This is a genomic window from Metabacillus litoralis (assembly GCF_007994985.1).
In the GTDB taxonomy this organism is placed as follows: Bacteria; Bacillota; Bacilli; order Bacillales; family Bacillaceae; genus Metabacillus; species Metabacillus litoralis.
Genome location: NZ_VOQF01000004.1, coordinates 1 through 213,105, shown reverse-complemented (window position 1 = coordinate 213,105; position 213,105 = coordinate 1). Strand labels below are relative to the sequence as shown.

The window sequence follows — 213,105 nt, the reverse complement described above, 5'->3', positions numbered from 1 at the left end:
GGAACTCTCATTTCCATTTAAATAACGTTGAACTGCTTGTAATTTATCTTCTGTAGAAAATTTAGCCATAGAAAAACTGCACCTCCGATTGTTAGATGGTGTCTAACAATTGGGGTGCAGTTCAGAAATGAAGGTTTTTTTGTTTCTTAATTGTATTGTGCCTAAAAATCACAAAAGGTGAAGGACATAAGCGAGGGAAAAGCCCGAGAAAAAGTCCGTCATAGAGCCGATGAAGGACATAAGCAAGAGGAAAGTCCGAGAAAAAGTCCGTCATAGAGCTGATGAAGGACATAAGTAAGAGGAAAGTCCGAGAAAAAGTCCGTCATAGAGCTGATGAAGGACATAAGTACAGAAATGCGGTGTTCCGGGAAACTAAATTAGAAAATGCAATATTAGATTGTGTTCTACACAACGCAACAGTCGTGAATATTGTTGGGCCTTCTTTCAGAATTAAAGATCACTTAGAAAAAGAAGATGTTAATAAATCTTCGTACATTCATAAACAATCATAATTGTAGATTGCTAGCTTGACATTTACACAATAGGAACTTAAGTAAACTTTAACTTAGCTTATTTGCTCTCAATCCTATTGTTTGCTTAGTTGTTAACCATGAGCCATATTAAGCAAAATCGTGATATATTCACGCTAACAGAGTATTAAAAGAAGAAAATAATATAGGCAATAAGCTTTATTCTTAATATTTTATATTGATAGTGATAATCATTATCGATTATAATGATAGATGATACTAATTTATGGAAGGAGTGAATGGTGTTTGTTTATTCAATTAAAGACAGTCACTGTAACCGAGGGGAATGCTGAAAAGATGGTCGAGCGATTTGCTGGAGAAGGTATTATTGAACAACAACCTGGTTTTATAGATTTAAGTGTTTTAAAGAAAAAACAAAGAAAAGGAGATGAAGAAGTATTAATTATGATTCGTTGGGATTCTGAAAGCTCATGGAAAGCATGGGAAACAAGTGAAGTCCATCTGGCAGGTCATAAAGCTAATCGAGGAAAGCCTTCTCCATCTTTTATTATCAATAGCCGGCAGGATATTTATCATGTTTTAGGTCAGAAAGAATTTACACATCCAAAGGAAGCTTGAGTATTCTTGGAACACCTACTTTTTGAAATATAGAAGATGTTCTAAGTATTTAAAAGTGTAAAACTTGTACATAGTTTTAGTGTCTAGATCCAGGCTCTTCGGCTCGAGGATTTTCTAGGTTAAAAGTCAAATGGAAAAGAAGGTAAAGAAACCTTCTTTTCCTATTCGACTTATATCGTCTTGTACTTATATTAACTGTTCATACCTACACCTTTTCTTGTAAGTAGCATGTAAATTAAATAGGGAGCACCGATAACAGAAATAACAATTCCTACAGGAATATCAGCTGGTGCTAGTAGATTCTTTCCGATCATATCTGCAACTAGTAATAGAAAAGAACCGATGAGGGCTGATAATGGTAATAGGCTAAAGAAATTAGCCCCACAAAGTCGTCTGGCTAGATGTGGAGCAAGTAGTCCTATGAAAGCAATTCCTCCTCCAACGGCAACACATGATCCAGCAAGTGCCGCAGAAAGAACTAAAAGAATTCTACGTTCTGACTCTACTTTTAAACCAAGTACATGTGGAACTGTTTCACTAAATTGTAGAAGGTTCATCGATCTGGCTTTTAGAAAAGAAATAGGTATAAGCAATACAATCCAGGGTAACAAAGCCCATACATAAGGCCACTGTGTGCCCCAAATGCTACCTGTCAACCATATAGTAGCTTGTTGAAAATCTTTAGGATCCATTTTTAATTGTAAAATAATTAATAATGCACCACATAAAGCATTAAAACCAAGGCCCATAAGCAGTAGTCTTCCTGGTTCAATTCCGCCCTTCCATGAAAAGCTATAAATCAAGAGTGCAATGATTAAAGCACCAATAAAAGCAAATACAGGTAGTAAAAATGGCGAAGAAAATAAGGTACTATTGGCTTTGCTAAACAAATAAATACAAAATACAGCAGCAAGTCCTGCCCCAGCATTTATACCTAATATTCCAGGATCCGCTAATGAATTACGAGATAATCCTTGCAAAATGGCTCCTGAAAGAGCAAGTCCTGCCCCAATTAACATCGCAATAATCATTCTCGGTAATCTAAGCTGATATAAAACAAGCTCTTGTTGAGCCGTTCCTGCTCCTGAAAAGGTGACAAGCATCTCTTTTATTGTAATTGGTAAAGCACCTGTTGAAAGACTAATAACAAAAGTAACGAGAATGAGAAATGAAAATAACATTAACCAAACTTTTGATTGAACTAAAGCTTCTTTCCAATCCATTACATATACCCTCTTTTCTGTCGAGATAGATAAAGGAAAAATGGTACGCCGATAAGTGCTGTCACTGCACTAACAGGTGTTTCGAAGGGTGGATTGATCATACGTGCTCCAATATCGGCAATCGTAAGAAGTAAAGCACCTGCAACTGCACTTAATGGCAATAGCCAGCGATAATCAGGTCCTACAAGTAATCGCACGATGTGAGGAATAATCAGACCGATAAAGCCGATAGCTCCTGCTATAGATACAGCAGCACCTGATAATAAAACAACGGTTACAATACCGATCCAACGAACTTGACGAAATGACTGTCCAAGTCCAGCAGCAACTTCTTCACCCATAGCTAATATTGTTAAAGAACGACTAATCCAAAGAGATAGAAAAAGACCGATGAGTAATGTTGGTAAGAGAAGATATACATGTAACCATTTTGTTCCTGAAAGACCACCTGCAAACCAAAAACTAAGATCCTGAGCTACTTGGAAGTAAAGGGCAATACCAGTTGACAAAGCACTAAACAATGTACTTAAGGCTGCACCTGCCAATGTTAATGTAACAGGAGAAATTCGTTCTTTTGAGATCATAGTAAAAGCTAGTACTAAGATGGCTCCAATTGCCGATCCGGCAAAAGACCAAATAAGTAGATTCCAATAAGAACCAGAACCGATAAAAGCTAAAGAAATGGCAATAGCAAGGCCTGAGCCGTGAGTGATACCAATGATTGATGGATCTGCTAAAGGGTTTCTAGTAATACCTTGCATAATTGTTCCAGCAACCGCAGAGGCAGCTCCAATTAGAGCGCCGGTTAAAGCCCGTGGAATTCGCACTTCTTTAATTAGTTGATGCTCAATATTTTCTTTTTGAAAAGAAATAAATGAATCAATGATAACTGATGGCTGAATCCATACTGCACCTATTCCAATTGATATAACAAAACTAAGAAGAACTAATATAATTCCTGAAAATCCCCATTTTAAAGCCTTGTGTTTTGATGTTTGTAATGGTGTATGTAGGTCACGTGGCAGAGGGGATATGGATTGCTTTATCATTTTTAATCATTCCCTTTTTAAAATTACACAAATGAAAATGATCTTCATTATCAGTTATGTTATTATTGTTTATTAATCTACTATTATTACATAATATTTGTCAATTACTTTTCTGAGAGTCTCTTTCAAAAGTTACATAATCAATTGTTACCAACTAGTTTTCTTATCAACCATAGCGGCATCGATTCATGAACAAATCATTAATTAGGAGTTGTTAACATTGATACAAATAAAACAATCCAATTACTTTAAAGCTTCTTCTACAAGAATACGAGAAGGTCAGTCAGAAAATATAAACAGATCAAATTGTTACACATATCTAATTTATGTTGCATCTGGAGGAGGATATATAGTTAAAGATGGACAACAGCTTTCAATCGTCGAAGGAAAAAGTTACATCATTACTAAAGAGTGCATGATTATGTCAACTTCAGCTAACCTGCTAACTGTTTATACAATATCATGGGAGAAAGATTGGAACGATCTTGATTTTTTAGGATCAATTCCCCTTGCTGATCAACAATCTTCAAAACTTGTTCCTTTATGGGACGAAGCACTTAGAATACAAAAAAAGGATATTTCTTTCACGGAAATTTGTAAATTTCAAAGTGTGATTTGGAGCATATTATCTTTCTTAACAGATCACACAGAGGTTGATGGAATTGAGGAAACAAAAAAAATCATAAGAAATCACTTATCAAATCCTTATTCAATTACAAAATTAGCCGATAAAGCCAAAATGAATCCTGCTTCTTTTACAAGAGCATTCAAAAAAAGAGTTGGAATGTCTCCAAAGGAGTATTTGATTGAGGAAAGAATTAAGTCTGCAAAGCAACTTATGCTTCAAACAAAAGGTATTACAACAAAAGATGTTTCAATGAAAGTAGGAGTACAGGATGAATTTTATTTTAGTCGTTTGTTTAAACAAAAAGTAGGCGTTCCCCCGTCTGTCTTTATGAAAAGATCAAAAGAGCGTATAGCTGTAGTGAGTCAGATTTTCTTACAGGATCATTTACTTTCATTGGGAATCCAGCCTGTAGCTGCACCTTCTTACCCTACAGTCTATCCTTCTAGCAACGGTTTACCAAGTTATTTAGAAAAACAGCTTGAAGGGACAGTATTGCTAAATGCAGAAAATATGTTTCAACCAGAAGAGATTTTAAATACGCAGCCAGACCATATTATTAAAACACCTCTACATAATGGAGAAATTCAGTCAGTTATACTTTCACATCAACAGAGGGTTCGGAATATTTCTCTAAAAACACAATGGAATGAGTATCTTCGTGAAATTGCTAGCCTACTTGGACAAGAAAGTAAAGTTGATCGTATTGAAAACGAAATAGCTACTCTTGAATTAAAGGTTAGAGACGAGATTTGTCCCTTCACTAGAAAGGGGAAATGGGCTGTTATTTGGATTAGAGGAAATGAAATACGACTTTATGGTTGGCGAGACCATGCATGTTTAGATTTGATTTATCAAAAGTTAGGGTTTGAAGCACATCCAGATATACCAACAGAAGGTTATCAGATTGTTACTGTGAAAGAGCTTGTTGAATTAAATGCTGACAAGCTACTTATTCTCTGGAGTCATGAAAAAGATGTTTCGAGAGTTGTGAAGATAAAAGAATGGAAAATGATTAGAGCAGTGGAAACTAGGCAAGTTTACTATCCTAATAGTTTTGAATGGGATCCGTGGGGCCCTATAGGTAGAAAAAATATGTTAATTAATTTTGCTTCATCCTTACAAAACTCGAAACTAATGTCTTAATGCCTGTTAAAGCGTAAATAGATGTTCAGTTTGTCCATGTATAAAGTGAAAAAAATCCATGTTAACTATAAATGATAATTGTTATCATTGATAATGAAATTCATTATTGTTTAGGAGGAAAAGAAATGAAGAAATTAATAACATCTTGGAGTACGGTGTTAATACTGCTGTTGTTGGTATTAACTGCTTGTTCAGGTGGAGAAAAAACTGCTGGTGAAGCGGATGCAAATAAAGAAACAGAGCAAGAGAATGAAAAGAAAGTAAAAGAAGAAGTTAAAGAGACTAGAACTGTAGAGCATTTATATGGAAAAGCAGAAGTACCTATAAATCCTGAGAAAATTGTTCTTTTATCACATGTTTCTTGGGAAGGCTCACTTGTATCAGTTGGAGTAAAGCCACATGCTGTCATGGCATATGATAATGAATTCCCACCACATTTAACAGAAGAGCTAGCAGGAGTAACAGCTTTACCTTATGCAGATGAAATTAATTCAGAGGAAATAGTAAAGCTAAACCCTGATTTACTTATTATCAGTGATCGTTATAAACCTCTGTATGATCAATTATCTGAGACAATTCCAACAGTTGTTGTGGAAGTTGGTGGTGATTGGAAAGAAGATCATCTAAAAGTAGCTGAAGCAGCTGGAAAGTTAGAAGAAGGACAAAAAGTAATAGATGATATGGATAAACAAGCTGAAGATATCGGAAATCGTATTCGTGAAAAAGTTGGCGAAGAAACATTTATGGCAGTAGCAATTAATAAGAAGGATATTCGTGTATATGGTAAAACAAATCATGCTACAAACTCTTTATTATTTGATGATTTAAAGTTAACACCTGCTGAAAATTTACCAGAAGATTTTGGTGAAAATATTTCAATTGAAGGCTTAGTAAAGTATAACCCAGATCATATTTTAGATGTATCTTACTTTAACAGCGGTGAATATTATGACTCTGTAACACAAGGAGAGGTATGGAATAACTTAAACGCAGTTAAAAATGAAAAAGTACATACTCTTTCCACAACTTGGGGCTTCTGGGATCCAATCGAACGTCAAAAAGGTTTAAAAGAAATAGAGAAGTTATTATTAGGAGAATAATTTCTGAGACAGAAATGCTCATATAACAATTACTTTTAATGTTTTTGTTTAGTAGATCTTTGTTGGGAAAAGAGATCTTAGAGGTAATGGTTATTCAATGGTGAATCTAAAAAAGCTAAAAAACTAAGCTTTTTTAGTAGTCTTTCTGAATAAGAAGGACTATTTTTTTCGCACCTATTGAGAATGGTTATCAGTTAGTAGGTCTAAAGACATGGTGAAAGGGTGGGGAAATGAATCAGTCAGCCAAACTTATAGCAAAAAATGCAACGTTTCAGGCTTTTGTTAATAGTTATATTCGAGAAATAGATTGTGCTGTGACTTGGATTGAAAGAGAGGAGTGGCTGAAGAATCATCGCACTTCAGTGACTCTTGAAGGAGAATATTTGATCGTAATTGAGTTGCCTCTGCAAAATATCAGCTATGTGATTGAGGTTGAATACAAATCAATAATAGGAAGGCAAGTATTAAAGCTCCCACTTAAATATTGTCCAATTAGCAACCAATGGATTAAGGAAGATCGAGTAACCGTTATGATTTCTTGCATACAAGAATTACATTTAATAGTGAGGGATAAAGATTGTCCTGATATTGTTGTTTCTCATTATGACGAACTGATAGTACGTCTGATTGAAAGTTATCATATGATGACAACTTATATTGAACATGAAATGAAGAAAGAAAGTCTAAATGCAGAGAATTGTTCTTTTATTGGAACAGAGCAATCACTGTTATTTGGTCATTGGCTTCATCCTACACCAAAGAGTAGACAAGGTATGGCTAGTTGGCAGCATCATAGCTATGCACCAGAGCTAAATGGAATGTTTCAACTTCACTATTTCCAAGTAGCAAGTAATTTTGTAAGTGAGTCATCTATTCTTAATCTTAGTGCAAGTGAATTGATTATTCAGTCTTTGCAAGAGGTTGATCCACAACTACGAATTGAAAAAGGTAGTTGCATCATACCCATGCATCCTCTTCAGTCACAATGGTTATTACAACAAGATCATGTTAAAGAGGCAATTGATGATAAAACGATCACATATCTAGGTGCGAGGGGCCCTCATTATACAGCAACTTCTTCTCTACGGACTGTTTATAACGAGGAATTGAATTTTATGTACAAATTTTCAATACCTGTAAAAGTGACGAATTCTTTGCGAATGAATAAAATAAGTGAGCTAAAAGCAGGGGTAATCATGGCTAGATTATTAAGGAATATACCATTTCTAGACCAGTATCCATTATTTAAGATTATAGAAGACCCTGCTTATATTACAGTAGATTTTCCCGATCATAAGGAATCAGGCTTTGAGGTAATTATTCGGTCGAACTTATTCACTAGTGGTAAAAATCAAGGAATTAGTTCAATTGCATCCATTGTACAAGATCCTTTGTCAAATCAGAATTCGCGCCTAGCTAACTTAATTTTCAAAATAGCTCTCTTTGAATCGAGGTCAATCGAACTTGTGTCACTCGATTGGTTTGAAAAGTATTGGAACTGTGCTATTGATCCTCTGATTAGACTTTACGATGAATATGGTATAGCACTTGAAGCACATCAGCAAAATAGTATTTTAGATATATCAACGAGTTATCCAGAAGGGTACTATTACCGAGATAACCAAGGGTATTATTTATCTAAATCATATGAAAAAGAACTTCGTTTCATAGAACCTGCTCTCTCATCTACTCCAGAGCTGTTTTATCATAACTCAATTATCGAAGATCGATTCACATATTATTTATTTATGAATCAACTATTTTCGGTTATCTATCGATTTGGAGCGGATCAGCTAATAGAGGAAGAGAAGTTGATAAGAATTGTGGTTAGCAAATTGAGAAAGCTAGAAACTGAATTAAGAGGAATAGGAAAAGAATTTATCAATAACATCCTGAGTAAAGAAAAACTTGCGTACAAGGCAAATTTATTAACTAGATTTCATGATGTTGATGAATTATCAGCAGACCTTGAGCAAGCGATTTATACAAAGGTATCAAACCCCTTTTTACTTTATAAAAAGGAGGAAGAATATGATCAAGCAATTTCCCTTACCCACTAACAAATCTTTTACACGAGTAAGAAAACAATTAGTTGAAGCATTAATCTTTGAGGGGCTGATTCACTATAAGATAGTTGAGAATTTAGATGGAGTTGATTCTTTATTCTATCTATACGGAAGAAAATATACATTTATTTGTAAAGGTAGAATAACTGCATTTGAACGCATTCGCTTAGACGACAGCATTTATTTGAAGCTTAATGATCAACATATAATAGAAGCTCCTATTCAAAAGCTATTAGAAGACTTGGACATTGATTTGAAATCTAAGCAGACGATCTTAAGTGAATTATTGCAAACGGTTAAATTTTGTGAATGGAATGAGGCCAATCTTTTGCACACTTCTTCAAGAAGAGAATCATGTTATGAAGAATTAGAGTCTGAAATTATTGAAGGACATCCATATCATCCTTGCTATAAATCTCGAACAGGATTTTCTATAGCAGATCACCAAAGGTATGGACCTGAGGCAAAACAATCCTTTCCATTAAAATGGACAGCCATTCGAAGAGAACATATGCATATCTCTCTTTTGGAAAAGGAAGAGGATTTTTGGAGAAGAGAGCTTGGACAATTTCTCTTCGAAAGATTGGTAGGGGAGCTTAAGTTACAGGGAGGAACCTTGCAAGAATATGTTTTTCTTCCAATTCATCCTTGGCAATTTAAGTCAATACAACATTTGTTACAAGAAGGAATTCAATCAAGAGAAATTATACTATTAGGAGTTGAAGGAGATCTCTACAGAGCAACACAATCTGTTCGTACTTTATGGAATATAACACATCCAGAAAGGGCCTATATTAAGTTATCTATGAATATGGTTAACACATCTTCTTTGAGAACACTAGATTCACATTCTATTTGTGCAGCTCCAATTATTTCTGCTTGGCTGGAAAGCATGATTGAATCAGATTCCTATTTAAAATATGAGGCTTCCTTAGTTGTTCTTAAAGAATATGCAGGAATTACTTATGAGCCAGAGAATAACATGTTTAATTTGTCTGGTCAGCTTGGTGCCATTTGGAGAGAAAGTATAAATACTTATATAGAGGAAGATGAAAAAGCAGTTCCTTTTACTGCTTTACTGATGATAGAAAGAGATGGAGATCCATTTATTGATCCTTGGCTTAAAAAATATGGAGTAGAGACTTGGATACAACGATTATTTGAGGTGAGTGTAGTTCCGGTTTGGCATCTCTTAATAGCACATGGTATTGCTGTAGAAGCTCATGCCCAAAATTTAATTTTACTTCATAAAAATGGATGGCCTTCAAGAATCGTTTTAAGAGATTTTCATGAAAGTGTAGAGTTTACAAAAGATTATCTTGCTAAGGAAAATCATTGTCCTGACTTTGAAATGATACATAGAAAATTTAAAGGTGCGCCTGTCAATCTATATTATTGGATGTCTTCTGTAGAGGATCTAAGAGAGTTAATCATGGATACGTTATTCGTTTTTCATTTAAGTGACTTATCTTATTTACTAGAAAAGCTTTATGGATATAAAGAAGATGAATTTTGGCAGCATGTAGAATCAATGATTACAGCACACTTAAATAGATTTCCTGAATTAAGAAATCGACATAAACAAGTAAAGCATGCAAGTGATCAAATAAATGTTGAATCCCTATTAACTAAAAAGCTATTTAAGAAAAATGAAAGTGAAGCTTTTCGTCATTCTGTTCGAAATATATTTGCAGAATCCAGACACACAAAGGAGAAATAGTTATGTTTTATGTGGATGATCAATACTATTCAGCTCAGGATTTAGAGCAGCAATTTAAAATATATGAAAAAATAAAACCAATTAATGAGTGTGAAAATCTTAGAATTGCTATTTGTTTCTCAAATGCTTTCCAAATGATTTCTTTATGCTTATTTGTTCGTCAGAAGGGCGGCTCTGTTTTTCCGATCCATTCACAAACTCCAAGGGATGGAGCTATTAGAATGGCTAAACAAACTTCTAGTCATATGTTGTTCTTTGGAACAATAGACACCATGATTGAACTTTCAAACGATAAAAGTGTGCAAGAGGGTTTCCTTATTCAAATGAGCTCTGGAACCACAGGAGCACCTAAGTGTATTGAACGAACTTGGTTATCTGTTGAAGAAGAGGTAGAAAGCTATACTGCGTCTTTACCTGTTGATGCTTCTTCAAAGTCAATCGTTGCTTGCCCAATCACACATTCCTATGGATTAATAAGTGGGTTTTTAGCTTGTTTAAAAAGGGGAGCAGAACCAGTTATTCTAACAAATTTGAATCCAAAATACATCATAAGAAAACTTGGAGAATTTCCGAAACATATTTTTTATGCAGCTCCAGCATTACTTTATACCTTAAGTAGATTAATGAAAAATGAACAGCTTTTTAATTATGTTATGACTTCAGGAACTGTTATGCCTTCTTCGTGGCTTGCTGTATTAAGAGGTGTCTCACAAAAGGTGCTTCAACAGTACGGATGCTCTGAAACAGGTTGTGTGACAATTCACCAAAATTTAGTTCACTCTCAAGAAATGGGATACCCACTTCAACATTTGAGGATAAACGCCGGTGATGAAAATATGCCGAGTGAAATCATTATTCACACAAAGACAAAGTCAATTTATACAAAGGATCTTGGATTTATCCAAAATGGAGTTCTTTTCTTTCTGTCGAGAATGGATGACACCATTAATGTGGCTGGATTAAACGTGTATCCTCATGAAGTAGAGAATGTATTAATGAACGAACCTAGAATAAAGGAAGCAGTCGTATATAAGAAATACAATAAATTAACTGGAGAACGTGTATGTGTTCAATTTGTTTCTAAGGAAGAAATTAAAGAAGTAGAATTAAGGGAATGGTGTAAAAAATATCTTGCTCCACACCAAATACCGATGGAATTTAACCATGTTTCAACTATTGAAAAGCTAGCAAACGGAAAAATTAGTAGAAAGAAGTTAGCGGAGTTACTAATATGAGTAGAGCTGAAATAATGAATATCATTTATAACATTCTAAAAAACCAAATAGAGCTGTCTACAATTACTTCATTTCACGAAGACGCTAGATTAAATGAAGACCTATATATGGACTCAGTAATGATTCTTGAACTTATATTATATTTAGAGCTGAATCTTGGAATTGATGTACCTGATGAAGCGCTAATCCCAACAGATTTTAGTACGATAGGGAAATTAGCGGATTTTATAGAGCGTCAGCAGAAGCAGCCTTTGGCGGAGGGATTAAATGATTAAAGTGCATTGTTTTGTTAGTTGTGTTTGTGAAGTGATAAAGAAAAAACAAGGTGTCGATCATAGACCTTACTACTTTGGGGTATGGGATGCTGACTTTGATATTCAAGAAGGGATATTAACTTATCATTCAAACGATATTGATCATGATTTTTTTCAATTATGGTATGAATTGCTATATGGAATTAAGCTTAATAAATGGTATGACGAAAATAAATCAAAACAAGAAAACATAGATATAATGCTTGAATTAATAGAAAAGAAATCACAAAATGATCATGTGATGGTTATGCTTGATTTGTCTATGCTTCCAGAAAGGGAAAATAAGTTTAATCAAAAGCCATTTCCTCATTACGTTATGATTGAAAAGACAGCAAATGATGATGAATGGTTTATGTTTGATCCTGATTTTCGCTGGGAGGGTAGATTGCCAAAGGAAAAAATTCTCCATGCAATACTAGATCCTTCAGTCAAAGGTGGCTACATGTTCAATTCAGAATCCTTGATTCCACCGAATTCAAAGACAATTGAGGCATATTTTAACACCTGTATAAAGCATACCTGTAATCCTATTATAAATGCTGTTTCAGAAATAATTAAACTCTATACAGCTGGAGAAAAGAGAGATCATATTTCAGAGCTAACTTTAGCCTTGAAACAATTACCTGTATTAGCAATTAGGAAATATGCCTATGAACATGCCTTTGCTTATTTGTTTGAGTGTCTGGGAGAAAATGATAAGGAATTTGAATATTGGTGTGATGAAATTGAACGTTTAGTAAAGGGCTTTACAACAATCCAATACCGTGCAATGAAGCTTGCAATCACTAAAGATCTATCCCTGCTACAAGAGATAGAGTCAAAGTTAGCTGAACAAAACATATTGGAATTTAAAATAAAGAAAGGATTACAGCACTATTTTGATAAATGGGTTCGTAATCAATACATAAAGGAAGAGAAGGTGTTTATATAATGAATCTCTCCATTTGTACGATTTCGTTTAGACATTACCTCCATTCAATTGATCAGATTGCATATTGGGCACAAACTCACCAGTTTCAAGGAATTGAGCTTTGGGGAATTCATGCAAAAAATCTCGCAGCACAACCCAATTATAATAAAGAATGGCTGAGTGCCTTCGACTTAGAAATAAGTATGCTAAGTGACTATTTACCGCTAGATGCATCGGTTTCTGATTTAATGTCTGAAACAATAAAAGTCTCTGCCCTTGCTAAACACTGGGGAACAAATAAAATACGGACATTTGCTGGAAAACAAGGAAGTAAACATACAAGTGACTGTGAAAAGAAAGACATAGTAGATAAACTTCGTGTGATCTGTGATTATCTGTATTCACAAGGACAGTATTTAGTTGTTGAAACACATCCGAATACACTAACGGATCAGCTTTCTTCTACATTAGAATTACTTGAACACACAAACCATCCTGCACTTCGAATAAATTTTGATGTGTTGCATATATGGGAATCAGGAATACAACCAATAAAAGCGATAAAAGAACTACAACCATTTGTTTCACACTTTCATTTAAAAAATATATCATCAGAAAAGTATCTTAATGTTTTTGCACCTGATAATGTGTATGCAGCATCAGGCTCTAGAAAAGGAATGGTATCCTTGTTTGATGGAGTTGTAAATTATCAAGAATTTTTAACAGAAGTGATGCCAATGTTTAATGATGTTCATGCTTCGTTAGAATGGTTTGGACCTAACGTCATGGATGTTTTATCACAAGATTGTAAAGAAGTTAGAAAGGTATTTGAATTAAATCAGGTAAGAAGTTGATTTAAGTAAAGTGATAATGGTCGTCGAACCTAAGTATTTAGCTAAAAACCCGAAATTTTAGGCGATATTTCAATTAATTTAGCCTAATAGTTCGGGTTTTTATGTGATGTCTTCAATAGATTTTTAATTTAATATACTATTTTTAAGAACTAGTGGAATGGAGCGAAAGACACTAGGGCACCTACGGGAATAGAGGAGGCTTAGCTTCCTCCACGGCGAACGCGAGTGTCTGCAGGGAAATGGAACGAACCTATTTTTCCAGCTGTTCTGATTACTATAAAACCGTTATTATAAATAACGAATTTTGTGAGTCTGATAAGCTAACAATTTGATTGACATACATATCAGTAGTGGATAAAATGTTGAACAAAATACTTTACGGTCAATCTTATATTTATGACGGATTTTTTAGCAATCAATCAAATTGATTTGTCTATTAGTAGTGAGGGTAATTCTATAGTCACATAGCACAATATAGTATCAAAGGAGAGGTTATATTGAATAATATTGAAAAAATTGAGAATTATATAGCAGCTGCAGGAAAGCACACTACTACCGATATTGTTATTAAAAATGGGAAAATTGTTGATGTATTTAACGGTGAGATTATAGAGCAAGATGTAGCGGTTCACCAAGGAATGATTGTAGGTATTGGCGATTATGAGGGAAATGTGATCATTGATGCTAAAGGTCAATATATTTGTCCAGGATTTATTGATGCCCATGTTCATATTGAATCCTCTCTTGTATCACCTACACAATTTGCACAGGTAGTACTTCCTCATGGTGTCACAACCATTGTTACTGATCCTCATGAAATTGCAAATGTATCTGGGGCGAAGGGGATTCAGTATATGATCGATAATTCTGAAGGAATTCCTCTTGATGTATTTTTCATGCTACCTTCTAGTGTTCCAGCCACTTCATTTGAAAACAACGGAGCAACTCTTATTGCTGATGATCTCCGTCCTTTCTTAAAAGATACTCGTGTACTTGGTTTAGCAGAAGTGATGGATTTTCCGGCTGTGAAAAACTGTGATCATCATATGCTAGAGAAGCTAAAATTAACTTCACAAATTGATGGGCATGGAGCTGGGCTTGATCAGGATGGTTTAAATATTTACCGAGCGGCAGGTATTCAAACAGATCATGAAGCAACAACTGTAAAAGAAGCAAAAGAACGACTTCAGCGTGGTATGTATCTTCTTATTAGAGAAGGATCTGTTGCAAAGGATTTAAAAGCATTACTCCCTGTAGTAAAGCCACATAATATGTCTCGTTGTATGTTTTGTACAGATGACAAGCATTTAGATGATTTAATAAAAGAAGGCAGTATTGATCATAATGTTCGATTAGCTATTAAAGAAGGAGTGGACCCTATCTCAGCTATAACAATGGCCTCACTAAATCCAGCAATCTGTTATGGAATGAAAACAAAAGGTGCTATTGCGCCTGGTTTTGAAGCAGATTTCTTTTTTGCAGAAAGCTTAGAAGAACTAATGATTACTTCTGTCTATAAAGCTGGCAAACTTGTTGGTCAAACTGGAGAATATGTAGGAGAGATTTTAGGTTATGGCAGTTCGTCAATTGGATTGAACGAAACTGTTCGTATAGGTGAAGTGAAGAAAGAAGATTTATTTATCCCTCTAAAGTCAAACAAGGTGAATGTCATTGGGGTAATTCCAAATAGTTTAGTAACTAAAAAGTTAGAGGTTACTTTAGAAGAGACCACAGCTGAATTTTCCGCTTTAATTGAAAAAGATTTACTTAAAATGGCCGTGTTTGAACGACATCATTATACAGGTAATATTGGTTTAGGTATTGTCAAAGGTTTGCAATTGAAAAATGGAGCGATTGCAACAACAATTGCTCATGACTCTCATAATCTAGTTGTGGCAGGAACAAATGATGAGGATATGATAATGGCCGTTCATGCATTAAGAGATATGCAAGGAGGATTAGTATATGTAGTAGAAGGAGAAATTAAGGCTGCCCTCACTCTTTCTATAGCAGGCCTGTTTTCTGACCGAGATTATACTAAAGTCAATGAAGAACTCATTGCTTTCAAACATGCACTTAAAGAAAATGGCTTTGATCCTGGATTTAATCCGTTTTTAACGTTATCCTTTTTAACTTTACCGGTCATACCAGAAGTTAAGCTTACAGATAAAGGGTTGTTTGATATGAGTGTTTTTAAACATATTTCAGTAGAGATCTAGGTTAGGTTAAAATACGATATAGAATCTATAAAAAGGTTGGGATAATACCATATAAGCTAATGATAAACCCGAATTATTAGGTGATTGTACAATTGATCTTTTGCCTAATAATTCTGGTCTTTTTGTGTTGTCTCAAATTTTTTTTTTTGAGAACTATTTATTAAGAACTGGTGGAAAGAGAGTGTCTGCACCGCAATGAACGACTTGTTTATCCAGCTTATAGCAGAAAGTAAATATTTGTTATCTCTTGTTATATTTGGGCAAAATAGGTGCTAGGTTCAAAAGATGATTATGGAGGTTACTAAATAACGCATGGATAAAGAAATTAGTCAGTTTTCTCATTCAAAACGTCATACCTACCTAGGTCGAAATCTATTATCAGGCTTGTTTTTTGGTCTAGGTTTGGCTGCATTTATCGATGAAACAGTTTTTCATCAACTTCTTCATTGGCATCATTTTTATGATAAATCGACAACAACAATTGGACTTGTTTCAGATGGGCTATTTCATGCATTTAGCTGGTTTGCGACAATAGCTAGTTTATTTATCTTAGCCGATCTTCGACATAAACAGTTCTTCTGGCTAAAGAGGTGGTGGGGTGGAGTGTTTTTAGGTAGCGGAGGTTTTCAATTATATGATGGCATCATTCAACATAAAATAATGAGAATCCATCAAATTCGTTATGTTGAAAATATATTTCTATACGATTTGATATGGAACATCACAGCTGTAATTTTGATTTTAATCGGCATCTTTTTCATTTATAGTACAAAAAAGGAATTCCATAGATTTAAAGGAGAAGTCCTGGATGTACAGTGAAACTGTTATTAAGGCGATTTTGATAATAATGACTGTTCTATCCATATTATTGTATGTTTATGCAACGATAATCTCAAATCGTAAATTCAGAAAATGGCCAACTTATCGAACTGTTTTTTGGATACTAGGTGTCTTATTTGTTGTTTCATCCTTTATAGGTCCAATTGCAGATCGTGCACATCATGATTTTGTAGCGCATATGATTGGGCATTTGCTATTAGGTATGCTTGCTCCATTTCTTTTGGTAGTGGCTGCGCCGATGACACTTTTATTACGAACACTTAAGGTACAATATGCACGAAGATTATCATCAATATTAAAGAGTAGGTGGATTAAATTTTTTTCAGACCCAATCATTGCATCAATTTTAAATGTAGGGGGCTTATGGATTCTTTATACAACTGAGTTATATTCGAGTTTGCACGAAAATATAATTTTACATACCTTTGTTCATATTCATGTGTTCCTAGCTGGATACTTGTTTACTGCTTCAATCATTTATATTGATCCAACACCACATAAAAGGAGTATCGGTTATCGTTTTGTTACTTTAGTTCTTGCTTTAGCATGTCATGGGATTTTATCAAAATATATTTATGCTTATCCTCCATATGGAGTTTCGACTAATCATGCTGAAGTAGGGGGACTTTTGATGTACTATGGTGGTGATATTATTGATGGTTTACTTATTTTTACGCTATGCTTACAATGGTATAAATCCCAACAACCAAGAGCGATTCATGCTATAAAAATCAATTAGGTTAAAAAAGAGCTACTTCATTGTTGCTCTTTTTTATATGTTCTTTAACATACAAAAATATTTTCATAAAACTTTTTTCACTCTAAACTGTCTAATATATAGAAGAAGCACCTGGAGGGAGGAGCAGCAGTGGAGGTTAATAAGGTCAAAATGGCGATTAATGGAGATGATGAAGCTTTTTTAGCAATCATCCATGCTCATAAAGTAGATTTATATAAAACCGCATTATCTTATTTAAGAAATCAAGATGAAGCAATTGAGGCTATTCAAGAGGTAACTTATCGTGCATATCGAAGCATACATGACTTACGCGAACCTACTTATTTTAAAACGTGGTTAATTCGTATCATGATTAATTATTGCAATGACTTACTTAAAAAGAATAATCGACTTATTTTTGATGAAAGAATCCTTTTACAGCTAGGAAAAACTGAGGACTACAACTACATTGAAATTGAAGACGCTATGTCAATGCTAGATGATGATCAAAGACAACTGTTACATTTGAAATATTTTCAAGATATCAAAATAAAAGAAATCGCTGCAATATGGAATTGTCCAGAAGGAACGGTGAAAACGAGATTATATAAAGCTCTAGGGTCACTTAGGTATATCCTGGAAGAGAAAGGAGAGAAGAAAAATGTTTGATAAGGAAGAATCGAAATTAACAGAATGGAAAGAGCAGTATGATTCTATTAACATACCATTAGAAAAGATAAATAAAGCGATAGATGCAGGATATAAAAAAGGCACAATACCAATTAAAAAGAAAAGGAAAACCTGGATATGGCCAAGTATTGCTGCTGCTATTCTCATAATAGGTTTTTTAACAACAATTCGAGTATCTCCCACTTTTGCAGAATACCTTTCAACAGTTCCTGGAATGGAGAAAATTGTTGAACTTATCAGTAATAATAAAGGTTTGCTTGCAGCAATAGATAATGAATATGCACAAGAAATAGGGGTATCTCAAGAGAAAAATGGTATGAACGTTACAATTGATTCTCTTATAAAAGATGATACAGGGATGGTCATTTTTTATTCAGTTAAAGCAAATGAAGAGCTGCAAAATTTTCAAATTGAAAATGTAGAACTACAAACAAAGGAAGGTACTAAAATAAATTATGACTCCCTTTCTTTTGGAAATCCAGCAGATGACAAAGCAAAAACATATACAGATGTTTTAGAATATTATTTCTCAAAGCCTTTAAAGGATCAAGAGCTACAACTGACAATTAAGGTGAAAAATGATAGCAAAATCACGAGTTTTACACTACCAATTACTGTTAAGAAACAAGAAAATAAATCCAAAGTGTTTGACCTAAATAAAACAGTAAATATAGAAGATCAGAAAATAAAGGTGAAAAAAGTAAAAGTAGATCCACTTCGTATAGCTGTTCACTTGGAGATGGATCCTAATAATTCAAAGCAGATTCTAGAGTTTCAAGATATTAGACTTGTTGATCAGCATGGTGAAGCATGGTCAAAAATTTCAAATGGCATTACTTCATCTAAGATTAGTGCTAATGAGCAAATTGTGTATCTGCAAAGTAATTATTTTAAAACTCCTGAGGAATTGTATTTGGTATTTAATAAAATTCAAGCAGTAGAAAAGGGAGACACTGCCGTTATTGTTGATACTGAAAAACAAAAAATAATTCAGCAGCCGAAAGGAAATAAACTTTCAAATTTACAAGTGGAAGGACAAGATATAAGGTTTAATCTAGAAACAAAAAAGGAATTTAATTATTTTATTTTTTCCTCAATTAAAGACAGTACAGGTAGAGAGATAGAAAGTGATAGTGGATTTTCATATGGTTTTGATATTGATAGGTATACTCAAGAAATTGGCGTGACATTAGCTAACAATAATTATTCCAATCCTATTGAATTAGAATTGTCGTTTTACCCTAGCTGGATTGAAGGAGAAGTTAAAATGAAGTTGGAATAAAAAATAGGAAGAGAAAAGGTTATAAAGCCTTCTCTTCCTATTTTTATTGCTGTTTTGGCATTCCAGGAGGATAGTAGTAAGGTGGTACTTTAATCCACCCTCTTTTTCTCATAGCGTCCTTTAATGAAGTACCGAATTTCATTTTTTCTAGCATACATTGAGTGAATAATGCACCAACATCGTTGCGAATGCATTGTGAAGTTGATATCGCGCAATGAGAAACAGCAGCAGCTGTTTTAATACTCAACCCATTAACGATTTCTTCATCAGTTAGTTTTACCCCTAATGGAACGCTATTCGGATCAGAGTTTGGTCTTTGCTCACTTGTAGGTGGCAAATGTATTCCTTCAGTTTTCATAAATTGCTTAAATCGCTCTCCTTGTACATCACACTGCTTTAAGCTTTGAGTTAATAGCCCTTTTACTTCATCATCATTTGTTGAGTTGAGACCCATTTGGATGTAAATTGTAGCTTCGTCCATTAAAGCTAAGTACATCCAACAACTCATTACTTCTCCTACATGAAGAGGGTTTTTAGGTTCATCATCTAAGCTAATTTGTAAGAAGTCCTTCACAGATTCAAAAATAGATGTCACTGTTTTTGCCTCCTAACGATTTTTTAATAAATGGCTCTGTTAAACTTTGTTGTTGATTTCCGTTACAGGCATTCGCTTTCCCAGGAAAAAGTACCTTTTTTCCTTGGGAAGAATAGGGACAATTCTTCCTAGGTCCGGGAGCCTCCTCATAAGCTGCGCGCCTGTGGGGTCTCCCTTTAACACGCTTCTCTAAGCAGGAGTCTCATATATTCACTCCAATCAACAATATGCTATAAATCAACATTAACTCTTAACATAGCCTAATAAATATATATGTATCATGTTGAAAACGGCCTTTTAATGTCACCTTTGATTTGTTTATAATTAACTAAAATGTGCAAAGTTATCCTATAAATTATATTAATTTTTGAAGACTTTGTAGAGTGTGGATTAAATTCTTTATTTACTATTGTTCAATTGTTGCTCTGCCATTTTTATCATTTCTCTCACCATATTTCCCCCAAGCTTGCCGCCAATTCTACCCGCATCTTTCGATAATAAACTTCCATTATTTTTTTCATTTAAAGGTATTCCTAATTCTTTGGCTACTTCATATTTTGCTTTCTCAGGAGTTGGTGCATTTGCCAATTGTGCTTTTAATTGATCAACACTTTTTTTTGCCTCTGGGTAAAGAATGTTCCTGTTTTTACTCATAGATGTCTCCTTAATTTTTATATTTGATCTTTATTTCTGAATATATATCTTTTATCTTTTGTTTGTTTTCCTAATTTCATGTAAACAATAAGTTTGTAGCTGTTTATTATTATTTTGGTTTACGAAAATTATTTTTAAACTAAATTATAAATCCAGTATGTATTTTCTGATGGTCATATAAATTTGCAAAAAAAGCACAAGTGAAAAAGGAGGATAAAGATGGAGCATTGTCATGCTTTTTGAAAAGTAAACGATGGACTGATACAGATTATGATGCAAGGTATATTAATGTAGAGCATCCATATGCAATTCTACTATCTGAACAAGAGGGTCAAGTTACACTTAGAGGAAATGCCGGAAGTGATAATGGACAAAATGGAGAAGAAATCTATACATTCACATCAGTTCAAGAGTTACAGGAATGGTTTGAAAACAATATTGGAGAATAATGACGAAAATCTCCACAATATGCTATAGTTGGATATAAAAATCAACCAAAGTGAGTGGAATTATGACAGTTAAATTATTTTATAAAGACGTGTATTTAACATCCTTTGAGACGACAATTATTAAAAAAGATTATGATGAGTTCCACAGGCCTTATGTTTTATTAAATGAAACGGCTTTTTATCCAACCGGTGGTGGTCAGCCTCATGATACAGGTGAAATTAATAATATCAATGTTTTGGATGTAGTAGAGGTAGACGGAGAACTTCGCCACTATGTTGATTCCTTACCACTCGATGAGAATAAAGCTCTTTGCTGCATAAACTGGGAACGGCGTTTTGATCATATGCAACAGCATGCTGGTCAGCATATTTTATCAGCGGCTTTTGAGAATACCTATGGTTATAAAACGATCAGCTTTCATTTAGGAAAAGATGTTTGTACGATTGATTTAGGAATATCTGCTATAAATGAAATTGAGCTTAATCAAATAGAAGCAGAATGTAATTCCATCATACGCGGAAATAAACCTATAATAACGAAATGGATAACAGAGAAAGAATTATCTGAATATACCCTTAGAAAAGAACTATCAGTAAGAGATCATATACGTCTTGTGATCATCCCAGATTTTGACTACAACGGCTGTGGTGGTACTCATCCAAATTCAACAGGTGAAGTTAGTTCTTTGAAAATAGTAAGCTGGGAAAAACATAAAAGTCACATCCGTATTCAATTTGTATGCGGAAATCGTGTTCTTGGTTTGTTGCATGATAAAAATAAAGTGATTATGGAATTAACAAATAAATTAAATGCACCTCAAGAAAGAATGATTGAAGCAGCAGATCGTCTACTTGAAAACAATAAAGAACTTCATAGTAAAATTGAGGAGCTAACAAGTCAGCTTATTCAGTATGAAGCAAAAAGTTTGAGTGAAAAAGGACAACTTATAAATGGGGTAAAACTCATTTCCACTATCTATAATCATAGATCGATAAAAGAGCTACAAAATTTAGCTAGAGAAGTTGTAGCAAAGGGAAATGATCAAATTGTTATTTTGATAAGTGATAATCATGATAAATTACAGCTTGTGATTGCTAGAAGTGAAGAAGTTAATGTGAATTTACAGCTATTATTAAATGAAGTGCTACCCGCTATTAATGGTAAAGGTGGGGGAAAACCATCGTTTGTTCAGGGTGGTGGAGAAGAATTAATAACATCTGCTGAGTTATTACAACAGATTCATGAATGTTATAACAAACAAAAATGATTTTGGAAAAATCTCCTATTGCATTCACCTATATATTTTAGTATTATAACTATACAAGCTGCGCTGTACGCATTTTTTATAAAGTTTTAACCTTTAAGCTGAAATAGGGAGTTTTACATTGAGGTCGGAATACCAAGCCTTCATTATGTAGAGGAAGGTATGAAAGCTTCTGCGAACACCCACTTGTAGGAGTGGTGGTTTAAAACTCTATAATTTATGATGCGGCAATCGCGGCTCTTATAACAATTATTAATCCGGCTCTCAAATGAGAGCCGGATTTTTCATGTATCTTTATAAGCTTTTTAAGATATATATTTTTATGAGGTTTCATTTACTGCTAAATATTTGGCTGGTATATACCCTTGCTCTCCTGATGAGAGGATTTCTACTTTAGCTTGTCTAATTCCCATATCAACAACTTCAACCTCTGTATTTTCGTCAACAATGATTACATCACCATTTTCAGTCATCTCATTAATTCTTTCATAGTTTGATTGCTCAATTAACCCATATAATTCATCATAATCTTCTTCATTAAATGGGAATAATAAAGGTGTATTAATGACAGCAGTATCACCTTCAGTAACAATAGATGGATCAACATCATTAATTTCTTCTTCTATTTCGTTGTTTAAATCATTAATAAGATTGGTAATTTCCTCTTCACTATTATTTAGAGATTGCTCAACTTCTTGTTCAACGTCTTCTGCCTCATTTTCAATTTCATTTGTAGCTTCTTCAACCTGATTACACCCAACCAGTATTCCTACTGAGAAAATTGTTATAAGTAGTTGTTTCATCATAAATTCCTCCTTTACTAATGATGTATCACAAATAAAGGGGGATTAAACATGGCTAAATGCAAAATGTGGTCAAGATCCCACCATAAAGATTTAATAATCAATAACTTCAAGTGGGAGCTTTTTGGGTGCATCAGGGATAGTTTTTTTATTGGTTTCAATTGCTTCTGATGAGAAAATATTGATGATCAGCTGTCCTCCAAAGACTTTAGACCTGATGAGTAACGGCTGATTATGTTGATTCTTAAATGTGAAGTCTGGGCCGTACCAGCTTACAGTTGCATCACGATTTGGTGGTACATAAGGTACCTTTCTGCTATGTGAATAACGTTCAATTATTTTAACACCTGCACGATCAACCGCATTAAAAAGTGTGGAGGAAACCTGGCATATACCGCCTCCAACTCCCTCTGATAACTCACCTCTTACTATAATAGGAGCAGGTAAATACCCTTTTTCAATCGTTCGATTACCTACAACAGAATTAAAAGAGAAAACCTCTCCAGGAAAAACAACATGGTTATTAATTGCTTCAGATGCTAAATGTATATTTTGAGAGCGCTGTTTGTTTCTATTATTGAAGAAGGTTATATAATGGCTAATTTGTTTCACTTTAATACTTGAAAGTAATTCGCTATCAACACGGGGATATATGGTTTGAACTGGAACATCAAGAGTTGAAAAACCTTTACTATAAAAATATTTATAAAATTGTTTAGTGAATTTTACTTCATCCAGTTTAAATCCTTTTTCTTCACTAATTAATTGATTTTGATCATTTATGAAAGCATCAACAGGTGCTTTATAGACTGCTGTGTCGATGTATTCAGTTAAATCCTCTAGCTTTCGTTCGTCAATAAGGTTCAAGATAGGATGGAGAACTAAATCACTCCGGCTTACAGATTTAATTTCATTTTCTTTATAGGAAATCGAAATATTTCCGGATATGTCTACAGGTTGTATAAATTGAAATGCGAGAATCATCGAGAGTAATATTTGCATCATTTTCTCCTCTTTGTTTTTGGGACTATTATTTATTTTCATTTATCAGTTGTATCAAAGGATCTATATTCACTTTCCAAGAGGATATTGGTGAGGTTCTTATCATTGTGAAATTTGTTTTTACTTTAATAGATCCAATGTTCTTTAAATATACTTTAAGTTCAACTGGGATAGTCGTAAGTAAATCATCAGAATAGATAGGGTGATCTATTGACCAACGCAATGCTTCTATATCATTGATAACTTGAAGTTCACGTTCAAGATCTTTATTACTTAATGCTATTTCTTTTGCTAAATTTTTATCATTGTTTTTGATTGTAACTAAAAGTACATTTAACGCTTGTTCTGCAGTTAGTGCTTTAATGTACTCTTCATATTTTCCTGCTGCTTTTAAAATCATAATATGGTGTGATATATCATATTTCCCTGAGCGATGTGTAGTACTTTCATTAAAATGAATACAAAAATGACCTGGAAAGCCATTCTTTATCGCTCCTGCACCATGAGGCATTCCATGCATAGAAGCGGGAATTAACATATTGTTTGCAACTATTAAAATGGCTCGGCGGTGCCAGCTCCAGCTTCCATCGTAGATTTCTTTCATGACTTTTGTGTCACTTTTAGTCAATGGTTGTACATCTGCATGACCACTACCGGCTCTTCTTTGGACATTAAAGGATTTAGCTGTTTCAATATCAATGACAGTAAAAGTAGAGCTACGAGGAATTATCTCATTAACTTCTGACCACTTTTGTAACGAAATTTCAAAATCAAAGTATTGCTGTGAAGTAGCATGAGAAAGTGCAGTATTATACATAAAAGTGACTAGTGTTACTAAAGTTAGTACAGTAATTTTCATGAATATTGTCATCTCCACTTTTTCATAATCAATTCCAACTTAGATGAATATCTGCCTTAAACTATTTTGTGAAATTTTGGACATTATAATAGGTGTAAAATGATGGAAGTTATTAAATATAAATGAAAATTAGGGTGACAAAATGAATTTTATTTATGGATCTATCTATATATTCGCTGCTTGGAAATGGGGGGATTGGAGAAATTGGAGGGTATACTATCCTACAATTTTGTTTTTTATTATAGGTGATTTATTTTATCATTTTATCTTTTATGATTATTTTCCTTTATGGAAGTTTGAACCTGTTCCTAAGGATAAACAATTGGGCTTAACTGGTGTTCATATTTCATTATTGATTATGTGTATTAAATATCCTTGCACAATTCTGATCTACTTGGGGAATTTTCCAACAGGTAGGCTTTCTAAACAGTTCATTTATATAGCTATGTGGGTTATGATATATGCAACTAATGAATTTATTACACATGCCTTAGGTGGTATTAAGCACTATAATGGATGGAACGAATGGTGGTCGTTCTCGTTCAATATTGTTATGTTTTCAATATTGGCAATACACCATTTTAGACCAGTTATCTCGTGGGTTCTGTCAATTTTTTATATTTTAGTTCTTTGGAATATTTTTGATGTACCATCATTGGTCTTTCGGTAAAGCTGTTTTCGTAAGCTGTGTATTTTTTATAGAACTGTATATAGCTTACATTTTTTCTTGGATTACTAGCTTTTCGATTGTAAAATGTTTCCGCTGCATAATTATTTTTAATTCATAAGATGAGAGCCTTCGATATTGAATGATGAGGAGTTTGTATAGAATGAGTGAAGAAGTACTGAAAATTTTTGATCAGGAAGGTAATCCAAAAGGTATTGCCACAAGAAAAGAAGTTCATGAAAAGGGACTATGGCATGAAACATTTCATTGTTGGTTAATCAGTCTCCATAAAGGAGAGGTTTATTTGTATTTCCAATTAAGATGTGAGCAAAAAAAGGATTATCCTAACCTGCTTGATATAACAGCTGCTGGTCATTTACTAGCAAATGAAACTGTTGAAGATGGTGTAAGAGAATTGAAGGAGGAGATAGGAGTTGATCTTTCTTTAAATGATCTAATATCTTTGGGAATCATCAAAGAACAATTAAATGATGAAGTGCTGTTAGATAATGAGTTATGTCATGTTTTTTTATATGAAATACCGCATTCATTCGATTCGTTTTTCTTACAAAAGGAAGAGGTTTCTGGAATATTTAGAGCAAAGTTACAGCACTTTTATAGTCTGTGGAATGATCATCAACTAGAAATGAAAAGTGAAGGTTTTATAGAGAATGAAGAACGAGAAAAAATGTTTGTTAACAAAATGATTACTAAACAAAACTTCGTACCACATGAAAAAAATTATATAGAAAACATTGTGAGAAGCATTCAAAATGTGGTTGATCAAAAGTAGGGAAGTTCATAGCAATTTTACCTTTATGGCTCTGCTTTAAACGATAATTTCATATCACTGCAGCATTCTCTTAGCTATTTGCTTTAAAATATCCTTCTTTTCCTACTGCAATGTATGAAAGATAGAACTATGTAGTATATACATCTAGAATCCAAGATTAGGAGAATGTTTCATGCTTGAAGCTTTTAATGGACTTTTAGAAAAATTAATGCCAGTTTTAACACCAATTAGTGTGATCATAGGTATTGTACTAGCAGATCATCTTTTACCTTTCGCATTTTTAATTCCTTTTATATTTGCTTTTATGACGTTTTCAGGTAGTTTAAGCTCCAGTTTTCAAGCATTAAAAGGAGCAGTACAAAAACCATTGTCTTTTATTTTGATTTTATTATTATTACATCTAATCATGCCTCTAATTGCTTGGTCTGTTGGTCATTTGTTTTTTGTAGATGATTTAACAATAACTGGGCTAGTGTTAGCTACTGTCATTCCTACAGGAATAACTAGTTTTATCTGGGTAAACATTTATAAAGGAAGTATTGCTTTAGCACTTTCTATTATATTAATAGATACAATATTATCACCTTTTCTGGTTCCATCCATTTTATCGTTTCTTGTTGGGAGAAATGTAGAAATTGATGCATATAGTATCATGTATGGTCTATTATTAATGGTTGTTATTCCTTCATTCTTAGGGATGCTTATTCATTATTTTACAAAAGGAAGAAGTGTTCAAGCTTCTAAGAAATTAGCTCCATTTTCCAAATTGGCTTTATCATCAGTTGTTATGATAAACGGTGCAGTTGTTGCGCCTTTTATTAAAAAGGTAAATCTAGAACTATTATTGATTAGTTTGACTGTTTTTGTTTTAGCTTCTATAGGATATCTTTTAGCATGGATGTTTGGCTGTCTGATAAAGAAAGATCGAGAAACAAAAATTGCGATGATGTTCACTGGAGGTATGAGAAATATTAGTGCAGGAGCAGTAATTGCGGTTCAATATTTCCCTCCAGCAGTTGCAGTTCCTGTTGTTATTGGTATGTTGTTTCAACAAATTCTAGCCTCTATTTTTGGTATGTTATTTAAGCGTTTTGACAAAGAACAAATCCATAAAATAAATCATTTATCAACACCTCTTTAGGGGAGTGTATGTGAGCAGTTATTAATTTTGTTTGCTAAAAATAGAATTATATGTTAAAAATAATGTAATCTATCAATCACAAACTAAATATAAATCTTTTCACCACTAGGGGAGCTTTCTTAAGCTGAGAGAGGCATTATGCCTTGACCCTTATTACCTGATCTAGATAATACTAGCGTAGGGAAGAGGTGTTTGACTATATACGTGAAATAACGAATACTCCCGCTATCATCTATTTTTTAAAAAGCGGATTGTTATAAACATGTACATTCAAACCACTTCTTTCTTAGAAGTGGTTTTTTTATGTTCTTTTTATAAGGCTGTTTTAGTAAACTTTGTTGCTTTTGAATACTCGAGAAATCACCAAGGTAGTAAGTCTAGTAGCATCTTTTATTTTTAAAATGGAAGCTTTATATGCGGAAATACACTGTTAATACTGGATATTTTGGTTACATAGCAACAATCTTTCAGAAAACAGCCTTAATAAATAAGAGGAGGTAATTTTTTTGCAACATAAAATACAACATATCCTTGATCAAATCGATGAACGAAAGAATGAATTAATTGAGTTGCTGAAAACATTAATCGAATATAAAACACCAGCACCTCCTGCTAGAAATACAGCTGATGCACAGAAATTCATAGCCGATTTTCTAGAAGAAAAAGGTTTTTCGATTGATATGTGGGATGTTTATCACAATGATCCTAATGTTGTTGGAGTATTAAAGGGAAAACAAGCAGAAACCTATAAAAGCCTGATCATTAATGGGCATATTGATGTTGCAGAAGTAGATGAGAGTGAACAGTGGGATGTAGATCCTTTTATTCCAATCGTCAAAAATGGAGTGATTATCGGGCGTGGTGCTGCAGATATGAAAGGTGGCTTGGCAGGTGCACTTTTTGCCATCCAGCTACTTCATGAAGCAGGTATTGAATTACCTGGTGATTTAATTTTACAATCTGTCATTGGAGAAGAAGTAGGAGAAGCAGGAACATTAGAATGCTGTAAGAGAGGCTATAAAGCAGATTTTGCAGTTGTGGTGGATACAAGTGATTTACATATTCAAGGGCAAGGTGGCGTTATAACGGGTTGGATTACTGTAAAGAGTAATCAGACTTATCATGATGCAACAAGAAGACAAATGATTCATGCTGGTGGAGATTTATTTGCTGCAAGTGCTATTGAAAAGATGGTGAAAATTATCCACGGTCTGCAAGAGCTTGAACGTCACTGGGCAATTACAAAGAGTTATAAAGGTTTCTTACCTGGAACAAATACAATAAATCCAGCTGTTATTGAAGGAGGAAGACATGCAGCATTTGTTGCAGACGAATGTCGTCTATGGGTAACTGTCCACTATTACCCAAATGAGTCACATGAACAAATTATAAAAGAAATTGAAGATCATATTTTATCTGTAGCTAAAGCTGATTTGTGGTTAAAAGAAAACCCTCCAACGTTTATTTGGGGTGGTAAGTCGATGATTGTAGATAGAGGTGAAATTTTCCCCTCACTTGAGGTAGACTCAGAACATTCTGCTGTTAAGAATTTAGCTAAAGCACATTATACTGTTTTGCATAAGGAAGCAATCGTGGATGTCTCACCAACTGTAACTGATGGAGGTTGGTTAGGTGAGGCTGGTATTCCGACGGCTATCTACGGTCCAGGTAGGCTAGAGCATGCTCATGCAGTAAATGAACAGCTATCAATCGATCAGCTAATAGAATATACCAAAGTTATATTAATGTTTATTTATGATTGGTGTCATACAAAAAGAGAATAGTAGAAATAGCAGCTAGCAAGCTTCCATAATGCTTTCTGCAATGATAAAGAGGAGGTAACCCCCGAATGAAATTTAGTGAACGACTTTATGAAAATGTACTACCAATTTGGCAAAAAAATCATGCGCATCCATTTGTACAAGGAATGGGTGATGGGTCATTAGATAAAAATAAATTTCGCTTTTATATGATTCAGGATTATTTGTATTTAATAGAATATGCAAAGGTTTTTGCATTAGGAGCTGTTAAGGCAACAGATCTTAAAACAATGGGGAAGTTTGCCACATTATTGGATTCGACATTAAATGAAGAGATGGAGCTTCATCGTCAATATGCGAAGAAATTTTCCGTTACGCTTGAGGAGCTTGAAGCAGCAAAACCATCACCAACAACCTTGGCTTATACTCACTACATGCTACATGTTAGTCAAAATGGGACACTTGCAGAACTTGTTGCAGCACTTTTACCTTGTATGTGGAGCTATTGGGAAATAGGTAAGGATTTAAATAGTCGTGAAGGAGCAAGTGAGCACGAATTTTATGGAGAGTGGATTAGTATGTACGCTTCAGAAGAATTTGGTCAGCTTGCAACATGGTGTATTGATTTAATGGATGAATTAACAGGAGGTAAACCAGAAGTAGAGTTAGAAAAGCTAGAGGAAATATTTTTAAATACAACTCGCTTTGAGTATATGTTTTGGGATATGGCATTTAACGAAAAGATGTGGCCTACAGATGAATGATCATGCGTTACAGTTTAAAAATGTTACTTTTCAGTATAATAATGAGCCGATTCCAATAATAAAGAACTTAGATTTACAAATTAATAAAGGTGAATTTGTTAGTGTTATCGGTCCTAGTGGCTCAGGGAAAAGTACGTTATTTAAGCTTGTAACAGGATTAGAACAACAAACTTCAGGTTCCATTTTATTACAAAATAAATCTGTTTCTAATCGACTTGGTCAAGTAGGTTATATGCCACAACAGGATTTGTTGTTACCTTGGAGAACGATTGTTGAAAATGCATTACTTCCGCTAGAAATTAAAGGAATGAAGAAAAGAGAAGCATATACTCAAGTGGTTAATTTGCTTGAAGAGTTTGGTTTAGCTGGGGTAGAAGATAAATTTCCAAGTGAATTATCAGGGGGAATGAGGCAGCGTGTATCTTTTTTAAGGTCTATTTTAAGTGGTGCACAAATCCTCCTTTTAGATGAGCCTTTTAGTGCTCTTGATGCGATTACGAGATTATCTTTACAAGAATGGCTTGTCACTCAATGGCAGAAACGTAAAAATACCATCTTATTTATTACTCATGACGTAAATGAAGCATTATTTTTATCAGATCGAATCTTTATTTTTACGGAAAAGCCTGTAACAGAGTTAAAGGAGGTTAACGTTCCACTAGGAAGACCAAGATCTTTAAAGGATTTAAATCATCCCAAAATGATTGAGTTAAAAGAAATGTTGCTAGATGAGTTACGAGCGAAGGTGAATTTATGACATATATACAAAAATACGGAGCTTCATGTTTACTCGTTGTAATTCTTCTATGTATTTGGGAAATTGGAGCTCGTATTGTTAATTTAGGTTTTATTTTACCAACACCTATTGAAATTTTATTAAAGCTTTGGGAGTTAAGAGAGCCTTTGTTTCTTAATCACTTACCAGCAACAACTTTGGTAATACTAATCGGACTTTTTATATCAATTGTTATTGGTGTTGGACTTGCAGTTTGGATGAGTGTGAATAAAACAGTAGAAAAGACATTTTATCCGCTGCTCATCTCATCTCAAACAATTCCAATAATAGCATTAGCACCAATTTTTGTGCTTTGGTTTGGATATTCAATTTGGAGCAAGGTTATCGTAACCGTTTTGATCACGTTTTTTCCAATTACCGTTAATACCTTTGATGGATTACGTGCGACGAATAAGGAATATAAAGATTTATTATTAACAATGGGTGCAAGTAAAAAAGATATTTTCTTTAAGCTACAAGTTCCAGGTAGTGCTCCAAACTTTTTTTCTGGACTGAAGGTAGCTGTCACACTCAGTGTAATTGGAGCGGCAATAGGTGAGTGGATTGGTGCACAAGCAGGATTAGGTTATTTTAGTAGACGGATGATGACTCAATTTGATGGTGCAGGCGTTTTCGCACCAATCGTTATTTTATCAGCAATTGGAATTTTACTTTTTGTAATTGTTGGTGCAGTGGAAAAAAGGATATTAAAATGGAGGAAAACAGAATGAAAAAAGTATTGATAATGATGTTATGTTTAGTAGTTGGGATGTTAACTGCATGTGCTGGAAAAAGTAGTACAGGTGGAGAAGAAAAGAAACAGTTAAAAGATGTTAGTATAATGCTGGATTGGTATCCAAATGCTGTTCATAGTTATTTATACATTGCTAAAGAAAAAGGATATTTTGAAGAAGAAGGACTGAATGTTGATATTCAATTTCCGGCAAATCCAACAGATCCAATTAATTTAGCAGCAACAGGAAAGGTAACACTTGGTATCTCTTATCAACCAGATGTTATAATAGCACGTGCAAATCAAGATGTTAAAATAAAATCAGTAGGAGCCATCGTTCGTTCTCCTTTAAATAGAGTTATATTTATGGAAGATAGTGAAATACAGTCTCCAAAAGACTTAGAAGGTAAAAAAGTTGGCTTCCCTGGTATTCCGTTAAATGAATCACTTATTCAATCAATGGTTAAAAATGATGGTGGTAATCCTGAAAATGTTGAAATGATTGATGTTGGTTTTGAACTAGGTTCCTCAATTGTGAGTAATAATGTAGATGCTGTAATTGGAGCGTATATTAATCATGAAGTACCAGTATTAAAGCACGAGGGTCATGAAACTCGAAATATTAACCCAACAGAATTTGGTATTCCAAGCTATTATGAACTAGTTGCTGTAACAAGTGATCAAACATGGGAAGAAGAGCAAGAGCACATTAAAGCATTCTGGCGAGCAGCAACTAAAGGATATGAATTTACTGCTGAAAATCCAGAGGAAGCATTAGAGATTTTATTAAGCAATCAAGATGAAGCAAATTTTCCACTAGTTGAGGAAGTTGAGGTTCAAAGCTTGGAGATTTTATTACCTTTAATGAAGTCTGAATCAGGTTTCGGTAGTCAAGATAAGAAACAATGGGAAGAAACAATAAGCTGGATGAAGGAAGCAGAATTAATTGAAAAAGAACCAGTTGTTGATGACATTTTTGTTAATATAGTTGAATAGTAATCGGTAAATAACGTGCTTCTTACATCGAAGCACGTTATTTTATTTCAAAAAACTTTTATGAGTAATGTAAGGACTTGGTGGGATTTAAACCCACAAGAAGTACAGCAATAAAGGTGCTTTTACTACTGACTGCTCTAAACGTTGAGCTACAAGTCCTTAGTGATAGTATGAACAACTACGTTACTTTTTATGTATGAGATTTTATTCTTTTTACAATCTATTGCGATAGATAGTTGTCGTTGATTAAAAGAGTGGGATAAGCACGTTATTCCTGTGTATAGAAAGTTTGATTTTAAAGTGAATCCATTTCATAAATCAACATGTAAAAGGCTGTGTGAAAAACACACAGCCTTTTACATAGTAGCATTATATTTTTAAATCTATTTCAGCGCCCTTACGTAGTTCTTCAATTTTGGCACTAATTTCTTGCTGTGATTTTTGTTGCTCAAGATTCGCTTTTAATGTTTCTTTAACGTCTTCGAATTTTGGTGTTTCTTCTGATTCGCCATTAGCTGAGACAAGGGAATCATAATACTTCTTTACTTCATCATCTGTTACTTTTTCAACTTTAACGTCTTTATCTAGGTATTGTGTGATTTTAACATTATCAGAGATTTGAGATTTAAGATCCTCTACTGTTAACTCACTTTCTTTTAAAGCTGCTTCAAATTCTTCTTCTGTTTTAAAACGTGCTTTTTCAGTTTCTAGCGCTTTATCAATTTCTTCCTCCGAAGCTGTATAACCTTTTTTATCTACTTCCTGCATGATTAAGGTTTGTCCAACAATAAAATCAAGCGAGCTATCTTTCAATTGTTTTGCTAACTCATCATTTGTTACATCTTGTCCCTGGCTCATTGCATTTGATTGAAATAGTGAAAGGGCATCATTAAATTCTGTTCCTTTGATTTCTTGTCCATTTACAATTGCGACAACACTATCAGCCTCAACCTTTTGTTTATCCAGCTTTTTTTGCATTTCTTCCTGGTCAACAGCAGCCTCTTCTGTTTTCTCTACCTTTTCCGTCGTTTTAGCATCATCTGCTTGCTTTTCTTCATCATTGTTACATGCAGCAAGAGATAGAGCTAATAGAGATATAAATAGTGTAAGTAATAATTTTTTCATTTTCTTTCCCCTTTCAAGATCTAAAAAGACTCAATATATGTAAGCGTACATAATTGGAATTGTATAACAATTGAAGCAATATTAAAAGCTAATAATACAAGAAACAACAAAATAAATCAAATTAACTAGCGATGTACCTTATACAAATTTGGAATTGACATAATAGATAGGAAGAAACATGATTCTTTATTTGATAGGTTAGAATTTAATGTTGTTTATTGAGTTTTGTATTTGTTGCCTAATTTTCAATGATCCTTTTTTAAGCTTTTTTCTATTAGTTGAGTGAGGAGAGATTAAGATGAAGAAAAAAATTATACTTGCAGGTGGTTCCGGGTTTTAGCGAGAAACTCACTGCTTGTTTAATAGGAGAAATTAAATGAAAACAGAGTCTAGCTTGGCTTTAACAGGAAGAAACTGTTCACCAGTGAAATTATTACATAAAGAGTTTAATTTTAAATATGAAAATTTAGAACTAGCGTTAAGAGAGACGGTTTATTCAAATGTGATTAATTGCTTGATCACATTTGAAGGTAGAGGATGCTTAAAAATACATTTGGGATCATTGGCTTAAGCTTGATCCTGTTTTAGATAAAGTAAAGGATAAACAAGAATAGAGCTTTGTCCGAAAAAACACTCGAATGATATCACGTTCGTTAATTTAGGTGAATATCATAAACATTTTCAATATTTGAATTAAATAATTTCCTTAAAATAAGGGTTGAGAAGCGTTTATCAGGTCTGAGACGCTTTTTGAAGTAAATATGTATGAATGGCAACGCTTACACTCACTAATTGGAAGAAATACTCACAACATAACGCTTATACCTTGATTATAAAATTGAGCGTGTTAGTATTAAATCGTGAGCAAAAATACGAACAAAAATACGAACGATATTGGAGAGATGAGATGCTACACGAAAAGACAGTTGCGTTTATAGGTGCAGGTTCGATGGCTGAAGCAATGATATCTGGTTTAGTAAATTCTAATAAGATTCCAGCACATCAAATTATAGCAACAAATCGTTCAAATGGTGAACGACTAGCTGTTTTAGAAGCTAAATATGGAATAAAAGGAATCAAACTAGATCAGTTACAGTTTGATCAAATAGATGTTTTTATCTTAGCTATGAAACCAAAAGATGTGGAAAAAGCTTTAAATAACTTGATTGGTCAAATCGAAGTAAATCAACTCGTACTATCTGTTCTAGCGGGTATCACAACAACATATCTTGAACAAAACCTTCATAATGGCCAACAGGTAGTGAGAGTCATGCCGAATACGTCAAGTACAATCGGAGAATCAGCTACAGCAATTTCCCCAGGTCATGCAACATCAAATGAGAATATTATTTTAACTCAAGAATTACTAGGCTGTATAGGTGAAGTTTATACGATTAAAGAAAAGGATATGGATATCTTCACAGGTCTTGCAGGAAGTGGTCCAGCATACTTCTACTATTTAATGGAGCATATGGAGAAGCAAGGTTCAGAAGCTGGTTTTGATGTTGAAACAACAAGACAAATCATCGCTCAAACGATAGTAGGTGCTGCTAAAATGATTCAAGAGCAAGATGTAACTCCGACTGTTCTTAGAGAGAAAGTAACGTCTCCTAATGGTACAACAGCTGCAGGATTAAAAGCACTTGATGATAATGGTGGAGGTCTAGCAATCTCTAAAGCTGTTGAACATGCAGCAATACGCTCAAAGGAAATTAGTGAGCAAATACAGGAAAGTTTATTGGTTAGTGCAAATAAATAGTTTAAAAGTTTAAACGGAATTTTTAACGATAAAGAGACAAAAACAACTCAGGAGTGATAGAATGACGGCCCTAGACAATGAGAAAAAACGGGTTGTAATAAAAGTAGGAAGCAGTTCCTTAACAAGTCGACACGGTGAAATCAGTCGACGTAAACTAGAGAAATTAGCAGATGAAATAGCATTGTTAAAAGATGAAGGTCATGAAATTGTATTCGTATCTTCAGGAGCAGTTGCTGCAGGATATCGAAAATTAGGTTGTATTGATCGACCAACGTCATTACCAGAAAAGCAAGCTGCAGCTTCGATTGGTCAAGGATTATTAATTGAAGCTTATTCAGAAATCTTTTTATCGCATGGCTATGTGGCATCACAAATCTTAATTACTCGTAGTGACTTTTCTGACGAATATCGCTATAACAATGTAAGAAACACATTAAATGTTTTATTAGAGCGTGGAATTATTCCGATTGTTAATGAAAATGACACAGTAACAGTTGATCGATTGAAGTTTGGTGATAATGATACTTTATCAGCAAAAGTTGCAGGGTTAGTAGAAGCTGATCAATTGATCATTTTATCAGATATAGATGGTTTATATGATTCAGATCCTCGTAAAAATGATGAAGCAAAGCTGCTTGAAAAGGTATATGAAATAACCCCTGAGATAGAAGAGGGAGCTGGAGAATCTGGAAGTAATGTTGGTACGGGTGGAATGAAATCGAAAATTGATGCCGTTAAGATTGCAATGGCTTCAGGTATATCGACATTCTTAGGTAAAGCTACTGTATCAAATATTTTAGGTGATGCTGTTAATGGTGAGGCTAGAGGAACTTATTTTGAAGTAACTAATGAAACAGTAAACTTAAATCAGAAGAAGCAATGGATTGCCTTCCATTCCGGTCCTGAAGGTGAACTTGTAATCAATCAACATGTGAAGATGTCGATTGCAGATCATAAGCATAGTATTTACTCTTCAGATATAGAACAAGTAAATGGACAATTCGAAAAAGGTTCAGTAATCCGTATTCTTGATCATGAAGGTGAGAGAATTGGTCTTGGAGTTGTCAATTATTCGAATGAAGAATTAGAAGAAATTAGGAATAAAACGGGTGAAGAAGCTAAGAAACAAGAAGTTGTACATTTTGATGATCTTGTTTGCGAGCTTGAATTATCATTACCTGTTGGAGTATAAAAAGGAGGAATTGCATGTCTGTAACAAAAGAACAAACAAACGTTGAAGCACAAGCAATAGCAGCAAAAAAAGCAGCAAAAAAGGTTAGTTTATTATCAACAGAAGAGAAAAATGAAGCACTACATGTTTTAGCAGATCATTTAGAGCAAAAATTCCAATATATTTTAGATGAAAATGAAAAGGATCTTCAAGTTGGTCGAGATAAGGGATATGAAGAGGCTTATATGGATCGACTTTCATTATCTAAAGAACGAATTACGGACTTTGCTGATGGTCTTCGTCAAGTTGCTACTTTAGAGGATCCTACAGGGAAAACAATCTCGAATTGGACGCTTGAAAATGGCTTGCTTGTTGAGAAGGTAACAGTACCTCTAGGTGTTATTGGTATGATTTATGAAGCACGTCCAAATGTTACTGTAGACGCTACAGGACTTGCGCTTAAATCAGGAAATGCCATCGTATTAAAAGGCGGATCATCTGCTTTATCATCAAACAAAGCGATCGTGCAAGTTATGCATGAAGCACTAGGTAATACTAAAATCCCGAAAGATGCGGTGCAATTTATTGCAAGCACTGACCGTGAAGCTACACAACAGCTTTTTACTATGAAAGAGCATATTGATGTGTTAATTCCAAGGGGTGGAGGATCACTTATTAGTGCAGTTGTAAATAATGCAACAGTACCTGTTCTTGAAACAGGTGTTGGGAATTGTCATTTATATATTGATGTTGAAGCAGATGTTGAAAAAGCATTAAACATTCTTGTCAATGCAAAAACGGACCGTCCAGCAGTGTGTAATGCACTTGAAACAGCGATCATTCACAAAGAATGGCTGGAGAAAAACAGTGAAAAATTAATTCAAACACTTAAAGAGCATGGAATTACTGTTCATGGTGACGAAACTGCTTTGAAGTATATCCCGAACTCGGTTTTAGCTAATGAAGAAGACTGGGCAAATGAATATCTAAGCTTAGATCTTGCCGTTAAAACAGTAAATAATGTTGAAGAAGCTATTGATCATATTGAAGCATATGGTACGAAGCATTCTGAAGCTATTGTAACGGAGAATAAAGATACTGCAAAATTATTTATGAGCTTAGTTGATGCTTCAGCTTTATATCATAATGCTTCTACGCGCTTTACTGATGGCGGTGCATTAGGATTTGGTGCAGAAATTGGTATATCTACTCAAAAATTACATGCTCGTGGTCCAATGGGTTTACCTGCATTAACAACTGTTAAGTTTTTGATGAGTGGTAATGGTCAAATAAGATAATTATATTTTAGAAGAAGGTGTTCACAAGGAATCGATATTCCTGTGAACACTTTTTTAGTTTTATTGAACTTTTCTTATAAAAATATTGTATTGATGAGTCTCCTGATTATTTATTCTATTTTTCTGAAAACTTTTATCTGTTAAAGTATTGACTCTTTCTTCAATGATGTTATAATACTTAACATAATAATGTTAGAAAACCTAACAAGTAAAAGGTGATTAAAGTGAAGAAAATAGAAGCGATTATAAGACCTCAAAAAATTACTGAAACGATAAAGGGGTTAAAGAGTATAGGGATTACAGGCTTTACTGTTTCACAAGTAGTAGGAAGAGGTAAGCAAAAGGATACAAAAGGTGTATATAGAGGGAAAAACTACAATGTAACGCTACATCCAAAAATAAAATTAGAAATTGTTTTATCAGATCACATGATTGAGTTAACAATTAAGACAATTATTGATTCAGCACAAACAGGCGAAGATGGAGACGGGAAAATCTATGTTTACCCTATTCTTGAAGCATATAATATTCGAACAGGTGAGCCGGATATAACGATTGACGATCTAACAACGAAGGGAGGCTTCTAAAGATGGAACTTATTCATTTAAATACCGTTTGGATTGTTATAGCAGCTGCGATGGTATTATTCATGGAGGGAGGCTTCAGTTTGTTAGAGGCTGGTCTCGTTCGAACGAAAAATGCTGTAAATGTTACGATGAAGATTTTTGTGGATTTAACAATCGGAGCGTTAGCATTTTGGTTAATAGGCTTTGGGATTATGTTTGGAGAAGATGCATTCGGCTTAATCGGTACAAGCCTCTTTGGAAGTCCTGAAAAAATTAATCTTGGACTTGAATTGCCAAGTGAAGCATTTGTGTTATTTCAAATGGGTTTTGCTATTGCCTGTGTATCAATTGTTTCTGGAGCAGTTGCAGAACGAATGAATTTTAAAGCTTATATTATTGCGGCAGCACTTATCACATTACTTATTTATCCAATATCAGGTCATTGGATTTGGAATAGTGACGGATGGTTGGCGCAATTAGGAATGAAGGATTTTGCAGGATCAGCAGCTATTCATGCTGTTGGAGGATTTGCCGCATTAGCTATAGCAAAATTACTAGGTGCTAGAAAAGGTAGATTTAACAATGATGGCAGTGTGAATGTGTTTGCACCTAGTAATATACCATTAGCATCGAGTGGAGCTTTTATTTTGTGGTTTGGTTGGTTCGCTTTTAATAGTGGTAGTACATTAGATGCTTCTGACGCATCTTTAGCTTCAATCGCAATCAATACGATGCTTGCTGGTGCTAGTGGAGGAACTGTGACACTACTTTTAACAATGAATAAGTTTGGAAAAGCAGATCCAAGTATGACGATTAATGGAGTACTTTCAGGTTTAGTAGCTATTACAGCTGGCTGTGCATTTGTTGATCAATGGAGTGCCATCATAATTGGCGCTATAAGTGGAATTATTGTTATCTATGCAACTTTGTTAATAGATAATATGAAAATTGATGATCCTGTAGGAGCAGTTGCTGTTCATGGATTTAATGGGATTTTTGGAACGGTTGCAGTAGGATTATTTGATTCAACAGAGGGTTTATTTACAACTGGATCTTTTTCTCTTCTTGGAATACAGGTGCTTGGAGCATTAGTAGTTGCAGTTTGGGGGTTAGTCGGAGGCGTAGCTATTGCAAAAATAGCTGATATCACTGTTGGTTTAAGAGCAACAGAAGAAGAGGAAGAAGAAGGTCTTGATATGTCATATCATGGAATACCTGCTTATAATGAACTAGAACGATTTACAGATTTACCAACTAGCCTTTATAATTTTGAAGAATCAACTGGAATAACTGTTGCCAGGTCAGAGCAAAAGAAAATAGTAGGTTAATACCTGTTTTTTTGAAAGGTTTTTGTATTATACCAGACTAAGTGGTGTAAACATTGATTTATAGCATAAAGTGACATGATTTTAGAAGAAAAGATATCACGAGGCTATAACTGTGCTGTACTCTTAGAGTTGTTATAAGCAACACACTGCCTATAATAAAAAGGATGAATCAATTTTTAGGGGAAGTATCCCTGATAAATTGATTCATCCTTTTTTCTCGGAAAAAACCTAGAAAGGAAATCTACAACAAAATTCCCTTGTGTCTTACTTAATTAAAATCGAAAACATAAGACCTAAATATGTTGCCACAATAAATGTTAAAGCAAAACCTAATGCTATGAATGGTGAAAGTCTTTTATAAAAGCTTAGAATAATCATACCTAAAAAAATAAAGGCGATGAAAAGTAATGAAATTCCTTCAAAGGCTGGTGAAAACTGAACAGTTAGTGGAGCAACGATTTCGTAATTGAGAATACTTTCCAACCAAAAAGCTGGTCCTTCCTGAATGACAGTCGCATTCACTTGATGAGGAGGTGGTAAAGTTCCTAGAACACCAGTAATAAAAAAGACGAGCATTAGTATTAGAGTTTCTGCTTGTACCCATTTAATAGGGTTGAAATGGGGATCCTGTCCTGCTTTTTTAGCAAGAAAACCATTGATTAACGCAAAAGCTAAGATTGGAATAATACTTATATGTTTTAATAAAATCATTTGTCCATAAGGCAGAACCCAGGAATTAAAATAATCTCCTGGCTGAACAACAAAAAGCATTAAAAATATTCCGGAGATTGTTGTAATTAAAAATAATCCAATTGTAAAGGGAGTAAACCATTTTAAGAAATTAGACCAATTTTCATTGCCCTTTGCGATCCAACTAACATGTATTAGAACGCCAACCCACATCGTAACAACAAGAAAATGAAGGGAGTGTGAAAATAGACCAGACCATAAGTTTAGTGTTGAAGCGTGACTTGAATAACCAACAGATAAAATCATCAAGAGCAAAAATATAGATTGTAAATATTTCGAGCCTGAAACATATATGGTCATCCATAATAATACAGCAAAAAAGCTTCCGTATAACCAAGCGATGCCTACCTGAAACTCAGTTAAGATTGAATACGCTGTTAAGCTAAAAAGTCCTTCAGTTGAAAAAAATAAAATAACTTCAACGACTGGTAAAAATGTTAATATGATAATTCCTAAAACTGCTAGTAAAAGACTGGCTTTTGAGATTTTAATGCTTGGTTTCATTGATTCAGGAACATATTGTAAAACAATATATCCAACTAAATAAGAAAAAAGCATATATGATACATATTGTGTTATTGGAATGATTTGCTGCATAATTACCTCTTTTTACGCATTAAAATTAAAATTCCAGCACCTAATAATACAACTAAAACAATAACTGAAATTGTTGGTAGTAATGAAGCCTTATTTTCTTGAACATTTTCAGTTTCATTTGCTTCAGTTAACTCTGAGTCTTCACTTAATTCTTCAGTGATAGAGCTTGCCGAATTAGAGCTGTCATCTTTATTTTCTTGCTCAGTTTGTACATTTTCAGTTTCTTTTGGATTTTCTTCATCTAAGTCTTCTTTTGTAATAGCTTCAACAGTAAATGGTATTTCCCCGCTAATCGCATGACCATCCTTTGCAGCTATTTTCCATGTTATTGTGTAATTTCCATTCTCTAAAGGTGTGCTCAAATTTCCAGTCACGATATTATCATTTACGGTAATGGAATCAAGAGGTATTTCTTCTCCATTTTCATTAGTTAATAACAATGTACTTTGGTTTTCGATTTCTTCAGCAAATTCAACTGATAACTCAGATAAATCACTTGTAACCACTGCACCGTCGCTAGGTGTAGAATTCGTAATCTTTGTATGGGCAATAGATATTGTTGGTATCATGCATAAAAGACAAATTAAAAAAAATACAAACTTCTTCATTATATCACCTGATCCTTTGTAGTCTTACCTTTCTTTATTGTCATTGTAACATTTTATTCTCCCATTATAACAAAACCAAATCTTACAATTTTGCAAACAGGTTATGCGAGTATCGACAAAACTCGGGGGGTGCCTGTCACGACGAATTTTAAAGTTTTTTTTGATAACTGTGCGAATGCCCTTACAGACAAGTCCCCAGTTTCATATTGTAGTATTACAACGAAAGGGAGGTGTTGTTGATGAGCGGTGCAACTCCGGGATATGGCGGTGGATTTGCGTTAATCGTTGTTTTATTCATCCTACTAATTATTGTAGGTTCGGCTTTCGTTGGTTACTAAAAAAAGTAAAGGTTTTTATTAAAAATAAAGGAGGAGTTATAATGGGTTACGGATTTGGTGGATACGGTTATGGTGGTTACGGCTGTGGCACAGGTTACGGTGCTGGATATGCTGCACCAGTAGCAGGTGGAGGTAGAGGCTTCGCGTTAATCGTTGTATTGTTCATTCTTTTAATTATCGTTGGAGCTGCTTATTTAGGATAAAGACTCAAAGTAAACAAAAGGTCGCTTGCGGCCTTTTGTTTTTTTACTATTTTTACTATTAAACAATGTATGTAGTGGTAATTTTCTTCTTGATACCTTTTAGAAGTAATGTAAATACATACACTGATGGAGAATAATGAAACGTTTAGATGTAGTCATCCGTAATATAGATAAGTAAAGTTTGAGGGAGTGAAGGTAATGAAAGTTAACGGATGTATAAAATGTGGTAGTCATGATGCTGGAAAAAAGGAAGTGGCAATGACAGGTACAGGGTTATCAAAGATGTTTGATGTTCAAAACAACCAATTTATCGTTGTCTATTGTAATTCTTGTGGTTATTCTGAATTTTATAATAAAAAAGCTTCAACTACTTCGAATATTTTAGATCTTTTCTTTGGGGGATAATAAGTTTTTAAGAGAGGTGATTGTATCACATAAAAGGAAGAAACAGAATTTCTGCTATAAAGTAAGGCTCTTTTCTGAAAGATTGTTCCTAATAGATTGCATTAACTGTTATAGGAGTATTTAAGTGACTGGTTTAGTTTAATTCTGTTGAAAGCAATTTTTATAGAACAAGGAAGCCTCCTCGTGAAAAAAGCGTAAGTAGTGCTTTTAAACGCTTTTTTTAGGAGGCTATTTAACTCACTTCAATTAACAAGTGTAAGAGAAGCTATTATGTATAGCAGTATATTAAATCTGCAAACCTAACCTTAACCTATTTATGCTAAAATACTGTTTCTTTTTACAGTTTTATTCGGATTTCCTTTCCCTTTCATTCCAAATAGTATTCTTAACACGTTAAAATGACGTATAACAAAATGATAAATAGTTCCTATTAAAATAAATGAAACAAATATAAGAACAGGAAACTTTATTAAAATTGGCCATTGAAAATCTTTAATCACAAACCCAATCAACACAATGATAGGTTGATGGAGAACATAAAACGGCATAGCTGCTTCACTACAATATTTAAGGGTAGTATTGGTGAAAGATAAATACTTAAAAGTCAGATAATAAAAAATAAGAATAAGGTTCCAACTGCTAATCACGGATAAAAACACAAAAATAAAATAACTATTATTCGATTTCTCTGGAACGCCTAAATGAAACCAAAAGATATAAGTTGATAATGAAATGATCTTTATAATTAACAGATAGCTAAATTTTTGCTGAATCAAGCGTAAAATAGAATTGCTAGAAAAAAAGAAGTACCCTACTAAAAATAAAATCAGGTAAACTAATAAATCCCAGCCCCCAAGATTTACAGTCATACTAAATATAGAAACAAGGGTAAAGGCTATAGGAATAAATATAAACTGGTAAAATGATACTTGCTTTATAGGTTGAAATTTAAGTAATAAAGGCATTGTTATAATAGAGAAGATTAATAGGGCCAAAAGATACCATAGATGTAATCCAACGAAAGCGAAATTCCCACTACCTCCAATTTCTAAATAAAATCCGTTAAAATAATGTGGAATAAATGCTAAAAATGAGCCTGAAAATTGACTGTGATCTAGCCGCTCAATATATACTTGTGGTGGTGAAAGAATAAATATCCCAAAAAGTAAGGGTATACCTAATCGAATAAATCGTTCAAGTAAATATGATTTAGCATTTCTTTTACTCAAGGAATACGATGTACTAATTCCTGACAATACAAAGAAAAGCGGCATAATCCAAATTCCAATTAATAAAGAAATAGTTAAAATAATGCCGTTATCAAGTTGATTATTTTTGACATGCCAAGTAAAGGGATTGAAATACATTGAGCAATGGTACAAAAAAACAAACAGAGTAGCTATGACTTTTAACCAGTCTAAATCATATCTTCTCGAAACACCCTTTTTATTCATCTTACTATCTCCTTAAGAATTATTTTAGAATTTAAAGAACCTTAATTAAGAACATACTACATAAGAGGAAAACATGTAACTATTAATTTGGGTTTATCCTATTCATTTATAGTAGTCACTCTATAGATTTGATTATTGTTTTTAAATCTCCTTTATGTAAGCTACAATATGAGAGAACTACAAATCAAAAATTTGTTAAGGAGATCTTATGAAATCAATAACGTCAGAAACAATGCAGCTTATAAAAGAATTAGTGGAAATCCCTAGTCCTTCAGGTCATACGACTGAAGTTATCTCATTTGTAGAGAACTATTTAAAAGATTTTCATGTTGAAATGAAGAGAAACCATAAAGGTGGCTTACTTGTAACAATTCCTGGAGAAAACAAAAATCAACATAGAATGTTAACTGCACATGTTGATACCTTAGGGGCAATTGTGAAGGAAATCAAATCAACAGGAAGACTAATGATTGATTTAATAGGTGGATTTACTTATAACTCGATTGAGGGAGAGTATTGCCAAATCGAGACCATTAATGGTGAAGTTTATTCAGGAACAATTCTCATGCATCAAACATCTGTCCATGTTTATAAGGATGCAGGAAAATTAGAAAGAAATCAAAAGAATATTGAAGTAAGAATTGATGAAAAGGTACATAATGCAGATGATGTAAGAAAGCTTGGAATTGAGGTTGGTGATTTTATCTCCTTTAACCCTAGAGCTGAAATAACAAAAAGTGGTTTTATCAAATCACGCCATTTAGATGATAAAGCTAGTGTTGCATTATTATTAAATTTAATAAAAAAAATAACAATAGAAGAGATGAACCTCCCATACACAACTCATTTTCTAATCTCAAATAACGAGGAAATTGGATATGGAGGCAACTCAAATATCCCTTCTGAAACAGTTGAATATTTAGCTGTTGATATGGGTGCTATCGGTGATGGGCAAAGAACAGATGAATTTACGGTGTCAATTTGTGCTAAGGATTCAAGTGGTCCTTATCATTATGGTTTGCGAAAAAAACTAATTGAACTTGCTAAGCAAAATAATATCGCGTACAAAGTAGACATATATCCATACTATGGCTCAGATGCCTCTGCTGCTATTCGCTCTGGACACGATCTAGTTCACGGCTTAATAGGACCAGGTATTGATGCTTCACATGCTTTTGAACGGACCCACTATACTTCACTTGAACATACAGCTAACTTGCTTTACTATTATGTTCAATCTGAGATGACAACATAAAAGTACGAATAGAAGAGGCTGGGACATAAATATTTAAGCTAATGAAAAACCCGTTCTATTAGGTGATATTTCAATCAATCTTTCGCCTAGGAGTTCGGGTCTTTTTCTGTCTGCAATAGATATTAGATATTGTTACAATTTTTTAAGGACTAGTGGAATGGTGCGGAAGATACTAGGTCACCTACGGAAATAGAGGAAAGGCTGAGAACTTTGCAGGCGAAGCTGAGAGAGGCTCAATGTCTGCAGCGCAATGGAACGAACTTGTTTTTTCAGCTTAACTGCATTTAGGTCTATTATCTTTGTGTATAATTATATCCTAGCCTCTTTTAATTTTTTCATAATGTCAATAGAAAAGCATCGTTATTATATATTATGGACTCTTGAACTTCTGCTTAAGAAGAGCAGTTATGTAAACCAAGGCTGGTATTATTAATCCGACTGTTATGATATATGGTGTGTTCGTATATTTGGAATACTCTTTAATATAAACGGAATTTGGTATCAAAATAAGGGTTATTACAAAGAAGAAAATGGCAGATGGAATTGTCACTACCTTATAACTTTTCAAGTTTAAAAATTGAGATATGCCAAGACATAGCGCATAAAAAGTAAGAGTAAGTTTAAAGAAAATACTAATAAACCACATAATCGCTACAATTATTTCTAATCGCTCAAGAAAATTACCCAAACTAATTTTTTTCCCAAGAACATAAATAGGGTATTCTTGTCTAGTTGTAATGCCAGGACCTAAAATAAGCACACAATAAGCTGTTAAAATGATTAAAGCAACTGACCCAACAGTTACGCCTATTAAGAAAGTGTTAGATAATTTATCTTTACTTTTTATATAAGGAGTGAACATTAATAAAGTAAATAATTCGAGAAACGGAAAACCAATCATGTAATAAGCACCATATAAAGATGGTTTTATTCCATTCTCAAAAATCGGCAGCGCATTTGACCATTCGAGCTCAGGGAAAAGAAGGATAATTAAGATTAAGAATAATAAAAAAACCCATGGCAGAAAGATTTCAGCTGTTCTTGCGAGAGTTTCAATTCCTAATCTAGTTACATAGACCACAACAATTAAAAATAATATATAAATTGATTGAATGGGTGTTCCAGGTAGAATCTGAGTAATGATAAAATCACCAATATCCCATATAAGAATGGAACAAAGAAATATTAGGTAGGAAAAGGTAAAGAGAACAAAAAATACTCCGATTTTAGAACCGAAAGTGTCTTTTATCGCTTCAATATAACTTTTATTGTGAAAGTATCTACCAAAATGAGCATAGAAGTATGCTATTAATACACCAGAAATAGATCCGATTATCACAGAAAAACTAGCATCTTGTTTAGCGATACCTGTAAGCATAGCCGGCAAAAATAAAACAGAGCTACCCAATACGAATAAAATAATTAAGATACTGAATTGGAAGGAAGAAAGAACAACTTCTTTTTTCAAGTTGCACCACCTCCAAGAATTTGATCGACAAATTTTCCAACCGGTTCAAATATAAACCTAATTCCTTCTAATGGGTTAGGGATAGGGAATTTTAATGTGTGAGCGATATAGATGATACTAGTTATTCCGATGATGACCAAATAGGTATACATTTCTTTCATTTGTTTATTTTTCCTCATTTTTCCGGCTTCCCAATAGCTTAATCCTGAAACAATAAGTAGATAAAAAATTATTTTTATTGTCACTACTTACCCTCCATCTCGTTAAGAAAGGACTCGTTTGTTGTTCCTAATCTACGTATTGTGGTTTGGAAATTTATTTCTACTTCTAATTCTGGAAAACCCTCTTCATTCCATTTTTCCTCTAATTTATTCCATGTTTTGGGATCTGCTCGGTGGATAGCTTCACCAAAGCCGAATATATCAGTTTGTAAGTTCTGTGCTTTTTTAATAACATCCGTTAAAACTTTATGTCCTCTTTCGTTCGTTACTTGTTCTACTTCTTTAATAATTTCTTCTTTAGTTAAATCGATATCTGCCTGAACCTCTCCAATTTGAGCTTCAGGAAATACATCTACCATTATTTTTGGTCTATTGTTTCCACTGTTGACCACTGTTACTTTTGTGGAGGAATTTGTAAATTCAAGAGTGATATTTCCATCTTGCCAATCAAGAACTGCTACTGTATTGATGACATTATCTGTAATGTAGTTATAGCCTTTGCTTTCTTCTTGATCAAGCCAGCCAACTAATTTTTCATCTTGAAAGATTGCAAGATTATCAAGCATTAGATTAGCGGAGGAAGGAATACTTTCAACATTTTCAAGTGACCCAGAAATGTTTTTGTTACCTTCAATAATGATTCCTGTTAATACTGGATTATTTCCGGTAGCTGTTAGTTTATTAATGAGTTCATCTAAATTTACTCTTGCTGTAGGAGCCCAGTTTTTATAAGAAACTTCTATCGTATTAAAAACTTTATTGGATGGATTTTTTTCAATCGGTGTTAAAACATTCAGTATTTCTGAAGGTGTGTTTTTCTTAGAAACTAAAAGGTAAAAGTCTGTACGAAATTCATGATCTCTAGACATTAATTCTAATGCTTTACTTATCCCTTCTTTGGCTAATTCCTTGCCAATTACCACAAGTCGTAGGTGAGCAAAATATAATTTTCTTGGAGCATGTTTAGAAAGTTTTCTAATTGCTTCAAAAATAGATCTGCCTTTAATAGAATATGTAGAAACAGCGACCCTGGTTGTTTGGGTTTTTCCAGCAATATCTCCCGGGTTAATAATTTGAACCGTCAATATATAATCATCACCAGATTTCTCAATTCCCATTGCAGAAACAATAGCTAAATCAGTTAATTCTTTAGCACTCCAGCAACCAGATAATAGAGAGAAAATTAGTGAGATAAATATTAATTTTTTGAACAAGTGTTTTCCCTCCATTTTGTTGGTTTAAGGTGATGGTTTAGGAGTGTTTTCTCTTACATTATCTTTTCCACTAACTAATTTAGGTCTAGTTTTCAAACTCCACAGTGAGAGACGAATAATCCCATCTTTTTGATCTTTAAGAACAAAGGGTGCAAATGGCAGGAGATAGGGTACTCCGAACGATCTTAAGCTGCATAAATGAGCAATTAAGATGATTAAACCGAGAATAATTCCGAATAAACCAAAGGTTGCTGCCAAAATCATAAACCCAAAACGAAGCATTCTAACGGATATGGCCATATTGAATTTAGGGGTTACAAAGCTTGCTATGGCTGTTAAAGAAACAACAATGACCATTGTAGCAGACACTAATCCAGCTTCAACAGCTGCTTGTCCTAAAACTAGTGCTCCAACAATTGAAATAGCTGCTCCAACAGCTCTAGGCATTCGAATTCCTGCTTCACGTAAGATTTCGAATGTTAATTCCATAAAAACAGCTTCTATAAATGCAGGGAAGGGTACTCCTTCTCTTTGTGCAGTAAGACTTACTAATAATGTTGTTGGTAGCATTTCCTGATGATACGTTGTCACTGCAATATAAGCAGCTGGTGTTAATAGAGAAAGTAAGAATGCCCCAACTCTTAGGAGCCTAATCAATGTAGAAATATCGGCTCGTTGGTAGTAGTCTTCACTAGATTGCATAAAATGGATAAATAAAGCTGGTACAACTAAAACAAAAGGCGTACCATCAACTAATATTGCGACTCTTCCTTCTAAAAGTCCCCCAACAACAGCATCAGGTCTTTCGGTATTGTATACAGTTGGGAAAGGAGTATAAGTTTCATCCTGGATTAAACTTTCCACATAGCCACTTTCCAAAATGGCATCAATATCAATTCTTTCTAATCTCTCACGAACTTCATCTACGATCTTGTCATTGGCTATCTCTTTTATATATGTAATCGCAATTTCTGTTTTAGATCTTTTTCCTACTTTAATAGGTTCAAATACAAGGTTAATATCATTAATTCGTCGCCTAATTAATGATGTATTTGTTCGAATATTCTCTGTGAATCCATCTTTAGGTCCTCGAACAAGCTGTTCTGAGGTAGGCTCTTCAACACCTCTTCCTTCCCAGCCTTTCGTTCCGATTTTATATGCTTCTGATGAGCCATCAATTAAGATAACCGAATCACCAGATAAAATCGTTTCATACACTTTTTCGTAATCTGTTTGATAATTCTTAATAATTTCTAATTCTCCAGCAGATAATGAAAACTCTTTAATCTGTTGAATAATTTTCTGAGACGTTATTTCTTCCTGTAATCTTGTTTCACGAAGATCGATCATGAGATTTTGTAATATTGTGTGATGAATAAGGTCTTTGTCCGCTAAGCCATCAACATATATTACAGCCGCAAGAACGATTTCAACTGTACCAATTTTCACTTCTCTTATAATAATATCTGGACTATGTCCAATATCTTTTTTAATTTTTGCTAACGATTCTGAAAGGAGATGAGATTTTTCGCTTTTTTGCTTTGCATGATTTTTATTATCTTTTTCATTTGACTTCCATTTGCTTAGCGGAATAAGTGGCCTTGGTGTTTTTTTCATTTGTAATCAAATCCATTTTTAAAGTTTAGTATGGTTATTTTGTACATTTTGGAAAGAATTACTCATCTTTTTATACTATTTTGTTTTATGATAGGTTAAAACAACTCGTTGATGAGGTAACAGTGGTTTTAAGTGAAGTTCATTTTTAGTAAAGATAGTATAAATTCTGATTTGAACAATTTAATTCTTGGAAATGAATTAAAGAGGAAAAAGAAATGGAGATATAGAATATGATTTAACACAGACACCTTTAATTCTGTAGGCATGATTAAATTAAAATAGATACAAAAATATAATTGGTTTATTTTGTGTTTTTGATTATGGTAATAGATTATTTTTCTAGTAGGAATATTTAAGGAGGATTACTTATGATTTACTATATCGTAGATGTGTTTGCTGAAGAAAAATATAAAGGAAATCAATTGGCTGTCTTCAATGAAATTGGTGATTTGACAAGTGAAGAAATGCAGCAAATTGCAAAGGAAACAAATTTTTCTGAAACAACGTTTATTAGTGGGGTAGATAAAGATGGAGGTTATCATGTAAGAATCTTTACTCCTAATGAAGAGGTGCCATTTGCTGGTCATCCAACTCTTGGTACTTCTTACATTATAAGAAAAGAATTAATGAAGAAATCGCAGAATCGAGTAACATTAAAGTTAAAGGTAGGAGATATTCCAGTTACATTTGATGATTCTATTATTTGGATGAAGCAAAATCAACCAGATTTTGCAAAAGAGTTTTCATGGGTTGAAGTTAGTCAAGTCCTACAACTAGAGGAAGGAGACTTTGATTTCAACTATCCGATTCAAGATGTATCAACAGGTTTTCCATTTATTATCGTTCCATTAAAAAACCTAGAAGCTGTAAAAAAAGCAAAAGTTAATCAAGAGAAATTAGTTTTACTAACTCAACATACAAGAGCTAAAGCAATTCTTGTATTTAGTCGTGATACATATAATGAAGAACATCATTTAAATGCTCGTGTTTTTGTTGATATATTCGGGATACCAGAAGATCCTGCAACAGGGAGTGCAAATGGATGTTTAGCGGCTTATCTATTAAAACACGACTTTTTAAAGAATAAGATGATAGATATAAAGGTAGAGCAAGGTTATGAAATTCAAAGGGAATCTCTTATTCATATAAAAGCTGAGATGGTTGATGAAGAATATTCCATTCATGTTGGTGGAAAGGTAGTGAATATAGCTAAAGGAGAATGGTACTGAACACAATGAACACCATAATTAAATTAGGTGTTCATTGTGGGTAACTTTGTTACATTATATTTTGGACATGATTCTATACGTGAAAAAAGTTGCCCCCAGTAATAAAGCAGACAATAAGATAACAAATCCAATACCCATCTCATCTATTAATGTTACTAAATATATAATGATAGCTATGTCAGTAATGACTGATCCAATAAGTAATACTTTTGGTGATCTCATCCGTAACACTCCTTTTGTGATTTCTTACAACTATAATTAACATAAGTATATCCTTAACCTAGGAAATAATAAAACCGAGTGGGGTTATATATCCACTCGGTCTTTTAGTAATTTTTATTCAGCAAAAGCGATAATTCCTTCATTTTCATCAAGAACCAGCTCTAAAGCTGCTGAATAAGGATCAATATTTAATTGTGTTTCAAGATAGAAACGAAGTGCTTCGATCATATTAGCTGTTATTAATACTTGCTTACGGTCATTCACATATGCCTCAGCAGAAAAGCCGTAATCATCGTCATACATAAGCTCAACTTCTACTTCTTGAGGTTTAATCTCTCGTTTGTGTGCGATGTGTAAGCATAAAGCATTTATAATTTCCTGCTCAGTTATCTTTATTTTCCCCATGCTGTATTTTCCTCAGATTTACGTTTGTTTTTATAATAAGTAAAGATTTTACGAATGATAAAAATAACAGCAAAAATAGCTAAAACATTAACAAAAAGACCGATAATAGAACCTAGAATTCCTAAGTTACTAAGAAGTCCACCAAGTAATAAACCAGCTAGTCCTCCTAAAAATAAACCCTTCATAAGACTACCAGTTTTTGGTTTTGTTGTTGCACTGTTTTGATTAGTTTTAGATGAATCTTGTTTCTTAAATAATGACGGACTGTTTGTATTATTATTTGTATTAGAGTTAAATGATTTTTTACCAGATTTATAGCCTTTCGCACTAACAGTAGTTATTTGATCTCCAAGTAAAAATCCTCCAACTGGTGTGAATAGTAATGTTGTTACGAGCATTGCTGAAAATAATTTCTTTAACATGATGTGAGTTCCTCCTAAATAAATGCGATAATGTTTGCTCAACATTAATAATACGATAATGCTATGAAAAAGTTTCATTATCTTGCTTAATAGTAAGGTATTTATTTTATTTAGACAAGAACATAATTAATAATTCATTAAAGATTTGTTTTTCCAACAAGAAGGAGATCTGATGATGGTAACAAACAATCAGAAATAAGCCATAAAAATAGATCATTTTGATTCAGTTGAAGACGGTAACTGATTCAAAATGATCCATTATCTATTTTTATTCGTTACTAACCCATTTGATTTCACCTGATTGATCTTCATAATCCACATCAACATTGAAATCGTGTTTTTCATAGAAATGGACAAGTCTTTCTACATGGTCCCAATCTCTTTTAGCAATATCTCCTGTAATTTTTGGTATGTTTTGCTGTGTAGCTAATTCCTTTAGATAATCCATACAAATCGATCCATAGCCCTTGTTAGCAGGACCTTTTATATCTCCAATATGAATTGTTTTTTCATCAGTAAATGAGGCGTGAATGGAAAAATCCCAATTTCCTCTATATGAACTTTCACAATCACATAACATGATTTTACATGATTGGTCGTCTTCAGGTGTGTAGACAATGACTAATTTATCATCTTTTGTTTGGTCAACACCTAGAATCTTACTTTTTTTTGCGATTTCTTTCAAGTTATCCTGCAATCGAAATACCTGAAATTCCAAATCCTCTAATTCTTCCTTTAGTTCTTCAGGGTCGTTTGTGCGTGTATCTTCTTCAAGCAATTTACTAAACATCGATTTCTACTCCTTCCCTAATTGTTGAATTTAAAGTTAGTTAAAATTATCCTATTCATTTTCTTTTAAGTTTGTTAAAGCATAGATTTTTTTAAAAATATGATTTCACAAACAGTTTAAAATTATATAGAATTCAACTGGAAAAATCAATATGAGAATTTAGGAAATGAAAATTTATTAAAACTAGTAATGATTCTTGATACTTAAATAATAAGTTTATCATCTAATTACAATGGGAATAAGTCTACTAACGAAGAGTTAGGAGGAAGGTTCTATATGAGACAAGCTATATTAGACAGGAAGAAGCAAAACAATAGTAAACTATTAAAAGGTATGATCGTTGGAGGTGCTATTGGAGGTTGTATTTCTTTACTAGATAAAAGTACCAGGAAAAATGTGTCAGAGAACACAACTAACTTGAAGAAACTTCCAAAAATGTAATCACACATGTGAAAGAAAATCCTGCTGAAGTGAAGGAACAGCTTCTTGACCAAACAAAACAGGTTTCAGATACGTTAAAAAACACGATTCAGGAAGCAAGAAAACTAGTGAATAAAATTAATTCTGAAGTTGTTGAGGACGCGAAAGAAGTGACGGATGAGGCTACTTCATTTGCTGAGGAAGCCAAAGAAGATCTTAAGGGTATTAAATCTGATCTGAAAAATACAGGTACTTCTTTGACTGAATCGAAAGATCTCAAACCAAAATCTCAAGCTGAGTTAAACGCTAATCTAAATCACTATTAATAAATTAGGCTATGTTAAAGCTTAATGTTGATTATTAGCACTTTGTTGAATGCCTGTAACGGAAATCAACAACAAAGTTTAACAGAGCCATAAATTTAAAAAAGGAGAGATAATGATGGAACATAAAAGTACTGAAGAAAAATCAGCAAAAATAAATCAAGTAGAGCAAGCGGTAAATAGCCTTGGAGAAGAAAAGATAGATGAAATTTTAAAGAATTTTGAATCATTTAAAGAATTTTTAGGTGATAAAGTTGTTATGGGGAAGAAAATGGGATTAACCGAAGAGCAACTGGCAATTGCTGCACAAAAAGTGGGGAACTTTCTCTCAAAGCATGAACAAGCAAGAAATCGAGAAGAAAAATTACTTCAAGAACTGTGGTTAGTGGGTTCCGAAGAAGAACAGCATATGCTATCACATATGTTAGTAAAATTAGTTAGAGATTAAAGAATAATCAAGAGCAAATAGCTAGGGATCTCATGGTTAAAAGTGAGTTCCCTACTTTTTTTGATTTCTACCATTCAACATTCAACGGTTTTACAATTGTAGCTTTTTTCTATGGACTATTATAAAAAATGATATTAGTACAAGTTGATTTTTCTTTACTGATAGTGGAGGTAGTGGACGGGCAATGAAGAAAATTAAAACCTTATTAAATCGGAAATGGATTTGGCTTTTTATCATTTTAGCTTTGACAGTCACATCTGTGAGCATATACCATACATACAAAACTTTACCAAGAGGTATCTCATACGAAAGTCCAACATATAAAGTTGATGATGTTGAATTTATTTATGACCTTACGTATAAAGATAAAAATAATCATCAAGTGATTGATCAATCAATATTCAGTAAAATTAATGAAACAATAAGAGAAGCAAAAGATTTTATAGTGATTGATATGTTTTTATTAAATAGCTATGTAGATGAAGGTCAGGATTTTCCTAAACTAAGTGAAAATCTTATAAATGAACTTATTAACCATAAGAGAAAAAACCCCGACATAGAGATTGTGGTTATAACAGATAAAATTAATACAAGTTATAGTTCACATGTCGTAAAGCAACATCAATTGTTAAAAGAAAATAATATGACTGTTATTTATACAAACTTGAATAAATTAAGAGATCCAAATCCTATTTTTTCAGGAATATGGAGAACTACTTTTCAATGGTTTGGACAAGAGGGGATAGGCTGGCTTCCTAACCCATTAGCAGAGGAAGCTCCTGATGTTACGCTAAGGTCTTATTTAAAATTGATGAATATAAAAGCAAATCATAGAAAAGTTATTGCTACTGAAAATTCAGTCATTATCACGTCAGCAAATGCTCATAACGCTAGCGGCTTTCATTCTAATATAGCTTTTAAGGTAAACGGAGCAATAGTTAATGAGGTTCTCAAAACAGAACAAGCAGTAGCCAATTTTTCAGGCGGTGATAAACAATTTCCGCAAAGTGTGTATAACAATAAGGATGATGGACGTTTATCCGTGCAGCTGTTAACTGAAGGGAAAATTCAAAAACACCTTATTAAAGATCTTAATGATACAAAAGATAAAGATACTATTTGGATGGCGATGTTTTATTTAGCAGATACAGAAGTGCTTGAGGCATTAAAATCTGCAGCTAAACGTGGTGTTATTATAAATCTTATTCTCGATCCGAATCAAAATGCATTTGGTTCAGAAAAGATGGGACTACCTAATTTGCCTGTGGCAGCAGAGCTAACTCAATTATCACAAGGGAAAATAAATATTCGTTGGTATAATACAGGTAAAGAACAATTTCACTCTAAATTGATTTTTATAGAAAAAAGTAATGAAAATATCATAATCGGCGGCTCTGCAAATTTTACCGAACGAAATTTAGATAATTATAACTTAGAAACTAATTTAAAAATTACCTCAACTCATAATGAAGAAGTTATAAAGGAAGTGAAAGACTATTTTAGTAGATTATGGAATAATTCTAACGGAACATACACATTAGATTATGAAGAATATCAAGATAAACTACCACTATTTAAATATGTTTTATACCTAATTCAGAAACTATTTGCTTTTACAACATATTAATTAAAATGAGGTGGGACATAATTTGAAAAGATCATCCATAAAAACGAGTAAATCTAAATTAATCTAAAATATTTTAATATATAATACTGTTATCTATTTAATCAGTTAAGCTGGAAAAACAAGCTTGTTCCGTTGTGCTGCAGACATAAGATTCACCCGAGCGGAAGCTAAGTCCTCATGTCTTTAGCACTTCCTCTATCCCCGAAGGAGTCTTAGTGTCTTCCACTCCATTCCACTAGTTCTTAAAAATAGTAGCAAAATCAAAAATCTATTGAAAACAGCAAATAAAGACCCGAATTATTAGGAGAACGATTAATTGAAATATCACCTAATAATTCGGGTTTATTATTAGCTTATATACTTATGTCTCAGCCTCAACTCTGTATTAGCTACAATATTTTTGCATGTATTAAATAATCCCTACAGCTCTATTTTTGGCTTCTTTATTAATTCAGCTTCAATAATATATCTTTGTGGCGCCGGTCCGATATAAGTAAAAGGGTAACAGGTTGTAAGTGTTAACGTGCTTCTAGGACGCGGAACAATGACTGTTTTGTCATCTTTATCAACAATTCGAATTTTCTTGATTTTATAAATGAAATAAATATCACTTCTTTCGATAAGAAGTTTGTCGCCAATTTCTAATTTGTCAAGATTACGAAAAAAAGTATCACGATGACCTGCTAAAACAGAATTATTTTCCTCCCCTGGTAAAGGAGTTGTTATAACATGACCAATTCCCTTTTTTAAAATCTCTTTACTATCTCCCTCAAATATAGCGATTGTTTGATCAAGCTTAGGAATTATTAATGAACCAAGTTTTTCTCCTTCTTGAAAAACTTGAGCAGTTACATCAACTGATTGAGCTTGATTTGGATTTTCTATTATATTGTTAACGATTTTTATATTGTCATTTTCTTCAGCCTTTAAACCATATAAAATCCAATAAAGTTGATAAGATAAAAAGGCAATTCCGATAACAATTAGAAAGATAGACAGACGTTTACTCATTTACTGTTCCTTTATTGTTCGTTTAGGATAGAAGAATCCAATTAATCCAACAGCTATAATTAAAACCCCGAGCAACATATTTAACCATAAAGAGGATGCAGTGTCTGGTAAACGGTTATGTTGTAATGCAGTTAATTCTCCAGCTATATCCCCAAGTTCAGCAAATTCAATACCAGATTCAATAAGGAACTCAGAGCTTAACATATCTTCAGAAAATTGCATGTCTAATAATAGCTCACCACTTGTGTTGTATAGATTGATAACAAGCTGATTTCCATACAATTCATCCATACTAATTAATTCTTTAAAAGTAACAGCTGTTTCTACACCATTATTGTCTTTTAAATAAAATTGTGGTTTAAGCTGTAGAGCGGTCATCATATTTTGAAGTATGGTAACTAACTCATCTTCTTGTGCTGGTGTTAACTCTTCCATACCATCCATTGCTAAAAATGGATCAAGTCTAGCTACAATTTCCTCCATTTGTTGCTCTAGTTTCTCTTGATCAAGCTCCATAAAATGTGTAAATAATGTTTCAACTTCCTCATCTGTTAACCCTATGAGTGCTAGAAAATCTTCAATTTCTGATATTTCACTATCATGATCACTGTAAAAGCTAATTGCAAGATCAAGATCTTCAATAAATACGTAATCTTCAACAGTTTCACCAAATTCAGATAATAAAACATCTAACTCAGGTCTGGTTAATTCATAGTCAGTTAAAAGTTGTTCTAAATTCTCAGGCGTAATTGGTGTTCCTAAAAGCAATGTTAACTCTTCTGTTGTTTCAATTTCTTCTAATGTTAGATCGTATGTTTCTTTTAGGTAAGTAGTTAATTCTTCTTCTGTCCATCCTAGATCTTCTAAGAGTGAATTAACTTCTGATTCTGGCGGAGCTGCATGTACTGTTTGGAAGCCAAATAGTAATAATAAACCTGTTATAAGTAATAATTTCTTCATGGTAGGAACCTCCGATTTAAGTTATGTACCTTTGGTATTATTTGATAGGGATAAGTAAATTATTCTTGATATTGAGGTATGAATATTTATGTAGCAGTTAACGATAGGTAAAAGACGTATACGGTGGAGAGGTTTTTTATGAGCGATAAGAGAGTGGATATAAAGGAATCTATTCAAAGAAAATTTAAGAATTCAACAGATTTAGTGTTTCAAAAACTTGAATCTAACACTTCATTCTGTGAATTTTGTTATTTAAGCAGCATTTGCGATAAACAAAAAATTCATCAAGATATATTTACACCCTTTTTTGAAGAAGAAAATATAAAAGAATATAAAACTTATATCAAATCATTAGCAGGGGTAAAGGTATTAAAGGAAAAGGACGATCCAACTGAGTTACTAATAAGAGGTTCAATGCTACTATTTTTCCAATCTGAAATCTTAACTCTAGAAGTAAAGCAATTTGTAAATAAAACAATACCAGATACTACAATTGAAACAACAATTCAGGGACCTCAAACAGGTTTAAGTGAAGATTTAGAAACAAATATAAATATCTTGAGAAATCGTTATCATCAAGTAACTTTAGCTTTTGAGGATGCGATCATTGGGGAGAAATCACAAACGGGGATAAAAATCATTTATGATTCTAAAGAGGTTGATCAAAGCGTATTAAAAGAAGTCAAAAAAAAGCTAGACTCTTCAAAGGTTGATGTCATTCAGTCTGCGGGTCAATTATCTAGATTAATGAGTGTTAGAAAAACCACGTTATTTCCAACAATAGTGATTACGGAACGCCCTGATCGAATTGCTTATAATTTATCTAAAGGGAAAATCATTATTATGCTTGAAGGAACGAGGTTTGCGCTTGTTATTCCATCAGTATTCTTTGATTTTATGAGCTCGATGGATGATATTTACCAGCCTTATTGGATTACCAAATTCCTGCTTGTTTTACGGTATTTTGGTTTAGGTGTAGCCATATTATTGCCTGCAATTTATGTAGGAATGACTGCCTATAACCCTGAGTTGTTTCGGGTACAACTTGCATTATCAATTGCTGGTAGCAGGGCAGCTGTTCCTTTTCCAGCTTATATTGAAGTGTTATTTATGTTAATTATGATGGAATTATTAACAGAAGCGAGTTTACGATTACCAAAAGCGATTGGACCAACTGCTACTACAGTAGGTGGACTTATTTTAGGACAAGCTGCTACAGAAGCAGGACTTGTTAGTAATATTATGATTATCATTGTTTCGGCGGTAGCCATTTCAAATTTTGTTATACCTATTAATGAAATGAGCTTTGCGATGCGTGTTATTAAATATTTGTTATTAGTTTTAGCTACTATTCTTGGATTAGTAGGTGTACTTATTGGGTTACTAGCAATTATTTATTATCTAGTTAACTTGAATAGCTTTGGAAAACCGTATTTACAATTATTTCTTCGAGAAGAAATGAAAGAATCAAAAATAGGAAGTTGATTATGTCAAAAAGATATATTTATATGATGCTTATCTTAAACATGCTAACAAACATCGTAGCGTATGTTCCTAAAATGTTGCTTGAACAGAGAACAAGTGGATCAATTTTAGCAATTCTTTTAGCGGTTCCAGTAGGAATGATAATTATCTACCTGTATACAAAATATTTAAGTGAATTTCCATATATGGGTTTACCTGAAATATTAGAAAAATACACATCAAAATGGTTCCGAATTACATACTTAGTTGCACAAGGGAGTTTATGGTTTATAGCTGGACTAATCACTTTGTTAGCATTTACAAGTATTTCAAAACAATTTATTAACCCTGATATGAATGAGCTTTTAATCATATCTGCTTTTTTGTTTCTCATTATCTTTGGTGTTGTTATGGAATCGAAAAAGGTTCTCTTTGCAACGGAAATCATCTTATTAGTTAATTTACCTTTAATAGCTTTTGTGATTTACAAGTCTTATACAAATGAATATATGATGTGGGAGTCTATCCAAATAGCGGTAACCTACTTTTGGGAAATACCAAATATACAAACATTGTCTACTGCATTATTTGTGTTTAGTGGTTATGCAAATTTAGTTATTTTTAATCGGTATTATAAAGATGTTAAATTAAAATATTTATGGTTAGTAGCACTTCTTGGACTTATTACCTTAGTTACAACTTATTTCATTCCTATCGGTCTGCATGGTTTCGATGGGGTAGCATCCTTTACCTATCCATGGATCGCAACGACAGATGCAATAAGAATAGAATTGTGGATAATTGAACGGGTAAGTATTTTATTTTTGGGATTATATATAAATGTATCACTTGCAAGTGTTATTCTTCATTGGCATGTTGCTCTTGAACAAATCAAATCAGTTGTTCCGAAGCTTGAAATAAAGAAAAGAAATATTATGCCTCTGCTCATCGCAAGTGTATTTTCAGTTGTTGCTATCATTTTTCAACTATTTGTAGAAGAGATATTTGTTAGCAGCCTTGCGAAACTATGGCTCCTTTTTCTTTTACCCGCACAAATAATAGGCTTACTTTTGTTAAAGTGGATTTTAAAAAGAAAGGATGGTCAAAGCTAAAATGATAAGAAGGTTGCTTTTATTGACCATTGTCTTGTTATTGTTTCTTACTTCTGGTTGTGGTTATAAAGATATAGATAAACGTTTTTTTGTCGTGTCAATTGGTGTTGATAAATCTAAAGAGGAAAACAAGTATGATGTTACATTAAAGCTTGCAGTTCCTTCAAATGAATCAAAATCAGGAAGTGATGAAGCAAAAATTATTACAGAATCGGCCCAATCAATATCAGAAGCAGTACGATTAATGAAGTCAAAAGTTGATAAAGAGTTTGATTTTAGTCATGCAAAAGTAATTGTTTTTGGTGAAGAACTTGCAAAGGGAGAAGACCTTGAACATATATTTGATTGGTTTGAAAGGCGTCGTGATATAAAGGATATAGCATGGGCAGCAATTGGAAGTCCAACAGCTTTAGAGGTTTTAGAAGCAAAACCAGTGGGGGAACGAATTCCATCAAATTCACTTTTTTTAACTTTTAGTTCCGCTGGAACGGAAACTCCTTATATACATACTGTTTATTTATTTGATTTTACAAGAAAACAAGTAGAACGTGGTGTTAGCCCTATTTTACCAATAATAAAAACAGAAGAAAATGAACTAGCTATTAATACAATTAGTATATTTTCAAATATGAAGGTAGCTTTGGTGTTAGAAAAGGAACAGACGAAATTTCTTAATATGTTAATGGTACATGTATCGAAATTTGATATTAGAGTAGATAATGAAGACAATAGCCCTTATTTTATTTTTTCAACAGATAATGTGAAAGCAAACTACGATCTAATTGTGAATGAAAAATCTCCAAGTAAAATTTCCTATAAAATAAAAGTTAATGGAGTTGTTGAGGAAGCATTTGATGATTTAGAGGATACAAAAATAAAAGAATATGAAAAGTTACTAGAAAAACAGTTAGAAAGTAAAATACTTGACTTACTTATGCAATTACAAAAGGAAAAAGTTGATCCAATTGGATTTGGGTTAAAATATCGAGCAATGAATAAAGGTAAAGAGTCTGAAAAGATAGAAACATGGAATAACATCTATTCAAATTTAGAATTTGATATAAATGTTACAGCTGAAATGGATCATGTTGGTGTGATACATGATGAAGAAGAATTACCAGAATAATTTTTTTGTACAACTAACAAACCTCCCGCGACCAACATAAAAAGAAAGTAGGATGGTAGTTGGAGGAAAAGAATGAATATGAGAATAGGACAGATAAAACCACATCATGCACATCGTTATTTTACAAGAACAACAATAGATAATGGGCATTATCATTTTGTTGAAGGTTTTACTAGAATGGTAAATGGGAATGCACTTGATCAACATTTTCATTTGTTTAGAGGTATTACCTCTTATGAAAATAACCATTATCATCGCTATTATGGTAAAACAGGTCCTGCTATTCCCATGGAAAATGGTGATCATTACCACCTCATTGAAAATCGAACTTATTATAATTATGATCAACCATTAGAAGTGGAATTTGGTGGAGTTCTGTATTCTGAGGAAGAACGACCTAAACATGATCATAATTTTAAAGGTAATACATTTGAAACGGTTGGGTATGACCCATTTCTATTTCAAAATTAGAAGTAGAGGGAGGAAGTGAATTCCATCCCTCAAAGTACTTTTATTTGTAGATTTTTGATCCAGCCTCAACAAATTCTAAAGCTTTTTCCTGCATTCCCTTTTCAATTAAATCTTCTTCTGCAACACCATCTTCTTTTGCTGTTTTTCTGATATCATGTGATATTCTCATAGAACAAAATTTTGGACCACACATTGAACAAAAATGTGCGGTTTTTGCTCCTTCTGCAGGTAATGTTTCATCATGGTATTCTCTTGCTCTTTCAGGATCGAGTGATAAGTTAAATTGATCGTGCCATCTAAATTCAAAGCGAGCCTTTGATAGAGCATCATCACGATTTTGTGCACCTGGATGACCTTTTGCAAGATCTGCAGCATGTGCAGCAATTTTATAAGCGATAACTCCTTCACGCACATCTTCTTTATTAGGTAATCCAAGATGCTCTTTAGGTGTAACATAGCAAAGCATAGCTGTTCCGAACCAACCAATCATTGCAGCTCCAATAGCAGAGGTGATGTGATCATAGCCTGGAGCAATATCTGTTGTTAATGGTCCTAGTGTATAAAATGGTGCTTCCTTACAAATTTCCTGCTGCTTATCAACATTTTCTTTTATTAAATGCATTGGTACATGTCCAGGACCTTCAATCATTACTTGAACATCATATTTCCATGCAATCTCGGTTAATTCTCCTAATGTTTCTAATTCTGCAAACTGTGCTTCATCATTGGCGTCTGCAATAGATCCGGGACGTAACCCGTCACCAAGAGAGATTGTAATATCATATTTTGCTAGGATTTCACAAATTTCATGAAAGTGAGTGTATAGAAAGCTTTCTTGATGATGTGCCAAGCACCATTGAGCCATAATAGATCCACCCCGAGATACAATCCCTGTCATCCTATTAACTGTTAGTGGGATATATCTTAGAAGGACTCCAGCATGAATGGTGAAATAATCGACACCTTGCTCAGCTTGTTCTATTAATGTATCACGGTATATTTCCCAAGTTAAATTTTCGGCAATTCCATTAACTTTTTCTAATGCTTGATAAATTGGTACAGTTCCAACAGGTACAGGGGAATTACGAATAATCCATTCTCTTGTTGTATGGATATCTTTTCCTGTTGATAAATCCATTATATTGTCAGCTCCCCATCTGGTCGCCCAAGTCATTTTCTCTACTTCTTCTTCAATGGAAGATGAAACAGCAGAATTTCCAATATTGGCATTTATTTTCACATGAAAGTTTTTTCCGATAATCATTGGTTCACTTTCTGGATGATTAATATTTGCAGGTATTATTGCACGACCGGCAGCTACTTCTTTACGAACAAATTCTGGATCCATTTGTTCCCTAATAGCGATAAATTCCATCTCAGGAGTAATAACTCCTTTTCGTGCATAGTGAAGCTGTGTTACTCTATTTCCTTCTTTTGCAATTAAAGGCTTTATATGATGTGAGGGGAAAACTTCTAAGTTAGATTGATTTCTTTCTGTTTTGTAACCATTATCTTCAGGTTTAATGGATCGACCTTCATATTGTTCAACATCATTACGACTTACTATCCATTTTTCTCTGACTCTAGGTAAACCCTTCCTTATATCAATCTCTGCTGTAACATCAGTATAAGGACCGCTTGTGTCATAAACTTGTATATTAGGATTTACTTCCTCACTATATGTATTTTTTGTAACCTCTTGTGAGATTTCCCTTACAGGCACTTGAATGTCAGGGTTGCTACCTTGAAGATAAACTTTTTTACTTCCTGGAAATGGTTGTTTGATTTTAATTTTCATCCTTACTCCTCCTTATTAATAAGTACTAAAAATCTTTTTGATTCAGCGAAATATCAGGGGAAGGCAAAATAAAAACGGGTTCTGATTTTCAGAACCCGTTTAAAGGATGTAGGTAAAAATTGTAAATAAGGGACAGTAGAGGAAGTCCTTACTACAACTGTTACTACTTCCCTACGCTGGTATCATCCAGATCAGGTTCAAAGGGTCAAAGAACTTCTAACGCGTTCTTCTCTCAGTCCAGGCTAATGGACTCCCCTAGTAGAAATTGGTAATTTCTATTTAATTCAGTTTTATCATAACACATATCATTTACAAGTCAACGGAATATTTTAATGATTCAAATTTAATCTACTTAGTTTAGTAAAAGATCTTATAAAGAGGATAGGAGCCAATTAATCAAATAAAAAACAGTGTCCATTATACAAATAATGGTATATTAAGCTTATCTAAGATAGGGAGTGATTCTATGAAGATTCAAAATGTAGATGAATATAATAATAATGTTCTAGCGTGAATGGTGGGGTGGTCGAGAAGATATTGTTTTAAGGAGGACGTTAGAAGATTTTTCCGAAGAATAGCACTATCTTATCTATTTTATGTTTTTACTTCCGTTCGATAATTAATTACTTAAATATGAACGAAAGTAAAACATGTTATTTTTTTGTTTGTTGAAGATACAATTTTTCAAATCTTTCTTTCCATTCAAGTGATAATTCCTCAAGTGAAAGTATTTCTTCAATTTGTTTCATATCCTTTTTATTATGGAAATAGGTATGATGGACATTTGCAACAGATATTTTTTGGTGGTGCTTTTCAATGATATTAATTTTTGAATTACTTTCTATTTTACCTTCTTGAAGAACTCTGAAAAAATAACCAGTATATCCGTGTTCGACAATTTTATTAAGAAGCGTATTAATATTTGTATATTTATTGATAGTTGAACAAGGAAAACGCCCCTGTGATACCTGTAAAATGATATCTCCGATTTCTATAATATCTCCAATATGTATATCGGTTTCTTTCATACCAGTTAATGTTAGATTTTCACCAAACGCAGCCTGAGTAAGTGGAGTTTGATACATGTTTTCCCAAAATGAATAATGCTCATATGGATAAACACAAATAACGCGTTCAGATCCTCCATGGAATTCATGATTTTGTACATCATCACCGATAATCCCATTTTTTGTTACCTCTAGATAATCCACTTGATTTTTACTTATTCCAGATCGAAATTCCTTTCCTTTAAAAGTAAGAGTTGTAGGTTTACCTTTACTAAGCCATACCAATTGAAAGGCCATAAAATCACTTCCTTTTTTCTTGAAAAACTAGGCTATGTTAAAGCTTAATGTTGTTTTTAACACTTTGTTGATTGGAGGTGAATATATGAGACTCCTGCTTAGAGAAGCGTGTCAAAGGGAGACCCCACAGGCGCGCAGCTTACGAGGAGGCTCCCGGACCTAGGAAGAATTATCCTTATTCTTCCCTAGGAAAAAAGGTGCTTTTTTCCCAGGAAAGCGAATGCCTGTAACGGAAATCAACAACAAAGTTTAACAGAGCCAAAAACTAAAAGAGAGACATCCTCAAAAATTTACGAAACTCTATTATTATAAACAGGATTTCGTATTTTATTGAGTTGGTCTCTTAAGTTGGGTCATATTTATTTTTTTATTAGTTATTTTATTTTTCTTCATGTAATGGAGGTTGATTTTCAAACATTTTCATGTTTAATAATTCATCTAAATGTTGGCTGGCAATCAATGTTCGATGCGAGTCGATGCCGTCTTCTTTAGCTATTATAAATAATCTGTTGCGGTATTCTTCGATAACTGTATCTATTGATTTCATATATATTGAACACCTCGCATTTAAGCATTACTAGTATAATAACCCTAGTAACTCTATTATCGTATATTTTTCCCTATTGTAAAGGGTTTAAGAGGTTTTTTATCATATTTTTATGAAAAAAATGTAAATTAATAATGGGTTTAGTTTTTTTTGTGGAGAAAATGTATATTTATTAACGGAGAATGTACATAGAAGTTGATGGTTGCTTATATTTGATAAATTTAATTTTTCCAAATTAATCTTTATAAAGCAAGATTAGTAACCGCTACAGCACCGTTATGGCTATCTGTAGCGGTTAGACTGATTAATTTCTTTCACGTCCGATATTGAATTGTGCATTAAGCTGACCTCTTAACATTTTTTTGCGAACTTCTGCATCGCTTTCTCTTTGTTTTTCCTTTAATTTCATTTCTTTAAGTATTTCAGTTGTTTGCACACCGTCCTCTCGTTTATCTGCAATATCCATTAGCGTTTCAATATCAATAAAAGAATATTTTCGAGTTCCTCGTTCATTTCGGTATGGAGCAATCAATTTTCTTTCTTCATAATATCGAATTTGTCTTAAAGTCAATCCTGTTAATTCACTAACTGTTCCAATTGAGATGACCTTCTTATCCTTGTAAGAGCGGTCTTGATGATTCATTTAATTCCACCCCTTTTACGTGAACTCTTTATAAAAGTATACCTTGTATTTTTAAAAATGACATATTTATTGTCAGGAAATCTCACATAAAAAGTTTGAATTAAATATACAGTGTTAGTATTTGTAACAAAAGAAAGGAGTTTTAAAATTGGATGTTATAAAATGAAGTTGTAAATATTAAGGAAGGATCTTCATAAACTGATTTAAGTCAAAGAAGAATAAAAAGTGAAAATTTGGGAAGAAAAGGTGTTTATAGAGCTTTTACATTTGAATGATATGGATGTATTTGTGCGGTTAATTGTTTCATAAGATGATCTAAATACCTTTTAGTAAATAACAAAGTCACTTCTTCAAATCGGTCTTCCTCGGTATTATAAGTTGCGAGAATATCTATTTTTTGTTGAGTGAACTTAACCATATTTAACTGAAATGCCTTTGGTTCAGTCAAATTGAGGAAATAAACAGTCATATTTGATGGGGTCTCTTTCATAGCTATTACTTTTATCAATTTCTTTTCAACTCCTATTAAAGTTGAAATTAGTTTTGACAATATTACAATAGCTTAATCAAATTTAAATAAATTTAATAACATGAAAGAGAATCTTAACATTCTGTTAATCGTTCTATAACAATTATGAAGTAAATTGTAGATAACAAAAAAATTAATTGGAGTTGAACGCCATGAGTAAAATGTTGCAAAATGCACTTGAAGAACAAAGAAAATATTATTCTCAGAAGTTATTGGCTATAGGAGTTTATAATAAACAAGTGATGACTAAAATGACACTTACAGAATTAAAGAATGAATACAATTATTTTTATCACAATGTACCAAAGCTCGAACGTAAAAGCTCTAGCTAATTAAAAAGTGGTGAGATACGTTTTTTAAAAGCCCTTGACTGTACTGATGAAAAGCTTAGTGAGCTGGTCCGTTAAATGATATGAATTTTTAATTGGTTTTTTTAAACAATTCTCAATCCTTTCTAAAGTAATGCATATGTAGTTATCTAATAGGTAAGAAGAAAATTGTTTTACTCCTACTTGCTTCTTCTTTAATAATAATTCTATTTGATCCTCTATAAGATTATCCTCAATATAATGGAAAAAAAGCATCCTGTCTCCAAAAGGCGGGATGTTTCTATGTTGAATTATCCATTGACAAGAGATTATTGGCTTTAATGTTGCTAGATATCCTTTTGTTGTTGGCTTCTTCATTAAGAGCTTGTTATTTTGTTTTGCGATATTAAGATAATGATATAAAGCTATGTCAGGTGAAAATGCTTTTGATGTTAGATCAATTAGCTGATTAAAAAATACTTCGTCTATACAGTAAGTAATGGGTGATTGAAGCCATTCAAAAAGAGAGGGGTTTGATTTATTTAGCAATTTTAGCGTCTTTTTTATGTCCCACCCATTTAGTTCAAGCCTATTTTCTTCACAGGTGTATTCAATCACATCTTTTCCTTCATAAAGTTGTAGATACCAATTTTCTTGATGCGTATATACAAACCTCACATCATAATCACTATTAGGAGATGAAATCCCCCATGCTCTACTACCAGCTTCACATGCATATAAAATCCTTATATTATGATTTTTTTCGAGACCCTGTAATTTTATGCGAATTCTTGATTCCAATCGATTCTCCTCCAAAATACATTAAGTATTTTATATTCTTCCACTTTTTCTTATTTATATCCTTTAAATATTGATAAAAGAATAGTAAAATTAACAATGTGTGGAAAATTTCTTTTTAAAAGACGTAGTTAAGAGGGCGATGGTATGAGATCTTATAATGAGGAAGAGTTACAGAATGCATTGGATTTGTTTCGTGTTTTTGCTAGAGCATTTAAAAGCATTTCAGAGCATTCGATACGTGATAGCAAGGAACATGGCTTTAATCCTACAGAATTTGCGGTATTAGAATTATTGTTCACAAGGGGACCGCAAAAACTACAGCAAATTGGATCAAGATTGCTATTAGTAAGTGGAAATGTCACATATGTTATTGATAAGCTTGAAAAAAATGGCTTCATTTATCGTGAACAGGATCCGAAAGATAAACGATCCATTTACGCAAAATTAACAGAAAAAGGCCAGGAATATTTAGATCAGGTATATCCAATTCATGCAATTCGAATTGCTCGTGCATTTTCTGGATTATCTTCTAAAGAACAGGAAGATTTGAAAGCGCTTTTAAAGAAGGCGGGCATCCATTCACAACACCTATTATTCAGATAAAAAAACAGCTAAAACGCATAAACATAGGTTTCATATTTTATGAGCTTCAGAGGTTGAAAAAACCTTGTTTTCTTCGATACTCACACCTTGCTCTAGTGTTGCTTACAACAACTAGGTAACACCGTTCATCATTGGGCTTGAACAATAAATGTTAAGCGTTTTCAGTTGTCAGAGAGGCTTGTAAACATACTTTGTCTACAAACTGAGACTCATATTTTATGAGTCTTTTTGTGTTTCTATGGATATTAGTTATTGTTTTTTATGTAATGATTAAATTGCTTGGTGTGCACTTTTATTATAGACCTTCTTATTAATGAGCAATTTATTTGTATTCAAAATTCCTTGTAGATATGCTAGTTATGCATAGTGTATCAATCTTGGAATGAAAGAATAGAAACATGTTAAAACTTGTAAATGCTATATATAAACTTTATTATCTGATTATCACTTAGTAAGTTTTTAAAACAAATAACCTACACTTTATAATTAAAATTATTTATGTACTATTGATCAATTTGTTTCTCTGTTTAGTAGACATACATATTTGAGAGGGGTAACTAAATGAAAATAAGTAATTTTTCAATAAGGAGACCTGTATTTACGATTGTAACGATGTTACTTGTGTTAATATTAGGAGCTGTTTCAGTATTAAATATCCCATTAAAATTAATTCCTGAAATTAATCCTCCAATTGGAGTGGTTGTTACAAACTATCAAGGAGCAGGTCCAAATGAAGTTGTAGAAAAAGTTTCTAAACCTTTAGAAGAAGCGCTGTCAACTGTTCAAGGAATTGACACTATTACCTCGACTTCACAGGAAAATGCTAGTTTAGTGTTAATGCAATTTTCTTGGACAACAAAGATAGATGATGTTCAAGACGAGATTAGAACAAAAATGGAGGATGCTCCACTTCCTGATGATGCTGGAGATCCGCGTTTTTTGAAATTTGATCCATCTCAATTCCCAATCATTCAACTTTCATTAACATCTGCTGAAAGTGCTAAACAACTTCAGATACTTGCAGAAGAGTTAGAACAAGAGTTAACGAAAACAGAGGGAGTAGCAAGTGTAAATCTTTCTGGATTAACGACAGATGAGATCAGTGTTACTCTTGATCAAGAGAAGTTAAAGGAATACAAAATTAGCCAATCTGAGATAGTTGATGTGATAAGAGCAAATTCTGTAACTACTCCTGGGGATACTGTTGTTACAGAAGGAAAGCAATTAACAACAAGGGTCATGAGTACAATTGATTCTCTTGATGTGCTAAAAAATATTGTGGTGAAACAGGACCCTGCAAATGGAGAAAATATCTCCTTACAAGAAGTAGCTCAGGTGAAAATTACACCACAAAAATCAAATACAATTACCCGTGCAAACCAAGAAGCTTCATTACTAGTAAGTGTATTACAGCAATCTGATGCAAATACAGCTGCAGTATCAGATGCTTTTCAGGAAAAGCTAACTGAAATGCTTGAAGAAGAAAGATATGATTCAATAAGTGCAGATATCATCTTTGATCAAGGTGAATATGTTGATCAAGCAATAGGCAATATGGTTAATACGTTAATTGTTGGTGGACTACTTGCAATGCTTATTCTTTTTGTTTTCTTGAGAAGTGTAAAAAGTCCATTAATTATTGGTGTAGCTATTCCTTATTCAGTTATTGTGACGTTTGTATTGATGTATTTCTCTAACTTCACATTAAATATCATGACATTAGGTGGTCTAGCACTCGGAATTGGAATGCTTGTAGATAATGCAATTGTAGTTATTGAAAATATATATCGACATCTATCAATGGGGAAAAACCCGAAGGAAGCTGCATATGAAGGGGCAAAGGAAATGGGTCCCGCGATTATTGCTTCAACCTTAACAACGGTAGCCGTGTTTATTCCAGTAGTGTTTATTTCAGGTATTATTGGAGATCTTTTTAAAGAGTTTGCTCTAACCATTGCATTTAGTTTATTTGCCTCATTATTTGTGGCATTAACTATAGTCCCAATGCTAGCAAGTCAGCTGTTAAGAAAACCACGTGAAAATAAAGAGGAGATTCGTCGGGAATCTTCTTTTATGAAATCTTTAGATCAATCAATAAGATGGGCTTTACGAAACAGAGCGTTAGTTTTGATTTTAACACTTCTATTATTTTTGGGGAGTATCTACGGTATATCCCGAGTTGGATCTGTATTTTTACCAAATACAGATGAAGGTTTCTTCACTATTGATGTTGAGTTGGAAAATGGAACAGCACTCTCTGAAACAAGTAAGGTTGTTGAAGCGCTTGAAAATGAACTAGAGAATGAGGAGAACATTGAGCTATATGTAAGTTTAATTGGATCCACACAAGAGGAGTCGTTTCGTGGAACAGGGAGTACAAATATAGCAGAGATTTATGTCAAACTGAAAGATCTTGATAACCGGGATGTTTCTACTTTTGACTTTATTGATGATATTAAAAAGTCTCTCGAGCAGGAAGCGAATTCTATTAACAAAACAACAGAATTATCGTTTAACACTCAATCTTCTACAGGTTCAACTCCTAATACATTAACATTTAATGTGAAGGATACGAATGAAGAAAGATTAAAAGAATCTATAAATAAAATAGATGAAGCATTATTAGAGTTGGATGATGTAGAAGAATTAAGTAATGATCTTCAAGAAACGATTGAAGAAATCCAAATTATCATTGATCGGGAGAAAGCACTTAATAATGGTTTAAGTCCTGCTCAAATAGGAATGGTTGTTAATGATGTAACACGTGGTACTGATGCTATTCAAATCACAAATGCAGATAATAATGAAATTTATAGTGTTAATGTTCGTTATGATGATTCGGTAAGAGAAAACATAGATTCACTTAGAAAACTGCTTATAAAAAAACCTGATAACAGCTTTGTTGAATTAGGTGAAGTAGCAGCAATTGAAGTTGGAGAAGGGCCAGTATCCATTCAACGTATTGATAAACAAGTTGCGGTTCAGTATGATCTAAGATTTAATAACTCAACAAATTTGGGTGAAATATCCAATTTGGTTGATGAAAAAATTGAAGAATTAGATCTATCTGATGATACAGAGATAACATTTGGAGGAGACAGAGATCTACTTGAATCTTCATTAGATGATATGCTGTTAGCCTTTGTGTTAGCGATAATCTTTATATATATTGTTATGGCTGCACAATTTGAGTCATTTAAATATCCATTAGTTATTATGTTTACAGTTCCACTGATGATAATTGGTGTAGGAATTGCACTAGTATTAACCAATTCACCAATTAGCTTAACAGTAGTTATAGGTATTATCGTTTTAGCAGGGATTGTTGTAAACAATGCAATTGTTATAGTAGATTATATTAATCAGAAGAAAGCACAAGGATTCAAAACACATGATGCTTTAATTGAGGCAGTAAAGGTAAGGTTTAGACCGATTTTAATGACAGCTTTAACAACAATTTTAGGGCTAGTGCCGTTAGCATTAGGCTTGGGTGAGGGAACAGAAATTAACAGGCCAATGGGAATAACAGTTATTGGTGGGTTAATCTCAAGTACTTTTCTAACACTATTTGTCATTCCGATCGTCTACAGCGTATTTGATAAAGAAACGAGAAGAATGAACAAGAAATATGTAACACCAGATGGACAGCTTATTCCAGCATATTTATTGGAAGACAGACTAATAAAAGAAGAGGAAGACATGCGGTTAGAAAATGAAGACAAGGAACAATTACCTGCACCACCAGAATCAACCTCTAAGTTCGAAAAACAAGACATGGTTACTATGCTTGAACAAATTATTGATATTGTAAAAGATAAAAAATAACCAAAAAATATACTAAAATATATTGAAAGAAATCATCATAGAGACAAATACATCTAAAGTATTTATAACTATTCAATAGATAATACTGTTTTTATTAAGCAGGAAAAACAAGTTCGTTCCATTTCCCTGAAGACACAAATCTATTGAAGACAGCATAAAAAGACTCGAATTAATTGGCGATTGTTTAATTGAACGATCACCTATTAATTCGAGTTTATCATTAGCTTAAATGCTTATGTCCTAGCCTTTTTCTATTTTTTATTTTGTTAAACCGTTAATGAGTGTTTTGAGTGTTTCATCCTGTGGTCTTGTGAAGTATTTATTAAAGGGACATCCAATGGTATCGAGTCTCTTTAAAACATTATCAATTGTGAAATTTTCAACAGTAAGGTATTCGTTAATTTCTTCCCATAATAATGGAGCTGCGATGTAGGCACCTTCTTTTTTTCCACGAAGTGAATATGGAGCAATAATTGTTTTACCTTCTGCATGTTGAATATAATCAACATATAGTCTTTTACCGCGATTTTTCTTCATTCTTTCAATTGTAAAATCTTCAGGAAAGCTTGTCACAAGGTATTCAGCAATAAAGGCAGTAAATATCCTTGTTTCATCATATGACAATGAATTTTTAGATAGCGGTATATGAATTTGCAAGCCTTTATTTCCTGAAAGCTTAGGAAATGTAAGCAAATTAAACTGATCAAAAACTTTCTTCATTTCTACAGCGGCTTTAACTGCTAAGTGAAAATATTCTCTTGATGGTGGATCAAGATCAAACACGATTTCTGTAGGATGTTCTGTATCTAGTGTCTGAAATGGAATGTGAAACTCAAATGCTAACTGGTTTCCGAGCCAAAGTAAGGTTGATAAGTTATTACAAATAATATATTTTATATCATCATGAATTTCTGTTTGGATAAATTCTGGTGCATAATCCGGGCAATTCTTTTGATAAAAGGCTTCTCCAAACATTCCATGAGGAAACCTGATAACTGTTAATAATTTATCTTCTAAAAATGGAAGCATAAACTTAGAAACTTGATATAAATAGCTTAGAAAGTTCTCCTTCTTAACATCCATTGTTTCCCATAGAGGTTTATCGGGATGAGTAATTGATAACTCCTTGTGTAAAGGTGCAGTTGATAGAAGTAACATATCCCATGTGCATTCCTCAATCTGCTTTTCGAAACGAAAGGTAAAAAAAGAAGGCTCACGTAATTGATTTTTATATAAAGAAAGAAACTGTAATTCAACAATAATAGCAGGAGATATTTCAATAAAAGTTGCGGTTTCAGTTGTTTTGTTTTCTTTCAAAATAGTAATAAGAGCATCACGTTCAGTACTAGAAATTCCATGTGAAAAAATCCCAACTGGAATGATGTTATCACTTTTTAAAACTCCTACATGGAAATATCCATTTTCCTTATCATAGCCTGTAATAAAAAAAAGTGCTTTTTTATAATTCTTAATTTTTAACCATTGTTTTGAGCGAACACCACTTTCCCATCTACTATTAAGATGCTTGGCAATAATTCCTTCACCATCTTCAAGGCGTATTTCTTCCCATAACTCTGTATAGTTCGTTGTATATGGAACATACTGTAAAATATTATGGTTAGAAGGATCAATTTGTGTAGGAAACTCAAGTTCAACAAATAGCTCATGAAGCTGTTTTTTCCTTTCTTCAAATGGTTTTCCAACTAATAAAGCATTATTTGTTTCTATTATGTCGAAAGCAAGAAATCTACAAGGATATGAGATGGATGAATGTGCAATTTTTTCTGAGTTTTTTAATCTTCCTCTAATTTGTAATTTTTCAAAGTCTGAGTAATATTTTGAAGTAAGAAAAGTAACCTCTCCATCCATTGATAAAGGTAAATAGGGTTTGAGCTTTTCAAATTGATCTTTTACCTCTGAAATAATTTCAGGAAAGCTATCGTTTAATGATTTCTCATTTCGACTAGTTAATTGGATTGAATCCTGAGTAATAGTAAGAATTGCTCGAAAACCATCATATTTGGTTTCATAAACCCAATCTGAGCCTTTAGGAATTTCAGTATTTAAGGTCGGTAGCATTGGTTTCAAGTTGATCATCCTTATATATGTCATTGTTTTTAATATGAACAGATTTTCACTAATTCATGAAAGGAGTTTGTAAAGAATGAATAAAGCGGTATTTCTAGATCGTGATGGTGTCATTAACGAAGTATTAAGTAATAGAGTGAAATTTGTCAATAAACCTGAACAAATGTACTTGTTAGAAGGAGTAGGAGAGGGGATAAAACTATTAAATGATGCGGGATATCAAGTTTTTGTTGTAACAAACCAAGGTGGAGTTGGTTTAGGTTATATGAAGGAGGAAATGCTTCTAAAGGTTCATGAAAAAATGAAAACAGATATTGAAGAATACGGAGGGAAAATTGACGATATCATATATTGTCCACATAAGCCACATGCAGGATGTGCTTGTCGAAAACCTGAACCAGAAATGCTTCACCAATTAGCTAGAAAACACCAGGTAAGCTTAAAGGAAAGTTTTATGGTTGGCGATCGAGATGTTGACATAACGGCTGGAAAACAAGCAGGAACAAAAACGATTCTAATTGGGGATGAGGAGGGTTTAGCAGATTTTCAATTTGAAACACTGTATGAAGCGGCTGCTTGGATAATAAAAAATGTAACCTGATATAAAAACGGTTACATTTTTTTGTTGCGTCTAATTACAGAAGGTGATATTCTAAATATGTAGATTTGTTGAAAACGATTACAATATTACAAAAATGGACAAAAGATTTCCTTTATAGAAGTCTTTACTATTTTAGTCTTTGTGCAAACGTTTTCGCAAATTGTAATTTTACTTAGGGGGGAAAATGGTGTTGAAAAAACAAAATAGGAAAGCGCTATCGATGCTGATAATATTTTCATTAGTGTTACAGCTTTTATCAGGATTAGTACCTTATGCAAGCGTTAGCGCAGAAGTGACGAATCCCGTAGTAAATGATGACGGTACTGTTACATTTACTTATGAAGGTGAAGCTACTACAGTTAAAGTTGCTGGAAGTTTTACTGAGTGGGGAACAGGTGCTCTTGATATGACTGAAGAGACAGAGAGTATTTGGAAGCTAACTACTCCGTTAGACGATGGAACTTATCAGTATAAGTTTATTGTGGATAACAAAGAAGATTGGGAATTAGATCCTAATAATCCGAACCAAGCTGATGGAAATTCAGTGTTTACAAAAGGTGAGGTAGAGCCACCACCAGCTCCAACTGTTGAAAGTCCTGTAATTGGAAGCGACGGCAGTGTGACTTTTACTTATGAAGGAGCAGCTGAATCAGTAAAAGTAGCTGGAAGCTTTACTGAGTGGGGAACAGGAGCTCTAGAGATGACTGAGAAGTCTGAAGGAATATGGGAGCTAACTAAGAAACTTCCAAATGCAGACTATCAATATAAGTATATTGTGGATGGAGAATGGATGACAGATCCTGCTAATAAAAATCCTTTAGCAGATGGTAACTCAACGTTTACAGTTGAAGTTATTCAAAGTCCTGTCATTAATGAAGATGGTAGTGTAACGTTTAATTACAAGCAATCAGAAGATAACGAAACAGCTGTTTATCTAATCGGTTCATTAAATGAATGGAGCACAGAAACAGCTTATGAATTGAAGTTAAATGATAAGGGTGTTTTCTCTGTAACAGTAGAAAATGTAGCACCAGGCGAATATCAATACAAATTTTTGAGAAACGAACGTAAATGGAATGACCTAGAGATTACAGATCCTTTAAACACTGAGACTAAGGATGGTAACTCATTATTAGTAATCGAATCACCAGAGCCAATAAATGTTCAATCAGCATTAATGGACTCTCTATCTGAGATTCTAGTAACAACTAACAAAGCTTTTGGTGACCAAGAGCTAGTTGTAACAGATGTTGAAGCAAATGAAGTTATTGAATCAACAACAACAAAAATCTCTGATACAAAAGCGAAAATTACATTAGCAGACAATGTGAATGTAGATGTAAGAAAGCTTTATGAAGTATCAGTAGGGAATTCTGAAGGTAAAGTTGTAACAATGCGTAATGTATTAAATGATGATCAATTCTTCTATGATGGAGACTTAGGCTATAACTATTCTTCTATCAAAACATCATTTAAACTTTGGGCACCAACAGCTACAAAAGTAAGTCTAGCAATCTATGATGATGCAGGAACTTATGAAGGTGCTTTTGTACCTGATCATACAGATGGTGAAGAAACTGAAATGAACCGTTCAGATAACGGTATTTGGTCTCTAGAAGTCAATGAAGATCTTAAAAACAAATATTATATGTACAAAGTAGAGTTTGCAAATGGTGATGTAAATTATGCAGTTGATCCTTATGCTGTTTCAACTTCAGCAAATGGACAAAGAACAGCAATCGTAGATTTAGATAGCACAGATCCAAGTGGATTTGACCCAATGGACAAGCCTGCTATCGTTTCACCTGCTGATGCAATTATCTATGAATTACATGTTCGTGATTTTTCAATTAATGAAGATTCAGGAATGGACAATAAAGGTAAGTATTTAGCGTTTACAGAAGAGGGAACAACTAGTCCTAGTGGTGTAAAGACTGGTGTTGATTCTTTAAAAGAATTAGGAGTTAACTATGTTCATTTACTTCCAACTTATGACTTTGGTTCTGTAAATGAATTAAAAGTGGATGATCCAAACTCTGATGAAGTGAAATTCAACTGGGGCTATGACCCAATACACTTTAACGTACCAGAAGGCTCTTATTCTACTGATCCTACTGATCCAACTAGTAGAATTAAAGAATACAAGCAAATGGTTCAATCTTTACATGATAATGGAATTCGTGTTATAGCCGATGTTGTATACAATCATACGTATATGAATGAATCAACACAGCTTGAAGGGAAATCACCTTTTGATGCGATCGTTCCTGGTTACTACTACCGTACAGATGATACTGGTAAAATTACAAACGGATCTGGTACTGGTAATGAAGTAGCTTCAGAGCGTCCAATGGTACGTAAATACATTAAAGATTCTGTTCACTATTGGGCAACAGAATTTGGTATTGATGGATTCCGTTTTGACTTAATGGGATTAATCGATCAAAAAACAATGCAAGAGCTAACAAGAGAATTGAAAAATGAAGTAGATCCTAATGTATTAATTTACGGTGAGCCATGGACAGGTGGATCAACAAGTCTTCCTGCATCTATGCAACACTTTAAAGGAACGCAAAAAGATCAAGGATACGCAGTATTCAATGATAATATTCGTGGTGCGATTAAAGGCGGAAGTGACGATAATAGTACTGGATTTGCTACAGGCTCAACTGGTAAAGAAGGCGATATCGTAGCAGGTGTTAAAGGTGCGATTGATCAATTTGCTAATGATCCGCAAGAAACAATCACATATGTAACAGCGCATGATAACTTAAACCTTTGGGATAAGTTAATGGCAGTAGCTGGTGAGGATGCAAGTGAAAATCCGCATGCTGTTATCACTGAAGAAGACCCACTAGATAATGAGTTGGTAAAACGTAGCTTATTAGCTAATGGCATTGTGTTAACTTCTCAAGGTATTCCTTTCCTACACGCTGGTGAAGAAATGCTAAGAAGTAAATACGGTAATCATAATAGCTATAAGAGCCCTGACAATATCAACATGATTCGTTGGGAATTAAAAGATCAATATCAATCTGTATTCAATTATTACAAAGGTTTAATTGATTTAAGAAAAAACCATTCTGCATTTAAAATGGATACAAAAGCAGAAGTAAATGAACATTTTGAAGTATTAAAGCAGGATGAAAACATTGTTGCTTATCAATTAAAAGACAATGCAAACAATGATACATGGAAAAATATTGTTGTGATCTACAACGCAAATAAAGAAGCAAAGGAAGTAAGCCTACCTGCTAACGGTAACTGGAACGTAGTAGTTGATCATACGACTGCTGGTACAGAAACAATTAGAACGGTAATTTCAGATAAAGTATCAGTTGAAGGACTTTCAATGATGGTTCTTTACGATCAATCTGAAGCAGCTTATACTCCAGAAGCAACTAGTATTACAGTTAATCCTGATTCACTAGCAATCAACCCTGGTGAAACGAAAACAGTAGCAGCTTATGTAAAAGATCAAAAAGATCGTGTAATGCTTGGTGAAGAAGTAACTTGGTCTTCTTCTGATGAAACTGTTGCAACGGTTTCTAACGGTAAAGTAAAAGGTTTAGCTGAAGGATCGGCTACAATTACAGCTAAAGTAGGCGACATTGAAAAGATGATCGAAGTAACTGTTGAAGAGCTTGTTGCTAATGAAATTATGATTTCAGGAAACAACTCTGTGTTTGCAACATATTCAACACAGCTATCAGCTCTAGTACAAGACCAATTTGCTCAAGATATGCTTGGTGCAAAAGTAACTTGGTCTTCAAGCGATAACACAATTGCAACAGTTAACAGTCAAGGTCAAGTAACTGGTGTGAAACCAGGAAATGTCGTGATTACGGCAAAATCTGGTGACGCAGAAGCTACTTTAGACATGACAGTTAAAGAAAATGTGAAGCGTTATGTACGCATTAAATATGTGAGACCTGATGGTGACTTTACTGGTGATTTTGGTGAGTGGAACTTATGGGTTTGGAACACAGGCGTTAAGAATGATCAAATTAACTTTGAATCATTTGAAGGTGATACAGCAATTGCGAATGTTGAAATTGCTCCTGAAACAGAATCAATTGGATTTCTAGTCCGTAAAGGTGAGGATTGGGCAACGGCTAAGGTCGCACCTGATAGTGATGACCATAATGTGAAAATTGATCGTGACGCGATTCTTACAAAAGTAACGGTTGTAACTGGTGTAGCTGGTCATACTCAAGTACCACATGTTGGTGGACCGGTATTAGCAGATGGAGAAGTAACATTCTTCTATCGTGATGAAGATCTATTCAAAAACGATGCTATGGATACAATCGATTCTGTGAAAGTGAAAGTAGACGACGTTGAGTATGATATGGAGTATAGTGCTGAAAATGAATACTTCTCTTATAAGTTATCAGACTTAGCAGAAGGTACTCATGAGTACACATTCCTAGTAACTAAAGACGGTGAAACAACTGAGGTTACAGATCCTTATAACACAAAAGATGGTAAGTCTACAATTACGTACAATCGTCCAGATGTAAATATTGAAGCGAATGTATCACCGGGAGAATTTACGTACGGTGAAAATGCATTATTATCAGCAAGTGCAACAACAGAAGAAGAAGTAAATATTGAAGAATTATCTGTAAATCTTGAACCACTTGGTGGTAAGAGTAAGGTAGTTATTGATCAAACTGTTGGTTCAGTTGCGATCGGTGCAAGTGACACAATAGGTGCTGGGGAAAAAGAACTTGTGATTACAGCACTAGATGAGTTTGGTAACAAACATACTAAAACAATTAAAGTAACTGTTAAGCCACAACAAATAGTAGGCGACGAGCTTTCATTTGATTGGGATGAAGCAAGAATTTATTTCATGCTTACGGACCGTTTCAAAGATGGAGATCCTTCTAATAACGGTGGCGAAGATGGTAAGTTAGATGAATATGATCCAAACCATAAAGAAGCTTATCATGGTGGTGACTTCCAAGGTATTATCGATGAGTTAGATTACATTGATGATCTTGGTATTAATACACTTTGGATCACTCCAATTGTTGATAATATTGACTTTAATAAAGGTCTTGATTTTACAACAAGCGGTGATTTAGAAGCGAAGCAATATGCATATCATGGCTATTGGGCAGAAGATTTCGAGAAGCTTGATGCACACTTAGGTGACATTGAGAAATTCCAAGAATTAATTGAAAAAGCACATGATAAAGGTATTAAAATTATGCTAGACGTTGTTGTCAACCACGCTGGTTATGGTATGAAAGGTGAGGTAGACACAGAAGAAGGTCAAGATGATTGGTTAAAAGATGAAGCAAATCTTCCATCGAAAGAAGCGATTGATAGATTAAAGGGTATGCTACGTATGGGTGATGAAGAGCTTCCTGGTCACGAAGTGAAAGGTGAGCTTGATAATCTTCCTGACTTCAAAACTGAAGACCCAGCCGTTCGTCAACAATTAGTTGAGTGGCAAACTGCTTGGTTAGAAAGAGCAAGAACAGATCGTGGAGATACGATTGATTTCTTCCGTATTGATACAGTTAAGCACGTTGAAGATGCAACATGGCAAGCATTGAAAAATGGCTTGATTGAAGTTGATCCTAATTTCAAAATGATTGGCGAATATTGGGGTGCAAGTGTTGACAATGATGGAGGCTATTTAGGAACAGGTCAAATGGATTCTCTATTAGACTTTGATTTCAAAGAAAAAGCAAAATCATTTGTTGATGGAAGCATTGATAGTGTTGAGACATATTTACAAGACCGTAATGGACGCATTAATAACAATGCTACTTTAGGACAATTCCTAAGCAGTCATGACCAAAACGGCTTCTTAACAGAATATGTAGGTGGAGACCGAGCGAAATTAAAAGTAGCTGCGGCACTTCAAATCACTTCTAAAGGCCAACCCGTTATTTACTATGGTGAAGAACTAGGTAACTCTGGTACATCTGACTGGAAGAAAGATGAAAATGGAAATATTCTAGCATTTGGTCAAAACCGTGATTCTATGCCTTGGGAGCTTTATGAAAATGAAGACCCTGAAGCAATGGCACTACACAATCATTACTCAACTTTACTAAACATCCGTGCTGATTACTCAAAAGTATTCTCTAAAGGTACTCGTGAAAAAGTAGCTGGTGGAGATGAAGAAGGATATTTAGTATTTGAAAGAGAGTATGAAGGTGAGCAAGTATTAGTTGGTTTAAACACTGCAGAAGCAGATACACAAGCAACATTTGCAGTAGACTTTGCTGCTGATACAAAATTATTTGACTTATACAACAACAAAGAATACGTTGTAAATGCAAATCAAGAAGTAACTGTTGACTTACCTGGTAGTGTTGATGGTGGTACGTTTATCCTTGCTGCTGAGAAGGTAGAGCCAAAGCCAGAGCCAAAGCCAGAACCAAAGCCTGAGCCGAAGCCAGAACCAAAACCTGAGCCGAAGCCAGAACCAAAACCTGAGCCGAAGCCAGAACCAAAACCTGGTAAAGAAAACAATAAAAAATCAAAATTAGTTGTTGTAAAACCAAAAGTAAAAGATGGTAAAGTAACAGTTGACAACAAAGACCTTGAGAAAGTTAACAAAGGCGACAAAGTTATCATTGAACTAAAAGGTAACAAGTCTGCTGAAGCAAGATTTACTTTAACAAAAGAAAATATCTCACTATTAAAAGAAAAAGGTGTAGAGACAGTAACTCTAGCTCCTAAAGACTTAGCAGTTGCTATGAATGTGCCAATTTCGCTTATCCTTGAAGGTGCTGATCTCGTTGTTAAGCGTCTAGCGGATATGGAAGATGACAGTTTCATTAGCGGTGTGTATGATTTCTCACTACTTGTTGATGGAAAGTCTATTCACAACTTTAATGAAGAGATTGAGCTAGTATTTGATGTAAATCCGAAAAACGTTAAAAACCCAGAAAATATTGAAGTAATCTACTTCAATGAAGAAACAGAGAAATGGGAGATCGTACCAGGTGCTGTTTATAAAGATGGTAAAGTAACTGTTCGTACTCCACATTTCAGTATCTTCGCAGTAGTAGAAGTTGCAAAAGTTGATGATGTAGAAAAGATCTCTGAACCTTCTAAAGAAGGCTATGAGCTTCCTTCAACAGCTACTTCAAGCTATAACTGGTTAATAATTGGATTCATCGTGATCTCTATCGGTGGGGCGTATGTATTTGTTCAAAGAAGAAAGATTCATGTAGAAAAATAAGATTAACTTTTTGCTTGATAGTGGGTGTTTCCTGCTATCAAGCTTTTTATTTTATTCTTGAAAAGAAAAGCGAGGAAATCTCACTAATAAGATTTCCTCGCTTTTAGATGTTTATGCTTTTTTTCTAACAGTTTTTGTTTTTTTAGCTGTCGATGCTTCTGTTCCTTTTTCATTGGTATCATCTCCACCAACTACTTTAGGTTGTTGAGTTTTTGGTGTTGCTTTTCCTTTTGCTTGAGGCTTTTTTGTTTTTTCAATACTAGCTTGTAATGCACTCATTAAATCAACTACATTTTGTCTTGGAGCAGCTTCAGAAGGAGTCTTGCCTTCATCTTGATTAACTTTACGTTCAATTAATTCTTGAAGAGCTAGACGATAGTCATCTTTATACTTTTCAGGTTCAAATGTTGTTGTTAATTGGTCAATTAACATTATTGCTGTTTCTAGCTCTTTTGATCCTACATCAACTTGCTCAGGCACACTAGGAACTTCTTTAACGTTTCTTACTTCATCTGGATAATGAACAGTTTCCATTACGATGCAGTTTTGATAAACACGAACAATTGCAAGCTGTTGTTTTGAACGAATTGTTATTTCTGCAATACCGATTTTACCGGATTTATTTAATGATTCACGTAATAGTCCATAGGCTTTACCACCGTTTTCTCCTGGTCCAATAAAATATGATCGGTTAAAATAAATAGGATCAATATCTTCCATCTTGACGAAATCAATAATCTCAACTGTTTTATCTTCATGTTCATCTTTAATCTCTTTTAATTCTTCATCAGTTAAAACAACATATTTTCCTTTTACATATTCATATCCCTTTACAATTTCATCATTTGAGATTTCTTCATCACAATTAGGGCATTTCTTTTCGTATTGAATAGGAGTGTGGCATTTTTTATGGAGGGTTCTAAGTTTGATATCTTTATCCTCTGTTGCTGCATAGAGCTTTATTGGTATATTTACAAGTCCAAAACTAATGGATCCTTTCCACATTGTATGCATATAAATCCCTGCCTTATCAAAAAATTTCCTGAATTTATCTATTAGGATAGGGTTTATCCAACAATTTAATAAGTAGCAATACATACCAATTATGTTAAAGGATCTGATCATGGATTTAAAAAATCTCTAATTGCTGTAAAATTAAAATTGTTCCTCCGAGTAGCCAAACATAGATAGCAAAAAGTTTAAGTGACTTATTTTTGACAAATGAGATCATGAATTTTACTGCTATATAACCAAATATGGCTGATGCGAGTGTTGCTACTAACATTGATGTAAAACTAATTTGGGGAACATTACCTATCATAATATCTTTTAATTGGAATATCACTCCACCACAAATTGCTGGTATTGAGAGAAGAAAGGAAAAGTAGGCTGCTGCTTCTTTGTCCATTTTTCTAATAAGTGCACCTACAATTGTCATACCAGATCTGGAAATGGCAGGGAAGATGGCGATAGCTTGAAAACTACCGATAAAGAAAGAATCGAAAAATGTAATATCCTCTACCTTTTTTGCTCCATTTTTAATTGAATCTGCAAACCAGAGAAATAGGCCTGTTACAAGGAATTCCCATCCAATAGTTACACCTGTTTTAGAGATGGCTTCGAAATAATCGTTGAACAATAACCCAGCAATGACAGCAGGGATCGTGCCAACAATTAATAAAAAACCTATACGACTAAATGGATTTTTAATAAGCTTTAATAAGATATCTTTATAAAAAACAAATAAAGCAATAAGTGTTCCTAGGTGTAACATAGTATCTAAATATAAACCTGCTTCTTCAAGGCCGAAAAAATTTCTTCCTAGGTATAGATGTCCGGTACTACTAATAGGAATAAATTCAGTTAAACCTTGAATAATTCCTAGAATGATCGCTTCTAGCCAATCCATACTTGCTCCCTCCTTAAAATCATGCTTGTCTGTATATATGAATATGTGTATTATATATGCTTGTAGAACACATCTTGGAAAATTGGTGATCAAATTGGAAGAGTTAATTTTAACATTGGTAGAAAACTTTAAAGAGCTTTCTTATTTTGGAATCATGCTTGCTTTAACAATTGAATTTGTACCAGCAGAACTTGTTTTACCACTTGCTGGCTTTTGGGTATATGAAGGAGATATGACGCTTTGGGGAACAGTACTGGCTGGAACTGTAGGTGGAACACTTGGACCACTAACCTTATATGCTGTTGGAAGATATGGAGGAAGACCATTTCTTTTGAAGTATGGCAAGTATTTCTTTATTAATGAAGAAAAACTCATTAAATCAGATGAGTTTTTTGAGAGAAATGGTGCAATGGTTGCATTCACAGCTAGATTTCTTCCAGGTATACGAACACTCATATCTATACCGTGTGGAATGGCTAAAATGAATGTTTGGATATTCTCAATATATACTTTTATTGCTATGTTACCTATTACATTTATTTATGTTTATCTAGGTTTTAAGCTTGGAGAAAGATGGGAAGATGTAGGAGCATTAGCAAATAAATATATTTTACCAATTGGCTTAACCGTTTTGTTTATTTTTATTGCATATAAAATTATTACACGAAAAAAGCGAAAATCAATTGATGAAGAAACATTTGAGTATATATCATCAAAAAATAATCGTTCATGAAAATGTAGCAACACTAAGGTTAATATGGTAGGTTAATATAATTTAAGGAAAAAATGTTGACATTTACCATTGACTGAAAGTATGATGGATATAACTTAATATTCTTCTTCTCAAAGGGGAGTAGCGTTCAGGAATTCTTTCCTGAAAACAAAGTCGTCATTCCATGGATTTATATCCATCGGCTTTGTTGGCATGATCGGTGTTTAACATGCTCAGCAAGACCTTTGCCTAAGTTGGCAAAGGTCTTTTTTATGTTTTCCTATTGCTAACTTAGGAACTAGAGTTTCTGGTGGAAAAGAATGTAATGAGATCTTAAGAGCATAGGAGGAAAAAATGATGGATGTGACTTTATTATTAGAGTACGGCTGGGTGCTTCTAGTATTAATTGCTTTAGAAGGAATTTTAGCTGCTGATAATGCACTTGTAATGGCTGTTATGGTTAAGCATTTACCTGAAGACCAAAGGAAAAAGGCATTATTTTATGGATTAGCAGGTGCATTTGTATTAAGGTTCGGAGCTTTATTCTTAATTTCTTTCTTAGTAAATGTATGGCAAGTGCAAGCTATTGGTGCAATTTATTTACTATATATTTCTATAAATCATATTTTCAAAAAATATGTATTTAAGAAAAATGAGCATCTTAAAAAACCAAAAAAAGAATCTGGGTTCTGGGGAACAGTTTTCAAGGTTGAGTTAGCAGATATGGCGTTTGCAGTTGATTCAATTCTTGCAGCAGTTGCTCTGGCAGTAACGTTACCTGCAACAAACCTTCCTGCTATTGGCGGAATAGATGGAGGACAGTTTTTAGTCATTCTTGCCGGTGGTATCATAGGAATTATTATAATGAGATTTGCAGCAACCTATTTTGTGAAGATTCTTAAGAAAAAACCTTCTCTTGAAACAGCGGCATTTGTTATTGTTGGTTGGGTAGGTGTAAAGCTTGCATTGTATACCTTAGCACATCCAGAAATCAATATTGTTTCAAAACATTTTATTGAATCACCAACATGGAAGTTAATATTCTGGATTGTTTTAGCAGGAATTGCAATTAGTGGCTGGTTCTTATCAAAGGAAGTAACAGAAGAGTCGCTTGTGAACGAAATAGATCAAGAGCCAAATCTAAGAAAAGTAGAAAGCAATTAATATTAAAAAATAGTAATCTCAAGCAGTTCTATAAAGTAAGGGAAGTGGAGTGGAGAAAGATGGGCTCCACTTCCTTTTTTTTGTGTTTATGTGATCCCTAAAGTAGATAACGTGGGATTCAAGTAAGTTCCATTTTTATATATTGTCTATGATTAACTAAAACTAAAAATCGATATGTATTTTTAATGATTACTTATAGAAGTTCTAATGAGACTCAAGCCTTTGATATGACTTCATATTTACTTTTATGGCCTACCTAACATTAGATGGTTTTGTATCAATTATTTTAAGTGCTCAAGGAAAGATAATCCTTAACACAGCAAAAAATGGATAGAAAGAAAACTATTTAATGTCATTTTTGTAACAATTTTTAGTTCTATATACTCATATGGAGATTTTTAAAAAGAATTTCAAATCAACACCCTTACCTATATTAAGTACAGCGAAACTATATAGTGTAAATGAAAAATTAGAAAGAGGGGTGCTTATTTTTCTTGTAATTTCCTTCTCATTTACAATCATCTTACATCAGAAACTGTAAAATGTTACGGATTGGTAAATTGCTTCACTCTTAGGACTTTAGACATATGTTTTGTAACACTTGTATTATTTCTAGAAATAATAGAAAGAAATTTTCATATATCTTCCTTTGCGATCCCTATATGATTTAGCTATGATAGACAAAGTAATATAGGGGAAACAGAGGTGAAACTAAGATGCTTAGCCTTTTGTTTAGACTAGGTAAGAAGAAACATACATTAGAAGAAACAGTTTTATTAATTCAAAAAGGTGATCGTGAATTACAGAATGAATTAATTGATCAGTACAAACCATTTGTTGCTAAGGCTGTATCATCAGTTTGTAAACGATATATAAGTGAAAATGACGATGAATTTAGTATCGGATTAATTGCTTTTAATGATGCAATAGAAAAGTACTCAACAGATAAAGGAAGTTCCTTATTAGCTTTTGCAGAACTTGTGATTAAACGTAAAGTTATAGACTATATTCGCAAAGAAGCACGTCAACCATATACCGTTCACTTAGATCTAAATGAAAATGAGGAAAATGAAACTTCTCAAAGTAAAGTAGAATCAGATTTATCAACAGATGACTATAGGAAAAAGATTGAACAAGAACATCGTAAGGAAGAGATAGGGTATTTTCAACACCGTTTAAAAGAATTTAAATTAACATTTAATGAAATTGTTGAACAATCTCCTAAACATTATGATGCAAGGCAAAATGCTTTATTAGTGGCTAGGAAATTGGTTGAAGATGAAGAATTGAGAAATTTTCTATTTCATAAAAAACAATTACCTGTTAAGCATCTAGAAGGAAAAGTTCAAGTTAGCCGAAAAACGATCGAGAGAAACAGAAAATACATCATTGCCATGGCTATCATTCTATCAGGGGATTTTGTCTATTTAAAAGATTATGTTAAAGAGGTGATAGATTCATGAAAAGAGGGGTCGTCGTAGATAGAAATGATGACTTTATTACATTGCTTACCCCGGAAGGGCAATTTTTAAAAGCAAATAATGAAAAGGGTATGTATGAGATAGGTGAAGAAATTACTTTTTTTCCTTTAGTTGATAAGCTTGAGGAAGCTGCTACTAGAGAATCAAAATTATTGAAAAATAGAGTTTTATCTGCTTTAAGTTTAAAAAGAACACGAGTAGGTGCTTTATCCTTTTTAGCAATCATGGTGTTTATTTTTAGTTTTTTACCAGGTTTAAATCAAAATAAAGCATATGCCTACATGTCAATTGATATAAACCCTAGTTTTGAAGTTAAAATAGATCAGAAATTAAAAGTACTTTCTTTAGATCCAATTAATGAAGAAGCTGAAAAGCTAATGATAGAGCTCCCTAATTGGGAAGGGAAATCTTTTGTAGAAGTTGTTAACACGATTGTAACTCAGTCGAAATCTGAGGGCTATGTGTATCCAGGTAAAGAAATCCTTATTGCAACTGTTGTTAATCAAGAAGATAAAAAGATAGAAGAAAAACTAACAGACAATATAGAGCAAATTCGTCATTCTATGGAAGATGATGAAATGATCGTTAAAACGATTGAGACTGATTCTGAAACTAGGGAAAAAGCTAAAAAACAAGGGATATCAACTGGTAAGTATTTAGAATTAACTAACGATAAAGAAGTTGAAGATAAAAAAGAAGACTTTGTTAAGCCAAAGAGTAATCACCAGGAAGAAACAACAAGTACTCAAAAAGAGATTGATAATACCCCGGTACCAGTTCAACCAAAAGTTAATAATAATTCTGAATGGAAGAACGAAACAAAAGAAAGACTTAAAGAAACACAAAATAAAATAAAAGAAAATTCGAAACCTGAAAAGTGGAATGAAGTAAAAGAAGAACATATAGACAAAAGTAAAGAAGTTAGAAAAAATGAAAAAGCAGAGAGAAAAGCGGATAGAGAGAGACAAAGGAATGAAAAAAGAGAAAATAAAAAAGATATGAGAAATAACGAAAGAAATCATCATAAACAAGATGATGACAACGATGATGACGATAACGACGAAAGAGATAGAGATGAATATGATAATGACAAACATGATAAAGAAGATGACTAAAGAAGTCTGATCAAAACTGATCAGACTTTTCTTTTATTCTGTTTTACCGCCATTTAGTTGTGATTGTGCTTGAGCTACCAAACGTTTAGTGATTTCTCCACCAACCGAACCATTTGCACGTGATACTGTATCTGAACCTAAATTAACACCAAATTCCTGTGCGATTTCATATTTAATTTGATCCAGTGCTTGTTCAATCCCTGGAACAAGTAATTTATTGCTGCTTCTACTCATAATAAGACACTCCTTTAATTTAATAATTAAAGCTGATTTTATCCTACAGCCTTACATATAAGTTATCAATAACAGACATATTCTATACTGGAAATGTTTAGAGAACAGTATGCATACATATGTCCTTATAAGTGCTCGGATAAATGGATCTGCGCAAGTGTCTGCATATGGGATGATAAAACAGATAGAACGGCAATAACTAAGACGTTTTTAATTGTTTCCCACTGTTTTATTGATAATTCTGGTAAAGGCTTTGGTAGAGCATCAATTTTTTTAGTGATAAAATGCTTCAGTTTTTGATCATTGCCAATAATTAAAGATGGTAAAACATCAAGTGATGATAATATTTTAGCGTATAACTCATAGAATGCAATAGGACTTATTAAGTCATCACTTCTATCAGATAATGTATTAAAAACAACGGTTAATACCTTACGAATCTTTTCAAATTCAAAGGATTGTTTTAAATCTTTTACGATAAGCAACATTGCAGCTTGGTCTATAGAGTACTTCTTTCCAAGTTCAGGTGAACCTATTAGTTCCTTTACATCACGTTTAACCCAGTTTTGTATAGATGTTGACTTTAAAGCAGTCAACTCACATAAATTTGCTAAAGAAACGATCTCATTTGTTGATAAACCTAATTCTACATTAGATCGTTTCTTATTGAGTTTTATAATAAAATTTGGTACATCATATTGAGTTTTTGACGCTATATTAATAGCTTTTTCTATTATAGAATAAGGAGAGTGATTTGAATCTCCTTTTAGTGAGTATAATAATTTTGACATTTGTAATCGCGTTAATTGGATTGTCATTTTGACAGACACCCCTTATGTTCTTATGTAATTTTCTTTTAACAGGCACTTTTCTACTTTACTCATTCAAAAAACTAATATCAATATTATTGTTTTTTGAAAGAAGTCACTAGATTTTATATAATACTGTTTCCATAAAGTTACTTAAAGTATAAAATTCTTTTGAAATTTATATTTTATGTAGTTGTCTATAGCTCTATTAGAACTCCATTTTATAAAGTTCATGACAATTTCTTGCTTCTCTGAACACACCATTTAGGCATTTCGAACACTGATTCCGAGAATTTTGTGTCAATTAAAAACAATATATAAGAAAAGAGTTATAAAAAGCTTCTCTCAAAATTTATATTTCTTGATCTTTTCTTAAAATGTTTCTATAATTTATATTATAATACAAGTTCAAGAGAACTTGAAATATGGAGGTACGTATGGCCAAGAGAATATTTTTATTTCTTCTATCAAATATTTTAGTTATTACGACAATAGGTATTGTGCTCTCAATCCTAAATGTTTCACCATATCAAACAGTAAATGGTAATCTCGATTTAGTAAATTTATTGATATTTAGTGCTGTAGTTGGTTTCACTGGGTCTTTTGTTTCTTTAGCTATTTCACGTTGGATGGCGAAAATGATGATGAAAGTAAAGGTGTTAGATCCTTCTAAATCTCTTTCAGCAATGGAAAAGGATTTGGTAGAAAGAGTGCACCGTCTGTCACGAGCAGCTGGTTTAACAAAAATGCCTCAAGTTGGGATTTATCAATCATCTGAAGTCAATGCCTTTGCAACAGGTCCTTCAAAGCGTCGCTCACTAGTTGCTGTTTCAACAGGTTTATTACAAGAAATGGATGATGATGCAATTGAAGGTGTTCTTGCCCATGAGGTAGCTCATATCGCAAATGGTGATATGGTAACAATGACATTGTTACAAGGTATCGTAAATACATTTGTTGTATTTTTTGCTCGTATTGCAGCTTGGGCAGTATCAAGATTTGTACGAGAAGATTTAGCTCCTATTGTTCATTTTGTTGCAGTAATTATCTTTCAAATCGTTTTCTCTATCTTGGGAAGTTTAGTTGTATTTGCATTCTCAAGATATCGAGAATTTCATGCCGATAGAGGTGGAGCTGATTTAGCAGGTAAAGATAAAATGATTCATGCTCTACGTTCTTTAAAACAATATTCACAACGAGTAAGAGATGATGATACAGCACTATCTACTATGAAAATTAATAGTAAAAAAGGAATGTCATTATTCTCTACACATCCAGATTTAGATGATCGAATTAGTCGTTTAGAAGCAAAATAAAAAGTAAGGGATGACTCAAGTCATCCCTTACTTTTTATTTGTTATATTATTAGTTATACCTTAATTCTAAAAAAATAAGCTATGAAAAAGTTTTAAATTAATTTTTAGCACACCTGCTTTTTGACGGTAATATGTGAGACTCTAAAAAGCAAAGCCAAATATTAAATGAAAAAAAATAATGTTACTATTTGATTTATTTGTTAAAATGAATGGATGTTTTTAAGATTTTTGAGTCATAGTAACCTCACAGATGGTTTTACATAAGTGTTATAGATAAAGATAAATGTTAGTGATGGACCTACGTAAACAGACAGAAAGTGATGTTAGATTGGAATGAATGAACAAATGACTAATTGGAAACTAAGATTACAAGCATTAACACCTGTGCAATTAATCGTTTCATATTATTTTTTAGCAGTAACAGTTTCAGTTAGCTTACTTAGCCTACCTGTTGCTCATAAGCCTGGAGTTGATATTACTTTTATAGATCGACTTTTTACTGCAGTAAGTGCCGTAAGTGTTACAGGTCTGACGGTTATGTCAACTGCAGATACATTTAGTGTAACAGGCATCTTTATTTTAGCGTTCGTTCTGCAATTTGGTGGTATAGGAATTATGACCCTAGGAACATTTGTATGGTTAATAATGGGGAAAAAGATTGGTTTGAAGGAAAGACAATTAATTATGACCGATCAAAATCAAACAAACTTATCTGGAATTGTTAATTTGATTCGTCAAATTATTGTATTAATTTTAATCATCGAACTAATTGGTGGAATAATATTAGGAACATATTTCTTAAAATATTATAATACATGGCAAGAAGCCTATCTACAGGGTTTTTTCACTTCGATAAGTGCTACAACTAATGGAGGATTTGATATAACAGGTCAATCTCTTATTCCTTTTGCCAATGATTATTTTATTCAGTTTATCGTGATGATTTTAATTATTCTAGGAGCTATAGGATTTCCTGTTTTAATTGAAGTAAAGGATTTTTTATTTAAAAAAGAAAAAAGATATCGATTTAGTTTATTTACTAAAATAACCTCGATTACTTTTTTTGCTCTTATCATTTTTGGAACAATTGCCATTGCGAGCCTTGAATACTCTTATTTCTTTAAAGATAAAGAATGGCATGAAATTTTATTTTTTTCATTATTCCAATCTACTGCTACTAGAAGTGGTGGATTAGCAACAATGGATATAAGTTTATATACGGAGACAACGCTTTTAATCATGTGTGCATTGATGTTTATAGGTGCTTCACCAAGTTCTGTAGGAGGAGGCATTCGAACAACTACTTTTGCTTTAAATTTACTATTTCTTTATCATTTTGCAAGAGGTCATAAATCAATAAAAATCTTTAGACGTGAGTTACTTGAGGAAGATTTAAGGAAATCTGTTGTTGTGACAATGTTTGCTGTATTAATTTGTTTCTCGGCTATTGTTATATTAACCATTACAGAATCATTTTCATTTATATCAATATTATTTGAGGTTTGTTCAGCTTTTGGTACAACAGGATTATCAATGGGCATTACTTCAGAGTTAACATCAGTAGGCAAAGTTGTCATTATGATTTTAATGTTCATTGGACGTATTGGTATATTAACTTTTCTATATTTATTAGGAACAAAGGAAAGAAAAGATAATTTTCACTATCCTAAGGAACGTGTCATTATCGGGTAAAATAAAATGGGTTAGGCTAAAACGGCTTAGCTCATTTTTATTTTTGTTCAGAACTGAACTAAGTTCCTTTTTTTGGTACAATATGTGATGAGGAGGGTTGATCATGAAAAAATTATCTGGATTAATGTTCATTTTCATAGTATTTGTGTTAGGTGGTTGTTCTGAAAAACCGACTGCGAGTGATCGTTTTTCTGAGTACATTTCATTATGGAACAATCAAAAGTTTTCAGAAATGTATGATATGTTAACCGTTAGTAGTAAAGAAAATATATCTAAAGAAGATTACATAAATAGATATAAAGATATATATGAAGGTGTTTCAGTTAGTAACTTACAGGTGGAATATAATAAACCTAATAATGATGAAAAAAATGATGAGGAAATAGAAGTTGTATATCCGTACTCCCTTTCAATGGAAACAATTGCAGGTAATGTATCTTTTGAACAAGAAGTGACTATAAAGAAGGAGAAAACTGAGAATGAAGAAAATTGGTTTATTTCTTGGCAACCCGCAATGATTTTTCCTGAGCTTGAAGGAGATGAAAAGGTTAAAGTTAGCAGTATAGCTCCTACCCGGGGGCAAATCTTCGATAAAAATGATAATCCTTTAGCTATAAATGGAGTTGCACATAATATCGGGATTGTGCCGGGGGATCTTCCTGAAAAACGTGAGGAAGTATTATCAGAGGTGTCTTCTTTACTTGGTGTTAGTGTTTCAGATATCGAAGCTGAGTTAAATCAATCATGGGTGAAGCCAGATTTATTTGTGCCAATTAAAAGTATAGACCCTGAAAACTCAGAGCTTCTTCAAAAGCTTGTTGAACTTCCTTCTATCCATAAGAGAGATGTTGAAGCACGTTCTTATCCTCTAGGAGAGGCTGCTGCTCATCTTACAGGCTATATTGGTAGTATCACTGCAGAAGAGCTAAAGGAGTTTAAGGATAAAGGTTATAGTGATCAATCAAAAATAGGGAAAGCTGGTCTTGAGCAAATATATGAAGAAAAATTGAAAGGACAAACAGGCTATAAGATTTTTGTTGATGGAACAGAAAAAATCATTGCAGAAAAACCGGCTGTTGAAGGTGAAACGATAAAGGTAACGATTGATAGGGAAATTCAAACTGATTTATATAATCAATTAAAAGGTGATTCTGGTACTGCAGTTGCTTTACATCCAAAAACAGGTGAAACATTAGCACTTGTAAGCAGTCCATCCTATAATCCTAACGAATTTATATACGGATTATCGAGTGAACAGTACAACAATCTTTCTAATAATCCAAATAAGCCCTTAATGGCTCGATTTAATAAAACCTATTCTCCTGGTTCTGTCATAAAACCGATAACGGCAACAATTGGATTGAATAATGAAATAATAAAACCAAGTGATAATAAAATAATTAACGGGAAAACATGGCAAAAAGACAACAGTTGGGGAAATTATTATATATCGAGAGTATCTGAAAAAGTTAGTAATGTGAATTTACAAACTGCGTTAATTTATTCTGATAATATTTATTTTGCACAGCTAGCCTTAGAGATTGGACCAGAAAAGCTAAATAATGGTCTTAGGAGCTTTGGATTTGAGGAAGAACTAGAATATGCATACCCTGTTAGCAAATCCTCAATTTCTAGCAGTGGATTGAATAATGAGACTTTGCTGGCAGATACGGGCTATGGGCAAGGGGAGCTACAAATGAGTCCTTTACACTTAGCTACTACCTATACAGCATTTGTTAATGGTGGCAATATTATTAATCCTTCTTTAGAAATCGTTGAAGGTGAAAAAGAGAGTGTATGGAAGGAAAATGCGGTAAGTGTAGAGCATGCACAAACAATTCTTAATGATCTTAAACAAGTTGTTAATGACCCGAATGGGACCGCGTATAAACCTAATGTTGAGAATCAAAATCTTGCAGGGAAAACTGGCACTGCTGAACTAAAAACCTCTAAGAATGATGAACAAGGCAAAGAAAATGGATGGTTTGTAGCAATAGATTATGATAATCCCGAGCTCTTGATTGCTATGATGATTGAAGATGTAAAGACAAGAGGCGGGAGCCATTATGTAGTGCCAAAAGTAAAGCAAGTTTTTAAAGAAAATCTTACTCAATAAAGTAAAAGACTAGCGAACTTGCGCTGGTCTTTTTCTAATACTATTTCCTGGGTTATAAGCAAGTAGAGAAAGTTAATGTTCATCGTGTAAGAAAAATGGTTTTAAACATTACCAATTTATTCACTAGTATTAAGTTTATTTCTTATAGATTGTTCCTTCAATTTCGTTTCTTCCTTTTATCACCCTTATTATTTTTTTCTTTACTTTCCCACTCATAATTAAAATGCGAAAAAGAGAAAGTAAGAAAGAAGTGAGGTGAAAATATGGAAAAGCAATCAGAATTTCCAGTAGCTCATTTAACTGATACACAATTAAATGTTTTAATGCAAATGGAATCAAAGCTTCGTGAAGAGACCGGTGAGGAAATTGTCTTAATAGCATATGAACAGAAAGAAGACTAAGCTTTCCTTATTATACCTATGATAGTAAGTAGTATTTTAGGAAAACGTATATATGTACAATCTTACAATACAAAATTAGAGGTGAAAAAGTGTGAAAAGAAAAGCTGCTAGAAATCAAGCTCTAAAAAACAATTTTACGCCTACTGAAAGTTTACCTGATGCAGAAATTGCTGAAATAAATGATGATCAAGATCCAATGAAGGGTGCAAATCGTAATTCTAAACAAGGGAAGCAGGGGAAGTAATGACGAAGAAGACGATGAAAAGTAGAAATATGCAAAACCATAAAAAGCCAACTGATATAGACTTGCTTCAAGAGGAATTTGGTCAAGAGCTTGGTGATACAAATGCTGCAAAGATTTATGAAACAATTGCAGAAAAAAAAGAAAAGGAACAAAAAAAAGATAAATAGAGGCTGGGACATAAATAATTAAGTTAATGGAAAACCCGAATTATTAGGTGATATTTCAATTAATCATTCGCCTAATAGTTCGGGTTTTTATATGTCGTCATCAATATTTTATTTGACTATGCATACTATTTTAAAGAACTAGTGGAATGGAGCGGAAGACACTAGGGCACCTACGGGAATAGAGGAGGCTCAGCTTCCTCCCCGTGGAAAGCGAGTGTCTGCAGCGCAATGGAACGAACTTGTTTCTTTAAGCTTATCTGGTTTCAAATTCATTCGTCTTTTTGTATGACTTCTTCAATTATGTCTCAGCCCCATAATAGTATAAGGGTTAACTTACTTTAGAATTAATATCCTTTGTTAAACCATAATAAACGATTGTCTTTGTTTGAATTGAATCATAATGAACAAGAATAAATGAATTTTCTTCAATGATTTTCCCTGTTTTAAGATAATGATTAATATTAAACGGTAGAGATTCAATAACAGTATGTTTAAACAAATCTTTTTCAGTAAACTTCTTACTTGCAAATTCTTCACCTAATAGCAGAGGGTTATCTAATATTGAACGATAAATCTCACTTCGTTCTTGTTTAGACAAAGCATCTGTCCACCATGGTTTACGAGGTTTATACTTTTGATTTCTTAAGTAATCATACTTCATAAAGCCACTTACTATCTCTATATCATCACTTTTTGAGTTATTTAAGAAGTCATAAAGGTGTTTATAGAGATCTTCTAATTGATGACCAATTCTTGTCCAACCTTTTTCATCCCAAAATGTCCCAAATTGTTGGAAAAATTCAAATGGAGAATCAAATACGTTCGAAACTAAATACTCAATTGTTTCATCCATTCGGTGATCATTCCAGTACTTCTCTAGAACATCTTCTACCTGTTTGATTTTGATCATATCTTCAAATGATAAAACATTGTTACGTAAAATTTCATAAGGTGAATGGTCCATATACACATAACCATGATCCTCTGCTCGAAGGCGTAGCCCGGTTCCTCTTAGCATTTTTAAGAAGCCAAGCTGAAGTTCCTCTGGACGTAATGCAAATACATCATTAAATGTTTTCTTAAATGAGTGATAATCTTCTTCTGGTAAACCTGCGATTAAATCAAGATGCTGATCAATTTTTTGTCCTTCTTTAACCATTGTTACAGTTCGTGTTAGCTTATTAAAATTCTGTTTTCGCATCACAAGTTCGTTTGTAGCGTCATTTGTTGATTGTACGCCAATTTCAAAACGGAATAAACCTTTTGGTGCATTGTCATTCAAGAACTGAATAACTTCAGGTCTCATAATATCTGCAGTAATTTCAAATTGAAATACAGTTCCTGGTTTATGCTCATCAATTAAAAACTGGAACATCTCCATTGCATAGCTACGACTTATATTAAAAGTACGATCGACAAATTTTATTATTTTTGCTCCGTTATTCATTAAAAAACGGATATCATCTTTAACTTTTTCTCTATCGAAATATCGAACACCTACTTCAATAGAAGATAAACAAAATTGACAACTAAATGGACATCCACGACTTGTTTCAATATATGTTACACGCTTAGCGAGATGGGATAAATCTTCCTCAAAACGAAATGGAGAAGGAAGTTCTTTTAAATCGATTTTATTTCGCTGAGGCTTAATATGGACCGTTCCATTTTCTCGATAGGCAATTCCACTAACAGCTGAAAAATTTCGTTCGCCATTTAATTCATCTAATAATTGTTTGAAAGATTGTTCACCTTCACCAATAATAATAAAGTCTACTTCAGAGATCGATTCCATCCACTCTCTAGTATCATAAGTAACCTCAGGTCCACCTAAAACAATGACTAAGGATGGGTTAATCTTTTTCATCATCTTAATTATTTTAATTGTTTCTTCGATATTCCAAATATAACAACTGAAACCAAGTATATCTGGTTTTTTTGTATGCAAATCTGTCACAATGTTCATTGCGGGATCTTTTATTGTATATTCAGCTAGCTCTACCTCATAATCTGGGGCAGCATAGGCTTTTAAATATCGAATTGAAAGGCTAGTGTGAATGTATTTTGCATTTAATGTTGATAGAACAGTTTTCATATTGTTAAACACCACTTTTAACATATTTTTAAGGTATAATCAATTTCTTATTGTATCATAGTTCAGTTCAAAAACGAACTTACGTTAAGTGGAGGTTTTTCCATTAAATAGCTGGTGAAAGGTTTATCCTTTTTTTAACATTATCTTTCTAGTGAAGATCGTCTTAAAACATATGGGAAATGTGAAAAGTTTAAATCAATTAACGGTTTGGTAATCTCTATAACTACTTTTGTTGAGAGTATTATTGTTATTAAAAAAGATAAAATGGTAAATAGTATTACGCTTTGATAAGGCTCCAACCATTTTACGATCTCACTATATCTCATAAATTGAATAATGAATCCATGTAAAAGGTAAACATAAAGTGTTCTTGTTCCCCATTTAGTGAAAAAAGCACGTTTTCTTGGAACAAGAGATAAAAAACATATAGTGGTAACAAGTGATGCGCTATAGAAAATGACTCTAGATAAAGCACTTAATAGGGATGTAGTTTCAAAATGGGAATAAGATTTTGAGCCGAATAACCATTCATAGTTAAAATTGACATGATAATAGAGATTAAAAATTAATGTTAATAAGATCAAAGCGAAAATTCTTATTTGTGGTTTCGTAATTGCTTTGAAATGCTCAAGTTTTAGATAAAATCCTATTAAGAAAAGTGGTAAAAAAACAAAGGTTCTAGATAAGCTTAAAAAATTATTTATAGCATCTTCATAGCCAACAATTATTCCTAATGTAAATGCTGAAATAATAACATATATAGGTCGAAATTTAGTGAAAAAATATAAAGTTAAATTCCAAAAAAATAAGCTAATTAAGAACCATAGAGACCAATTAGGCTCTAATGGGTTCATTGTCATCGTTGCGCTCTTTTCAATAAGAACATAGTACAAGGAGTAAATCACTTGGAAAATAAGATACGGTAAAATGAGCTTTTTTGAAATCGTGATCAGATATCCTTTTCTTTTAAAGCCTTTAGCAAAATATCCAGATATTAATATGAATGCTGGCATGTGAAATGTATAAATAAATTTATATAGATTCATGATGTGAACATTGTTGCCGATAAAGGGTTGGATAACATGACCGAATACAACTAAAAATATTAATAAAAATTTAGCATTATCAAAGTAATTCATACGACTTTCCATAATATCACCTATCTCTAGAAGTTATTTTTTTAAAAATTAATATTTTCTTCCCATAAAGGTTTCCTTCTAAACTACATTTCGTTATTTGTTTTGGTATTTTAGGGGGCTGTTATTAAACTGTAAATCTATTGTAAAGAAACCATCCCTACATATTTCAAACAAGTAAACAGTCTAATAAGGACTTTTGACAAAAGGTGAGATAATTCGTAATGATTTATAGTAAATATGTAGGTAAATGAATTAATTTATAGCGAAAATATAAGGGAAAAAGAGACTATTTTCTATCAATTTGTAGATAGGTGAAGGACAATGAATGAACATGTAGAATAAGAATTATATAAGAATATAGAAAGATGTTGTAATTAGGGGTGAAAAAGCTTGAGGCAAGCAATTGAGGAAAACGAAGTTGTTACATTGAGGAAACAAATGTCAATGCTAATGCAGGAAAATGACATTCTAAAATCCAAGCTTTTACAACATGAAACGATAATTGAAAATGCTTTGGATGCAGTGGTTATTTTTGATCAAGATCTGAACTTCATTAATGGAAATGCTGCTGCATATCATTTGTTTCAATTACCTAAAAAAGAGCTTTGTAAAAGAAGCTTATTTGACTTTCTTTCTTTAGTTCCGAAAGATGAAGTTAACCAATTGTTTACGAGCAATAATGGTGAGGAGTTAAAGTCAAAAGAAATTGTTGTGTATTTAGATAATGGTCAAGTTAAGTTTCTAGAGATAAGCCTTCGTAAGCAAGCAATAGATAAATATGATCTTGCTATAATAAAAGATATCTCTTTTAAAAAAAATCTAGAAAGAGAACGTACGATAAATGAACAACTTTTTAAGGATTTATTTCACAGAGCAGTAGATGGAATTGTCATATTTGATGAAGAAGGCAAATTCATTGATGCCAATGGATCGTTTTGTGCAAGTTTTGAAATAAACATAGCGCATTTAAATACTTATATTCTAAGAGACTTTATTGATAGAAAAGAACTCATTAAGCTTGATAAACTTTGGAGTATGTTAAAGGAAAGTGGAAAAGCGAAGGGTGAGCTTCCCGTTTTGTTGAAAAATGGACACAAGAAAATTTTTGAATTTACAACAACATCGAATATTTTAAATGGATATTATATGGCCATAATGAGGGATATAACAGAAAAAAGATCGATGGAAATGAAGCTATACAAAAGTGAAGAACGATTTAGAGAAATTTTTGAGAATGCTATTGATGCCATAATGATATGGAATAAAAAGGGTGAGATTTTAAAGGTAAATCAAGCAGCTAGTAGAACCTTCGAATTGAGCGAGGATGAGCTTGTAACGACGAATGTCTTAGATTTTGTTGATCAAGACTCAGAAAGCTTTAAAAAAGTAAAGGAACAATATTTTGAAACAGGTGCTATAAGAGAAGAACTCCTATTCCACATGCCAAATGGTGAAAATAAAGAATTAGAATTTACTTCAAAAATGAATATTATGGATGGGCACCATTTAACAATTTTCCGAAATGTGAGTGAACGAAAGAAAATGGATAAGATTCTGCGGGAAAGTGAGCAGAAGTTCAGAAAAATATTTGATGGTGCAATGGAAGGAATTGTTTTATTTAACCATTCTTTTGATGTGATAGAAGCAAATTCTAATGCTAGAAGAATCCTTAATTTAGCTGTTGAAGACATGATCTCAGTTAACCTCTGTAGCTTATTTTTTACAAATCTACCAGAAGGTGAATTAGCCAATGATCATTCGAATTATTGGGAAGAAAAAACGCAAGAAATTACGTATAGACATGTAAACGGAGAAGAAAAGACTCTGGAATTTTCATTAAAATACAATATCAATGAAAATATGAATTTAGCTGTTTTTCGTGATGTTACAGAAAAAAGAGAATTAGAGGAGCAGCTTCGAAAATCAGATACATTAAATGTTGTTGGAGAGCTAGCAGCTGGAATTGCGCATGAAATTAGGAATCCAATGACAGCCTTAAAAGGTTTTATCCAACTTTTAGAAGGTAGTGTTCAAGAAGATTTTTCTATGTACTTTAATGTAATCACATCTGAATTAAGCCGTATAGAATCCATCATTACTGAATTCTTAATATTAGCTAGACCACAAGCGATAAAGTACTTACAAAAAAACATTTGTACTATTATGAAAGAAACGATCGATTTGTTAAATGCTCAAGCTATTCTTGAGAATGTACAAATTAAACTTTCGATAGAAGGAGATATCCCATCTATTTATTGTGAACCAAATCAGCTCAAACAAGTATTTATAAATGTGTTGAAAAATGCAATAGAAGTTATGCAAAATGGCGGGCAAATTGATGTTTGTATTAAGCAAAGAGATGAGAAGCATTTAGTCGTTTCGATTAAAGATAGAGGAACTGGAATATCTGAAGATAAAATTAAACGTTTGGGTCAACCATTTTATACAACAAAAGAACGTGGAACTGGTCTCGGATTAATGGTAAGCTATAAGATTATTGAAGAGCATAGAGGGAATGTTCAAGTTGAAAGTGAAGAAGGAAAAGGAACAACCTTTCATATGACATTACCTATTAATCAAAAATAGTAAAATGAAAAGACAACTAAAGAAGAGGGCAAACGATGAACTATTTCAGTTATTATTATTCTCCAATTGGAAGACTAACAATTGTGTCTAGTCCTAAAAATATTACTCATTTATTCCTCGAAGTTGAACATTTCGATGCCTATCGTACAGATCATGATGTTAAAGAACATAATGAATTTGATGTTTTAATCGAAGCCAAAAATCAACTACATGAATATTTTCATGAAGGAAGAAAATATTTTGAGCTTGATTTTGAAATAAATGGAACTGATTTTCAGCGAAAGGTCTGGAGGGAATTACAGAATATTCCTTATGGAGAGTCATGTAGTTATCAAGATATAGCAACCAAAATTGGTCAAGCCCGTGCTGTTCGAGCAATTGGACAAGCAAATAAAGCAAATAAGCTTCCAATTTTTATTCCGTGTCATCGTGTAATTGGTAAGAATAAGAAGTTAACTGGTTATGCTGGAAATAAAAATGATATAAAAGCGGAGTTATTGACTTTAGAAAGCATAACATTTGAAAAATAATCGATTGAAATCCATAGAGAAAATAGCTTAAATATGTCAAAGCTTTATTTTTCTAATCGTCATTTGCTGTTTAAATGACAATAAGCCTTGTCACTTTTTTTACCTTGCAACATATTATTAGAATAAGATAAAAAAGTTGCATAAGGGAAAGAAAGGGGCAAGTTATATGTTTTATCAAAAGCGTCCAACACAAATATATTTTTTTGCTTCATTATTAACAAAGCTTCAAATTATATCTGAAGAAGAAAAGAACAGTTTACTTTGTAAGAAAAAGTGAGGGTATAAAAAGGCGGCAAACTCATAAATAAGTTTACCGTCTTTTTTATTTTGGTTTTCATGAAGTGAATTCTAATTTTAAGAGTGAAATAGTTTTTTAATCTCTTCCTTATAATCACCTGATATAATTCCCTTTTCAGTGATAATACCTGCAATTAATTCACTTGGGGTAACATCAAAAGCAGGATTAAAGACTTTTACTCCTTCTGGAGCGATCCTTATACCATTTAATGTAGTAATTTCTTCAGAGTGACGTTCTTCAATTGGAATTAAATTTCCATCTTCGATTGATGTGTCAAATGTTGATAAAGGTGCGGCAACATAAAAAGGAATATTAAATGTTTTTGCTAAAAGTGCTAAATTAAAAGTGCCAATTTTATTTGCTGTATCACCATTCGCAGCAATTCGGTCTGCACCAACAATGATTGAGGTGATATTTTTAGATTTTATCGTATGTGCCGCCATGCTATCAGTGATTAACGTAACATCAACATCAGCTTGCATTAACTCCCATGTTGTTAAACGAGCACCTTGTAAAACCGGACGGGTTTCACAAGCATAAACACTAATATCTATGTTTCTTTCCTTTGCCAAGTAGAAAGGTGCTAAAGCAGTGCCGTATTTTGCCGTAGCGATTGAACCAGCATTACATATTGTCATAACTCTATCTCCACTGTTAAAAACAGTTAATGCATGTTCACCAATTAATCTACAAACCTCTTCATCTTCAATTTGTATTTGAATGGCTTCATGAACAATTTTTGTTTTCGCTTCGTTAATCGACTTGATGTTTGCTAGGCAACTTGTTAAACGATCTAATGCCCATACTAAATTTACAGCAGTAGGTCTTGAACTTGCTAGGTAGTCACTGGTTTTACTTAAATTGCTAAGAAATTGTTCAATTGATTCTGACTTGTCCTGAAGAGCTGCTAAAGCAAGGCCAAATGATGCCGTAATTCCAATTGCGGGTGCTCCTCTTACTTTAAGAGATTGAATGGCTTCCCAAACATCTTCAATCGTACGTAATTCAAGATACTCAGTAACTTGTGGTATTTTTTGTTGATCTAATAAAGAAATATGATCTTCCTTCCAGATCACGGATTGTGGAATAGAATAGTTCGTTTTAGTCATGATGAATTGTACTCCTTTAAAATTTTGATCAGTGCAATATTTTTAATTAACTAATAATCGTTTGAGGAAAATCAGAATTAAGATTTCCCTCTTTTAGCTTTATAAAGAGCTAAGAGCTGTTTGAATTGTATATTCTTTAAAGTCTTTAGGGTTTGTTACTGATTTCCTATTCTTTACAAGCTCACTTCCTAATTTTAACGCAAGTTGTTTTATTGAAATTCTTTTGTTAGCTGGCTCAATTTTATCTAAATCAGCAACATGTGCTAATCCAATTGTACGGCGTATGATTTCACAGCCAGCAAATCCAACTGCTTCTTCAAATATTTCAGATAAAACATACTCTAAGTATCCATCAACCTGACTAAACACTTCAATAGCGTCATTTTTCCATGCTTTTGTAAACTCTTCTACAAAAACAGTCCAAGTTGTTTCAATATGAGTAAAGAGGATATTCTGTTTCTTGGGTTCACGAGAAATTGCATTTAAAAGAAGATTAGCGAACACTTGCCCAACATCAAAGCCAATCGGACCGAAGTAGGCGAATTCAGGGTCAATTACTTTCGTCTCTTTTTCGTCTGCAAAAATGCTGCCAGTATGTAAATCTCCATGGACTAGTGCCTCAGCCTTTGTAAGGAAAATTTGTTTTAATTTTGCTACCTCAAGCTTTAATACTTGGTCATTCCAAATACGTTCAACATCCTTTTGTAATTCTTGTTCAAAATCATTTGTTTCGTGATCGAAAAACGGATCTGTGAACACAAGATCTTCTGTAATTTTACATAGATCAGGATTGATAAATTGCTTTACTAGTTCTTTTTTATAGTGCTGATTAAGTCCGTAATCTGATGTATAAAACAATGTTTTCGCTAAAAATTCTCCAATATGATTAGAGAGAAGTGGTAAATCTTCGTCATTCATTAGAGCAGCTCTAGCTATCTGTAAATGGGAAAGGTCTTCCATAATTGTAATCGCAAGCGATTCATCAGAATAATAGACTTTAGGTACATACTGTGGAACAAATTCTGCTTGTTTAATAAGTGCATTTGTTTCAATACGCGACCGATCTAAAGTTAATGGCCAACTTTCTCCAACAACCTTTGCATAAGGAAGAGCTTGTTTAATAATGATACTTTCACCATTCTCAGTATTTGTTACTTTGAATACTAAATTTAGGTTTCCGTCACCAATTTCGTAACATGTTAATTGACTATCATTTTCAAATAAATTCAGACGTTTTGCTAATGTAATAGCATCGCTTTCTGTTAATGGCTTATAGTTAGATGATTGTTTGTTTGCTGCACACATAGATAAACCCTCCAATAATTAGTTTGTGGAGGCTTTTCTTAAGATATAGTCTATGTTTAACATAGCTAAAAATAAGAAAAGCCTCTTTCGACAATGAAAGAGGCTTGAAGTCATAACTTCGCACCTCTCATCTGTCAGAAAGTATTTTCTTTCTGATGGAATTAGCACCGTGCCCTTTTTAGGAAAATCCACTTAGACCTTTAATATGAGGTCTTACGGTCGGTTGCTGCGGCGTCATCGGGCCAATTCCCTCTGCCAACTCTTGATAAGAGATTAGTATATTAATTGTAATTTCGTTTATTTCAGAACATTTGTGATAATTAGAAAACAATAATGTCTGATTAGGATAATACCAATATTGAAAAGCATTTGTCAATAGTATAAGGAAAAATTTAATAGTATTCTGGTAAACGATCATCAAAAATAGGAATTTGACTACGAACTTGTTTGACCTTATCAACGTCAATTTTGGCAGTAATCACGCCAGGATCTTCATTTGCCTCAGCTAAAATAGTTCCCCATGGATCAATAATCATAGAATGTCCAGCGAAAACATTATTCGGGTCAGAACCAGCTCTGTTACAAGCCACAACATAGCATTGGTTTTCTATTGCTCTGCTAAGTAGTAGAGCTTTCCAATGATTAAGTCTTGGAAGTGGCCATTCTGCAACAACAAACAGAACCTCAGCACCCAAAGAGGTATGAGCTCTGATCCATTCAGGGAAACGGATATCATAGCAAATGAATCCAGCACATTTCATTCCGTCCAGTTCAAAGAGTCCTTTTTCTGTACCACCTATAAGATGATGATGTTCATCCATTAATTTGAATAAGTGAAGTTTGCTATATTCAGTAATGAATTCTCCTTTGTTATTAATAATGTACATTGTATTGCTTACTCCATTTTTATGTTTGTTTGCAACAGAGCCCCCTACAATATGTATATTGTATTTTTTTGCCAGTTGACTTAGAAATGTTATTGTATCTTTTCCATCCTCATCAGCGATTTCATCTAATCTTGTTAAATCATAGCCAGTTGTCCATAGTTCTGGTAACACTATAATGGTAGATTTTTCACTTTTGATAGCAGATGTAATTTTTTCTTCGACTTGTTTGTAGTTAACTGTTGGATCACCATATTTTATATCAAGCTGAATACATGTAATAACAGGATTCATAATATTTCACACCTTTTAATATTGAAATTTTTTCTTTACAAGTTGATACTAACAATATATGATTTGTGACTAGAATTTCAAGAATTTTTTGAGAAGGGTAGAAAATGAAAATGAAAGTATTTGAACAATCACATTTATTAAATACATTACCAAAGCAATTTTTTGCAAGTCTTGTTGAGAAAGTAACAAAAATAGTTGACCAAGGTCATGATGTTATAAATTTAGGGCAAGGAAATCCTGACCAACCAACACCGGAACATATTGTTAAAGCAATGCAAGAGGCTGTAGCCAATCCGGTATATCACAAATATTCACCATTCCGCGGACAAGCATTCTTGAAAGAAGCGGTCTCAACGTTTTACAAAAGAGAGTATGGGGTAGAAATTGATCCAGCTAAAGAAGTGTGTATTCTATTTGGTGGTAAAGCGGGACTTGTTGAAGTACCACAATGTTTACTAAATCCAGGAGATGTTGTCCTTGTTCCAGATCCAGGTTATCCTGATTATTGGTCTGGCGTTGAACTGGCACGTGCAAAAATGGAAACAATGCCTTTATTGAGTGAAAATGCCTTTTTGCCAGATTATAATAAGTTGTCAGATGAAGTAAAACAACAGGCGAAAATGATGCTATTAAATTATCCAAACAATCCAACTGGCGCTACAGCTACTGAAGAGTTTTTCGAAGAAACTGTAGCTTTTGCACAAGAAAATGATATTTGTATCGTTCACGATTTTGCATATGGTGCGATTGGCTTTGATGGGAAACGCCCAGTTAGCTTTTTGCAAACAAAAGGAGCAAAAGAAAATGGGATAGAAATTTATACCTTTTCTAAGTCTTATAATATGGCTGGGTGGAGAATTGGCTTTGCTGTAGGCAATCCATCTGTTATAGAAGCATTAAATTTATTACAAGACCACATGTTTGTGAGTGTGTTCAGTGCAGTTCAAGAAGCAGCAGCACATGCTTTATTAAGTCCACAAACATGTGTTGATGATCTGAATGATCTTTATGAATCTAGGAGAAATGTTTTGATAAATGCGTTTCGTGATATAGGGTGGAATGTAACTGCACCTTCAGGATCATTTTTTGCATGGCTTCCTGTGCCAGCCCAATTTTCATCTTCTGAGGAATTTTCTGATTATTTACTAGAAAAAGCTCATGTTGTAGTTGCTCCAGGAATTGGATTTGGAGAATATGGAGAAGGTTATGTAAGAGTAGGATTATTAACATCTGAAGAAAGATTAATTGAAGCAGCGAGCCGAATAAAAGAGTTAAACTTGTTTTAATACTTTTGAAGGCACAACAATTATTGATGTGATCTGATATGATCTGAGTTTTTTATCCTTTTCTAATTGACAGTTTTAAAATGATCTGTCATAATCCAAATTAATTTCAATCATTTCAAAATAAATTTGAACGTTTCGTTCTTATCAAGAGCAGGTGGAGGGACTAGCCCTTTGAAGCCCGGCAACCGACTTTTACTTGAAGTAAAGCACGGTGCTAATTCTTGCAGCATTAGCTGATAGATAAGGAGATATGCTTACTATAATTGTAGTGAAAGCCTCTTCGATCTATGAGTATCGAAGAGGCTTTTTTTGTTTTAATACCTGCAGAAATGAGTTAAAAATGATAAGATTATATAATAAGTTGAAGAATTCAGATTAAAGAAATAATAGAGTAATTAGAAGGTAGGGTTTAGAGTGAGTGAAGTTATTGCTACATATCTTGTACATGATGCTAAAGGAGATCTTGCAAAAAAAGCTGAAGGAATTGCATTAGGTTTAACAGTTGGTTCATGGACTGACCTTCCTTTACTTGAGCAAGAACAATTAAAGGCTCATAAAGGTCAAGTATTAGAAGTCAGTCAGCTAGAGAACTGTGAAAAAACAAATTCATTCTTAGGTAAAAATGTTACTAGGGGCAAAATTAAAATAGCTTATCCAAGCTTGAACTATAGTCATGATATACCAGCGATTTTAACAACAGGTTTTGGGAAATTATCACTAGATGGTGAAGTGAAGTTAATTGATCTGGAATTTTCTGATTCACTAAAATCTGCTTTTCCTGGACCAGCATTTGGAATAAAAGGGATTCGTGAAAAGTTAAATGTTTACGATAGACCTTTATTAATGAGTATTTTTAAAGGGGTAATTGGGAGAGATTTAGATTATCTTAAAGAACAGCTAAAACAACAGGTCTTAGGTGGTGTAGATTTAGTAAAGGATGATGAAATTCTTTTTGAGAATCCCTTAACACCATTTGAAGATCGTATTATTGCAGGTAAAGAGGTATTAAAACAGGTTTATGTTGAAACAGGTCATAAAGCTTTATATGCAGTGAATCTTTCTGGCAAAACATATGACTTGAAAGATAAAGCAAAACGAGCATCTGAACTTGGAGCGGATGCATTGTTGTTTAATGTTTTTGCGTATGGATTAGATGTTTTACAAAGCTTAGCTGAAGATCCTGAGATAACAGTTCCGATTATGGCACACCCCGCTGTTAGTGGTGCATCAACAGCTTCAAGTTTATATGGGTTTTCAAGTTCATTATTACTTGGTAAGTTGCTAAGAATCGCTGGTGCTGATTTCTCCTTATTTCCATCACCGTATGGTAGTGTTGCGTTAAATAGAGAGGATGCTTTAGGAATCGCTGAAAACTGCTTAGTAGAAGATAAATTTAAACAAGTGTTCCCAGTTCCTTCTGCTGGGATTCATCCTGGACTAGTACCACTTCTCATTAAAGACTTTGGTGTTGATTCGGTTATAAATGCTGGTGGTGGAGTTCATGGTCACCCAAATGGTGCGATAGGCGGGGGGCGTGCCTTCCGTGCAGCTATTGATGCAACACTGTCTGGAATCAGTTTAAAACAAGCTGCTGAAAATAGTAACGATTTAAAAATAGCCATCGATCTTTGGGGTAGTACTGAGGTGAACAAATGAAGAATAAAGTAATCATTTGTGATTTTGATGGTACCATAACAGAAACTGATAATATTATTGCTATCATGAAAAAGTTTGCACCACCAGAATGGGACTCTTTGAAGAATGGAGTGCTTTCACAAGAAATTTCAATTCGTGAAGGTGTGGGCAAGATGTTTCATCTTCTTCCTTCATCAATAAAAGAAGAAATTATTAAATATATAATTGACCATGCAGAAATTAGATCTGGTTTTAAGGAGTTTGTAAATTATACAAAAGCTAATAATATTCCTCTTTATATTGTTAGTGGAGGTATTGATTTTTTTGTTTATCCATTGCTTCAAGGTTTAATTGATAAAGATGTAATATATTGCAATAAAGCTAACTTCAATGGTGAAAAGATAGAAATTGAGTGGCCATATAGTTGTGATGATAACTGTGATAATGAATGTGGCTGCTGTAAACCATCATTGATCAGAAAGCTAACGGATCAAGAACAAAGTAAAATAGTGCTTGGAGATTCAATTACTGATCTCCAAGCAGCAAAGCTCGGTGATTTTGTCATTGCAAGAGATTTGTTATTAGAGAAATGTAAAGAGCTAAATCTACCTCATAAGCCGTTTACTACCTTTTATGATGTAATAGATATTCTAGAGCAATTAAAGGAGGTTGAGGAATGAACCTGTTACAAACAAGATGGGAAGAGCTAGCAGATATTAAACGTGTGTTAGCTAAACGTGACTGGTTTCCAGGAACTAGTGGGAATCTTGCAATTAAAGTAGATCATGATCCTTGCAGCTTTTTAGTAACAGCTAGTGGAAAAGACAAAACAATAGAAACAAATGAGGATTTTTTGCTTGTTAATGCACTAGGTAAACCTGTAAATGATACTCATTTAAAGCCTTCAGCTGAAACACTTTTGCATGTTGAGGTATTCACAAAAACAAATGCAGGTTGCAGCCTTCATGTTCATACAGTAGACAATAATGTTATTTCTGAACTGTATGGAGATGATGGTAGTATTACTTTTAAAGGTCAAGAAATTATTAAAGCTTATGGATTGTGGGAAGAAGATGCTGAGTATACAATACCGATCATTTATAATCATGCTGATATCCCAACTTTAGCAAGTGAATTTTCGAAGTTTGTTAAAAAAGATGCTGGTGCTGTTTTGATAAGAAATCATGGTATTACCGCATGGGGAAGAGATGCTCTTGAAGCTAAGAAATATTTAGAAGCAAGTGAATTTTTGTTTTCATATCATTTAAAATTATTATCACTTAAAGCTTTAAAGGTAACTATATAACTTAAAAGTAAAACGGTTAACTGGAATAACATCTTTTCACTATAGAAATGTTTGTGGATGAATAGGTTCTTCTATTTTAAAGAAGAGGCAACATTATCATTTTATAAAACATAAATAATAAATATCTAGGAGGAGAAAAAAATGGCAGTTATTAAAGTTAGAAACACAAATGAAGTAATCGAAGGTTATGAAAATGTTTTAAGTTTTTTAGAAAAGCAAGATGTTTTATATGAACATTGGGATATGAGTAAGCTTCCTACACATCTGAAAGAAAAGTTCGTACTTAGTGATGAGGAAAAAGGGGAGATTTTAACAGCTTACAAAGAAGAGATCGAAGAGTTAGCAGAGAGAAGAGGCTACAAAACTTGGGATATCGTAGCTCTTTCTGATGCTACACCTAACCTTGAAGAGCTTCTTAAAAAATTCGAAAATGTCCACACTCATACTGAAGATGAAGTTCGTGCTATAACGGCAGGTCATGGAATTTTTATCATTAAAGGTAACGATGAAGTAGGATATTTTGATGTTGAGTTAGAAGCTGGTGATGTTATCTCAGTTCCTGAAGGTAATCCACATTTCTTTACACTAATGGAAGACCGTCAAGTCGTTGCTGTGAGATTGTTTATTGAAACAGAAGGTTGGGTAGCACACCCTTATGAAGATAAAGTAAGTAAATAATACAAAGAAAAAGCGTAGAAATTCATGTAGAAATTCTATGCTTTTTCTTATTTTTCTCCTGATTCTGGTTTATTCGATAAAAAAATTGTGTCAACTTATTACAATCTAGATCGAATAAATGACTTATTAGGTAATATAATAAGGCTCTGTTAAACTTTGTTGTTGATTTCCGTAACAGGCATTCGCTTTCAAAAAAGTGAAGAAAAAATTAAGCTTTAACAGAGCCTAATAAATAATAATTAGTTCTAATACAATCATGATCGTTGAAATATTCGAATTTTCTTTACTATTCATAAAGGCTATGATAAATTTTTAGCAATACAACAACAAAGGGGGCTATTTAATGAAAGTTCGCTATCATTATGTGCAAAAGGATTCGGTTAAATATTGTGATATTAGCAGTACAGTAAAGGAAGCTTATGATTATTTAAAAGAAACTGGCTATCGTTGTATTCCAGTTCTTAAAAACGGTAAAACATTTGCTGGCTTTATTTATAAAGCTCATATACTTGAGCATTATGTGGAGAATGAAGGCAAAGAAACAGATGCATTGGAGCCGTTAATTAAAAATCAAGATGCATACATATTTGAGGAAGATTCTTTTTTTAAAACATTTTTAACAATTCGTAGACTACCGTTTTTAGCTGTATTAAATGAGGATAAAGAGTTTTCAGGTATTATTACTCACTCTAATATTATGGATGTATTAGAAGATTCCTTTGGAATGAAAACAGGTGGTTACTTGCTTACTGTTGGAACAAAAGAGCATAAAGGTGCAATCAAAGATTTAGTAACAGCTGTTAAAGACTTAAATATTGAAGGTTTATTAACACTTGATAATGGTGATAAATATATACGTAGAATTATTTTGAATTTATCAAGTGATGTTTCTGAAAATAAGTTAACCAAGGTGATCAAAAAGCTTGAAGACAAGGATTTCCGTGTAACATCAGTTGATCGAATAGAGAAACAATAAAAAGAAAGCGTGAATTCGTATGTGAATTCACGCTAAACTCTATTGTAATTTATATATTTTACTCCGAATCCGAACCGACTAAGCTTATTGAAACAGGTTATTAAGAAATCTCTATTGATTTAATGTTACTCTTTAAAGTCTGGAATTGTGTCTAAATCAATTAATAACTCTGATAAGGTAACAGGATCTGCTTTCTTCTCAACTAGTGGTACGTACTGTTTTAAAACAGAAGCTGTTTTTTCACCAGCAATCCCTACATGTCCTATTGCAATAATTTCATTATCTTGCTCAATTCTACTCATTAGAAGATTTGCTTGCTTTATAATATGCTGAATTGTATATTGCTCATCGAAGAATAATTCATTTTCTAAATACGGAACTTGGAGGTCTTTAGCAAGATTTTCCACAACACTTTTTCCGGTCGTTTTACTATCTAAATAATATAAATTTCTTTCTTTACATACCTCTAATATAATTCTCATAACTCGTTTATCTGCTGTCACTTTTGACCCCATGTGATTATTCATTCCAACAGCATAAGGCACTTCATCTATTGCATCTTGCACTCGTTTCCGTATTTCTTTATCTGATAATTCTGTTGTAATAGCGCCAGGTCCTAACCAACTCTTTTTCCCAGAGATAGGTTCCATCGGGAGATGAAGAATAACTTCGTGTCCATTTTTATGAGCTAGTCTAGCATCCTTTTTAGTCGTAGGCAGAAAGGGCATAACAGCAACTGTTATCGGAATTTGTAATGATAGAATCTCTTCTGTTCCTTTCATATTGTTTCCTAAATCATCAATAACAATTGCAACCTGTCTTTCCGAAGTAGTAGTGTTAGTAGTTTGTGCTGCTGCGTTAGAAGGTAAATATACTAAAAGTAAGAAAGCGATTATAAGTTTTTTCATTTGAAAATTACTCCTTTTGATAGGTTGTTAATGCTAGGTCTTCATTAATATCTTATTTGCCAGTTTTACACTCATTGATTGTCACTTCACTAAAATAAAACGTTATTTTAAAGTAGTTTATCCTAGAACAGGTTTATTCATGTAGTGTGTTCATGTTTCTAAATAGAAATATGTTTAACTTTTAAAGAGATTGGGAATAAAAAAAGTAGGATTTAATATTGATAAATAAAATATTGTAGAGGACTTTAAATATATAATCAACTTTATCTGAAAATGCAATCAAGAATTATAGTATGAACTTAAAGATTTAGGAGGAGATTTGATGAATTACAATCGAATGAAAACAAAGCTACTTGAGAAAATTGATCATAAAAGACATGAAATGATTGAAACAGCAAATAAAGAAGGGTACACTAGTGAAACTGCAGTAAAATGTAGCCAGGATTTAGATTTGCTTATTAATGAATATCAACTATTATTAATTGAAGAGAAGAAGTCCTCTGCAACTAGACCACTCTATCAATTTGTTAACTCAATGAAGATGATTGCTTTTAATGATCGTTTTTCTTACTGATATTTTCTAGATAAGTTAGAAGAGGTAAAAAGAGGAAGGCTATTTTAGCAAGTAAAAGCTCTGATCCATAGCCTTTTTAAATAATAAAAGCTTTGTGATATAAACAGTTTCAATTGTTTAGAAACTTTCGATTAAAATAATCATGAAAACAATCCCGATTATAAATGAATAAGTTGCATATCGTTCATTACCATCACCATGACTTTCTGGTATTAACTCTTTATAAATAATAAATAGCATAGCACCAGCTGCAAATGATAATCCATAAACAACTAAAAAATCTACATATCTTGTTAAATAAAATCCAAGCAATGCTGATACAATCTCTACAGCTCCGGTTGCAGTTGCAATTAACAAAGCTCGTATTCGGCTAATATCCTGTTTAATTAAGAACAGAGCAACTAAAAAGCCTTCAGGAGCATTTTGTAATCCAATGGCAAAGGCAATTAAGTTACCTGTTTCCTCTACATCAGATGCATAGCTAACGCCTACAGATAAACCTTCAGGTATATTATGTAAGGTAATTGCAGCAATTATCAATAACGCCTTTTCATCAAATTTAAGACCTGTTTTTGAATGTTGTAAATCTATATGTGGAATCTTCTTTTCAAGATAAGTTAGTGTTAGTACCCCTAAGAATATCCCAACAGAAACTTCGATAATGCTCCCGGATTTTAAACTTTCAGGAATCAATCCCAACATGGCTGCAGTCATCATTATCCCAGCTGTAAAGGCTAAAAGAATATCCTTCCATCTATGAGATATTGAATTTTTAAGAAATAATATAGGTAAAGCACCTAAACCTGTTGATAAAGCTGATAATATACTGCCTATTAAAACATCAGACATCATGTAAAACTCCTTTAAAGTACTAGGTCTATGTTGTTATTCACTAGTTAACTTAATTTATTATTTCTTATAAAGTATTATGTAATAGATATTAAAAAACTTTTTATAGTAAGTAAAGAAAATAATGTTTTATCTAGCATAAAGATTCCGACTAATATTTAAATAAGCTAAAAAGTTTATTGTTTCCTATAAGAGTTTTGTGTAAAATTATATGAAAGATTAAGTCAAAAGATGATATAGGTGTAGAATGAAAAACTGTATCAAAAAAATTTGACTTAATAGTCATCTTCGACTATTATTATGCTAATTCTTTACTTTGAATTCAAGATAAATATTAAAAGGGTTGAATTAAATTGGAAAAATCTAAGCAAATAGAAGATTCATTAAAATTTTTTATCGTACTCTCCCGTGCACATCGAGCTTTTAATGATGTTGTAAATAAACATATTTCGACTTTTAAATTAAATCCAACTGAGTTTGCTGTCTTAGAACTACTTTATCACAAAGGAGACCAACCTTTACAACAAATTGGTGGAAAGATCCTACTTGCAAGTGGGAGTATAACATATGTTGTTGATAAATTAGAGCAAAAAGAATTGATTATCAGAAAAGCATGTCCGAAAGATCGTCGAGTTACACATGCACAAATTACTGAAAAAGGTAAAGCGTTAATTGAGGATATTTTCCCACCTCATCAAGAAAAAATCAATGAAATTGTAAGTGCTTTAACTGAGGAAGAGAAAACATTAGCAATTGAGCTCATCAAAAAAGTCGGATATCACGCAAATGATTTACTCAAAACAGAATAAATAATGACAAAAAAGGATCAGCCGATATATTCGTGGTTGATCCTTTTAGTCATTAAAGTAGTGGATTAATTTTTTTGTTCGTTAGGCAAAATTAATATCTCTACACGTCTATTCTTTTGCCTACCATCCTTAGTTTCATTTGATGCGACTGGCTTGAATTCACCAAAGCCTTTTGCACTAAATGCTTTTGGATCTAATTTATCATTGTCAATTAAAATTTTCATGAAGTTAACAGCACGCATAACACTTAGATGCCAGTTAGAATCAAATTCAGAATTCTTAATTGGTATATTATCAGTATGCCCACTAATAATAATATTTCTTGGTGGACTCATGATAAGAAGCTCTGAGATTTCATTAGCTAATTCTTTATCCTTGTTACGGATAGCGGCACTTCCTGAATCAAAGAAGATATCATTTAAGAGAGTAATTAGTAACCCTTCATCTGTAAGTGTTGTTTTTAATTGTGTTTCGAGTTTATTGTTAGCTATATAAGAATTGACTTTTTCTTGAATTGTTTTTAGGTTTTCTTGTTCAAGACGTTTTTGTGCTTCCTCAACAGCTTCTTGATCTGGCGTTTGTTCCTTTTGAACATCTAACTGCTCTAATTCACCATCTGGAGTGGGGCTAGGGTATTCTAAAACACCTGTTCCTCCCGTGAACGTAGAATTAAATGCTCTTGCTAATTGTTGAAATTTCTGAGCATCAACTGAGCTCATTGCAAATAATACAATGAATAATGCAAGTACTAGTGTTAATAAATCAGCATAGGGAACAAGCCAAGATTCATCCATGTGTTCATCTTCATGCTTATGCTTTTTCTTTCTAGCCATTTACACTCTCTCCCTCAGCGATTGAAGAGTTTATTTGATTCCTTTCACTAACAGGTAGATAAGTAGCAAGTTTTTGTTCAATTGCTTTAGGTGCTTGTCCCTCTAATACAGAAAGAACACCTTCGATCATTACTTGCTTTACTTTAGCTTCATGCTTTGATTTTCTTTTTAACTTGTTAGCAAAAGGATGCCACATAACATAACCAGTAAAAATACCCAACATTGTAGCAACAAAGGCTGCACTAATAGCAACTCCTAAAGCCGTAGTATCTGACATGTCAGATAAAGCAGCAACTAAACCGACAACAGCTCCAAGAACCCCTAGTGTTGGTGCATAAGTGCCTGCTTGTGTAAAGATCGTAGCAGCCCCCTGGTGACGTTCTTCCATTGCTTCAATTTCTTCTGACATTACGTCTCGAATAAACTCAGCATTTTGTCCGTCTACAGCCATTAGTAATCCATTTTTTAAAAAAGGATCGTCAACTTCGGCAAGCTTTGCCTCAAGTGCAAGAAGACCTTCTTTACGAGCTACTTGAGCCCAATCTGAAAATAAAGGGATAAGCTCCTGAATTGTAGCGGTTTTTTGTTCTTTAAAGATAATACCAAATAGCTTAGGGACCTTTTTAATTTCATCTGTTGGAAAAGCGATTGTTACAGCTGCAATTGTCCCTAAAATAATGATTAGTAAGGCAGCAGGGTTTATTAATACCACTGGACTAACACCTTTCATAAACATTCCGACCCCAACTGCAATAATCGCAAGGATCATTCCAATTCCTGACGTTTTATCCATCGTAAATCACCATATTTCCTTTAATATTTTCTTATTTATTATATCGGAAGAAAGCAACAAACCTTTAGGTATTATGAAGGAACTTGTCGAAAGATGTGAAAAATTTTTGAAATACAAAATAAAAACTCACGTTATAGGTGAGTTTTTAGTGTATTCTCCAATTGAAAAAAATCTCTGTGGAAGTTTTTTATCATAATCGTCATTGTTAGATATTCATAAATATAAAGTAGTGTTGTTCAAAGAGAAATGAGAAATAGGATTAGAACGTTATATGCAAGCTTACTTTCTTGATATCTTCTATTGTCAGATAGTCGATCTTCAATCACTTTATTATGACTTTCATAAATTTTCTTTATTGTGTATTCATTAATGAGCATGTTTTTTCCTCCATCCATGATGTTTTACTATCTTTATCATAGTGGAAAAAAATCCTTTTTCGTCATGTAATTGAAGGAAGTTTAAATCGGTAAAGTGACCTAAATTATCTAAGACCTTTGACTGAAAGATCACTACATTTTATTGTATGTTTGTAATGCTAATAGAGCTTTTTATTAGCTAATGATTTTTGCTATCCCTATATAATAGAAGGGGATAAAAGTCACGACAAGATTACAATAGAAAAAAAGATGGGAGTAGAAAGTAGATTGTTTTTCAGAAGCAATTGACGCAAATAACGCTCCTAGTAAGCTAGTAATACAAAATAAGCAGATACCAAAAACCTGTCCAAGTCGAACTTGAAATAAAACAAAGCCTAATCCAGATCCATTAACAAGTAACAATAAGAGGGAAGCTACCAAATATAAGTTTGAGAATTTTATCAATTTCAACACCTCTATGAATGTATATGATTTAAATAGAGATGCAGAACAAACGGAAGACACAAAAAAATGAGGGGAAAACCCCTCATATTAAGAATAGCTATTATTTTTTTAGAGCTTTAATTAATTTGATGACATAATGTTAAAATAAGTTTCATCGTTACATATAATAAATAGATTTGCATTATCGGGTATTATTTTTTCTAGATGATTAATTATTGAAAGGTCATTGCCGTTTGATATAAGCATTGCACCTTTTGAAGATAATGCTTTACTTGCATCTTCAAATGTAGTCCATTCCTGCTTCTTGGTAATGCAGTATAGATCATATCCTTCATGACTTGTTAGCTGTCTGATAATTTCACTGGATCCATTAAACATAATCGAACGAGCAGCTAAATGTGCCGCAGTGTCATTTGCAGTGATAAATTCTTCAACATCAACATGCTTAAATGCATGAATATGATTAGAGTTTGACACTTCACATATTGTATAGATGTTTTGGTTGTTTTGTCTACCTAGACCTTCCAGTGTTGAAGCAATTAGTAATGTATGTCCGTCAGCTTGTGAAGCAGTCATCAATCCATCTGGTGAAAAAATCATAACAGATTTACATTTTAATAGGTTTGCTTGTTGTAAAACTTCAATATTAGCAGGATTGCCTCGTACAAATTCTACTCGTTCATGAACAACTGGTATTTTATTAATACTCTCATCTATAATAACAATATGGATTTTATTAAAAGTAGCTAAAAGTTCATTAAGTGTAATTTCTGCTTTTTTTGTCCAATTAATTAAAATAATATGATTCTCCGTTGTAATTTTCAATCTACCTTCCTCCTTTAACCGTTTACGAATACTAAAGAAATCAATAACCTTACCGATGAAAATAGTCATAAGTCCAATTCCGACGATATATAAAAACATAGCGAATATTTTCCCTTTTACTGTTGTTGGAGACACATCTCCGTATCCGACAGTAGCAACTGTTGTCATGGTCCACCAAAGACCTTCAAATGGACTTGTAAAAGTTTCAGGCTCTAAAAAATAAATAAAATAACTACTTGTAAGTACTAAAGTAAGAGTTGCGAAAATTAATAGCTGATTATTCATTTGGATGGCCCTTAAAAATAACCTTTTTATAAAAATCATAATTTCACCTTTCTATAGTTATTTAGTTTCTGGAAATTAATAAACCTAACTAATGGAAATTTTAACATATTTATAGATTAGGTATACAACCAATTTCTAATAATTAAGGCTCTGTTAAACTTTGTTGTTGATTTCCGTTACAGGCATTCGCCTTCCTAGGTCCGGGAGCCTCCCTCGTATGCTTGAGCGCCTGTGAGATGAGGAGTCTCATATATTCACCTCCAATCAACAATGTGCTGAAAATCATCATTAAGCTTTAACATAGCCGATAACTAAGAACCAAACCCCCCATAGTAGAATAACAATTAGATACTGACAAATTTAATTAGATAGAATCATCTAAGGTTTACTTCATATAATGATACAAGCTTTACGGAATAAGGGTGAGGTGTATCAAATGATAAGATCTTGGATTTCTTCCTTACAAGTTGCTGCAGTATATGTTGGAACAGTTGTTGGAGCCGGCTTTGCTACTGGAAGAGAAATAGTTGAATTTTTTACAAAATACGGAATTTATGGACTAGCTGGTATTTTAGTTGTTGGTTTACTTTTTATTTTCATAGGAACAAAAATGCTTATTTTATCTAAGAGAATACAAGCACAATCTTATCAAGAATTAATGGTTTTCTTGTTTGGTAAAAAGTTTGGTGGGTTTATAAACGTATTTATGTTGCTCATATTATTAGGTTTAACATCAATTATGTTATCAGGTGCAGGTGCTATTTTTTATGAACAGCTGGGGCTCTCGGTACGCATAGGAGTTATATTGACAATTATATTAACAATCTGCGTTATGTTTTTTGGTGTAAAGGGATTATTTGGTGTTAATCTTATTGTTGTTCCGATGTTAATTTTATTTAGTGTTATGCTTGCGATACAATCTTTTTCTATTGAGTCTTTAGTTACAACTCATGAAGATTCATCAGCGTCGTTGAACTGGATTTTAGCAGCGTTTTCTTATGCAGCCTTTAATTTAACAATGGCTTCTGCTGTTCTCGCACCACTCGCTAATGAAATTAAGGATGAAAAGGTATTGAAAAGAGGAGGAATTCTTGGAGGAATCTTCTTAACTCTAATCCTAATTAGTAGTCATATAGCTCTTTCAACATTGCCTGATTTATTGCAATATGATATACCGATGGCAGAAGTAATGAAAACAACATTATTTTCATTTTATTTTATCTATATTGCCGTTATATATGGTGAGGTTTTTACATCAGTAATAGGTAATCTTTTTGGATTGGAAAAACAAATAATATCTTACATTAAAGTTCCAAGAATGATTGTCATATGTGCCATCTTATGTATTGCTGCTTTTATAAGTAAAATTGGGTATAGCTCGTTAATTTCCTCATTGTACCCAATATTCGGTTACTTGTGTTTAGTCATGCTGATTTTGTTGATTTTAAAGAAGCTACCAAAAATATAATAATTGTTATATGCTAGATTTATGAAAAATGATGGAAAGGGGTGGAAGCATTGGAACGCATAGCAATCATTTCGGATATCCATGGAAACATCCCTGCCCTTAAATCTGTTTTACAGGATATTCAAGAAAAACATATTCAAAGAATAATTTGTTTAGGAGACTTGGTTGGGAAAGGTCCTGATTCTGAATTAGTGATCGATCTTATTAGAGAAGAATGTGAGATCGTAATTAAAGGAAACTGGGATGACTTTATCACTAAAGATACAGAGTTTGAAACTTTAAAATGGCATCAAAAAAACTTAACGAATGATCATTGTCTATTTCTTGAATCTTTGCCATTTTCTCACGAATTTTATATGAGTGGAAAATTCATCCGATTGTTTCATGCCTCACCACACAGTGTTTATACAAGAATTCAACCATGGGATTCAGTGGAAAAGCGGTTAAGCATGTTTGAAGATACAGAACATACAGGATTTAATAAAAACACACCTGATATAGTAGGCTATGGAGATGTTCATCAAGCCTTTATACAGCATTTACTTGGAAAAACATTATTTAATGTAGGAAGTGTGGGGAATCCATTAGATCTTACTACAGCTTCGTATACAATATTGGAGGGGGAATATCAGTCAAAAGTGGAATCAAGTATGTCTATTCAATGTGTAAGAGTTCCATATGATATAGAACTTGCTATACATATAGCTAAAGATAAAAAGATGCCTGATTTATTACCTTATATACAGGAATTAACCACAGCTAAATATCGCGGTATAAAGGAATGAGATTTTATGATAGATAATAAGAAGATTAATATTTTGTGGGATTTTGATGGTACTCTTTTTGATACATATCCAGCATTTACAGCTGTTATGTATGAGCTATTAAATGGGAGTGTACCAAAAGATATGATACATAAAGAATTGAAGATATCATTCACACATGCAGCAAATTATTTTGATTTAACGAACGAAGATGTAAACAATTTTAAAAACAAAGAAATATCTTTATCACCTGATAACAAAAAGCCTTTCCCTTTTGTTGAGGATATATTAAAGTTTGCAAATTTAAATGTAATCATGACTCATAAGCCAAGAAATGAAGTTGTAACCATATTAGAATATTATAATTGGCATCACTATTTTCAAGAAATAGTTGCAGGTGATGATGGTTTCCCAAGAAAGCCAAATCCCGCTTCTTATCAATACTTACATTCTAAATATAATCTCCACCTAGCAATAGGAGATCGACTTCTCGATATATTACCAGCAAATGAAATAGGCTTGAAAACTTGTTTATTTCAAAATGACGAAAAAGGTGCAGATTTTTATATCAATACATATGCAGATTTTTTTGATGTTGTGAATTTATAATCGTATTTGCTTTTAATTTCTAGTTTAATAGCACTTTTTGAGTGAAGTGAAAATATGAGACACATGCGGGGTAGCGTGTTACTCGAAAGCGAATGTCTGTAACGTAATCAAGAGGAATGTATAACAGAGCTTAAAATTAACTTAAGGGAAGCAAATAAAAGTAAAAAACTTCAAATATCATCATATTCTGTTGTTTTTTATTGAAAAAGGTATGAATAAACAATATATCACATATTTATTTAAGAAATCGGCTAAGTGTTACGTTTGACTGTATAGTTTCTTCGTATTATGATTATTTTAATAAAACTGTGGGGTGATAATATGGGGCATTGTTAAAAATAAATAGACTACTAGTATCCCTTATTGTTCTCCAAGCGGATGCAAGGAATAATTTAGTTAATTAAATAATAAAAGATTGTTATATTTAACTCTCAGGAGGTGACTCCTTTTCCGTTTTTGACGGAATAAGGAAGCTTATTTGGACATAGTTAATTTGTTGCTTGTTGCAATTTTAATCGCTCTTACGGGTTTTTTCGTAGCTTCTGAATTTGCCATAGTAAAAATTAGGAGTTCTCGTATTGACCAATTAATTGCAGAAGGAAACAAAAAGGCAGAAGCAGCTAAAAAGGTTATTGATAATCTCGATGGTTATTTATCTGCCTGTCAATTAGGTATTACCGTTACTGCATTAGGTTTAGGTTGGCTTGGTAAACCAACAATTGAACATATACTTGTTCCGTTTTTAGAGCAAGTCAATTTGCCGGCTTCTATATCAACAGTCATTTCGTTCACGATTGCTTTTATGACAATTACTTTTCTACATGTTGTTGTAGGTGAATTAGCACCGAAAACTGTAGCTATTCAAAAGGCAGAAGAAATTAGCCTTTGGTTTTCAAGGCCGCTAATGTTTTTCTATCGTATTATGTACCCGTTTATTTGGATTTTAAACGGATCTGCACGATTTATTACAGGCTTGTTTGGTTTGAAGCCAGTTTCAGAGCATGAGCTTGCTCACAGTGAAGAAGAGTTAAGAATCATTTTATCTGAAAGCTACAAAAGTGGAGAAATCAACCAATCTGAATTCAAGTATGTAAATAAGATCTTTGAATTTGATAATCGTATTGCTAAAGAAATTATGGTACCTCGTACTGAAATTGTCTCTTTATCAATAGATGCGTCAATTCAAGAGCAATTAAAAATTATAAAAGATGAAAAATACACCCGTTATCCAATTGTTGACGGTGATAAAGATCATATTATCGGTATCGTTAATATTAAAGAAATTTTTACTGATTTAATACACTTTGAAAATGAACAGCCTTTTTCAATAAAGAAATATGTTCGTCCAATTATGGAAGTTATAGAATCAATTCCGATCCATGAGTTACTTTTAAAGATGCAAAGAGAAAGAACTCATATGGCGATTTTAATTGATGAATATGGTGGTACAGCAGGTCTCGTAACCGTTGAAGATATTCTCGAAGAAATTGTCGGGGAAATTCGAGATGAGTTTGATGCAGATGAGATACCATTGATTCAAAAAATGAATGACTCAAAATATATAATTGATGGTAAGGTATTAGTAAGTGAAATAAATGATCTACTAGGTCTTGAAATTGATGATTCTGATGTTGATACAATCGGTGGTTGGGTATTAACAGAAAATTATGATATTCAACCTGGAGGATTTGTTGAGTTTGGTTCACATGTTTTTAAGGTGAATCAAATGGAAAATCATCATATTCGTTATATAGAGATATTCCAAAAACAACCAGAAATAATGACAAATCCAACTGCTTTATTAGAAAAGAAAATAGCAACATCTTAAAAAGAACTTACAAATGTAAGTTCTTTTTTTTATAGATTTTATAGAGGATGGGACATAGGTATTTAAGCTAATGATAAGTTTCTCCCTCAATAACCTCGGGTAAAATCCCCATATATTTTTACTTTAATTCTTTGTTGTGTTATGAAATCTAACATGTGTTATGAAATCTAACATGTGTTATCATCATTCTCTAAAAGTTAAGCTATTATAACTAAGTTAGTTATTGTAATTTGGTTAATCTATACAATGACATATTTCTTTAATCTTATTATTATAAATATATATATCATATAATGTAATAATAACTAACATTCGTAGTGGTAAGTGTCGGTTTTGTCTTAAAGGGGGAATATCGTTGAGTATTTTAATAAAACATGCAGAAATCGTAACCGGTAATAAAACGAATGATATTTTTGTAGGTGACTTACTCATTGAAGGCAATCGAATTACTCAAATGGATAAATCTATTGAAGGAGTAGTGGTTGAGAAGGTTATAGATGCCTCGGGGAAAACGGTGATTCCTGGTTTGATACAAAGTCATATTCACCTTTGTCAAACATTATTTAGAGGTCAAGCAGATGATTTAGAACTTATGGATTGGTTAGCAAAGAAAATTTGGCCTTTAGAAGCAGCACATGATGAAGAGTCAATTTATTACTCTGCTTTACTAGGTCTTGGTGAGTTAATACAAAGTGGAACAACATCAATTATTGATATGGAAACAGTTAGGCATACAGATTTCGCTTTTCAAGCAATGTCAGCAAGTGGAATTAGAGCGATTGCAGGTAAAGTGATGATGGATAAAGGAGAAGGTGTACCGAAAAATCTTTTAGAAAAGACTGATGAATCTTTAAAGGTAAGTGTTGATCTTCTTGAGAAATGGAATGGATATGATGATGGCAGACTTCAATATGCATTTTCACCAAGGTTTGTCATTTCATGTACCGAAAAATTATTAACACAAGTCAGGGATTTATCTTCTCATTATAATGTAATGGTTCATACACATGCATCTGAGAATTTAAAAGAAATTGAAATTGTTGAACATGAACGCGGGATGAGAAATATTGTTTATTTAGATCACATTGGTCTAGCAAGTCCTAGACTCATTTTGGCTCACTGTATTTGGTTAGACAACCAAGAAAAAAAGATCATAAAGGAAAAAGGGATTAAAGTCAGCCATTGCCCAGGCTCAAATCTAAAATTAGCATCAGGTATTGCACCAACACCTGAAATGCTTGAAAATGATGTTTTTTTAAGTATTGGAGCAGACGGAGCTCCATGTAACAATAATTTAGATATGTTTAATGAGATGAGGTTAACTGCACTAATCCAAAAACCGAAACATGGTCCAACATCTATGGATGCGAAAAAAGTGTTTAGAATGGCTACTATGGGTGGAGCTTATGCGATGGGTCTAGAAAATGAAATAGGCAGTTTAGAAATAGGTAAAAAAGCAGATCTTGTTATTTTAGATTTAAACGATTTTCACACATATCCTTCAGTAGATGTAGATCCTATCTCTAGAATTGTTTACTCTGCCACTAGAGGTAATGTTGAAACATCCATAATTAATGGGAAAATTATAATGGAAAATAAAATTATTAAAACAATAGAAAAATCAATTGTATTGAAAGAAGCTAATAACTCCATTAAAAGAATGTTAAACAGAATAGGGAAGCGAACACTTGCGATGTAGTTTTTATGTTGTGAATTCTGCAGCTTCTTTTTATCGGTTGAAATAGAGAATCAATAAAGATAAATAAAACTTCTTACAATCATATTTTTTATAATCCCTAGAGTTTTGTTTGGAGGGAGAGTGTAATGAGAACTGATATTTTTGAAATATTGGATAGTTTATCATCTTCCCCACATAAAAATGTACTTGCGACAATTGTTGATGTTAATGGTTCTGCATATCGAAAAGAAGGGGCAATGATGTTATTTCAAGAAAATGACACTCAAGTAGGATTGTTGAGTGGAGGGTGTTTGGAGGTTGATTTGAAAGCAAGAATTTCTGAGGGTAATTACCAACCTCATTCGCAATTTGTGACATATGACTTGTCTGGAGAAGATGATCTTTCCTGGGGGCAAGGTACCGGGTGTAATGGTGTGGTGAAAGTGTTAATTGAATCTCTTTCACCAAAGCTTATCAATGATCTTGTTAAAGTTAGGGATTATGTTAACGATGGACTTGATGTGAAATATGTTAGAAGTATTTCAAAAGCTGGTAAGGTGCTGAATTATATATTTTCCGTAGAAAAAAAACAAAAGTTTTTTGGTGATTGGAAAGGGAGTATACCTGATTTTGATTCTTTAAAAGAAGATAAATTAGTTGAAAATGACATCAGTGAAAGTTTTCTCTACTTCAAAACAATTCGTGCAAGATCAAGAATAATTATATATGGTGCAGGACCAGATGCTGTACCTCTTGTGATACTTGCAAAGCAATTAGGATATCAAACGATTGTTGTGGATTGGAGACCTGAGTATTGTAGTGAAGAATATTTTCCTGATGCAGATGATAGAATAATAGCTTTTCCGCAAGAAGTAGAAAAGAAACTTTGTTTGCGCGAAACTGATTCTTTTGTTTTGATGACACATAGCTATGAAAAAGATAAAGAGTTAATTAATCAGCTTCTTTTAAAGCAAATAAATTATGTAGGTTTATTAGGTTCAAGAACTCGTGCTGAAAGACTTTTAACAGGGATGGAGATTCCTCCTTCGTTTCATTATCCAATTGGTTTGCCGATTGGTGCGGAAGGACCTAATGAGATAGCTATAAGTATAATCGCAGAAATTATTAGCTTAAGGAAAGTCTCTGTTAAAGCTCATTGTTGAATCAACTACCTTTAGAAAACTAAGATCATGGAAACTATTTACTTCGAAAAGGAAAGGAACTCTGGAAATGAAAAAGATAATCGGGATATATCTTGCAGCAGGAAACAGTAGTCGAATGGGGTCATGTAAGTTGTCATTATCTTTAGGGGGAAAATCTTTGGGGGCATTTGCTTTAGATGAAATTATAGCCTCCAAGGTGGATTATTTGTTGATTATCACAAAAGAAAAAGGGGAAATACCATGGATCGAAAGCTCAGAAATATTGAAGATTTTTCCTGATAAATGGGAAATTGTTGTGAGTGAGCATTCAAATAGAGGCCAATCGAATTCATTGAGGGTTGGGATAACAAGGGCTGTGCAATTAGAGGCAAAGTCCGTTATTGTATTTCTTGCTGATCAACCCTTTATCACTAGGAACACTATAGGAAAACTAATTGCAACATTGAATAATGAAATAGAGTATGTAGCATCAAGTGAAAGTGGAATTTTGAGGCCGCCTATTTTATTTCGTGATACCGTCTTTAAAAAATTATTGGAGATTGATGGAGATACAGGTGCGCGCTCGTTGCTGAAAAAGAATGCCTTATCCGGTGAAACGATAGAAGTTGATAAGAACCAACTTTATGATATTGATACAGTGGAGAATTATAATTATGTGAAAAATACCTTATTAGCTTAAAGGTAGGTGTTAAAAATGGTTAGTGAGAAGAGTGAGACGGTAACGAGATCGGATATAGCAGTTTCCATCCCGATAACTTTAAAAGAGGCTTTGCAATCAAAGTCTAAATTTAAAGAAGGGGTTTATATTGCAGGGGGAACATTAATGCAACTTGATTGGGAAGCTAATGAAATAATGACGAAGCATATTGTTAGTTTAAAAAATTTATCTGAATTAAAGGGTGTTGAAGTGGTAAAAGAGGGTCAGAAACGTTTTGTTAAAATAGGAGCTTTAACAACAATTAATGAATGTTTAAATCATACATTAACAGCGATGTATTGTCCCTTATTTGTATCTGCATGCCATAGTATAGCTGCTCCAGCTGTTCGAAATCTAGCTACTGTAGGTGGTAACGTTGCAAGTAGAATAGGAGATTCATTACCGGCGCTACTAGTATTAGATGCAGAGATTACTTGTTTGATGAATGGTAAAAAAATGACTAAGAAAATTAGCGATTGGCTTAATGACAAACAAAATTCTTCATTTTTATTAATCGATATCCGGATTCCTTTTCCAGAAGAGCAAGTAAGTTATTTTTATAAAAAAGTTGGTAGACGAGAAGCTTTTACACCTGCTGTTGTCTCGGTTAGTGGAATGTGGAGATTTGAAGACGAGGAGCTGTTGGACGTTCGATTAGCTGTTGGGGGAGGTAGTCATTATCCGGTTAGGTTATATCAAGTTGAGGAATTATTGAAAACGGATAGTCTTAAATTTTCATCAGAACTTGTTTATTCAGAAATACTAAATGAATTTAATTCTTATTCAGATCCCTTTTTAAGTGATCAATATCGGAAAAAAGTCGCGGCGAATATTATTATATCTAAACTAAAAAAGCAATTTATATAATGGAGAGAACAAATTAAAAATTAATCATTCTCCTTCACAATCTCTGTAACTTCTATATCTTTCGCTGAAACTACGCTGTATCAAGTTAGTGGTATCTTTCCGCCATGGAATGGTGTGTGATGCGTGATGTGATAATAAGGAAGTTTCCGTATCTTTATTTAATGGCGGTGTTTAAGGTAGAAGCTTCTTGAAACAATTGAAAGAGAACATTCTATTAGTATTTTTGGTTGAAGTAATTTTGATAAGAAAGTGAGGGAGAACAATGAAATTAGAGCAACAAACGTTTCAGGATAAATGGAAAATTAGACCTGATGGAGTTGGTAAGGTAACCGGTTCATTAAAATATTTAACTGACTATTCTTTTCCTGGAATGCTTTATGCGAAAGTTCTGAGAAGTACATTTCCTCATGCTAAGATTAAGTCAATCAATACTGATGTGGCGAAAGAGTTAGATGGAGTTGTTGCTGTTATTACACATAAAGATGTTCCGGGTCTAAACGGATTCGGTCTTATTTTTCAAGATCAACCGGTTTTGTGTATAGATATTGTAAGGTATGTAGGAGATGCGGTTGCTTGTGTTGCTGCAACAAGTGAAGAGATAGCAAATAAAGCACTTAAATTGATTGAAGTGGATTATGAACCACTTGTTGCTATTGATGATCCTGAAAAGGCAATGCAAGAGGGTGCTGTAAAATTACATCAGGAGGGGAATATCTTACACAAAGCGTCTTATAAAAAAGGTACACATGTTTTGGAGAAAGTAAACGAATGTCCATTTGTTGTCGAAGAAATCTATGAAACACCAAGACAAATGCATGGCTATATGGAAACAGAAGGTGGAGTTGTTGTACCGGAGGAAAATGGAAAGATTACAGTTTATGCTGCTACACAGCATGGATTTAAGGATCGATTGCAGCTTTCAAGAATCTTGGCTATACCAGAAGAAGATATACGAGTAATTTCAAGTCCTATTGGAGGATCATTTGGTGGTAAAGACGAGTTAAATATCCAACCTTATGCAGCAATATTAGCATTGATGACAAAAAAACCAGTTAAAATCCATAATAAAAGAAAAGAATCTGTAAAAGCTGGCATAAAAAGACACCCAATGAAAATAAAAATGACAACTGGTGCGGATGAAAATGGAATGTTAGTAGGTCATGTTGTTGAAATAATAGCTGATACAGGGGCTTATGCTACATTAGGGCCAGCTGTTTTGGATTTTGCAGTTGAGCATTCTGCAGGACCATATATTATACCTTATATAGATGTAAAGGGGTTTTCTGTTTTTACAAATAACGGAGTGGCTGGAGAATTTAGAGGCTTTGGAGGTAATCAGGTTACATTCGCGCTAGAATCGCAGATGGACCGGCTTGCGGGTAAATTGAATGAAGATCCTCTTTCGTTCCGTAAAAAGAATGTAAGAGGAGAAAATGATTTAGGGCCTCTGGGGCAAAGGGTAGTACCTAATAATGGAGCAAAGAAAGTACTAGACATGATCGAGAAATCAACCATACTAACACACCCGTTAAAAAAGAATGATGAATGGATAAAAAGAGGAAAAGGTGCAGCGATAACGATGCATGGTGGAGGGCTTGGTTATGGAAGACCTGATCCCTCTGGTGCAAGATTATCACTAACGAAGGAAGGGAAAATTGAAATTGCGTTTGGGTTTGAAGAGTGTGGTCAGGGACTTCTTACTTCAATTGAAATTATGATGGTTGAAATGCTGTTATGTGATAAGGAAGACTTAAATATTGTGATTGGTGATACGGACTTGGTACCGATTTCAGGATCATCAACAGCTTCGAGATCTACTAATATGATTTGGCAAGGTATAAATAAGTTGAAAAATCCTTGGGAAGAGAAGTTGCTAGAAATAGTCTCGAAGTTTACTGGGATTTCAACGATGAGTTTGAGGCTAGGGGAAAATGGTGTGTGGGAAGAAGGGGATTTAAGGAAACCTGTTTTGTCTTATAAAGAAATAGCGCAATTATTAAAGAATGAATTGCCGATATTCAAAACTCAATTTCATTTCCCAACAACTCCTGATCCGGTAGTTGGGGGACATTATTTATATACTTTTGCTGCTGTGGCTACAGAGGTTGAAGTAGACATGTTAACAGGTAAAGTAAGGGTAATAAATTTCGATCATGCTATATCAGCAGGTCCTGTTGTTAATCCTATGGGATATTTGGGACAAATTGAAGGTGGTGCGATTATGGGATTAGGTTTTACGATACTAGAGGATTCTTTAATGGAGAATTCGAGGTATCAGATAGAGAACTTTGATTCATATCTTCTTCCTACTATTAAAGATATTCCTAATAAATCGAATGTAGATGTTGATGAGACTTTGTCTGAGGGTGATGTATTTGGCCCAAGAGGTGTTGGAGAAATTGGTACAGTTGCTATTGCGCCTGCTATAACTTCAGCTATTTTTAATGCTACAGGCATAAGGGTTAACAGATTACCGATTTCACCAGAGAAAATGCTTAATGATCTTTATGCTACTTCGAATGTATGATCTGACTTACCTAAAAATGGTTTGGGGGAGTTGAAATGGAAACAAATGAAATTAATGAAATGATTAAAATACCAAAGCAAAATTTGATTGATATAACTGTAACGATAAATGGAGAAGTAATGCAGTTGAAAGTGCCTCCAGCATATAGACTTATAGATATTCTTAGAAATGATTTAATCTTAACTGGTACAAAAGTTTCTTGTGAAATTGGGAGGTGTGGGGCTTGTTCGGTATTGTTAAATGGGAATGTTGTGACATCTTGTCTGGTAATGGCATATCAGGTGAATAACACAACAATTGAAACAATTGAGAATGTTGCTTCGGAACAATTACACCCTTTGCAAGTGGCTTTTTTAGAAGAGGGTGCTTTACAATGTGGTTATTGTACCCCTGGAATGGTTATTAGTCTAAAATCGTTGCTTGATTTAAATCGAAATCCAACTGAAGATGAAGTGAAAGACCATTTGTCTGGTAATCTATGTCGGTGTACAGGATATAATGGTATTCTACGAGCTGTTGAGGTTTATAAAGAGCAATGTTGTGCAGGAAAATCAAGCCTTTAATAAAAGCCGTTCATCTACTGGAATTGGTAGTGTTGAACGGCTTTTTGATTTAAGACAACTATAGTTAAGCTGAAAATTTTCACGAATCTTAGGGGGGATTTTTCTCTGTTAAAAATTCTCTAATTAACAGTGCGATTTTTAGTTTTAAACTTTCCTCAGGTTGTTTTAATGAGATTCCTAAGATATCTTCACATTTTTCAATTCTGTAAATAACAGTATTACGATGGACAAATAATTGCTTTGCGGTATCAGCGATTTGACAATGATTATCTAAGAAAATGCTTATTGTTTGAATTAAACTTAGTGAATCTTTACTTGTTGTGAAAGCAAGACTTTTTAGTGTGTTTACATAAAACTCTGTTAGGTTTTCTTTGGGAATCATTTGAAGTAACTCGGTAATTTCTTTTGTATGATAAATTTGGATGAATGGGCTTTTTCCTTTCTTAAACCCTGTTTCTAATGCATCTATTGCGTGTAAATAGCCTTTGTGTAAGCTTTGTAAATTATCACGAGTACTACATATTCCGAAAGAAACTTGAATATCTGCTTGTTGAACCATTTTTTGCTGTAATAATTGGATCACTTGGAAAATTTGCTGTTCTGCTTGTTTTTCAGTTCGGTCAAAAGCTAATAAAATAACAAAAATATCTTTGTTTATAAAAACAATACACCCTTCTTTAATTCTCGCAAGCTTTGATTGGAGGTGTTCATATATTGTGTAATGAAAGCTGTCTGATTGAAAAGTATTAGAAAAAAATAAAGAGCTAGAGGAATTTTTGTTAGAGTCATCCACTTTACAGGTTACAATATGGTAATGTTGATCCTTTTTTAATCCGTATTGTTCCCCATGTTTTAGTATTTCTTGTTCTGGGATATCTCCATCTAACAAATTCTTAAAGAAATTATTTTTAATATGAAGATTTTTTTCAGATAATGCGTGTTGTTTAAGTAGCTCAAATGATATGACATTTGTGACCTGCTCTACTGATAACAGTGTATAGGTATCGATTGGGAAATCTAGACCTATAATAACCAAGTAACTTTTCTTTAAGTATGTTTCAATAGGGAAGAAATAAACAAGCTGTCCTTTTAAGGATTCAGGTGTGAAGATTGAAAAACAAAAACTCTGATCCGTGCTATTGATATAGATATCCTCCAAATGTTGGATGATTTGCTTCCTTAAAATCTTCATATTATTTCCCCTGAAATGATGGGTTTCGACAATTGTTTGGTTCATATGGTTAGTTAACAAGATTGGTTTATCTAAAATATTTGATAATCGATCAATTAGTTTAGAGAGTTGTTCACCTCTATGAACGAGTTTAGTGAATTCTCTATGAGTATGAATGGCGAATTGTAATTCTTTTGCTTGCCTTTTAAGAATATAACTTAAAGATTCGTTCACAATTTCACCTAAGGTATGGTGGTTCGATAGCTCAATAATTGGAAGATTGACTTGATTCGCTAAGGTGATTACTTCTGCAGGGATATCTTTTAGGTATCTTCTAGTTTTTATGCCTAGGCCAGAGCAATTGTGATTTGCCATATATTTAACAAGTTTAACTAACTCTTCTGGATTATCATGAATGAAGTAAGCTGTCGTGACTAATAATTCATGGGGTTTTAAGAAGTCTATTATGTCTGGTGCGTCCATCATGTTGACGGTTTGTACGGTTCTTTCAATACCGTTAAAACCAGCTGCAACCTTAGCGTGACTAAATATAGGGATATTTAGTAACTCACTCATCTTCATAGAAATCCCTCCAACTTGTTAGAAAATATTACATTGTATTTTAGGTTGTTGAAAAAACTGAGATGATCAATCTATAAATTAGTTAAAGTAACTAAAAATTTTCTCGTGATTTAGTGTGTATGTCTAATGAAATATATGTAAAAAACGTTTATCATGTTATTAAATATAACATTATTTGTCACTAAAGAAAATAAAAATGATGAATAGGGTGATAATTTGTTATCAATTCATGAGGTAAACGAATTCACAAAAGAGGAATTTGTCAATAAAGTGGGTTGGGTATTTGAACATACTCCTTGGATTGCTGAACAGTCATGGGAATATGCACCATTCCAATCCGTACAGCAATTACATCGGTTTATGGTAAAAGTTGTAGAGAAGGGTGGGAAAGAGGAAAAACTAGCATTAATTCAGAGTCATCCTGATTTGGGTTCAAGATTAAAACTTTCTTCTTCGTCTCAAATGGAACAAAAACAAGCAGGGTTAGATCAATTAAATCCAAGAGAATATAAAAAATTTACTTCTTTAAATAATAAGTATGTGAAAAAATTCGGTTTTCCTTTTGTATTAGCGGTACGTGGTCACAACAAATATTCTATTTTCGATGCAATGAAAAGACGAGTGAAAAATAATGATAGTGAAGAGTTTCAAACTGCATTAAAGGAAATTTATAAAATTTCGTTTTTTAGATTAAGAGATATTGTATGTAATGAAGGAGGTTATTCAATGGAAGGTAGAACACTGTATTACGGTAAGGGAGATGTGTTTGTTTACCGAACTAATCTTAAACCTCTGAGAGGATTAAAAAAGATACCTGAATCGTTAATAACAGAGGTGAATAACGTTATTTTTGGTTGGAACGTTAAGATGGAAGTAGGTGGAAGACAACTAATTACATCGTTTGCAGAAGGAGATAATGAGCTTGTTGTTGCGACTGATTCCATGAAAAATTTTATACAAAAACATTTAGCGTATTATAAAGGAAATACCATTGAAGGATTTCTAAAATTTGTAGCTCATCGTTTTTTGCAAACTTATTCTCATATAGAATCAATCAAACTTTCAGCAGAAGAGGTTCCTTTTCAACCATCTGTTGTGTTAGATGATGATGAGTATCAATCAAGTAAACTTGTATTTAACCGTTCTCGAAACGAGCAAGGAACATCATATCTTCATGCAAATAAAGATGAAAAAGACAACGTAGATGTGATGAGTGTTATTAGTGGTATAAAGGATTTACAACTGATTAAAATTAGTGGTAATTCATTTACAGGTTATATTCATGATGAATATACAACTCTTCCTGAATCTAATAACCGTCCATTGTTTATTTATTTAAACATTAATTGGAATTATGGAAATATCCAAGATGCATTTGGTGAATTACCAGAAAAATATGTAGCGGCTGAACAAGTTAAAGATATTGCAACAACTGTTTTTCATCACCTGGAAACAAAATCTATCCAACATTTAATCTATCAAATTGGTTTAAGAATCTTAGTTCGCTTTCCACAGCTTTCCGACGTTACCTTCCAATCACAGAATCGAACATGGGAAACAGTTGTTGATCAAATCGAAGGATCATCAAGCAAAGTATATACAGAGCCAAAACCTCCTTTTGGATTCCAAGGTTTTACGATTACAAGAGAAGATCTAAATCATGAAAAATTAAAGGAAGTTGTTGAGGAGTTAGCACAAGGATGACAATTACTTTATCAACCCATGTATTGAATACCGTAAACGGTATACCGGCAAAAGAAATGATAATTGAATTATGGAAAGTTAATGATGATGATCATATATTCTTAACTAAAATGGAGACTAATTCTGATGGTCGTGTGCCTCCACTGGAGTTAAACGTTGCAGGAATTTATGAATTAGTTTTTTATGTGGGTGATTATTTTAAGGAAAGTGAAACGAGTACTGAACCTATGTTTTTAGATCTTGTTCCGATTCGATTTGGAGTTGAACTAGGAAAAGGTAATTACCATGTTCCTCTTCTTGTCTCTCCGTGGAGTTATCAAACATATCGTGGAAGTTAGGTTATTACAAAAAAATGGAATCGGATCTATGATCATAGTAAAGGGATGATCTTGTGTATGTTTATGATGTTATTCTTCAAAATGGATTTATAGTTACTGAAAAAGGGATATCAAAAGGAAATATCGCGGTAAAAAACGGTAAAATAAGTAAAATAACAACTAGTGAAATTAACAAGTTAGCAGAAATTCATATTGATGCGTCTAATTTGTATATCATTCCAGGCCTAATTGATTCACATGTTCATTTTAATGAACCTGGTAGAACAGATTGGGAAGGTTTTAAATCTGGTAGTAAAAGCCTTGCAGCAGGTGGTGTTACAACATTTTTTGATATGCCATTAAATAGTTCTCCTCCTACAATTAATAAAGAAGCCTTTTATGAAAAAAATGATGCAGGTAAAAGAAAATCGATCACAAACTTTCATCTTTGGGGTGGTCTCGTTCCTGAAAATCTAGAAAACTTAGAGGAATTATTAAATTGCGGTGTAATTGGCTTTAAGGCATTTATGTCGTCAAGTGGAATCAAAGATTTTCAAGCTTGTAACGATGTTGCACTTTTAAAAGGTATGGAGAAAATTGCACAATTGAAATCAATCTTAGCTGTGCATGCTGAAAGTCAATCAATAACTGCTTATTTAACGGAAAAGATGAAGACCGACAATAAACTGTCAATTGCAGCTTATTGTCATTCTAGACCAATTGAATCAGAAATAGAGGCTGTCGAAAGAATATTAAGTTATGCATTACTAACTAAGTGTAAAACACATATAGTACATGTAACAAGTAGCAAAGTTGTGTCTAAAATCAATAAAGCCAAACAAAATGGAGTAGACGTTTCGGTTGAGACATGTCCACATTATTTATCTTTATCAATAAAGGATTTTGAAGAGAAAGGAGCAATCGCAAAATGTGCGCCACCTCTTCGTAGTGAAGCTGAAATCGAGTTGTTATGGGATTGTCTTAAGAGAGGAGAAATAGATGTTATTGGATCAGATCACTCTCCTTCACCACAGTCAATGAAGGTTGGGAATATCTTTGAATCTTGGGGTGGTATTTCCGGTGCACAAACAACTTTAAATGTTCTCCTTGAAGAGGGTTATTGGAAAAGAAATGTTTCACTTGAAACGATTGTCAAACTAACTGCTACAAATCCTGCGAAACGTTTTCAGCTTTATCCTGAAAAAGGGACGATTAAGGTTGGAAGTGATGCAGATCTTACAATTATTGATTTAGACAAAACCTTTGTATTAAAAAAGGAAAATTTGTTTTATAAACATCAACAAAGCCCCTTTATTAATAAGGAATTTCGCGGACAAGTTATGTACACATTTATAAGTGGAAATCTAATTTATCAAGCTTGATAACAAAGGGGAGGGGGATCTTGTGACCTATATTAATGGAAATAGACTGAAAGAGAGGATTAAGTTATTATCACATTGTTCTATACCGTCTAAAGGAGTAACAAGGCTAGCCTTTACAAAAGAAAGTCTACATGCAGAAGAGTTAGTTATACAATGGATGGAACAAGCACAAATGATGGTTAGAAGAGATGAAATGAACAATATAATTGGTCGATACGAAGGTGAAAATGATCAGTTACCAGTATTGATGATTGGCTCGCATCTTGATTCAGTTGTAGATGCGGGAATGTTTGATGGGATTTTGGGGGTTGTTTCAGCTATTGAAGTGATTCAATTTTTAAGTGACAAAGAAATAGTCCCTCCTTATCCTATTGAGGTTGTGAGTTTTTGTGATGAAGAAGGTACAAGATTTCATACAACATTTCTTGGAAGTAAAGCAATTGCCGGTACACTAACTGATAGTGATTTGGAAAAACATGATGATCAAGGTTGTTCAATTGCTGAAGCTCTACAAGAAATAGGGTTAGATCCTACCCTTTATACTCATGCAAAAAGAAATGTTGGTGACTTATTAGGATATATTGAGTTACATATTGAACAGGGTCCTGTTTTACAAGAAAATAATTTGCCTTGTGGTGTAGTAACAGAATTTGCCGGTGCATCTAGGTTTAATATACGGATTGAAGGAAAGGCAGGTCACGCTGGAACTGTTCCTTTTGCAAATCGAAAAGATGCTCTAACAGGAGCAGCTGAGGCCATTTTATTTCTAGAGAAAATAGCAAAAACAACAGAAGGGGTAATGGCTACAGTAGGTAAGCTAAGTGTTCAGCCTGGTGCTAGCAATGTAATTCCTGGTAGTGTGACGTTTACACTTGATGTTCGAGATGTAGATGAAAAAAGAAAACAAAATTTTGTTAATGATGCTTTTCGGAAAATAAGAGGAATTTCTCTTAATAGAGGTTTATTGTTTCACCATGAAGAGGTGTTAACTGTTTCTCCTGTAAAATGTTCGAATGAATATATAACGATTATAGAAAATGTGTTAAAGGACAATTCAATTACACCATTAAAAATGGTTAGTGGTGCAGGTCATGATGCAATGGCGGTTAGTGATATAGCGAAAGTTGGGATGATTTTTGTAAGGTGTAAGGATGGAATTAGTCATCACCCGGATGAATTTGTTTCAATTCAGGATATGAAGATTGGAACAAAGATCCTACTTGACACAGTTTTGAAGATTACCTGCTATAAAGGGGATGTAATAATTGACTAATCGAGAGATTGAAGAAGATAAACAACTTATTTTGGAACAAATTGAGTCAAATAAAACCGAATTAATAAAATTTTTACAGGAATTAGTAGCTACCCCCTCTGATAATCCTCCGGGTGATTGTCGAGAAATTGCTAAAGTTACAGCAGAAAAGTTGAAATTTTTACAATTTCGTGACACTACCTTGTATGAGGTTCCAAAGGCAGAAGTCATTAGTGCAGGAATGGTTTATGGTGCAAATGTTGTTGCTTTTCAAGATTTTCAAAATAAAGATGATATGGAGATAACGGTGAATTCGCATGGAGATGTTGTACCGCCGGGATCGGGATGGTCAGTTGATCCTTATAGTGGGGCAATAATTGAAGGTAAATTATATGGTAGAGGTGCAGCTGTATCAAAATCTGATATTGCTTCTTACACATTTGCTGTCCTAGCACTTAGGAAAGTATCAGAAAAACTTCGAGGAAAAATATCATTAGCATTTACTTTTGATGAAGAAACAGGAGGTACACTTGGACCAAAGTGGCTGTTAGAAAATCAATATATAAGACCTGATTTAGCTATATGCCCAGGCTTCTCATATTCTTTAATTAATGCACATAATGGGTGTTTGCATCTAGAAGTAAAATTAAAGGGAAAAATTGCTCATGCAGCAGAACCGCAGTTTGGAAATGATGCTTTAGAAGCTATGACAGAAGTGTTAAAAGTGTTATATGAATACAAAGATTCATTATCAAATAAAGTTTCGCTGATTGACGGAATTGAATCACCAACCTTAGTTGTAGGTTTAATTAATGGTGGAATTAACACAAATGTTGTTCCAGGTGAATGTACAATACGTCTTGATCGTAGATTAATTCCTGAAGAAGACCCGATAGAAGTTGAGGAAAAGTTACGCTCACTTATCATTCAAGCAATATCAAAGTACTCAGATATTGAAGTAGATATGCAACAAATATTATTAGCCAAAAGCTTTGGACCTGTTGATAAAGATTTATCAGTTGTTAAAGCAATTGTCAAAAATACAAAGAATCTTTATAACGAAGATTTACCTGTGCATGGCTCTCCTTTGTATACTGATGCAAGGCATTTCTTTGAAAAAAAGATTCCAGTTGTTCTTTATGGAGCAGGACCTAAAACATTAGTAGAAGCAAATGGACATCGAGCAGATGAACATGTGAAAATTGATGATTTAATGAAAGCTACGAAGGTAGTTGCCCTTAGTTTATATGATTTATTAAAAAAAAGTGAATCTTAAATTAAGGCTAGATTTTAACATTTAATTGGTATGTAATCAATGGTCATTTTCCAGAGTAACACCTGATCTGCTGCTTACAGAAAACTTTCAACTTACATTGTCATCAACTTAAATAGTTTTTTCTCGTTCAAGAGACCAATCAAAATAGTGATTTGGTCTCTTTTAATTTAGATAAACTCAAATTTTTCACAAGGTTCTTAGCAAAAAGCACGGATAAAGTACAACGGAGAGAACCGATCCTACTGTAGACATATAAGAATTACATTTAAAATAGTTATGCGGTATGGAATTATTTTCATAATTAGTGACAAAATGTATGGGAAATACAGTATGATTTAAGTTGAAGAATATGAAATAATACTTTTGGAAAGGGGGATATGTTTATGAAGAATGGAAAAGTTATTTATGGTATTTTTCTAGTTGGAATAGGTATTTTATTTTCTTTACAGTCAATAGGACTTATTGATAATTTTTGGAGCTTTTCATGGCCACTTCTCTTACTATTTGTATCGATTGGTTTTCATCTAGGTTTTTTTCTATCAGGAGCTAAAAAACAACAAGCGGGTTTATTAGTACCAGGAGGTATATTATTTGTATTAAGTATACTATTTATGTTTGAGGAAATGACAAATTGGAGTTTCTCAGAATATACATGGCCGTTTTATATCTTTGCAGTTGCTATCGGCTTATTCGAGCTATGGTTATTTGGTGGGCGGGAGTTTGGATTGCTTATTCCAATTTTCATTTTGTTTGGATTAAGTTTTGTGTTTATTATACAGAATCTGTTTACATTTAATGTTCTTTCTTTTTGGCCGGCGATCTTAATTATTGTAGGTCTCTTTCTCATTTTTGGTCGAACTAGTCGCACGTCAAAAGATATCTAAGAATGAAATTAGAGTTAGAGGAAAAAATAAAAGAGGCTTCAAAGTATGAAGCAATATGAGAACAGAGGGAGATTGAAAATGACACAATCAAAATCACAGCAGGAACGTCAATGGACAGTTCGTAAGCAATCCCAAAATCCACACGGTAAAGTGAAATCTTTTGAACAGCTTGCTGAAGAAGGCGGGAAAAAGAAAGATAGTTAAACGGTAAAACAGGTGGATCATCCCCACCTGTTTAATCATTCCTTAGTTTTTAATAAATATTTCATTTTCTTTTTTTTGTTTATCACATTTTAGTGCAACTGTGCGCAACATTTTATTTAAAAATTCACGATCTTTCGAAAGCCATTTTTCTTGATTTAATCCTTCAGATATATAAAAAGAAAATTCCCAAACACTTTTCTTAATATATATCGAATTACCTTCGCAAATAAAAGCTAAAGCTTTTAGTATAGATGCCATAACAGAAACATCTTCTTTTGCGTAATAGCGAATTTGGTAGAATGTCTCGTAAAGATAATCATCAAAAGTAGGTTTTTCAAAGATCACTCTTAATTGATGATAGTTATCAAAATGGAAAGGTGTTTCCAAATGTTTCTTACCAAGAAGAGCGAGAATCTTTGCTAAATGATTTATACTATTGATTGCTGTATAAGGGTCATTTATTCCTGGCGAAACTGCTCTTAAAGCTATTTCAACTAATTTTTGAAGGCCAAAATTTACATCCTGAACAGGCTCTTGGTCTGTTGAAATCGTTATAAATGATAAAAATTTAGAAGCTAATTTCACATCTTTTAAATACCAGATTGAGAAGATTGTTGTATCCTCATCAACATATTTACCTAAGCTTTGCTCAATCCTTACAATAACATTATCTCTTGTAGCTTGTAGTATTATTTTTTCTAATTCAATGTATTCGATATATCCTGAGCGTTTACTTTTTAGTTGAAATGGCTTGATTGTGTTGATCTCCTCGTACTCCCAGTCCTCCCAAGGTGAAATTTTTATAAATTCCTGTTCATCTACAAAATGCTTATGAATGGAAGATATCGTCTTTGATGTAATATTAAATATTAAATTACTCACTTTTATCCAAGTAGTTACATGATGAATGAAGAAGACAAACATTCCTAAGCAAATAATTGATACGATGATCGCAAGTGAAGGTACAATAAATAGTGTACTTATATCATTTTTACGAACTAAGAGTAATAAAATAACGGTATAAATAAATCCCCCGATAAATATACCGAGAACTCTTTGAGTATGGTGATCAGTAATGAAATTCTGAAGTGTTCTAGGTGAAAACTGTGATAGATAAGTTGTTAATACAACAAGTATGGAAGAAAAGGTAATGGTTGTCATGGTTAATAATGATGTAGACAAAGAACTCAATATTGTTTGAGCTAGATCCATATCCGATAAAAAAACATCTGGAATTACTTTATAATAGGAGTTCTGAATTAAATAACGATCTAATAACATGCTTAAAATAGCCAAAATAAACGCAAATACTCCGTAAACTGTTGGCAAATACCAAAAGCTAGTTCGTACACGAATGATTAATTGCTTAAATGACACGTTGACCACTCCTGTTACAATTTCATTGCAAGATAGAGATTTTCGTGATATATTTTTTAAGTTGAAAATTTAATAGCCAATCCGCATTCAATTACAAATAAATGAATCGGGAGAGGTTCTAGCACAACCCTCTATAAAAAACTACGACAATATCTTTGATATGCGTTTTTTTTATATGATAAATGCTGGACACCTCGAATCTTTCGAAGGTGTTTTTTTATTGTTTAGGATTGACGGATAAAGAAGTTCTGTGGAAAACCACAGCTATGGGTCGTATTGAGAAAATAACAAAATATCCAACATATGCAAGTAAAAAGATATTTAATAGGTTGCGTAATATAAATTTGGTTATGCATTTATATAGGTAAGAAGGGAACGTTTTATTTATGAAAAATGAAAAAGCAGTAGTGGTTTTTAGTGGTGGCCAAGATAGTACAACTTGTTTATTTTGGGCTCTTAAGCAATTTAAAGAAGTAGTTGCTGTGACATTTAATTATAATCAGCGACACAGTTTAGAAATTGAGGTTGCTGAGTCAATTGCAGAAGAACTAGGTGTACAGCACCATGTGTTAGATATGTCACTTTTAAATCAACTGGCACCAAATGCCTTGACAAGATCGGATATTGAAATAGAACAAAAAGAGGGTGAGCTACCTTCAACCTTTGTTCCAGGTAGAAATTTATTATTTTTGTCATTTGCAACGATTTTAGCTAACCAAATTGGAGCAAAGCATATTGTAACAGGAGTATGTGAAACAGATTTTAGCGGTTATCCAGATTGCCGTGATGCTTTCGTGAAATCGTGTAATGTGACTTTAAACCTTGCGTTAGACAAACCATTTGTTATTCATACTCCTTTAATGTGGATTAATAAAGCAGAAACATGGAAACTTGCAGATGATCTTGGAGTCCTTGATTTTGTTCGTCAAAAAACGTTAACATGCTACAACGGGATCATTGCCGAAGGATGTGGAGAATGTCCTGCATGTGAATTGAGAAAAAAGGGTCTTGATGACTATCTACTAGAAAAAGGTGTTGATGGACAATGATTCAACAAATCTATCCACAAGTACAGCATGACTATCAATTTGAATTAAATAAGGATATGCATATTTCAGCCGCACATTATATCCCTCATGAAGACGCCGGGAAGTGTCAGAAGGTCCATGGTCATACGTATTTTGTCAATGTAACAATTGCTGGTGACGAGTTAGATGATTCAGGCTTTCTTGTGAATTTTGCTTCATTAAAAAAACTAATTCATAATCGTTTTGATCACTCTATCCTTAATGATCATAGTGATCTATTTTCAGAAGTGGATCCTAATTACTTTCCTACAACTGAAGGAGTTGCTAGAGCAATTTGGGAATTGGTGCAAAGTGATCTTGATACAAAAGACAATAAGCCTAAATGTGTTCAAGTTTTCGTAAGAGAAACACCTACAAGCTATGTTGTGTTCCGTCCTAAGAAGAAGGAGGGACAGGAATGAAGAAAATTCCTGTTTTAGAAGTTTTCGGTCCGACAATTCAGGGAGAAGGAATGGTTATCGGACAAAAAACGATGTTTGTTCGAACAGCAGGCTGTGATTATTCTTGCAGTTGGTGTGATTCAGCTTTCACTTGGGATGGCTCTGCTAAAGATGATATTCGACAACTGACAGCAGATGACATATGGTCAGAATTGATTCAATTAGGTGGAGATCGTTTTTCACATGTAACAATCTCAGGAGGAAACCCTGCACTTTTAACGAATTTATTTGAACTTGTTTCACTTCTAAAGCAAAATGGTAAAAAGATTGCTATTGAGACACAAGGAAGTAAGTACCAGGAGTGGTTAAATGATATTGATGATTTAACAATATCTCCTAAACCACCAAGCTCTGGGATGAAAACAGATTTTGACAAGCTTGATGAAATTATAGAGAAAGTTTCGCTACACAATCAGGAGAACTTGATTAGTTTAAAGGTTGTAGTTTTCGATTTAAATGATCTTGCTTATGCAAAAAAAGTTCATCTCCGCTATCCATCAATTCCATTTTATCTACAAGTAGGAAATGAAGATGTTTCAAAGTCTGATACAACTGAGCTAGCACAAACATTACTAACGAAATATGAATGGTTAATCGAGCAAGTTATTGAAGATAGTGACTTGAATGATGTCAGAGTATTACCACAGCTACATACGTTAGTTTGGGGTAATAAAAGAGGAGTATAATTAGTATCTATCATTAATTATTTTGATTGATTATTAATATTAAACTTCATATATATCAAAATAGCTTTAAGAAAAGAGGAAAGTACATGTCAGGAAGAAAAGATGAAGAACTACAAGATGTAACTCTACTAGGTAATCAGGGTACAAACTATTTATTTGAATATTCTCCACAAATTTTAGAAGCATTTGATAATAAACATCCTAATCGAGATTATTTTGTCAAATTCAATTGTCCAGAATTTACTAGTCTTTGTCCCAAAACTGGGCAACCTGATTTTGCCACAATTTATATTAGTTATATACCTGATGTGAAAATGGTGGAAAGCAAATCATTAAAACTATATTTATTTAGTTTCAGAAATCATGGAGATTTCCACGAAGATTGTATGAATATCATCATGAATGATTTAATTGAATTAATGGATCCTCGTTATATTGAAGTATGGGGCAAATTCACTCCGCGTGGAGGAATTTCTATTGATCCTTACACGAACTATGGCAAACCAGGTACAAAATATGAGGAAATGGCAAATTATCGTTTAATGAATCATGACTTATATCCTGAGACGATTGATAATCGATAATGTCATTATAAATTCTTGAGAAATTGATATCATAGCTCAAAGTTTTCTAATGATAAATTGCATTTATAAAAGACAATCTTATATATTGGATTGTCTTTTTGTTGTGGATAAAATTAAGAGTATAATTAATTTTTGTTCAATTATATCTAAGGAAGATATATGTATCTTCTTAACAATTTTGCTATAAATAATAAGTGGTGATACATGGAACTTTATTTTTAAAAGATGAATGAACTTGTACATACACTCTACAATATGATACAACCTATAAGAAGTTGAATTTATGGAGGGCAAAGTATATGGATGAAATCAAAGCTTTATTATCAAAAGCCTTAAAAGATAATAAAAAATTAATCAAAGGCGAGAAGTTTAGTGTGAAGGCACAATTAAAAGGAACAGATGATTATATAAACCTCTATGTAAATGATGCAGTAGTTGCTGTATATGACGCCGATGACCAAGACTTAAATATCATCAACTACGATTATAAGAAAGAAGTTAAATATTTTGGTGATTGTCTTGAGGAAGAGGGAATGGAAGTATACATAGATGAAGGGCTCATGAATTAACCGGTCTAGTAGTGTTTTTTGTAGTTTCTACTTACCCTAAAAATTTTAATGAATCGCATATTTAAAGAAGCTGAAGAGGCTAAGGACAAAAGAATGATATCCCAGCCTCTTTAAGTTTCATCCATTCTGACAGGAGTTATAGGTGATTATTCATTAACGAAAATTAAATTGTATGAGTATATAAAAAACACGAAGAATTTTCATCTTCATGTTTTATTATTTGTTATATTAAGAGAATGAATCTTTAACAATTTTATAGTTTTTGTGATTAACGACTGTTCGTCTATCAAGATCTAAGTCTCTGAAGTTTTCCATATATGTTAAATCAACAATTACAGAATTTTCATTTACTTTTTCAACAACACCTGATAAACCGTCTCTAAATTCAATGATACTTCCAACTTTAGCGATCTTCATTGCCTCGCTCCTTTACATATTCATTAAGACGAGCAAAACCTCTTGCATTTTATTTCATACAAACTAAGTTTTTGTTGGCTAATCAGCCTAATTTAATGTTAATTTTATTATTTGAAAAACTCTATTAGCATTATTTAACACTATTTTTCTATGTAAGTAAAGCGTTTCAATTAAATTTAAGGAAAAAATTACAGATCATGGGATTAGATATTTATAAACATGTTTGCAATACTAAATATGAACATAAATGTTGGAGTTATCATGTTTTTAAATTTCATAGAATATGGCAATTAAATGAAAGAGAATATGGTATATTTATAAAACAATTTTAAATAAGGAGCGGTTATATGGTTAATGTTGGACTTGTGCTAGAAGGTGGAGGTATGAGAGGTATTTATACAGCTGGAGTTTTAGAATATTTTATGGATCAGAATTTATATCTTCCTTATGTAATTGGTGTTTCAGCAGGAGCTTGTTTTGGAGCATCATATCTTTCTCGTCAGAAGGGGAGAAATAAAAAAGTTAATATCGATTACATAACACACCCTAAATATTTATCATATAAAAACTTTATCAAACATAGGCAATTATTCGGAATGGATTTTCTATTTGATGAAATACCGAATAAAATTGTTCCTTATGATTTTCAAACATTTCATTCAAGCACTGAGGAATTTGTTATCACAACTACAGATTGTCAAACAGGTTTACCTGTTTATTATAAAAAAGCAGATTATGAGCAGGATGTTTTAACAGTTATTAGAGCCTCAAGTTCTTTGCCGTTTATCTCACCAATAGTTGAATTCGGAGGTAAGCTTCTCTTAGATGGAGGGATTTCCGACTCTATTCCTATAAAGAAAGCAGAGACAGATGGTTTTAAGCGAAATATTGTGATTTTAACGAAAAATGATTTTTATAAGAAGAAAAAATCAAATATTAAATGGATGCTAAATCGCTACTATAGTCAATACCCAAAACTAGTGGAGGCTGTTTTGTCTCGATATGAGATGTATAACAAAACATTGGAGCATATTTCAGAACAAGAAAGGAGTGGAAATATATTTGTTCTGCGTCCTAGCAAGAAACTCAAGGTAGGTAGAATTGAAAGAAATCCGAAAAAACTTGAGGAATTATACTTGCTAGGAATAAACGATGCAAAAAGAAGTTTCTTGGATTTGAAAAGCTGGTTAGAAAGCTAGTGACATTCTAGTATAGTAAAATAATAATAGTTTACGAACAAGTCATTAAGGGAAACCTAATAATACTAGACTAAAATTAAAGGGTGATTTTTAATGAACGTACTAATTATTGGAGCAAATGGACATACTGGCAGACATATAATTCATCTAATTAATCAAGAAAAAGAGCATAAGGCCATTGCATTGATTCGAGATGAAAATCAAGCAAATCGTTTAATAGAATTAGGTGCAGATGATTATATTATTGGTGACTTAGAAGGAAATATTGATCATGCTTTTGAAGATGTAGAAGCAATTATTTTTGCAGCAGGTTCAGGTTCTGGTACAGGTCCTGAGAAAACAATAGCAATTGATCAAGAAGGTGCTAAGAAAGTAATTGATGAAGCACAAAAGCATTCTATTAAACATTTCGTTATGTTAAGTTCAGTAGGTGCTGATGTTCCAGAGATGGCACCTGATAATATGAGGAACTATTTAACAGCAAAAGCTAATGCTGATGAACATTTAAGAAGGTCAGGTCTTCCTTATACAATTGTAAGACCAACTAGCTTATCTGATGAAGATAACAATTTAACAATAAAAGCTAGTGTTTCTCTAGATGATAAAAGTAAGACAATTCCTCGTAAGGCTGTGGCAAATGTTCTAATCAATAGCTTAACGATGATGGAAACCAAAAATGAGACATTCGAAATTACTGAGGGCGAAAAAGAACCAATTGAGGCTTTAAAATATATTCATTGATTGTAGATAGCGATAATTGAGAAAAGTCATCGAACCCTTAGTTGATTTTTTAGGTAGGTCAAATATTCTTTATAAAACAAGTAATAGACACATTAAGTAGGTATAAGTAAAATTAAAATAGAGTAATTACGTCATTAAAAGCGAGGACAAGTTAATGGATGAACAAACAATAAATGAACTATTGAATCAACTTAAAAATGGTGAGTTACACGAATACCATGTATCAAAAGATCAATTTCTTCCTTTTCGTACTGTATTAGTTAATCGTGATGATTTTAAGCATTTTCGTGGGATTGCCCAGCAAGGTGGCAGTATTATTTACCGTTATTTAGAAGAGCCAAGAAGTTAATTAAAACTTCTTGGCTTTTTTTTGTTAGTATTTGTTTTATTAGGAGAAAATAATCCTCTTTTACTAGGATGGCTAGTAGCTATGGTATGTTACCGAGGATAGAATTCTAATTTTATGTCCGTCATCTGCTCATAAACTATTGGATAACCTACCATATATTGAGGGGTGTCTTAAAGATATAAACCTGTTAATCTTGTTTTTGTAGCAAAAAACAATTACGAACCTAGGAGGTTACGAATTTATGAAAAAATTAATAGTGAAACTTGTTGCTGTTTCAACATTAGCTTTATCGCTCACTGCGATTTCTACACCACAAACAAAAGCTAGTGCTGCAACAACACATCAAGTACAATCTGGTGATACGCTATGGCTTATAGGAAAAAAACATGGTATCTCAGTTAATACATTAATGTCAGCCAACCGAAAATCTTCACATGTTTTGCTAGTAGGTGAAAAACTTGTGATTCCACAATCGATTACATCAAATGAAATGGATTTGTTAGCACGTCTTGTTCATGCAGAAGCAAAAGGTGAACCATATGCAGGGAAGGTAGCTGTAGCTACTGTTGTATTGAATCGTGTAGATAGTTCATTATTTCCTAATACTATTAATGGAGTTATCTATCAAAAAGATCAAGGTTACTATGCATTTTCACCTGTGAAAAACGGTGCAATTAACCAACCAGCAGATAATTCGGCTAAAGCAGCAGTTAAAGAAGCATTAGCATTCCGTGGGATGGGGAAAGGATCTCTATACTTTTATAATCCGAAAACAGCTAAAAGTACATGGATTACATCTCGTGAGGTAACAACTGTTATTGGAAATCACCGTTTTGCTAAATAAAAAGTAGAGTTTTTATATAAATGGGTAAGAGCGGAAAGCTAGAAATAGCTTTCCGCTCTTTTTCTATTTAGGAAGAAGGTTTTTGGCGAAAATCAAATATATCAATAATAACAGCAAATAAAATGACCGTACCAGCAAATAAAGTGAAGAAAACTTCAAATAAATCTATTAAAGTACCAAATAAATGATTAAATACCGCAAATAAGTTTCAGGAAGCACGTAAGCACAGTAATGAAATGAATTATTTAAGCTAATTAATAGACCAAATTGGTGCATAATTCCAAACAATGAAGGCATTCTATAAAAAAGACTGAATGTTGAACCGAGGTGAAGCAAAATGGAGAAAATGACATATGAAAGTGGTAAAGAAAAGCCTTCATTAGTCCAACTTATTGCTCGGTTTAGGACTTCCTCAGACTTTTTACAATATGAAGCAGAAACAAATGAAGTTAAATATTGGATTTCTTATATCAGAACATTAGTTGATATGCAAACACTGCAACAGAGTATTATGCCTATAGTAAAAAGTAATAAATGGAAAACTCTTGAAGAATTAAAAAAAGAAATTCCGATTGAGAATATCATCTTAACAATAGATACAGATGTGATTAAAGAAAAATTACTTGATGGATATATTCTTGTCAGTTTAACAGAATACGGTCTTCCAAGTGCGTTAATAAAAGCAACTCTAAACAAAGCACGTGATGTTTCATTACCTGAAGTTGAGTTTAGTGTAGTTGGACCTAAGGAAGCATTTGTAGAATCATTAGAGTCAAATATTAATTTGATAAGAAAAAGAATTAATAATGAAAATTTAAGGATTTTTGAAATGAATGTAGGCGATTTATCTAAAACAAAGCTTGCTGTTTTATATGTTGAAGGCATTTGTGATGAAGAAAATGTTCATACAGTCATTCAAAGAATAAAAGATATTCATTTTGACCAAATAAGTGACAGCTCTTTTATTAGTCAAATGATTTCAGATAATCATAATTCCCCATTTCCACAAATATTAGATACGGAAAGACCTGACCGTGTGTCATCTATATTAGCTGAAGGAAAGGTTGGTATAATTGTTGATGGTTCTCCACACGTGTTAGTGGGACCAACAACTTTAGTTGAATTTTTCTCTGCATTTGATGATTATTTTTATAATTGGATTAATGCATCTTTCTTTCGTTTAGTTCGTTTATTTGCTGTTACTTTCTCAATATTAGTAACGCCGATTTATGTTGCTACTTTAACTTATCATTATGAATTAATTCCTAGTGATTTACTTAACACGCTGATTTCTTCAAGAAGAGAAGTGCCATTACCACCAATTTTAGAAGCATTATTCTTAGAGTTAACAATTGAACTTTTAAGAGAAGCTGGAGCGCGATTACCTACAAAGGTTGGTCAAACGATTGGTATCGTTGGAGGTATTGTTATAGGAACAGCATCTGTTGAAGCTGGATTAACTAGTAATGTTTTACTCATTATAGTAGCCCTTTCTGCATTAGCATCTTTTACAACTCCAATTTATGCAATGGGTAATACGATTCGTATGCTTCGATTTCCTTTTCTGCTATTTGCGGAATGGCTTGGTTTATTAGGAATTGTTTTATGTTTCTGCTTTTTAATTACACACCTTTTAAGATTAACCTCTCTTGGAAGGCCGTTCTTAGACCCGATTTATCCACCAAGAACTGCAGACATGAAGGATGCCATTATAAGACTTCCTTTCTCGCTATTATCAAAAAGACCTGAGCATTTACGGACAAATAAACCTAAACGATTTTCTTCAGCGAAAGCAAAAAAGAATAAAGATATTGACGAATGAGTGAGGTGAAATAACGGTGATTAAAATAGCAGAAAGATTTCAAGTTTCTCATTTTTTAGTGTTTTATTTAATTCATTCTCTTCAATTTGGAATTGGGGTATTAGGGTTTCAAAGAATCGTCGCTGAAAAATCAGGGAGAGATGCTTGGATCGCCGTTATTTTATCAGGTATCATGGTTCATATATCTTTATGGATGATTTACAAAATTTTAAAAAACTCTAACGGTAACGTGATTACTCTACATAAAGAATTATTCGGTAAGTGGGTAGGTAACACGTTAAGTGCTATACTGGCTTGTTATTTTACTTTAGTAGCAATTACTGTGTTGAGAACGTATATAGAAATCATTGAAGTATGGATGTTTCCTGACATAAATGTATGGCTATTTAGTTTTATGTTTCTATTGTTAGTTTACTATATCATTAGTGGTGGATTTAGAGTTGTTACTGGTATAAGCTTCTTTGGTATAATACTCCCAGTTTATTTATTTTTCACTTTCCTTTTCCCATTACAGTTTTCAGACTTACATAACTTATTACCTGTTTTTAATCATTCTTTAAAGGACTTGGCTATTTCAACAAAAAGTATGTCGTTAACTGTTATTGGTTTTGAAGCATTACTCGTTTTTTACCCTTTTATCAAAAATGTTGATAAATCCAAGAAGTGGGCACATATGGCTGTGGCTACTAGTACTATTATTTATGCTGTCATTATGATAATTACACTTATCTATTTTAGCGAGGAACAATTACAAAAAAACGTATGGGCCACGTTAACAATGTGGAAAATTGTAGAGATGCCTTTTGTTGAACGTTTCGAATACATAGGAATTGCAAATTGGTGTTTAATTATTCTTCCAAATGTATGCTTGACTCTTTGGTGTGCTAGCAGATGTTTAAAGGATTCATTTAAATTCAATCAAAAATATACTTTAATTGTTATTTTACTTATTGCCTTTTTTACAAATTCTCTTTCTAGGACGAGAGAACAAATTAGTTTATTAAATGATATTGTTGGTCAAGTCGGTTTCTACTTAATAATAGGTTATATACCGATGCTTTTTATGTTTACTATGATCACTCGTAAAGTAAAGGAGAAAAAAGCATGAAAAAATACTTAACGATGTTTTTGATAATGCTGATTTTAAGTGGTTGTGTGGAGAAGGAGATCCTAGATGATGTGAATCTCATTACCAGTACAGGCTTTGACTTAGTAGAAGAAGATAAAATTAAAGGTTCTGCTGTCATTAACACTTATATTAAGGATCAACCTGTTAATGACTATGTGATAACAGGAGAATCAAAGCTAAGTCGAGACATACTAGACAACATGCAAAAGAAATCTCCTGACCCATTAGTACTTGGGAAAATTGAAATTGTGGTATTTGGAGAACAGTTAGCGAATAAAGGTATTAGTGATTTAGTTGATACACTACAACGTGATGCAGCTATTGGTGAAAGACTGTTACTTGCGGTTTCAAAAGGAGAGGCACAATCAGTCTTAGAATCTAAATTTGAGAATCAGGGAGCTTCGAATTTTATCTCAAATTTAATTCTGCATAATAAGCTAAATCGAGATTTACCAAGAACTAACCTACATCTTTTTTTATATCAATTTTATTCTAAAGGCCAGGATCCTTATCTTCCATATATCAAAAAAAATGAACAAACTGGAGGAGTGGCCATTGATGGTTTGGCACTTTTTGATGACAAAAAGGTAGTAGGTAGTATATCTAATGATCAACTATTATTTTTTAAAGTGTTGGCTGATCAGTACACAAAAGGAGTTTACACGTTGGATCTACCTGAAAATAATAATTCAGCTGGGATTAAAAGCATTGCTTCCTCAAGAAAATTAAGAGTTATCAGTTTGGAGCCGCTTAAAGTGGAAGTAAAGGTGAAAATAGAAGGGTATATACAGGAATACACAGGGAAAAGGATAACTCCCGAAGTGATAAAAGAAGTTGAACAGGTTTTTGAGCAAAAAATGAAAAATGAAATAAATTCACTTTTTACATATTTTAAAGAGTTAAAAATAGATCCTGTAGGGATTGGGGATCAAATTAGATCTCAATCTCGTGAGTTCACTATAGAAAATTGGCGAGAAAGAATTCCAGAGTTAACTGTTGATATTAAGCCAGATGTTATTATTTCTGAGTCAGGAGTTATAGAATAAGTTACAATAATTAATTCTACTCACTAAATATCTGTTTTATGCATGAAACTCTTATTGAAGTCATTTGCTACAATCTTTTAGCAAATAACTTCAATAATAAAATTTTTCAGAGGATTTTACTTTAGCTTGTTTTAATCTTGTGTTTCGTCTCATATTGTTAAACTATGGACTAGTTTAATAAGAGGGGACTTACATCATGAATACATTTGTAAAAGGAACATTGATACTTGTAGTCGCAGCTTTTTTTGGTGAATGTCTAGAGTTTTTTATTAATATTATTTTAGCAAGAGAGCTTGGTGAGGAAGGTATGGGTTTGTATATGTCCATTCTTCCGATTGTTTTTTTTATTGTCATTATTGCGAGCCTTGAATTACCAATATCAATCTCTAAATTTATTGCAGAAAAACAAAGAGAAACACATTACCATATGCTAAAACACACTATATTTTTAACTATATTATTTACGATTGGTTTTACAGTCATGGCACTGTTTATATTGCCGAGTGTCCCTGTTTTTCAAGGGTATCACCCCTATGTGAAATGGCTTATTATTCTCTTAATTCCGATTGTATCCTTCTCATCAATTGCAAGAGGGTATTTTATGGGTGTTCAACATATGGGGAAAATAGCTATTTCAAATTTCTTGAAAAAAGTCGTACAGCTTATTATCTTATTTTGGGTATTTCAGACATTTCAATTTGATTTGGAAAAAGCTTTAATGATTTCTCTTGCGACATTAATTGGTAGTGAGTTAATAGTTAGTGCCTATCTAATTACTGTGTATATGATTGAATATCAGGTATTAAGTAAGGAAAAAAATCAACCTATTAAAGGAAGAAAAGTTCGTAAAGCTCTTTTCTCTGTTTCCTTTCCCACAACAGGCTTGAGATTATTTCATTCTCTTACACATGCAATTCAACCATTTTTAGTGAAATGGGCATTAATGGGTGCAGGCTTTTCTAGTGTAATGGCCACAGAGCACTATGGGATGTTAGCTGGTGTTGCGATGTCAATCGGTTTTTTCCCAGCCTTTATAGGGCATGCTTTAATGATTATGTTAATACCAAATGTATCTGAGGCATATGCGAATCATGATAATAGCAAATTGGTTCGATTATTAAAACAAGCGATGATTATTACGTTTTTTTACGGAACAATCTCTGTTATTGTCATGTACATATTTGCTGATCCATTAACACACTTATTCTTTCATTCTTCTTCAGCATCATTTTATTTAAAGTTGCTTTGGCCCTATTTCCTTTTTCACTTCTTTATTATCCCGATGCAAGCGTACCTTATAGGTCTGGGACTCGTAAAGGATGCATTGTTTCACACAATCTGGTCACATGCTATTTCATTTGGAATGATGTATATGCTAGGATCAATGGAGATGTTAAACATGAAAGGTATTATTCTTGGGATGAATATGGGAGCGGTTCTTCTTATGCTTATGCACTATGTGACGATATGTCATAAGCTAAATGTAAGTGTCTATTTCATGAAAAGACGCGTTGTTTATTAAACAATACTGTCAGAATTTTTGAGAATTAGGAAGTGGAGTTTAAAGAAAAGGCAATCTGTCAACCAAATTGTCTTTTTTTGAAGTAAATTAATATAGAAAAATGCTGAGGATGTTTACTAAATCTTTTTAATTTTCATATAGGTGAGTTCACTATACAGCTAACCATAATGATTAGGAAGACGGATTAAGATTTCTTTGAATAAAATAGACATAAAACTGGGGAAAATATAGTATCGACTAATAAAGGTGGAACTTTATATATGAAACAAAGGCTTTTCTTTTTCTTCCTATTATTTGCTTTTAGTATTACTTGTTCAGATGAAATTAAAGCGAAGAATCAACCCATGGAGAAAGCAAGTGAATTTACTATACCTTCCTTATCGGAAGAAGCAATAAGTTTATCTGATTTTAGGGGTCAAATTGTTATATTGAATTTTTGGACTACTTGGTGTAATTATTGCCAGGAAGAAATGTCAGAACTAAATAAATTTACTAATGAAAATAAAGCACAAAATATTGTATTGATTGGTGTTAATGTTACTTCTTCAGAAAGTAGTAAGAATGTTGTAAGTAACTTTGCAAAACAGTTTAACCTTACCTTTCCAATTGGACTTGATTTAACAGGAAAGGTAGCAAAAGATTATCATTTAATGGGTATTCCAACAACTATAATTATTGATCAGAAAGGAATAATTAGAAATAAATTGTTGGGACCAGTAACAGATGATATGTTACACAATGCCATATCGCAGCTATAATTCAAATTCTAGAACAGTTGGAGATGAGTCTAACTGTTTTTTTGTATGTTCTGTTTTGTTGTTATTAAATAAAGATCTCTTTCTGTATTTATGTAATTGAGAATGCTAATTATTATCAATAATAATTATTAAATAGTAATAATATTAGTTTATTATTGCTATATTTTAATTCTTTGTTTATAATAATTATTATTAAGGGTATGGATGGAAAACCTTGAAAATACAATATTTTAAAAGAAAAACAAATGAATGAGTATGAGTTTTATTCTCAATTAGAAGGAGCGGTAATAGTGGAACTTAACAGTGCAGAGAAAATACCTGAAACAAGATCTTCACATAATCATGATTTTTTTAATAAATGGATAGAGCATATTGAATTAATAAATGCATTAATAGCTGGAATACTTATTGGATTTGGTTGGTTTTATAATTCTAATGGAAATGAATCTATTGCTATACCTATATTTATATTGGCGTTTGTGATAGGTGGTTACGCGAAAGCCAAAGAAGGGTTAGAAGAAACGATTGCAGATAAAAAATTGAATGTTGAATTATTAATGGTATTTGCTGCAATCGGTTCTGCTCTAATAGGGTATTGGGAAGAAGGGGCTATACTTATATTTATTTTTGCATTAAGTGGAGCACTTGAAACGTATACAATGAACAAAAGTCAGCGTGAAATCTTAGCTCTAATGAGTTTACAACCTGAGGAAGCAATGATTCTTGTAAATGGTGAGGAAAAGAAAGTTCATGTCTCAACATTGAATATTGGTGATACAATTTTAGTCAAACCAGGTGAAAGAATCCCTACGGATGGTGTGATTTTATCAGGGAAGACAAATATTGATCAATCTGCTATAACAGGAGAATCAATGCCTGTGGAAAAAAATAAAAGTGACGAGGTTTTTGCAGGTACGGTAAATGGTAATGGATCTATTACAGTCTCAGTATTGAAAAAAAGTACAGAAACTATGTTTCACAAAATTTTAGAGTTAGTTCAATCAGCACAATCAGAAAAATCTCCATCACAACAATTTATCGAAAAATTTGAAGGCACATATGTAAAAGTTGTCTTAGTGCTAGTAGGATTGATGATGATAGTTCCTCATTTTGCTTTAGGGTGGAGCTGGAATGAGACTATTTATCGTGCGCTTGTGTTAATGGTTGTAGCTTCTCCTTGCGCATTAGTAGCATCTATCATGCCGGCGACATTGTCTGCAATTTCAAATGGAGCAAAAAATGGTTTATTATTCAAAGGTGGTATTCATTTAGAAAAATTAAACAAAACAAATGTTGTTGTATTCGATAAAACTGGCACACTTACAAAAGGTGAACCAAGTGTAACGGATATTCTTAAGGTAGAAACGATTGATCACAACGAATTTTATAAAGCGGTATTAGCCATCGAAAATCAATCAACACACCCTTTAGCAAAAGCAATTGTGGCTAAAATTCATCATAAATTTCCTATGAGTACTGCTGAGATGATATCTGTAGACGAAAAGTCAGGTTTAGGAGTTTCTGCAGTAATTGATGATATTACCTGGAAAATCGGAAAAGCTGATTTTGTTGGTAAAGAAAATGCAAAGGCATTTCATGATGAGGTAAGTGAGAAACTTTCAAAAGAAGGGAAAACAATTGTTTATATAGTAAGAGAGAGTGAGATTGTCGGATTAATAGCATTAAAAGATATAGTCAGAGAAGAAGCGAAAGAAGTAATTGAGAGGCTAAAGAATTTAGGAATTAAAACAGTTATGCTTACTGGAGATAGTCAGTCCACTGCAGAAGTTATTGCGAAAGAATTAAATATTGATATGTTTAAAGGTGAATGTTTACCTGAAGGAAAAGTAAAAGAAATAAAAGAACTGAAAAAGAAATATGGTACAGTTACTATGATTGGTGATGGTATCAATGATGCCCCTGCTTTAGCTACTTCTGATGTAGGGATTGCAATGGGCGAAGGCACAGATGTTGCATTAGAAACGGCTGATATTATCTTGATGAAAAATGAACTGTTAAAACTAACAAACGCTGTAACACTCTCAAATAAAATGAATCGAATTATTAAGCAAAATATTGTCTTCTCAATGTCAGTAATTGCTATATTAATTTGTTCAAACTTTTTTCAAGTTCTAGACCTTCCTTTGGGTGTTATAGGACATGAGGGCAGTACGATTTTAGTTATCTTAAATGGTTTACGTCTGTTAAAAGGAAATTAATAAATATCTAAGTAAGAAAGAGGGAAACACAGTTTAAGTTAAAACCGTGTTTCCCTCTCTTTGTCTCTACCTCTAGCTACTTATACATTATTAAGACTATAGGAGGAATACATAAATTTAGTTGGACATGACAATTTTACTAATAGAAGTCTTATTTTATAGCCTTATAGATTGGTTTATTTGTAGAAGTAGTTGCAGAATCTTCCTCGTCAGGTCGCTTGCTCACAATAATGTAGGAAATGACAAAACAGCAGAATCCTAAAATCCATCCACAAATTGTACTATAATAAAATAAATCAATTAATAACATACCAATAAATGGTGCTGATATTCCTATTAAACAAAGAATGGGAACAAGATGACGTCTTACCAATTGAAGCAAAATGACCAACCCCTTAGTAGGAAGAAAGATGTATATAGAAACATTATACAAGAAAAAATAATGAAAAGTATCATTGTAATATTAAATAAATATTACAAATTTCTAAAGGTATTTTTATAGATAAGTCCTGCCTTTCCACTTATATCCGTTCTTTGTTAGTGAAGTAATCATTGAGGCATTTAACAGTGTAATGAATGTAAATGCAATTAAAGGCATTGCAAAGCAAAGCGAAGTTTTTTGTTTTGTTTGCCAATCAATAATGAACTTTTGCAATGCAATAATTATATATGGAAATAATAATAGCCATGTAACCGTATGAAATAAAACGATTTGAACAATTCCATATAGTAATAAAATGCCAGGTAAGATGAAAAAGAATAAATAAAACATTGTAAGAAGGATAGCTAAAGAAACAGAACGTCCAATACCTATAAATATATTCTTTTTAAATCCATTCCATACCTCTTTGTTACTCGTATACATATAGCAGGTTACATATGATGTAATGTTTGTTAATAACACTTTTTGATGATGTTTTTTCATTAACCTAGCAAGGTGAACATCATCTAACAGTGAATGCTTGATGGACTCGTGCCCGCCAATATTTATATACGATTCTTTGTCAAAGAGCATAAATGATCCATGTGCAGCTGTAGCAGATTGTAGCTTTGTATAATTTGCAAAAAATAATGGTAAGTGAAAATAAATTAAAAAATGCTGCATGGGAACGAGCCACTTTTCTAATAAATAAGCTACTGGAAAACGCGGGAATCCAGTCAGAAGTTTTCCTGATCTACTTTGGAGCGTATGTATAGCCGATTGAAGTGTGTTTTGATGTAAACGAATATCAGCATCTAAAAATAGAAGAAGCTCACCTCGAGCTTTTTTACTGAGTTGATGACATGCATAAACCTTACCAGTCCACCCTGTAGGTAAAGCATCTCCATCTATCAGGATAAAACGATCATCATCTTTTATAGATGATAAAATATATTCTCTAGTTAGATCTGTTGATTGATCGTTGAGTAGGATAACTTCATAATTTTGATAGCTTAGGTTTTTCAATGAATTTATTAAAGGCTTAATATTGTTTTCTTCATTTCGTACAGGTATTAGTATAGATACGAATTTGTTAGAATTTGTTGCAGTTTTACGATGTAGCTTTGGCATAAACAGTGAATTAATTATGGTCCAAATTAAAAAAGTGAACAATATTATATTGTAAATTAGCATAGTAGAAGCCCCCGTAGAATCTATATCTACAATCATCTTACATCTTTTTACCTTACTTCACACGAAAAGACTCTTTTTTAAGTTAACTGTTTCTTAAATTGCTCTTAGTAACCAGGTTGTATTGAAAGGTAAGGTTCCTTTTTAACTAAGGCTGTTTTCGTACACTTTGTTGTTTTTAGAATCATGATGGAAACAACTCTGTATAAAGTCTAGTGGCAGCTTTTCTTCAAAAAAAATGCACCTTTTATGCAATATCACACTGGTTAAAACAGATAGTAACGTCTATTAGCAACAATCTTTCCGAAAAGATCCGATACATAAGTAGTTGTATAAACGCATACACCAAGAAAGATAATCAAAAACAGGTTTAATCATTCTATCTTCTTTTCAACTTTTTATTTTGCCCATAATATCTAAATTCAAACTCAGTTCATTTGGGATTTATTGTGAAAATAAAGGTGAATGGACTGTTAATTGTACTTTTTTGCCATGCTTGCTATGATGATAGAATGAATATTTGAAGGGTAGTGAAACAATGCAAATTCGTCTAGAGAAAGTAAGAAAATGGTTACAAGAACAAGATATTGATATGTGCTTTGTTCAAACAAAGGAAAATGTATTTTATTTAACGAATTTTTATACAGATCCTCATGAAAGGTTAATGGGTCTATTTCTTTTTAAACATAATGAACCAATATTTGTTTGTCCAAAAATGGAGCTGAATCAGGTTAAAGCTGCGGGATGGAGCTATGACATAATAGGATATAGTGATCATGAAAATCCATGGGATTTAATTGAAGACAGACTACAAAAACATAATGTAAAATTGTTTGAAAATATAGCGGTAGAAAAAGAAGAGATTTCATTTAGTCGTGTGGAATCAATTCAAAAACTAGTACATGGAGCAGAAATAGTATCTTCTGAAGAAATATTAAATAGTTTTAGAGTCATTAAAGACGATAAGGAAATACAGGTCTTACGAGAAGCGGCAATACTTGCAGATTATGGAGTTCAGGTGGGAATTGAAGCTTTAAAAGAAGGAATAACTGAAATGGAAGTTTTGGCAAAAATAGAATATGAATTAAAGAAAAAAGGAATTCGTGAAATGTCCTTTTCTACAATGGTATTATTTGGAGATAAATCTGGTGATCCACATGGTAATCCGGGCTTGAAGAAGTTAACTGAAGGTGACTTTGTTTTATTTGATTTAGGTGTAGTACTTGATGGGTATTGCTCTGATATTACGAGAACCTTTGTCTACAAATCATATAATGAGAAACAAAAAGAAATATATGAAACTGTTTTACAAGCGCAAAAAGCTGCAATCGAATTTAGTAAGCCTGGTATTCGAATAGGTGACTTAGATGTAGTAGCAAGAAAGATTATTATAGATGCAGGTTATGGAGAGTATTTCCCACACCGTCTAGGACATGGATTAGGTATTAATGTTCATGAATTCCCATCAATGAGTCATATCAATAATGATGTATTAAAAGAAGGTATGGTATATACGATAGAGCCAGGAATCTATTTGCCTTCAATAGGAGGAGTTAGAATTGAAGATGATATATTAATAACCAAAAACGGACATGAAATTCTAACGAAAACAAATAAGGAATTCACTGTAGTTTCATAATGACTGTTTATAATACCACTATAAAATTAATTATAACGGTCTTTTTATGCATATTAGCTGGGTGTTCAACAGAAAATACCAATTCTAATTTCATTAATGCTGAAGTGAATAGAGTTGTTGATGGCGATACCCTAAATGTAAGTATAGATGGAAAAGAGGAAACAGTTCGTCTTTTGCTAGTAGATACTCCTGAAACTGTTCACCCTACCAAACCAGTGGAGCCTTTTGGACCTGAGGCTAGTACTTATATGAAGAAACTCTTAACTGGTAATAAAGTGGACATAGAGCTTGATGTAGGTGAAAGAGATAAATACGGAAGATTGCTTGCCTATATTTATTTTGAAGAAAAAATGGTTAATAAATTATTACTTGAAAAAGGGCTAGCCAGAGTCGCGTACGTTTTTGAACCAAATACAAAATATGTTGATGAGTTTTATGAAATACAAAAACAAGCTCAAAATAAAGCAATCGGAATTTGGAGCCTTGAGAATTACGCAACAGATGAAGGATTTAATAGTAATGAAGAAAGTAGTTCCGTTGTGGAGGATGAGTTAGCTCATTCTGTGGAGTGTACGATAAAAGGGAATATTAATTCTAAGGGTGAGAAAATTTATCATACGGAAGCTTCTCCATCTTATAAGGTAACCAAGCCCGAGGAAATGTTTTGTTCAAAGCAGGAAGCAGAAGCTGCTGGTTATCGTGCGATAAAAAGGTAAGATTTCTTTATTAGTATAGCTTATGTTTTAACTTAGGGTATTCCTTTTTAGATTTTTAGTTAATTTCTTCAAATATTCCTTTAGAGAAATTCTTAATATCTAAATGAAATTTTTACATCAATAAGCAGCAGATTTGAACTAAAAAAAGTGACTCATTGGTATAGTGTTTTTTAAGCTATTAAATAAAAGAATCCATCTATATCTTTAGATGGATTCTTTTAATATAGTATTATTGAGTACTAATGGGTCACTTTGTATTATAAATTCTTATCATAAACTCCGTCCTTATCATTGAAAAGGGAGGTTTCATTTATTGTTCAAATAATAGCAAACATTCAGCAAAGAGTTTCTGGTAAAAGGACCGGATTAGGACTTGGTTTCCCGATATAATAGCCTTGTGCTAAATCTACATCAATACTCTTTAAATATTCATACTCCTCTTTATGTTCAATTCCTTCAGCTAACACAACAATATTTAATTGTTTAGAGAGGAGTATTACCTTCTGTAAAAAGACTTGATTTTCCTTATTAATATGACAATCTTGTATATATTGTCTATCAATCTTAATATAATCAGGCTTAAGCTTAGATAACATATCTAATGTTGAGTAACCTGCTCCAACATCATCTAGTGCCACCTTCATTCCATGATTACGGTATGTGTCTAATATTGATTTTAAGTGATCAACATCATGAATTTTTTCTGTTTCAACAACTTCAAATACAAGATCATTAGGATCTACATTATACTTTTCTACTATCTTAAATGTATGCTTTAAACAGTGTTCTGGGTTATAAATTGTTGATGGTAAAAAATTTATAAAGCTTTTGATACCTGGTGGAATCTTGTTAGTTCTTCCTTTTATTGCTACTTCACGTGCTTTTTTATCTAATATAGAATGCATTTCTGTTTTTCTTGCAATTTCAAAAAGCTGACTAGGATAAAAAGACTGATCTTTAGATCTTAATAAGGATTCATAACCAAAAAGTTCATCATTCTTCATTTTTACGATTGGTTGAAGGAAGCTAGTGAAATTCCCGTTTTTTATTAAGTGCACATATTTTTCATGAAAGGTATGCTCATATAACGTATTGAATGAATAAATTTCAAATTGACTTGGTTGTTCCATATGATGAATTGATCCTGTGATTTTTGATGTATCCCCGATTTCTGTATTGATAAAAGATAGATACTCTTTTAATTCAGCTTTTGTTTCATAGGGTTTTCTGAAGTGTGACGGGCTGATTTCCTGAAAATATAATTTTAATAAGACCTCTGTTAGCTTTTCATAACTATGATTGTAAATTGAAAAGTATCCACATTTATGTATAGTAAGAGGTTGAAAACAAGATCTACATAATTGGTCCAATCTTATTCCTCATTTCTTTATTTGATAATAAATATATTTTATCAAAGATTATACAAAAGTTAAACATAAATGTCCTTTAACGTAATAAACTTATTATATTAATGTAGTTTTATTCTATGGTAATACAACTAAATATGTGGATGTAATTTACAATGTCTAGTTCATTAAGTAAACCTAAAGTTTTTGTTATTTTTTATAAGGGTAAAAGGTATTATCTAGTTTAGAAAAGAATGTATAGGTAAAGATAAAAGAGGAGTGATTATGATAGAGAGCCGTATTAAGGTTATTGTTTTTGATGTATATGGTACACTATTTAACGTATATTCTTTAGAACAGCAATGCGAGAAGCTATTTCCCGGTAAGGGAAGGGAATTGTGTGAGCTGTGGAGAAGAAAACAATTAGAGTATTCCTTCTTAAGACAGCTTATGGGTACATATGAACCATTTTATACAATTACAAGAAATGCCTTAACATATTCATGTAGGCAATTGGAGCTTCCATACAATGACCAGAAAATCGAGAATCTGCTCGATGGTTATTTACATTTGAAACTATATAAAGAAGTTGAATATGTTTTGAAATCTTTAGAAGATAAACAATTAGCAGTATTTTCAAATGGATCATTAGATATGCTGAAGCCACTAATCAAAGAATCACCACTAAAAGATATCAATTTAAAAGTAATATCAGTTGATGAAGCAAAGGTGTATAAACCAACACCAATGTCTTATCAGATTTGTCTAAAACAGTTAAGTGTAAATCGTGAGGAAGTTTTATTTGTTTCTTCGAATACATGGGATATTGCTGGTGCTAAAAATTTTGGTTTTAATACAGCATGGATTAATCGTCAAAAGATAATTTTTGATTCTTTAGGTGTGACATCAGATGCTGAATATACAGATTTATTAGGGTTAATAAATCAAAATAGTTGATGAAATCTTTGAAGCCAGTCATAGGAAGACAATTACCGATGTATGGTTGTTGAAGGTATCAACATTTTTAGAGGAGGAAGTTTTTATGAAGAAAATTGCCGTATTAACAAGTGGAGGAGATTCTCCAGGTATGAATGCAGCAGTGAGAGCTGTTGTTCGTAAAGGTATTCACGATGGTATTGAGGTTTATGGTATCTACCAAGGGTATGCTGGATTAATGGAAGGAAATATTAAAAAGCTTGAACTGGGTTCTGTTGGTGATATTATTCATCGTGGTGGTACGATTTTATATACTGCAAGATCTGAAGAATTTAAGAAAGATGAATCACAACATAAAGCCATAAAAAATTTAAGAGATTTAGGAATTGAAGGACTGGTCGTAATAGGTGGAGATGGCTCCTACCGTGGAGCAGCCAAGCTAACGGAAAAAGGTTTTCCTTGTATTGGCTTACCAGGTACGATTGATAATGATATTCCAGGAACAGATTATACAATAGGTTTTGATACTGCTCTTAATACAGTTATAGAAAGTATCGATAAAATCCGTGATACTGCAACTTCACATGACCGCACATTTATTATTGAGGTTATGGGACGCCATGCAGGAGATATCGCCCTTTTTGCAGGGTTATCAGTAGGTGCAGAAACAATCTTAATTCCTGAAAGACAATATGAACTCGATTCAGTTGTGAAAAAACTAAATAAGGGAATTGAAAGAGGAAAGAAGCACTCAATTATCGTTTTAGCTGAAGGTGTTTGTTCAGCAAATGAACTGGCTCAGAAAATGAAAGAAAAATATTCTCTTGAAACTCGAATTTCTGTTCTAGGGCATATGCAACGAGGCGGTTCACCAACAGGCTTTGACAGAGTATTAGCATCTCGTCTAGGTGCAAGAGCTGTAGAACTTCTTCAGGAGGGTAAATCTGGACGAGCAATCGGTATGCAAAAACAACAAATCGTAGATCATGATATCATTGAAATTTTAAAGCAAAAAGATCCTTTACCAGAAGGTGTTTATAAATTGTCACAAGAATTATCGATTTAATATCATCTGTTAAATAGATTGAGGCTGACTCATTAATTGAGTCAGCCTCTTTACTTATCGCTAAGTCAGGAAACGGTAATTTAGAGTCGTTTCTCAACCTAAGTATGTAATCTATAAGTGTTTTATTGTTAAAAAAACATCAGTTTGTTTTTATACGATAATAAATCCTTTTTCTAGACGCAGATATAAGCCCTGCCTCTCTTATATCGTTGCGGCTCCTAGGCCGCGCCACTTGTTATTTAAGCGTCATCATGGATTTCTAAAGGTGTCATAGTAGTAGCGCTCTACTTATGTAATACCCATATCGATAGCTGTAAAAACCTGAGTCCAAGCAGTTTATTCAATTGTTTTTACAGAACTAAGTATGTATATGTGATAGGAGCTATTTATGTGCAGAATTAATGAAGTGGTCAATAATATTTCGACTTATCCTTTCAATTACATTCACTTTCTACGAATAATTAGCAGGTTTATCCGCAAAAAGTAAAGCGTATTTTTCAACTCAATTGATATTTTAAAGAATATTTTTTGGGAATTACTGTATAACTATCGGAGACATTTTAAGATTGGAGATCATCATACAGCAGACGATTTTACAATGTGGTCAGCTGATAAAATATTAGTTAAAGAAAATGATCGTATATGCTTTCGGAGATAACAGTATGCGATCAATTTTTGATTATTTAGCTTCTTTACAACAACTTTTCTTTGAGAAATATGACCATTACCTGACAGATAAATTATTGTTATAGGCATATTATTTTGTAAACTCCAATTTAACAAGTATTTCATCACTTAATCCTCTACCTTTCAGATATTGTTTATATTCATTATATACGAACGTGTGTTCTTTAGTCTATAAAAAAGGGAACGTATTTTCGATTATTAAGGTATAGGCTAGTATCTATTTATTTTAAAAAGCTAAAAGCTGCTCTTTAAAAATATTATGTAAAATTACTGAAAGATAAAGAGTTTTTTACCTTTTTACCATATTTCTCATGTAGCATACGTATAATTGTATGAGATTTAAGAATGAAAATAAGAAAGGGGATCATACCTTTGACGGAAAATAGGAAAGTGGAATTAATAAAAAAGATATCAGAAGATATTATAAGATTGTCTGTAAAAGACAAACCTGGTAGGGCAATGAGTGAACATGAAAAATCAATTGAGTTACTTGCAAGAGCTATGTGTGATTTCTCCGTTATGTATTTATCTCCTCAAACAGATCATGATGAAATACTTAAAGGCACACTATCCAAAGTGAAAATCGCCTTTAACACAATAGAACAGTCTAAAAAACATTCAATAGTAATAAAAAGAGTTTAATACTTAATGCTAAAAGAGGTGTTGAGCCTCTTTTTATTCTATTATTTAGGATAAAATAACCAAAAAGGAACAAGTGTTCGTAAAATATCGATCTTTATGATACAATGATTTTGCAGTCTTAGGGCTCAAACAAGCCCCTTTTTGAAAGGGGGTGGTACTTGTTGACAATTTTTGAAAGTCTAATTGTAATGTTAACGTTCGCTTCTTTAATTGTAGCAATTTTGGCATTTTCGCAAAAAAAATAGACCCAATTTTATAAGGCCTATAAGTACATTAATTAAGTTAAGACTGCGGACTGTGGATGCGGTAACATCCACGGTCATTAATAGTTATTATATCATAAAGAAAAGTATGAATGAAAATTTTATAAAGCTAAAGAAAAAAGAATGTTACTCATCTAAATGTTGTTCAGTTCTTATAAATAACTAAGAGTGTTTATTTTATGACCTGACAAAAAAGCTTGCCTATGATTAATCTATTAGCCAAAGAATTAAAAAAGGGTTTTTTGAAAAAATCTTATTCTATTTTTAGTTCTTCTGAGAGGTCTTTTAAATCATATGATATATCAAAGAACATCGGAGTGTTTTCGTCTGTGTATAAAACAACTTTACCGCTTTTTGGATATTTTGGTTGATAAATAAGAATAACTTCATTAACTAAATCATTAAACCACTTATTTTTAACTAGTAGAGGTTTTGTGAAGCTCATTTTGATTAAAAAACCTTCTTTAGGTAAGGGGTTAGCTTCTACCGTAACATTATTAATTGATTTAATTGCTTTCTTTCCATATTTATCAAAATCTGAGGAAGCTTGAGCTTCTGCAATTATTTTATTTGTTTTTAATTCCAGGACTTTTATAGTAGGTTCCTCTGCCTTAATTAATTGATTATTCAACAGAAAAGTAGAAAATAGTAACATTGGAAAAACAGATAAAAATTTCTTCATGTTTTTTTCACCTCCGTCTAAGTATACCCAATAGCATTAGTTTCATTTTATATTTGATCTAATATATTTAGAGGAAATTGCCATCCTAAATAATAGGAGGTGATTTTTCAAGATGCAGAAAATATTAATTGTTTTATCTTGTTGTCTTTTTCTATTAGGATGTAAACAGGATGATCAAGTTTCACCGAGGACATATCTAATACCTGATGGATATACGGGCTGGGTAAAAATACATTATAATGAGGCGGGAACACCACAAATTACACAGACATCAACTTCATCACAAGAATATAAAGTAAGTCCTGATGGTATTGTGAAGACACCAGAACAACATATTCATGAGGGCTGGCTACAAATAACTATTATTATATAAATCAAGATGGGAAACGAACGAAACTTCTTCCTGGGAAAATGGTTCATGGTTCATCTAGCGGAATGGAGCTTGGTGGAGAAACGACTGAATACTTTTATGTAGGTACTTCAAAACAATTTGAAAAAGATCAATATATACCTAATGAATTTGAAAATTAATTGAATCCTACTATGAAATTAAACTTATAAACAAAGAGATTTATTTGTTGGAATCGACAAATTCATTGACGTTCACAAATAACTCCTGTACTATATGTAAGATTCAATAACAAAGGAGCTGTGGATTTCGTGAAGGAGTCCTTTGAAATAAAGAAAGCATTAAATAATAATGTATTAATCGTTAATCATCATTCTTATGGTGAAGTTGTTTTAATTGGTAAAGGAATTGGATTTGGCAAAAAAAATGGTGATATAGTTGAAGATGATGATTATGATAAAATGTTTGTTCTAAAAAACCAAAAAGAGCAGGAACAATATAAAATGCTACTTTCTGATATTGATGAAGAGAGTTTGGAAGTTGTCCAAGAAGCTATTCATTATATCTCAGAAATGGTCGATCACCCACTTAATGAACATATCCATATTGCTTTAACAGATCATATTGCATTTGCTTTAAAGCGGTTACAACAAGGTATGGATATAAAAAATCCTTTTTTATTAGAAACGAAATCTTTATATCCATTTGAATATAATCTTGCACAAAACGTTATTGAACTTATAAATAATAAATTAGAGGTTCAATTGCCTGAAGGTGAGATTGGATTTATTGCCTTACATATTCATAGCTCTATTTCAGATAAACCACTTTCAGAGGTAAATCAATATTCTCAGTTAATTAGTGGCTTAACTGAAGTTATTGAGGAATCATTAAAGATAAAAGTGGATCGTGAAAGTGTGAATTATCTAAGGTTAATTCGCCATATACGTTCTACAATTGAGCGAATTAAAATTGGGGAATCAGTTGCAGAACCAGAAAAATTATCATTACTCTTGAAAAGAGAATATCCACTATGCTACAATACATCATGGAAAATGATAAAAGTTATGCAACAGGTTTTACGAAAACCTGTTTATGAAGCAGAAGCAGTTTATTTAACAATGCACTTATATCGACTGACAAATAAATAAATGTAACCGATATTTTAATCACGTGTTACTGATTCGATCAGGCATGAGTGAACAAAATGTTTTTATTTGCTCTTTTAGGGAAGTATACCTACTAGTAGCTTAAAAACGTGTTCACCATGCCTTTTTTGTGCGTTTACAGGAAATTTAATTCTTTTATGGTTGAACGTAAATTAAGTGCCATGGAGAATAAATTGTCTAATTGTAACCGGTTTATAAGCTTGGATTGTCTTACGCTTCACACATGACTTTTATTAATAAGATTCAATATGGGAGGTAGAAGTATGTTTAAAAATGCATTTGGTGTTCTACAAAAAGTTGGACGCGCATTAATGTTACCAGTTGCATTATTACCTGCTGCAGGTCTTTTACTTGCATTAGGAAATGCTTTACAAAACGAAACACTTACAAATTTAGCACCATTCTTAACAAGTGATTGGGTAATCTTAATTGCAAGTGTTATGGAAAACGCAGGGAATATTGTCTTTTCTAACTTACCAGTGCTATTTGCTGTTGGTGTCGCTATAGGATTAGCCAATGGTGATGGTGTTGCTGGGATTGCTGCTTTAATTGGTTACTTAATTATGAACGTAACGATGAGCAGTATTTTAAAAGGTGTGGGTACACTACCTGGTGGTGGTGTGGAGTTAACAGAGTTTTTAGCAAATAATAGTGCAGCATATGGAAATGTACTAGGTATCCCAACATTACAGACTGGGGTATTTGGTGGGATAATTGTTGGTATTATTGCTGCTGCAATGTACAATCGATTCTTTACAATTGAATTACCTCAATACTTAGGATTCTTTGCTGGAAAACGTTTTGTACCAATTGTAACTGCTGCATCTGCTGTGTTACTTGGTATTGTCATGTACTTTGTTTGGCCTCCGATCCAAACAGGATTGAATGCATTCTCAACAAATTTATTAGATGCGAACAGAACCTTAGCTGCATTCATTTTCGGTGTTATTGAACGTTCTCTTATTCCATTTGGCTTACATCATATTTTCTATTCACCATTCTGGTTTGAATTTGGAAGCTATGTTAATGCAGCCGGAGATACAGTTCGTGGTGACCAAACAATATTCTTTAATCAAATTAAAGATAATGTTCAAGATTTAACTGCTGGTACGTTTATGACAGGTAAATTCCCATTCATGATGTTTGGTTTACCAGCTGCGGCATTAGCAATTTACCATGAATCAAGACCTGAAAATAAAAAGGTTGTTGCAGGTTTAATGGGTTCAGCTGCTTTAACTTCTTTCTTAACAGGTATTACTGAGCCACTTGAATTTTCATTCTTATTCGTAGCTCCAGTATTATTTGGAATCCATGCCATTTTTGCAGGACTATCATTTATGGTTATGCATATGCTTGATGTAAAAATTGGTATGACATTCTCTGGTGGGTTAATTGATTTCTTATTGTTTGGTGTATTAAACTCTCAAACAAATTGGTGGTTAGTTATACCTGTGGGATTAGTGTTTGCTGTAATTTATTACTTCGGTTTCCGTTTTGCCATTCGTAAATGGAATCTTGCTACACCTGGTCGTGAAGATGCAGACATAGAAACTTCTGATGGGGAAGAAACAAAATCTAATGCTGGTGACCTGCCATATCAAATTTTAGAATCATTTGGTGGCTCAGAAAACATTAAGCATTTAGATGCTTGTATTACACGCCTTCGTGTAACAGTTAATGATAGTAAAGAAGTAGATAAAAATCGTTTAAAAAAACTTGGTGCTTCTGGAGTTCTTGAAGTCGGAAACAATATTCAAGCGATCTTTGGTCCTAAGTCTGATAATCTAAAAACACAAATTCAAGACGTAATGTCAGGTAAACGTCCAAAAGTTACGAAAACACATTCTCAAGAAAATGAAGTACAAGAACAAGTTGAGGATGTAGTTGCAGATGGCTTGAAAAACGATCTGAAAGATGAAACATTTGTAGCACCTCTAACTGGTGAATTAAAATCAATTACTGAGGTCCCAGATCAAGTTTTCTCAGGAAAAATGATGGGTGATGGATTTGCTATTTTACCTACTAGTGGGACAGTTGTTTCACCAGTAAACGGTAAAATACTAAATGTTTTCCCTACAAAACACGCAATTGGTATCCAATCTGAAGGTGGAAAAGAAATCCTGATTCATTTTGGAATTGATACAGTTAACCTTAAGGGTGAAGGATTTGAAGCATTTGTTCAAGAAGGTGATGTTGTTGAACAAGGCCAAAAGCTACTTGAAGTTAACCTTGATTATGTTAAACAAAATGCACCATCAGTCATGACACCAATTATTTTTACGAATCTTAAAGAAGGTCAAACAATAGCGATTAAAGCACAAGGCAATGTTAAAGCAAAAGATTCTGATATAATCACGATTGAAGGCTAGAATCTCAAAAAATAATATGGCACACTTGTATTTTTGGGTGTGCCTGATAAAATAATATCTTGTAGATAAATGAATGATTTTAAAGGAGATTGATGAAAAATGGCAGAAAAAACTTTTACAGTAACAGCAGAAACAGGAATTCATGCACGTCCAGCAACAGTTTTAGTACAAACTGCAAGTAAATATGATGCTGATGTAAACTTAGAATACAATGGTAAAACAGTTAACCTTAAATCAATTATGGGCGTTATGTCTTTAGGGATTCCACAAGGTTCACAAATTAAAATTATTGCTGCAGGTTCAGATGCTGATGAAGCAGTTGAAGGTATCGGTCAAACGTTGAAAAACGAGGGGCTTGGCGAATAATATGAGTAACCTTCTAAAAGGAATAGGTGCTTCTGCAGGTATTGCAATCGCAAAAGCGTACCGTCTTGAAGAGCCTGAACTAAAGATTGAAAAAACTGATGTTGCAGATAAAGTAGCTGAAAAAGCTCGCTTTGAACAAGCGATTGAAAAATCTAAATCAGAGCTTGAGAAAATTAAAGAGCATGCTAATCGTGAGCTTGGTAAAGATAAAGCAGAGATTTTTGCTGCTCACTTATTAGTATTAAGTGATCCTGAATTACTTAATCCAGTAGTAGACCGTATCAATACGGAAGCTGTTAATGCTGAATTTGCTATGAAAGAAACAGCAGATATGTTTGTATCGATGTTTGAATCAATGGATAATGAATATATGAAGGAACGTGCTGCAGATATACGTGATGTAACAAAGCGTGTTATTGCACATTTACTTGGTGTTCAAATTCCAAATCCAAGTTTAATTTCTGAAGAAGTAGTGATCATTGCTGAAGATTTAACACCATCTGATACAGCGCAATTAAATCGACAATTTGTTTTAGGATTTACTACAGATATTGGTGGACGTACTTCTCATTCAGCTATTATGGCACGTTCAATGGAGATTCCTGCTGTAGTTGGTACAAAGCATGCTACAGAAAAAATTGAAAATGATGTAATGGTTATTGTTGATGGACTTGATGGTGATGTGATTATCAACCCAACTTCAGAAGAAATTGCTCATTACGAAGATAAGAAAGCTAAATACGAATCACAAAAAGCAGAGTGGGCAAAATTAGTAAATGAACCAACTGTTTCTAAAGATGGTCACCATGTTGAGCTTGCAGCTAATATCGGTACGCCTAATGATGTAAAAGGTGTGCTTGAAAATGGCGGAGAAGCTGTTGGATTATATCGTACAGAATTCTTATATATGGGAAGAGATCAATTACCAACAGAAGACGAGCAATTTGATGCTTACAAAACTGTTCTTGAAAGAATGGAAGGAAAGCCAGTAGTTGTTCGTACTTTAGATATAGGTGGAGATAAAGAATTACCATATTTAAATCTTCCGAAAGAAATGAATCCTTTCCTTGGATTTAGAGCAATTCGTTTATGTCTAGAAGAACAAGATATTTTCCGTACACAGCTTCGCGCTCTATTACGTGCTAGTAGCTTTGGTAATTTGAAAATAATGTTCCCTATGATTGCAACAGTGACTGAATTCAGAGAAGCAAAGGCAATTCTTTTAGAAGAAAAAGAAAAGCTTGTTGCAAATGGTACAAAGGTTTCAGATTCTATTGAAATTGGAATCATGGTAGAAATTCCTTCAACAGCTGTTATGGCTGATACTTTTGCAAAAGAAGTTGATTTCTTTAGCATAGGAACAAATGATTTAATTCAATACACAATGGCAGCAGATAGAATGAACGAACGTGTTTCATATTTATATCAGCCTTATAATCCAGCTATTTTACGCTTAATCTCTATGGTTATAGATGCAGCGCATAAAGAAGGAAAATGGGCAGGTATGTGTGGAGAAATGGCAGGAGATCCCATTGCTATTCCATTGTTACTTGGATTAGGTTTAGATGAGTTCTCAATGAGTGCAACATCTATTTTACCAGCTAGAACTCAAATCAAAGGTCTTTCTAAAGAACAAGCACAAGGTATTAAAGAAACTGTTTTATCAATGACTACAACTGAAGAAGTTGTCGCTTTTGTAAAAGAGACTTTTAATGTCCAATAATTAAAGTAAAGAGACAGGTTTAGTGCCTGTCTCTTTCGCTTGCATTAAATACTGTTACAAGTAACCTTTTCTAGAAGTGAAAACAAACAAATTTTATATTTTCATTTGGCTATGTTAAAGGTTAATGTTGATTTTTAGCACATTGTTGATTGGAGTTGAATATATGAGACTCCTGCTTAGAGAAGCGTGTCAAAGGGAGACCCCACAGGCGCGCAGCTTACGAGGAGGCTCCCGGACCTAGGAAGAATGGTCCTTATTCTTCCCTAGGAAAAAAGGTACTTTTTTCCCAGGAAAGCGAATGCCTGTAACGGAAATCAACAACAAAGTTTAACAGAGCCTTTCATTTTAATAAAACAGAAATAACATACATACTTCAGCCCTTTTAGAACGAACCTATAGAAGATACCAGTACATAGGAGGAGAGTTCTAATGGAAAATTTTCGTGTTGGCGAAGAAGTATACGTAATATACAGAAACCCACATGCTGCAGTTGTAGCTAATATTGAAAAAGCTGAAGTAGTGCAACATCCAAAAAACCCACATGAATTAGCAATATTTCTTCATGATGCTTATCACCCACTTGCTGAGGATGATGCTGTGTTTTCTAGTTTTGAGGAAGCTGAAGACCTGTATAATGAAATATTTGATTATGAACAATATGACTAAAAAGAAGCAAATTGCTTCTTTTTTTGTTATTTGTTGATTATTGATCATTAAAGGAAATATTTTATTAGATTATCTATAAAGATTTTAGTAAAGGTTAATCATGTATAAAGCCTTATTATTTATAGAAAGAAGGTCCAAAAATGATTAAGCCATTTGTTCCACAACTTGTTTATATAGAGCCAAGAGCATTGGAATATCCTCGTGGTGTCGAATTAAAAGAGAAATTTGAAAAGATGGGATTGGAAATACGGGAAACAACATCACATAATCAAGTGCGTAATATACCAGGTAAAAATCATCTTCAACAATATCGTACAGCAAAGTCTACACTTGTAGTAGGAGTAAGAAAAACATTGGAGTTTGATACATCTAAACCTTCGGCTGAGTACGCAATTCCTTTGGCAACAGGCTGTATGGGGCATTGTCATTATTGTTACCTACAAACAACAATGGGAAGTAAACCGTATATACGAACATATGTAAATGTTGATGAAATATTGGAGCAGGCTCAAACCTACATGGAAGAACGTGCCCCACAGGTCACAAGGTTTGAGGCATCTTGTACTTCAGATATAGTTGGCATTGATCATTTAACACACTCTTTAAAGTCAACCATCGAATTTTTTGGACAAACAGATATGGGAAGGTTGAGATTTGTAACGAAATTCCATCATGTAGATCATCTACTAGATGCAAAACATAATGGGAAAACGCGTTTTCGTTTTAGTATTAATGCAGATTTCGTTATTAAAAACTTTGAACCAGGAACATCTGCCCTTGACCAAAGAATTGAGGCAGCAGTTAAAGTAGCAAAAGCAGGCTATCCATTAGGTTTCATTGTTGCTCCAATTTATATCCATGAAAACTGGCAAGAAGGATACAAAAATCTTTTTGAAAAGCTAGATGCTTCAATTCCTTCTGACTTAAGAAACGATATAACCTTTGAAATGATTCAGCATCGATTCACTAAGCCAGCAAAAAGAGTAATTCAAAAGAATTACCCAAAAACGAAGCTTGAACTAAATGAAGAAGAAAGACGTTATAAATGGGGAAGATATGGGATTGGCAAATATATATATCAAAAAGATCAAGAGCAAGAATTAAGGGAAACACTTGAAGATTATGTTGATCATTATTTCCCAAGTGCCAAAGTAGAATATTTCACATAAAAATTTCCAAAATTGTGTTTCCTTATTAAAAAATCACAAAGCTCTCATATCATTATATATGAGTGTTTTTGTGATTTTTTCTGGAAATAACATGTTAAAATATGTGTATAAGCTAAATAAGGGGTGATTTGAAAATGGAATTAGGTTTAAAAGGTAAAAATGCTCTCATTATCGCTTCAAGTCAAGGATTAGGTAAAGCTATTGCAAAGAAATTAGCCGAACAAGGTGTTAATGTTATGATTTCAAGCAGAGAACAAAATAAATTAGAGGATGTAAAAAAAGAGCTTAATGAGTTAAATAATGGAAGAGTTTCGTATAAAACCTGTGATATAAAAAATAAAAATGAAATACAAGAGCTTGTAGCTACAACAATAAACGAATTTGGTTCAATTGACTTATTAGTCAATAATGCTGGTGGTCCACCTGCTGGAACTTTTGAAGAGATGACTGATGAAGATTGGCAGCATGCATTTGAATTAAATCTATTAAGCTATATTAGAATGATTAGAGAAGTGTTACCAAATATGAAATCTAATAGTGGTGGCAAAATAGTTAATATTGCATCTTCTTCTGTAAAAGAACCTATTCCTGGGTTAATTTTATCAAATACATTTAGAACTGGCATAGTTGGATTAACAAAAACACTTGCATCTGAGCTTGCTAGTTATCAAATAGTAATCAATACAGTTGCTCCTGGAAGAATATCTACTGATCGAGTTGCGTTCTTAGATGAAACTGCAGCAAACAAACAAGGGATAACAATAGAGGAAATTCAAAGTAAAGTAAGAAACTCTATTCCAATGGGTCGTTATGGTCATCCAGAAGAATTTGCAAACTATGTTTGTTTTTTATTATCTGATGTAAATAGTTATATGACAGGGCAAACATTTTTAGTAGATGGTGGTATGGTGAAGTCAATATAAATATCATAAATAGGTAAGAAAAGAGACGGTAAATCCTAAAACACTAGATTTTTAAGGAGTAGCATGTGAGATGATTAAATATCCTTTGCTAGAAAAACATAATGCGATTGGTGTAACAGCTCCATCATCTGGTGTCCCATTAGAGTTGCATAATATGTTGCAACAAGCCTTAAGAAGAATGGAAGAACAACAATATAAAGTAATTTGTAAGGAAACTGTTTGGACTCAACATAAGGCGAAATCATCTTCAGCTATAGTACGTGCAAATGAATTAAATAATTTGCTTCAGGATGCAGATGTTAAGCTTATTTTCCCACCTTGGGGAGGAGAATTGCTTATTGAAATCCTCGAGTATATAGATTTTGAAGAAATGACTCCAAAGTGGGTTTTAGGTTATTCTGATACTAGTGCACTATTACTGGCAATAACCTTGAAGACAGGTATCGCGACTGCACATGGTACCAATTTAGTTGATATTAGAGGTGAAACTTCTGATCCAACAACATCCAAGTGGGAAACTGTTTTACATACAAAACCTGGGGAATCAATACTTCAATTATCTTCAGAGATATTTCAAAAAGAATGGGATCATCAGAATCCTACGTCACAAATATTTCATTTAACAGAGCAAACTTCCTGGAAAACCATTGATAACAAACAAGCTACTTTAAATGGACGACTACTAGGTGGTTGTATTGATATTATTCGCCATCTGGTTGGGACTCCTTTTGGAAATGTTGAGGAGTTTTATCAAAACTTTATGAAACCTGATGAAATGATTATTTGGTATTTTGAGAACTGTGAATTATCTACAACAGATTTACGAAGAACACTAGTTCAATTAAAATTAGCAGGTTGGTTTAAAAACTGTTCTGGCATCATGTTTGGTAGAAGTGCTGCAAACCACCCAGTAAATCAATATGATGTCACAGATGTTTATCAAGAGTTGGCACATGAATTACAAGTGCCTATTATTTATGACATAGATTGTGGTCATGTTCCTCCACAAGTGACATTAATTAACGGAGCATTAGCCAATATTGAAGTTCAAGATGGTAAAGGTACTATTGTACAATTTTTTGTTTAGTTTCTTTTCAATTAATATGATCGAGATAAGTGCTTTTAGGTAATTTGATAGAGAAGGGACTGATGATTATGAACCAAACGATTGGTTTTATTGGCTTAGGTGTTATGGGGAGAAGTATGGCAAATCATATTTTACAAGCAGGTTATCACCTAAATGTTTTTACAAGAACAAAAGAAAAAGCAGAGGACTTATTAAAAGCAGGAGCAGTATGGAAGAATACAGTTAAAGAGCTAGCGGAAGAAAGTAATGTTATTATTACGATCATTGGCTATCCACAAGATGTTGAACAAATTTATTTAGGTGATAATGGTCTCGTTCAATCTGCAAGACCTAAAACAATTCTTATTGATATGACAACTTCTCAACCTTCATTAGCTAAAAAGATATACGAAAACGCAAAAACTAGAGATATTCAAGTATTGGATGCACCTGTTTCAGGTGGTGATATTGGTGCAAAAGAAGCTCGTCTTGCAATTATGGTTGGTGGAGAGCGCGCTGCCTACGAAGATTGTTTACCATTATTTGAAGTCATGGGGCAAAACATTGTATACCAAGGTGAAGCTGGTTCAGGACAACATACTAAGATGTGTAACCAAATCGCAATCGCTTCTGGGATGATCGGTGTTTGTGAAGCTATAGCATATGCAAAAAACTCTGGGTTAGATCCTGAAACTGTCTTAAAAAGTATATCATCTGGAGCGGCAGGAAGTTGGTCTTTAAGTAATTTGGCTCCAAGAATGCTTAAGGAAGATTTCGAGCCAGGTTTTTTTGTGAAACATTTTATTAAGGATATGGGGATTGCGTTAGAAGAGACAAACCATATGCAAATGGATGCACCTGGTTTAGAGCTAGCTCACAAGCTATACAATGAGTTAGCGAAGAATGGAGATGAAAATAAAGGAACACAAGCTCTATTAAAGCTATGGAAATCATAATAAGATCTTTATTGAATAATGATCATGTTCCATACAAGCTACTGTTAGAAGCAGATCCTTCAAAGGAAATGGTAGATAACTACCTTTTGGAAGGTAGCTGCTTTGTGGTGGTGTATAAAGAAGATATCATAGGTGTTATGATCATAACTGAAGCAAGTCAATATGAAAATGAGATCGTAAATTTAGCTATTAAAGAAAAGTACAGAGGTAAAGGCTTGGCAAAACAACTTATTACCTCTGCTTGTGATTATTCTAGGAAAAAAGGTAAACAATCTGTTATTGTTGGGACAGGTAATTCAAGTATTAATCAATTAGCCCTTTATCAAAAATGTGGTTTTCGGATTGACTATGTAAAAAAGAATTATTTTTTGGAAAATTACGCTGGCTCGATTGTTGAAAATGGTATCCCGTGTCTAGATATGGTTATGCTAAAAAAAATAATAGGATAATATAGTGAAATTTGAAACTTTCGTACTGATGAAATCGTCTAATATTATGACAAAAAACAATGTAATCTAATTGCATTGTTTTTTGTATTGTAAAAAAGAGCAGCTTATATGTTTGTTTCACATTTAATTCATAATGTACACGATATCTTCACGAAGGTTATGATAAAATAAAGAGTAAACCTAAATAATAATCAATATTAAGGGTTCTTTTTATGGAATGTTGTTACATTACACTATTGAAGCAAAGATAACAGTGGTTGATCAAATACGCGTTACCAAGATACCACTATACTAAATATAGAACTGTGTTTTTCGTACTCTTAAAAGAAAGAAAACAAGAACTAAAGCAGCTCTATTACCTATAAATATTTTAGAGGAGGATCAACGTTGACAGATCAAAATACAAATGCATCAGAGCAGCGGAAATTAAGAAAATCTAGATATGTTCGGATTAATGTTTTCTTTTTTCTAGTGTTTATATTATTTGTTGCACTTGTTGTTCGTTTAGGTGTTGTTCAAATTGTACAAGGAGAAGAATTCTCTAAAGAGGTTTCCAGAACAGAATCAGATTATGCACGTTTACCAGCACCTCGTGGGAAAATGTATGATCGTTATGATCGAGTGGTTGTTGATAATAAAAGTGTACCAGCGATCACTTACACTGTAGACAAAACAACGAAAACAAAAGATAAACTCGATACGGCAAAAAATCTTTCACAATTTATCAGCTATGACCAGAAATTTTTAATAGAAGAACTAAAAGATAGAGATTTACGAGATTATTGGCTGGCAGCAAACCCTGAAGAAGCAAAAGCTTTACTATCAGAAGAGGAATTAACTCTAAAGCCCTCTGAGACGTATAAGTTACAAGTAGAACGTGTATCTGAAAATGTAGTTGAAGCTATAAAAGCAAATCACGAAGAACTAGAGCTTGCATACATGTACACTCGCTTTTCTTCTGGCTATCAGTATGAACCACAGGTTGTGAAATCATTAAATTTAACAGATAAGGAAGTATCAAGTGTAGCGGAAAACCTAGAGCAGCTTCCAGGAGTTGATGTTATAACAGATTGGGACCGTGAAAATCCTTACGGTGACTATCTCTCAACGATTTTTGGAGGAGTAACTTCACCTGAACAAGGTATACTTGAATCTCGTGCAGATTATTATACAGCAAGAGGATATGCACGAAATGAACGAGTAGGCAAAAGCTATCTTGAATATGAATATGAAGATTATTTAAATCCTCGTAAAGCTAAGGTAGAGTATGTTTCTGATAAAAGCGGAAATATAGTTACACAAAAAGTAATTGATGAAGGTCAAAGAGGATATGATTTAAAGCTCTCATTTGATATGGAATTACAGATGGAAGTGGAAAAAATTGTTGAAGAAGAATTAAGAAAAGCAAGTGCTGGTCACCATTTATTGGATCGTGCATTTGTTGTCATGATGGACCCGTATCAAGGTGATGTATTATCGATGGTTGGTAAGCAATTAAATCCTAAAGATAGATCTGGTGACATGTTAGATTTTGCTTATGGAACGTTTGCTACACAATATGAAGCAGGATCTACTGTGAAAGGTGCGACAGTACTAGCAGGGTATCAAGACGGGATGCCCCTTAATCAATATTACAGAGATCGTACATTGTACTTCAAAGGAACACCACCAAAAAGTTCTTATAGAACTTTAAATGACATGACTGACTTAAGTGCATTAAAACTTTCGTCTAATGTTTATATGTTTTTTGTTGCTATGAGAATTGCTGATGTGGATTATGTGCCAAATGGGCCTCTAAATGCATCTTTAGAGGATTTTCAAACATTACGCAATTATTTTGCACAATTTGGCTTAGGTGTTCCAACAGGAGTGGATTTACCACAAGAATCATCAGGATTGATGAGTACCCCAGATAACCCTGGTAAATTATTAGATATTTCAATTGGTCAATTTGATACGTATACACCGCTTCAATTAGCACAATATGTATCAGTTATTGCGAATGGAGGCTCTCGTGTTCAACCACGTATTGTTACGAGTATTCATGCACCTGTTGAAGAAGCTGAATTAGGTCCAATCGTTGTTGATAAAGCGCCAAATGTCCTGAATAGGGTAAATAATACACCAGAGCAAATTGCACAAGTTCAAAAAGGTTTTAAGCTTGTTGTTACTTCTGGTACTGGAAAAAGTATTAAATACGATGTTGCAGGAAAAACAGGAACATCACAAACATTGTATTATGGACCAAAACGTGAGTATTGGGGTAGAGAAACAAATAACCTGAATTTCGTTGGTTACTATCCATCAGACAATCCAGAGGTAGCTTTCAGTGTTGTTGTGCCATGGGCAAGTAATGATGACGACCCTGTAAATAAAACTATTACAAACCGTATTGTGGAAGCATACATTAAACTTCAAAAGAAATATGTGACAACAACAGAAATTGAATATACAAAGAAGGAAGAAGAGAAGTGATCTCTTCTTCTTTTTTTATCTTTTCAGGATTAAAAATTACTACTATTGAAATAATAAGCAGGTGGAATTATGATTTTTTGCCACAACGTCTATTGGACAAACGAAATGATCAACAAAATCGAGAGCAAATAATAAGGAGTGCTGAAACATGGCAAAGCGTACAAAGAAAAATGATCCACAGCAAAAAAACAAAAAAGGCTTTGATTCGAGTGTAATTGATTCTGAATTTAGTCATGAAGTAGGAAGTACTGACACAAATAAAATTCATAAAGATAAAGCAAAGAAAGAAAAAGCTCCGAAAAATAATGGGGAATATAAAGGTTAAAGAAGCTGGGACATAATTAAAGATATCATACAAAAAGACGAATAAATCTAAATTCAGTTAAGTTGAAAGAAACAAGTTCGTTCCATTGCGCTGCAGACATAAGATTCACCGGGGAGGAAGCTAAGCCTCCTCGTAAGCTGCGCGCCTTTGGGGTCTTAGCCTTTCCTCTGCACCCGCAGGAGTCAAATGTCTTCCGCTCCATTCCACTAGTTCTTAAAAATAGTATACAAATTCAAAAAATCTAATTGAAGACAGCAAATAAAAACCCGAAATATTAGGCGAATAATTAATTGAAATATCTCCTAATATTTCGGGTTTATCATTAGCTTAAATACTTATGTCCCAGCCTCTTCTTAATCTATAATCATTTAATTAATTGAATAATATTGAAAATAATAGTTGAATAGTTATCTATTTTCATAATATGATAGTTACATACCAACCGGTTAGTAAGTAGTGGAAGGAAGTGAGGGTAATTGAATTTTTCCTATTCAAAGAAGGTAATTGATCTTCAAGAGAGAATACATTCATTTATGGATGAATATATTTATCCAAGTGAATATTTGTTTGAGCAGCAACTAAAGCAACAGAAATCTAGATGGAGCAATGTCCCACCAATTATTGAACAGTTAAAATCTAAAGCAAAGGCTGAAGGTTTATGGAATTTATTTTTGCCAAACAGTGAGTATGGTGCAGGTTTATCAAACATAGAATATGCACCACTTTGTGAAATAATGGGTCGTTCTCTAATTGCTCCAGAGGTATTTAATTGTAATGCACCTGATACCGGTAACATGGAAGTACTTGAGAGATATGGTACAGAAGATCAAAAGCAACAATGGTTAAGACCTTTATTAGAGGGTGACATACGTTCATGTTTTTCAATGACAGAACCTGATGTAGCCTCTGCAGATGCAACAAATATCAATGCTACAATTAAGAAAGACGGTAAACATTACATTATTAATGGAACGAAATGGTGGTCATCTGGTGCTGGTGATCCGAGGTGTAAAATTGCGATTGTTATGGGTAAATCAAATCCCGATTCTCCAAAGCATGAACAACAATCAATGATCTTGGTACCTCTTGATACACCTGGTGTAAAGATCGAAAGAATGCTTCCGGTTTTTGGCTACGACCATGCACCACATGGTCATGCTGAAATCACATTTGATTCTGTTCGTGTTCCTGTCTCAAATATGATTTTAGGAGAAGGAAAAGGTTTTGCAATTGCCCAAGGAAGATTAGGCCCAGGAAGAATACATCATTGCATGCGGTTAATTGGAGCTGCAGAACGTGCTCTTGAATTATTATGTAAGCGCGTTCATGCGCGCGAAGCTTTTGGTAGAACACTTTCTCAGCAGGGAGTTATAAATGAGTGGATTGCAGATTCAAGAATAGAAATTGAGCAGGCTAGATTGTTAACTTTAAAAGCAGCATACATGATGGACACGGTTGGAAACAAGAAAGCAAGGTCGGAGATTGCGATGATTAAGGTTGTCGCTCCATCAATGGCTTTAAAAGTTTTAGATCGTGCAATACAAGGTTTTGGTGGTGCAGGTGTTAGTGATGATTTCCCTCTAGCAGCACAATGGGCTAATGCTCGAACTCTAAGAATTGCAGATGGACCTGATGAAGTACACCGAGCACAGGTAGCTAAATTAGAGTTTAAAAAACATTCAAAAACATTTGTGCAGGAGGGAAAATAATGCATATTAAAGATTTATTTGATTTAACTGGAAAAACAGCCATTGTTACGGGAGGTGGTAGAGGGTTAGGTGAACAAATCGCAGAAGGTTTAGCAGAAGCTGGGGCTAATATCGTTCTATGTTCCAGAAAGAAAGAGGCGTGTGATGTAGTAGCAAGTCGCCTATCAGAAAGCGGTGTAGGAGAAGCAATCGGTTTAAAGTGTGATGTAACAAGTCAAGAGGACATAAAAAATGTAGTTGAAGAAACGATAAATAAGTTTGGGAGAATTGATATTTTAGTTAATAACAGTGGTGCAACCTGGGGATCTCCTGCTGTAGATATGCCGATTGCAGCATGGGAAAAGGTAATGAACGTGAATGTAACTGGTACTTTTTTAATGAGTCAAGAAGTTGGTAAGCATATGATTAATCAAGGTAGCGGAAAAATTATCAACATTTCGTCTATAGCCGGTTTAGGTGGAACTGACCCAATGTTTATGGACACGATTGGTTATAACACAAGTAAAGGAGCTGTTATTACTTTCACAAAGGATTTAGCTGCAAAATGGGGTAGGTATAATATTAATGTGAATTCTATTGCACCGGGTTTTTTTCCTACAAAAATGTCAAAGGCAATCATCGAAAATGGTAATGATTATTTTATGAATCGAACCCCACTGAAACGTTACGGGTCTAATCAAGATTTAAAAGGTGCAGCTGTTTTTTTAGCCACAGCAGCTTCAGATTATATAACTGGTGATGTATTAGTTGTAGATGGTGGAATGCATATTATGTGATGCGATGAAAAGCTAGTTTATTAGTTAAATAGTTTTAAGGAGGAAAAATGTGATGGAAAATATGAAAAAGTGGTTTTCAAAATATCCTGATTCAATACCAAATGAAATAGATATACCTCTACTATCTGTTCCTGAAATGCTTCAACAAACTGTACGAACATATGGTAATCATGAAGCGATCTCCTTTTATGGTAAAACCTTTACTTATAATGAACTAGCAAAAATGGTTTATGCATTTACTTCCTCGCTGCAGCAGTCAAATGTACAAAAAGGTGATCGAGTAGCAATTATGCTACCAAACTGTCCTCAATATGTTGTGTCTTATTATGGTGCTTTATCAGCAGGTGCAATTGTGACACAAATCAATCCAATGCTAGTTGAAAGAGAGTTAGAATATATCCTTAATGATTCAGGTGCAGAAACGATTATCGTTTTCAATGCATTTTATCCGCTAGTTAAGGCAGTACAGCTTAAAACAAATTTGAAAAATATCATCACAGTAAGTCTCGAACCTTCTGAGGCAGCTCAAGTAGAAGATTATACATTCGAGAGTTTTCTAGGCAAACAAAACGGTCAGGTTTTACCTATTGAGATTAAGCCAGAAGATGATATCGCAGTTTTACAATATACGGGTGGAACAACTGGACGTTCCAAAGGGGCAATGCTTTCACATCGAAATATTGTGGCAAATGCATATCAATCAGGTGAATTTTTCAAAAATGAAATTCAAGCAGGAAAAGAAAAATGCTTAACTGTTATTCCTCTTTTCCATGTTTTTGGTATGTCCAGTTGTATGAACTTAACGATTCTTTTTGGGAATTCAATGATTATGCTTCCTAGGTTTGATCTTGAGGAAGTATTACAAACAATTAAACGTGAACAGCCAACAATATTCCCAGGTGTACCGACGATGTATGTTGCCATCACAAACCACCCAAAAGCTGAAGATTATCATATAGATTCTATTAGAATCTGTAATAGTGGTAGTGCACCTATGCCTGTTGAGCTTTTAAATGAATTTGAACGCAAAACAGGTGCTAAAATATTAGAAGGATACGGTCTTTCAGAAGCATCACCAGTCACACATTGTAATCCAGCGTTTGCAAATCGGAAACCAGGAACTGTTGGATTAGGGCTACCAAATACAGCTTATAAAATTGTCGATGTGGCTACAGGTACTATCGAGGTACCAGTCGGTGAGCTTGGAGAAATCATTATAAATGGTCCTCAGGTTATGAAGGGATATTGGAATATGCCAGAGGAAACAGCTGTTACATTGCGCGAGGGTTGGTTATTTACAGGTGATATTGCCAGAATGGATGAAGATGGTTATGTATCGATTGTAGATCGGAAGAAGGATCTGATAATTGCAAGCGGTTACAATATCTACCCACGTGACATTGAAGAAATTTTATATGAACATCCATGTGTTCAAGAAGCAGTTGTTATTGGTGTACCTGATCAATACCGTGGAGAAACAGTCAAGGCATTTATTGTATTGAAATCAGAGAAAACAGTTACAACAGGAGAAATGATTGATTATTGTCGTGCACACTTAGCTTCATATAAAGTTCCAACACAAATTGAATTTAGAAATGAATTGCCAAAAACAAATGTAGGGAAGATTTTACGACGTGCTTTAAGAGAAGAAGTATTAAATAGTGGTAGCTAAATGATACTACCGAAAAAAAGAGAAGATCGAACAAATTTTCAAATCTGTTTCCTTTTATCACTATGATATAATCTGATAAAAGTAGAATAGATTGAGAGGAAAACAATGATGAAAGAAAAGATAAGAGAGCTTAGCATCCAGTTATTTGCAACGAAAGGGTTTAAAGAAACATCCATACAAGATATTGTGGATGCTCTTAATGTAACAAAAGGAACATTTTATTATTACTTTACAACAAAAGAACAACTTTTGATGGATATTCATCTAAAGTATATCGATGAATTGTTAAGTAAACAGGAAGCAATTATTAGTGATAAAAATATAAATTGCAAAGAAAAATTATATAAAATTGTTTATCTTCTCATCCACGATATCAAGAAGGAAGGATTAAGTGCAAAGGTGTTTTTTAGAGAAATGAGAAATCTAAACGAACAGCATCTCGCCCTTATTGTTCCAAAACGTGATCATTTCCGTCTTAATATTCAAAAAGTTCTGGATGAAGGAATTAGTAATAATGAAATTAGAGGTGATTTACCAACTGATATTGTTACTTTTAGTATTCTAGGAATGACCAACTGGAGCTACTTTTGGTTCGATCCTAATGGACGTAGAACAGATCAAGAGGTTTCAGATGTTTTTATTAAAGTATTATTAGAGGGTTTAGAAAAGTAAAAGAACTTAGGAGTCAAGCTTTCATTAAATCGAAATCTTGACTCTTGGTAAATAAAAGTTTTATTAATGTTCCTATTATTTCAATAAAATAAACAAAAAACATACTGACTGGTTAGTTAAAATGGAGGGTTTTTATGTCAATTCAAACAGTTTGTGTTGTAGGTGCTGGACAGATGGGACATCAAATTGCGATGTTATCTGCTTTGGCAGGATTTAAAACAATATTGCAAGATTTAAATGAAGTTGCTTTGGATAAAGCAAAATCTAATTTGCAAACATTAATGGAAAGATGGGTAGCTAAAGGCAAAATAACAGAGGAATTTAAAGATGCGTCTTTTAATAATCTTACATTTTCTACTAACATAAAAACATCAGCTTCTGAAGCTGATTTTATCATTGAAGCTATTGTTGAGAAATTAGATGCAAAGCAGGAACTCTTTAAAATACTTGATAAATATGCAAAGCCTACTACTATTTTAGCATCTAATAGCTCAACAATTGTCAATTCGTTACTTGCAGAAGTGACAAATCGTCCTGATAAAGTTATTAATATGCACTTTTTCTTTCCACCACTTGTTATGGATTGTATTGAAGTTGTGAAGAGTGAAAGTACATCAGAAAAAACAGTTCAACTTACAATGGATGTAAGTAAGAAAATGAATCGTACGGCTGTTCTATTACAAAAAGAAATCTCTGGGTTTATAGCTAATCGTATACTTGGTGCCCTGCAGCGTGAAGCAGTTTATCTTTATGAAAATGGTTATGCAGATTTTAAGGATATTGATCTAATTTGTAAAAAAGCATTGCATCATCCAATTGGACCTTTTGAATTAATGGATTTATCAGGAATTGATGTTGGGTATTATGTGATGCAACAACGCTTCGCTGAAACTGGTGATCTATTAGATAAGCCTTCTAGGTGTATAGAGGAAAAGGTAGAACAAGGACATTTAGGAAGGAAAACAGGTAAAGGCTGGTATCTCTATAACAAAGAAGAGATAAAGAATTAGAAGATGTATGCAAATTTACCTTCTTCTAAGCTAGAAACATTTATATAGAATAATATGTATTTATTAATAAGAATGGATCCAGATAGATTCTATACATTTCTGTTTGGATTAAATTTATTTAAAGAACTCCAAAGTTTAGAAAATTCTTATGCAAAGAAAGGAGCTAGAAAATCATGGAGCATCAAACAACTGTTAATGTGCGATTTTGTGAAACAGATGCACTTGGACATGTGAATAACACAAGCTATTTTATTTATCTGGAAGAAGCAAGGGTACTATTTTTTGAGGAAATTGGTTACTCAATGGATACGAATGGGTGGCAGTTCATTTTAGCATCAACAAAATGTGACTTTATAGGGCAGGCATTTTTTAATCAAAAACTAATTATCACAACTGAAGTTAGCAAAATTGGCACAAAAAGCTTTCATCTTTCTCACTCAATACACAATAAAGATACGGAGGAACTAATTGCAAGAGGAGAAGCAATTATTGTGTATTTTAATTTTGATCTTCAAAAAAGTATGCCTTTGTCTACTGAATTAAAAAGTGCTCTAGAAGAGCACTATAGAGCTTTAACATAGTCTATGAGAAAAGGAGTGTCCCATAAATGACTGATATCATTCCAGTTCGTTCTGGTGAAGAACTAGATATTGAGAGAGTTCATACCTTTTTGTTAAAAAATCTTCCTGAAATTCCATCAAGTCTCCCACTTTCAATACGTCAATTTGGAACAGGTGCTTCTAATTTAACCTATGAATTAAAAATAGGGAAATGGGAAGCTGTTCTAAGAAAACCACCTCTTGGTCCTGTTGCACCAAAGGCACATGATATGAAACGTGAATATTTAATCTTGAAAACATTACATCCAATGTTTCCTATTGCTCCTAAGCCTTATATTTTAAGTGAAGATCTATCTATTGTAGGAAGTCATTTTTTTATAATGGAAAGAAAACATGGGGTACTAGTAGACACAGAGTTTCCACCTAATATTAAGGAATCGAAGGAACTTGGAAAGCAGTTAAGTGAGCAGATGGTAAATACCCTTGTTCAGCTTCATGAGCTGCCTTATAAAGGAACTGTTCTTGAAGAATTGAGTAATCCTAAAGGGTTTATGGAACGTCAAGTTTTTGGATGGATTAAGCGATATGAAAGATCAAAAACAGAAGAAATTAAAGAAGCAGATTATATCACTAATTGGTTAGTAAAGAATATTCCTCAGAGTAATGCATCAACAATTATTCATTATGATTTTAAATTTAATAACACTTTATATACTAGTGATTTAGATGGCCTAACAGGCTTGTTTGATTGGGAAATGTCAACAGTTGGTGATCCATTAGCAGATGTGGGAGCAGCCTTAAGTTATTGGTGTCAAGCTGATGATCCAGATTTGTTAAAGAATGGGTTAGGTGAACCACCAATTACAGTAAGGGAGGGTTTTTTTACAAGAAAACAGTTTATTGAAAGCTATGCAAAGAAAAGTGGTCGAGATGTTAGTCAAATCCACTATTACCTTACTTTTGCTTATTTTAAATTAGCTGTTATTTGTCAACAAATCTACTTTCGTTATCATAAAGGCCAGACAACAGATCCACGCTTCAAATACTTTCATTTGTACGTGAAAACACTTATTCAACATGCAACTGCAGTAAGCCAAGAGCCTAATAAAGTTAGATAGTAAATGGAGGGTTTAATTTGAAGGTGAGTCGAACAATGCCTGTAAAAGGTGGTAGTTTTCTATATGATTATGAGCTACCACAAAATATTTTCACTCCAGAAGACTTAACTATTGAGCATATCTTGATTCAGAAAACAGCAGCGCAGTTTATAAGAAAAGAAGTTGAACCATGTAGAGATCAAATTGAAAACCAGGATTTTAATAAAGTTGTAGAGTTATTAAAAAAAGCTGGTGATCTTGGTCTTTTAGCTCATAGTGTTCCAGAGAAATATGGAGGTCTCGGACTTGATAAAATAAGTAAAAGCCTTGTCGGAGAAGAGGTGGGTAGAGCTGGTGGATACGGTGTGGCACATTCTAATCATACTTGTATAGCTACATTACCAATCACGTACTTTGGTACAAAGCAACAAAAGGGTAAATACTTACCGAAACTTGCAAATGGTGAATTTATTGGTGCTTATTGTTTAACTGAACCAAATGCAGGATCAGATGCTCTTGCAGCACAAACAACAGCAAAATTGAACGATGAAAATACTCATTATGTGTTAAATGGTACAAAACTTTATATTACAAATGCTGCTTTCTCAGATACTTTTATTGTCTATGCAAAAATAAATGGTGAAAAGTTTACAGCATTTATTGTTGAAAAAAATTTTCCTGGTTTAGTATTAGGACCAGAAGAGAATAAGATGGGGATAAAGGGTTCTTCAACGAGATCTGTTATTTTTGAGGATTGTCTTGTTCCTAAGGAAAATTTATTAGGAGAAGTGGGTAAAGGGCACGTGATTGCTTTAAACGTACTGAATTTAGGTAGATTTAATTTGGGGTCAGCTTGTGTAGGTGGAGCTAAATATGCATTAGAGCTTACATTAAAGTATACAAATCAACGTTATCAATTTGGTAAGCCTATATCTGGATTCAATGCAACAAAAGAAAAGCTAGCTTTAATGGCAGCAAAAATTTATGCTTCAGAATCGATTCAATTCCGAACAGCAGGATTACTAGAAGATAAGTTAAGTGACTTATATCTTTCTGAGGACACATCAAAAATTGCCTCAAGTCTTATGGAATACGCAACAGAATGTGCAATCTGTAAAGTTTATGGATCTGAAACTTTAGACAAGGTAAGTGATGAAGCTCTACAGCTTCATGGAGGAGCAGGCTATATAAAAGAATACAAAATTGAACAAGTTTATCGAGATTCTAGAATTAATAGGATTTTTGAAGGTACGAATGAAATTAATCGCTTACTATTACCAACACTTTTATATAAAAATGTATTAAAAGGCGTAATAGACATAGACAGTATTATGGGTAGAGCAGTAGAAAATTTATCTACCAGTCATGCTATTAATGAAGAAGTATTTTCAAGTGAAAAAGCAGCAATATTGGCCATTCGAAATGTATTTCTTGTATGTATAGGCACTATTTATCAAGAGTATGGGCAAAAGATTTTTGAACAACAAGAAGCAATGATCAAGTTATCTAATATTGCAATTGAATTATTTGCAGCAGAATCTTCACTTGCAAGAGCAATGAAAAATGACATTCAATTAGCTTATCTTCTAGCGAGGGTAATTGTAGAGAAAGCCACATATGAAACCGAATTTCTCTCGAGACAACTTATAAATGAGTCAATTACTGATAAAAAGAAAAGAATGCAATTAGTTAATCTTGTAACCAATCACTTACAAACACTTGATGTTGTTATCACTTCATTTGAGAAACGGAAAATAGCAGACGCTCAGATAGAAGCTGAGCAATATACATCAACTTAACTCATTAATTATAGAGCTGTGTTTAACTCGAAATTAAACTATTATTCGATGTCTTTGTAATAAAGTTGCATAAGGTAAAAGAATGGAGGAAGAAAATGAAGGCGATTCAATTTACACAGTATGGTGGACCAGAGGTACTTAATTATATTGAATTAGAGAAGCCGAAACCGAGAGATTTTGAAGTGCTTATTAAAATTGAAGCAATCGGAGTTAATTATGCTGACACCGCAAGACGAGAAGGGCAATATGTAGTTAATACACCATTACCATATGTCCCAGGTTCAGAAGTTGCCGGTACGGTTATAGAGATCGGAAGTAATGTAAAACATGTATGTGTTGGAGATCGAGTTGTAACGTTGTTGAGTTCAAAAAGAGCCACAGGGTATGCAGAATATACTGTAGCAAACTCAAGTTCACTTATTCCCATTCCTGAAAGTGTTGATATGAATTCTGCAGTCGCTCTACCTTTACAAGGATTAAGTGCTTATCATATCTTAAAAACAATGGGAAGGTTGGAAAAAGGTGAGACAGTTTTAGTTCATGCAGCGGCTGGTGGTGTGGGTACGATCGCTATTCAGCTTGCAAAGCTATTTGGAGCTGGGAAGGTAATTGCAACAGCAAGTAATGAAGAAAAATTATCTTTAGCAAAGGAATTGGGAGCCGATGTTTGTATTAACTATACAGAAGAGGGCTGGGAGAAGCATGTTCATGAATCCACAGGTGGCGTTGGAGTCGATGTTGCTCTTGAAATGGCAGGAGGAGATATATTCCGTAAAACACTAGATTGTTTAGCACCATTTGGTCGGTTAGTTATATATGGTGTTGCAAGTGGTGAGCAAGCACGACTTTACCCATCAACATTAATGGCAGAAAATAAATCAGTAATTGGCTTCTTTTTGCCAGGTATTATGAAAAGGGAAGAGTTATATCGGAGTAGCTTAATGGAGTTACTTACTTTTGTTGGGGAAGATAAACTAAAATTAACGCTTGGAGGAGTATTTCCATTAACAAATGCAGCAGAAGTACACCGTTTACTTCAAGCAAGGCAAACAAAGGGAAAGTTAGTTCTAATTCCTTAAATAATATTAAAGATATGAATACATTCTTATTATTTTGGTTCAGCGAGGCTAGGACATAAGTAAAGAAGTCATACAAAAAGACGAATAAATCTAAATTCATTAAGCTGAAAGAAACAAGTTCGTTCCATTGCGCTGCAGACACTCCATTCTCCGGGGAGGAAGCTGAGCCTCCTCGGCATACCTGCGGGGTCTCAGCCTTTCCTCAATTCTAAGTAGGTGCCCGAGAGTCTTCCGCTCCATTCCACTAGTTCTTAGAATTAGTATGCAAAATCAAAAAATCTATTGATGACAGCAAATAAAAAACCGAACTATTAGGCGAATGATTAATTGATATATCACCTAATAATTCGGGTTTTTCATAAACTTAAATAATTATGTCCCAGCCTCGTTTTCTTTTCATTGATTGCAGGAAAAGTTGGATAATAGATGGAAATTTTAATAAAGGCTGTTTTCGCAAACTTTGTTGCTTTTATATAGTCGTGAAATCAGCACAGTAGCAAGTCTAGTGGCATCTTTTCTTCATAAAATGGTAGCTTTATATGCAAAAATACACTGTTACTACTGTATATTTTGGTTACATAGCAACATCTTTTCAGAAAAGAGTCTTGATAAAAAAAGGATTTTGATGAAAATGATAGAATAATATATAAATACATACATATCGTAATATTTTATAGCGTTTATTTTATTATCGTTCGTTATATATTACTTATCCAAAATCAGAGAAAATTTATGGTAAAGCTTTAAGGGGAGGAAGCCATGGATCAACAATCTGCATATAGAGAAACAACCAATCAGAATATTGAGATATACGCTATTGTATCTTCAAGTGGGCGCTTCCAATACATTTCTTCAAATTCATATGAATTAATTGGTTTTAAAAATGATGAAGTAGTTAATAAATATATGAAAGAATTTATCCATATTGAAGATTTATTCCTAATAGAAAGCTACTTTCATAATGAGCATCATCTATATCCTTGTTCATTTCGTTTCCTTTGTAAAAATGGTACGTATATTTGGTTTGAAGCATGTGTTGACTTTATAAGAAGTTCCATCAAGAATGAAGGAAAAGAAGTTATCCTTAAAATGAAGGCACTAAACACAAGTAGTGTTTCTTCTAATAAGAAAGCTGCCAAGAAACAAGATCTAATAAGTGGATTGGATGATATTAATGGTAATTTATTGATGGAGGATTTACCAAGTCCACTAATATTAGCCACACAAGGGAAGGTCTGTTATGTAAATAGAGCTTTCCAAGAGTTATTGGGTTCAGATTCAAAGGAACAATTTATTGGAAACTATATATATGACTTTATCGAGCACAGTTTCCATGATATTGTTAAAAATCGGATTCAACGATTACATAATGGCGAACAAGTTGGTATTATTGAACAATTGTGGAATAGAACGGATGGATCAACTGTTAATGTCGAAGTACTTGCTTGTCTCACTGAACATGAGGGCAAAAATGCTGAGTTAATTATATTAACAGATATTTCATCTAAAAGAAACTTTCAAAAGATCCTTCAAAAAAGTAGGGAGCGGTATCAACGGTTGATCGATAACTCGATTGATATGATTGCTGTGATCCATCAAAACAAATGGGTTTTTGTAAATGAAGCAGGAATTAAGTTGTTCCAAGCCGGTGATTATCAGGAAATGTTAGGTAGAAATATTTATAGAGATCTACATCCTGACGACCATCTAACAATGGAGACTGCTCTTAAATCTATACTTGATCGAACAATGGAAGTACATATTTCAAACCAATCTTGGTTAGTAGATAGCAAGAAAACAATTTTTACTGAAATGGTTTGTATTCCAACTACATATTTTGGGGAACAAGCAGTTCAGGTGATTTTAAGAGATATTTCTGATCGAAAAAAAACAGAAGAGTTAATGTTACGCTCAGAAAAGCTATCTATTGCTGGGCAGCTTGCAGCAGGTATAGCTCATGAAATAAGAAACCCTCTAACAGCGATAAAAGGATTTTTACAGATAATGAAGCCAGATATGGAACAACATAGTCAATATTATCAGATCGTCTTTTCGGAACTAAATAGAATTGAATTAATTTTAAGTGAGTTACTAATGCTTGCTAAGCCACAAGAAACTCAATTTAAAAAGACAAACCTAGTGACACTGCTTCAAGAGGTAGCGATGCTTCTAGAAACGCAGGCAAATATGAATAGCGTATTTATAGAGGAACAACATACCGAATCTACTTTATCAGTATACTGTGATGAAAATCAGTTAAAACAGGTATTTATAAATTTATTTAAGAATGCAATTGATGCTATGACTAGTGGTGGTAAGGTTTCTGTTTCTACAAAAAGAGAAAGAGATAAAGTGGTTGTATCTGTTAAAGATGAAGGAGAAGGAATTTCATCAGACTTAATAGAACGAATAGGAGAGCCATTTTTAACAACAAAGGAAAATGGAAATGGATTAGGTTTAATGATTACATATAAAATTATAGAGGATCATAAAGGCAATATTTTAGTGGATAGTGAAATTGGGATGGGAACGACCTTTATTGTTGAATTACCATGTGACATAGCTTGACTGAAATAAACAAAAACAACGGCTAAACGGCCGTTGTTTTCTTTAGTAAGCTTTGTTTAATTGTCATTCTTTTTTAAATAATTCTCAATGCGATCCATTGCTTTAACTAGTTGGTCCATTGAATAAGCGTAGGATAGTCGGACGTAGCCTTCTCCATATGGTGAAAAGGCACTGCCGGGAACTAATGCTACTCCTGCTTCTTTAACAAGTGAAAGGGCAAAATCAAAAGAGGATTTATTGAATTTATTAATACTAGGAAATAAGTAAAAGGCTCCATCAGGCTTTACTACTTCAAATCCCATATTAACTAATCTATTATAAACATAATCTAATCTTTCACGATAAGCTTTTTTCATATCACTGGCATCATCTATACCTACTGTAAGTGCTTCAAGTGCAGCTTTTTGAGCAATAGATGTGGCGCATGAAACATTATATTGATGAACTTTAAGAATATGCTTTGCTACTGCCTCAGGTGCAAATAAAAGCCCGATGCGCCATCCTGTCATACTATGAGATTTAGAAAGACCATTTATCACAACTGTCTGTTCACGGAGAACCTTTGCAATAGAATGATGAGCTTTCCCGTAAACTAGTTCACTATAAATTTCATCTGATAAAATAAATATATCTCTTTCTCTCACAAGGTCTGCGATTTCCTTTAATTCAGCTTCTTCCAATGTTACACCGGTCGGATTCGATGGGTATGGAAGAACAATACATCTCGTGTGTTCGGTAAGGTGTGGCTTTATAATATCTGCTGTTAGTTTGAAATCACTTTTCGTTGTATCAACATAAACAGGAATGCCTCCAGCTAGTTTAATTAAAGGTTCATATCCCGGATAAACAGGACTTGGTAGTATGACCTCACTGCCTTCTTCCAATAAGGTTCTAAACGTACAATCAATTGCCTGACTAGCTCCGACTGTAACAATAACTTCATGATCTGGTGAATAGTTAAGCTGATATTTTTCCTTTACATAATGACTCGCAGCTTCTCGAAGTTCAATATATCCAGCATTTTGCGTATACGTAGTGAAATTGTCCCTGATCGCTTGTATGCCTGCTTCTTTTATATGTTCAGGGGTAGTAAAGTCAGGTTGACCAATCGTTAACGAAATAACATCATCATACTCTGCTACCATATTAAAGAATTTTCTTATACCTGATAACTCTATGTTTTTCACCTTTGAATTTACTAAGTGTTCCATCTCAAATTTTACCTCCTAATATATATAAAGTTATATCAATAAATATATTTTTGTGATATTGAATGTATAGGTGTTATTTTACCATTTTCCTAAGACATGTCATCTTTTTTCTGATAATTAAAGTAACACGCATCTTTTTTAAAAATTAATTTGTTAATAATATCAGAAATACTAGCAAAAGTTTAAGTATTATATACCACGGGTATATTAATAAGAGATTGTTTAAGAGAGAGTAGTGAGTATTTTGATCCAAACAGTTGCCATCACAACTAAAGGGGAAATAATCTATGATATTTCCATTGAGAAGTTAAAAGGGGAAAACATAAAATGGTATTGGGTTGATTTTCAGGAGCCTAATGAAAATGAAATTCAGCTATTAACAAGTTTTTTTCATTTTCATCCTTTAGCTATTGAAGATTGCTTAGAGTTTGTTCAACGACCAAAGCTCGATTTTTACGATAATTATTTTTTTGTTGTCATTCATTCAATAAATCAGGATACACTTGATGCTGATGAAGTAGATATATTTGTTTCAAGCAAGTTTATTGTCACATTCCATAAAAAGCCTGTTAGAGATCTGAAAAATATTTTACAACAAGTTGGTAAAGAGAAAACACTTCAAGATAACCCGATGCAAATTATGTATCAAGTTATTGATAAAATAGTTGATGAATATTTTCCACCCGTTTATAAATTAGAAGATTTAGTTAACCAAGTTGAAGATAATACAAGTGATCAAACGATTAGTGAACTAATGGAACAAGTATTTGAAATACGCTCAGAGCTAAATAAACTGAGAAGAACTATTGTGCCAATGAGAGATTTATTATACAGAATTATTTCATCTTCAAGACTTAATACAATAAAAGAGAAGCATATTTATTTTCAAGATATTTATGATCATTTATTAAAATTAGTTGAGATGATTGATGCAAATCGAGAATTATCAACTGACATTAGAGATAGTTATCTTTCGATTAGCTCAGATCGGATGAATAGAGTGATGATGACTTTAACTGTTATGTCATCTATATTTCTTCCTTTAACCTTTATTGCAGGGCTATATGGTATGAATTTTCAATATATGCCTGAATTAGCAGGGAAGTATAGCTATTTTATCGTTCTCGGATTAATGGTATTAATAGCTCTTGGAATGATATGGTTCTTTTTCAGAATGGGCTGGTTTCGGTTCCATAAAGGCACAAAGTTATAGTACCGACTTAAAATTAATAAATCAAACGTATCGTATATACGAGGTGAGTAACTTTGACAGATCAAACATTGTTAACAGATAAAGAACGTAAATTGATTAATAAACTTGAAACAGAAATGTTTTATGCCTTAACAATTAACCAAATTCGCTTTTATAAAAATGAAATACAAACAATTATTAATCATGCTAAGAGGCGAAATTTATTAGTTAACGAGCATAAAAGCATTTTAAATGTATAAGCAATTAATGAAGGTTTTACATAGGAAGAATAGAGCACTATTATTGCTCTTATATATCTTCCTAAGTAAAGCCTTTTTATTTAAAGTACAAAAGAGGTAAAATACAAGTAGTTTTTTAGTATTATTATGTTCTTGGATGAGTTTTTTCTGCTTTTTTATTTGTTGGAGAAAGCTCTTTTGCAATTTCAGGATCTGTAATAGACTTTGCTGTTTGTAAACCAGATTTTGTTTTTCGATTACGTTTGGTCATGTTTAAAAACCTCCAAGCGAGTTTTTTGATGCAAAAATATTATTTACTTTTACAGTTCCTTTTATTTATGAAATTGCTACCATTCAGACTTAAGCTCCTTGGTTATCGCTGGACAAACTGGTAGGAAAGTGAGAAAGAGGAAAAAAGGTAACAAACCTAAATCTAACTTAATCGATGTTAATTTATCGTAGGGAGTTAAAGGCTTATCTTTACTTTCTGAACTCACAAAAAAAGAACCGAAGTGAATTCGATTCCTCTAAAGACAAATCTATATTCTATCTACAACTAAAAGAACGAATACGATCTAAATCAATTCCAAAATATTCCCAACGGTATTGTCTTCGACGCCAACGGTATCCCGCAACAGAGTTTCTCCCAACAAAAGTAGGATAAAACCAAAAACCACGACCGTTGTTTAGGCGTATATAGGTGAAACGATAAAGACAACCACGTATTCCACCAGGATCAACTGCAAAAGCTTCAAACTGATTTTGTTGTACAGGTGGAATGTCACTAGGTGGTGGCCCTTGTGGAGGTCCTTGCCCGAATCCCGGATCAAAGTCACCTTGGCCAGGTCCCTGCCCAAATCCTGGGTAAAAGCCCCCTTGGCCAGGTCCTTGCCCAAATCCTGGGTAAAAGCCCCCTTGGCCAGGTCCTTGCCCGAATCCTGGGTAAAAGCCCCCTTGACCAGGTCCTTGCCCCAATCCTGGATTAAAATCACCTTGGCCAGGAAATCTAGAGTAATCATTACTGAATTCTACTGATTCAATAGATGCTTGTGGATACATACCTTGATTGTTAATTGGCTGGGAACCATAATAATGCCCTGATAATTGATTATATGGATACATATTAAATTCTCTCCCCTCATTACTTTCAAATTTACATTATGCAGTTTTTATGTATAGGTGAATGTCCTTTTGAAGAAAGAATGAAGATGAAAAAAGAGCCCATCACATCGGGCTCTTTAGATTGTTGACAAACGTTCGCTTTCTTCGTTACTATCCCTGCTGCGGTTGTTCTAATTTCCAAACAGAGCAACTTCGCTTCTGACAAAGCTTTGTGCCTCGAAAGTCAATTGTTTTTAATCACTCTGTGGGGTTGTGAATTATACTTTGTCTACAAACTGAGAGCCTATCAGATGTGGCGCTGGCGCTTGAGGGAAGAATAATTCTTGATATACCATGATAATCTTTAGAAGCATATATAGCAGCTTCCACCTTTTTCTTTACATTGTGTTTTTACTTCTGCAGCTATTTTACTTACATCTTCTATTGAATGAAACTCATCTTGTTTATTTGTCACAACAGCAATTGAAAGGGAGACTAGGGGGACATTACGAAATTGCCCGTTTCTACTTTTAGTGTATACAAATTTATTTTTCCAATCGATTTCATTATAATATTGTTTTAATCGGATATCGAATTCTGTTATTAGTAACTGACAAATTTGTTGATAATTATAGTGTGGCAATATAGCAACAAAATCATCGCCACCTATATGCCCAACAAAAGAGGAGTCGTAGTTGTTTAATAAGACATTTTTACTTAGTAAATTTGAGATCTCCTTTAATAGCAAATCACCTTTTTTAAAACCGTATGTATCATTATATTCCTTGAAGTGATCTAGATCGATATATAAAAGAGAAAAATCCTTATTTCTATTAATAAGATATTCCGAGATTTTTTCCTCGATTAAAACATTACCTGGTAATCCAGATAAAGGATTTGTATACATTGCTTGATTTACTTGCTCTTCTGCAAGTTTAATGAGTAAATTTTTTATACTGACAATTCCTTGTAGCTTATCATCCTTTGTCACAACAACATAATCATATAAGTTAGCTTGTTCACGATCCATAGCTAAAGAGCTTACCTTTGTAATTGGATCAAAATAGTCAACAAGTAATGGTTTAGTGTCCATGACCAATTCAATGGGTCTTCCCATAAACAAATCAAACCCATATTTTACAGAGATTTTCTTGTAGAATTGAGCTTTCATAACAAGACCTAAGGGTTTGTTGTTTCCAGCAACTACTATTCCCTCCAGATTAGGTTGTTCCTCAAAAATAATATTTACGTCTGAGCTTTTCGTTTTCAAAGTAACAACAGGTACGTTTTCTGATATATCTCCTATACTTAACATCTTCAACGACTCCAATATACATAGGCTTAATACTTACTTCTATTTTACTATATTGATTTCCAAAATTTTGTTAAGAAACTGTAAATTTTATAATAAAGGAGAATTGTGGAGTATTTATAGATCTTTTTTCTCATGAAAAACACTTAACGAGTAAGGTCTATTGTGCTATGAGAGGGGTAGTAATTGCTAAGTTATGCTAATTCTTAAAATGATTAGGTTTTACAATTTACTGGTTTGCGTCGGTATATAAAAAATTGGTATTCTATATTTATCTTTTCAGCAAGTAAAAATGTGTACCTTTTGTTTAATTGATGCAATTGTGAATACGTAAAGTACGGAAAAATTAACAATTCAATTAATAGAAATTCTTAAAAATTGAGTTCTTTGGAGGTAAACTTGTTATTATTTCAATCATTAAGCCACTAATTGTTAACGTTACAATTTTATTTTCACTTACTTTTAATGCTAATTTATTTTTGCCGTTTCAGAAAAACTTTCAACTATCTTTCAAACAAAAAGCCTTATACGGCATAATAAGTGCTTTTGGAGCAACACTTTGTATGGCATATCCAATTGAAACTTTAGGTGAAACGAATTTTGATTTAAGAATGATTGCAATATTAGTTGTAACACTTTATGCAGGGTGGGTTCCCGGCTTAATTACTGTTATTATCGTTTCAATTATAAGGATAATAATTGGAGGTACATTTTTGCATATTGGTGTACTTGTTTCAGTTACAGCTTTTATCATTGCCTTAATATTTAGAAGAAGGTTTCATTTATCAACTTTCCGTATTCTAAACGCTTCTTGTATTGCTCTTATTTACTTAATAATCTATATTGTTATTATCTATTTTAGTGTTTCCTTTCTTGAACTGACCTTCTATATTGTGTATTTCATTGCTTTTTTTGTAACATTTATTTCAATCATATATATAATTGAAACTCTAATTAAATTTAATAAACAATTTGATGAAATGGTTTATATGGATAAGCTAACAACGACAGGTCAAATGGCTGCTTCAATTGCTCATGAAATACGTAATCCTATTACAACTGTTAGGGGATTTATTCAATTTATGCAACAGGACACAGTTGATGAAAAACTTAAGCAGTTTTCACCACTTATCTTAGAAGAACTTGATCGAACGAATATGATCATTACGAATTATCTTAAGTTAGCAAAGCCTGAACCATTTGAACTTTCTAATGTGAATATTGACAAGATATTAATGGATTCAATTGAATTATTAAGACCTTTAGGAACTTTTTCAAATGTAACACTGGAATATGATAATGCTGAGAATTGTTATGTAAAGGGCGATACCCAGCATATTAAACAATCATTACTGAATGTTATAAAAAATGCAATTGAATCAATCGATAAAAGAGGCGTTGTCAAGATCTCAAATTTAGTTGATTATCAAAATGAAGTAGTCACCATTGTTATTAAGGACAATGGAAAAGGCATGACAAAAGACGAACTAAAACAAATTGGTTTACCTTTTTATACAACTAAAACAAAGGGGACTGGGTTAGGAAGCATGATTACTAATCGACTAATCAGACAACTAGGTGGAACAATTGATTATGAAAGTGAATTAGGAAAAGGGACGACAGTAACTATAACCTTTCAACTTGTATCAAAAAAAAGCTGACAATTTGTCAGCTTTTTCAGTTAATCTTTCATTGTGATTTTTTTACTTATTGTTTCAAAGGTTCAACTTGCTTTGAACCTAAATCTACCATATACCATTGTTCGCTATTTTCCACTACATCATTAACTGAATAAACATGTATAATGTAGTGGTTTTCTTCTTTATGATCATACTGAACAACTAAATTTTCATCTCTATCAATTTTTTCTTTAACTAAGTTTTCAGCTAATGACTGTCTTACTGATTCATTCGTATTCTCTTCTAATTCAATGATATCTCTTGACTTAACTAACATTTCATCATTGCTATTTGCTTGATTGTTTCGAGTTTCAAGTATTTCAAATTCATTATTATTAGTTCCTTGATCATTAATATTATTTGCTCCTTGGTTATCATTATTACAAGCTGTTAATGATAATAGAGCAATTAATAAGATAAAATGTCTCATTTATTCACCTCAGAAATTAATGATTTTTTAGAAAAATGCTCATATCTCTTAATATTGTGCAGTTTATTATTGATTTTTATACAAAGGATTTTAATGAAATGCATATTATTTTAAACCTTTATTGATCTAAAAGAGGTACTAACAGGAAGAATAGAAGTACTAAACTAAATACAGTTTTCTTTTTTTGAATAAAAATAAAAACAAACTATACAAAACAAAAAATGGGTTTATCCTAACAAATTTGTTAGGATAAACCCATTGAAGCTTCTATAGATAAAGATGTTAAAAGCCAAAAATATTAATGCAATGAATGGAAAATGAAATTTAATAAAAATAATAAAGCAATAAAATAAAGTGGCATTTTTACGTCATGTGTTCTTTTTAAGATAATTTTAAGTAGTGGATACATAATAAAACCAAAAGCCATTCCGTCAACAATACTATAAGTTAATGGAATTAACGCAATAATTAGAAAAGCTGGGAAGCTTTCACTGAAATCGTCCAGATCAATATGTTTTATGTTTTGGATCATCAAACTTCCTATTAAAATTAAAATTGGAGCAATTGCACTATCTGGTATCACTTTGATAAATGGTAAAAATAATAAAGAAGTTAAAAAAAGTGTACCAGTTGTGATAGAAGTTAATCCTGTACGGCCTCCTGCGGTTATGCCTGCAGCTGTTTCAACTGTACTTACAGTTGGACTTGATCCAAAAACACCAGATGTTATTGTTGATAAAGCATTTGCTTGTAGTGATCGTTTATACGTTTTAGGTCGATTTATCATATGAACTTGACCGAACACTAACCCTATATTTTCAAAAACTATGACCATTGTTAATGAAAAGGTGGCAGTCCAAAAAGTTAAATCAATCAAGCGCTCAAACGACATCGCTCCTAAGACATCAAAATAGGAATGAAATGCATCAATTGTGTTTGTAGTTGTATCAAAGGAAACATCACCAAACATTGCAGCAAGTAGAGTGCCTAAAATGATACTAATTAAGAAGTTCCCCGGAATTTGCTTCGCAAATAATGCTACTGTTATGAGCAATGTAATGATCGTTAATACAACACTTGTTTCACTAAAATCGCCTAATGCAACATATGTATCTTCACTTAATACAACTATTCCGCCTTTTTGGAGTCCAATAAAGGTGAGGAAAAAACCAATTCCGACTGTAATTGCTTCCTTCAATGAATGTGGAATCGACTCTGATATGATTGTTGCAAGCTTTGTAAATGCAATAATCGTAAATAAAATACCAGACACAAAGACAACTGCTAAACCCTCTTGCCATTTTAAATCCATTCCAAGGACGATTGTATAAGTGAACAAGGCATTCACACCCATACCTGGAACTAGGATAATAGGCGTATTACCCCATAAGCCCATAATAAAGCATCCGGCAATAGAAGTTAAAACAGTAGCAATGATGCCAGCTTCTAACGGAATTCCAGCATCTGATAAAATAGATGCATTCACCACCACAATATAAACAATTGTGAAAAATGAAACTGTTCCTGCAAGAATTTCAGTTTTAAAAGATGTACCATTTTCTTTTAATTTAAAAAATCTATCCAATGTATACCTTCCTCAAGTGTAACCCTCAACCCATCCCGTTTAATCGTATAAACGATTTACAAGGAGATTATAACAAGAGAGTAACACAATTGCATTAATTTTATTTATTCTAATAATAACAAAAAAATGAAAAGATCAGACTCATATGATAAATGTCTTCAGTTATATCATGGCTTTATAACAAAATAAACATGTATTTGAAGTGTAGAGCTAAACTTTATGATTTAGACAACCCTTACTTTACATATATATGGTAAGAGCTATTACAGAAAGGTTGTGTATTTTAATGGCACGGAAAATCTGGGGAGTTGATTCAGCTATTCCTGTGAACCAGGAGCTATATGATTGTGTGAAAAAACATTTTGGAATACCAAAGTATTGGGGTAGATCTCTAACAGAATTACAAAATACATCAAGTGGTCTATCCAAATCTGAAATAGGGTTTATTAAAAGTAAGAATATTAAGATTATTCCTATATATAATGTGGTAAAAGAAGCTACCGGATATGAAGAAGCTCAATTAGCCGCAAGAAATGCAGTTTTCCACGCAAGAAGACTTGGGATACCAACAGATACTATTATTTTTGCAAAAATAGAGAAGTTTTTTAATGTTGATTCTGCTTGGATAAGAGGGTGGGTGGAAACACTAATACCTTCAGGGTACAAATCTGGTATCTTTAATGATCCAGTTGAAGGAGATTTTAATGAAGCATATTGCCAAGCAGTTCATGATAATAAGGAAGTGGCTGTTCAGACAATACTATGGAGTGCCGAACCTGATGTAGGAACAACATCAGAGAGGAAAGCTCCGAGGTTTAATCCTGTTTCACCAGATTGTAAAGGGAATGTATGGTTATGGCAATACGGACGTGATGCAAAAAAATGCCCAATCGACACAAATCTTGCTGATGAAAGAGTAATGGATTATTTATATTAAGCTTGGAAGATATCCAAGCTTTTAAGAGAAATTGGGACATGCTCTTACTTTTTTAAATTTTTACTATAATTTTCTTTCAAAATGCAATATCCTCTTTACATTATCCTAACAATAGCCGATATAATGAATACAGAGTAGTACTCATGGAAGGATGAATGAAAAGTATGGAACAACAAAAAGGTATTTTGCTTGAAAGTGGAACAAATGAACTTGAGATTGTGGAATTTAGTGTAGGTAATAATAAGTTTGGAATTAATGTTATAAAAGTAAAAGAGATTATTCAGCCTTTACAAGTTACTAAAATTCCACATTCTCATCCGAATATAGAAGGCATTATTGATATTAGAGGAGAAATATTACCAGTTGTGGATGTTGCAAAGGTTTTAGGTTTTGGGCCTAGTGATAACCAAAGAGATGAAAAATATATTGTTACTGAATTTAATAAAACGAAGGTTGTTTTTCATGTACATTCAGTATCACAGATTCATCGCATTTCATGGGAGAAAATTGAAAAACCTTCTGGAATGTATCAAGGATTTGAAAGTCAAATTACAGGTGTTGTAAAGATACAAGACGAGATGGTTTTAATGCTCGATTTTGAAAAAATTGTTTTAGATATCAATCCAGAATCTGGTATAAATGTAGAACAAGTCAAAAAATTAGGTAAGAGAGAACGATCTACAAAAAAACTGGTTGTTGCTGAGGATTCACCTCTGTTGCGTAAACTATTACAAGAAACATTAAATGAGGCTGGATTTGTAGATTTAGATTTCTTTGAAAATGGTAAAGATGCACTTCTATATCTTCAAGCAATTGCAAAATCAGGAAAAGCAATTGAAGATGTAGTCCAACTGGTAATAACTGACGTAGAAATGCCTCAAATGGATGGACATCATTTAACTAAGAGGATTAAAGAAGATCAACAACTAAGTATTCTTCCTGTTGTGATTTTCTCTTCTCTTATTACAAATGATTTACGACATAAAGGTCAGATGGTAGGTGCTAGTGCACAAATCAGTAAGCCCGAAATAAGTGAATTAGTCCAAAAGATAGATGAATTCATTTTATAAATTATACTTAAAAGGTTGTTTGGACTATTTTTAGGCATGCAACCTTTTTTAGTTTGAAGAGCTCGTTTAGGAGAAGTAGTAGATGATATGTGTGGCTTCTGATTTAAGGTTTTATATATTTTTCAACTAATAGGAGGTTTTATGGATCTTTTAGAGTATGCAAGAAATTTCGCAAAAATTGCACACGCTGATCAAGTTCGTAAAATTAGCTCAGAACCATACTATGTACATGTTGATTCTGTAGCAAATACTCTTAAAAAAGCAGGATTTTCTAGGGAAGTTGTCATTGCAGGGTATCTTCATGATGTAATTGAGGATACAAATGTAACTGAACAAGAAATACTACAACTCTTTGGAAAAGATGTTTTGCAGTATGTTTTAGATAACACTGAAAATAAGAATTTAAGCTGGGAAGAGAGAAAACAAGAAACAATTAATAAGGCAAAAACACTCAGCTTAGAATCGAAAGCTCTTATAGCTGCAGACAAACTAGACAATAGTGAAGACTTACTCATATATTATCAACGATATGGTGAAAAGGTATGGAAACACTTTAATAGAGGTCATAATCAGCAATTGTGGTATTATAACGAAATAGTTAATTCGATATTCTATGGGGTACCAAAAGATCAAGTACCTGAATTTTTCAATACACTTAAAAAGAATGTAGAAGACTTATTTGGTCACTACGCTAAGTAACATATAAAAACGACGAAGAAAATTCTTTGTCGTTTTTATATGTTATTGAGGTATAAATAACTATCTATCTGTAGCTTTCACCTAATCTTTTGAATACCGGCTTTTGGTATGTACGGGATTTGTTAGAATGAATAGTTTGAGGTGTGCTTTGATCTTCTTTTATATCAACATAATTTTGTAATAGGATTTTTGCTTTTGTTAAAGACATATTCGCTTTAGGGTTACGGTATGTTTGATTTAATGTTCCTAAATGTGGAAGTTTATCGAAGTCATCCTTTGTAGGAGGCATGTGAAAGTAATACTCTCCAGCGGAAACTAATACATCAGATTGTTGTTGACTAAATTTTGGATTATTTGAAAAATGTAGACCTTTTTTTTGCGCCCTTCCCTCTTGTAGAAGTTTAATTAATGCATTCTTTTTTAATAAATATAGAAATTTGGGATTAGGTGCAGTTTTTGCATGACGGTTAACTACGTAAATAGCACGAGCGAGGTTTTCTGTTGTTGATTGTTTGGTAGGATCGAGTCGTTTATGGTCGTCCATCGTTTCTCTCCTTTATTGTACACTTTAAGTTTAAGTCATTCTTATTTAAATTATACTTAGTGAATAATAAAATGCAAGCTTTAATGATTTTTTTATTTCGAAAATTCTTTAAAATCAAGTAATCCCTATTTTTTGATGTCTGTTTTTAACTGTTTTAATATTCTTATCAGAGAATATTAAAACATTCCAGATTCTAACCTCGCAGGGGGGATTCTTTAAACCACCCCCAGCAGTCAGATTCATCTGTTTTCATTCAAGTAACATATAATTTATACACTTTGTTTGTCACGATCTTCATTTGTATCTTCTACATTTTTCTTCATATAATTAATGAAAAGTTGTGCGAAATACGGGTCCCACTGTGTCCCTTTTCCTTCTTCAATAATAGATAAAGCCTTTTGGTAAGGCATTCCTTTCCGATAGGGACGATCAGATGTCATAGCATCATAGGCATCTGCAACCGCCATAATTCTACCGAATAAAGGTATGCTATCTCCTTTTAATCCTTCAGGATAACCAAGCCCGTCAAATCTTTCATGATGGTATTTTACACCTGGTATTAATGATTCCATCTCTTCTTTTGGTTGAACTTGTGAGAGTATAGTTGCTCCAATAACTGGATGTGTTTTAATTTCAGTAAACTCTTCTTCTGTTAGCCTACCGTCTTTGAGTAATATACTATCTCTTATTCCTATTTTACCAATATCATGTAGTAAAGCAGATTTACGTAATAAATCGAGAGTTTCATTATCTAACTTTGCTTGTTCACCAATGAGTACTGAGTATTGAGCGACTCTCACAGAGTGGCCAGCTGTGTAGGCATCTCTGGCATCTAAGGCTAATGCCAATGTTGTAAAGAGACTGTCTAATAGTTGTTTATTAACCGAATCTCTTCTTATAAGTCCACTAACCATTTGGTTGTAACCAGAAATGAGTTTTGAAAATTCATCAGAATAAACATCGTTTTGATATACAAGTTTACCAAGCTGGATTTGACGCATCCCACCTTCAAGTATTTGAATAGGTTCAGATATATTATTAAAAAGTAAATATGCACCATAAAAGGCAAAAAGAATTGATACGATAATAACAATTATTGCCCAACTCCAATATTCTGTTAGAAGTGGAATGGATGCTTCCGCAAAACGAGCATGAGTTGCCAAGCTAAATAGTAATATAGGAAAAACACCAATGAAAATGGCACTGTACAAGACTTTGCTTTGTATTGAAATGTATAAATGTGAATGGTGTGAAAAGTCAAATTTATACTGTGTTAATGTTTTTTCACGAATTGTAATTAAGACCGGTTTTAAGGCTTTAGTAGCTAAGTAAAATTCAATGATACTATGCATACCGGCAACTAAAACTGAAGCTCCAAAAGCGATGCCTATGTAGTAAAGCGGTAATTGAATTATATTCATCTTTATACATATATAGCTGATAAGCATTGCTGGAAAAGAGAGACCAAACAAATGAGGTCCAAAAATTCGATAAACGGTTAAAATAGGTAACCGGTGTGTCTGACGATAAGCAACTTTTAAATCTTCTAATGAATAATTTTGTTCTAGAAAAACCTTCTTAATTGGGTATATATGTTTGGAAAATACAATACTCTCAAGTATTAACATGATAATGAGAGAAATCATAAGAATCATAAATAGAACAAAGGATTCTTTGAAATTAATGTTTAACGTTGTAAACATAAACAAAGCACCAATTCCAAACACTGCTATAAAGGATCCGAATATATAGTTTCTCAAAAGGACGATAATAAATTGCTTATATGTTTGTTGGTCCATTTGTTCACAACCTTACTAAATTTAAAATGATAATTCTTTCATTATATCGGTGTATTAACAAAATACTTAAGAAAACTACAATAATAAAAGTGTGTGTTTCTCTAATATGTAGAGAAAACACACACTTTTTTGATTGAGATCTGAACATTAAATTGTACGTATATTAGGTTTTGTATTTTTTGTTTTTGGTTTTCTATCTAGATTTCTTTCTTTTTCTTCTAGGGCTCGACTAAGCTTAGGTAAAGTTAGTGCGTAAAAAAGTGCGACAAAGAGAATAATAATTGCTATTCCGTAGTAAAGATAATCAATGGTTTCAATTACTTTTGGGAAAATCACAGCAATGATACCTAGGGTCATAGACTGTGCTAGCATCATAAGTGGATCTATCCATCCGCTAACTCTTCCCATTAACTTTGGATGAACAATTTTAGGCATCCAGCCACCTATTGCAATATTAATGGGGCCTAAACATGTACCAATTATGAAGACAATGCCAAGAAAAATTGAAACTTTATCAGTAAATCCTAATAGAAATATCAGTAATCCGGTTACAAAGATAGGAATAACCATAAGTTGATGTGGTTTGAATTTTGACGAAATAAGTGTACCAATACCACTTCCTGTTAAAAGCCCGAGTCCAAGTGAAATGGCAAATATAGAAGCATACCATTCATAATTATCAGGTGACATTTCATATTTCATAGTGAACATTGGTAAAATTGCAAAAGCTCCATTGAACAAGCCAAAAATAAAAAAACCAAATATTAAAGAAGCTAATAACTTATTTTTAATTATATAATTAATTCCCTCTTGAAAATCACTAACAGATGATTTTATACTTAAATCTTTCCATTTAACTTTACCATTTGGAAGTCTAGCAGCAAAAGGGATGTGACACGATCTAATTAATAAAGCTGAAATAACAAAGCTAATAAAATCCACAATGATAGCACCATGAATTCCTACTGTTTTATAAATAGCTGCTCCTATACCTACTCCAAATACCATAAATATACTAAAAAGCATTTGATTAAGCCCAGCTGCTTGTGCATATTGTTCTTTGCTAAGAATACCTTGGACAAGGCTGTTTTCTGCTGGGAAGAAGAATTTAGTTACTGCACTACGTAAGAATAAGACAAAAAATATAAAAGGAATTGAACCTGTAAATAGTGCGCCAAATAAAACCACAGTTAAAATTGCACGTATCCAATCACAGTTCTCCGCAACTTTTTTACGATCAAATCGATCTGCCACAACACCAACAATAAAAAAGACAAGTATTGTTGGTAAAGAATACATAAGTTCAGCTAGTGTTGCATAAGAAGGCTGATGACTAAAGTGATCTAATAAATAAAAGGCAAAAGCCATGTTTCCTATTGTTGTTCCCATCTGAGAAAAAAGTGCTGCATAAAATAGTTTAACAAAATTTGGATTGCGAAATATTTTCATGAATACGCTCCTTAGATTGCTTCGTCCATTGCTTTAATTGTCATTATAAGGGAATCATTTGCGTTTGAATATGAAATTAAAGAAAACTTAATAAATTCTTAAGGTGAAATTATTACTTTTGTTCCATTTGGTACAATTGATGAGAGCTCTAGTACATCTTTGTTGTGCATTCGAATGCAACCCAGAGAAACAGCTTTACCAATAGAATTTGGGTTGTTTGTACCGTGTATCCCGTAATGGACTTTAGATAAACTCAACCACATTGCTCCAAAGACACCCCCTGGATTTGGCTGGCGATTTACAATAACATATTCCCCAGTTGGAGTAGACGTAGCTATGTTTCCAACAGCAATAGGATAGACCTTACTAACTTGTCCTTCCGATAGAAGTGTTAAACGCTTTTGTGTTAATGATATGGAAATTATAAACGGAATAGTGTTTGGATCAGGGATAGTAGGAATGAAAATTTCTTGTCCTATGTAGATTTTGTTTGGATTAGTGATATTGTTAGCAGCAAGTAGATTTGTTATTGAAGTTCGGTAGTCCAATGCAATTGAAGTTAACGTTTCATTAGATTTAACAATATGAATCATGGCACTCACCTCAAGGTAATTATTAGTTGTGGATATTGTTTTGTATAGAATATTTCAGGAAATACTGAATATACCAATTCTTTTAATATGTTATAATTTATTTGATGAAAGTTTATTTTTACTCAGTGAAAAACAATTGTTTTAAGGCTTATAAAGCGACTATACTATGAGACTTAAAAAAACTTAAATATGAAAATTGAAATGTCTAAAAGGATAAAAAAGATTTTTTATTAAGGTTTATTTATGTGATGTAACAGAGCCGTAAAATATAATATTACAGAAGCAATAAATGTTTGAGTACAGCACTTAAAATATATAAAAATTCCATTAAATAGGTAAGGGTGTTGGATGTGAATCAAGAAAAATATGCAATCATTGATATTGGCTCAAATACGATGAGACTAGTCATTTATTTACGAGAAAATAGTGGGCGATTAAAAGAAATAGAAAATGTAAAAGTGGTTGCACGCCTCCGTAATTACCTATTAGATGATGAAATACTATCAGGCAAAGGGATCGAAATATTAATTGAAACATTGCAAAGCTTCAGCGAAGTAACAAAACATCATAATTTGGAAGATGTAAAGTGTGTAGCAACTGCAACAGTTCGCCAAGCTAAAAATATGGATGAAATTGTTGAAAAGGTAAAAAAAGAATCTGGATTAATAATTCGGGTTTTATCAGAGTATGAGGAAGCATATTTTGGTTATTTAGCTGTTGTGAATACAACTCCATTTGATAGCGGCATTACGATAGATATCGGTGGGGGAAGTACTGAAGTAACTTATTTTGCAAAGCGGGAGCTTTTGAAGTATCATAGTTTTCCATTCGGAGCACTATCTTTGAAAAAACAGTTTATTCGTGGTGATATTCCAACAGATGAGGAATTAGAGGAATTAAAAGCATTTCTTTTAAAACAATTCCAAACTCTCGATTGGCTGCAAGATAAAAAAATGCCTATTATTGCAATCGGAGGAAGTGCGCGAAATCTTGTTCAAATTCACCAAGAATATATAGGATATCCAATTGCAGGAGTACATCAGTATATGATGAGTTATCAGGATATATCTGATGTGGATCAGTACTTACATACATTATCATTTTCTGAATTGCAAAGAGTAGAAGGGTTATCAAAAGACAGGGCGGATATCATTATACCTGCGATCGAGGTATTTAAAAATATAATGAACATTGTGAATACTGACCAATTTGCATTAAGTAGGAAAGGATTGAGAGATGGTGTCTTCTTTGAAGAATTAACTAAAGACATCGGAATATCAATTTTTCCTAATGTAATAGAAGAAAGTTTCTATGAATTAGCAACAGATTATACAATTGACTTAAACCATGTTTTTCATGTGTCAAATTGTGCTTTGAATATATCACAATTATTAAATGAAATTGGACTTGCATCAATTAATCGAGAAGATTCATTTTTACTTAAACGTGCTGCTTTTGTTTATAATGTCGGCTCTTATATCGATACTGAAGCAAGTAGCCAACATACATTTTATTTATTAGCCAACCGTACGATTGATGGTTTATTACATAAAGATCGACTTATTATAGCTCTAATTGCTTCATATACAAGTAAAGCGGGTTTTAAAAGATATGTAAATCCATATATAGATTGGTTCACCAAAGATGAGTTAGCAAAATATAGACTGTTGGGAGCAATTGTGAAATTAGCCAATAGCTTAAATGCAACGAGAAGAAATATTATTAAAAATATTAGTATCAAAAATGAAAAAGATGAGCTTATATTTGATATTACTTGTTATAAAGATTGGAAACCTGAACAATATCAAGTTGAAAAACAGAAAAAGCATCTAGAGAAATTATTGAAAAAATCTATACTTGTTCACTTTCAAAATGAATAGAGAAATAGGACTGTAGGTTTACGAAAAAAAGTCTTTTACTATATGAATTACGCCATTTATTATCGTCTTCACTCTAGTTAATTACCTTTCCCCAATGGTTTATCATAATACAAAGCTCAATTTTATTTTGTGTGAATTAAATTATTGTATTTACGAAAAAAATACAAAAATTTTACATATAATTTACAATTGAATTGTTATCTTAATGCTATCATGGAATTGTATATAAATGTCGAAATAAGGGGTGGAGTAGAAATGAATACATTAGATAAAAATATGATAAAACTTCAAAGTCCACTTTATTATAACAATAGAGAACTTAGCTGGTTGGCTTTTAATGAACGTGTATTAGAAGAATCTCTTGATGAGAAAAATCCTTTATTAGAACGTCTAAAGTTCTTAGCGATATTTAGTTCTAACTTAGATGAATTTTTTATGGTTCGTGTAGCAGGGCTAAAAGATCAAGTAAAAGCAGGGTTTAATAAACCAGAAAATAAAGCAGGTATGACTCCAAAGCAACAATTAAACCAAATTGCAAAAAAAACACATAGTCTTGTTGAGCTACAATACGAGGCTTATAACAAGGTTCTTATTCCAAAATTAGAAGAAGAAGATATTGAAATGGTTCAAATGGCGGATGTTACTTCTGAACAAAGAAGGAATTTGGAAGATTACTTTGATGAGCATATTTTCCCTGTTCTTACTCCAATGGCAGTTGATGCATACCGTCCATTCCCAATGCTTTTAAATAAAAGTTTAAATCTAGCTATCGTGATTGAGGATAATGATGAATTCCAGGAAAATCGGTACAAAACAGCTATAGTTCAAGTGCCAGCAGTGCTGGACCGTTTCGTTCCCCTTCACTCAGCTGAGGAAAAAACTCAGTTGATTTTATTAGAAGAAATTATTAGCCATTTTATATACAAATTATTTAAGGGCTATAAAGTAGTATCTGTTTCAATCTTTCGTATTACTAGAAATGCAGATTTAACGATTCACGAAGAAGGTGCCAGGGATTTATTAAAGGAGATTGAAAAGGAATTAAAGAAACGAAAGTGGGGAGCTGCGGTTCGACTTGAAATTCAGAAGGATCGCTTTGATTTAAATATTTTACGTTATTTGACTGAAGTATTAGAAGTTCATGAAAAAGATGTCTACGAAATAGATGGCCCAATTGATCTTACAATATTATTTGGGTTTTATAAAAATATGGCCAAAACTCGTGAGGATTTAGTTTTCCAGACCCTAATCCCACAACCACCGCGTGATATATCTTCAGATGAAGATATTTTCGAAAAGATTTCTGAGCAGGATGTGTTTCTTCATCATCCTTATGAGTCGTTCGAGCCTGTTATTGAGTTTGTTACTGAAGCTGCGGAAGACCCAGATGTATTAGCAATTAAACAAACATTATATCGGGTTAGCGGTGATTCACCTGTTATTGAAGCATTAAAACGTGCAGCTGAGAAAGGTAAGCAAGTAACGGTGTTAGTGGAGTTAAAAGCTAGATTTGACGAAGAAAATAATGTGCAATGGGCAAAAGAATTAGAGAAATCAGGATGCCATGTTATTTATGGAATGACGTACTTAAAAACCCACAGCAAAATAACCCTCGTTGTTAGGAGAAAGAATAACAGGATAGAGAGATTTGTCCACTTAGGCACTGGCAATTATAATGATCAGACAGCAAAAATTTATACAGACATGGGACTAATTACATCAAAAAGAAAGTTTGGAATTGATGCTACCAACTTTTTTAATTATTTAAGTGGTTATACTGAGAAACCTGATTTTCATCATTTATCTGTTGCACCTTTTGATATTCGTAAAGACTTTATAAATTTAATAGAAGAAGAAATTCACTTTCATAAAAGATTCGGTAACGGTAGAATTATATCAAAAATGAATTCTTTAACTGATAAAGTAGTCATTACAAAGCTTTATGAGGCATCAAATGCAGGTGTGAAAATAGACTTAATCGTTAGAGGTACATGTTGTTTAAGACCTGGTATCAAAGGAGTTAGTGAAAATATTAGAGTTAGAAGTATTGTCGGAAGATTCTTAGAACACAGCAGGATCTATTTTTTTCATCATAATGGTGAAGGTAAAACATTTTTATCATCTGCGGATATGATGACTAGAAATATGGAAAAACGAGTGGAGATTTTGTTCCCAATTTATGACGGAGACATTAAGATGCGTATTAATGCAATCTTAGATAGTGCATTAGCTGATAATGTGAAGGCTAGAGAACAAGATGAGTTCGGGATTTATCATTATGTAGAACGTAAACTAGATGAACCAATTGTAGATAGTCAGTTATTATTGTTCAGTAAAGCTTATCAAGTGATGGAAGATGAGGAATAAAGAAACAATAAATATTACATAACAAAAGGGATAGCGCTTATTTTATTAGCTCTATCTTTTTTGTTATATAGGATATCTTTATAATATATTCATAAGGCTATTACTATTGGTCATTTGAAGGAAAACAGTGGTTTATAGAGTTAAGTGGCAAATTCTCTTATTTTTATCACTTTCTCTTCGTTTAAAGAACTGTTTTAAAAACAAATGAGCTCAATTGACAACAATATGTCAGAAAAGAGTTTATTCATAAAGAGTTAATCAAGTGGGTATTTTATTGATATATCACATCATAAGACATTGTGGTACTATTAAAATATACTTTGAATTTTAACTATTTCTACTATAACGGCTATGTTAAAGCTTAATGTTGATTTTTACGACTTTGTTGATTGAAGTGTGTATGAAACTTCTGCGGAAGAAGGCTCTTGGAAAAGTGAATGCCTTTAACGGAAATCAACACAATGTTTAACAGCAGCAATATAAATAGAAATGTACAGGATGATGACTAGTGAACAACTATTTTTTAAATTTAATTAAAAAAGATCTTGAAAATGA

200 protein-coding genes, 1 tRNA gene and 6 riboswitches are annotated in these 213,105 nt (G+C 33.1%); of the genes, 138 read left to right on the top strand and 63 right to left on the bottom strand.

What is annotated here, in order from left to right:
* Positions 1-281 precede the first annotated feature (281 nt).
* Together FS935_RS23860 and FS935_RS08350 are read left to right on the top strand one after the other, a co-directional pair.
* Positions 282-512: a hypothetical protein gene (locus tag FS935_RS23860; protein WP_146947448.1), complete on the top strand. Its 231-nt coding sequence runs from the start codon at positions 282-284 to the stop codon at positions 510-512.
* 264 nt (positions 513-776) lie between these two features.
* The gene (locus tag FS935_RS08350) at positions 777-1,109 is read left to right on the top strand and encodes an antibiotic biosynthesis monooxygenase family protein (RefSeq protein ID WP_146947446.1); all 333 of its coding nucleotides are present in this window, start codon (positions 777-779) and stop codon (positions 1,107-1,109) included.
* Between the two features lie 191 nt (positions 1,110-1,300).
* Here FS935_RS08350 and FS935_RS08345 read toward each other — a convergent pair whose 3' ends face one another.
* Positions 1,301-2,332 carry a FecCD family ABC transporter permease gene (locus FS935_RS08345; protein WP_146947444.1) on the bottom strand — a complete coding sequence of 344 codons (1,032 nt, stop codon included), beginning with the start codon at positions 2,330-2,332 and terminating at the stop codon, positions 1,301-1,303.
* Positions 2,332-3,381: a FecCD family ABC transporter permease gene (locus FS935_RS08340; RefSeq protein WP_146947442.1), complete on the bottom strand. Its 1,050-nt coding sequence runs from the start codon at positions 3,379-3,381 to the stop codon at positions 2,332-2,334. Before FS935_RS08340 ends, FS935_RS08345 begins: the two co-directional genes overlap by 1 nt.
* Positions 3,382-3,601: 220 nt before the next feature.
* Here FS935_RS08340 and FS935_RS08335 point away from each other — a divergent pair, with 220 nt between their 5' ends.
* The 13 genes from FS935_RS08335 to FS935_RS08275 all read left to right on the top strand — a co-directional run bounded on the left by FS935_RS08335 (position 3,602) and on the right by FS935_RS08275 (position 19,100).
* The gene (locus tag FS935_RS08335) at positions 3,602-5,152 is read left to right on the top strand and encodes an AraC family transcriptional regulator (RefSeq protein WP_240050856.1); all 1,551 of its coding nucleotides are present in this window, start codon (positions 3,602-3,604) and stop codon (positions 5,150-5,152) included.
* Between the two features lie 125 nt (positions 5,153-5,277).
* Entirely contained in the window at positions 5,278-6,252 is a 975-nt protein-coding gene (locus FS935_RS08330) for an ABC transporter substrate-binding protein (protein ID WP_146947440.1), read from the top strand.
* Between the two features lie 230 nt (positions 6,253-6,482).
* Positions 6,483-8,312 (top strand): IucA/IucC family protein, encoded by a 1,830-nt coding sequence (locus tag FS935_RS08325; RefSeq protein WP_146947438.1) that lies wholly within the window; start codon positions 6,483-6,485, stop codon positions 8,310-8,312.
* A complete protein-coding gene (locus tag FS935_RS08320; protein WP_146947436.1) occupies positions 8,284-10,038 on the top strand; it encodes an IucA/IucC family protein in 1,755 nt (584 codons plus the stop codon). The genes FS935_RS08325 and FS935_RS08320 overlap by 29 nt, the downstream gene beginning before the upstream one ends.
* A gap of 2 nt (positions 10,039-10,040) precedes the next feature.
* Positions 10,041-11,273 (top strand): AMP-binding protein, encoded by a 1,233-nt coding sequence (locus tag FS935_RS08315; RefSeq protein ID WP_146947434.1) that lies wholly within the window; start codon positions 10,041-10,043, stop codon positions 11,271-11,273.
* A complete protein-coding gene (asbD, locus tag FS935_RS08310) occupies positions 11,270-11,548 on the top strand; it encodes a petrobactin biosynthesis protein AsbD (protein WP_146947432.1) in 279 nt (92 codons plus the stop codon). Before FS935_RS08315 ends, asbD begins: the two co-directional genes overlap by 4 nt.
* Positions 11,541-12,518 (top strand): DUF6005 family protein, encoded by a 978-nt coding sequence (locus FS935_RS08305; protein WP_146947430.1) that lies wholly within the window; start codon positions 11,541-11,543, stop codon positions 12,516-12,518. The genes asbD and FS935_RS08305 overlap by 8 nt, the downstream gene beginning before the upstream one ends.
* On the top strand, positions 12,518-13,351 hold the full coding sequence (locus FS935_RS08300) for a sugar phosphate isomerase/epimerase family protein (RefSeq protein ID WP_146947428.1): 834 nt from the start codon (positions 12,518-12,520) through the stop codon (positions 13,349-13,351). Before FS935_RS08305 ends, FS935_RS08300 begins: the two co-directional genes overlap by 1 nt.
* A 494-nt stretch (positions 13,352-13,845) precedes the next feature.
* Entirely contained in the window at positions 13,846-15,570 is a 1,725-nt protein-coding gene (gene ade / locus FS935_RS08295) for an adenine deaminase (protein ID WP_439116629.1), read from the top strand.
* A 312-nt stretch (positions 15,571-15,882) separates the two neighbouring features.
* Positions 15,883-16,389, top strand: coding sequence for a DUF2243 domain-containing protein (locus FS935_RS08290; protein ID WP_146947425.1), 507 nt, complete (start codon positions 15,883-15,885; stop codon positions 16,387-16,389).
* Positions 16,379-17,149 (top strand): cytochrome c oxidase assembly protein, encoded by a 771-nt coding sequence (locus FS935_RS08285; protein ID WP_146947423.1) that lies wholly within the window; start codon positions 16,379-16,381, stop codon positions 17,147-17,149. Before FS935_RS08290 ends, FS935_RS08285 begins: the two co-directional genes overlap by 11 nt.
* A 129-nt stretch (positions 17,150-17,278) precedes the next feature.
* Positions 17,279-17,797 carry a sigma-70 family RNA polymerase sigma factor gene (locus tag FS935_RS08280; protein WP_240050855.1) on the top strand — a complete coding sequence of 173 codons (519 nt, stop codon included), beginning with the start codon at positions 17,279-17,281 and terminating at the stop codon, positions 17,795-17,797.
* On the top strand, positions 17,790-19,100 hold the full coding sequence (locus FS935_RS08275) for a DUF4179 domain-containing protein (protein WP_146947421.1): 1,311 nt from the start codon (positions 17,790-17,792) through the stop codon (positions 19,098-19,100). Before FS935_RS08280 ends, FS935_RS08275 begins: the two co-directional genes overlap by 8 nt.
* A gap of 43 nt (positions 19,101-19,143) precedes the next feature.
* On the opposite strand, the gene FS935_RS08270 is transcribed toward FS935_RS08275, so the two are convergent.
* Together FS935_RS08270 and FS935_RS08265 are read right to left on the bottom strand one after the other, a co-directional pair.
* Entirely contained in the window at positions 19,144-19,695 is a 552-nt protein-coding gene (locus tag FS935_RS08270) for a DUF3231 family protein (protein ID WP_146947419.1), read from the bottom strand.
* Between the two features lie 399 nt (positions 19,696-20,094).
* Positions 20,095-20,349 carry an alpha/beta-type small acid-soluble spore protein gene (locus tag FS935_RS08265; protein WP_146947417.1) on the bottom strand — a complete coding sequence of 85 codons (255 nt, stop codon included), beginning with the start codon at positions 20,347-20,349 and terminating at the stop codon, positions 20,095-20,097.
* 239 nt (positions 20,350-20,588) lie between these two features.
* Between FS935_RS08265 and FS935_RS08260 the strand changes: the two genes are divergently transcribed.
* On the top strand, positions 20,589-20,798 hold the full coding sequence (locus tag FS935_RS08260) for a hypothetical protein (RefSeq protein WP_146947415.1): 210 nt from the start codon (positions 20,589-20,591) through the stop codon (positions 20,796-20,798).
* 62 nt (positions 20,799-20,860) lie between these two features.
* Positions 20,861-22,066: an alanyl-tRNA editing protein gene (locus FS935_RS08255; RefSeq protein ID WP_146947413.1), complete on the top strand. Its 1,206-nt coding sequence runs from the start codon at positions 20,861-20,863 to the stop codon at positions 22,064-22,066.
* Between the two features lie 317 nt (positions 22,067-22,383).
* Here FS935_RS08255 and FS935_RS08245 read toward each other — a convergent pair whose 3' ends face one another.
* The 3 genes from FS935_RS08245 to FS935_RS08235 form a co-directional block, all read right to left on the bottom strand.
* Positions 22,384-22,866 (bottom strand): hypothetical protein, encoded by a 483-nt coding sequence (locus FS935_RS08245; protein ID WP_146947411.1) that lies wholly within the window; start codon positions 22,864-22,866, stop codon positions 22,384-22,386.
* 93 nt (positions 22,867-22,959) lie between these two features.
* On the bottom strand, positions 22,960-23,871 hold the full coding sequence (locus FS935_RS08240) for a VanW family protein (protein WP_146947409.1): 912 nt from the start codon (positions 23,869-23,871) through the stop codon (positions 22,960-22,962).
* 25 nt (positions 23,872-23,896) lie between these two features.
* On the bottom strand, positions 23,897-24,727 hold the full coding sequence (locus tag FS935_RS08235; protein WP_146947407.1) for a hypothetical protein: 831 nt from the start codon (positions 24,725-24,727) through the stop codon (positions 23,897-23,899).
* A 142-nt stretch (positions 24,728-24,869) separates the two neighbouring features.
* Here FS935_RS08235 and FS935_RS08230 point away from each other — a divergent pair, with 142 nt between their 5' ends.
* From FS935_RS08230 to FS935_RS08195, 8 genes are all read left to right on the top strand, one after another.
* Positions 24,870-25,397, top strand: coding sequence for a CBO0543 family protein (locus FS935_RS08230; RefSeq protein WP_146947405.1), 528 nt, complete (start codon positions 24,870-24,872; stop codon positions 25,395-25,397).
* 160 nt (positions 25,398-25,557) lie between these two features.
* Entirely contained in the window at positions 25,558-26,187 is a 630-nt protein-coding gene (locus FS935_RS08225) for an NUDIX hydrolase (protein ID WP_146947403.1), read from the top strand.
* Positions 26,188-26,359: 172 nt separating this feature from the next.
* Complete coding sequence (locus tag FS935_RS08220; RefSeq protein WP_146947401.1) at positions 26,360-27,328, top strand: bile acid:sodium symporter family protein; 969 nt, start codon at positions 26,360-26,362, stop codon at positions 27,326-27,328.
* A gap of 97 nt (positions 27,329-27,425) precedes the next feature.
* Positions 27,426-27,529, top strand: a riboswitch (TPP riboswitch).
* Between the two features lie 305 nt (positions 27,530-27,834).
* Positions 27,835-29,112: an acetylornithine deacetylase gene (locus FS935_RS08215; RefSeq protein ID WP_146947399.1), complete on the top strand. Its 1,278-nt coding sequence runs from the start codon at positions 27,835-27,837 to the stop codon at positions 29,110-29,112.
* Positions 29,113-29,177: 65 nt separating this feature from the next.
* Positions 29,178-29,852, top strand: coding sequence for a thiaminase II (tenA, locus tag FS935_RS08210; protein ID WP_146947397.1), 675 nt, complete (start codon positions 29,178-29,180; stop codon positions 29,850-29,852).
* Complete coding sequence (locus FS935_RS08205) at positions 29,845-30,609, top strand: ABC transporter ATP-binding protein (protein ID WP_146947395.1); 765 nt, start codon at positions 29,845-29,847, stop codon at positions 30,607-30,609. The genes tenA and FS935_RS08205 overlap by 8 nt, the downstream gene beginning before the upstream one ends.
* Before the next feature lie 5 nt (positions 30,610-30,614).
* Positions 30,615-31,358, top strand: coding sequence for an ABC transporter permease (locus tag FS935_RS08200; protein ID WP_146947478.1), 744 nt, complete (start codon positions 30,615-30,617; stop codon positions 31,356-31,358).
* Positions 31,355-32,356 carry an ABC transporter substrate-binding protein gene (locus FS935_RS08195; RefSeq protein WP_146947393.1) on the top strand — a complete coding sequence of 334 codons (1,002 nt, stop codon included), beginning with the start codon at positions 31,355-31,357 and terminating at the stop codon, positions 32,354-32,356. Before FS935_RS08200 ends, FS935_RS08195 begins: the two co-directional genes overlap by 4 nt.
* 72 nt (positions 32,357-32,428) lie before the next feature.
* Here FS935_RS08195 and FS935_RS08190 read toward each other — a convergent pair.
* Positions 32,429-32,515, bottom strand: a tRNA-OTHER gene (locus FS935_RS08190).
* A 210-nt stretch (positions 32,516-32,725) separates the two neighbouring features.
* Complete coding sequence (locus FS935_RS08185) at positions 32,726-33,481, bottom strand: SurA N-terminal domain-containing protein (RefSeq protein WP_146947391.1); 756 nt, start codon at positions 33,479-33,481, stop codon at positions 32,726-32,728.
* A gap of 376 nt (positions 33,482-33,857) precedes the next feature.
* Here FS935_RS08185 and FS935_RS08180 point away from each other — a divergent pair, with 376 nt between their 5' ends.
* The 6 genes from FS935_RS08180 (at position 33,858) to FS935_RS08155 (ending at position 39,603) form a co-directional block, all read left to right on the top strand.
* Positions 33,858-34,052: a DUF1731 domain-containing protein gene (locus FS935_RS08180; protein ID WP_146947389.1), complete on the top strand. Its 195-nt coding sequence runs from the start codon at positions 33,858-33,860 to the stop codon at positions 34,050-34,052.
* Positions 34,053-34,388: 336 nt separating this feature from the next.
* Positions 34,389-35,240 carry a pyrroline-5-carboxylate reductase gene (proC, locus tag FS935_RS08175; protein ID WP_146947476.1) on the top strand — a complete coding sequence of 284 codons (852 nt, stop codon included), beginning with the start codon at positions 34,389-34,391 and terminating at the stop codon, positions 35,238-35,240.
* Positions 35,241-35,301: 61 nt separating this feature from the next.
* Positions 35,302-36,432 carry a glutamate 5-kinase gene (proB, locus tag FS935_RS08170; protein WP_146947387.1) on the top strand — a complete coding sequence of 377 codons (1,131 nt, stop codon included), beginning with the start codon at positions 35,302-35,304 and terminating at the stop codon, positions 36,430-36,432.
* Positions 36,433-36,446: 14 nt separating this feature from the next.
* Complete coding sequence (locus tag FS935_RS08165) at positions 36,447-37,709, top strand: glutamate-5-semialdehyde dehydrogenase (protein WP_146947385.1); 1,263 nt, start codon at positions 36,447-36,449, stop codon at positions 37,707-37,709.
* Between the two features lie 224 nt (positions 37,710-37,933).
* Entirely contained in the window at positions 37,934-38,296 is a 363-nt protein-coding gene (locus FS935_RS08160) for a P-II family nitrogen regulator (protein ID WP_146947383.1), read from the top strand.
* Positions 38,297-38,298: 2 nt separating this feature from the next.
* Entirely contained in the window at positions 38,299-39,603 is a 1,305-nt protein-coding gene (locus FS935_RS08155; RefSeq protein WP_146947381.1) for an ammonium transporter, read from the top strand.
* A gap of 264 nt (positions 39,604-39,867) precedes the next feature.
* On the opposite strand, the gene FS935_RS08150 is transcribed toward FS935_RS08155, so the two are convergent.
* Positions 39,868-40,950, bottom strand: coding sequence for a CopD family protein (locus tag FS935_RS08150; protein ID WP_146947379.1), 1,083 nt, complete (start codon positions 40,948-40,950; stop codon positions 39,868-39,870).
* A 2-nt stretch (positions 40,951-40,952) separates the two neighbouring features.
* Entirely contained in the window at positions 40,953-41,558 is a 606-nt protein-coding gene (locus FS935_RS08145) for a copper resistance CopC family protein (protein ID WP_146947377.1), read from the bottom strand.
* A gap of 239 nt (positions 41,559-41,797) precedes the next feature.
* Between FS935_RS08145 and FS935_RS08140 the strand changes: the two genes are divergently transcribed.
* The 3 genes from FS935_RS08140 (at position 41,798) to FS935_RS08130 (ending at position 42,504) form a co-directional block, all read left to right on the top strand.
* On the top strand, positions 41,798-41,896 hold the full coding sequence (locus FS935_RS08140; protein ID WP_146947375.1) for a YjcZ family sporulation protein: 99 nt from the start codon (positions 41,798-41,800) through the stop codon (positions 41,894-41,896).
* A 41-nt stretch (positions 41,897-41,937) separates the two neighbouring features.
* Entirely contained in the window at positions 41,938-42,099 is a 162-nt protein-coding gene (locus FS935_RS08135) for a YjcZ family sporulation protein (RefSeq protein WP_146947373.1), read from the top strand.
* Between the two features lie 198 nt (positions 42,100-42,297).
* Positions 42,298-42,504, top strand: coding sequence for a zinc ribbon domain-containing protein (locus FS935_RS08130; RefSeq protein WP_146947371.1), 207 nt, complete (start codon positions 42,298-42,300; stop codon positions 42,502-42,504).
* A gap of 314 nt (positions 42,505-42,818) precedes the next feature.
* Here FS935_RS08130 and FS935_RS08125 read toward each other — a convergent pair whose 3' ends face one another.
* Positions 42,819-43,958 (bottom strand): acyltransferase family protein, encoded by a 1,140-nt coding sequence (locus tag FS935_RS08125; protein ID WP_146947369.1) that lies wholly within the window; start codon positions 43,956-43,958, stop codon positions 42,819-42,821.
* Positions 43,959-44,175: 217 nt separating this feature from the next.
* Between FS935_RS08125 and FS935_RS08120 the strand changes: the two genes are divergently transcribed.
* The gene (locus tag FS935_RS08120; RefSeq protein ID WP_439116628.1) at positions 44,176-45,213 is read left to right on the top strand and encodes a M42 family metallopeptidase; all 1,038 of its coding nucleotides are present in this window, start codon (positions 44,176-44,178) and stop codon (positions 45,211-45,213) included.
* A gap of 370 nt (positions 45,214-45,583) precedes the next feature.
* On the opposite strand, the gene FS935_RS08115 is transcribed toward FS935_RS08120, so the two are convergent.
* The 4 genes from FS935_RS08115 to FS935_RS08100 are packed head-to-tail and all read right to left on the bottom strand — an operon-like array spanning position 45,584 to position 49,733.
* Positions 45,584-46,681, bottom strand: a complete 1,098-nt coding sequence (locus FS935_RS08115; RefSeq protein ID WP_158638566.1) for a GerAB/ArcD/ProY family transporter — start codon at positions 46,679-46,681, stop codon at positions 45,584-45,586.
* Positions 46,678-46,926 carry a hypothetical protein gene (locus FS935_RS08110; protein ID WP_146947363.1) on the bottom strand — a complete coding sequence of 83 codons (249 nt, stop codon included), beginning with the start codon at positions 46,924-46,926 and terminating at the stop codon, positions 46,678-46,680. Before FS935_RS08110 ends, FS935_RS08115 begins: the two co-directional genes overlap by 4 nt.
* Entirely contained in the window at positions 46,926-48,116 is a 1,191-nt protein-coding gene (locus FS935_RS08105; RefSeq protein WP_158638565.1) for a Ger(x)C family spore germination protein, read from the bottom strand. Before FS935_RS08105 ends, FS935_RS08110 begins: the two co-directional genes overlap by 1 nt.
* Positions 48,117-48,140: 24 nt before the next feature.
* Complete coding sequence (locus FS935_RS08100; RefSeq protein WP_146947359.1) at positions 48,141-49,733, bottom strand: spore germination protein; 1,593 nt, start codon at positions 49,731-49,733, stop codon at positions 48,141-48,143.
* 368 nt (positions 49,734-50,101) lie between these two features.
* Here FS935_RS08100 and FS935_RS08095 point away from each other — a divergent pair, with 368 nt between their 5' ends.
* Positions 50,102-50,962, top strand: a complete 861-nt coding sequence (locus FS935_RS08095) for a PhzF family phenazine biosynthesis protein (protein WP_146947357.1) — start codon at positions 50,102-50,104, stop codon at positions 50,960-50,962.
* A 54-nt stretch (positions 50,963-51,016) separates the two neighbouring features.
* Here FS935_RS08095 and FS935_RS23400 read toward each other — a convergent pair whose 3' ends face one another.
* The 4 genes from FS935_RS23400 to FS935_RS08080 all read right to left on the bottom strand — a co-directional run bounded on the left by FS935_RS23400 (position 51,017) and on the right by FS935_RS08080 (position 52,801).
* Positions 51,017-51,184 carry a hypothetical protein gene (locus FS935_RS23400; protein WP_158638564.1) on the bottom strand — a complete coding sequence of 56 codons (168 nt, stop codon included), beginning with the start codon at positions 51,182-51,184 and terminating at the stop codon, positions 51,017-51,019.
* Between the two features lie 114 nt (positions 51,185-51,298).
* The gene (locus FS935_RS08090; RefSeq protein WP_146947356.1) at positions 51,299-51,589 is read right to left on the bottom strand and encodes a YxcD family protein; all 291 of its coding nucleotides are present in this window, start codon (positions 51,587-51,589) and stop codon (positions 51,299-51,301) included.
* Positions 51,577-52,011, bottom strand: a complete 435-nt coding sequence (locus FS935_RS08085) for a hypothetical protein (protein WP_146947355.1) — start codon at positions 52,009-52,011, stop codon at positions 51,577-51,579. Before FS935_RS08085 ends, FS935_RS08090 begins: the two co-directional genes overlap by 13 nt.
* Positions 52,012-52,279: 268 nt before the next feature.
* Positions 52,280-52,801 carry a GNAT family N-acetyltransferase gene (locus tag FS935_RS08080; protein WP_146947353.1) on the bottom strand — a complete coding sequence of 174 codons (522 nt, stop codon included), beginning with the start codon at positions 52,799-52,801 and terminating at the stop codon, positions 52,280-52,282.
* 276 nt (positions 52,802-53,077) lie between these two features.
* On the opposite strand from FS935_RS08080, the gene FS935_RS23395 reads away from it, so the two are divergent.
* From FS935_RS23395 to FS935_RS08065, 4 genes are all read left to right on the top strand, one after another.
* Positions 53,078-53,242 carry a hypothetical protein gene (locus FS935_RS23395; RefSeq protein WP_158638563.1) on the top strand — a complete coding sequence of 55 codons (165 nt, stop codon included), beginning with the start codon at positions 53,078-53,080 and terminating at the stop codon, positions 53,240-53,242.
* Between the two features lie 8 nt (positions 53,243-53,250).
* Complete coding sequence (locus tag FS935_RS08075; protein ID WP_146947351.1) at positions 53,251-53,547, top strand: hypothetical protein; 297 nt, start codon at positions 53,251-53,253, stop codon at positions 53,545-53,547.
* 115 nt (positions 53,548-53,662) lie between these two features.
* Complete coding sequence (locus tag FS935_RS08070) at positions 53,663-53,992, top strand: DUF3243 domain-containing protein (RefSeq protein ID WP_146947349.1); 330 nt, start codon at positions 53,663-53,665, stop codon at positions 53,990-53,992.
* 184 nt (positions 53,993-54,176) lie between these two features.
* Positions 54,177-55,619, top strand: coding sequence for a phospholipase D family protein (locus tag FS935_RS08065; protein WP_146947347.1), 1,443 nt, complete (start codon positions 54,177-54,179; stop codon positions 55,617-55,619).
* Between the two features lie 420 nt (positions 55,620-56,039).
* Here the strand turns inward: FS935_RS08065 and srtD are convergent, their stop codons facing one another.
* On the bottom strand, positions 56,040-56,630 hold the full coding sequence (gene srtD / locus FS935_RS08060; protein WP_146947345.1) for a class D sortase, LPxTATN-specific: 591 nt from the start codon (positions 56,628-56,630) through the stop codon (positions 56,040-56,042).
* Positions 56,631-57,590 (bottom strand): processed acidic surface protein, encoded by a 960-nt coding sequence (locus FS935_RS08055; protein WP_146947343.1) that lies wholly within the window; start codon positions 57,588-57,590, stop codon positions 56,631-56,633.
* 138 nt (positions 57,591-57,728) lie between these two features.
* On the opposite strand from FS935_RS08055, the gene FS935_RS08050 reads away from it, so the two are divergent.
* The 4 genes from FS935_RS08050 (at position 57,729) to FS935_RS08035 (ending at position 61,763) form a co-directional block, all read left to right on the top strand.
* Positions 57,729-59,075, top strand: coding sequence for a spore germination protein (locus FS935_RS08050; protein WP_146947341.1), 1,347 nt, complete (start codon positions 57,729-57,731; stop codon positions 59,073-59,075).
* A 2-nt stretch (positions 59,076-59,077) separates the two neighbouring features.
* A complete protein-coding gene (locus FS935_RS08045) occupies positions 59,078-60,166 on the top strand; it encodes a GerAB/ArcD/ProY family transporter (protein ID WP_146947339.1) in 1,089 nt (362 codons plus the stop codon).
* Between the two features lie 22 nt (positions 60,167-60,188).
* Entirely contained in the window at positions 60,189-61,292 is a 1,104-nt protein-coding gene (locus FS935_RS08040; RefSeq protein WP_158638562.1) for a Ger(x)C family spore germination protein, read from the top strand.
* A gap of 72 nt (positions 61,293-61,364) precedes the next feature.
* Positions 61,365-61,763, top strand: coding sequence for a YmaF family protein (locus tag FS935_RS08035; RefSeq protein WP_146947336.1), 399 nt, complete (start codon positions 61,365-61,367; stop codon positions 61,761-61,763).
* A gap of 40 nt (positions 61,764-61,803) precedes the next feature.
* Here FS935_RS08035 and thiC read toward each other — a convergent pair whose 3' ends face one another.
* The 5 genes from thiC to FS935_RS08010 form a co-directional block, all read right to left on the bottom strand.
* Positions 61,804-63,561 carry a phosphomethylpyrimidine synthase ThiC gene (thiC, locus tag FS935_RS08030; protein WP_146947334.1) on the bottom strand — a complete coding sequence of 586 codons (1,758 nt, stop codon included), beginning with the start codon at positions 63,559-63,561 and terminating at the stop codon, positions 61,804-61,806.
* 151 nt (positions 63,562-63,712) lie between these two features.
* A riboswitch (TPP riboswitch) is annotated at positions 63,713-63,828 on the bottom strand.
* A 386-nt stretch (positions 63,829-64,214) separates the two neighbouring features.
* On the bottom strand, positions 64,215-64,865 hold the full coding sequence (locus FS935_RS08025; RefSeq protein ID WP_146947332.1) for an MOSC domain-containing protein: 651 nt from the start codon (positions 64,863-64,865) through the stop codon (positions 64,215-64,217).
* Between the two features lie 379 nt (positions 64,866-65,244).
* Positions 65,245-65,412, bottom strand: coding sequence for an aspartyl-phosphate phosphatase Spo0E family protein (locus tag FS935_RS08020; RefSeq protein WP_146947330.1), 168 nt, complete (start codon positions 65,410-65,412; stop codon positions 65,245-65,247).
* A gap of 304 nt (positions 65,413-65,716) precedes the next feature.
* Complete coding sequence (locus FS935_RS08015; RefSeq protein ID WP_146947328.1) at positions 65,717-66,055, bottom strand: MerR family transcriptional regulator; 339 nt, start codon at positions 66,053-66,055, stop codon at positions 65,717-65,719.
* Positions 66,056-66,305: 250 nt separating this feature from the next.
* Complete coding sequence (locus FS935_RS08010) at positions 66,306-66,563, bottom strand: hypothetical protein (RefSeq protein WP_146947326.1); 258 nt, start codon at positions 66,561-66,563, stop codon at positions 66,306-66,308.
* A 173-nt stretch (positions 66,564-66,736) separates the two neighbouring features.
* Between FS935_RS08010 and FS935_RS08005 the strand changes: the two genes are divergently transcribed.
* Positions 66,737-66,916 carry a Fur-regulated basic protein FbpA gene (locus FS935_RS08005; RefSeq protein WP_146947324.1) on the top strand — a complete coding sequence of 60 codons (180 nt, stop codon included), beginning with the start codon at positions 66,737-66,739 and terminating at the stop codon, positions 66,914-66,916.
* Positions 66,917-66,940: 24 nt separating this feature from the next.
* On the opposite strand, the gene FS935_RS08000 is transcribed toward FS935_RS08005, so the two are convergent.
* A complete protein-coding gene (locus tag FS935_RS08000; protein WP_158638561.1) occupies positions 66,941-67,693 on the bottom strand; it encodes a nucleotidyltransferase domain-containing protein in 753 nt (250 codons plus the stop codon).
* 144 nt (positions 67,694-67,837) lie between these two features.
* Here FS935_RS08000 and FS935_RS07995 point away from each other — a divergent pair, with 144 nt between their 5' ends.
* Both FS935_RS07995 and FS935_RS07990 read left to right on the top strand, forming a co-directional pair.
* Entirely contained in the window at positions 67,838-68,296 is a 459-nt protein-coding gene (locus tag FS935_RS07995) for a MarR family winged helix-turn-helix transcriptional regulator (protein ID WP_146947320.1), read from the top strand.
* Between the two features lie 561 nt (positions 68,297-68,857).
* Positions 68,858-72,121: an efflux RND transporter permease subunit gene (locus tag FS935_RS07990; protein ID WP_146947318.1), complete on the top strand. Its 3,264-nt coding sequence runs from the start codon at positions 68,858-68,860 to the stop codon at positions 72,119-72,121.
* Positions 72,122-72,379: 258 nt separating this feature from the next.
* Here FS935_RS07990 and FS935_RS07985 read toward each other — a convergent pair whose 3' ends face one another.
* Positions 72,380-74,200, bottom strand: coding sequence for a DNA ligase D (locus tag FS935_RS07985; protein WP_240050859.1), 1,821 nt, complete (start codon positions 74,198-74,200; stop codon positions 72,380-72,382).
* Positions 74,201-74,285: 85 nt separating this feature from the next.
* On the opposite strand from FS935_RS07985, the gene FS935_RS07980 reads away from it, so the two are divergent.
* Together FS935_RS07980 and pulA are read left to right on the top strand one after the other, a co-directional pair.
* Positions 74,286-74,810, top strand: a complete 525-nt coding sequence (locus FS935_RS07980) for a D-glycero-alpha-D-manno-heptose-1,7-bisphosphate 7-phosphatase (RefSeq protein WP_146947314.1) — start codon at positions 74,286-74,288, stop codon at positions 74,808-74,810.
* Positions 74,811-74,997: 187 nt separating this feature from the next.
* Complete coding sequence (pulA, locus tag FS935_RS07975; protein WP_158638560.1) at positions 74,998-82,023, top strand: type I pullulanase; 7,026 nt, start codon at positions 74,998-75,000, stop codon at positions 82,021-82,023.
* A 111-nt stretch (positions 82,024-82,134) separates the two neighbouring features.
* Here pulA and ku read toward each other — a convergent pair whose 3' ends face one another.
* Positions 82,135-83,037, bottom strand: a complete 903-nt coding sequence (gene ku / locus FS935_RS07970; protein ID WP_146947310.1) for a non-homologous end joining protein Ku — start codon at positions 83,035-83,037, stop codon at positions 82,135-82,137.
* 115 nt (positions 83,038-83,152) lie between these two features.
* The gene (locus FS935_RS07965; RefSeq protein WP_146947308.1) at positions 83,153-83,932 is read right to left on the bottom strand and encodes an undecaprenyl-diphosphate phosphatase; all 780 of its coding nucleotides are present in this window, start codon (positions 83,930-83,932) and stop codon (positions 83,153-83,155) included.
* A 154-nt stretch (positions 83,933-84,086) separates the two neighbouring features.
* Between FS935_RS07965 and FS935_RS07960 the strand changes: the two genes are divergently transcribed.
* The 4 genes from FS935_RS07960 (at position 84,087) to FS935_RS07945 (ending at position 88,404) form a co-directional block, all read left to right on the top strand.
* Positions 84,087-84,665, top strand: a complete 579-nt coding sequence (locus FS935_RS07960) for a DedA family protein (RefSeq protein ID WP_439116627.1) — start codon at positions 84,087-84,089, stop codon at positions 84,663-84,665.
* 103 nt (positions 84,666-84,768) lie between these two features.
* Positions 84,769-84,922, top strand: a riboswitch (yybP-ykoY riboswitch).
* Positions 84,923-85,001: 79 nt separating this feature from the next.
* The gene (locus FS935_RS07955; protein ID WP_146947306.1) at positions 85,002-85,808 is read left to right on the top strand and encodes a TerC family protein; all 807 of its coding nucleotides are present in this window, start codon (positions 85,002-85,004) and stop codon (positions 85,806-85,808) included.
* 716 nt (positions 85,809-86,524) lie between these two features.
* The gene (gene sigI, locus FS935_RS07950) at positions 86,525-87,271 is read left to right on the top strand and encodes an RNA polymerase sigma factor SigI (protein WP_146947304.1); all 747 of its coding nucleotides are present in this window, start codon (positions 86,525-86,527) and stop codon (positions 87,269-87,271) included.
* The gene (locus FS935_RS07945; protein WP_146947302.1) at positions 87,268-88,404 is read left to right on the top strand and encodes an anti-sigma factor domain-containing protein; all 1,137 of its coding nucleotides are present in this window, start codon (positions 87,268-87,270) and stop codon (positions 88,402-88,404) included. The genes sigI and FS935_RS07945 overlap by 4 nt, the downstream gene beginning before the upstream one ends.
* 33 nt (positions 88,405-88,437) lie before the next feature.
* Here FS935_RS07945 and FS935_RS07940 read toward each other — a convergent pair whose 3' ends face one another.
* Together FS935_RS07940 and FS935_RS07935 are read right to left on the bottom strand one after the other, a co-directional pair.
* Positions 88,438-88,638 carry an alpha/beta-type small acid-soluble spore protein gene (locus tag FS935_RS07940; protein WP_146947300.1) on the bottom strand — a complete coding sequence of 67 codons (201 nt, stop codon included), beginning with the start codon at positions 88,636-88,638 and terminating at the stop codon, positions 88,438-88,440.
* A 125-nt stretch (positions 88,639-88,763) separates the two neighbouring features.
* Entirely contained in the window at positions 88,764-89,456 is a 693-nt protein-coding gene (locus FS935_RS07935; RefSeq protein WP_146947298.1) for a DUF1836 domain-containing protein, read from the bottom strand.
* Between the two features lie 428 nt (positions 89,457-89,884).
* On the opposite strand from FS935_RS07935, the gene htpX reads away from it, so the two are divergent.
* The 6 genes from htpX to ykzE all read left to right on the top strand — a co-directional run bounded on the left by htpX (position 89,885) and on the right by ykzE (position 95,383).
* A complete protein-coding gene (htpX, locus tag FS935_RS07930) occupies positions 89,885-90,763 on the top strand; it encodes a protease HtpX (RefSeq protein ID WP_146947296.1) in 879 nt (292 codons plus the stop codon).
* Between the two features lie 345 nt (positions 90,764-91,108).
* A complete protein-coding gene (locus tag FS935_RS07925) occupies positions 91,109-92,455 on the top strand; it encodes a TrkH family potassium uptake protein (RefSeq protein ID WP_146947472.1) in 1,347 nt (448 codons plus the stop codon).
* A 103-nt stretch (positions 92,456-92,558) separates the two neighbouring features.
* Positions 92,559-94,571: a penicillin-binding transpeptidase domain-containing protein gene (locus FS935_RS07920; protein WP_146947294.1), complete on the top strand. Its 2,013-nt coding sequence runs from the start codon at positions 92,559-92,561 to the stop codon at positions 94,569-94,571.
* A gap of 263 nt (positions 94,572-94,834) precedes the next feature.
* Complete coding sequence (locus FS935_RS23630) at positions 94,835-94,972, top strand: hypothetical protein (RefSeq protein WP_168714475.1); 138 nt, start codon at positions 94,835-94,837, stop codon at positions 94,970-94,972.
* A 91-nt stretch (positions 94,973-95,063) separates the two neighbouring features.
* Positions 95,064-95,216, top strand: coding sequence for a protein YkzP (gene ykzP, locus FS935_RS23625; protein WP_168714474.1), 153 nt, complete (start codon positions 95,064-95,066; stop codon positions 95,214-95,216).
* Positions 95,216-95,383, top strand: coding sequence for a protein YkzE (ykzE, locus tag FS935_RS23620; protein ID WP_168714473.1), 168 nt, complete (start codon positions 95,216-95,218; stop codon positions 95,381-95,383). Before ykzP ends, ykzE begins: the two co-directional genes overlap by 1 nt.
* A gap of 328 nt (positions 95,384-95,711) precedes the next feature.
* On the opposite strand, the gene FS935_RS07915 is transcribed toward ykzE, so the two are convergent.
* Positions 95,712-97,478, bottom strand: a complete 1,767-nt coding sequence (locus FS935_RS07915) for a B12-binding domain-containing radical SAM protein (protein ID WP_146947292.1) — start codon at positions 97,476-97,478, stop codon at positions 95,712-95,714.
* A gap of 140 nt (positions 97,479-97,618) precedes the next feature.
* Positions 97,619-98,632, bottom strand: coding sequence for an acyltransferase family protein (locus FS935_RS07910; protein WP_146947290.1), 1,014 nt, complete (start codon positions 98,630-98,632; stop codon positions 97,619-97,621).
* Positions 98,633-99,007: 375 nt separating this feature from the next.
* On the opposite strand from FS935_RS07910, the gene FS935_RS07905 reads away from it, so the two are divergent.
* Together FS935_RS07905 and FS935_RS07900 are read left to right on the top strand one after the other, a co-directional pair.
* Positions 99,008-101,203, top strand: a complete 2,196-nt coding sequence (locus FS935_RS07905) for a PAS domain-containing sensor histidine kinase (protein WP_439116626.1) — start codon at positions 99,008-99,010, stop codon at positions 101,201-101,203.
* Positions 101,204-101,238: 35 nt separating this feature from the next.
* The gene (locus FS935_RS07900; protein WP_146947288.1) at positions 101,239-101,733 is read left to right on the top strand and encodes a methylated-DNA--[protein]-cysteine S-methyltransferase; all 495 of its coding nucleotides are present in this window, start codon (positions 101,239-101,241) and stop codon (positions 101,731-101,733) included.
* Between the two features lie 354 nt (positions 101,734-102,087).
* On the opposite strand, the gene mtnA is transcribed toward FS935_RS07900, so the two are convergent.
* From mtnA to FS935_RS07885, 3 genes are all read right to left on the bottom strand, one after another.
* Positions 102,088-103,140 carry an S-methyl-5-thioribose-1-phosphate isomerase gene (gene mtnA, locus FS935_RS07895; RefSeq protein WP_146947286.1) on the bottom strand — a complete coding sequence of 351 codons (1,053 nt, stop codon included), beginning with the start codon at positions 103,138-103,140 and terminating at the stop codon, positions 102,088-102,090.
* 99 nt (positions 103,141-103,239) lie between these two features.
* A complete protein-coding gene (gene mtnK, locus FS935_RS07890; RefSeq protein WP_146947284.1) occupies positions 103,240-104,445 on the bottom strand; it encodes an S-methyl-5-thioribose kinase in 1,206 nt (401 codons plus the stop codon).
* Between the two features lie 124 nt (positions 104,446-104,569).
* Positions 104,570-104,717, bottom strand: a riboswitch (SAM riboswitch).
* A gap of 120 nt (positions 104,718-104,837) precedes the next feature.
* Positions 104,838-105,623: a carbon-nitrogen family hydrolase gene (locus FS935_RS07885; protein WP_146947282.1), complete on the bottom strand. Its 786-nt coding sequence runs from the start codon at positions 105,621-105,623 to the stop codon at positions 104,838-104,840.
* 110 nt (positions 105,624-105,733) lie between these two features.
* Here FS935_RS07885 and FS935_RS07880 point away from each other — a divergent pair, with 110 nt between their 5' ends.
* The 6 genes from FS935_RS07880 to cbpA all read left to right on the top strand — a co-directional run bounded on the left by FS935_RS07880 (position 105,734) and on the right by cbpA (position 111,504).
* Positions 105,734-106,909, top strand: a complete 1,176-nt coding sequence (locus FS935_RS07880; protein WP_146947468.1) for a pyridoxal phosphate-dependent aminotransferase — start codon at positions 105,734-105,736, stop codon at positions 106,907-106,909.
* A gap of 138 nt (positions 106,910-107,047) precedes the next feature.
* Positions 107,048-107,156: riboswitch (SAM riboswitch) on the top strand.
* Between the two features lie 167 nt (positions 107,157-107,323).
* Positions 107,324-108,565 carry a 2,3-diketo-5-methylthiopentyl-1-phosphate enolase gene (gene mtnW / locus FS935_RS07875; RefSeq protein WP_146947280.1) on the top strand — a complete coding sequence of 414 codons (1,242 nt, stop codon included), beginning with the start codon at positions 107,324-107,326 and terminating at the stop codon, positions 108,563-108,565.
* A complete protein-coding gene (locus FS935_RS07870; protein ID WP_146947278.1) occupies positions 108,562-109,224 on the top strand; it encodes a 2-hydroxy-3-keto-5-methylthiopentenyl-1-phosphate phosphatase in 663 nt (220 codons plus the stop codon). Before mtnW ends, FS935_RS07870 begins: the two co-directional genes overlap by 4 nt.
* Positions 109,221-109,850 carry a methylthioribulose 1-phosphate dehydratase gene (locus FS935_RS07865; RefSeq protein ID WP_146947276.1) on the top strand — a complete coding sequence of 210 codons (630 nt, stop codon included), beginning with the start codon at positions 109,221-109,223 and terminating at the stop codon, positions 109,848-109,850. Before FS935_RS07870 ends, FS935_RS07865 begins: the two co-directional genes overlap by 4 nt.
* 141 nt (positions 109,851-109,991) lie before the next feature.
* Positions 109,992-110,528, top strand: a complete 537-nt coding sequence (locus FS935_RS07860) for a 1,2-dihydroxy-3-keto-5-methylthiopentene dioxygenase (RefSeq protein ID WP_146947274.1) — start codon at positions 109,992-109,994, stop codon at positions 110,526-110,528.
* Between the two features lie 343 nt (positions 110,529-110,871).
* On the top strand, positions 110,872-111,504 hold the full coding sequence (gene cbpA, locus FS935_RS07855) for a cyclic di-AMP binding protein CbpA (RefSeq protein ID WP_146947272.1): 633 nt from the start codon (positions 110,872-110,874) through the stop codon (positions 111,502-111,504).
* A 125-nt stretch (positions 111,505-111,629) separates the two neighbouring features.
* On the opposite strand, the gene FS935_RS07850 is transcribed toward cbpA, so the two are convergent.
* A complete protein-coding gene (locus FS935_RS07850) occupies positions 111,630-112,412 on the bottom strand; it encodes a divergent polysaccharide deacetylase family protein (RefSeq protein WP_146947270.1) in 783 nt (260 codons plus the stop codon).
* Between the two features lie 322 nt (positions 112,413-112,734).
* On the opposite strand from FS935_RS07850, the gene FS935_RS07845 reads away from it, so the two are divergent.
* Entirely contained in the window at positions 112,735-112,986 is a 252-nt protein-coding gene (locus FS935_RS07845) for an aspartyl-phosphate phosphatase Spo0E family protein (RefSeq protein WP_146947268.1), read from the top strand.
* A 117-nt stretch (positions 112,987-113,103) separates the two neighbouring features.
* Here the strand turns inward: FS935_RS07845 and FS935_RS07840 are convergent, their stop codons facing one another.
* Positions 113,104-113,835: a ZIP family metal transporter gene (locus FS935_RS07840; RefSeq protein ID WP_146947266.1), complete on the bottom strand. Its 732-nt coding sequence runs from the start codon at positions 113,833-113,835 to the stop codon at positions 113,104-113,106.
* Between the two features lie 353 nt (positions 113,836-114,188).
* Here FS935_RS07840 and FS935_RS07835 point away from each other — a divergent pair, with 353 nt between their 5' ends.
* A complete protein-coding gene (locus FS935_RS07835) occupies positions 114,189-114,644 on the top strand; it encodes a MarR family winged helix-turn-helix transcriptional regulator (RefSeq protein ID WP_146947264.1) in 456 nt (151 codons plus the stop codon).
* Between the two features lie 65 nt (positions 114,645-114,709).
* Here the strand turns inward: FS935_RS07835 and motB are convergent, their stop codons facing one another.
* The 5 genes from motB to FS935_RS07815 form a co-directional block, all read right to left on the bottom strand.
* Complete coding sequence (gene motB / locus FS935_RS07830; protein WP_146947262.1) at positions 114,710-115,477, bottom strand: flagellar motor protein MotB; 768 nt, start codon at positions 115,475-115,477, stop codon at positions 114,710-114,712.
* Positions 115,470-116,270 (bottom strand): flagellar motor stator protein MotA, encoded by an 801-nt coding sequence (motA, locus tag FS935_RS07825; protein ID WP_146947260.1) that lies wholly within the window; start codon positions 116,268-116,270, stop codon positions 115,470-115,472. Before motA ends, motB begins: the two co-directional genes overlap by 8 nt.
* A 236-nt stretch (positions 116,271-116,506) precedes the next feature.
* Positions 116,507-116,647 carry a hypothetical protein gene (locus FS935_RS23390; protein ID WP_158638559.1) on the bottom strand — a complete coding sequence of 47 codons (141 nt, stop codon included), beginning with the start codon at positions 116,645-116,647 and terminating at the stop codon, positions 116,507-116,509.
* A 174-nt stretch (positions 116,648-116,821) separates the two neighbouring features.
* Positions 116,822-117,091 carry a hypothetical protein gene (locus FS935_RS07820; protein WP_158638558.1) on the bottom strand — a complete coding sequence of 90 codons (270 nt, stop codon included), beginning with the start codon at positions 117,089-117,091 and terminating at the stop codon, positions 116,822-116,824.
* A 120-nt stretch (positions 117,092-117,211) separates the two neighbouring features.
* Positions 117,212-118,201: a potassium channel family protein gene (locus tag FS935_RS07815; protein ID WP_240050853.1), complete on the bottom strand. Its 990-nt coding sequence runs from the start codon at positions 118,199-118,201 to the stop codon at positions 117,212-117,214.
* A gap of 436 nt (positions 118,202-118,637) precedes the next feature.
* Between FS935_RS07815 and FS935_RS07810 the strand changes: the two genes are divergently transcribed.
* The 10 genes from FS935_RS07810 (at position 118,638) to FS935_RS07765 (ending at position 130,365) form a co-directional block, all read left to right on the top strand.
* On the top strand, positions 118,638-119,669 hold the full coding sequence (locus FS935_RS07810; protein ID WP_146947254.1) for a YkvI family membrane protein: 1,032 nt from the start codon (positions 118,638-118,640) through the stop codon (positions 119,667-119,669).
* Between the two features lie 50 nt (positions 119,670-119,719).
* Positions 119,720-120,454: a metallophosphoesterase family protein gene (locus FS935_RS07805; protein WP_146947252.1), complete on the top strand. Its 735-nt coding sequence runs from the start codon at positions 119,720-119,722 to the stop codon at positions 120,452-120,454.
* Between the two features lie 24 nt (positions 120,455-120,478).
* Entirely contained in the window at positions 120,479-121,042 is a 564-nt protein-coding gene (locus FS935_RS07800) for an HAD hydrolase-like protein (protein ID WP_146947466.1), read from the top strand.
* Between the two features lie 478 nt (positions 121,043-121,520).
* Positions 121,521-122,870 carry a hemolysin family protein gene (locus FS935_RS07795; RefSeq protein ID WP_146947251.1) on the top strand — a complete coding sequence of 450 codons (1,350 nt, stop codon included), beginning with the start codon at positions 121,521-121,523 and terminating at the stop codon, positions 122,868-122,870.
* A 355-nt stretch (positions 122,871-123,225) separates the two neighbouring features.
* Positions 123,226-124,569, top strand: a complete 1,344-nt coding sequence (locus FS935_RS07790; RefSeq protein ID WP_146947249.1) for a 5'-deoxyadenosine deaminase — start codon at positions 123,226-123,228, stop codon at positions 124,567-124,569.
* A gap of 125 nt (positions 124,570-124,694) precedes the next feature.
* On the top strand, positions 124,695-125,711 hold the full coding sequence (locus FS935_RS07785) for an XdhC family protein (RefSeq protein ID WP_146947247.1): 1,017 nt from the start codon (positions 124,695-124,697) through the stop codon (positions 125,709-125,711).
* 67 nt (positions 125,712-125,778) lie between these two features.
* Complete coding sequence (locus FS935_RS07780; protein ID WP_146947245.1) at positions 125,779-126,390, top strand: nucleotidyltransferase family protein; 612 nt, start codon at positions 125,779-125,781, stop codon at positions 126,388-126,390.
* A gap of 15 nt (positions 126,391-126,405) precedes the next feature.
* On the top strand, positions 126,406-127,275 hold the full coding sequence (locus tag FS935_RS07775; protein ID WP_146947243.1) for an FAD binding domain-containing protein: 870 nt from the start codon (positions 126,406-126,408) through the stop codon (positions 127,273-127,275).
* 262 nt (positions 127,276-127,537) lie between these two features.
* A complete protein-coding gene (gene pucD / locus FS935_RS07770) occupies positions 127,538-129,802 on the top strand; it encodes a xanthine dehydrogenase subunit D (protein ID WP_146947241.1) in 2,265 nt (754 codons plus the stop codon).
* 35 nt (positions 129,803-129,837) lie between these two features.
* Positions 129,838-130,365 (top strand): (2Fe-2S)-binding protein, encoded by a 528-nt coding sequence (locus tag FS935_RS07765; RefSeq protein ID WP_146947239.1) that lies wholly within the window; start codon positions 129,838-129,840, stop codon positions 130,363-130,365.
* 88 nt (positions 130,366-130,453) lie between these two features.
* On the opposite strand, the gene FS935_RS07760 is transcribed toward FS935_RS07765, so the two are convergent.
* Positions 130,454-132,118 (bottom strand): PucR family transcriptional regulator, encoded by a 1,665-nt coding sequence (locus FS935_RS07760; RefSeq protein WP_146947237.1) that lies wholly within the window; start codon positions 132,116-132,118, stop codon positions 130,454-130,456.
* 216 nt (positions 132,119-132,334) lie between these two features.
* Between FS935_RS07760 and pucL the strand changes: the two genes are divergently transcribed.
* The 7 genes from pucL to FS935_RS23855 all read left to right on the top strand — a co-directional run bounded on the left by pucL (position 132,335) and on the right by FS935_RS23855 (position 139,137).
* Positions 132,335-133,822 carry a factor-independent urate hydroxylase gene (gene pucL / locus FS935_RS07755; protein WP_146947235.1) on the top strand — a complete coding sequence of 496 codons (1,488 nt, stop codon included), beginning with the start codon at positions 132,335-132,337 and terminating at the stop codon, positions 133,820-133,822.
* Positions 133,819-134,160 (top strand): hydroxyisourate hydrolase, encoded by a 342-nt coding sequence (gene uraH / locus FS935_RS07750; protein WP_146947234.1) that lies wholly within the window; start codon positions 133,819-133,821, stop codon positions 134,158-134,160. The genes pucL and uraH overlap by 4 nt, the downstream gene beginning before the upstream one ends.
* A 53-nt stretch (positions 134,161-134,213) precedes the next feature.
* The gene (allB, locus tag FS935_RS07745; RefSeq protein ID WP_146947233.1) at positions 134,214-135,521 is read left to right on the top strand and encodes an allantoinase AllB; all 1,308 of its coding nucleotides are present in this window, start codon (positions 134,214-134,216) and stop codon (positions 135,519-135,521) included.
* A gap of 22 nt (positions 135,522-135,543) precedes the next feature.
* The gene (locus tag FS935_RS07740; RefSeq protein ID WP_240050852.1) at positions 135,544-136,794 is read left to right on the top strand and encodes a Zn-dependent hydrolase; all 1,251 of its coding nucleotides are present in this window, start codon (positions 135,544-135,546) and stop codon (positions 136,792-136,794) included.
* The gene (locus FS935_RS07735) at positions 136,787-138,049 is read left to right on the top strand and encodes an ArgE/DapE family deacylase (protein ID WP_146947229.1); all 1,263 of its coding nucleotides are present in this window, start codon (positions 136,787-136,789) and stop codon (positions 138,047-138,049) included. Before FS935_RS07740 ends, FS935_RS07735 begins: the two co-directional genes overlap by 8 nt.
* Before the next feature lie 383 nt (positions 138,050-138,432).
* The gene (locus tag FS935_RS07730) at positions 138,433-138,933 is read left to right on the top strand and encodes a LiaI-LiaF-like domain-containing protein (RefSeq protein WP_146947227.1); all 501 of its coding nucleotides are present in this window, start codon (positions 138,433-138,435) and stop codon (positions 138,931-138,933) included.
* A 78-nt stretch (positions 138,934-139,011) separates the two neighbouring features.
* On the top strand, positions 139,012-139,137 hold the full coding sequence (locus FS935_RS23855; protein ID WP_240050851.1) for a DUF6254 family protein: 126 nt from the start codon (positions 139,012-139,014) through the stop codon (positions 139,135-139,137).
* Positions 139,138-139,179: 42 nt separating this feature from the next.
* Here FS935_RS23855 and FS935_RS07725 read toward each other — a convergent pair whose 3' ends face one another.
* On the bottom strand, positions 139,180-140,514 hold the full coding sequence (locus FS935_RS07725) for a DUF2254 domain-containing protein (protein ID WP_158638557.1): 1,335 nt from the start codon (positions 140,512-140,514) through the stop codon (positions 139,180-139,182).
* 106 nt (positions 140,515-140,620) lie between these two features.
* Positions 140,621-140,665, top strand: a riboswitch (PreQ1 riboswitch).
* Positions 140,666-140,900: 235 nt separating this feature from the next.
* Between FS935_RS07725 and queC the strand changes: the two genes are divergently transcribed.
* The 5 genes from queC (at position 140,901) to FS935_RS07700 (ending at position 143,881) form a co-directional block, all read left to right on the top strand.
* Positions 140,901-141,563, top strand: coding sequence for a 7-cyano-7-deazaguanine synthase QueC (queC, locus tag FS935_RS07720; protein WP_146947223.1), 663 nt, complete (start codon positions 140,901-140,903; stop codon positions 141,561-141,563).
* On the top strand, positions 141,560-142,003 hold the full coding sequence (gene queD / locus FS935_RS07715) for a 6-carboxytetrahydropterin synthase QueD (RefSeq protein WP_146947221.1): 444 nt from the start codon (positions 141,560-141,562) through the stop codon (positions 142,001-142,003). Before queC ends, queD begins: the two co-directional genes overlap by 4 nt.
* Positions 142,000-142,728 carry a 7-carboxy-7-deazaguanine synthase QueE gene (gene queE / locus FS935_RS07710; RefSeq protein WP_146947219.1) on the top strand — a complete coding sequence of 243 codons (729 nt, stop codon included), beginning with the start codon at positions 142,000-142,002 and terminating at the stop codon, positions 142,726-142,728. Before queD ends, queE begins: the two co-directional genes overlap by 4 nt.
* Before the next feature lie 86 nt (positions 142,729-142,814).
* A complete protein-coding gene (gene queF / locus FS935_RS07705) occupies positions 142,815-143,312 on the top strand; it encodes a preQ(1) synthase (protein WP_146947217.1) in 498 nt (165 codons plus the stop codon).
* 299 nt (positions 143,313-143,611) lie between these two features.
* Entirely contained in the window at positions 143,612-143,881 is a 270-nt protein-coding gene (locus FS935_RS07700) for a hypothetical protein (protein ID WP_146947215.1), read from the top strand.
* A 228-nt stretch (positions 143,882-144,109) separates the two neighbouring features.
* On the opposite strand, the gene FS935_RS07695 is transcribed toward FS935_RS07700, so the two are convergent.
* Positions 144,110-144,298 (bottom strand): YkvS family protein, encoded by a 189-nt coding sequence (locus FS935_RS07695; RefSeq protein ID WP_146947212.1) that lies wholly within the window; start codon positions 144,296-144,298, stop codon positions 144,110-144,112.
* A 347-nt stretch (positions 144,299-144,645) separates the two neighbouring features.
* Between FS935_RS07695 and FS935_RS07690 the strand changes: the two genes are divergently transcribed.
* The 10 genes from FS935_RS07690 to FS935_RS07645 all read left to right on the top strand — a co-directional run bounded on the left by FS935_RS07690 (position 144,646) and on the right by FS935_RS07645 (position 155,927).
* Complete coding sequence (locus FS935_RS07690) at positions 144,646-145,497, top strand: patatin-like phospholipase family protein (protein ID WP_146947211.1); 852 nt, start codon at positions 144,646-144,648, stop codon at positions 145,495-145,497.
* A gap of 93 nt (positions 145,498-145,590) precedes the next feature.
* A complete protein-coding gene (locus tag FS935_RS07685) occupies positions 145,591-146,238 on the top strand; it encodes an SDR family oxidoreductase (protein WP_146947209.1) in 648 nt (215 codons plus the stop codon).
* A gap of 154 nt (positions 146,239-146,392) precedes the next feature.
* On the top strand, positions 146,393-146,587 hold the full coding sequence (gene ykzS / locus FS935_RS07680; protein ID WP_146947207.1) for a protein YkzS: 195 nt from the start codon (positions 146,393-146,395) through the stop codon (positions 146,585-146,587).
* A 241-nt stretch (positions 146,588-146,828) separates the two neighbouring features.
* Entirely contained in the window at positions 146,829-147,431 is a 603-nt protein-coding gene (locus tag FS935_RS07675) for a cell wall hydrolase (RefSeq protein ID WP_146947205.1), read from the top strand.
* Between the two features lie 346 nt (positions 147,432-147,777).
* On the top strand, positions 147,778-149,253 hold the full coding sequence (locus FS935_RS07670) for a spore germination protein (protein WP_146947464.1): 1,476 nt from the start codon (positions 147,778-147,780) through the stop codon (positions 149,251-149,253).
* Positions 149,254-149,269: 16 nt separating this feature from the next.
* The gene (locus FS935_RS07665) at positions 149,270-150,361 is read left to right on the top strand and encodes a GerAB/ArcD/ProY family transporter (protein ID WP_146947203.1); all 1,092 of its coding nucleotides are present in this window, start codon (positions 149,270-149,272) and stop codon (positions 150,359-150,361) included.
* Complete coding sequence (locus tag FS935_RS07660) at positions 150,358-151,428, top strand: Ger(x)C family spore germination protein (protein ID WP_146947201.1); 1,071 nt, start codon at positions 150,358-150,360, stop codon at positions 151,426-151,428. The genes FS935_RS07665 and FS935_RS07660 overlap by 4 nt, the downstream gene beginning before the upstream one ends.
* Before the next feature lie 196 nt (positions 151,429-151,624).
* The gene (locus FS935_RS07655) at positions 151,625-152,950 is read left to right on the top strand and encodes a polysaccharide biosynthesis protein (RefSeq protein ID WP_146947199.1); all 1,326 of its coding nucleotides are present in this window, start codon (positions 151,625-151,627) and stop codon (positions 152,948-152,950) included.
* Positions 152,951-153,210: 260 nt separating this feature from the next.
* The gene (locus FS935_RS07650; RefSeq protein ID WP_146947196.1) at positions 153,211-153,708 is read left to right on the top strand and encodes a peroxiredoxin family protein; all 498 of its coding nucleotides are present in this window, start codon (positions 153,211-153,213) and stop codon (positions 153,706-153,708) included.
* Between the two features lie 245 nt (positions 153,709-153,953).
* Complete coding sequence (locus tag FS935_RS07645; protein ID WP_146947194.1) at positions 153,954-155,927, top strand: heavy metal translocating P-type ATPase; 1,974 nt, start codon at positions 153,954-153,956, stop codon at positions 155,925-155,927.
* A 151-nt stretch (positions 155,928-156,078) separates the two neighbouring features.
* Here FS935_RS07645 and FS935_RS07640 read toward each other — a convergent pair whose 3' ends face one another.
* The gene (locus FS935_RS07640; protein ID WP_240050850.1) at positions 156,079-156,309 is read right to left on the bottom strand and encodes a hypothetical protein; all 231 of its coding nucleotides are present in this window, start codon (positions 156,307-156,309) and stop codon (positions 156,079-156,081) included.
* Positions 156,310-156,423: 114 nt separating this feature from the next.
* Positions 156,424-157,542, bottom strand: coding sequence for a glycosyltransferase family 2 protein (locus FS935_RS07635; protein WP_146947192.1), 1,119 nt, complete (start codon positions 157,540-157,542; stop codon positions 156,424-156,426).
* Between the two features lie 535 nt (positions 157,543-158,077).
* Here FS935_RS07635 and FS935_RS07630 point away from each other — a divergent pair.
* Together FS935_RS07630 and FS935_RS07625 are read left to right on the top strand one after the other, a co-directional pair.
* Positions 158,078-159,178: a M24 family metallopeptidase gene (locus tag FS935_RS07630; RefSeq protein ID WP_146947190.1), complete on the top strand. Its 1,101-nt coding sequence runs from the start codon at positions 158,078-158,080 to the stop codon at positions 159,176-159,178.
* Complete coding sequence (locus FS935_RS07625; RefSeq protein ID WP_146947188.1) at positions 159,178-159,894, top strand: thermonuclease family protein; 717 nt, start codon at positions 159,178-159,180, stop codon at positions 159,892-159,894. The genes FS935_RS07630 and FS935_RS07625 overlap by 1 nt, the downstream gene beginning before the upstream one ends.
* Positions 159,895-160,229: 335 nt before the next feature.
* Here the strand turns inward: FS935_RS07625 and FS935_RS07620 are convergent, their stop codons facing one another.
* Positions 160,230-161,264, bottom strand: a complete 1,035-nt coding sequence (locus FS935_RS07620) for an EAL domain-containing protein (RefSeq protein WP_240050849.1) — start codon at positions 161,262-161,264, stop codon at positions 160,230-160,232.
* Positions 161,265-161,525: 261 nt separating this feature from the next.
* On the opposite strand from FS935_RS07620, the gene FS935_RS07615 reads away from it, so the two are divergent.
* Together FS935_RS07615 and pfkA are read left to right on the top strand one after the other, a co-directional pair.
* The gene (locus FS935_RS07615) at positions 161,526-162,197 is read left to right on the top strand and encodes a haloacid dehalogenase type II (RefSeq protein WP_338036907.1); all 672 of its coding nucleotides are present in this window, start codon (positions 161,526-161,528) and stop codon (positions 162,195-162,197) included.
* A gap of 85 nt (positions 162,198-162,282) precedes the next feature.
* Complete coding sequence (pfkA, locus tag FS935_RS07610) at positions 162,283-163,242, top strand: 6-phosphofructokinase (protein WP_146947186.1); 960 nt, start codon at positions 162,283-162,285, stop codon at positions 163,240-163,242.
* A 576-nt stretch (positions 163,243-163,818) separates the two neighbouring features.
* Here the strand turns inward: pfkA and FS935_RS07605 are convergent.
* Positions 163,819-164,034, bottom strand: coding sequence for a hypothetical protein (locus tag FS935_RS07605; protein WP_146947184.1), 216 nt, complete (start codon positions 164,032-164,034; stop codon positions 163,819-163,821).
* Between the two features lie 267 nt (positions 164,035-164,301).
* On the opposite strand from FS935_RS07605, the gene FS935_RS07600 reads away from it, so the two are divergent.
* Positions 164,302-164,571, top strand: a complete 270-nt coding sequence (locus FS935_RS07600; RefSeq protein ID WP_146947182.1) for a hypothetical protein — start codon at positions 164,302-164,304, stop codon at positions 164,569-164,571.
* Positions 164,572-164,729: 158 nt separating this feature from the next.
* Positions 164,730-164,816, top strand: a complete 87-nt coding sequence (locus FS935_RS24460; protein WP_369127096.1) for a putative holin-like toxin — start codon at positions 164,730-164,732, stop codon at positions 164,814-164,816.
* 271 nt (positions 164,817-165,087) lie between these two features.
* Here FS935_RS24460 and FS935_RS07595 read toward each other — a convergent pair whose 3' ends face one another.
* A complete protein-coding gene (locus FS935_RS07595; RefSeq protein WP_146947180.1) occupies positions 165,088-165,516 on the bottom strand; it encodes a hypothetical protein in 429 nt (142 codons plus the stop codon).
* A gap of 112 nt (positions 165,517-165,628) precedes the next feature.
* On the opposite strand from FS935_RS07595, the gene FS935_RS07590 reads away from it, so the two are divergent.
* From FS935_RS07590 to FS935_RS07485, 23 genes are all read left to right on the top strand, one after another.
* Positions 165,629-165,889, top strand: a complete 261-nt coding sequence (locus FS935_RS07590; RefSeq protein WP_146947178.1) for a DUF6843 domain-containing protein — start codon at positions 165,629-165,631, stop codon at positions 165,887-165,889.
* Between the two features lie 287 nt (positions 165,890-166,176).
* The gene (glcT, locus tag FS935_RS07585) at positions 166,177-167,016 is read left to right on the top strand and encodes a glucose PTS transporter transcription antiterminator GlcT (RefSeq protein ID WP_146947176.1); all 840 of its coding nucleotides are present in this window, start codon (positions 166,177-166,179) and stop codon (positions 167,014-167,016) included.
* A 281-nt stretch (positions 167,017-167,297) separates the two neighbouring features.
* A complete protein-coding gene (gene ptsG / locus FS935_RS07580) occupies positions 167,298-169,403 on the top strand; it encodes a glucose-specific PTS transporter subunit IIBC (RefSeq protein WP_146947174.1) in 2,106 nt (701 codons plus the stop codon).
* Between the two features lie 99 nt (positions 169,404-169,502).
* Positions 169,503-169,769: a phosphocarrier protein HPr gene (locus FS935_RS07575; protein ID WP_146947172.1), complete on the top strand. Its 267-nt coding sequence runs from the start codon at positions 169,503-169,505 to the stop codon at positions 169,767-169,769.
* A 1-nt stretch (position 169,770) separates the two neighbouring features.
* Positions 169,771-171,492: a phosphoenolpyruvate--protein phosphotransferase gene (gene ptsP, locus FS935_RS07570; protein WP_146947170.1), complete on the top strand. Its 1,722-nt coding sequence runs from the start codon at positions 169,771-169,773 to the stop codon at positions 171,490-171,492.
* A 429-nt stretch (positions 171,493-171,921) separates the two neighbouring features.
* Positions 171,922-172,158 carry a transcriptional regulator SplA domain-containing protein gene (locus tag FS935_RS07565; RefSeq protein ID WP_146947168.1) on the top strand — a complete coding sequence of 79 codons (237 nt, stop codon included), beginning with the start codon at positions 171,922-171,924 and terminating at the stop codon, positions 172,156-172,158.
* A 140-nt stretch (positions 172,159-172,298) separates the two neighbouring features.
* On the top strand, positions 172,299-173,327 hold the full coding sequence (splB, locus tag FS935_RS07560) for a spore photoproduct lyase (protein ID WP_146947166.1): 1,029 nt from the start codon (positions 172,299-172,301) through the stop codon (positions 173,325-173,327).
* A gap of 134 nt (positions 173,328-173,461) precedes the next feature.
* A complete protein-coding gene (locus FS935_RS07555) occupies positions 173,462-174,250 on the top strand; it encodes an SDR family oxidoreductase (RefSeq protein WP_146947164.1) in 789 nt (262 codons plus the stop codon).
* Positions 174,251-174,320: 70 nt separating this feature from the next.
* The gene (locus FS935_RS07550; protein WP_146947162.1) at positions 174,321-175,337 is read left to right on the top strand and encodes a S66 family peptidase; all 1,017 of its coding nucleotides are present in this window, start codon (positions 174,321-174,323) and stop codon (positions 175,335-175,337) included.
* Positions 175,338-175,405: 68 nt separating this feature from the next.
* Positions 175,406-176,272, top strand: a complete 867-nt coding sequence (locus FS935_RS07545; protein WP_146947456.1) for an NAD(P)-dependent oxidoreductase — start codon at positions 175,406-175,408, stop codon at positions 176,270-176,272.
* 11 nt (positions 176,273-176,283) lie between these two features.
* Positions 176,284-176,721 carry a GNAT family N-acetyltransferase gene (locus FS935_RS07540; protein WP_240050848.1) on the top strand — a complete coding sequence of 146 codons (438 nt, stop codon included), beginning with the start codon at positions 176,284-176,286 and terminating at the stop codon, positions 176,719-176,721.
* Between the two features lie 387 nt (positions 176,722-177,108).
* Entirely contained in the window at positions 177,109-179,196 is a 2,088-nt protein-coding gene (locus FS935_RS07535; RefSeq protein ID WP_146947158.1) for a peptidoglycan D,D-transpeptidase FtsI family protein, read from the top strand.
* A 148-nt stretch (positions 179,197-179,344) separates the two neighbouring features.
* On the top strand, positions 179,345-179,521 hold the full coding sequence (locus FS935_RS23615; protein WP_168714472.1) for a hypothetical protein: 177 nt from the start codon (positions 179,345-179,347) through the stop codon (positions 179,519-179,521).
* A 476-nt stretch (positions 179,522-179,997) separates the two neighbouring features.
* A complete protein-coding gene (locus FS935_RS07530; RefSeq protein ID WP_146947156.1) occupies positions 179,998-181,230 on the top strand; it encodes an acyl-CoA dehydrogenase in 1,233 nt (410 codons plus the stop codon).
* Positions 181,230-182,006 (top strand): SDR family oxidoreductase, encoded by a 777-nt coding sequence (locus FS935_RS07525; RefSeq protein WP_146947154.1) that lies wholly within the window; start codon positions 181,230-181,232, stop codon positions 182,004-182,006. The genes FS935_RS07530 and FS935_RS07525 overlap by 1 nt, the downstream gene beginning before the upstream one ends.
* A 52-nt stretch (positions 182,007-182,058) precedes the next feature.
* Positions 182,059-183,678 (top strand): long-chain-fatty-acid--CoA ligase, encoded by a 1,620-nt coding sequence (locus FS935_RS07520; protein ID WP_146947152.1) that lies wholly within the window; start codon positions 182,059-182,061, stop codon positions 183,676-183,678.
* 108 nt (positions 183,679-183,786) lie between these two features.
* Positions 183,787-184,350, top strand: coding sequence for a TetR/AcrR family transcriptional regulator (locus FS935_RS07515; RefSeq protein WP_146947150.1), 564 nt, complete (start codon positions 183,787-183,789; stop codon positions 184,348-184,350).
* A 134-nt stretch (positions 184,351-184,484) separates the two neighbouring features.
* Positions 184,485-185,360, top strand: a complete 876-nt coding sequence (locus FS935_RS07510) for a 3-hydroxyacyl-CoA dehydrogenase family protein (protein ID WP_146947148.1) — start codon at positions 184,485-184,487, stop codon at positions 185,358-185,360.
* A 173-nt stretch (positions 185,361-185,533) separates the two neighbouring features.
* On the top strand, positions 185,534-185,941 hold the full coding sequence (locus tag FS935_RS07505; protein ID WP_146947146.1) for an acyl-CoA thioesterase: 408 nt from the start codon (positions 185,534-185,536) through the stop codon (positions 185,939-185,941).
* Positions 185,942-185,967: 26 nt separating this feature from the next.
* The gene (locus FS935_RS07500) at positions 185,968-187,038 is read left to right on the top strand and encodes a phosphotransferase family protein (protein ID WP_146947144.1); all 1,071 of its coding nucleotides are present in this window, start codon (positions 185,968-185,970) and stop codon (positions 187,036-187,038) included.
* A 35-nt stretch (positions 187,039-187,073) separates the two neighbouring features.
* Positions 187,074-188,816 (top strand): acyl-CoA dehydrogenase FadE, encoded by a 1,743-nt coding sequence (locus tag FS935_RS07495; protein ID WP_146947454.1) that lies wholly within the window; start codon positions 187,074-187,076, stop codon positions 188,814-188,816.
* 95 nt (positions 188,817-188,911) lie between these two features.
* Positions 188,912-189,895, top strand: a complete 984-nt coding sequence (locus FS935_RS07490; RefSeq protein ID WP_146947143.1) for a quinone oxidoreductase family protein — start codon at positions 188,912-188,914, stop codon at positions 189,893-189,895.
* A 759-nt stretch (positions 189,896-190,654) separates the two neighbouring features.
* A complete protein-coding gene (locus FS935_RS07485; RefSeq protein WP_146947141.1) occupies positions 190,655-192,463 on the top strand; it encodes a PAS domain-containing protein in 1,809 nt (602 codons plus the stop codon).
* 56 nt (positions 192,464-192,519) lie between these two features.
* Here the strand turns inward: FS935_RS07485 and FS935_RS07480 are convergent, their stop codons facing one another.
* Complete coding sequence (locus FS935_RS07480) at positions 192,520-193,674, bottom strand: aminotransferase A (RefSeq protein ID WP_146947139.1); 1,155 nt, start codon at positions 193,672-193,674, stop codon at positions 192,520-192,522.
* A gap of 235 nt (positions 193,675-193,909) precedes the next feature.
* Here FS935_RS07480 and corA point away from each other — a divergent pair, with 235 nt between their 5' ends.
* Together corA and FS935_RS07470 are read left to right on the top strand one after the other, a co-directional pair.
* A complete protein-coding gene (corA, locus tag FS935_RS07475; protein WP_146947137.1) occupies positions 193,910-194,887 on the top strand; it encodes a magnesium/cobalt transporter CorA in 978 nt (325 codons plus the stop codon).
* Positions 194,888-194,940: 53 nt separating this feature from the next.
* Positions 194,941-195,126 carry a hypothetical protein gene (locus tag FS935_RS07470; RefSeq protein WP_146947135.1) on the top strand — a complete coding sequence of 62 codons (186 nt, stop codon included), beginning with the start codon at positions 194,941-194,943 and terminating at the stop codon, positions 195,124-195,126.
* A gap of 124 nt (positions 195,127-195,250) precedes the next feature.
* Here the strand turns inward: FS935_RS07470 and FS935_RS24175 are convergent, their stop codons facing one another.
* From FS935_RS24175 to FS935_RS07460, 3 genes are all read right to left on the bottom strand, one after another.
* A complete protein-coding gene (locus FS935_RS24175; RefSeq protein ID WP_275669585.1) occupies positions 195,251-195,376 on the bottom strand; it encodes a hypothetical protein in 126 nt (41 codons plus the stop codon).
* Between the two features lie 275 nt (positions 195,377-195,651).
* The gene (locus FS935_RS07465; RefSeq protein ID WP_240050847.1) at positions 195,652-196,227 is read right to left on the bottom strand and encodes a hypothetical protein; all 576 of its coding nucleotides are present in this window, start codon (positions 196,225-196,227) and stop codon (positions 195,652-195,654) included.
* Between the two features lie 343 nt (positions 196,228-196,570).
* Positions 196,571-197,521: a GGDEF domain-containing protein gene (locus FS935_RS07460; protein ID WP_146947133.1), complete on the bottom strand. Its 951-nt coding sequence runs from the start codon at positions 197,519-197,521 to the stop codon at positions 196,571-196,573.
* A gap of 476 nt (positions 197,522-197,997) precedes the next feature.
* Here FS935_RS07460 and FS935_RS07455 point away from each other — a divergent pair, with 476 nt between their 5' ends.
* On the top strand, positions 197,998-199,179 hold the full coding sequence (locus FS935_RS07455; protein WP_338036905.1) for an ATP-binding protein: 1,182 nt from the start codon (positions 197,998-198,000) through the stop codon (positions 199,177-199,179).
* Positions 199,180-199,225: 46 nt separating this feature from the next.
* Here FS935_RS07455 and FS935_RS07450 read toward each other — a convergent pair whose 3' ends face one another.
* Entirely contained in the window at positions 199,226-199,627 is a 402-nt protein-coding gene (locus tag FS935_RS07450; RefSeq protein ID WP_146947128.1) for a hypothetical protein, read from the bottom strand.
* A 298-nt stretch (positions 199,628-199,925) separates the two neighbouring features.
* Positions 199,926-201,212, bottom strand: coding sequence for an NCS2 family permease (locus FS935_RS07445; RefSeq protein WP_146947126.1), 1,287 nt, complete (start codon positions 201,210-201,212; stop codon positions 199,926-199,928).
* A gap of 286 nt (positions 201,213-201,498) precedes the next feature.
* Between FS935_RS07445 and FS935_RS07440 the strand changes: the two genes are divergently transcribed.
* From FS935_RS07440 to FS935_RS07430, 3 genes are all read left to right on the top strand, one after another.
* Positions 201,499-202,149, top strand: a complete 651-nt coding sequence (locus tag FS935_RS07440) for a glycoside hydrolase domain-containing protein (RefSeq protein ID WP_146947124.1) — start codon at positions 201,499-201,501, stop codon at positions 202,147-202,149.
* Between the two features lie 164 nt (positions 202,150-202,313).
* A complete protein-coding gene (locus tag FS935_RS07435) occupies positions 202,314-203,219 on the top strand; it encodes a chemotaxis protein (protein WP_146947450.1) in 906 nt (301 codons plus the stop codon).
* A 141-nt stretch (positions 203,220-203,360) separates the two neighbouring features.
* Positions 203,361-203,918 carry an HD domain-containing protein gene (locus FS935_RS07430; RefSeq protein ID WP_146947121.1) on the top strand — a complete coding sequence of 186 codons (558 nt, stop codon included), beginning with the start codon at positions 203,361-203,363 and terminating at the stop codon, positions 203,916-203,918.
* A 64-nt stretch (positions 203,919-203,982) separates the two neighbouring features.
* On the opposite strand, the gene FS935_RS07425 is transcribed toward FS935_RS07430, so the two are convergent.
* From FS935_RS07425 to FS935_RS07410, 4 genes are all read right to left on the bottom strand, one after another.
* The gene (locus FS935_RS07425) at positions 203,983-204,462 is read right to left on the bottom strand and encodes a YkyB family protein (protein WP_146947119.1); all 480 of its coding nucleotides are present in this window, start codon (positions 204,460-204,462) and stop codon (positions 203,983-203,985) included.
* Between the two features lie 269 nt (positions 204,463-204,731).
* Complete coding sequence (locus FS935_RS07420; RefSeq protein WP_146947117.1) at positions 204,732-206,261, bottom strand: HD-GYP domain-containing protein; 1,530 nt, start codon at positions 206,259-206,261, stop codon at positions 204,732-204,734.
* A 147-nt stretch (positions 206,262-206,408) separates the two neighbouring features.
* Positions 206,409-207,710 carry an MFS transporter gene (locus FS935_RS07415; RefSeq protein WP_146947116.1) on the bottom strand — a complete coding sequence of 434 codons (1,302 nt, stop codon included), beginning with the start codon at positions 207,708-207,710 and terminating at the stop codon, positions 206,409-206,411.
* 98 nt (positions 207,711-207,808) lie between these two features.
* Positions 207,809-208,303 (bottom strand): L,D-transpeptidase family protein, encoded by a 495-nt coding sequence (locus FS935_RS07410; RefSeq protein ID WP_146947115.1) that lies wholly within the window; start codon positions 208,301-208,303, stop codon positions 207,809-207,811.
* 350 nt (positions 208,304-208,653) lie between these two features.
* On the opposite strand from FS935_RS07410, the gene ppx reads away from it, so the two are divergent.
* Entirely contained in the window at positions 208,654-210,183 is a 1,530-nt protein-coding gene (ppx, locus tag FS935_RS07405; protein WP_146947114.1) for an exopolyphosphatase, read from the top strand.
* Between the two features lie 255 nt (positions 210,184-210,438).
* Positions 210,439-212,550, top strand: coding sequence for an RNA degradosome polyphosphate kinase (locus tag FS935_RS07400; protein WP_146947112.1), 2,112 nt, complete (start codon positions 210,439-210,441; stop codon positions 212,548-212,550).
* Positions 212,551-213,105: the final 555 nt, after the last annotated feature.

What these genes read in the sequence shown, in the direction of transcription:
- FS935_RS08070 (WP_146947349.1), top strand. Translation starts at nt 53,663, where the DNA reads ATGGAACATAAAAGTACTGAAGAAAAATCAGCAAAAATAAATCAAGTA.
- FS935_RS08285 (WP_146947423.1), top strand. Translation starts at nt 16,379, where the DNA reads ATGTACAGTGAAACTGTTATTAAGGCGATTTTGATAATAATGACTGTT.
- FS935_RS23630 (WP_168714475.1), top strand. Translation starts at nt 94,835, where the DNA reads ATGGAAAAGCAATCAGAATTTCCAGTAGCTCATTTAACTGATACACAA.
- FS935_RS08015 (WP_146947328.1), bottom strand. Translation starts at nt 66,055, where the DNA reads ATGAATCATCAAGACCGCTCTTACAAGGATAAGAAGGTCATCTCAATT.
- motA (WP_146947260.1), bottom strand. Translation starts at nt 116,270, where the DNA reads ATGGATAAAACGTCAGGAATTGGAATGATCCTTGCGATTATTGCAGTT.
- FS935_RS08165 (WP_146947385.1), top strand. Translation starts at nt 36,447, where the DNA reads ATGTCTGTAACAAAAGAACAAACAAACGTTGAAGCACAAGCAATAGCA.
- FS935_RS07880 (WP_146947468.1), top strand. Translation starts at nt 105,734, where the DNA reads ATGAAAGTATTTGAACAATCACATTTATTAAATACATTACCAAAGCAA.
- FS935_RS07435 (WP_146947450.1), top strand. Translation starts at nt 202,314, where the DNA reads ATGGAACAACAAAAAGGTATTTTGCTTGAAAGTGGAACAAATGAACTT.
- uraH (WP_146947234.1), top strand. Translation starts at nt 133,819, where the DNA reads ATGACAATTACTTTATCAACCCATGTATTGAATACCGTAAACGGTATA.
- queE (WP_146947219.1), top strand. Translation starts at nt 142,000, where the DNA reads ATGAAGAAAATTCCTGTTTTAGAAGTTTTCGGTCCGACAATTCAGGGA.
- FS935_RS07480 (WP_146947139.1), bottom strand. Translation starts at nt 193,674, where the DNA reads ATGGAACACTTAGTAAATTCAAAGGTGAAAAACATAGAGTTATCAGGT.
- FS935_RS08220 (WP_146947401.1), top strand. Translation starts at nt 26,360, where the DNA reads ATGCTTGAAGCTTTTAATGGACTTTTAGAAAAATTAATGCCAGTTTTA.
- FS935_RS23860 (WP_146947448.1), top strand. Translation starts at nt 282, where the DNA reads ATGAAGGACATAAGTAAGAGGAAAGTCCGAGAAAAAGTCCGTCATAGA.
- FS935_RS07670 (WP_146947464.1), top strand. Translation starts at nt 147,778, where the DNA reads ATGACATATGAAAGTGGTAAAGAAAAGCCTTCATTAGTCCAACTTATT.
- FS935_RS07935 (WP_146947298.1), bottom strand. Translation starts at nt 89,456, where the DNA reads ATGACAATCCAATTAACGCGATTACAAATGTCAAAATTATTATACTCA.
- FS935_RS23390 (WP_158638559.1), bottom strand. Translation starts at nt 116,647, where the DNA reads ATGCTCATTAATGAATACACAATAAAGAAAATTTATGAAAGTCATAAT.
- FS935_RS07700 (WP_146947215.1), top strand. Translation starts at nt 143,612, where the DNA reads ATGGATGAAATCAAAGCTTTATTATCAAAAGCCTTAAAAGATAATAAA.
- tenA (WP_146947397.1), top strand. Translation starts at nt 29,178, where the DNA reads ATGAAATTTAGTGAACGACTTTATGAAAATGTACTACCAATTTGGCAA.
- FS935_RS08235 (WP_146947407.1), bottom strand. Translation starts at nt 24,727, where the DNA reads ATGAAAATTACTGTACTAACTTTAGTAACACTAGTCACTTTTATGTAT.
- FS935_RS07440 (WP_146947124.1), top strand. Translation starts at nt 201,499, where the DNA reads ATGGCACGGAAAATCTGGGGAGTTGATTCAGCTATTCCTGTGAACCAG.
- FS935_RS08065 (WP_146947347.1), top strand. Translation starts at nt 54,177, where the DNA reads ATGAAGAAAATTAAAACCTTATTAAATCGGAAATGGATTTGGCTTTTT.
- FS935_RS08055 (WP_146947343.1), bottom strand. Translation starts at nt 57,590, where the DNA reads ATGAAGAAATTATTACTTATAACAGGTTTATTATTACTATTTGGCTTC.
- FS935_RS07485 (WP_146947141.1), top strand. Translation starts at nt 190,655, where the DNA reads ATGGATCAACAATCTGCATATAGAGAAACAACCAATCAGAATATTGAG.
- FS935_RS07430 (WP_146947121.1), top strand. Translation starts at nt 203,361, where the DNA reads ATGGATCTTTTAGAGTATGCAAGAAATTTCGCAAAAATTGCACACGCT.
- FS935_RS07575 (WP_146947172.1), top strand. Translation starts at nt 169,503, where the DNA reads ATGGCAGAAAAAACTTTTACAGTAACAGCAGAAACAGGAATTCATGCA.
- htpX (WP_146947296.1), top strand. Translation starts at nt 89,885, where the DNA reads ATGGCCAAGAGAATATTTTTATTTCTTCTATCAAATATTTTAGTTATT.
- FS935_RS07760 (WP_146947237.1), bottom strand. Translation starts at nt 132,118, where the DNA reads ATGAAGATGAGTGAGTTACTAAATATCCCTATATTTAGTCACGCTAAG.
- FS935_RS08095 (WP_146947357.1), top strand. Translation starts at nt 50,102, where the DNA reads ATGATTTACTATATCGTAGATGTGTTTGCTGAAGAAAAATATAAAGGA.
- FS935_RS07460 (WP_146947133.1), bottom strand. Translation starts at nt 197,521, where the DNA reads ATGTTAAGTATAGGAGATATATCAGAAAACGTACCTGTTGTTACTTTG.
- FS935_RS07885 (WP_146947282.1), bottom strand. Translation starts at nt 105,623, where the DNA reads ATGAATCCTGTTATTACATGTATTCAGCTTGATATAAAATATGGTGAT.
- ykzS (WP_146947207.1), top strand. Translation starts at nt 146,393, where the DNA reads ATGGATGAACAAACAATAAATGAACTATTGAATCAACTTAAAAATGGT.
- FS935_RS08155 (WP_146947381.1), top strand. Translation starts at nt 38,299, where the DNA reads ATGGAACTTATTCATTTAAATACCGTTTGGATTGTTATAGCAGCTGCG.
- FS935_RS07925 (WP_146947472.1), top strand. Translation starts at nt 91,109, where the DNA reads ATGACTAATTGGAAACTAAGATTACAAGCATTAACACCTGTGCAATTA.
- FS935_RS07865 (WP_146947276.1), top strand. Translation starts at nt 109,221, where the DNA reads ATGAACCTGTTACAAACAAGATGGGAAGAGCTAGCAGATATTAAACGT.
- FS935_RS08130 (WP_146947371.1), top strand. Translation starts at nt 42,298, where the DNA reads ATGAAAGTTAACGGATGTATAAAATGTGGTAGTCATGATGCTGGAAAA.
- FS935_RS23395 (WP_158638563.1), top strand. Translation starts at nt 53,078, where the DNA reads ATGAGACAAGCTATATTAGACAGGAAGAAGCAAAACAATAGTAAACTA.
- FS935_RS07840 (WP_146947266.1), bottom strand. Translation starts at nt 113,835, where the DNA reads ATGTCTGATGTTTTAATAGGCAGTATATTATCAGCTTTATCAACAGGT.
- ptsG (WP_146947174.1), top strand. Translation starts at nt 167,298, where the DNA reads ATGTTTAAAAATGCATTTGGTGTTCTACAAAAAGTTGGACGCGCATTA.
- FS935_RS07675 (WP_146947205.1), top strand. Translation starts at nt 146,829, where the DNA reads ATGAAAAAATTAATAGTGAAACTTGTTGCTGTTTCAACATTAGCTTTA.
- FS935_RS07525 (WP_146947154.1), top strand. Translation starts at nt 181,230, where the DNA reads ATGCATATTAAAGATTTATTTGATTTAACTGGAAAAACAGCCATTGTT.
- splB (WP_146947166.1), top strand. Translation starts at nt 172,299, where the DNA reads ATGATTAAGCCATTTGTTCCACAACTTGTTTATATAGAGCCAAGAGCA.
- FS935_RS08050 (WP_146947341.1), top strand. Translation starts at nt 57,729, where the DNA reads ATGAGCGATAAGAGAGTGGATATAAAGGAATCTATTCAAAGAAAATTT.
- FS935_RS08150 (WP_146947379.1), bottom strand. Translation starts at nt 40,950, where the DNA reads ATGCAGCAAATCATTCCAATAACACAATATGTATCATATATGCTTTTT.
- ku (WP_146947310.1), bottom strand. Translation starts at nt 83,037, where the DNA reads ATGCATACAATGTGGAAAGGATCCATTAGTTTTGGACTTGTAAATATA.
- queD (WP_146947221.1), top strand. Translation starts at nt 141,560, where the DNA reads ATGATTCAACAAATCTATCCACAAGTACAGCATGACTATCAATTTGAA.
- FS935_RS07955 (WP_146947306.1), top strand. Translation starts at nt 85,002, where the DNA reads ATGGATGTGACTTTATTATTAGAGTACGGCTGGGTGCTTCTAGTATTA.
- FS935_RS07785 (WP_146947247.1), top strand. Translation starts at nt 124,695, where the DNA reads ATGAGAACTGATATTTTTGAAATATTGGATAGTTTATCATCTTCCCCA.
- FS935_RS07595 (WP_146947180.1), bottom strand. Translation starts at nt 165,516, where the DNA reads ATGAAGAAATTTTTATCTGTTTTTCCAATGTTACTATTTTCTACTTTT.
- srtD (WP_146947345.1), bottom strand. Translation starts at nt 56,630, where the DNA reads ATGAGTAAACGTCTGTCTATCTTTCTAATTGTTATCGGAATTGCCTTT.
- FS935_RS08345 (WP_146947444.1), bottom strand. Translation starts at nt 2,332, where the DNA reads ATGGATTGGAAAGAAGCTTTAGTTCAATCAAAAGTTTGGTTAATGTTA.
- FS935_RS08135 (WP_146947373.1), top strand. Translation starts at nt 41,938, where the DNA reads ATGGGTTACGGATTTGGTGGATACGGTTATGGTGGTTACGGCTGTGGC.
- FS935_RS07550 (WP_146947162.1), top strand. Translation starts at nt 174,321, where the DNA reads ATGATTAAATATCCTTTGCTAGAAAAACATAATGCGATTGGTGTAACA.
- FS935_RS07465 (WP_240050847.1), bottom strand. Translation starts at nt 196,227, where the DNA reads ATGTATCCATATAATCAATTATCAGGGCATTATTATGGTTCCCAGCCA.
- pucD (WP_146947241.1), top strand. Translation starts at nt 127,538, where the DNA reads ATGAAATTAGAGCAACAAACGTTTCAGGATAAATGGAAAATTAGACCT.
- FS935_RS07850 (WP_146947270.1), bottom strand. Translation starts at nt 112,412, where the DNA reads ATGAAAAAACTTATAATCGCTTTCTTACTTTTAGTATATTTACCTTCT.
- proC (WP_146947476.1), top strand. Translation starts at nt 34,389, where the DNA reads ATGCTACACGAAAAGACAGTTGCGTTTATAGGTGCAGGTTCGATGGCT.
- FS935_RS08255 (WP_146947413.1), top strand. Translation starts at nt 20,861, where the DNA reads ATGACAGTTAAATTATTTTATAAAGACGTGTATTTAACATCCTTTGAG.
- FS935_RS08265 (WP_146947417.1), bottom strand. Translation starts at nt 20,349, where the DNA reads ATGAGTAAAAACAGGAACATTCTTTACCCAGAGGCAAAAAAAAGTGTT.
- FS935_RS07845 (WP_146947268.1), top strand. Translation starts at nt 112,735, where the DNA reads ATGAATTACAATCGAATGAAAACAAAGCTACTTGAGAAAATTGATCAT.
- FS935_RS07590 (WP_146947178.1), top strand. Translation starts at nt 165,629, where the DNA reads ATGCAGAAAATATTAATTGTTTTATCTTGTTGTCTTTTTCTATTAGGA.
- FS935_RS07495 (WP_146947454.1), top strand. Translation starts at nt 187,074, where the DNA reads ATGCCTGTAAAAGGTGGTAGTTTTCTATATGATTATGAGCTACCACAA.
- FS935_RS07995 (WP_146947320.1), top strand. Translation starts at nt 67,838, where the DNA reads ATGAGATCTTATAATGAGGAAGAGTTACAGAATGCATTGGATTTGTTT.
- FS935_RS07425 (WP_146947119.1), bottom strand. Translation starts at nt 204,462, where the DNA reads ATGGACGACCATAAACGACTCGATCCTACCAAACAATCAACAACAGAA.
- FS935_RS07690 (WP_146947211.1), top strand. Translation starts at nt 144,646, where the DNA reads ATGGTTAATGTTGGACTTGTGCTAGAAGGTGGAGGTATGAGAGGTATT.
- FS935_RS07520 (WP_146947152.1), top strand. Translation starts at nt 182,059, where the DNA reads ATGGAAAATATGAAAAAGTGGTTTTCAAAATATCCTGATTCAATACCA.
- FS935_RS07685 (WP_146947209.1), top strand. Translation starts at nt 145,591, where the DNA reads ATGAACGTACTAATTATTGGAGCAAATGGACATACTGGCAGACATATA.
- thiC (WP_146947334.1), bottom strand. Translation starts at nt 63,561, where the DNA reads ATGAAAATTAAAATCAAACAACCATTTCCAGGAAGTAAAAAAGTTTAT.
- cbpA (WP_146947272.1), top strand. Translation starts at nt 110,872, where the DNA reads ATGAAAGTTCGCTATCATTATGTGCAAAAGGATTCGGTTAAATATTGT.
- FS935_RS07630 (WP_146947190.1), top strand. Translation starts at nt 158,078, where the DNA reads ATGCAAATTCGTCTAGAGAAAGTAAGAAAATGGTTACAAGAACAAGAT.
- FS935_RS07695 (WP_146947212.1), bottom strand. Translation starts at nt 144,298, where the DNA reads ATGAAGATCGCTAAAGTTGGAAGTATCATTGAATTTAGAGACGGTTTA.
- queF (WP_146947217.1), top strand. Translation starts at nt 142,815, where the DNA reads ATGTCAGGAAGAAAAGATGAAGAACTACAAGATGTAACTCTACTAGGT.
- FS935_RS08300 (WP_146947428.1), top strand. Translation starts at nt 12,518, where the DNA reads ATGAATCTCTCCATTTGTACGATTTCGTTTAGACATTACCTCCATTCA.
- asbD (WP_146947432.1), top strand. Translation starts at nt 11,270, where the DNA reads ATGAGTAGAGCTGAAATAATGAATATCATTTATAACATTCTAAAAAAC.
- FS935_RS07965 (WP_146947308.1), bottom strand. Translation starts at nt 83,932, where the DNA reads ATGGATTGGCTAGAAGCGATCATTCTAGGAATTATTCAAGGTTTAACT.
- FS935_RS07650 (WP_146947196.1), top strand. Translation starts at nt 153,211, where the DNA reads ATGAAACAAAGGCTTTTCTTTTTCTTCCTATTATTTGCTTTTAGTATT.
- FS935_RS08140 (WP_146947375.1), top strand. Translation starts at nt 41,798, where the DNA reads ATGAGCGGTGCAACTCCGGGATATGGCGGTGGATTTGCGTTAATCGTT.
- FS935_RS07900 (WP_146947288.1), top strand. Translation starts at nt 101,239, where the DNA reads ATGAACTATTTCAGTTATTATTATTCTCCAATTGGAAGACTAACAATT.
- FS935_RS08020 (WP_146947330.1), bottom strand. Translation starts at nt 65,412, where the DNA reads ATGAAATCAATAGATACAGTTATCGAAGAATACCGCAACAGATTATTT.
- FS935_RS07490 (WP_146947143.1), top strand. Translation starts at nt 188,912, where the DNA reads ATGAAGGCGATTCAATTTACACAGTATGGTGGACCAGAGGTACTTAAT.
- FS935_RS08145 (WP_146947377.1), bottom strand. Translation starts at nt 41,558, where the DNA reads ATGAAGAAGTTTGTATTTTTTTTAATTTGTCTTTTATGCATGATACCA.
- FS935_RS07500 (WP_146947144.1), top strand. Translation starts at nt 185,968, where the DNA reads ATGACTGATATCATTCCAGTTCGTTCTGGTGAAGAACTAGATATTGAG.
- FS935_RS07985 (WP_240050859.1), bottom strand. Translation starts at nt 74,200, where the DNA reads ATGCTACCGACCTTAAATACTGAAATTCCTAAAGGCTCAGATTGGGTT.
- FS935_RS08090 (WP_146947356.1), bottom strand. Translation starts at nt 51,589, where the DNA reads ATGGGGAAAATAAAGATAACTGAGCAGGAAATTATAAATGCTTTATGC.
- FS935_RS08080 (WP_146947353.1), bottom strand. Translation starts at nt 52,801, where the DNA reads ATGTTTAGTAAATTGCTTGAAGAAGATACACGCACAAACGACCCTGAA.
- FS935_RS08185 (WP_146947391.1), bottom strand. Translation starts at nt 33,481, where the DNA reads ATGAAAAAATTATTACTTACACTATTTATATCTCTATTAGCTCTATCT.
- FS935_RS07660 (WP_146947201.1), top strand. Translation starts at nt 150,358, where the DNA reads ATGAAAAAATACTTAACGATGTTTTTGATAATGCTGATTTTAAGTGGT.
- queC (WP_146947223.1), top strand. Translation starts at nt 140,901, where the DNA reads ATGAAAAATGAAAAAGCAGTAGTGGTTTTTAGTGGTGGCCAAGATAGT.
- FS935_RS08195 (WP_146947393.1), top strand. Translation starts at nt 31,355, where the DNA reads ATGAAAAAAGTATTGATAATGATGTTATGTTTAGTAGTTGGGATGTTA.
- FS935_RS07960 (WP_439116627.1), top strand. Translation starts at nt 84,087, where the DNA reads ATGCTTGCTTTAACAATTGAATTTGTACCAGCAGAACTTGTTTTACCA.
- FS935_RS08325 (WP_146947438.1), top strand. Translation starts at nt 6,483, where the DNA reads ATGAATCAGTCAGCCAAACTTATAGCAAAAAATGCAACGTTTCAGGCT.
- FS935_RS08330 (WP_146947440.1), top strand. Translation starts at nt 5,278, where the DNA reads ATGAAGAAATTAATAACATCTTGGAGTACGGTGTTAATACTGCTGTTG.
- FS935_RS07920 (WP_146947294.1), top strand. Translation starts at nt 92,559, where the DNA reads ATGAAAAAATTATCTGGATTAATGTTCATTTTCATAGTATTTGTGTTA.
- sigI (WP_146947304.1), top strand. Translation starts at nt 86,525, where the DNA reads ATGCTTAGCCTTTTGTTTAGACTAGGTAAGAAGAAACATACATTAGAA.
- FS935_RS07980 (WP_146947314.1), top strand. Translation starts at nt 74,286, where the DNA reads ATGAATAAAGCGGTATTTCTAGATCGTGATGGTGTCATTAACGAAGTA.
- pfkA (WP_146947186.1), top strand. Translation starts at nt 162,283, where the DNA reads ATGAAGAAAATTGCCGTATTAACAAGTGGAGGAGATTCTCCAGGTATG.
- FS935_RS07870 (WP_146947278.1), top strand. Translation starts at nt 108,562, where the DNA reads ATGAAGAATAAAGTAATCATTTGTGATTTTGATGGTACCATAACAGAA.
- FS935_RS07915 (WP_146947292.1), bottom strand. Translation starts at nt 97,478, where the DNA reads ATGAAAACTGTTCTATCAACATTAAATGCAAAATACATTCACACTAGC.
- FS935_RS08225 (WP_146947403.1), top strand. Translation starts at nt 25,558, where the DNA reads ATGAGTGAAGAAGTACTGAAAATTTTTGATCAGGAAGGTAATCCAAAA.
- FS935_RS08245 (WP_146947411.1), bottom strand. Translation starts at nt 22,866, where the DNA reads ATGAAACAACTACTTATAACAATTTTCTCAGTAGGAATACTGGTTGGG.
- ptsP (WP_146947170.1), top strand. Translation starts at nt 169,771, where the DNA reads ATGAGTAACCTTCTAAAAGGAATAGGTGCTTCTGCAGGTATTGCAATC.
- FS935_RS08230 (WP_146947405.1), top strand. Translation starts at nt 24,870, where the DNA reads ATGAATTTTATTTATGGATCTATCTATATATTCGCTGCTTGGAAATGG.
- FS935_RS08005 (WP_146947324.1), top strand. Translation starts at nt 66,737, where the DNA reads ATGAGTAAAATGTTGCAAAATGCACTTGAAGAACAAAGAAAATATTAT.
- FS935_RS24175 (WP_275669585.1), bottom strand. Translation starts at nt 195,376, where the DNA reads ATGACCAAACGTAATCGAAAAACAAAATCTGGTTTACAAACAGCAAAG.
- FS935_RS07860 (WP_146947274.1), top strand. Translation starts at nt 109,992, where the DNA reads ATGGCAGTTATTAAAGTTAGAAACACAAATGAAGTAATCGAAGGTTAT.
- FS935_RS07450 (WP_146947128.1), bottom strand. Translation starts at nt 199,627, where the DNA reads ATGAGACATTTTATCTTATTAATTGCTCTATTATCATTAACAGCTTGT.
- FS935_RS07645 (WP_146947194.1), top strand. Translation starts at nt 153,954, where the DNA reads ATGAATGAGTATGAGTTTTATTCTCAATTAGAAGGAGCGGTAATAGTG.
- FS935_RS07765 (WP_146947239.1), top strand. Translation starts at nt 129,838, where the DNA reads ATGGAAACAAATGAAATTAATGAAATGATTAAAATACCAAAGCAAAAT.
- FS935_RS23855 (WP_240050851.1), top strand. Translation starts at nt 139,012, where the DNA reads ATGACACAATCAAAATCACAGCAGGAACGTCAATGGACAGTTCGTAAG.
- FS935_RS07545 (WP_146947456.1), top strand. Translation starts at nt 175,406, where the DNA reads ATGAACCAAACGATTGGTTTTATTGGCTTAGGTGTTATGGGGAGAAGT.
- FS935_RS08035 (WP_146947336.1), top strand. Translation starts at nt 61,365, where the DNA reads ATGAATATGAGAATAGGACAGATAAAACCACATCATGCACATCGTTAT.
- FS935_RS07510 (WP_146947148.1), top strand. Translation starts at nt 184,485, where the DNA reads ATGTCAATTCAAACAGTTTGTGTTGTAGGTGCTGGACAGATGGGACAT.
- FS935_RS08320 (WP_146947436.1), top strand. Translation starts at nt 8,284, where the DNA reads ATGATCAAGCAATTTCCCTTACCCACTAACAAATCTTTTACACGAGTA.
- FS935_RS07655 (WP_146947199.1), top strand. Translation starts at nt 151,625, where the DNA reads ATGAATACATTTGTAAAAGGAACATTGATACTTGTAGTCGCAGCTTTT.
- FS935_RS08305 (WP_146947430.1), top strand. Translation starts at nt 11,541, where the DNA reads ATGATTAAAGTGCATTGTTTTGTTAGTTGTGTTTGTGAAGTGATAAAG.
- motB (WP_146947262.1), bottom strand. Translation starts at nt 115,477, where the DNA reads ATGGCTAGAAAGAAAAAGCATAAGCATGAAGATGAACACATGGATGAA.
- proB (WP_146947387.1), top strand. Translation starts at nt 35,302, where the DNA reads ATGACGGCCCTAGACAATGAGAAAAAACGGGTTGTAATAAAAGTAGGA.
- FS935_RS07990 (WP_146947318.1), top strand. Translation starts at nt 68,858, where the DNA reads ATGAAAATAAGTAATTTTTCAATAAGGAGACCTGTATTTACGATTGTA.
- FS935_RS08180 (WP_146947389.1), top strand. Translation starts at nt 33,858, where the DNA reads ATGAAAACAGAGTCTAGCTTGGCTTTAACAGGAAGAAACTGTTCACCA.
- FS935_RS07730 (WP_146947227.1), top strand. Translation starts at nt 138,433, where the DNA reads ATGAAGAATGGAAAAGTTATTTATGGTATTTTTCTAGTTGGAATAGGT.
- mtnK (WP_146947284.1), bottom strand. Translation starts at nt 104,445, where the DNA reads ATGTGTGCAGCAAACAAACAATCATCTAACTATAAGCCATTAACAGAA.
- FS935_RS07555 (WP_146947164.1), top strand. Translation starts at nt 173,462, where the DNA reads ATGGAATTAGGTTTAAAAGGTAAAAATGCTCTCATTATCGCTTCAAGT.
- FS935_RS07400 (WP_146947112.1), top strand. Translation starts at nt 210,439, where the DNA reads ATGAATACATTAGATAAAAATATGATAAAACTTCAAAGTCCACTTTAT.
- ykzE (WP_168714473.1), top strand. Translation starts at nt 95,216, where the DNA reads ATGACGAAGAAGACGATGAAAAGTAGAAATATGCAAAACCATAAAAAG.
- FS935_RS08275 (WP_146947421.1), top strand. Translation starts at nt 17,790, where the DNA reads ATGTTTGATAAGGAAGAATCGAAATTAACAGAATGGAAAGAGCAGTAT.
- mtnA (WP_146947286.1), bottom strand. Translation starts at nt 103,140, where the DNA reads ATGACTAAAACGAACTATTCTATTCCACAATCCGTGATCTGGAAGGAA.
- FS935_RS07775 (WP_146947243.1), top strand. Translation starts at nt 126,406, where the DNA reads ATGGTTAGTGAGAAGAGTGAGACGGTAACGAGATCGGATATAGCAGTT.
- FS935_RS07810 (WP_146947254.1), top strand. Translation starts at nt 118,638, where the DNA reads ATGATAAGATCTTGGATTTCTTCCTTACAAGTTGCTGCAGTATATGTT.
- FS935_RS08085 (WP_146947355.1), bottom strand. Translation starts at nt 52,011, where the DNA reads ATGTTAAAGAAATTATTTTCAGCAATGCTCGTAACAACATTACTATTC.
- FS935_RS08025 (WP_146947332.1), bottom strand. Translation starts at nt 64,865, where the DNA reads ATGGCCTTTCAATTGGTATGGCTTAGTAAAGGTAAACCTACAACTCTT.
- FS935_RS08240 (WP_146947409.1), bottom strand. Translation starts at nt 23,871, where the DNA reads ATGATGCAAATATTACTCTCGATGATTCTCGCATTTCAATTTATACAA.
- FS935_RS08340 (WP_146947442.1), bottom strand. Translation starts at nt 3,381, where the DNA reads ATGATAAAGCAATCCATATCCCCTCTGCCACGTGACCTACATACACCA.
- FS935_RS07410 (WP_146947115.1), bottom strand. Translation starts at nt 208,303, where the DNA reads ATGATTCATATTGTTAAATCTAATGAAACGTTAACTTCAATTGCATTG.
- FS935_RS07635 (WP_146947192.1), bottom strand. Translation starts at nt 157,542, where the DNA reads ATGCTAATTTACAATATAATATTGTTCACTTTTTTAATTTGGACCATA.
- FS935_RS08205 (WP_146947395.1), top strand. Translation starts at nt 29,845, where the DNA reads ATGAATGATCATGCGTTACAGTTTAAAAATGTTACTTTTCAGTATAAT.
- FS935_RS08100 (WP_146947359.1), bottom strand. Translation starts at nt 49,733, where the DNA reads ATGAAAAAAACACCAAGGCCACTTATTCCGCTAAGCAAATGGAAGTCA.
- FS935_RS07780 (WP_146947245.1), top strand. Translation starts at nt 125,779, where the DNA reads ATGAAAAAGATAATCGGGATATATCTTGCAGCAGGAAACAGTAGTCGA.
- FS935_RS23400 (WP_158638564.1), bottom strand. Translation starts at nt 51,184, where the DNA reads ATGAGATCACCAAAAGTATTACTTATTGGATCAGTCATTACTGACATA.
- FS935_RS08315 (WP_146947434.1), top strand. Translation starts at nt 10,041, where the DNA reads ATGTTTTATGTGGATGATCAATACTATTCAGCTCAGGATTTAGAGCAG.
- FS935_RS07605 (WP_146947184.1), bottom strand. Translation starts at nt 164,034, where the DNA reads ATGAAATACTTGTTAAATTGGAGTTTACAAAATAATATGCCTATAACA.
- FS935_RS23615 (WP_168714472.1), top strand. Translation starts at nt 179,345, where the DNA reads ATGGCAAAGCGTACAAAGAAAAATGATCCACAGCAAAAAAACAAAAAA.
- FS935_RS07940 (WP_146947300.1), bottom strand. Translation starts at nt 88,638, where the DNA reads ATGAGTAGAAGCAGCAATAAATTACTTGTTCCAGGGATTGAACAAGCA.
- FS935_RS07415 (WP_146947116.1), bottom strand. Translation starts at nt 207,710, where the DNA reads ATGAAAATATTTCGCAATCCAAATTTTGTTAAACTATTTTATGCAGCA.
- FS935_RS07420 (WP_146947117.1), bottom strand. Translation starts at nt 206,261, where the DNA reads ATGGACCAACAAACATATAAGCAATTTATTATCGTCCTTTTGAGAAAC.
- FS935_RS07625 (WP_146947188.1), top strand. Translation starts at nt 159,178, where the DNA reads ATGACTGTTTATAATACCACTATAAAATTAATTATAACGGTCTTTTTA.
- FS935_RS08045 (WP_146947339.1), top strand. Translation starts at nt 59,078, where the DNA reads ATGTCAAAAAGATATATTTATATGATGCTTATCTTAAACATGCTAACA.
- FS935_RS07615 (WP_338036907.1), top strand. Translation starts at nt 161,526, where the DNA reads ATGATAGAGAGCCGTATTAAGGTTATTGTTTTTGATGTATATGGTACA.
- FS935_RS07815 (WP_240050853.1), bottom strand. Translation starts at nt 118,201, where the DNA reads ATGAATAATCAGCTATTAATTTTCGCAACTCTTACTTTAGTACTTACA.
- FS935_RS07565 (WP_146947168.1), top strand. Translation starts at nt 171,922, where the DNA reads ATGGAAAATTTTCGTGTTGGCGAAGAAGTATACGTAATATACAGAAAC.
- FS935_RS07505 (WP_146947146.1), top strand. Translation starts at nt 185,534, where the DNA reads ATGGAGCATCAAACAACTGTTAATGTGCGATTTTGTGAAACAGATGCA.
- FS935_RS08125 (WP_146947369.1), bottom strand. Translation starts at nt 43,958, where the DNA reads ATGAATAAAAAGGGTGTTTCGAGAAGATATGATTTAGACTGGTTAAAA.
- FS935_RS07945 (WP_146947302.1), top strand. Translation starts at nt 87,268, where the DNA reads ATGAAAAGAGGGGTCGTCGTAGATAGAAATGATGACTTTATTACATTG.
- FS935_RS08290 (WP_146947425.1), top strand. Translation starts at nt 15,883, where the DNA reads ATGGATAAAGAAATTAGTCAGTTTTCTCATTCAAAACGTCATACCTAC.
- FS935_RS07515 (WP_146947150.1), top strand. Translation starts at nt 183,787, where the DNA reads ATGAAAGAAAAGATAAGAGAGCTTAGCATCCAGTTATTTGCAACGAAA.